Source organism: Streptococcus oralis Uo5, assembly GCF_000253155.1.
GTDB classification, from domain to species: domain Bacteria; phylum Bacillota; class Bacilli; order Lactobacillales; family Streptococcaceae; genus Streptococcus; species Streptococcus oralis_L.
Genome location: NC_015291.1, coordinates 405,001 through 635,686, shown reverse-complemented (window position 1 = coordinate 635,686; position 230,686 = coordinate 405,001). Strand labels below are relative to the sequence as shown.

Below are 230,686 nucleotides of genomic sequence, written 5' to 3'. Positions count from 1 at the left end.
CTCCAGCTCTATCTCTATAATCCGATCTAAATCCGAAAATCTTGCTTGTCTGATTTTCATATTTCCTCCTGATAAAAGGGATTTTCCCAAATCAGATACCATTCAGAGCCACTGCCATAATGACTCTCGGTCACTTCTTCTTCAACAAAGCCATTCATTTCAAAATATGATAGTAGTTCATCAGGACTCTGCAAAAGAATACCTTGATAATCTAGTTCGACTGTCACCTGTTTCAAGGCTGCAAGAAGAAGAGTTCCCAGCCCCTGTCCCCAATGGTCAGGATGAATAGTCAAGAATTTTACTTCTATCCATTTGGGATGAATAGACTGAGCTTCTCCTAAAATATAGCCCACGAGCTGATTTTCATCCCCAGCTACAAGAAAGGTACCCGCAGTCTTGCGGATACTCTCTTCTAAGGATTGGCGGCTAAATGTCTCTTCTGATGAAGGATTGGCTTCTTCAATCGCCAACATTTCTTCTAAATCTGATAAGGTAGCTTGCCTTATTGTGATTGGAATTTCCATCTGTTTTCCTTATTGGACGTTGCTTGTCAAGTTAGACAAAAGACGTTCAAATGAATATTCATAGGTTTGGATGTCTCCAGCACCCATAAAGACGTAAACAGCATTATCATGGTCTAGGAGTGGAGAAACATTTTCAACAGTGATAACCTGGTGTTTCTTGTTGATTTTATTGGCTAAGTCTTCTACTTTGACATCACCATGGTCCACTTCACGAGCTGATCCATAGATTTGCGCTAGGTAGACGGCGTCTGCTTGATTCAATGCATGGGCAAATTCGTCCAACAAGGCAATGGTTCTTGTAAAGGTATGCGGTTGAAAGACTGCCACGATTTCCTTGCTTGGGTATTTCTGACGAGCCGCATCCAAGGTCGCAATGATTTCTGTTGGATGGTGGGCAAAGTCATCAATAATCACTGTATCATTGACAATTTTTTCAGTGAAACGACGCTTAACACCTGCAAAAGTTTTCAAGTGTTCACGGACCAAGTTCAAGTCAAATCCAGCTGTGTAAAGAAGACCAATAACAGCTGTCGCATTCATGATATTGTGACGACCAAAGGTTGGAATGTGGAATTGACCCAACTCTTGACCACGGAAATGAACGGTGAATGTTGAACCAGTCGTAGAACGAAGAAGATCGCTAGCTACAAAGTCATTGCCCTCAGCTTCAAACCCATAGTAATAGATTGGTGCATTGGCTGTAATCTTACGCAACTCAGCATCCTCACCGTAAACAAACAAACCTTTGGTAATTTGTTTAGCATAGTCGTTAAAGGCATTGAAAACGTCCTCTAGACTTGTAAAGTAGTCTGGATGATCAAAGTCGATGTTGGTGATGATAGAGTATTCTGGGTGGTAAGGCATGAAATGGCGCTCATATTCGTCTGACTCAAAGACAAAATATTTAGCATTTGCTGAGCCGCGACCTGTCCCGTCACCAATCAAGAAGCTGGTATCTGTGATGTGAGACAAGACGTGTGACAACATACCTGTTGTTGAAGTTTTTCCATGAGCTCCTGCCACTCCCATGCTGACAAAGTCGCGCATAAAGCTACCTAGGAATTCATGGTAACGTTTGTAGCTGATACCATTTTGATCCGCATAGGCGATTTCAACATTGTTATCTGGACGGAAAGCATTCCCCGCGATAATCTCCACATCACCTTGTAGGTTTTTTTCATCAAAAGGAAGAATCGCAATCCCTGCCTGTTCTAGTCCACGTTGAGTAAAGTAGTATTTTTCAACGTCTGAACCTTGAACCTTGTGTCCCATTTGGTGCAACATCAAGGCTAGGGCACTCATCCCTGATCCCTTGATTCCAATAAAATGATATGTTTTTGACATGCTTTTCTCCCCTACTCAGTAATTCTTGTCAGATTCAACTCTTGGGCAACCTGACGTTCCTGTTCTGTTTGCTTATTCTTTTTATTATAGATTTGACTCTTCTTTAGAAAATCGTAGTTGTTCTTTTTAGCTTTTCCCGTTTGGACTTTCGGAGTTGGATTCGTCACTTGGCCAATCTCCTCAGCTAAGATATAGTGAGACTGGCTCAAGTTTTTACTAAATTTGGCAAACTCACCTGGATTTTCCTTTTGAAATGGTGCTGTTGGTTGGTTTCCTTGACGAACAAGTGTTGAACCATTGTGTCGTCTAGTATGACTAACATCCTGAGTCAAATACTTGGCTGAACGTTTCTTCTTCAAATCCGCACGCGCCTCTTCTCGAGCCAATTCAGCATAGGTTTTTTCAACTTTTTTAGGTTCTGGACTTGGCTTTGACTCCTTAGTAACCACTGGAGAAACTATAGTTTCTTCCTCATTGATAGGAGACCATTCCAAATAGTTCTTATCGCGGTAATCACCTTTGATATTGCTAATAAAGTCTGACTCATCGTACAAGTCCATGACTGGCATTTTGGTCAGCATGATCTCGTCATCTGACACCAATGGAAATCGATCTTGTTTCATTTTGTATTTCCTTTCAACACTTCATTATAGCGTATTGTCTTGATTTTTCAAGTGCTGGCTTCAGAAATTCCCAAAATTTCACGAATTTCTGCCAGACTGAGACTCGCACGCGACTCCGTACCATCTAAAACTTGGGAAACCAAATGTTTCTTTTGTTCTTGAAGTTCTTGGATTTTTTCTTCAATGGTCCCCTTGGTAATCAAACGATAGACCTCTACCTTCTGCTCTTGTCCCATGCGGTGGGCTCGTCCGATAGCTTGGGCTTCAACCGCAGGATTCCACCAAAGGTCAACCAAAATAACCGTATCAGCTCCCGTTAGATTGAGACCAACACCACCCGCCTTAAGGGAGATGAGAAAGGCATCTCTCTCCCCTTGGTTAAAGGCCTTGGTCATCTCCTGTCTGTCATGAGCAGGAGTTGAACCTGTGATTTTGAAGGAGGTCAAGCCCAAGTCTGGGAGTTCTTGCTCAATTTTTTCTAACATTCCTTTGAACTGGGAGAAAATCAAGACCCGATGCCCACCAGCAGCCACTTGTAGCAATAAATCTCGGAGACTATCCAATTTACCACTAGCTCCTTGGTAATCGTCCATAAAGAGAGCTGGCGTATCGCAGATCTGACGCAAACGCATGAGACCGGATAAGATTTCTACCCGACTTCTCTGGAATTCTTGATCGGTCACTTGCGCTAGGCGGTCTCGCATCTGTTGCAACTGGGCGAGATAGATGGCCTTCTGTTGGTCTTCCAGTTCATTTTTATAGACGACTTCGATCAGATCAGGCAGTTCTGTAAGAACTTCTTCTTTCTTACGCCTCATGACGAAAGGCTTGATAAACTGCGCGACTCGGTCAGCCGGTAATTTCATAAACTCCTTTTTACTTGGCAAGAGCCCTGGAAGCACAATTTGGAAGATAGACCACAACTCTCCTAAATGATTTTCGATAGGCGTACCTGACAAAGCAAAGACTGCTGGCACCACAAACTGGCGCAAACTCTGAGCAATCTTAGTCTGAGCATTTTTCATGACCTGGGCTTCATCTAAGAAGAGAAAATCAAAAGCCATCTCTTGATAAAGCTCGCTATCTTGACGAAAGGTGGCATAGCTAGTCACATAGATTTGGTGATTTTCAGAAAGAATTGCTTCTCGATTCGCTTTCAAACCATGAACGACAGCCAAATCCAACTGTGGGGCAAATTTCCTGAATTCATCTGCCCAGTTGTAGATTAAACCTGACGGCGCTAAAATCAAGACCCGACTATCTTCTGTCACCTGATTAGTCAAAAAAGCGATGGTTTGCAATGTTTTTCCCAGTCCCATATCATCCGCCAGAATGCCACCAAAACCATAGTGATGAAGCATCTGGAGCCAACGAACACCCTTTTCCTGATAGTCTCTCAAACTCGTCTGAACTCGTATATCTCCCAAAGAAAAGTCCTCTGGATGAGTCAAATCATGAGCTAAATGCTGAAATTCTTCTGAGAAGGAGATCCTGTCTCGACCTTCAAAAAGCTGAGAAAGGCTATAAGCTAGGGATTTTCGCGCTTGGAAAGAACCATCTTTTAGTTCAACCCCCAGTTCCTGCAAATTTTGACGAATCTGCTTGGTTTCCTCATCAAAAAAGTACACTTGATCAGAAGAACTGATATAGAAATCCTGATTGCTGGTCAGGGCTTTAAGAGCTTGATCAATCTCTTCTTGGGCAATCCCTTGGAAATCAAACTGAATCTCCAACAGTCCTCCCTTGGACTCAATCTGAACCTGAGGAGCTTGGACACTGTAGAGCTGATTTATCTCATCAGACAAGAAAACCTGACCCAATTTCTCAAAAGATGGAATCGTATGGTGAAAGAAAGAATAAACTGCCTCTGGCTTCAAAGCCTGTCTCCAAGACTGAAAATCAGCCTCAAACCCAGCTCCTAAACAGACTTGAAATAGCTGGTTCTCCAAGACGGCATCGCTTGAAAATGGTAATTGTTCCAGCTGTTGCTGACTAGTCACCTTAACATCTCCATAGTCAAACTGAATATCCAAACTAATGCGACCGTCATCCTCCCTATCAAAGTAAAAGATTGGTGAAAAGGGTCTGATTTGCAAGCGCTCAGGAGCAGAAACTGTGCCCAGCTGTCTAAACAAAGGCAGACAGGCGGCCAGACGGTCACGATCACTGTTGTCAAACTGGAGGCATTTTCTCCCTCTCTCCTCCTGAGGAAGCTCCTTAATTTCCTTTAGGAGGCTGATTTGTTTAGGGGTTAAGAGATAAAGATTCCCCTTACGAAAGAGAATTGCCCCTCCATAGAATACGTTAACTCGCTCAGTCTCAGAAATTTCCATCTCAAAATAATCAGGATACTCCTGCACTGAAAAAGAGAACAGTTCTGCATCGGGATCTAAATCATGAAAGAGAAGATTTTCATAACTAGTAATCTGGTGCTCAAAATGAAAATCTTCCAAGTTCATCAGCAACTCCACTCCCTGCTCTAAAAAGGTCAGAGGGAAAAAGAGGTGACGACCTTGATTAGGGAAAAAGAGGTCTTGACTCAGTCCCTCCTCAATTAAGCCACATAAAAAAGTAAGAACTTCTTGACTAGCTGTATCAAAAGCATCCCAAGACAAGTCATTTTCATAGTGTTTCCCAATCATATATGGCTTTCGATGGACCAAGACCTTCAAAAAGAGAGGGATGTCACGAATGACATAATATTTTTGACTATCAACTAAACCGATTCGGAGAGTCCAAAGGAGGCGATTGGTCCCAGCTTCCACCTGACCTAGAGCCGACAAAGTGTAGATTTTCTCTCTCTTCTGAGGTTGGATACGCTCCAAAAAACTACCACCAAAACTAACCTTGGTTTCGACCTCTTCTTGCTCTTCATGTCCTTTTTCTAAGGCTTGTAAAATCACCTGGCCTTCTTCGTCGTTCTTCAGATAATGCTCGAGCGCTGCGAGGTGAACACAGTAACCTCTTTTTTGGAAAAAATCGCAAGCAAAAAAAACAAGATCATCCTCTAAACTGTAGCGCAAGTCTTCTCCCGCCACACGAGTATAGAGGCGATTTCCTTTTTCCTTGATAATCTCAATCTTGCCTGTCTCATAGAGAGTAACACCCTCCATGCGCAACTTTCCTGGAATCAATTTAGTCATAGTAACCCCTTTATCTTATCTTTTCATTATACCACATTTTCCCCTATGAAAATAGCCTTCTAGGAAGACTTTTCTCCTAGAAGGCTCGATTTTAAAGTGTAGCAAAAGTGGTCACGATGCGTTGACAAACCTCTTCTAGTACTGACTTCGGCATGGCTACATTGAGGCGGGCATGAAGAGTTCCCTCCTCCCCAAAGTCCAAACCTCGGTTCAAGATGACCTTGGCTTCATTCTTCAAAAGCTCTTGCAAGCGGTCATCCGTTAGTTCATAGGCTGAATAATCCAGCCAGATCAAGTAGGTACCTTGTGGTTTCATGACCTTAATCTTGGTTTCGTTGCCCAAAACATCCACTACATAGTTAATATGGTCCTCTATGACTCCTTTTAGTTCTCCTAACCAGTCCTTGCCATAACGGTAGGCAGCTTCTGTCGCCAAATACCCCAAGCCTGAGATCTCATGCTGGTTATTGGCCAACTGGCGTTTTTGGAAAGCAACACGAAGCTTTGGATTTTCAATAACTGCATAGGAATTCTTGGTCCCAGCAATATTAAAGGTCTTAGTGGCACTGCTCAAGATAAGGGCAAAGTCTTTAAAGGCGGGATCAATGGTGTTGAATGACTGGTGTTTGTGACCAAAGAGGGCCAAATCTTGGTGAATCTCATCCGAAACCAGCAATACACCATGTTTTTGACAGAGAGTTCCAATCTTTTCTAACACTTCCTTTTCCCAGACACGGCCACCAGGATTATGAGGATTGCAGAGGATATAAAGCTTCACATCCTCTTCTACCAATTCCTTCTCCAGCTGGTCAAAGTCAATCTCAAACAGCCCATCCTCTTCCACCAAAGAATTGGTAATCAATCGGCGATTGTTGAGTTTGACACTGCGGGCAAAAGGCGGATAGACTGGTGTGTTGATTAGAACAGCCTCCCCCTCTTTTGTAAAGGCTTGAATGGCTGTTGAAATAGCTGGCACCACTCCCTCGATAAAGACGAGAGCATCTTTGTTAAAGTGGTACCCGTGTTGGCTGGCTTCCCATTCCAAAACCGACTCAATCAAAGCATCACTGGCATAGGTATAGCCATAGACCAACTGATCTGCGTAGGCTTGTACAGCTTGTCGAACTTCAGGCAAAACCACAAAGTCCATATCTGCTATCCAGGCTGGTAGAACTTCTCGATCAGCTTCCGCTTCTTTCCATTTATAAGTATGGTGTCCCAAACGATTGGGCAGGCTTGTAAAATCATATTTTCCCATATCTATCTTATCCTTCCAAAGCTTGGCGCAAGTCCGCAATCAAATCTCTAGCATCCTCAATCCCAATGGATAAACGCAAGAGGTCATCTGTTAAGCCATAGGAATGGCGCACTTCTGCTGGAATATCCGCATGGGTTTGAGTTGTCGGATAGGTGATCAGACTCTCTACCCCACCCAAACTTTCCGCAAAAGAGAAGACCTTCAAGCTATTTAAAATATGAGGAATACGCTTTTCATTCACTACTTTAAAGGAAATCATGCCTCCACGTCCTGTATAGAGCACTTCCTTGACAGCAGGTGAATCCTTCAAAAAAGCAACCACTTCTTGGGCATTGGCTGTAGAACGTTCCATACGAAGAGGTAGAGTTTTAAGACCACGAATCAACTGATAACTATCAAATGGTGACAAGACCGCACCAGTCGTATTCAAATTGTAGAACAGTTGCTCATATAGTTCTAAACTATTAGTCACAACTACCCCAGCCAAGACATCATTGTGCCCTGCTAGATACTTGGTGGCTGAATGAAGAACGATATCCGCACCATCTTCAATCGGACGTTGGTAAATCGGACTGTAGAAGGTATTGTCCACCACTACCTTGGCACCCTTGGCATGAGCTAGTTTGGCTAGTTTGGCAATATCAAATTCCAACATCAAGGGATTAGTTGGTGTTTCAATATAGAGAACATCCACATCTTTCTCTAACTCTGCGATCAGCTCTTCTTCTGTATTGGCATAGGTAAAATGGAAACGGCCTTCCTGCTCGACTTGGTTAAACCAACGGAAAGAACCCCCATACAGATCACGAACAGCCAAGACTTTACTTCCTACTGGAAAAACACTAAAAGCTAGTACAATCGCAGCCATACCTGAGCTTGTCGCTAGGGCATAGTCTGCTGATTCGATTGCCGCCAAGACTTCCTCCGCCTTACTACGAGTTGGGTTTTTAGTACGGGTATAGTCAAATCCCGTAGACTGACCGAACTCTGGATGCTGATAAGTTGTTGAAAAATGAAGTGGAGTCACCAAGGCACCTGTTGCCTTATCTGACTTGATTCCCGCCTGGGCCAAAATTGTGTTGATGTGTAGTTCTTTGCTCATACAATACCTCCAAATCTATAGTAACTATTGTACCACTTATTTTCACTAACTCATTTTCTTGTTTTCAAGAGCTAGCTATAGTTTCAAACTATATAAAAACGATAGTTCCTTGAGAAACTATCGTTTTTCCTGTTGAATAGACTGGTTATTTAACGTGTTTTGCCAGTTCTTCTTGGGCTTTTTTATTTGATTCTTCTTTTTCTTTTAGCCATTTTTCTTTCGCTTTTTCATACTCATCAGCCGTTACAGTCTTATCTTGTAACTTGAGATACTTGTATGATTCGACACCCTTATTTCCAGCTTGTGAGAATGGCGATGAGAATGGAACTGTCTTTCTCAAGGTCGGTGTTCCACCCTGAGAAACGTTTGGAATTGCAAGGGCGCTATCAACGAGCCAAGCTTGAATTTCAGCATATTTTTCATAACGTTTCGCTGGTTCTTGCTCCTTGTTCGCTTCTTCTAACATTTGAGTGTAAGTATCCAGACCAACTGCCTTAGCCTTGTCATTGACCTCACCTGGTTCTAGACCAATGTTTTGCAATATACCACCGTTATTGACATTTAAGATATCAAGATAGCTTGATGGATCCAAGTAGTCAGCACTCCAACCGCCATTATAGATATCAAAGTCTTTTTGAGCTGCAGTTTGAGCTAGGTAGCTAGAGTTGTCAAAGTCATCTGTTGATAATTGTTGGATATCGATAACCACATTCTCAGCTCCTAGAACAGATTCGATGGATTGTTTCAAAGAACTTGCTTCAAGTACACCTTTTTTAGCTGATTGGTCAACTGTTACATCCAAGTGGATTGGGAATTGCACACCCTTAGCTTCCAATTCTTTCTTAGCTTCTGCAAATTTAGCTTTAGCCTTGTCAGGATTGTAGTATGGATCTTGCGCATCTGCAAAGTTGATTCCTTGCCATTCTTGGCCATAGTTGACCATCTTTTCTGAAACAACATCACCAAAGTCTTTTCCGTTGATACTTACAAATGTTGGAGGTACAACCAAGTTACGAATAATCTTTGTTGCTCCGTCCTCCCCTTGAGATTGTGCTCCATAGGCTGTACGGTTATAAGCATAGTTGAAGGCTTGACGGAAGTTTTTATTCAGAACTGCTTCTTGGGTTGATTTCTTTTCAATATCTGAGGATTTAGACGTGAAGTTATAAGATTTTCTGTCCAAGTTGAAGTTCAAGTAATAAGAAGTTGCGTTTTGCATACTATAGATGATGTTATCCTTGTTCTTCTCTTTAATGCCTTCAAAGCTTGAGCTATTTGGATAGAGAAGCGCGTAGCTATATACTCCTTCTACGAAGTTACGAGCTAGGGCATCTTGGTCACTACCATCATAGTAAGTCAATTTCACATCGTCCACAAAGACATTTTTAGCATCCCAGTAATTTGGATTTTTCTTGTATTCGATAACAGATTTTGAAACAAAAGATTTCATCAAGAAAGGTCCACTATACAAAATACTAGAAGGATCTACCTTACCAAAATCATCCCCTTTTGATTTTAGGAAGTCTGCATTGACAGGGAAGAGAATGGTTGAAGTTGTTTTAGAATTCCAATAAGGTTCTGGACGTGTCAAAGTATACTGAACTGTTTGGTCGTCAATCGCCTTAACACCGACAGTTGAAAAGTCAGTTGTTTTCCCGTTGATATAGTCATCCAAACCTGCTACAGAGTCTTGAACCAAGTACAAGGCTTCGGATTTTTTATCAGCAGCATATTTCAAACCTGTCACAAAGTCTTGGGCCGTTACAGGGGCATATTCTTCACCCTCATAAGTATACCATTTTGCATCCTTACGCAATTTGTAAGTATAGGTCAAACCGTCCTGAGAAACAGTCCAATCCTCTGCCAATGATGGAACATAGTTACCGTATTGGTCATTTTCCATCAACCCATCCACCAAATTGGTCACGATGTCGGTAGTTGTTGCACGGTTTTCTGCAAGATAGTTCAAACTAGATGGATCGCTCGAATAAACATAGTTATATGTTTTAGAAGCGCTACTTGAATTTCCACATGCGCTCAGTAAGATACCTGCGCTTAACACGACACTTGCAAGTGTCAGATACTTGGCCTTAGACTTTTTCATTTCCAGAACCTCCTGTTTAAAAGTTTTGTCTTATTATACAGCTTTTGTTTTATTTAGTCAAGTAATTTCTGAAGAAAAACTTAAAAAAGCATATTTTTTGCTCTTGATTTTAGAAAAAGTTCTCTTTTTTTAAGAAAAATGTAGTATAAAAACCTTTCTATTACAGAAAGGTTAAATTTATTACTTTTATTTATAAATCTTTTTACGATATTTTCAATCGTGTACGTAGTCTGTCTGCTTGAGCTTTGCCGATTATCTTGTCCAGGAGTCGTGTCCGTAGGCTCATCAAACCATAAAGGCCTCCTCCAAGCCCTCCGATGAGAGCCACATAAAGGAAACTCCAGAAACGTCCACTTGGTTGGAAGACAAAACCGAGTAGCCACTGCAAGAAGCCAACTAGGATAAACATGACAAGTGTTAAGATGGTAATCAAAATGGTTCGCTTCAAGATAATCTTTCGACGAGCACCCGTTACCTGGCAGATATCTCGGTACATCAGGACATTTGGAATAATCAAGCCGATAGTCGTTGAAATCAGGGGACCGTAGCTGTGGAAAATAGCAATGGTTGGCAATTGCAAGACGAGCTTAGCAATGGAACCATAGATAAAGTAAAGAACTGCCTTGCGGTTGCGGAACATAGCCTGAAGCATAGGAGACAAGACCATATACAAGCCTAGGATAGTAGACTGCAAAACTGCAAAGACAAATAAACCCATGGCCAGACTATCTGGCTTACCGTAAAAGACTGTATAAAGAGGCTCCCCTACCATGACCACTCCAACTGTTGCAGGTAGTAGAAATAAGAAGAGCATGGTGAGGCTATCTTGGACTAGGCGAGCCGCTGCCTGCAAGTCGCCTTTTACATAGTTTTCCGTCAACAGCGGCAAGCCGACACTCCCAATCGAAACCCCTACAGAGATTAAAATCATGGTGATTTTATTAGGATTGGCAGAGAAATAAGAAAACATGACAACCAAGTCTTCATTACTGTAGTTGGTAAACCACTTCATACTATTGATAAAGGTCATCTGGTCTAAAATCTGGAAGAGCTGGATGGCTGATCCTGTCAGGATAAAGGGAATGGCTTCCTTGATCGTATCGACTAAGAGTCGCTTACTATTGATTTTATCCCGTGTTTCAAAAACTCTTTTAAGCAAACCTTCTTGAGCAAGGAAGTAGATCAAAACTGCAAAACTTGCCACCATCCCCACAAAGGCCGCAAAGGTCGATTGGGTAACGGCTGATAAGTAGTCACCAGAACCCATCTTCATAATGAAGAAGGTTGCCATCAACATCCAGATAACACGGATCACCTGCTCAGCGATTTGACTCATAGCATAGGGTTTCAGATTGTTCATCCCTTGGAAGAAGCCCCGGATGACACTCATAGATGGGAAAATCAAGACCGCCCAAGCCAAACTCTGCATGATGGGAATCAGGTCTTTCCCCACACCTGACAAATCTGCTAACCATGGAGAAAAGAGATACAAGACCAAGGCAAAGACTAATCCCAAGCCAGTCATAAAGCCTAGGAAACTCCGAATCAAAGCAAAGCTGTGCTCTTCTTCCCGCATGGTATTGTACTTAGCCACTTGTTTGGCGACCGCAACTGGGATACCCGCTGTTGAAATCAGCAAGAACCAAGCATAAATATTGTAACCCATAGTAAAGAGTCCATTTGCCTTAGCGGCATAAGTCCCCATCCAGATATACCAGGGAATAATGTAGATAGCACCAAGGAGGCGACTAATAAAGTTACTAGCTGTTAGCCAAGCAGTCCCTCGCAACATCTGGGCTTGCTGGTGATTGTTTTCGTTAGACATAGCTTCCTCATTCAATTTTGATAACTAGGAAAAGTTCCTTATCTTCCATTATAAACTTTTCCTTGTTACTTGTAAAATTCGGGCTTGAAGTTTATAATAGAAAGTATGATTAAGATTGAAACCGTATTAGATATTTTAAAGAAAGATGGCCTTTTTCGTGAGATTATTGACCAAGGTCATTACCACTACAACTACAGTGAAGTTGTTTTTGACAGCATCAGTTATGACAGCAGAAAAGTAAAAGAAAGGACTCTTTTTTTTGCAAAAGGTGCTGCCTTTAAAAAAGAATACCTCCTATCCGCTATAACGCAAGGATTAGCTTGGTATGTCGCAGAAAAGGACTACGAAGTCGGTATCCCCGTCATCATTGTGAACGATATCAAAAAAGCCATGAGTTTGATTGCTATGGAATTTTATGGCAATCCACAAGAAAAACTCAAAATTCTCGCTTTCACAGGGACAAAAGGAAAGACAACAGCAGCTTACTTTGCTTACCACATCCTATCTCAACGCTACCCAACAGCTCTCTTGTCAACTATGAACACAACTCTGGATGGCGAGACCTTCTTTAAATCTTCCTTCTCAACACCTGAAAATATCGATCTTTTCGACATGATGGCTCAGGCTGTTCAGAATGGTCGAACCCATCTTGTAATGGAAGTCTCTAGCCAAGCCTATCTTGTTCATCGAGTCTATGGCCTGACCTTTGATGTAGGTGTCTTTCTTAACATCACTCCTGACCATATCGGTCCGATTGAGCATCCTAGCTTTGAAGACTACTTCTATCACAAACGTCTCTTGATGAAAAATAGCCGAGCAGTTGTCATTAACAGCGACATGGACCACTTTTCTGTATTGAAAGAACAAGTGGAAGATCAAGAACATGACTTCTATGGTAGCCAGTCAAGTAACCAAATCGAGAATTCCAAAGCCTTTAGCTTTTCCGCTACAGGTAAACTCGCTGGTGATTATGATATCCAACTCATAGGTCACTTCAATCAAGAAAATGCAGTCGCTGCAGGACTTGCCTGCCTCCGTCTAGGTGCCAGTCTGGAGGACATCAAAAAAGGAATCGCTGCAACCCGCGTCCCTGGACGTATGGAAGTCCTCACACAGAAAAATGGCGCTAAGGTCTTCATCGACTATGCCCACAACGGGGACAGTCTGAAAAAACTCATTTCTGTTGTTGAAACTCATCAAACTGGAAAGATTGCTCTGGTTCTCGGTTCGACTGGAAACAAGGGTGAAAGTCGTCGCAAAGACTTTGGAATCCTTCTCAATCAACATCCTGAGATTCAAGTCTTTCTCACCGCTGATGATCCCAACTATGAAGATCCAATGGCCATTGCTGAAGAAATCAGCAGCTACATCAATCATCCTGTTGAAAAGATTGCCGATCGTGAAGAAGCCATCAAGGCAGCGATGGCCATCACAAATCAAGAACTAGATGCCGTGATTATTGCTGGTAAGGGAGCTGATTGTTACCAAATCGTCCAAGGAAAGAAAGAAGACTATCCTGGAGACGCAGCTATCGCAGAATGTTATCTATAAAAAAATCAAGGGAAACATTCCCTTGATTTTTTTAGTCTTCTTTCTTAAATGAATTTTTAAGACCTTCAACGGCACCTTCTACAGCACCTTTAGCATCTTCAACAACTTCTTTTGCTTTGGCAACTGTTTTTTCAACAGTACCTTCTGCTTCTGTCTTGCTATCACCAGTAACTTTACCAAATCCTTCTTTGATAGCACCAGTTGCTTGATCCAATTTATTTTCAAGTGACATAGTTCTGTCTCCTTTGCTTTTAATACGATAAACGTTATCGCTTACATTTAGTTTATGCTTATTCTTTAGCAAAGTCAAATAATCTGCTCAAAAGCAAGCAATTAAGGCAAATAGAAAGTCAAGCGTTCCTTGTCGAAATCAACAGCCAACTCATACTTCCCTTCTTCGTTTTGAACAATATAGCCTAAGACGACTAAACTCTCAACGAAAATATCACGCCGTTTCTGCATGAGCTGGTCCTTTTTGAGGAACTTGAGTAAAAACGTCGTCATATACTTGAGAGCATACTCAGGATTGACATCTCCCAAAATGGCATAGAGTTCCTGCTGTTTTTCCGTCAAAGGATATTGGTGCTTGACCTTGTAGAAATAGTTGGATAGGGTCATCTTTTCTCTTGCAAAGTCCGTAGATTCGACTAAAATGGCGGCATTGGTTTGATTGCGCAATTCTGTCTCAAAAGTCTTCTCTAGCAAGGCTTGATAAACTGGACTGTCCTCTCTGATAAAAATTTCTTGGTCAAGGGCTAAATTATCCGTAGATTCTAAAAAAGGGAGATTGAGAAAATAGCGTTTGTTTTCCCTTAGGATCAAGCCTGCCTTGATATACTCTTCCATTAGTTTATCGACTGCCACATCTGGAAACCGAGCCTTGATTTCTCGGAGGATCACATCATCATGCTGGTCCAGATAGTCCACCAAATCTATAAAAAATGGCTGTCGAGTCAAACGAGATGGATTAAAAATCTGAATCATGAAGTTTCCTTTCTTTACATTCTAATAGAGGGGATGTTGCTAGTTGACTAGGATTGGTCCCTGGTTGATTGAGAGGCACAGGAAGTTCGAGTTTCCTGTAATAGTCCCTCCAAAAATCACTAATCTCCTGCTCCCCATCCCCAAATTTCATGGGAATAGTTTCAAAAATCGGTAGGATTTCAGCGATGTACTGGGAGCAGTAAAAGCCAGACCCATCTGGGTAAAACGAGCTATTATAAGGAGCACCTAGATGCTGGCAAGCCTTCTCCTTTACCAAGTCAGCTTCCAGCTCTGGATAGACATAAAGATCGTAGAGATGAGTTGGTTCAAAAAATTCAGCCGGTTTTTGACAGATGACACCTGCTTGCCCACTAGCATGGTAGATGAAACCGTCCAAAAAGATGGCTACATGACTATAGTTCCCAGTAGAAGCCTGGATAGCCTGCCCCATATCTGAAAGATCCTTCACAAAAATCAAATCACCATTTTCTAACATCTTTCTCTCCTAGAAAAAAAGGAGCCGAAACCCCTTTAGCTATATGGAAAACATCGTTTTCTCGTGTCAATCTCCAGTCAAATAATTACCATTTAAATAATTCATTAACTATATTATAAGAATCACTCTAGCTGAAAATAATAAAGTAGCACCAAACTTCCAAAAGACAGAGCTAAGTAGAGGATCCCTATTTGCAATCCATACAAATACCAAAAACTACCACTAACCAAAATAAAAATCGATGTCTCAGCAACGAGGCGACGCCATTTTTTAAAAGCATGTGGAGATTTTGGCGCCATATATCGTGCCCAAAATAAGATTAATAGAACTGCTAGAAGAAAAAATAGGAATTTTTCCAGCCAAGAAATTTGTATCACAGATACGGAGAAAAGACCAAGGATTGCCACAACCTCAACCAAAAAGCGCAGTCCTTCAATCAATCGCATCATGCTATCACCTTCTATAAATAGTCAAATTAACAGTTCCAAATATTCATTAAGAATTAACCATTAAAGCTTTCTGTCAACTGAGGCACCACTTGTTTCTTACGTGAAACGGCACCTGGAAGGAAAGCATGGTTGTTTTCAAGTTTGAAGTTGAAAGCTGCTTCTACCTTGTCCATATTAGCACCAAGAGCCAAAATTTCTGAGTTTGAGTTAACGATGTCTGTAATCATCAAGACAAAGTCAGAGTAACCATTTGCTGTATTGGCGGCTTGCATTGCAGCTTCAATTTCTGATTGACGTTCCAAGACTTCAGCAATATCAACTGTGTTTACTTGGGCAACACGGACCTTATTTCCGTTGAGTTCAAAGGTCTTAGCATCGATGTCGATCAATTCTTCAGCAGATTTGCTTGCCAAGTTCGTACCAGCCTTCAGCATAGCAAGACCGTACTCTTCCAAGTTGACACCAGCCAAGTCAGCCAATTCAGGAGCAATGACTTTATCAGATGGGTGAGTTGTTGGTGATTTCAAAAGAAGAGTATCTGAAATCAAACCTGAAAGCATCAATCCTGCGATTTCTTTAGGAACTGCCACACCATGTTCTTTGAACATGCGGTAAACGATAGATGAAGCTGATCCAACTGGTTCCAAACGCATGTACAGTGGGCTTGCAGTTTCAAAGTTAGCCACACGGTGGTGGTCCACAACACCGTAAACTTCTACTTCAGCGATATCTGACACTGATTGTTGGAATTCATTGTGGTCAGTCAAGATGACTTGTTCTGCACCTTCTGATTTAGCAGATGTGATGACGCGTGGGGCTTCTACACCAAAATAGTTCAAAACGAAGGCTGTTTCTTCATTAGGAGTTCCAAGTGCTACTGCTTCTGTGTCCAATCCATAAGCCTCTTTTGCAAGATAAGCAAAGGCTACAGATGACCCGATGGCATCTGAGTCTGGATTTTGGTGACCAAATACTAGAATCTTAGACATGATAATACCTCTTTAAATTTATTCATCTTATTTTAGCACTTTTTTCTTCTTTTGACAAAAGTAAGAGGAGTCAAAGGACTCCTCATTAGACATCAATATCGTTAACTAGATTTTTCTCTTGATTTTCGGATAGAAATCGTTCTTTCTGTGAACGTTTCTTTCGTTTGAGGAGAGCTTCGGCAGACATGGCTTCTTCCTTACTGGAAAACCCCTCTACATAGATGAGTTTGACTGGCAAGCGAGCTCGGGTATACTTGGCTCCCTTCCCACTATTGTGGACAGCGAGGCGTCTTCTCACATCAGTCGTATAGCCCGTATAGTAAGAACCGTCGCGGCACTCCAGCACATACATATAGGCCTTATGATCCATAGTAAATCTCTTGAATTTCTGGTGTATAGGAACCATCATCATTGTGAACAATGAGTGGTGGCAAGACCTTAAAGCCACTTGTCGATCCATCCTTGATAGCTTCGATTAAGAGCATATTAGCCTCCTTCTCTCGTTTAGGATAGACAAATTGCAGGCGCTTGGGTGCCAAATTATGGCGTTGAAGCATGTCTAAGATATCCAAGAGCCGATCTGGACGATGAACCATGGCCAAACGGCCATTAGACTTGAGAATACTCTGAGCACTACGGCAAATTTCTTTTAGGTTAGTCGTAATTTCGTGTCTGGCCAGAAGGTAATGTTCACTCTCGTTCAGATTAGAATGCGGATCCACCTTAAAATAAGGCGGATTGCACAAAATCATATCCACCTTACTTCCCTGAATGTAGGCAGGCATATTTTTCAAATCATCACAGATGACCTGCATCTGCTCTTCCAAGCCATTCAACTGAACCGAACGCTCTGCCATATCCGCCAAACGCTCCTGAATCTCTACAGATATTATCCGCGCCTGAGTACGTGAACTAGCAAAAAGTCCCACTGCACCATTTCCAGCACAAAAGTCCACAATTAAACCCCGTTTAGGGAAGCGAGGAAAGCGTGATAAAAGAACACTATCCACCGAATAGCTAAACACCTCTCTATTTTGGATGATCTTGATATCTGTTGAAAAGAGCTGATTGATTCGCTCTCCTGGTTTTAATAATTGTTCTTCTTTCATACTTTTATTATAACAAATTATTTTAACATAACAAATGATTTAGATAATCGTATTTATGGCTTCTTCTTTAAATGCTCCAGTGCCTCACGCGTCCAAACAGGCATCATTCGAGCAAGGGGCGCAAAACCGTGCTTGATCCGATCATTTGAAAAACGTCTCCGTCTTGGCAATTGATGTTTTTCCTCTTCCAAGGTACGGATAGAAAGACTGGCCTTCCCAGTGTATTCGTCAAAATCCACCACCTGAACTTGGACTTCATCGCCAATTTTTAAAATGTCATAGATATTTTCAATAAATCCCGTCCGAATCTCCGAGATGTGAATCAGCCCTGTCACCCCTGTCTCTAACTCAACAAAGGCACCATAGGGCTGAATTCCTGTAATACGCCCAGTTAGCTTATCACCAATTTTCATTCTAGTCCTCAATTTCAATCGTTTCAATTACTACATCTTCAACTGGCTTGTCCATTGCACCAGTCTCAACAGCTGCAATGGCATCCAAGACCGCAAAAGATTCTGCATCTACCAATTGTCCAAAAACAGTATGGCGACGATCAAGGTGAGGAGTTCCACCTTGCTCGGCATAGATCTCAGCGATTGGTTCAGGCCAACCACCACGCGCAATCTCTTTCTTAGAGTACGGTAAGTGTTGGTTTTGTACGATAAAGAACTGACTTCCATTGGTATTTGGACCCGCATTGGCCATAGAAAGAGCGCCACGAACATTATAGAGTTCTTCAGAAAATTCATCTTCAAAAGAGTCGCCGTAGATTGATTCTCCCCCCATACCAGTACCAGTTGGGTCTCCACCTTGGATCATAAAGTCCTTGATAATTCGGTGGAAAATGACACCATCATAGTAACCGTCTTTTGACAGAGCAACAAAGTTAGCCACTGTTTTAGGGGCATGTTCAGGGAAGAGCTTGATACGCAAGTCTCCGTGATTTGTCTTAATGGTCGCAAGAGGGCCTTCTACTGTTTCAATTTCTACTTGTGGGAAATGCAATTCTTTTTCTACCATACCAAATCCTTCTAAGGCACCAAAAATGCCATCTTCTTCTACTGTTTTTGTAATATAATCTGCTTTTTCTTTGATTTTTTCATGGGAAACTCCCATGGCAATACTGATTCCAGCATAATCAAAGAGTTCCAAGTCATTGAGACCATCCCCAAAGACCATGACATTCTCTGGTTTCAAGCCTAAATGCTCCACCACCTTGGCTACACCTGTGGCTTTTGAACCTGAAATAGGCACGATATCAGATGAATGTTCATGCCAACGCACCATGCGAAGTTTATCCGATAAAGACTTTGGCAAGCGCAAGGCATCTCCTTTATCTTCAAAGGTCCACATCTGATAAATCTCTACTTTTTCATGGAAGTCAGGATCCACATCCAAGTTTGGATAAATCGGGTCAATAGCCTCACTGATCAGTTCTGTTCGCGTAGAGAGTTTGGCGTCATGACTACCAACCAAGCCATATTCAATTCCCTCTCGCTTAGTCCAAGAGATATACTCCTCAACATCTGACTTGTCAATCTGATATTGATAAATGACCTGACCTTTTTTATCTTCTATATAGGCCCCATTCAGAGTTACAAAAAAGTCCGGCTTAAGCTCACGAATCTCTGGAACAACACCGAAAATACCACGACCAGAGGCAATTCCTGTCAAAATTCCTTTTTCACGCAACTGTTTAAAGACAGTGGGAATTGTAGCTGGAATAAAACCTGTCTTTGACGTACGCAAGGTATCATCGATATCAAAAAAGACGATTTTAATCTTCTTTGCCTTGTATTTTAATTTCGCATCCATCTCTCTACCTCTTTTCCATCACTCTTTCCATTATACCATAAACCTTAGGAATTTCCTTTCTTGAAAAAAGATGAAAACCTATCAAAAAGAGGGCCAGTTGAACTAGCCCTCTCTTTTCATCTTAGAACATCTCTAGAGCAATCATGGTAATCATCGTTGCATCATAGTAGTTGTCCAAAGGTAAATCTTGTGTGAAAATGTATTTATTTTGCTGAAGAAGTTTCAGATAACCTTCTCCCTTGTCAGATGCATAGGTAATTGGTGCCAAGAAACTACCTGCCTGGTATTGATTGAGGGCAGTTCCGTTCAAGTCATATCCCGCATAAATGCGTTGCTCTTTCATAAAGAAATCCATCATCTTTTGAACGAGTTTTTGGCTTCTTTCATCCTGACTCTGAGACAAGTGATAAGGCAAACGGCAAGCGTTATAAGAATACGCTCCATCATACTGAGATTCGATAGTGTTGGCATCAACAAGACGCGCCCCTGACTTCTCAGCCCAGATAAAGTCTGGCAAGAGACCCGTATCAGAATGAGAACTAATTTGCTCCAGTTGCCCAAGCATCTTATCCTTAACGTCTAACCACTGTTTGTTTCCAGTCAGGTCATAGAAAGATTGGAAATAGCGAGGAAGAATATCAGACGTCCGCATCAAGTAATAATAATCGGAATCCTTGTTGGCCCAGTTCCCTACTGTCAGAACACCTGTCTCTTCATTGTAATTGTATCGAAGAATATCTTCTAAGATTTTTTTAGCTTGCTCTTGGTATTCCTGCGCCTTATCCGGCCACTGCTTGGCAGCTTCAATCAAAGAATAAGCGATGTAGAGATCTCCATCAGTTGCGTTTTGCTTCTCAACCGTTTCACTACTATTTGTGATCACTTGCTTCCAAGACATCAACTGCGTTCCCTCGATACGATGATTTTGGTAATAGCGATAAAGATTCTCAAAATCTGCTTGTGTCGCTTGCCCTTTTTGGGCTGCTAAAACCGTTATGAGCATGCCATAACTTTGGGCTTCAGATAGAACTGTTGTTCCCTCCGAATCATTCGTCGTACGAACATAAGACTGATCGCCTTTTGTAACAAGGAACTGTTGGCTCCATTGGCTGTAAATTCGATTACGCATCTCGATTTTAGTCCTTCCTCTTGCTAAAAACAAGGCTAAACAAAAGATAGAAAGGATGAGCACAAACCAGACATATTTTAATTTATTCGTTTTCATAAATCCTCCTATCCTGCAAATCGCTTAGTTTTAACCCACTTGGTTTCTTTTCGTCGGAGTACTTTATCCAGCACTATTGAAGAAATGGAATCAACGGATACAACGATAAACATCTGTGCGTAAGAGAAATATGCTGCCAAGGCTAACCAGATTTGTTTTGTCGTCGCTTGTCCAAATTGACTTGCCAATGCTGTCATAATTTGCATCAAATAGAGACCAATCATGAGTATCCAGTTAAAAAGCATGAGCTGTGCAATGTAGATATTGTCCGCATCAAAAGCAAATGGAACCCTGACATCTGGGAAGAAAAGATTAAGGCAGATTGCTAGCACATTCGCTAGGAAAATCAAATCCGATAGAACAATGGCAAAGTTAAACCAAAAGAAAACACACGAATAGTTAAAAACTTCTAATTTAACACGCCAGTTTGCTCTGCCAAATAAATGCTTAAAGTTCGAGAGAACAACTTCGTAATTTCCTTTTGCCCAGCGTTTCCGTTGCATATAGTAACTCTTTAAGGTCTCAGGTTCTTGTTGGAAAGCCTCTGAATTATAGGCAAGGGCAATCAATTTACCACTCTGCATGATTTTGAAGGAAATATCGGTATCCTCGGTTAAGGCACCATTTTTCCAACCACCGATACTCTTTACAAAGTCGGTTTGAATGATAAAGTTGGTTCCTGGAATACGCCCAATTTTAAAGAGATGCCACATTCCAACGTGGTGCACGCGCTGAGTAACAACGATTTCTTGGTTGATACAACGAGTCAAGAAATTTTGATTAGCATTTCGAGTCTTGTTGCGACCGAAAGATGCCACGTGACGTTCTGGGTCCTTCATCACTTCTTTGACAAGGAAATAAAGGGCGTTCTTTTCAGGCATGGCATCCGCATCATAGACACAGATATATTCGCCTGTTGCCATCTCCAAAGCATCGTTTAGAACACCTGCTTTTCCTCCCGTACCAGTACGGTCGATAATAGTCAGATTTCTTTCTGCATATTCAGGCATGGCTTGTACTGACAAACATTCTGCATAGGTGTTATCTGAACAGTTATCTGCGAATAGAAGCAATTCCACACGGTCGTGAGGATAGTTCATATCCAAGATAGCTTTTGCTGTTTGGGCAATAACCACATCCTCATTATGAGCAGGAACAACAATGGTAACCTTCGGGTAATAAGGTAGCGGCGAAGTATCTACACGAAAATCACTGTGTTTAAACCAAAAGTGTACTGCCGAAAAGAGAATTACCAAGCCCCAAGCTAGAGAAATCCAAATTGTAAGCAAGGTAAAAATCATTAACATTTGACTAATCATGATTCACCGCCTTAAAATTTTTGTTCACTCGATGATAAAGAATATTGTATGCAATAAATAGTATGATAAAACAAATGCCAAAGGCGAGACTGAGTCCCAAAGCAATACCAAAAAATAGTTCGGTTAAAGTCATGTTTCCCTCCTAATATTCTACAATTACATCTGTCTCTAGTTGACGTTTGAGATGACTGGCTACATCTGCGTAGTCTTGGTATTTATCTTTATTATCAGAGTTAATCACCAAATAGCCTGTTTGGAACTGAATTTCTTGATTACCTTCTTCTCCATGAAAAACTAAACTGCTTAGTTTCTCCTGCAAACCATTCAAATAAAGTTCCTTCAAAGAATGTTGGTTACTACTCGATAGAACAAGAAAATTACCATCCGAAACGTAATAGAGCTTATCATTGTAACTCAATTCCTGAGCAATTACCTCTTGAATACGACTGAGCATCTGGTTATGTTCTTTCGGTTTAATCTGGAAGAACAAATCTTCATGTGCCCAATGAATCAATAGAGATTGTACCGTCACATCACTTTGTTCAGTTACCATAGCTTGGTAATCTGCTCGAGCTTCGTCTTCCTGTTCTTGGACCTTTGAGGTCACCTTGAAGAAATAATAACGAACTTTAAGTAGTATCCCAATCAAAAGTGGAAAACTGATCAATAAGAAGACCAGTTGAATGATTGGGATATAAACCACACCCGCAACCAAAACGATAAGTCCAAAACCAAATGCTAAGATGAGGGTCCAAGTAAGCAAAAGGTCAGATAATACCAACACTGCAAACAAGGCTAAAGCTAAAAACAAGATTTGTTCTAAAATGATTGCTCGAGCGTACAAAAAACAAAGCACCAAAAGAATGACCTCACAAGCAAGCAAAGCCATAAGCCAGTTTTTAAATTGACTCCAATTTTTCATTTTATCTTATTCCCCCCCCTTTGAATTCAGATACAGAAGTCGCTGCCCCAAAGTACTGTTGAATGGATTGTACGATTCGTTCAGAAGCTCTGCCATCTCCATAAGGATTTGGTGCATGAGACATTTGTCTATAAAGAGTTTCATCTGTTAAAAGTGCTGCCATCGCTTCTTTCACACATACTGGATCCGTACCAACTAGCTTCAAAGTACCTGCTCTTACTCCTTCTGGACGTTCCGTCGTGTCACGAAGGACAAGGACAGGTTTGCCGAGAGAAGGCGCCTCTTCCTGAACTCCGCCAGAGTCAGTCATGATAAAATAGCTTCTTGAAGCCAAATTATGAAAATCAAGTACATCTAAAGGCTCAATCAAGTGAATACGATCGTGACCGGCTAAGATATCTTTTGCTGCTTCTTGCACGGCGGGGCTAAGGTGAACAGGATAAACAACTTCAATTTCCTGATGAAGATCGACCATCTCACGTAAAGCTGCAAAGACATTTCTCATTGGTTGACCTTGATTCTCACGACGGTGCATGGTCACCAATACAAGTTTCTTATCTGGATCCAATTGATCTAGAACTTCATGATAGTAATCCGATTGAACGGTTAGTTTCAAGGCATCAATGGCTGTATTTCCCGTAATGACAATAGCAGACTCAGGATGATTTTCCTTGAGGAGATTTTCTTTACTCTCACTAGTTGGAGCAAAATAGAGATCCGCAAGGCAGTCAGTCATCTGACGATTCATCTCTTCTGGGAAAGGAGAATACTTATCAAAGGTCCTTAGACCAGCTTCAACGTGGCCGATACGTACCTGATTATAGAAAGCAACTAAACTGGCTGCAAAAGTTGTTGTTGTATCTCCATGAACAAGAATCATATCTGGAAGTTCTTGCTTAACAACTGGATCAAACTTTTCTAAAATTTTTCCAGTAATATCTAAAAGAGATTGATTTTTCCCCATAATATCCAGGTCATAATGTGGCTCGATGCGAAACGTTTCAAGAACTTGGTCCAGCATTTGACGATGCTGGGCTGTCACAACTGTGATTGTCTCAATGCTGTCACTATGTTTTTGCAATTCCAACACTAAAGGGGCCATTTTAATAGCTTCTGGTCGTGTTCCAAAAACAACCATCACTTTCAGTTTCTTCATTATGCTATCCTTCTACTATAATAAAATTTGACACATCAGATTAATCTTTATATCGAATTATTGCGCAAATCAATTAATTTGATTATCTTAATTATTTTACCGTCAATTAATTTATATGTCAAATTTTTTCCAAATTATATTATTGCATTTAATTTAATTTTAACAATTTGTAACCTTTTTGTAATAATTTTATTTACAACCTTTGAAAAGCCTTATTTTAGGAAATTTTAAGACTTTTCAAAAGAATCCGTATTTAAAAAAACTAAACCTTATATGTTTTTTTGATATTTATATTTGTATTGATATTTCAAACAATTATATTTTACCACTTTGAGGAATAAATCAAACAATTTCAAACAAAAAATTCCTTTTTCGAATGAAAAAGGAGGTTACGACTTCTTGCCATTTTAAAGTTAAACCTTATAAGATCTATCTTAAATCAAATCTTTTGACAGATATAAAACAAGGTCACCGATATCTTCACAAGTAGCATCCATAGCCGGTCTGTGATTTTGATACCAGACGCCCGAACCATCTGGAATATAGCCTCGTTTGATGTACAATCTCTGGGCAGGTCCATAGCCTGAGTGCAAACCTACACCCAACGTCACTTTGTCTGAAAAAAGCTTAACTCGATTTTCTGCCTCTTCCATCAAGAGGTTTCCAATACCTTGATTTTGAAAGGGCTCAAAGACATTGAAATCTGATAGTTCTGGATAGATTTCTGCAAAAGGCCCCTGCTTAGCGCAAGGCAAAATTGTAACATAACCCGCTAAAGCACCCCCAACCTCTGCAACTAAGACTTCTCTCTCCCCACATTCTTGTTCAAGAAAATACCTAGCCAAAATTTCTTCTCTACCCGGCCAACCTTGATTGGTAAAACCTTGGGATAGTTCTTTAACATCAGATGTTTGCATTTTTCTAATCAGACATGTTGTTTCCATAAGGTACTCCTTAAAAGCCTTCTTCCACTATTATAGCACGATAATAGAGATTAAAAGAAAAAACCTAGTAAGACAAAAGAATCTTACTAGGTCAAAAGGGACTCCATTCTAACAGAGTCCTGGAAAAGTCTGAAAAAAAGGGCCACTGGACCCAACTCGCTCTCTCATTTCCATGCTCGTGAAAAAAGACCCGTTGGAGTCTTAATTCGCTTTCTTATTTCCGAGCTCATAAAAAAGAGGGCCACTGGACCCAACTCGCTCTCTCATTTCCATGCTCGTGAAAAAAAGACCTGTTGGGGTCTTGACTCGCTTTCTTATTTCCGAGCTCATGAAAAAAAGGGCCACTAGACTCAACTCGCTCCCTCGTTTCAAAGCTCGTGAAAAAAAGACCCTTATGGGTCTTTTTTTTAATCTTCGTTTACGAAAGGCATCAAAGCCATTACGCGAGCGCGTTTGATAGCTGTTGTTACTTTACGTTGGTTTTTAGCTGAAGTTCCTGTTACACGACGAGGAAGGATTTTCCCACGTTCTGAAACGAAACGGCTAAGAAGCTCAGTATCTTTGTAATCAACATATTCAATTTTGTTTGCTGCGATGTAATCAACTTTTTTACGGCGTTTGAATCCGCCACGACGTTGTTGAGCCATGTTTTTTCTCCTTTATAGTATTAATTGTCCATTAGAATGGTAAATCATCATCTGAAATGTCCAATGGATTGGTTGCTCCAAATGGATTTTCAGAACGTGAAAAGTCTGGTACTGGGTTTGCAGGTGCTGATTGACCAGCAGTTGGTGCAGAATAAGCTCCACCTGTATGTCCTTCACGCACTCCACGGCTTTCCAACATTTGGAAATTCTCAGCCACGACTTCTGTTACGTAGACACGTTGTCCTTGCTGATTATCGTAACTACGAGTCTGGATACGGCCTGTTATCCCGATAAGAGAGCCTTTTTTAGCCCAGTTAGCAAGATTTTCAGCCTGTTGACGCCACATAACGACATTGATAAAATCAGCCTCACGTTCGCCATTTTGACTCTTAAATGTACGGTTTACTGCAAGAGTAAAAGTCGCAACTGCTACATTTGATGGGGTATAACGCAACTCAGCGTCACGTGTCATACGCCCTACAAGTACAACATTGTTAATCATAATTTACCTTCTTACGCGTCAAGTTTGACGATCATGTGACGAAGAATGTCAGCGTTGATTTTTGAAAGACGGTCAAACTCTTTAAGAGCTGCGTCATCGTTTGCTTCAACGTTAACGATGTGGTAAAGTCCTTCACGGAAATCTTGGATTTCGTATGCAAGACGACGTTTTTCCCATGATTTTGATTCAACAACAGTTGCACCGTTGTCAGTCAAGATAGAGTCAAAACGTGCTACCAAAGCGTTTTTCGCTTCTTCTTCAATGTTTGGACGAATGATATAAAGAATTTCGTATTTAGCCATTGATATGTTCCTCCTTTTGGTCTAATGACCCCTAGACTTTGCAAGGGGTAAGTGAGGTTTGCTCACAATAAACTATTATACTAGAAAAACTGATAGATAGCAAGATAAAAGTGAAAAAAAGAAGATGAAAATATCTTCTTTTTCCTAGTTTATGGTTTGATACGGTGCAACATACGTGGGAATGGAATAGCTTCACGGATATGTTTTGTACCTGCTGCGAAAGTTACCATACGCTCGATACCGATACCAAATCCACCGTGTGGTACTGTACCGTATTTACGAAGGTCAAGGTAGAATTCATATTCTGTACGATCCATTCCAAGTTCTTCCATTTTAGCGACAAGGGCATCGTAGTCTTCCTCACGCATAGAACCACCGATGATTTCTCCATATCCTTCTGGTGCAAGCAAGTCTGCACAAAGCACGCGCTCTGGATTTCCAGGAACTGGTTTCATGTAGAAGGCCTTGATAGCTGCTGGATAGTTGATAACAAATGTTGGCACACCAAAGTGGTTTGAAATCCATGTTTCGTGTGGTGAACCAAAGTCATCGCCATGCTCAAGATGCTCGTAATCAGCATCTTCATCATTTTCATGCTCTTGCAAAAGGTCAATGGCTTGATCGTAAGTGATGCGTTTAAATGGCTCAGCAATGTAGCGTTTCAAGAGCTCTGTGTCACGTTCCAAGGTTTCCAAGGCTTGAGGCGCACGATCAAGAACACCCTGAAGAAGGGCTTTTACATAAGCTTCTTGCAAGTCAAGGGACTCATCGTGTGTCAAGTATGAGTATTCAGCGTCCATCATCCAGAACTCAGTCAAGTGACGGCGCGTTTTTGATTTTTCAGCACGGAATACTGGACCAAAGTCAAAGACACGACCAAGAGCCATAGCTCCTGCTTCTAGGTAAAGCTGACCTGATTGGCTCAAGTAGGCTGGCGTTCCAAAGTAGTCTGTTTCAAAGAGTTCAGTTGAATCCTCTGCCGCATTTCCTGAAAGAATTGGGCTATCAAATTTCATGAAGCCGTTCTTGTCGAAAAACTCATAAGTCGCATAGATAATCGCGTTACGGATTTGCATAACCGCTACTTGCTTACGAGAGCGGAGCCATAAGTGACGGTTGTCCATCAAGAAGTCTGTTCCGTGTTCTTTTGGTGTGATTGGGTAGTCTTGAGATTCACCGATGACTTCGATGTCTGTAATATCCAACTCATAGCCAAACTTAGAACGTTCGTCTTCTTTGACAATTCCTGTCACATAAACAGAAGTTTCTTGGCTCAAGCGTTTGATGGTGTCAAATTTTTCAAGACCTACCTCTTCACCAAATTTTTCAATAAAGTTTGGTTTAAAGGCTACACCTTGGAAGAAGGCAGTTCCATCACGCAATTGCAAGAAGGCAATTTTTCCTTTTCCTGATTTGTTGGCAACCCAGGCCCCAATGGTCACTTCTTGACCAACGTAGTCTTTTACTTCGATAATTGTTACACGTTTTGTCATAATCTATCTTCCTTTTTTCGTTTAACTTGTCCGAAGACGTCATTACTCATTATTTTACCACAAATAGACTCTGATAGCTAGGTTCTACTGGAGAAAATTCGAGAGAATTTCGTTACAAAAAATCTTCGCTAAAAAGGCGAAGATTCTAAGTTTTATTTTTCCATAAACCGATGCAAACGGTGAATAGCTTCTTTTAAAGTATCCATGTCTGTGGCATAGCTGAGACGAACATTTTCTGGTGCTCCAAATCCAGCTCCTGTAATCAAGGCAAGGCCGACTTCTTCGAGAATAGCCGTTGTAAACTCTGTCACATCGGTATACCCCTTCATCTCCATCGCTTTTTTAACATTCGGGAAGAGATAGAAGGCTCCTTGGGGCTTGACAACTTCAAATCCTGGCACTTTGCACAAGAGTGGATAAATGGTATTCAAACGCTCTTCAAAGGCTTGGCGCATGGTTTCAACAGAGTCTTGCGGTCCAGTCAGGGCTTCAATGGTAGCATATTGCGATACGGCAGTCAAGTTAGAGGTTGTTTGTCCTGTTAGTTTGCTCATAGCAGCGATAATTTCAGGATTTCCCACAGCATAACCTACCCGCCAACCAGTCATGGCATAGGCCTTAGATACACCATTAATCACGATGGTTTGCTTGCGAATGGCTTCTGACAGACTAGAAATTGGAACAAATTCGTTCCCGTTATAAACCAGACGTCCATAAATATCATCTGCTAGGATAAGGACATCATGCGCAACAGCCCAATTTCCGATAGCCATGAGTTCCTCACGAGAGTAAATCATACCAGTCGGATTCGATGGTGAATTGAGAACCAAGACCTTGGTCTTATCTGTTCGGGCTGCTTCTAGCTGCTCTACTGTTACTTTAAAGTGATTGTCTTCCTTAGCCTGGACAAAGACTGGCACACCTTCTGCCATCTTGACCTGGTCTCCATAGCTGACCCAGTATGGTGTAGGAATGATGACCTCATCACCTGGATTGACCACAGCCATAAAGAAGGTGTAGAGAGAGAACTTAGCACCAGTGGCAAAGGTAACCTCGTTAGCCGCTACGGAATACCCGTAGTAGCGTTCAAAATAGGTATTAACCGCAGCCTTTAAGTCTGGCAGACCTGAAGCAACTGTATAAAAGGAAGCTCGTCCATCACGAATCGCTTCTATCGCTGCATCCTGAATGTTTTCAGGAGTATGAAAATCAGGCTGTCCCAAGGTTAAGAAAAGAACATCTTTTCCCTGAGCTTTTAATGCTTTGGCTCTTGCATCACTGGTTAGAGTGACGCTTTCTTCCATCTCTAGTACACGTTTGGATAGTTTCATATGCCCTCCTTATTGGATCACTGCTCCTGTTTCAAAGTCGACCAGATAGTACTGGTTTCCTGACTTAACTTCCCAAATCGGCTTGTCCTGATAACGACCAAAGGTGATCTTATCAATGTCGCTAGCTCCTTTTTCCCTCGAAATCGTCGCTGCCTTGTCTTGAGAAATCCCCTTATCAAGCTGATAAACATAAATCTTGTGGTCATTCTTTTCAATCAGTACGGCAATGGCCTCTTGCTTTTTATTATGTCCCAGAACACTGTAATAGCCCTCTAGACCATTGTAGAAATCAACCTGATCTACCTGTTCCAATTCTGCATACTGCTTGGCTAGTTTTTCTCCCTCAAGTCTAGCATCTTGATAGGGTTTCATGCTGAGTGATATCAGATAAAGGAAGGAAGTCGTCATGACTAGTACTACCAGAGCAATGCCGATTCCATACTGTATAAGTAGCTTGTTTTTTGCTTTTTTCTGTCTTAGTTTCACTCGTCTATTTTACCATCTCTCCTCCTTTATTACAAGTGAAGATAGGAACATTCTAAGATTCTTTTCCTGTAAAATATAAGTTCTTGTTTTTCTCTCTCATTATTGATAAAATAACCTTATGAAACAATATTTGAAAGAGAAAATTTCCGATAATCAACTAGACTTAAAAACAGCTATCATCCTCAATAAAGTCATACGGACTTTTAAACCATATGAAGCTAAGGCTGCTAAAGAACACGGGCTAACACCCACCCAATTTTCCGTTCTGGAAACCCTCTATAGCAAGGGGGAACTACGCATTCAGGATTTGATTGAAAAAATGCTAGCCACTTCTGGAAATATGACTGTTGTCATTCGAAATATGGTTCGAGATGGGTGGATTTCTAGAACTTGTGACCCCAAGGATCGTCGCTCTTTTTTCCTGAAATTAACACCTGCAGGACGCAGAAAAATCGAAGAGGTTCTTCCTGACCATATCGATTCGATCGTAGAAGCACTCAGCATCTTGGAAGATGGTGAAAAGGAAGATTTAATCCGCATTTTAAAAAAATTTAAAAATTTGTGAGCAAAATTATTGCTAATTAGTATCATTTGTTGTAACATAGATGGTAACAAAAGGGTTCGCTCTTTGAATTTTAAACTAAAGGAGACATATCATGTCTAAAAAAGTATTATTTATCGTCGGTTCACTTCGCCAAGGTTCTTTCAACCACCAAATGGCCCTCGAAGCTGAAAAAGCACTTGCTGGAAAAGCGGAAGTTAGCTATCTTGATTACTCAGCTGTTCCTCTCTTCAGCCAAGATTTGGAAGTTCCAACTCATCCAGCTGTAGATGCTGCTCGTGAAGCAGTCCTTGCTGCGGATGCTATCTGGATCTTCTCTCCAGTCTACAACTTCTCTATCCCTGGAACAGTGAAAAACTTGCTTGACTGGCTCTCTCGTGCCATTGATTTGTCTGATACACGTGGTGCTTCTGCCCTCCAAGACAAGTTTGTTACTGTCTCATCTGTAGCCAATGCCGGTCACGAACAACTCTTTGCGATTTATAAAGACCTCTTGCCATTTATCCGTACACAAGTCGTTGGTAACTTTACTGCCGCTCGTGTCAATGACTCTGCTTGGGCAGACGGAAAATTGGTGTTAGAAGAAGCAACTGCTTCATCACTTGAAAAACAAGCTGACGACCTTCTTGCAGCCATCAACTAATCTAGTAAAAACCAGCTCGAATGAGCTGGTTTTATGTTTGTTTCACAAAGACGAGTTCTAAATCACTTGATAAATCAGGTCGGTAATCAAAACCTGCAAAACTGAGCTTGCGAGCTTGTTCAACAGTTTGAACTTGCCCCTCTATCAAGGCGGTCAAAAAGGCACCACGGGCTTTTTTTGAAATGGTTGAGTGGATTTTTAACTGGCCTTCCTTGTCCTCCATAAATTTGAAGGTCACCATCTTTTCTCTAATTTCCTTAGAAAATACGGTTTCAAACTCTGATGATAGGAGGGAGAATATCAAGTCCTCATCCTGAAGTGCCTCATCGTAGGCTGACTTCCAATGACTCTTTAAAGTCTTACCAGCAACTTTTAACTTCATCAAGAAATCCAAACGGTGAGGAGCCATGGGAGATAAGGCAGGGACAACACCGTATAAAGCCGAGGTAATCAGGATATGATTTTCAAGATAGGTTTGTTCAGCCTCGGTTAACCCATCTCGTTTGATGTGGCGATACATGAGACCATCGAAGAGTTTCAAGGCTGGATAATATTTAGCCCTGTGATTTTTTAGAGCTTGAATATGAGCGTACTCTTCTTCTGCTTTCTCGGCAGATACCTTATAAAAAGTCTCTAATTCACTAGCTGAGTAATGCGCAAGTGAGTCAAGGACTGCCTGACTTTCTTCCCTCAAGGGGAGCGCTTCGATACAAGGATGGTCTGTGTTCATTTCTTTTGCTGTTGGGATTAAAATTTTCATATTGTTAGTGTAGCATATTTTTCAATCACGACCAAGAATTTCATCTTAAAAACCTCGGTTCATACCGAGGTTTCTTTTACTTGACTTTAAAGGTCTTAAGATAGTTATCTTTTCCAACTTGACCTTCAAAGGATTGGCCATTTTCAAGGTAAGGAAGATCGTCTGACACTGAGGCCTTGACCTTATAAATCTTGCCATCAACTTTAAAGAAGTAGACGGTATCACCCTTGATAACAGCTGATTTAAGGTCTGAAACCACTCCCTTGATACTTTCCACCGTTTCGTTATCCAGGTCTAGGTCGTTTTTATTGGCATATTTGCTGAGGAGTTCATCTACCGTAGCTGCTACGATGACGTTTTGGTACTCCACTGCATCGACCAATGCATACTCCTTGACCAAGCCTGCATTGTCCTTCAAGCCCATGATGTAGAGCGGTTTGTCGTTAAGATTGACAAGAATAGGGAAGGTAGCCTTATAGTCCTTCTCTTGCACGGCTCCTTCTGCGGAAGCACGGGCAGATTCTTCGGTTGCTGATGCTAGATTGTACTTGGTGATTTCACCAGTGCGCATGTTTTCAAGGATAAATCCTAAATTACTTTCGTCAGCATTTGCTGAAGTCACCCCCGTGTAGAGATAAATGTCATTTCCGATAGAAAGATAGTTATAGCCCTCTGTCGTTTGGGTAACATTTTTCTTAGAAATCAAGGCATTCCAGAAGCCGTCTTTGTACTTGCCGTTGTAGTTGATTTGCTCGATGGTTTCTTCTGCTGGATAGACACGATCCACCCATTCTGGTACTTCATCCAAGCTGTATTCCTTGGTTTCTCCATTGGTGGCGTCTAAGATAATAACAGACGAAGGACGAGGTACTCCTAGACCAAACTGTTTTTGATAAACGGTTGCCACATAGAAAGGATTGCCTTCATCATCCACCTCAAAGGAGGGCGTTTTAAAAATCTTGGTCGGATACTTGATCCGAAGATGACGTTTGACATCACGGTTAAAATACTCGGAGTCCGAATACTTCATCGGTGTTTTTAAATCTACCAATTCCGCATTCCCTGTCACCATATCAACCTTGATATACTCGCCAATTCCCTTGGCTTGATTGTTGAACCATTTGATCGGGTCGGCATACTCCAAAGGAGTTACCCGATAGGGTTTGCCATCAACCGTCAGCTGGGTATAGGTATCTGCCGCTACGTACTGGGAAACCTTATCTGTCAGAGAGCCCAGATAACGGTCTCCAATCTTTTCAGCAGTACTACGATCTAAAATCGGAACCTTACTGGTATCACTCTTAGGAAAATCTTTAAAGTCTTTTTCGATGATAGACACTACATTAGCATAGTTTTTTGCTTGGAAAAAGCTTGATGTCACTAAGCTAACCAGACCAGCAAGGGCAAAGATAAGGCCTGCAGCTAGTAACAATCCTCTACTGAGTTTGGTAAAATGGAGTCCTTCTAGATTGAGCTCGTTGGCAGGCTTGCCATGTCGTACATGAACCGTTTTGATGATATTGGAATCCTTGCGGAAACTAAACAAAATCCCCGTCACCACCAGATGCCCACAGAGAAAGAAGATGAATTCCCAACTAGTCAGATTGAAGGGAGGCAAAAAGATATACCAGGTCGTTGCGATAAAAACAAGTTCAAAAAGTATGCGTTTCATCTGAGTTCCTCCTAAATAATCCGACCTTCCAAATGATCCAGTTCATGTTGACAGATCTGAACTGGAAAACCTGTCAGCGTAATGGTCTGTTCCTGCCACTTACTATCACGATAGGAAACCGTAATCGTTTCAAAACGAGTTGTCGGTCGCACCCCAGTCAAAGACAAACAACCTTCCTCTGTCTCGTAAGGTCCTTCGTAGGAAAGGAGAATGGGGTTAAACATGACTATGGGAACCAAGCCAAGATTAAAGATAATCACGCGCTTCTGCACGCCAATCATATTGGCTGCCAGACCGACACAGGTCTCGCGATTGGCAAGCAGGGTATCCTGCAAATCCTTAGCCAGATAAAGGTCTTCCTGACTTGCAGGTTTCGAAACCTGCGACAAAAATAAGACATCTCGGACAATTTTCTTTTCCATTCTCTTTCACTCCTTGCTACTTTACTTTATTATAGCACAAAAGGGAGCGACTTATAGTCCTTTCCCTCAAATGCAAAAAAGCCATCCGAAGATGACTTTCTTTTTAAATAGCGTTCTTATCAAGACCAAGTTTACGTTGAACAAACTTAACGATTTCTACGATAAGAATCATTGAGAAGCTTCCAGCTAGAACAATGGCCCATTGTGACAAGTCTAGTTTGGTTACGTGGAAGATTCCTTCAAGCGGTTCTACGACGATCGTTGCCATCAAGAGAATGAAGGATACCAAGATAGACCAGTTGAAGGTCTTAGACTTGAATGGTCCAACTGTTAAGATGGATTGGTAAACAGACTTGACATTGTAGGCATGGAAGAGCTGGATCAAACCGAGTGTTGCAAAGGCCATGGTGAGGGCATCTGCGTGAATGGCTTGGTTGTCTCCTACATGGACTGGATAGGTAAGAGCAAGACCATAAACGGTCAAGACCAGTGCTCCTTGGAGTACACCTTGATAGATAATGGAACTCAAGACCCCACCTGAGAAGAAGCTTGACTTACGTCCACGTGGTTTGTGGGTCATAACACCTGGCTCAGCTGGCTCAACACCAAGAGCGATGGCTGGGAAGGTATCGGTTACCAAGTTAATCCACAAGAGATGAACTGGCTGTAAGACATCCCATCCAAAGAGGGTTGCTAGGAAAATGGTCAAAACTTCAGCCGTATTGGCAGAAAGAAGATATTGAATTGTCTTTTGAATGTTTGAGAAGACCTTACGTCCTTCTTCAACTGCGACTATAATGGTCGCAAAGTTATCATCCGCAAGAATCATATCAGAAGCTCCCTTAGAAACCTCTGTACCAGTGATTCCCATACCGATACCGATATCGGCTGTTTTCAGAGCTGGGGCGTCATTAACACCGTCACCTGTCATAGCAACGACCTTACCTTGGTTTTGCCAAGCTTTCACGATACGAACCTTGTGTTCTGGAGATACACGCGCGTAGACAGAGTATTGACCAACGACTTTTTCAAATTCTTCATCAGAAAGTTCGTTAAGCTCAGCACCTGTCAAGACATGGTCTTCTGAGTCATTTTCATCGATGATTCCCAAACGTTTGGCAATGGCTTCTGCTGTGTCTTGATGGTCACCCGTAATCATGATTGGACGGATTCCCGCTTCCTTAGCGACACGAACAGCTTCTGCCGCTTCGGCACGCTCTGGGTCAATCATCCCAATCAAACCAGTAAAGATCAAGTTGTTTTCAAGATCTTCAGAAGTCAAGTTCTCTGGAATGCTATCAATAATCTTATAAGCACCTGCAAGGACACGCAAGGCTTGGTGAGCCATTTCAGAGTTATTTGTGTGAATTAAGTCATTGACTTGATTATCAATCGGAGCAACATCTCCAGCCTTATCACGAGCAACACAACGTTTCAAGAGTTGATCTGGAGCCCCTTTGACTGCTACGAGGAATTTACCATCAGGCAATGGGTGAACTGTTGACATGAGTTTACGATCTGAGTCAAACGGTAACTCAGCTACACGAGGATATTTCTCTAAAAATCCTTTGACATCGTAGCCCTTGTCCAAGGCATACTGGATGAAGGCTGTTTCCGTTGGATCCCCGATCAGGTTTCCTTCAGCATCAATCTTGGTATCGTTGGCCAAGACAACTGAACGAAGTAGTGGCATGTCCAAGCCAAGTTCAATATCATCAGCTGAGTCATGTAAGACTGCGTCATAGAAGACTTTCTCGACTGTCATCTTGTTCATAGTAAGTGTACCAGTCTTATCAGAAGCGATGATTTCAGTTGAACCAAGTGTTTCTACTGCTGGCAACTTACGAACGATAGAGTTTCGTTTAGCCAAAACTTGAGTACCAAGGGCAAGAACGATGGTCACGATAGCAGGAAGTCCTTCTGGGATGGCTGCAACAGCAAGCGCGACAGAGGTCATCAACTCACCAAGTGGATTTTTACCTTGAATGAAGACTCCGACTACAAAAGTAACAAGGGCAATGACCAAAATTGCATAGGTCAAGACCTTAGAAAGGTTGTTCAAGTTTTGTTTGAGTGGTGTATCCGTCTCATCCGCATCTTGGAGCATGCCAGCGATATGCCCCACTTCCGTGTACATACCTGTATTGACAACAACACCAAGACCACGACCATAAGTCACGTTTGAGTTTTGGAAGGCCATATTGACACGGTCACCAATACCAGCATCTGCAGAGAGCTCGACGGTCAAGTCTTTTTCGACTGGAACAGACTCACCTGTCAAAGCAGCTTCTTCGATTTTGAGAGAGTTAGCCTCTAGCAAACGTAGGTCTGCTGGTACGACGTCACCTGCTTCAAGGGCAACGATATCTCCTGGTACCAATTCTTTGGAATCAATCTCTGCCATGTGTCCATCACGAATAACGCGAGCAGCTGGACTAGACATAGACTTGAGGGCCTCGATGGCTTCTTCTGCTTTTCCTTCTTGGTAAACACCAAAAGCAGCATTGATGATAACAACGGCTAGAATAATGATAGCATCTGCAATATCTTCCCCACCAGAAGTTATGACAGACAAGATGGCTGCAGCAACCAAAATAATAATCATCAAATCCTTAAACTGTTCGATAAACTTGACTAGGAGAGATTTTTTCTCACCCTCTTCCAGTTCATTGCGTCCATATTCAGCTAGACGTTTTTGCGCTTCGCTTGACGAAAGCCCTTGCTCAGTTGCTTCAACCGACTTCAAGACCTCTTCAGGACTTTGAGTATAAAACGCTTGGCGTTTTTGTTCTTTTGACATGTGTCTCCTCCTTGACATTGTGTGCAAAACAGACTCTCTTTCTGTCCTATCTTTTCACGACAAACAAAAAGAGACCTGTTAATCATAACAAGTCTCGCTGTTTAAGATAGCGCCGGAAAACATACTTTTCAGTATACAATTCGGAATGACGACACTATCACAGGTTTCTGCCAGCTACTCCCTTGAGTAGTACTATTATATCAAAATTTGAACAATTTTCAAGGGTTTAAATCTGATGAAACACTATCTGTATCAAAAGTACGATCGCTGATAATATACCTAGGACGACGTTTTGTTTCCAGATAAATTTTTCCAACATACTCACCAATTACGCCCAAACTAATCAATTGAACTCCACCAAGTAGGCTAACTATTGCATAGGTGCTTGCCCATCCAGCCACGACTGTACCAGCAAACTTACTCCATACAACCCAAATAATCAACAAAAAACTAAAGAGAGAGGTCAGGACTCCCAGACTTGTAATCAACCTTATCGGTTTGATTGATAAACTTGTAATACCATCCATAGCCAAACCAAGCATTTTAGACAGTGGGTAATGGCTCTCACCAGCAATTCGTTCATGTCGCTTATACGAAACGTAAGAATATTTAAAACCAACTAAAGGCATTAAACCACGAAGAAAAAGATTGACTTCAGTAAATTTATCTAATTCCTTCAAGAATCTTTTAGAAACCAATCGATAGTCAGCATGATTAAAAACGACTTCTGCTCCAAATAGGCGTAGCACTTTATAAAAACCTTCAGCTGTAATTCGTTTAAAAGCAGAGTCCGTATCACGGTTATCACGTACACCGTAGACAATTTCAGAACCGGTTTTATATTCTTCAATCATTTTATCCATACAATTGATATCATCTTGTCCATCGGCATCAATGGTAATGACAATATCAGCAAACTGAATGGCCTCATACATACCTGCAAGGACACTACTTTGATGCCCCCTGTTACGACTTTGTGACACACCAACTACAGAAGGGATGGTTTTAGCATAACTTTCTATCAGTTCCCAAGTCCGATCCTTACTACCATCATTTACATACATAATTTTGCTAAGAGGATGGATTTCTTCTTTCTTTACTAATTGTTCAATTTTTTCAACAAACATTGGATTAGTATGTGGTAAGACTTGCTCTTCGTTATAACATGGAACAACTATATATAAAATTGGCTTGTGTCTACTCATCTCTTTCTCCTAATCTTTTTATCCCAAAAGGAAAGTTAGTTCCTCTAAACATCCTGACTATCAATTCACAGCCCAAAATTGTCAATATGGCTACAAAAACTGTCGTTATATATTGATTAACAAAAATTCCAGTATATTTCGTAGACAATTCTTTAACTAATTTTTCTACTAACACCAGAACTATCGGCGAATGAACTCCATAATAAATCAATGTTTTTTGTCCGATTGATTTCATAATGGAACTCTCTGGAAGTGTTTTAAAAAATATAAGAACACTCCAAATCCCTGAAATAGCTGCCAAGTAAAATAAGAAATGATTTCCAATTTGCTGATAATACAAATCAACAATCTGATAGCCACTTACTCGATAGTTTAGTTTACTACTGTAATTGGTCAGAATAAGTCCAATCGGCAAAAGGTAAATTGAAAAATACTTTTCTAATTGATGTAAATTATTATTAGTCCATACTCCCAGCAAGATGAAAATCAGAGCAACAGGAACTAAATCAATATTCCAAATTAAATAATACTCCCTCTCATATACCTTCTGTCCGAGATAGACTAAAACCAAGAGAGATAGGATTATTATCACCCACTGGCTCAAATTCCATCTTCTCTTTAAAATAAAGTAACTGAAAACATGAGCCAAAAACATCACATTCAAAAACCATAATTGAAAATAAATATGCAAACGATCTGAAATCAGTAACTGTTTTATAAAATGAAGAATATCAAAACTCAGAGCCTGATCAGGGTACATGACAAAAAGTTGAAACAAAAAAACAAAACTATTTAGCAAGAAAAAAGGAATAACTAAACTCTTTACCTTATTTAAACAATAGCCTGAGAAGGTTTCATATTTTCTAACATTCAAAGTAAAACCAGATAAGAAAAAGAACAACGGTATGTGGAATGAATAGAGAAGCAACTTTGCATTATTTGGAACGAAGCTACTATGTCCAATGATAACTAATATAATCGCTAACCCTTTAGACATATCTATGTAACCAATTCGGTTCTTCATACTATCCTCCTGTTCCTAATTTTAATCGATAAACGCTCATATCTGAAGTTACAGATTCAACTTCCTCAAAGTAAACATCCTTCTGATAATGTTCTTTCATGATTTTTTTAACACTATCCATATTCCCTGATGAAGTGGACCAAAAGAAGAGAATATTCTGATTGTTGATTGCAGAAGATAACAGATTTTCAGGTTCTTCAACTCCGTATCTCTTCATTTGTTGATAATAATGAGGAGAAAAAGTTTGCCAATTTCCTAATGTTGTCGTATTTGTCACTAACTGATTGGATCTTAATTTAAAAGTCGATAATGTAGGCTGTGAAGAAACCAAAGTACCATATCCACCGAAAACAATAAGTTTATCCGAATTCCTCTGTACAAGATTTTGGTACTCTGAGACTATTGACGATTGAATATAGGGAAACCAATACAGTTCTTGTCCAAGCTTATTTATCCATACTGCTCCTCCTAGTATTCCCATTATTTGTATGCTAAGGAACACCTTTCTCTTATCAAATAAACTTCTTTTTTCATAAAATGATCGAGCATAGAAAATAAATACTAATAAGAAACATACTATTAGAGGGATATATACGCGCTCTACTACCCTTTGTCTAACAAAGAGAGCTCCAATTAAAAGTAATGGGAAAATCGGTACAAACCATCCGTATAGTTTCTTAGGCTTAAAAATCAAAAACCAACTAATCAGCATTAAAGAGAAGGTTGTCAGAATACTATTCTTAAAAAAATCTGATATCATCCGAGGCAGATTAAACGAGTATTTTTCTGAAAGGGAACGAACAGATTGAATGTTTGTTAAAAGAGCATTGCTTAAGGCTTTTTTTTCAGCAAATAACCAGTAGGTGGAGACATTCAAATCATTTTCACTTACCCCCAAAGCTTCCAATTCATTCGCATGTCTTTGATAATCAATAGCAGGATAATCTCTCAAATTCGTACTTAGGGCATTCCATGTCAAATACTCCTGTACGTCAGCTTTACCTAGTGTATATAGTTTATTGGAAGCAAAAATCAGTAAAATGACGCTAAATAATAAAATAATTTCTTTTCTTTTTTTAGAAGATATCCACTCAAAGAGCAGAAAAGGGAATAACAGTAAAATAAAGCTAGATATAATCTGAGGCCTAATTGATAAACCAATGAATAATAGTGATAGTCCAGAAATGTACCTTTTGTCAAATAGAAAAAAAGTTGCTGCTGTAGCTGATAAATATGCAATAACGGAAAAAGAAAAATATTTAATAAGTATCAATTGGGCTAAAAACACTATTGGAAGCAAAAGATACAGTTTTTTCTTATAAAAAAATGATGTATATACGCTAAAACTAATACAGTAAATACTAACTAAAAAAATAAAATAAATATTCCAGTTTGTAACCATTTGTTGAAGCCAAACCAAACCTGAAGATAATAAAATTCCTATGTAGGGTAATAACATATTTTCCCCAGATAATATGGTTTGGTTTACCATGATATCATCTACAACAGGATATTCAAAACCTCTAAATGATATATAGAGATAAAAAAATAAAATGGCAAAAAACTTAAGCTAAGTAGCCTACTGACCATATTTTTATTTATCATTACAAGCTCTCTTTCGAATAAATATTACCCTTCAATTCTACCACATTTCCTTATAAAAAACTAGCTTACTTCCAACCTTGTGAGCCTATATCGTTTGAATTTTCCCATGAAAACCAGTATAATGAAAACAGAATCTCAGCACTAGAAAGGAAGTCCGATGAACCAATCCATGTCAAATCTCAAGTTGGCGGAACGTGGTGCCATTATCAGCATTTCGACCTACCTCCTCTTATCTGCGGCAAAATTAGCGACTGGCCATCTCCTACATTCTTCCAGTTTGGTAGCGGATGGTTTCAACAACGTATCCGATATTATCGGAAATGTTGCTCTTCTGATTGGCATTCGGATGGCGCGCCAGCCCGCAGATCGTGACCATCGCTTTGGTCACTGGAAAATTGAAGATTTGGCTAGTTTGATTACTTCCATCATCATGTTCTACGTTGGCTTTGATGTTCTTCGGGACACCATTCAAAAAATTCTCAGTCGGGAACAGACTGTTATTGACCCTCTGGGTGCTACTCTAGGAGTCATCTCTGCGGCAGTCATGTTCGCAGTTTATCTCTATAATACTCGCCTCAGTAAGAAATCCAAATCCAAGGCTCTCAAGGCTGCCGCCAAGGACAATCTTTCCGATGCTGTCACCTCGCTTGGGACTTCCATTGCCATCCTAGCCAGCAGTTTCAATTATCCAATCGTGGATAAATTGGTCGCTATCATTATCACTTTCTTTATCTTAAAGACAGCCTATGATATCTTTATCGAGTCTTCCTTCAGTCTTTCAGATGGTTTTGATGACCGTCTGCTAGAGGACTACCAAAAGGCCATCATGGAGATTCCAAAGATTAGTAAGGTCAAGTCCCAAAGAGGACGTACCTACGGTAGCAATATCTACCTTGATATCACGCTGGAGATGAATCCTGATCTATCAGTCTATGAAAGTCACGAAATTGCAGACCAGGTTGAGTCTATGCTAGAAGAACGATTTGGAGTATTTGATACCGATGTCCATATCGAACCTGCTCCTATACCTGAGGACGAGATTTTAGACAATGTCTATAAAAAACTACTCATGCGCGAGCAATTGATTGACCAAGGCAATCAACTCGAAGAACTCCTTGCTGAGGACTTTCACTATATCCGTCAAGATGGAGAGCAGATGGATAAAGAGGCTTTTAAGTCTGAAAAAGAACTTAAAGCTACTATTAAGGATATTCAAATCACTTCCATTAGTCAGAAAACCAAGCTCATTTGCTATGAGCTGGATGGTATCGTCCATACCAGTATCTGGCGTCGCCATGAGACTTGGCAAAATATTTTCCACCAGGAAACTAAAAAAGAAGACAAACAGTGACGTGACCCTATCCAATGGGTAGGGCCTTTTTGATTATGCTACTTTAAGCAAAGACAGACTATGACGGTTTGGAAGATTTGCTTTTCGAAGCTTGTTTTGCCTCTTTTCTTGCTTGGCGATTTTGCTCGATGCGCCATTCTCTTTCATAGTACTTCATTGCCTCATAGACCCTTTCAGGAAGTCCTACATCTAGTAGAAAGATAGGGATAATTAAATCTGCTGACGGATGAAAAGGGAGAATCCTTCTCTTCAACAGAGCTAGAAAGGATTGGGATTTCACATTTTCCTTGTTTTTAAAATCAACTTCAATCCGATAGGAGTCCCTATACTTCCCTCGAATTCGAGAGAAGAAAAAGTCCTCTACATCAGCCCAAGCATAGAAATGACTGGGTTTCTTTGGGTTTGGTTTGTAGTAAAACCCCTCGACAGTACATTTCAAATATTCCTTATCGGAGCTTAACATTCTGTATGTCTGATAAACGACTACTCCAGCGCAAAAAAGTACAAGCAACATTAACAAAAGGCTTATCGTATGCAGTTGAGTCCCCTTTTGCGAGTACGAATGGAGATAAGAGAGAGGCAACAAGAAGAAAAGCACTGAAGCCAAGCCAAACAAGGCATTCCAAATGATTTTCTTGGGACTACGTTTAATGACTTTTTCTTCCATCATGCCAACTCACTTAAATATTCATAGCGTTCGTATTTTTCAAGGAGGGCTTCATTCTTCTCGTCTAGTTCTTTCTGAAGAGTGGCCAGTTTACCAAAATCAGAACCATTTGCCTGCATTTCTTCTTCAATGGTTGCGATACGATTTTCCAAGGCTTCAATATCGCCTTCAATGCTTGCCCACTCCTGCTTTTCTTGATAGGTCATTCGCTTCTTTTCTTCACGGACTTTGACTACTTTTTCCTTTTCGGCCTTTTGCACTTGATTGGCCATCTCTGTTTCAAAGGCTTTCTCGTCAAGGTAGTCGGAGTAATGACCAAAGAAAGGACGAATCTTGCCATCTTCAAAAGCTAGAATCTTGGTCGCTACCTTATCCAGGAAATAACGGTCGTGGCTAACTGTCAATACTGGCCCTGCAAAACCTTGCAAGAAATTCTCCAAAACTGTCAAAGTTGCAATGTCCAAGTCATTTGTCGGCTCATCCAAGAGAAGAACATTTGGTTTTTCCAAAAGCAATTTGAGAAGATAGAGGCGTTTTTTCTCGCCACCAGACAATTTCTCAATCAAGGTTCCATGCGTCGAACGTGGGAAGAGGAACTGCTCCAGTAACTCAGCGATAGAAGTTGTGGAACCACCACTGGTCTTTACCTCTTCTGCCACTTCCTGCAGGTAATTGATAACGCGCTTGCTTTCATCCAAGCCTTCGATTTGTTGAGAGAAATAGGCGATGCGAACAGTTTCCCCTCTCACAACTTGTCCTTCAGTTGGCTCAAGACTTCCTGCAATCAAGTTGAGCAGGGTTGACTTCCCAACACCGTTGTCCCCAACGATACCGATACGGTCTTTAGCTTGCACCAAAAGGTTAAAATCTTTCAAAATAGGCTTGTTCTCATAGGCGAAGGAAACATTCTGAAACTCGATGACTTTTTTCCCAATCCGACTGGTTTCAAAGTTCATGGTCAAGTCTGCCTCAGCAACGCCGCCTGAAACTTCTTTTTTCAAATCATGGAAACGATTGATACGAGCCTGCTGCTTGGTCGCACGCGCCTGCGGTTGTCTGCGCATCCAAGCCAGTTCTTGTTTGTAGAGTTGTTCTTTTTTGTGAAGGAGAGCAGCATCGCGTTCATCTTGTTCCGCCTTAAGGCGAACATAGTCCTGATAATTGCCCTGATACTCGGTCAAGCCTGCTCGGTCCAACTCGAAAATTCGTGTTGACAGTGCATCTAGGAAATAGCGATCATGGGTGATAAAGAGAACCGTCTTCTTGGAATTTTTCAAGAAAAGGGTCAGCCACTCGATGGTCGCAATGTCCAGATGGTTGGTCGGCTCGTCCAGTAGCAAGAGATCGTGGTCTCCAAGAAGAACTTGCGCCAACTGAACCCGTCTTCTCAGACCACCTGACAATTCACCAACTGGAGTCGACAAGTTCTGAATACCCAACTTGCTGAGAACGGTCTTGACCTGACTTTCGATTTCCCAGGCTTGGAGAGAATCCATCTCAGCCATGACCCGTTCCAAAAAAGTCTGCTTGTCCTCGCTATAGTTGAGCATGATCAACTCATACTCACGAATCAACTGGATTTCCTTGAGGTCGCTGGATAGGACCGTATCCAAAACTGTCTTGCTATCATCGAACTCTGGATCCTGGGTCAAATAGCCAATCTGGTAGTCATTTTTAGCTGAAAAAGGACTGACATCCCCATCAAAGCCTGAAACACCTGATAAAACATCTAAAAGGGTGGTCTTACCCGTGCCATTGACACCAATGAGACCGATTCTATCTAAATCATGGATGATAAAAGAAATATCTTTAAAAACGGTCTTGTCACCGACGGATTTGCTTAGTTTTTCAACGATAAAATCACTCATTTTTTCTCCCTCAGGTAAGCATGGATTGCTTGACGATCATTTTCCAACTCTCCATCGACAATGGCAAACTCAATCTCTGTTAAAATCTCTCCCAAGTCTGGTCCTGGCTGGTAACCATATTCCTTAATCAAAATTCCACCGTTAATCTGAATTTCTTTCTTGTCATGAATGGTCAAACTATGGTAAGTTTCTGTGATAGCTTGTGGGTTGACTTCTTTTCCTTGGGCCTGACGAAGATTTTCAGCTTGTAGAAGGGAATCCAAGTCAAAGCGGTAACAATCGCGCTTGCTCAGCTCTCCTTCTTCTCGCAAAGCCAAAATGGTCAGCAAATCCTGAACCTGCTTGGCAAACTGGCGTGAGGTTTTCCAAGCTTTCAAAAATGGCTGTGCATCTTTAATCTCCAAAGCCCACAATAGAGCCGCCCAGGCTTGTTCAGAAGATTCAAAAGTGAACTCAGTCTCCAAATCAAACAGTCTGTTGAGCTTGTCCTGGCTCCCTGCCATATCTGGAAGATAGTCATAAGCTCGACTCTCAATCATGGAAGCCAGACCAACTCGCCAAAAAGGTGCCAGCAAGAGCTTATCAAACTCAACGAAGGTACGCTCCACAGAAATTTTCTCCAAGAGTGGCGTCAAAGTCTTCATCGCCACAAAAGTTTCTGACTCAAGTTTAAAACCGAGACTGGCCTGAAAACGAAAACCACGCATAATACGTAAAGCATCTTCGTTGAAACGTTCACTAGCCACTCCAACTGCTCGCAAGACTTGGTTTTTCAAATCTTCTAAACCATGGAACAAGTCAATAATTTCGCCTGTCTCATCCAAGGCAAAGGCATTAACTGTGAAATCACGGCGCTTGAGGTCCTCTTCTAGCGAACGCACAAAGGAAACCGCACTGGGTCTACGATAGTCCACATAGACATCCTCTGTTCGAAAGGTTGTTACCTCATACTCCTCGTCCCCATCTAGGACCAAGACGGTTCCGTGCTCGATTCCGATGTCAGCTGTGCGAGGGAAAATCTGCTTGGTTTCTTCTGGATAGGAAGAAGTCGCAATATCCACATCGTGGATGGGGCGATTGAGGAGGGCATCTCGAACAGAGCCCCCAACAAAATAGGCCTCAAAGCCTGCTTCTTTAATTTTTTCTAATACTGGTAAAGCCTTCTGAAATTCAGAAGGCATTTGCGTTAATCTCATAATAAGTGTTCTAATCCATAGACAAGCTCATGACGCTTGACAACTTCTTTGATTCCCAAATTGACCCCTGTCATGAAGGAGCTGCGATCATAGGAGTCATGACGAAGGGTCAATCCTTCCCCCTGATTGCCAAAGATGACTTCTTGATGAGCTACTAAGCCTGGCAAACGAACTGAGTGGATCCGCATGCCATCAAAGTTAGCACCACGGGCACCAGCAATCAATTCTTCCTCATCAGGCGCACCTTGTTGGATAGACTCTCGAACTTCTGCCATCAACTCAGCCGTTTTAATGGCTGTTCCACTCGGAGCATCTTTTTTCTTGTCATGATGGAGCTCGATAATCTCCACATTTGGGAAATATTTGGCAGCCTGCGCCGCAAATTGCATGAGCAAGACAGCTCCCAAGGCAAAGTTAGGGGCAATCAAGCCACCCAAATCTTGTTCACGAGAAAATGCTTTTAGTTCTGTAATTTCTTCACTAGTGAATCCTGTTGTTCCAACTACTGGAGCAAAGCCTTTTTCAAGAGCAAAGCGTGTATTTTCGTAGGCAACGGCTGGTGTAGTAAAATCCACCCAGACATCCACTTCAACACCAGCCAAGTCAGCCTTATCATTGAAGACAGGAATTCCCTGCCATTCTGACTCAGACTCAAAAGGATCCAAAACTGCGACCAAGTCCAAGTCTGGATCAGCCAAGACCATCTGACAAGCAGCTTGGCCCATCTTTCCCTTAAAACCGGCAATAATTACTCGAATACTCATCTCTACTCCTGTCTAAGATACAAAGCCTGTAAGAACACAAAGTGAAAATAGGAGTTCTGATCAAGGAGTGTCTACTCCTTGGAAGAACTATCTTTTTCACACAGGGTTCCAGGCGTGTTCAATTATCAAGATACAAAGGACGTTAGCTGCCCATGAAAAATAGGGAATGGCGCTGACTTTCTACGAAAGGCAAGACAGGCATCTTTTTTCAAGAGGCAGGTAGGCCGTGTTCAATTGCTAAGATACAAAGCCTGTAAGAACAATTTAGACGATTGGTGTATAGCTCAAGGCGATACTACCTTCTCCAAGGTGGGTCCCAATGACACTACCAAAGGTTTCAATTGGAATTTCAGCAGTCACACCACTCTCCATCAAAAGCTGACGTAAATCCGCTGCCTTTTGAGGAGCGTTCCCATGAATGACTGTTATACGGTAGTCCCCATCTTTTGTCAACTCCTTGATGATTTCCACCAAACGTTTGATTGCTTTCTTTTCTGTACGAACTTTTTCGTAAACTTCAATCACTCCTTGGTCATTAAAGTAAAGGATAGGCTTGATACTGAGGAGATTTCCTAAGATAGCTGCTCCATTTGACAAACGTCCTCCCTTAACCAGGTGATCGAGGTCATCTACTATGATAAAGGCTGAATTATCAGCAATTTGAATCCCCAACTTCTCCTGAATCTGGGCAAAATCATCACCTTGTTCTGCCCATTCAAAGGCACTCTCCACCATAAATCCGAGAGGGGAACTTGTGATATGGGTATCTGGAAAGGCAATGGTCAAGCCATCATACTCATCCAACATGTATTGGATGTTCTGATAAAAGCCTGAAATTCCTGACGAAAGAAAGAGTCCTAAGACATGGGTATAACCCTCGTCTTTCAAAGAACTAAGAATCTCATCCAATTTGGCAATACTTGGTTGACTAGTTTTAGGCAATTCTACAGACTGAGCCATTTTTTGATAAAATTCCTCAGCAGTCAGATTGACACCTTCAACATACTCCTCTCCATCAATATTGACAGGAATATCCAAGATAAATAGATTCTCTCTTTGCAGCGTCTTCTCCTCTAAATAGGCTGAAGAATCTGTAATGACAGCTAATTTCATGACTAAAACTCCAAATTGATCCCTGGAAGATCCAAGGCGATTTCTGTTACTTCATACGTCAAACGATTGAGCATGTTCAAACATGGACGTGCCAGAGTTTCAACTTCTTCTTGGTTAAATTCGCTTGGTTCGTTGACAATGCGACCTTCCACGTGGTTAACTTGAGAAATCGTTCCGCTGATGACAAATTTGTCAAAGACAATCATGAAACTCAAGATAACGACAAGCGAAGTCACTTGGTTTTCTTGGTCATGTTGGAGCAACTGAAAGTTCACGTCTACCTTGGTTTCAGGAGCTCCATTTTCATTTTCCCATTCAAAGTTACGAGCATCAAAGTGATACTGGCTAACAAATTCTTGTTCTCTTTTAAGATTCATTTTTCTCTCCCTTTGCTACAATTTACTATGCAATTGTACCACATTTTTATCATTTCATCTAGTTTTCTAGGCTTTAGTCAATTCCGATTTCATCTTTAACAACAGCAGCAATCGTATCTACGTAGTAGTTCACTTCTTCTGTTGTTGGCGCTTCTGCCATGACACGCAAGAGGGGTTCTGTTCCACTTGGGCGGACAAGGATACGACCGTTCCCTGCCATCTCTTCTTCCATCTTTTCGATGATCGTTTTAATAGCTGGTACTTCCATGGCTTTTTCTTTCATGGCATTTTCCACTCGGATATTGACCAGTTTTTGTGGGTAAATCGTCACTTCTGATGCCAATTGAGACAAGCTCTTGCCTGTTTCTTTCATGATTTTAGTCAATTGGACAGCTGATAATTGACCATCACCAGTTGTGTTGTAATCCATCAAGATTACGTGACCAGACTGTTCACCACCAAGGTTGTAGCCTGATTTTCTCATTTCTTCAACGACATAGCGGTCACCAACAGCAGTCACTGCCTTGTTAATGCCAGCACTCTCCAAGGCCTTATGGAAGCCAAGGTTAGACATAACCGTTGTCACAATGGTGTTTTGAGCCAACTGGCCTTTTTCAGAAAGGTATTTACCGATGATATACATGATCTTATCACCATCGACGATGTCACCATTTTCATCAACAGCAATCAAACGGTCACTGTCTCCGTCAAAGGCCAAACCAATAGCTGACTGGCTTTCTTTGACCACTTCTTGAAGAGCTTCTGGATGTGTAGAACCCACATTCAAGTTGATATTAAGACCATCTGGTGTCTCACCGATAACAGTTATTTGAGCCCCAAGGTCTGCAAAGATTTGACGGGCACTTGTAGATGCTGCACCGTTGGCTGTATCCAAGGCCACTTTCATTCCCTCAAGAGGAGTTCCAGTTGAAACAAGGTAGCCTTCATACTTGCGTAAACCTTCTGGATAGTCCACTAAGGTTCCCAAGCCTTCGGCACTTGGACGAGGAAGGGTGTCTTCTGTAGCATCCAGCAAGGCTTCGATTTCTGCTTCTTTTTCATCATCAAGTTTGAAGCCATCCCCACCAAAGAATTTAATTCCATTATCAAGGGCTGGGTTGTGACTAGCGGAAATCATGACACCTGCACTGGCTCCCTCAGTTTTGACCAAGTAAGCTACTGCTGGTGTTGCAAGGACACCGAGTTTGTAGACGTGAATCCCTACGGAGAGGAGACCTGCCACTAAGGCTGATTCTAACATTTCTCCTGAGATACGTGTATCACGTCCTACAAAGACTTTAGGGGCTTCTGTTTCGTGTTGGCTAAGAACATAACCACCAAAACGTCCCAGTTTAAAGGCCAATTCTGGCGTCAGTTCTACGTTTGCTTCTCCACGGACTCCATCGGTCCCAAAATATTTACCCATTTTATTTATCATCCTTTTCTACTATTTTATTTAGTCCTGTTTAGACGAGTCTGGTTTCGTTTCTGAACTCGTTGAAGACGAACTGCTGGTTGAAGAGCCCGTTGACGAGGTCGTTGACGAAGAACTCGAGCTAGACGATACTGTTTTGGTTGTAATTTTCATTGTAGTGTCAAATGGCATAATGACGCTTGGTAAGACATTTCCATTTTTATCAACTGCTTGTAGTGGAACAGAGGCCGAGTAGTTACCCGTTATCCGTTCACTCGTCGGCAAGATGGCAATGACACGATCTACTCTAGAGAGAGTCTCCTCGTCACTGATAACCGTTACTTTTTCATCTGACACAGTGACTGTATCAATTTTCACACGAGAATCAATCTGGCTAGGGTCAATCTCCGGCACAACGATTACATTATCTCGTTTTGCTTTTTTGCCGACCTTGACTGTTATCTTTTGCGGAGTTGCAACAGCCGTCAAACCACTCGGTAAATTTTCAATGGTTAGAGGAACTTCGATGGTCCCTACACTGGCATTGGTTAAGTCAGCTTTGACCTTGAATTTCCGAGTGCTTTCCTGCATTTCGCTCGCCAATGCAACTCTGTTTGACCCTGTCAGAAAGACCGTCACTTCAGAAGTAAAGCCACTGATAAAATACTGATCGCTGTCGTACTGAATATCGATTGGGACATTGAGTACCGTATTGGTATAGGTTTCTGTCCGCACTTGTCTGGCGCTATTGCTATTCTGATAGTTTGTTGAAGTCGCATAGATAAAAAGGATGCAGGCGAAAAAGAAGGAAGAAATAATATAAAGACTATTTTTTCTCATGTTTCAATCCTCCTAGCAAACGCTCCTTCAGACCTTGTTTTTTCTCTGATGTTGGAAGTAAGATTCTTCTTAACTCCGATTCAAACTCTTCCAAGGTCAAATCATGTTTAAAGACTCCATTATAGGTGATTGAGATTCCACCGGTTTCTTCTGAAACCACAAAGGTAAGAGCATCCGATACTTCTGACAAACCAATTGCTGCCCTATGACGTGTCCCAAACTCCTTAGAAATTCCAGTATTTTCAGTCAGGGGTAGGTAGGCTGAAGTTACGGCAATCCGATCTTCTCTGACAATAACCGCTCCATCGTGTAAGGGTGTATTAGGGATAAAGATATTAATTAATAACTCAGAGGAAATCTTAGCATCCAGAGGAATCCCAGTCGAGATATATTCCTGCAAGGTTCTTACTCGCTGAACAGCTACAAGAGCACCAATCTTACGAGGGCTCATGTACTCGACTGATTTGACAAAGGCACGAACCATTTGCTCTTCCGCACTAATAGGGGCATTGTAGAAGAAATCCGTAGCCCGACCCAATCGTTCCAAACCAGTCCGAATCTCTGGTGAAAAAATAACTACCGCTGCAATGACCCCGTAGGTGATGATCTGATTGATCAACCAGGAAATGGTCGTCAAACCAATCATATTGGACAGAATCTGACCTAAAATAAAGACCAGAACACCCCGCACCAAAATCATGATTTTGGTCCCTGCAATCGCTTTGGTAAAATGATATAAAATATAAGTCACAATGAGAATATCAATCAGATTGGTGACTATTGTCCAAGGACTTGAAAACAAACTCGTCCAGTATTGCAAATTGGATAATTGTTGAAAATTCATCCCTGGCCTCCTCCCCTTCAAAACACTTTCTGTACCATTATACCATTTTTTGCCCATTTTTTCCCTATCCTACCTCATTTTAAATTAAGCAAAAATATGATAAAATAAACTGATTAGAAAAAACGAAGGAGAAATCATGTCTCAACTCTATGATATTACCATTGTAGGTGGCGGTCCTGTTGGGCTCTTTGCTGCCTTTTACGCTCACCTACGCCAAGCCAAAGTCCAAATCATCGACTCCCTTCCCCAGCTCGGTGGTCAACCTGCCATCCTCTACCCTGAAAAGCAAATCCTTGATGTGCCAGGTTTTCCAAACTTAACCGGAGAAGAGTTGACCAATCGCTTGATTGAACAGCTAAACGGCTTTGAAACACCTGTTCACCTCAACGAAACTGTTCTTGAAATCGAGAAACAAGATCAAGGATTTACCATCACAACTAATAAGGGAAGCCACCTGACTAAAACAGTCATCATTGCCATGGGTGGCGGTGCCTTTAAACCACGGCCACTCGAATTAGACGGTGTTGAGGACTATGAAAACATCCACTACCACGTTTCCAACATCCAACAATACGCTGGTAAGAAAGTGACCATCCTTGGTGGTGGGGACTCAGCAGTGGACTGGGCTCTGGCTTTTGAAAAGATTGCCCCAACTACTCTCGTTCACCGTCGAGATAATTTCCGCGCCTTGGAACATAGTGTGCAAGCCCTGCAAGAATCATCTGTGACCATCAAGACACCGTTCGTCCCTAGCCAACTCCTTGGAGATGGTAAAACACTCGACAAACTAGAAATCACCAAAGTCAAATCAGATGAAACCGAAACTATCGAGGCAGACCATCTCTTTGTCAACTATGGTTTCAAATCATCTGTTGGCAATCTTAAAAATTGGGGGCTGGACCTCAACCGTCACAAGATTATCGTCAATAGCAAGCAAGAATCTAGCCAAGCAGGTATCTATGCCATCGGGGACTGCTGCTACTATGAAGGTAAGATTGATTTGATCGCTACAGGACTGGGTGAAGCTCCAACAGCTGTTAACAATGCCATTAACTACATTGACCCAGAACAAAAAGTTCAACCCAAACACTCGACCAGTTTATAAGAAAAAACCACGGATCAACGATTCGTGGTTTTAGAGTTCTTCTGCGATCTTGTTTATTTTTCTAAGTCTGTGGTTGACGCCACTTTTGGTCAGAGGATTGCTCAGGCTATCTGCCAACTGCTGGATAGAGTAGTCTGGATGCTGAATCCGCAACTGCGCTACCTCTTGCAAATCCACGGGTAAATTTTCCAAACCCATTCTATCTTTGATTTTACTGATATTATTAATGGTCTTCATACTAGCAGAAACCGTCCGAGCGATATTGGCTGTTTCAGCGTTATTGGCGCGATTGAGGTCGTTACGGGTTTCACGCAAAATCTTGACGCGCTCAAAGTTATCACGCGCCTGCATAGCCCCAATCACGATCAAAAAATCCATGATGTCTTCTGCACGTTGAAGATAGGTAACTGCACCTTTCTTGCGTTCAATAACCTTGGCGTCCAGCAAAAACTGCTGAAGAAGAGAGGCCAATCCTTGGGCATGGTCCAGATAAACGGAACTGATCTCCAACTGGTACTTGCCAGACTCAGGATCTCGGATACTACCATTTGCCAGAAAGGCCCCACATAAGTAAGCACGACCAGCTTCTTCATCTGCTAAAATATCGGGATCAATACCCATCTCCAAACCAAAGAAGGAATCCGCAAGCCGCAAATCAGCTAAAAGCTCCTGCACCCTCTCATCAGTATAGACCGTGTAGACACGATTCTTGCGAAGATTGCTTCTCTGATGGTGACGAATTTCTGACTTGATCTCATAAAAATGGAGAAAGGACTCATAAAGGTGCCGAGCTAACTTGGCATTTTCAGTTACGACGGACAAGGTCAGGCCTGAAGTCGAGAGACCAATACTGCCAGACATCTTGATGATGGCAGACAATTCATGACGACTGAGATGGTGTTGACCAAGAATTTCCTCTTTTACTGCAACTGTAAAACTCATTTTCTCACCTGTATAATGCGCATCAATTCATCTACAATCAAATCGCCATCATGGAAGGCACCTCCATTTTCCAAACGAAGGAAGTTGGATGAAATCACACGAGGGACCTGCTTGCAAAGACCAGCAAAGTCATGCTCTACCTGAACCAAATATTCATCAAAACGGTTGGTATCCATGTATTCTCTAGGAACCTTTTCGATATTAACCAAGACCGTGTCGATAAATGGCCGACCTAAGTGTCGATGGAGGACTTCCACGTGGTCACTGTCTGAAAAGTGCTCTGTTTCCCCACGCTGGGTCATGATATTGCAGACATAGGCGATCTCTGCCTTAGTCTCCAAGAGAGCCTGCCCGATCTCCTCGATGACAATATTCGGCAAAATCGATGTAAAGAGGGAACCAGGCCCCAGGACGATCATGTCACTCTCTAGGATAGTATTGACCACTCGACGGCTGGCTTGCGGTGTTTCATCATCCAAGGTATTGGTCACATAGACATGGTCAATCATACCTGGATGATCTGCAATGTGGCTCTCACCTGCCACCTCAGAACCGTCTTTAAAGACTGCATGCAGTGTCAAAGGCTGATCGCTTGATGGGTAGATTTTTCCTGTTGTGTGGAAAAAGAGACTTAGCAGCTGCATGGCATTGTAAGTGGACCCTTGCATTTCAGAAAGTCCTGCTATAATGATATTTCCTAGAGGATGACCCGCAAAAGCACCAGCGTCTTCTGAAAAGCGGTACTGAAAAACCTTCTCATAAAATTTAGGCATATCCGACATGGCTACCAGAACATTGCGAAGATCGCCTGGTGGTGTCAGCTGTTGGATATTCTTTCTTAGCTCACCAGAAGATCCGCCATCATCAGCTACCGTTACGATGGCTGCGATATCAACATCCTTTTCTCGCAAGCTTTTCAAAATGACGGGGATACCAGTTCCTCCACCAATTACCGTTATCTTTGGTTTTCTCATGAACGGTTTACCGTTTCCTTTCTTCTGTCTTTGTCACGATGGCTTTCATTGACAGGCCAGTTTTTAGCAAGGTCCTCAGCGATTCGTTTGGCAAAGGCAACACTACGGTGTTGTCCACCCGTACATCCTACTGCGATAGTTAAAACAGACTTGCCTTCTTTTTTGTAACTTGGCAAAATGGGTTCAATCAAGGCGAGTAAGTGCTGATAGAAACTTTCAGACTCTTCATGATTCATCACATAGTCATAAACTGCTTGATCCTCACCTGTCTGATTACGGAGTTCAGGGAGGTAGTATGGATTTGGCAAGAAACGGACATCAAAGACCAAATCTGCATCAATAGGGATACCATACTTGAATCCAAAAGACATGACCTCAATACGGAAAGACTGGGTTTGTTCTTGGTCCGAAAATTGCTCAGCAATGGTTTTACGAAGTTCACGCGGAGTGAGTTCTGTCGTATCCACCACATTTTGGCTCATGTTTTTCAAAGGTGCCAAAAGTTCACGTTCCAGCTTGATGCCATCTAAAATTCGACCATCTGCTGCTAGAGGGTGACTTCTTCTAGTTTCCTTATAGCGTGCCACCAATTCCTTATCTTTTGCATCCAAAAAGAGAATTTTGAAATCCAATTCATCCTGATTTTCCAATTCATCCAAAACTGCCTGAATCTCTGAAAAGAAGGAACGGCTACGCATGTCCACAACCAAGGCCAGTTTGTGGTCATCATCTTTAGTTTCAACCAACTGCAAGAACTTTGGTAAGAGGGCTGGTGGCATATTGTCAATCGTAAAATATCCCAAATCTTCGAAGGACTGAATGGCTACCGTTTTCCCTGCGCCACTCATCCCTGTCACAATCACCAGGTGAAGTTGTTTCTTTGTCATCTATCTCTCCTTATATCAAAAAAAGTTTGGCAGAGCCAAACTTCAACTAGCTTATCCAATCTCTGCGATCACTTCAATTTCGACTTTTACATCACGAGGAAGACGTGCAACCTCTACAGCTGAACGAGCTGGAAATTCCTCTTTAAAGGCAGTCTGGTAAACCTCGTTAAAAGGAACAAAGTCGTTCATATCGCTCAAGAAGCAAGTTGTTTTGACAACATGGTCAAAGTCTGTTCCTGCTTCAGCCAAAATAGCAGCAATGTTTTTCAAAACTTGTTCTGTCTGTTCTTGGATCGTTTCTCCTACAATTTCTCCAGTTTCAGGAGATAGGGGAACTTGACCGCTAGCAAACAAAAGATTGCCAACGATTTTCCCTTGAACATAAGGTCCGATTGCTTTTGGAGCTTTGTCTGTATGAATTGTTTTTGCCATTTCTTTCCCTCACAATTTTTCTAATATTGCGTCCCAAGCCTGATCCATCCCTACCTTGCTGACAGATGAAAATAGAATGAAGTCGTCACTGGGGTCAAAGTTTAATTTCTTTTTGATTGCTGATTCATGCTTGTTCCACTTACCACGGGGAATCTTATCTGCCTTAGTCGCAACGATGATAACCGGAATCTCATAATACTTGAGAAATTCGTACATCTGCACATCATCTGCTGACGGGTCGTGACGGAGATCCACCAGACTGACCACGGCACGGAGATTTTCCCGAGTGGTCAAATACTCCTCAATCATGCGCCCCCATTTTTCACGTTCCTTTTTGGAAACGCGGGCATAGCCATAACCTGGTACATCCACAAAACGCATCTTGTCATCAATGTTGAAGAAGTTGAGTAACTGGGTCTTCCCAGGTTTTCCTGATGTACGAGCAAGATTTTTGCGGTTCAACATGGTGTTGATAAAGCTAGACTTGCCGACATTTGAACGCCCTGCAAGGGCAATCTCTGGCAGTTCATCCTGCGGATAGTGGGACTTGTTTGCCGCACTGAGCAGGATTTCAGCATTGTGTGTATTGATTTCCATAGTCACCTCTAGGCTGTTTCTAGGATGGGTTTTTCCGTTCCATCGACAGCTTCTTTTGTGATGCGGACCAATTTCACATTTTCCTGACTCGGTACTTCAAACATAACATCTAGCATGGTTTCTTCAATGATTGAGCGAAGACCACGCGCACCAGTTTTGCGTTCGATAGCCTTATTGGCAATTTCTTGAAGGGCTTCATCGTCAAATTCCAACTCAACATCATCATAAGAAAGCAAGGTTTGGTATTGTTTGACCAAGGCATTTCTTGGCTCCTTCAAGATGCGAACCAAATCATCGACCGTCAATTGCTCAAGAGCTGCAAAGACAGGTAAGCGCCCAATCAACTCAGGAATAATACCGAACTTTTGAATATCTTCAGCGATGATTTCCTGCATGTAGGAGCTGTTTTCGTCAATCGCCTTGTTATTTTGGCCAAAACCGATGACTTTTTCTCCCAGACGTTGTTTAACGATTTCTTCGATGCCATCAAAAGCACCACCCACGATAAAGAGGATATTTTTGGTATCTACTTGAATCATCTCTTGTTGTGGATGTTTGCGTCCACCTTGAGGCGGCACGCTAGCAACGGTTCCCTCGATAATCTTGAGAAGGGCTTGTTGCACACCTTCACCCGAAACGTCACGTGTGATAGACACATTCTCGCTCTTCTTGGCAATTTTGTCAATTTCATCTACGTAGATAATCCCACGTTCTGCACGTTCGATGTTAAAGTCAGCAGCCTGCAAGAGTTTGAGGAGGATATTTTCCACGTCCTCACCCACATACCCAGCCTCAGTCAGAGCTGTCGCATCTGCAATGGCAAAAGGCACGTTCAAGCTCTTAGCCAAAGTCTGAGCCAAGAAAGTTTTCCCTGAACCAGTTGGACCAATCATCAGGATGTTTGACTTCTGCAAATCCACATCTTCTGACTCTTCACGCGTATCGTGGAAATTGATGCGTTTATAGTGATTGTATACAGCCACTGCCAAGGCACGTTTGGCACGATCTTGACCAATCACATAGTGGTTTAAGATATTTAGGAGTTCGATTGGTTTTGGTACTTCAGACAAGTCTGCTAAAACTTCCTCGGCCAACTCCTCCCGAATGATTTCCTGGGCCAACTCCACACATTCATTACAGATAAAGGCGTTGTTCCCAGCGATTATTTTCTTTACTTCTTCTTGGCTTTTGCCACAAAATGAGCAATAAACCATCATATCATTTTTCCTATTTGTAGGCATGATTTCCTTCCATTCTAATTTATCATTCTATCTAAAATAAGGTCATATAAAAAGCGTGGACACTGTTGACCAGATTGGTAAAAGCATTCAACCAGAGTAAGGCAGACAGTCCATAGCGCTTCTTACGAAAAGCCTGTGCTCCAGTCAAAATACAGATCACACACAAAAAAGCTGTAAAAAATCCAAATATACTGCGCTCCATTAGACTTCCTTTCTATCTCGGTATTCGATAGTAAAATCATAGTCGTTTTTCTCATCTCGGGTGTAAGATTTGCTTGCTACTGTCTCAAAACGAGACAAGTCAAACTCCTCAGGGAAATAGGTATCTCCCTCCACCTGAGCATGAATCTGTGTCACGATGATTTCATCTAAATAGGGCTCAAAAGCCTGAAAAATCTGTTTTCCGCCAAGGATATAGAGATTTTTTTCCTGACTCTGATACCACGCTAAAACAGACTCCACATCTTGAAATACGAGCGCCCCATCTATGACTTCTTCGCTATTGCGCGTTAAAATCAGGGTTTGCCGTTTTGGAAGCAGACGACGTCCCATGCCATCAAAGGTCACTCGCCCCATCAGTATAGCATGATTTAAAGTTGTTTCCTTAAAATGTTGCAACTCTGCTGGCAAATGCCAAGGGAGACGATCTTCCTTCCCAATCACACCTTTTTCATCTTGGGCCCAAATGGCTATGATTTTCTTTGTCATGCTTCCGTCCTTTTTATTGATACTACTATTTTATCAAAATTCTCCCAAAAAGACTGTTTTGAAACGCGCGCAAAAGAGAGAAAAGGAGCAGGCTTCATTTAGCCTGCTCCTCTCGTCCCTAGGACATATATTTTTTTGCTTCTGATTCGATTTTTTCGACCACTTCCTGGATACTTAGTCCAGTTGTGTCAAGATAAACTGCATCCTCAGCCTGTTTGAGAGGTGAGGTTTCACGATGACTATCCTTGTAGTCACGCGCCGCAATCTCTTCTTTCAGCGTTTCAAGGTCTGTTTCAATCCCTTTAGCAATATTTTCCTTGTAACGACGCTCTGCTCTTTCTTCAACAGAAGCCACTAGGAAAATTTTAAGTTCAGCTTGTGGTAAAACAACTGTCCCGATATCACGCCCATCCATGACGATACCACCTTGCTGAGCAATCTCTTGCTGGAGAGAAACCAGTTTCTCACGCACCTCAGGAATGGCAGCAATGCTTGAAACCTTGTTGGTCACTTCATTTTCACGAATCGGATGGGTAATATCAACATCCCCTACAAAAACAAGTTGCTCACCTGTTTCTGAACGACCAAAACTAATGGGGTGTTGGTTAAGAAGCTCGAGAAGTTGATCTACATTTCCTGCATCCAACTGGTTCTTAAGCGCTATATAAGTCGCAGCACGGTACATAGCACCCGTATCGAGATAAGTGTAACCAAAATCCTTAGCGACAATCTTTGCAACCGTACTCTTGCCACTCGAAGCTGGACCATCGATAGCAATTTGAATTGTCTTCATGACCGACTCCTATCTTGTCTTAATCACATCACCTGGGTTGGCAAACCAAGATCCAGATGACATATGAGAAGGATTTAGGGATTCTAGCTGGGCAATGGAAATCCCTGCACGCTGAGCAAGAGCTGCCTCTCCCTCTCCAGGCTGTACTGTAAGTGTTCCTTCACCCTCTGCATGTTCTTCCGAACTGCTTTCTGAAGGTGTTGATTCAGAAGAAGCTGTTTCCTCTACCTTGCTACTTGAAGATGATGATGCTTCTACTTTAGAACTTGAACTTGTAGAAGGAGACGATGCATCATAGAAGTCCTTCAAAGATGAAGTACGATTGCTTCCTCCGGTTGATAGGTAAATCAATACAACTACCATTGCTACAACGATTACAAAGAAGAGGCTAGCTAGAACCGTCAAGACACGATTGGCAACAACGCCTTTCCCTTTTTGTTTCCGGTGTCGACGCTCTGATCTTGTTTCTTCCTCATTGTTTTCGTAGATATCTTCTTGCCACGGTTCTTTTTCCATACCTTACTCCTTGTTTTTTTTACATTTTCTTATTACAATATAAATATGAAAGTCACACTTATACCCGAACGGTGCATCGCCTGCGGGCTTTGCCAAACCTATTCTGAACTCTTTGATTACCATGATAATGGAATCGTTCGATTTTACGATGATCCAGTTGAATTGCAAAGAGAAATCGCTGAGACCAGCGATGTTCTGGAGGCCATCAAAAATTGTCCTACAAGAGCACTTCTAAAAGATCCATCGTAGAAAGCAGGGAATGAATGTTATTAATTTTTTCTCATTTTTCCCACACTTACTAGTTTAGCATATTTCTAGGTAAAATTATAGTCTTTTTTGGTTATTTTTTCCTTCAACAATAGAAAGGTCACTTTTTTCTTTGACGAGATAGAGTGGTCTTTTTTTGGTTTCCAGATAAATCTTACTGATATACTTACCAAGAATCCCAATTGTCAGGAGTTGAATCCCTCCAAGAAAGAGAATGACAGCCATCAAAGACGTCCAACCAGATGTCGGATTTCCCAAGATAAGAGTCCGAAACACTACAAAAACTGTCATCACAAAAGAAAGAAAACAAGATAGAAGTCCCGCTACAAAAGCTATACTCAAGGGAAAATCTGAAAAATTGAGAATCCCTTCAATCGAGTAGAAAAAGAGTTGTCTAAAACTCCAACTGGTCTTGCCAGCCTGTCGTTCAACGTTTGGATAATCAAGATAGTGCGTTTTAAAACCCACCCAGGCAAAGAGTCCTTTAGAAAAACGATTGGACTCGGTCAGGGTCAAAATAGCATCTACCACAGACCTTCTCATCATACGAAAATCACGGACACCTGAGGGTAGAGCCACTGGGCTAATTTTTTGCATGAGGCGGTAAAAGAGGTTCGCACAGAAACTGCGGAAAAAGGGTTCTCCCTCCCGACTAGTTCTCCGTGTCCCAACACAGTCTATATCTGCATTTTGGTCTAGTAAGGCTTTCATCTCAAGTAGCATACTAGGAGGATCCTGAAGGTCTGCATCCATCACGACCACCAAGTCTCCAGTTGCATGCTGCAAGCCTGCATATAGGGCTGCCTCTTTCCCAAAATTTCGTGAGAATGAGACATAACGGACCGCAGGATTTTGCTCCCTATAGGTCTTCAAAAGCTCCAAGGTCCCATCACTTGAGCCATCGTCTACAAATACATATTCGACCTCTGCTCCCAAGTCAGGAAGCAGAGCTTCCACAGACTGATAAAAAAGAGGAAGTACTTCCTCTTCGTTTAGACAAGGGACGATGATTGAAATCATCATCTTAGTCTTCAAATCCATTTGGATGCTTGCTTTGCCAACGCCATGCGTCTTCACACATTTGGGTGATGTCGAGTTCTGCTTCCCATCCGAGCTCTGCTTTGGCTTTTGCTGGGTCTGAGTAGCAGGCAGCGATATCACCTGGGCGACGTTCTACGATGCGGTAAGGAATAGGACGTCCCACTGCTTTTTCCATATTTTGGATAATTTCAAGAACGGAATAACCTTTACCTGTTCCAAGGTTATAAACATTAAGACCTGAACCTTTTTGGAGTTTTTTCAAAGCTGCAACGTGACCTTTGGCTAGGTCTACAACATGGATATAGTCACGAACCCCAGTTCCATCTTCTGTATCGTAATCATCTCCAAAAACTTGTACTTGCTCTAGTTTGCCAACTGCTACTTGTGAAACATAAGGTAAGAGGTTGTTTGGAATGCCGTTTGGATTTTCTCCTAAGTCTCCACTCTCATGTGCTCCGATTGGGTTAAAGTAACGAAGCAAGACCACATTCCATTCTGAGTCTGCCTTGTAGATATCCGTCAAAATTTCCTCTAGCATGAGCTTAGTACGACCGTACGGGTTGGTCACTGAAAGTGGGAAATCTTCTAAGATTGGAACAGTGTGAGGATCTCCGTAAACTGTCGCCGAAGAACTGAAGATGATGTTCTTACAGTTATTTTCTTCCATAGCTTTCAAAAGGCTGACAGTTCCAGCGATATTGTTATCATAGTAGGCAAGAGGGATACGGGTTGATTCGCCAACAGCCTTCAAACCCGCAAAGTGAATCACACCAGTCGGTTCTTCCTGCTTGAAAATATCTCTGAGTGTATCTGTGTCACGGATATCTGCCTCATAAAAAGGAATCTCAACTCCTGTAATTCTTTCAACAACTTCTAAACTTTTACGGTTGCTGTTGACAAGATTATCCACCACTACAACCTGATGACCTGCTTGGATCAATTCAATAACCGTGTGGGTTCCGATAAATCCGGCACCGCCAGTTACCAAAATCTTTTCTTGCATCTTTTTTCCTCGATTCTCGGATTATTTTTTCTTTATTTTATCATTTTTAATAGGGAATGTCATTTGCCATCCTAGAGGGGAGGCTAAAATTTCAGTAAAATCTTATTCGCTTTTTACTCGTTTGACATAGTTTGCGATTGGATAGTTTACTGGATCCAAGGTCAATTCCTTGTCTTGGATCAGTTGAGCTAAGTGGTAACCAATGATAGGCCCAGTTGTGAGACCGGATGACCCTAGTCCGCTAGCCGCATAGACACCTGCTAAGCCAGGTACCTGTCCAAAGAAAGGGGAGAAATCACTGGTGTAAGCACGGATTCCTACTCGCTCACCTCTTATAGTAGCTTCAGCCAAGGCTTGGTAGTATGGCAAGGCCGCATCCTCCATTTGCTGGAGCAAGGTTTCATCCACCGTCAAATCATATCCCATATCATTTTCGTGGGTAGCGCCCAAGGACAATTTCCCACCTGTAAAAGGGATCAAATCCCACTCCCCTTCTGGCATGACAACAGGGTGAGATGCTAGGTCTTTAGAGAGCTGATAATCTCGGAGTTGTCCTTTTTGGGGACGAACATCTACCTCATATCCTAAAGGTTCCAAAATGTCCCCCAACCAAGCTCCTGTCGCCAAGATAACCTGATCAAACATCTCTTCACCAATCTGGTAACCTGATGCTAAAGGTGTCAGACTCACTTTTTCTTTGACCAGCTTGACTTGACTAGCTTTTAGCAAACGAGTCACTAAGAGTTGGCCATCTACTCTCGCTCCACCAGAAGCATAGAGCAGGCGGTCAAATCCCTGCAAGCCAGGGAATAATTCATTTGCAGACGCTTGGTCTAGAATGGCTAATTGACCTATCAAGGGAGATTCTTCCCTACGCTGGAGTGCTAGTTCATAAAGTTCTTCTAGCTTGGATTCATCCTTTTTCAAGAGAAAAACTCCCAAACGCTGGTAAAAGTCGATTTCCTGTCCTGACTTTTCTAAATCAGCCAACAAATCCACATAAAAGTCAGCCCCCAAGCGCGCCATCTTGTACCAAGCTTTATTGCGGCGTTTGGAAAACCAAGGACTGATAATTCCTGCTGCAGCCTCGGTTGCTTGCCCCTGTCCATGGTCAAAAACGGTCACCTCTAGGTCGCTTTCTTTCACGAGGTAGTAGGCAGCTGTTGCCCCCACAATTCCTGCTCCGATAATGGCAACTTTTTTCATTGTCTTCACTTCCTAACTAGATATGGTGGAAAGGATTGGTCGATGCTTGACTAGGCAAAATCTCAATAGGCCAGCCCTTTTCTGCCTTCCATTGATTAAGGAGGTCAGCGATTTTTTCCACAAAAAGCACTTCGATATAATGTCCTGGATCCAATGCCATCAGACCATCAGACAACATATCCTGTGCTGTATGGTAGTAGATATCACCAGTAATATAGACATCCGCCCCCTTTGCCAAAGCATCAGGATAGAAAGACTGACCACTACCGCCGCAAATGGCAACTCTTGAAATTTCCTTCTTCAAATCACTCTCTTGATAATGCACCATGCGAAGACTATCTAGACCAAAAACTTGCTTGACATGCTGAGCAAATGCTCCAAAAGTCTGTGGTTGAATGTCACCAATACGCCCAATCCCACGTTCTGGGCCTGTTTCCTGAAGATAAGTCGTTTCCTCGATACCTAACATCTGACAGAACCAATCATTAAGGCCGTTATCAACAATATCAATATTGGTATGGCTAACATAAACTGCAATGTCATGCTTAATCAAATCAATGTAAATCTGGTTTTGCGGACGACTGGCGACCAAATCCTTGATGGGACGGAAAATCGGCGCGTGCTTAACGATAATCAAGTCCACACCCTTTTCAATGGCTTCAGCCACTGTCTCTTCACGAATATCCAGAGCAACCATGACCCTTTGGATATCCTTGTCTAGAGTTCCAATTTGCAGGCCACGACTGTCGCCCTCCATTGAAAATTCCTGAGGGCAGAAGGCTTCATATGCGTTAATCACTTCACTTGCTAACATGGAGCACCTCCTTGATGGCTTGAATTTTATCTACTAGAACTTGACGTTCCTCCAGATTTTTTTCTGGGATTTGTCCGAGGGCAAACTCTAGCTTAACAGCTTCTTTTTGCCATTTTTGGACGAAGACTGGGCTGACTTCTTTGGACAAAAAGGGACCAAAGCGAACATCACTGGCTGATAGCTTCATTTGTCCAGCTTCCACCACTAAAATCTCATAAAATTTGCCGGCTTCTTCTAGGATGCTTTCTGCTACAATCTGAAATCCGTGGTCTTGTAGCCAGATGCGCAAGTCGTCTTCACGATTATTAGGCTGGAGAATCAAACGTTCTACATTAGCCAGCTTGTCCAAGCCTTCTTCCAATATGGTAGCAATCAAACGACCTCCCATACCTGCAATGGTGATAACCGATACTTGGTCGACATCTTCAAAGGCTGCTAAGCCATTGGCTAAACGAACTTGGATTTTCTCCTTTAGACCGTGACTTTCAACATTCTTGACTGCGGACTGGTAGGGTCCTTCCACCACTTCCCCTGCAATAGCACCTTCAATTTGGCCTCTCTCGACTAACTCGATTGGCAGATAAGCATGGTCACTCCCCACATCTAGTAAAATGGCACCTTGTGGTACAAAGGACGCCACCAATTCTAATCTCTTTGAAATCATCTTCTCTCACTTCCCAAAATTCTATTACCTTTTATTATACCATATTTCGGCTAGCACTCCTGCACCTAAAAAGACCGCAATCCACAGATTGCAGCCTTTCTTTATTTTCTAGCTTGATAGCGACTGGTTAGAATGAAAATCACAGTAAAGACAGCCATCATGACAAGGTAAACAGGGAATGTTTGTCCTGTCAAGGTCGAAATTTCAAGCAGTTTTTGAATTCTCGGGAAAAGGGCCGTAGCCAGGAAACCTCCTACTGACCAAACAATCAAGAGGACACGCCAGAGGGTAAATGGCATGCAGGCTCTAAATACGGATAAGAAACCGATAGACCCAAGGAGATAATAAAGTAGGGTTGAGATTTCTAACTCTGACCAACCTTGGCTAGCCCCAAATATTTTCACAAAAAGAACGCTGAAGACGATCATAAGTGCACTTGGTAGGGCACGAAGCATAGACCTTCTGAGGAAATTTGGCTCAACCGGCTTGATATTTCGCTCAAAAGTCAAGACAAATGGTGGGAAACCTTCCACAAATTGGTCAATCATGGTAATCTGGATCGGAATGAAAGGGAAAATCAAAATCCACTCAGACCGTCCTAATAAAACACTGGCAATACAGATGGCTGCTAACAGGAAGGAATAGATAGTTTTAATCAAGAAAATCGGTGCAATATGGGCAATGTTATTGACCACACGACGACCTTCAAAGAGAATCTCAGGAACATCATTAAAGTCTGAGTTCAAGAGAACTAGATTGGCAATCTGACGAGTCGCCGGATCCCCTTCAGCCATTACGATCGAACAATCCGCCTCACGAAGGGCCAGGATATCATTGACTCCATCCCCTGTCATGGCCGTTGTGTGCCCCGCTTTTTTCAGCGTTTGGATGATGAGTTTCTTTTGATGAGGGGAAACACGACCGAAAATCGCAGTCTCCTCCGCCTTGGCCATCAATTCCTCATCGGAGATTTTAGAGCAATCAACATAGCTTTGATAGTCTGCAAATCCAGCTTTCTGGGCAATGCTGGATACAGTGACCGGATTGTCCCCAGAGATAATCTTGAGGCCCACTTCTTGAGAACGAAGATAGTCTAGCGTCTCTGCTGCTCCCTCTCGAATAGGGTCCAAAATCTCCAGCAGTGCCAAGGCTTGAATATCAGATGGTTTTTGTGGCTTGTGGTGGTCTAGTTTTTCGTGACTGAGAGCCAAGACCAAGACACGAGAACCTCTCTCCAAGGCCTCTCTGGCTTCTGGGACTTCAGAGTCCAGCAACATCTCAGGCGCCCCTAAGAAAACTGTCCCTAGTCCTTCCAACTCCATAGCCCCCCACTTGCGGTCGCTAGAGAAAGGCAGATTGGAAATCTTAGGATAAGCAACTTCTCCTTGGAAACGCTGGCGAATGGCTTGAGCTGTTGGATTTTTATCCTCACTGTGAGCTATGTAGCTGGTCAGAATGCTAGCAATTGCCTCATCACCATAAGTTTCCGTCAGCGGAAGAACTGCCTCCACCTGCATCTTTCCTTGGGTGATGGTGCCCGTCTTGTCCAGACAAAGCATATCCACACGCGCCAAGGTTTCGACAGAGTACATCTCCTGCACCAAGACCTTTTTCAAACCCAGTTTGATTACAGCTGTTAAGAGCGAAGTTATGGTCAAAAGGGCGATTCCCTTGGGCAACATTCCCAAAAGGGCTGTTGACGAATTTACAACGGATGACTTGAGGGGCAAGCCTTTTAACATCAAGGCTTCTAGCAAGAGAGCTAGACCAAAGGGAATGATAATCTTCCCAGTAAAACCAGCTAGCTTGTCAAGCGATTTCATGATACGGGAGTTGATCGGTTTCACTGTCTTAGCTTCCAGCATGAGTTTGGAAGCATAGTTGTCTGCCCCGACATGGTGGACTTGAGCCAAAGCTGCACCACTAGCTAGGAAACTCCCTGACAAGAGCAAGGCATCCACTTCCTTTTGCACCAAATCACTCTCTCCCGTTAACATGGCTTCATTGACTTCCGCAAATCCTTCCAGAACCAGTGCATCACTAGGGATTTGCTCTCCCGCAGACAAACGAATGACATCTCCTAGAACCAACTCTTCTGGATTGAGAGCGACTTCTTGACCATCACGGATGGTTTTGACCTTTTCCTTGGTCATGAGATTGAGCTTGTCCACCATGTGTTTGGCCCTTAGCTCGGTCACAATTCCAGAAAAAGCGTTAAAGCAGATAACAGCAAAGAAGACCAAATTGCTCCAAGCCTGCACAAAGGCTAGCGCCAAAGCAATGGCAAAGTTTAAAGCGTTAAAAAGTGTAAAAACATTTCGTTTGATGATTTGCCAAGTACTAGTGCTGGCTGATGCGGTAAAGTCATTGACCAAACCTTGAGCCTGTCTTTCCTCGACTTCTCTTTGGGTTAATCCCATTATTATATTTTTATCCATAAATTCTATCATATCATTTTTTTAAAAGAATTCTAATCCCATCTAAAACTGTTGGCTGATAACTGAAAAAGTTTGCCAGTAGTCTTTCGATAAGGTATAATAATAAAAGCAATACAATCGAAGGAGATCTCATGTTTTATACTTATTTACGTGGACTAGTCATGCTGATCTTGTGGTCCATCAATGGCAATGCCCACTATCACAATACGGATAAAATCCCTAGTCAAGATGAAAACTATATCCTCGTCGCTCCTCATCGTACCTGGTGGGATCCAGTTTACATGGCTTTTGCGACCAAGCCAAAACAGTTCATCTTTATGGCCAAAAAAGAGCTGTTTAACAACCGCATCTTTGGCTGGTGGATCCGTATGTGTGGCGCCTTTCCTATTGACCGGGAAAAACCTAGTGCCTCTGCCATCAAGTACCCTATCAACGTCCTCAAAAAAAGCGACCGCTCTCTCATCATGTTTCCAAGTGGGAGCCGTCACTCAAATGATGTCAAGGGTGGAGTTGCCTTGATTGCCAAAATGGCCAAGGTCCGTATCATGCCTGTCACCTACACCGGTCCCATGACCTTAAAAGGTTTGGTTAGCCGTGAACGTGTGGATATGAACTTTGGAAATCCTATCGATATCTCAGACATCAAGAAAATGAATGATGAAGGGATTGAAATGGTTGCAGATCGTATCCAAGCAGAATTCCAACGTTTAGACGAAGAAACCAATCAATGGCACAATGATAAAAAACCAAATCCACTCTGGTGGTTTGTCCGCATCCCTGCCCTTATCCTTGCTGTGATTGTTGGTATCCTAACGATTATCTTTACCTTCATCGCAAGTTTTATCTGGAATCCAGATAAGAAGAGAGAGTCTCTTGGTTAAAAAATACAATTATCCCTTGGCAAAAGCCAAGGGATAATTCTTTTATTCGATTTTCCATTTTTGGGCCAACCAGCTGGAAAAGGCTAGGAATCGTTCAGCCACTTGCTCATGATGCCCATAGGGATCAAAGAAAAACTGACTAGTCGGATAGTGTTTCTGAAGACTGGTATGAATCTGTTCAGCATAGACTGGTGCTTGAGCCAAGCGATTGGTATGATGGGCTCCTTCTGTTTGACCATTCTGTAAATACAGTAAACAATCTAAATTTCTCATCTTTTCTTCCTTGCAATAAGTCATAAAATCAGGATACCAAAAGGAACCACAGATAGAGAAGATACAGGAGACCTTGTCAAAGCTGAATAGACTGTAGACTGCCGCCAGTCCACCTAGTGAGTATCCTCCATAGGCAAGGCGATTTTTGTCCAGGCGATAAAGCGACTGCAACTTGTCTAAAAGACCTCCAAATAAATGACCATGATAGGCATTTGCCTGACCGCCAAAATCTGGAGCTCCATCTCTCAGAGCAGCTGCCTTCCATGGAGTGTAGTCATCTAGGCGATTTTTAGAGGTCAAGCCCACTAAAATCACAGATTCTGAAAGAGAAGATAGAAAATCCAAGTTTCCATCATTCAAAAGAATCGCTGGATAGATTTGACTGGGATCATAGGTTGAAGGAAGGCTGATCTTGACTTGGATCCCTTCCCAATCAAACTCATTATTTATTGATAAAGTCATTGATTTTTTCAAGGGAATCAATTACTGCTGGACCATAGTCCATCAACTCATCGTAAGAAATGGTCATGATTTTTTGATTCTTAATAGCAGGAACGTTTTCCAAAACTTCATTTGCCTTCATCAACTCTACTGCGTTGGCATCCAATTTTTTATTGCGGTCGCTGGTCACATAGATAATCAACTCAGGGTCCATTGACACGAGATTTTCCAAGGTCAAGCCTGATGTTCCCGTTGCAACGTTTGTATAACCAAGTTGATTTAGCAGGCTCTCTTGCAAAGCAGACTTGTAAGCACCGAAGGTTTCGTCATTATAAGCAACCATAATCAAAGCCTTTTTCTTTTCACCTTGGCTTGTTGGATTTGCTTTCTTAACAGCGTCAATTTTAGCTTGTAATTGGGTTGCGTATTCATTAGCCTTGTCCTGAACATTAAAAATCATTCCAAGATTTTTAACATCTTCTACAATATTTCCCAAATCTTGCTGAATCGTTGAGAGAGAAGCTTTTTGCGTATAGACTGGGATTTTGTTTTCATTCCAAGTGCTAACTGTCCCCAAGGATTTTTCAGAGAACATCATGTTTCGACCCATCACCGCATCTGGTTCATAAGAAAGGACTGTCTCTTGAGAGACTGTTTTTTTATCCCCAATTTGAGGAATCGTCGCAATCGCGTCCTTGTATTTGTCAGTCACAGCATTATCAGGGTTAAGCATGCCAGCAATTTTATCCTTCAAGCCTAACTCCAATAAGATTTCAGTGGTTGACAGATTGTTGGTGATAACTTTTTCAGGTGCCTTGTCAAAGACTTGTTCGACTTCATTTCCCTTAGCATCATAGGTCTTGACCGTTAACGGATAAGTCGTCTCTGTGCTGGCCTTTTGACTTGTTTCTGTACTAGACTGTGTGGTAGCTTTTTCTGTAGTAGTATTGCCACAAGCTGCCATGGTTAAGGTAGCTACTGTTACTAGTAAAATGCTTAGTGTTTTTTTCATCTTGTTTTCCTTTTCTTTCTTATAAATAGTGAATCATAGCTTGCTGATCCTCGGTCCAAGTAACCTGACTTTGAACTCCGTATACAGTTTGCAATGACTCAGGGGTGATGGTCTCCTTTGGAGTCCCTTGATAAAGGATTTCTCCCTCTTTCATCAGATAGAGATAATCCGAATAGCGACAAGCAAGTTGAATATCATGTAGGACAGCTAGAACATTGACCTTGAGATTCTTCACAATGGCCAACAAGTCTAGCTGATACTTGATATCCAGGTGATTGGTTGGTTCGTCCAGGAGCAAGAGAGTCGGTTCTTGCGCCAAGGCGCGGGCTAATAAGACTCGTTGTTTCTCCCCCCCTGACAGAGACGAATAGAGACGAGTTTTCTTCTCGAGCATATCCACCTTGACGAGAGCATCTTGAACGAGGGCATAATCCCTTTCCTTTTCCTTCTGTAAAAAAGAGAGGTGGGGAGTTCTTCCCAGCAAGACGATTTCCTCAACTGTACAATCAAACTGCAATTGATTAAACTGGGTTACAACTGCCATTTGCTTGGCTGTTTCTTTGAGTGACCAATGCTCCAGTGGCTTTCCATCTAATCTTATCAAGCCTTTGTCCGCCTTTTCCTGACGATAGAGGAGTTTAAGCAGACTGGTCTTTCCACTTCCATTTGGTCCTAGTATCGTGTGAAATTGATGCCCCTCAACCTTAAGAGAAACTCCTTTGAGAATTTTTTTCTCTCCTAGTCCAAAGTGGACATCCTGACAAATCAAGTCCATATCAGACCCTCACCTCCCTTCGCCTACCTCCAACAATGTAAATAAAGAAGGGAGCACCTACTAAGGCTGTGAAAATACCAATCGGCAACTCTGCGTTTGGAATGATGATACGAGAGAGTACATCTGCCCAGATGACAAAGAGGGCACCCAGTAAGGTCGCAACGGGAAAAAGCCTCCTGTAATTCGTTCCTACTAACCCTCGAGCTAAGTGAGGAGTAATCAGACCAACAAATCCAATAATCCCACAAGTAGCCACCAAGACAGCTGTCAGCACAGCCACCACGGTCACGTAAAGATACCAATAGAAGCGTAAGGGAATTCCCAAAGTTAAAGCAGCCTCATCTCCCATCATCATCGCATTAAAAACACGATACTGAGTAGCGAAAAATAGAAAGGCCATTCCTACTACTATAGTTGGCAGGACTATGTCAGACCAAGTAGTCCCGGCAAGCGAACCCATGGTCCAAAACTTAATGGTCATCACACTGTCCGCATTAGCGCCAACTGAGATAATAAAGTTGGAAAATGCCAGAAAGAGAGCATTGACCACCGTTCCTGATAAGATCAGACTAGAAGTCGTCATCCTTCCCTGCATAGAGGCAATGATGAGGACAGCAATTGTTGCCAAAATAGCTCCAAGGAAAGCTCCAAGGCTAATCACCAATTTTAAACCAAGAATGATGCTCAAAGTTGCCCCTAGAGTTGCACCCGCAGAAATTCCTAAGACATAGGGCTCTGCGATGGGATTGTTCACTGTGGACTGCATCACGCTACCACACATAGAAAGACCAGCCCCTACTATCAGACCTAACAATACTCGAGGGAATCTCATGTTCCATACAATGGCAAGAGTGGACTTGGAAACCTCTCCTATCTCAAGAGGAAATCCCAATCTGCTCAAAATGATCCGATAGGTATCTCCTAGATCAATCGCAACGGACCCCATAGAAACAGCTAGAAAAAGGGAAATCCCTAAAATACCTAGCAAAACACCTAAAAGTAACACAAATTTTACGTTCTGTCGGCTTCCAGAAAATTTGGAAAGCATGAAAACCTCCTTAGACAAAATTAAAAAATTTAGAAAATTCTCATAAAAAGTATACCATATTTCTACTAGATGAACAAGGATAGAGACATATATAGACGAGTCGAAGATTGTACAAAAATGTTAGTGAAACAAAAAATCTCCCCGAAGGGAGATGATCTAGTTTATTTTACCTTACAGTGCTAGGAACCGTAACCGAAGATTATACTTGAGTATATCGAGGTAAGGTGACAACATAAAAAGCCCTCTGAATATCAGAGAGCTGATTTGAGCTCGGGCTAAAATCCTAGTGAAAAAAAATCTCCACGATCAGAAAAGTCTCTATCGTGCCATTTTCATACATGATGTATAGTCCAAGTAGAATGAATACTATGGGCACAATGATTCGCTCGTATTTTTCAATTGTCTCGAATATTAACGGAATAGAGGATAACATCCGACTAATCTCGCAAAAGATAATTATGCCGATTACAAACACAAGCAACGCCACGAGGGTCTGTGACCAATCTAACGAAGCAAAATAAGGTATATAGATACCTAAATTATCTCCGCCAGACGCAATTGTCAGCAATGTAACTGTCCAAAACAGTTGATTTGCCTTGCTTTGTTCTAATCTTTCAATAATTTCTTCCTCTTCTTCCTCACCTTCTCCAACAATTGCAAAGCGAATCCCTAAATAGATAGGGATTAAACCAAGCAATCCAACCATCCATTCTTCAGGCACGAAATTAACGACATAAGCAGCAACTAAACTCGCCCCTACAAGTAAGCCTGTTCCTAGATATTGCCCCGCATAAATATGCCATTTCTGTTTATTCTGTGATAGCTGTGCAAATAAAATAATTAAAATAATTAAATAATCGATACTGGTGGAAATATAAACACCAATAGCAGATATGATTGTCTGTCCCATAAAAACCTCCTGTATTAGTTAGTAATAAATCAGCAGATTTTAGGAGAGCACAGACACATTAATTTAGCTATCGCTAGTGGGTAATGTCGAACGTAGGAAAGCATTTTACTCCTCCTCAAAACGTAGTTACAAAGTAATTTCTAACTGGAATTCGGTGACTACTTCCATGTAAAGTATAACATACTATACTTTACTTCGTAAAGTGTGGGCTCTCCGAGGGGGCTTGCAGACAGCTACTCGACTTTTCAAGCCGAGTAGCTGCGCACCTTTATGGTGTAATTAGCTGATACCATTTGAGGTTTTTGTAGTCTCCAAAATTGTGACCGATAAAACTTAATACCATTACAGCTAACAAATGCCTTAGTTTTTGTAGTCTCCAAAATTGTGACCGATAAAACTTGCTGCCTTTTACGCCCACCTACGCCAAGGTTTTTGTAGTCTCCAAAATTGTGACCGATAAAACAAAGGTCCAACCCTCTAGTGAAGGGATGTGGTTTTTGTAGTCTCCAAAATTGTGACCGATAAAACGGTCATCTATTCGTGATGATGACGGAGCTAGTTTTTGTAGTCTCCAAAATTGTGACCGATAAAACCTGTCACAGCTAGAACACAAACGGCTCCATTGTTTTTGTAGTCTCCAAAATTATGACCGATAAAACCTCAATAAAAAAGCTCGCTGAAGTCAGAGAGCTGATTTGAGCTCGGGCTAAAATCCTAGTGAAAAAGATAAAACTCCTTGTGTTCATCGAACACTGTGTCCTTTCCCTATTTTCATACGGATTTTTGGCGCCCTTAGCATCATAATTCTTGCTGGATAAAACGTTTATAGACTAAGCGGCAAGCCGAAGATTGTACAAAATTTTTAGTAAAACAAAAAAATCTCCCCGAAGGGAGATGATCTGGTTTATTTTACCTTACAGTGCTAGGAACCGTAACCAAAGATTATACTTGAGTATATCGAGATAAGGTGACAACATAAAAAGCCCTCTGAAATCAGAGAGCTTGATTCTTGCTGGATAAAACGTTTATAGACTAGGCGACAAGCCGAAGATTGTACTGATGGTACATCGAGGCGAAGGCAACGAAGTATAGAAACGTTTTAGACGCAAGATTAACGACGAAGTCCAAGAGAGTTGATTAACTCACGGTAACGGTTAACGTCGTTTTTACGCAAGTATGCAAGCAAGTTACGACGGCGACCGATTTTCTTCATCAATCCACGGTAAGTAGCGTGGTCTTTTTTGTGTTGTTTGATGTGTTCGTTAAGGTGGTTGATTTCCCAAGTAAGGACAGCAACTTGAACCTCTACTGAACCTGTATCACCTTCGTGACGTGCATATTGTGCGATGATTTCATTTTTTTTCTCTTTTGAGATTGCCATGATGTTTCTCCTTTTTATTTGGCTTCATCCGAGTGACAGGTTGGCATGCCTGTGACCAAGAAGAAGTTATTTGTCTTTACGACAGTTCTTATTCTACCAAGAAGCAGAGACTTTGTCAACTGATTTACTGTTTAAAACCTTGAATTACTCTACTGATTTCAGGGCTTCGAGCATATCTACTTTTCTCAAGTGGTGATTGACAAAGAGGCCCAGTAAGGCTAAGATTACAGTCACTGCGACGATTGGAAGAGCATAGACTTCCCAGCTGACTCGTGGATAAAAAAGTATGGTGGCAGGTGAAATCATTTGTATCAAAAATTGATGTAAATAGTAGCCTGCTACCAAACCGAGAACAATCCCCACAAGGGATAGCACTATGGTCTCGCGGTAGATATAGAGGGTCACTTCTTTATTGTGGAAACCGAGAACCTTGATAGTGGAAAGTTCGCGGATACGTTCTGCCACATTGATATTGGTGAGATTGTAAAGAATGACAATGGCTAGTAAGACGGAAACAAGGACAAGGATTGCCATGGTTTTATTGAGAGAATTGGCTACAGATTCAAAGAGGTGGATAGCCGTTGCATTTTGGACCACCCCAGAAACAGCAGCTTTTTTCATAAAGACAGCAGCTTCTTTCTCCGTATTGGATAGTGTCGGCTCTTTTAATTTCACTAGGTAGGTATTGTCTTTCGGACTGGTGCCGTAGACTTGTTCATACGTCGCTCGGTTGAGATAAACAAAGTGTCCAACGTAGTTTTCAGAAATCGCCGAGACCTTGATTTCTTTCCCATCAAGCTCTAGCTTATCTCCAACATTAACATCTGCTAGTTGAGCTAGTTTTTGACTCACGACAGCTCCATCAGTGAACTCCACCTCTTGCCCATTTTCCTGTAATGCGATAAAAGGCTTGAAGTCTTCTCTTCTTGTGACCATTATGGTGATAGTCTGAAGTCCTGCTTTTCCTTTGAAATCTTTTTCAATGGTTTTAGAGTAAATCTTTTGATAAGCATGGATCGATTCAGCTTGCAAGGCACTTTCTAAATCTGCTTTTTCTTGCTCACTCGCACTGCTCTTTTCTGCTACAATCATCTGGTATTGCTGGATTTGTTCAAATTGGCGCTCGGAAACTCCTCCTACAGAAGACTGAATGCCAAGACCGGCAAATAAGAGAGCCATCGAACCTGCAACTCCAAAAATGGTCATCAACATCCGTTGCTTATAACGGAAAATATTTCTTGCCGTAACCTTATGAGTAAAGCTCAGACGATTCCAAATAAAGCTCAGGCGTTCCAGCAAAATCTTTGATCCCTTAACGGGAGGTTTTGGGAGTAAGAGTTGGGCTGCTTCATCGTGTAATTCCCTCCGCGCCACCAGATAAGCTGGCAAGACACTGGATACCCAACTCAAGGCTAGGGCAAGGAGGCTATAAGACCAGTAAAAATACTCCTGGCTTTTCCCAACGACCATTCCAGCTGTTATAACATCCGAAATGACGCCTGCAAGGAGATAATGTCCAAGAAGCGTTCCTATAATGGCTCCCACAGTTCCTGCAAGAAAACCATAGAGGACAAACTTTGCAACTATATCTCTGTTCCTGTAACCCAAGGCCTTAAAAATACCGGCGTTGGTGCGCTCTTCGTCTACAAAGCGAGTCATCGTTGTAAAGGTCACCATTGCAGCGACCATATAAAGCACCACTGGGAAAACATTTCCGATAGAACGGATACTTGTTGATACATTGCTGTACATGAGGTAACCTTGTCCGCCTGGTATGGTTTCGCGATTGTATACGTGGTATTTCGGCTCTGCCAGTTCATCCAGCTCTTTCTGACGCTGTTCTAGCTTCTCTTTTTCCTTAGTTAAATCACTCTCTGTCTGAGCCAGTTTGTCTTTTTTTGTCGCCAGTTCTTCCTTAGCTTTTGTCAGCTGTCCCTCGGCTTGACTCTTTTGTGGTTCTGGTAAAGCGGTCGCTTGTTCTTCTTGCATTTTCAAGTGACTTTCGGTCTGCTCTAACTGGCTCTTGCCATTTTCAAGGTTGCTTTCAGCAGTTTGGAGCTGTTCTTTCCCATCTTTCAGGCTCTTTTGCCCATTTGTTTTGATACTTGCTAATCTTTTTTGACCATTATCGGCCAGCAATTCTTGCAACTCTTCCTGGTGTTGGGTTCGTTTGGTCTTATAGTCTGATGAAAAAGTATCCAGATTTTTTAAATCGTCATAGCGCACACGCGCAATACTATAAACATCTGAGTCAAACTGACTGGGTAAAATTACTCCATAGCCAGTCAGGTTGCCATTTCCACTACTAGCACTTCCTAAATCTTCTTTAGAAAGAATCTCACCCGACTGAACAAATCCAGTAATTGTAAAAGTTTGGGATTTTACGATGGACTTTTCTTCTTTCTTAGTAAAGGTAATGGTCTGCCCAATCTGATAGCGGTCTTTCCAGAAGTCGGCTAGAGCAATTTCCCCATCAGCTTCTGGCAGTCGCCCTTCTGTCACTTGAAAGGTTGAAATGCTCTCTGGTTTGGAATAAAGTCGAACTGCTTCCTCACCATTTTCAACGGTTAGGTCTGCCATATAGCCAAACTCAACACTTGCTCCTTGAAGGGTCTTTAGTTCGTCTTGGTCTTCTTTGTCCAAGCCATAATCAGCTATTACGGCCAGATCCAGGGTATTGACTTTACGGAGATAATCCCCTGCCGTACGTTCCATATTTGGACTGGCTACTTTGAGACCTACTAGGGCTAAAGAACCCAGCATCATCAAGGTCAAGATAGAAACAAAGCGTCCCTTTGAAGTCGTCACTGACTGAAATAGGTCTTTTCGATATGTTTTTTTCATGCTAATACTCCAATGTATCGATATCCTGCGGATGATCATTGATCGTCATGCCCTTAACTGTAGCATCGCGCATATGAATCACGCGATCTGCAATAGGGGCTAGCGCACCATTGTGGGTCACGATAATCACCGTCGCTCCTTTTTGACGAGACATGTCTTGGAGAATCTTCAAGACTTGCTTCCCCGTCTGATAATCCAAGGCACCAGTCGGTTCATCACAGAGGAGAATTTTAGGATTTTTGGCTACAGCGCGTGCAATGGAGACTCGCTGTTGCTCCCCTCCAGAAAGCTGGGCTGGAAAGTTATTGAGGCGATAAGCCAAACCTACATCTGTCAAGACCTGCTCAGGTTCTAAGGCATCTGTCACGATTTCTGAAGCCAGTTCCACATTTTCCTTGGCTGTCAGATTGGAAACTAGATTATAAAACTGAAAAACAAAACCTACATCTTCACGACGATAGTTTGTTCGTTGGTGCGAACTATAGTTGGCAATATTGGCACCATCAATCCAAATCTCCCCCTCATCATTGGTATCCATACCTCCTAGGAGATTGAGAACGGTTGATTTTCCAGCACCTGAAGCACCAAGTATGATAACCAGCTCCCCTTTTTCAATTTCAAAATTCACATCATGATTAGCCACAATCTCCGTATCCCCAACCTGATAACGCTTGTAGCTGTGTTTCATTTCAATATAAGCCATATCGTTTATCTCCTTTTCGAAGCTCGTTTCCTTAAATCAACAAGATGTTGATTCTAAATCACAAATATTATATAATGGGCTAAGTCAAAAAGCAATAATCAAAAATCAACAAAGTGTTGATTTAATAAAAAGGAAGAAAAAATGGTTCAGAAACGAAAAACTACTACTAAGGAAGACATCAAGGAAGCTTTGATTCAGTTGCTATCAGAGGAGAAATTTGAAAATATATCAATTAGTAAGCTCTGCAAACGGGCAGGAATTAATAGGGGAACTTTCTATCTACACTATGAAGATAAATATCAAATGATTGATAGTTTTAAAAGTGAAATTATTTCCCAGCTCTACATTTTTTTAGAAAAAGAAAGAGAATCGCCTAGAAAGTTTATGTTAGCAAATTTCTATATATTACGTTCGAACGAACGCCTTATCAACGCCTTGTCCCAAAGTCATTACATAGACTTTCGTGGTGCAATTCGTGAATTTCTAAGTAGCATTATTCTAACTGAAAATCAAAAAGAAAGGACTCGTCATTTCTTATCAGAAAACTTCCAAATTCCTCACAAATACGCTTTGGAAATCTTTTTATCAAGTATTGAAGGGATTATTTCTCTTTGGATTGCTGGGGGAGCTCAAGAAGAACCAGAAGAAATCACGGATATGATTTTATCAACCTATAACTACGAATACTGGAGCTACGCATCAAAAGAAGATTAATTCATACAACCTGCTACAGCATAAGCTCTATCCTCTCATTTTATACTTTTTCAATTAGCTAAATCGTCTTTTTTAAACTTAGATACAAAAAAGCCTAGGATTCCTAGGCTTTCTGTTTATAGATTATTTTCCAAGGTAGTATTCAGAAACTACGTTCAATTTTTCGTCAAATTCGAATACCAATGGTGGGAAGTTAGGGATTTCCACGTCCATGATTTCGTCGTCTGACAAGCGTTTGATGTGTTTTACAAGGGCACGGATTGAGTTACCGTGAGCTCCTACGAATACGTTTTTACCATCTTTAAGTGCTGGAGCGATTTTGTCTTCCCAGAATGGAAGGGCACGTTCCAAAGTCACTTTCAAGTTTTCAGCATCTGGGATAACTGAGTCATCAAGTGAAGCGTAACGACGGTCAGTGTGAGCTGAGTGCTCATCGTCACGGTCCATGTTTGGAGGCAATACATCGTATGAACGACGCCAGATGTGAACTTGCTCATCACCAAATTGTTCAGCAGCTTCAGCCTTGTTTTTACCAGTCAAACCACCGTAGTGACGTTCGTTCAAGCGCCATGATTTTTCAACTGGAACCCACAATTGGTCAGAAGCTTCAAGAGCCAAGTTTGTTGTTTTGATCGCACGTTTCAATACTGAAGTGTAAGCTTGGTCAAATTCGATACCAGCTTCTTTGATCAATTTACCAGCGTCAATCGCTTGTTGTGTTCCTTTTTCAGACAAATCAACATCAGCCCAACCAGTGAAAAGGTTAGCTTTGTTCCATTCAGACTCACCGTGGCGAGCAAAAACCAATTTTACCATTAGATGGATTCTCCTTTTATTTTTCGAGGTTTCCCTCGTTTATCTATTCTATTTTACACAATTTTTCACAAAAAAGCTAGTTAAAATCAACTAAAAAGAGATAACAGTGTCCTCTCATCTAGTTATTATTAATTCGCGATATTCAATCAAGAAACGATTGCAATTATTTGTTATTTAAAGCATCAATTAAACGATCAGTATTCTTAGTTACATTAGTATCATTGTAACGATTATGAATTAGACCTTCAATTGTTTCTTTGCAATTTTCAAGATTAGCTTTTTCAAATACAACCACACTGACAACATGTGTTCCACCAGAAGTAAGATGCAAAACTAGTAGAGTTTGAAAAGCACTTAGCACTGTTAATGCACCATAAGCAGCTAATATTAATCCTCTGATAAATGAATTTTGCATCATTAGATAATTCTTTAAATAAAAAACAACCCTCAAACGGATTGTTTCACTAAATTATCAGCCAAGACCACGGACTTCTTTCAAAAATTTGGCAAAAGAAACAGCTCCTTTAATGATTAGAAATCCTCCTATCCACTCGGTCGCTGAAAGAAAGCCCAGCACGCCACCAATGATAAATAAAATAGATGGCAGCATTCGAAGTTGTTGATCCTCTTCGAAATAGATTAGCATAAAGGTTCCTAATGCAATTATCAAAATCTTAAAAAATGTCAGGAGTAAAGAAAAGGCAACCGTGACGATCAGCATATTTGAAGGATCTTTATAGACGAGGGCTCCAGTATAGGATAGCAAAAATCGTAGGACGGGTCCCAAAAGTAAAGTCATTCCTGCCACCATACCCAGTCTCCAGTTGAGTCGAACCAATCTATCTCTCTCCATAAAAACCTCCTTCTCTCGTAGCTATCATTCTACCATATTTGCCCCAGAAACAAAAGACCTTCTCAGTCACAAACAAATCGCCTACCTGCTTCCAGATAGCCGAATATAAAAAGAGAAGATCTGTCGATCCTCCCTTTTCATTTTCCAACCCTTATTTCTTAAAAATAGAGGTTCTGAAGTCTTTTGTTTGGTCAAGATAAGCCTTAAAGATTGCTCTCTTCAACTTATGAACGGCACTGTCGATTTCTGGATCATAGTTACTCCAACGCGTACCTTCTGCATCCTTGAGAACAGCTTGGTCCATGAGGGCCTGCAATTCAGTCACACTATTGATGGTCTTGGTCGCATAGCTTGGCCATGGTTTTGTCGGATCTTTAAAGGTCACTTGTTTCAAGTTTTTAAACTGATCCACACGTTCTTTGTACATGGCTTTCTTGAAATCTGCCCAAGATGCATACTTGCCTTCAAACACCTTGTCCAATACAAGATCATCTGTCACCAATCCGCGTTCTTTACCATATAGATTGATGGTTTTACCTTTTTGTTTGGCAATTTCTTCGTATTGATTTGAGATATAAGGTACCATTCCATTCTTAAAGCCTTTGGCAGCCAAAAGTTCGTAAGCGATCCGGCGTCCCATCAGGTCCCCTGGCGTGCCTTTCTCACTGCTGAGAGCAGAAAAGATTGGGGCAAAGAGTTTAATGGTATAGTAGCCATTTCGTTCATAGTCGCCAGTCTGGTACTCACGAGCTGATAAGATGTTGTGGTCAATCAAACTTTCAAAACTATTCAAGTTTTGGGCCTCTGCTTCTGTCAATTCTTTGACTACGTTAGTGGCGTAAACCTCATTTCCATCTGCTGGATCTTTCACATACTTGTTCTCAATTTTTCTGAGAGCCACCATTTTCTGGTAAACATTTAGCTTGTTAACGATTGATTGTCCTTCGAGATATTCTAACATGTAGATAAGGTCAAACATGTTATGGACATAGTTCTGAAGATCTGCTGCCTTTTGGAATCTCTCTGTCGGATCCAATACTTGCAGACGGGAGCCCTCTGCACTATCTGATTTTGAGTGTTTCAAGATGGAGTTGATGGTAATGGTTGCGTCACTTGGTTGGTCAGGGGCTTGCAATAAACCTTTTGCAAAGAACTCTGGTCCCAAGCCACTTCTTCGACCATAGCCGCCAAGGTAGATATCCTGATCGGAATCATGGGTCATTTCATGGGTATAAGTAATGGCTCCATCCTTGTCCAGCATACGGTAAGACATATAGTAGACACCATCCCCTGTTGCGTAGGCTCCATGCTGGTTGTGTACTACCTTATTGCCAACTGGTCCAAAGAAGTTCTTCATAGCTGGATTGGCGCTATCAAACTTAGCCTCCACTGTAGCTTTTCCAGATGTAGTGTCATCCCCAAATTTATAGGCATCATAAAGGAGAATCGTACGATAGAGTTTTTCACGTCCCTCATTATCTAAAATACGATACCAATAATCGTAGTGATCTCGCTGACGTTTGGCTGTTTCACGCGCATTTTCTTCAACAAAGTCATTGAGAGCCTTGCCCGCTTTATGCTCGCTATTGCGGTAGCGATCATAAGCTCCAAATCCTAGACTAGACATAGTTGAGATGACAAAGACGGATCTCTCTGGCAAGGTTAGGAGAGGCAAGACCATATTGCGGTATTTCCATGTGGCACTAATGATGCGGTCATAGACACCGATAGAATACTTGCTACCAGCCTGTCCTTGCTTTGTTTTCACCTCTTCGATAGTGGATTTTTCTTCGACGATGTAAGCCTTGGTCTGTGATTTAAACCAGTCATTGTTGCTTTTCACTGGTAGAAAGACTTTTCGGTAATGTTCCAGCGTGCTAAACAAATCTGTCGTTCCATGTTGACTGGCAAGACTGATACCATAAGTATCGACATTATTCTTAGCTAGAAGATTGTTAAAGCCAGATTTACCCAATTCAATCAGAGTATCTAGTGGTGAAGTATTCCCCTTACCAAAGAAGTCCAGATGGTACAGAACCAGGTCTTTGACATTCACCTGACCATAGCTGAAGTTGTACCAACGCTCCAGATACGCCATACCAAGTAGCAAGGCTTCTTTGTTGCGCTTGATTTTATTTACAAGATAGCCCTTGGTGACTGGGTTATCACCGGCAAGTCCAACATCTGCTGACAAGAGTTTTTTCAAACTATCTTCCAGTTGTTCTTTTGTTTTGGCGAACTGGTCTTCTAGATAGAGCTCAGTTTGCTTGACGTTTGGAGAAATACCGAGCGTCTTTCTGATGGCTTCTGAGTGGTAATCAACATTTTGTAAGTCAGGTAAGACTTGCTTGATGATAGAGCTTTGGTCATACAAGAATTGGTTTGGCGTATAGAGAAGGCCAGTATCTCCTAGACTATATTCTGCTAATTTGGCAAAATCAGCCTGGTACTTGAGATTGAGCTTCTCAGATGAATGATCCTTGTAGTGAAGCAAGAGTTTGTTTGCAGTCTGTTTGTTAGAAACAATATCTGTGATGACTTGGTTATCCTTCATCATAACTGCTGACAAGAGTTCTTTTTGATATAACAGACTGTTCTCATTGACTAGATTTCCGTATTTGACGATGGTTGCCTTGTTGTAGAAAGGTAGTAATTTTTCAATATTTTTATAAGCCAAGGCGCGCTTAGCTTGATAATGAGCCACCTTAGAAAAGTCACTGTCTTTTTTGCCACTTGTTGAGAGAGGCTCCACTGTTGGTAGAGTAAGAGGATTGATGGCTACTTTTTTGCTTTCGATTTGGGAAGCATCTAGCATTGTTCCTCTTTCTTCAAAGGATTCCTTGCTGACGACCTCATCCTTGACTAAGGTGACATTGTAGACTCTGTTGGACTTGCTACTGAATGTGTCCTTCACCTTCATTCCATTGTAGTGGTAACCGGTAATGGCATTCCCGTTGGTTACATTGACATCACTGAGAACATTGGTCAATCTTCCAGCATGCTTTTCTAGATTAGAAGTTCGGTCCCACAAATAGCCTGCTACTCCCGCTACTCTACCAAAGTGCTTGGCATTGTTAATATCGCCTTCAGCATAGCTATCTTGGATTTGTGCATCCTGATCTACTAGACCTGCAAGACCACCCACAGTCTGATCTGAACTATTTGTGTTAGATGAAATGGCTACTGTCGCTTTTGACTTGGTAAGCAAAGCCCTGTTTCCTGTCAAATGACCGACCAGACCACCGATATTGTAAGCAGCAGTCGTTTCATAAGTGTTGATAATTCTTCCCTTGAAACTGCTCTCTGTGATTCTTGATTGATCCGCCTTAGCCAGCAAACCACCGATACCACGTTCACCAGCCAGAACACCATCGATATGAACTTGCTGAATCTTTGTGCCATTCTGAGCTTCATAGGCCAGTGAACCGATAGCATCTTTCCCTGAAATGGAGACATTTTTCAGACTCAATTTTTCTACTGTGGCACTACTCAAGGTTTCAAACAGAGGCTTTTTCAAGTTGTAAATAGCATACTGCTTGCCATCTTTTTCACCGATCAACTGACCAGTAAAGGTGCCTTTGATATAGGATCTTTCATCAGGACCCAACTCTACTTCATTGGCGTTCAAGCTAGCTCCCAAATAATAAATTCCAGAGAGATTCTGCTTGATAGCTTTGACGAGATTACTAAAGGAAGTGAAGTTTGTCGTTTCCTCTCTAGCCTTCTTAGCTAGGTAGAAGGTGAAATTATCAACATATTTATTTTCTAGCTCTTGCTGGAGTTTCTCAGCCTTGGCTGTGATTTTATAAACTGGCTGACCATCTTTCGTTTCAGCCGTTATTGAAGCGACTGGTAGATAGACATCTTTAAATGACGAGGATTTAACCTTGACAAAGTAAGTGTCTGGATTACTTGGGACACCGTCTAAAGAAACGTGTTGTTTGTAAGTACCATTGGTCTGACTATACAACTCCAAATCCGAAACATTTCTTAATTCAAGTGTTTTTTCTGGATCTTTTTCTTTTGGTTTTTCTGTCGGAGCTTCCGGTTTTACTTGCTCGGTATTGCCAGTATATTCTGGAAGAGGAGTGACTTGTTCCGGTTCAACGACGGCTCCTGCTTGCTCACCAGTATATTCTGGTAGGGAAGACTGAGTCTCAGGTTCGACAATAGCACCAGCCTGTGTTCCCTGATACTCAGGTAGTGGAGCGACTTGTTCTGGTTCTACAATCGCTCCCGCTTGAGTTCCTGTATACTCTTGTGTTGGTGGCACCTGTTCAGGATCTACGATTGCTCCAGACTGGACGCCCCCAACCTCTGGTTCAACTTTTTCCGGTTCAACGATGGCACCAGCTTGGGTTCCCTGATACTCAGGTAATGGAGATACTTGCTCAGGTTCAACGACTGCTCCTGCTTGGGTGCCTGTATATTCTGGTTTTTCGGCTATCTCAGCCTCTACAATCGCTCCCGCTTGCTCACCTTTATATTCTGGTAAGGAAGCCTGAGTCTCAGGCTCTCCTTTTCTTGCAGACTGAGGTGCCTCACTCGGTACAACTGCCTTCTTAGTCCCTTTTTCTATTATACGTGGTAAGGCTTCTTCTACCTTGGTTGAGAGAACTTCACGGGAAATTTCTTGGTTTTCAACAGTGAAAATGCGAACAAGTTCAATCTTCTTCCCAGCACGACCTTCTTGTTTGACATGGATGGTCCCCTCTGCTAGTTCTGGATTTTCCTGAACCACTTCTGAAAAGTCTAGTTTGGTTACAATCTCTTGGTCTTTGTATAGGAGCTCTGGTTTGTTCACGCGACCAGCCAAGACTTCGTCCTGAGGATCTACACTAGCAATACCAGACGGCTTTGGATTGGATGAATCTTGAGATGGGATTGGCTTGTCAGCAGGGCTTGTTGGAGACGGAGTTTTCTGCTCATCTACTGCCTTTTGCCCACCTACATTGGTCTGAAAATGAGGTTGAACCGTGTAGTCAAGTTTCTGATCTCTAGCAGCAGTTTCTTGCAGACTAGCGTCCTTGTCTTGCTTAATATAGCCTAGGTAAGTATAACCCGATAGGGTGCGTGGCAAAGGCAGACTATCTCCTTGGGATAATTGGTATTCCTGATTGTACTGGAGCAAAAGTTGATTTTCAATAGCCTGAACTGAAGAAGCCAAACCACTGCTCATCCCTGTTAGCAAAATCACATTCAAGAGGGCTTTCTTTTTGCCTTTCTTTTTGGATACAACAAAAATAAGAAGGCCAATTGAAGCTAGGGCTCCACCTGATAAAACACTAGTAAGACTATGCTGCCCACCTGTATTGGGCAACTGACCTAGCTGGGCTTTCTCATCCATACGGTAGACTAGATAATAGGTGCTCTCACTATCCTCAACAATTTTAGGAATGTCCTTAACAATCAAGTCTTTTTCTTGTTCACTCAACTCCGTATCCGTCACATATTTGTAGTGAACAGCTACATTTTCTTGAGCAAATACGGTACCACTGCTAGCAATGGACACAAAAAATAGGCTTGAAATCGAAGCTGATACAAGACCAATTGCTAATTTTCGTAAGGAGAAACGATGCTGCTTCTCTCCAAAAAACTTTTTCATTCTAAATCCTCTCAACTTTTACCTTCTATCAAGAAAATAACTAGAATTATATTTTGATATAGGGAATTTACATTCATCATTATACTATAAAAAGAGTTCCTTGTCTCCAATAAATACTCTAGATTTTACGATTATTAAAGCTTATTTATCCTGTCAAATTTACCCCTGCTTGATGACAAAAAAGAAGGCTAATCGCCTTCTCTTATTTCAAAATAATCCTAACAAAAAGTCATTATTCTTGAATCTCGAACTTTTTCAAAAGTCCAAAATAGAGGGATCCACCAATGATTGTCAGAATTCCTCCTACCCATCCCAAGAATGGGATCAATCCAACAGAACCACCCACGATAAACAAGATAGAGGGTGCAGGCGTCACACGTTCATCGTCCTTGTAATAGACAATAGACACAATTCCTAAAACCAAGACAGCAATTTTTACCAATGACAAAATAATTGAAAAAATCGTCAATATACCAACTGTTGCATCAGAGTCCTCCGTCGCCGCAGCAGCCCCGACAGCTATCATAAACATAACAAGAGGTGCCAACAGCAAGACGATACCTGAAATAAGACCAAAAATCGCATTTACGCGAGCAAGTGCTTTTGTTTTCATCTGAATCTCCTTAAAAAAATTTTTACAACTATCATTTTACCATATTTTCATGAAAAACAAAAGAAATTTCAAAATGAGTATACTAGATGGTGAATGATTTCCAATTTCTCTCCAGAAATTTAGAGTAAAAAATAGGTCATGTATCAGATTGTTTGTAAATTCATTCGTTTTTGTACTAAGCAAGCCATTCACCTAAAAAAAGAAGATCACTTGGATCTTCTTTTTTCGTGTCTATCTTTGCAAAAAGCTTATCTTTCAAAGATGGACTGTCTGAAGTCGTCTGTGGCACGTAGATAAGCGTTGAAAATACGATACTTGAGTTGGGCGACACTGCTCTTAGAGCTGTCTGATAAGGCACGATCAATGTTCTTAGCTGAGGCATCCGCTAGTACTGCTAAGTACATATAATCTTGCAATTCCTCATAAGAAGAAATCGTAATTTGTCGTTTGCTATCTAGTTTTCCTGCTTCAAACTCGATGGTGATAGGGCGAAGGAAGTTTTGAGCCTTGTTGTATCGCTCATTTAGCATAGCTTTCTTCAAATCCTTCCATGATTCATACTGACTACCGTAGAGGTTTTTAAGGATTAGATCATCTCCAATTACACCGACATCTCCTCTGTTCCAGATTGAGTAGGTCTTATGACCTTCTTTAAGCGCTTGGCCGGAGTATTGGCCAGATACATATGGGACAAATCCTTGTTGGTAACCCTTGTCTCCGAGCAATTCATAGGCTCTACGACGGAACATAAGTCCACCAGGTGCACCAGTTGGATTGTCCAGAGCTGCATAGAAGGAAGCAAACATATTGACGATGTAGTAGCCATTTCGTCCAAAGCTAGCGGTATCCCAACCGTCCCGACGTCCAATGATATTATGATCAACCAGAGCATCGACAGATTTTAGTTTGGATGCTTCTTCAGCTGTTATTGGAACGATTCGATCATCAGCGTGAGCTTGTTTACCATAAGACGTATTCTCAAATTTATAATTTTCAGCCTTACGGTACCATTTCATTTTCTGCTGATCAGTTAGAACTCCAGTAACAATATCCCCTTCTACATAATCCAGAAGGTTCAGTACGTCAAAAACTCCATGCATGTAATCGCGAAGTGCATCTGCTGAGGAGAATCGAGCAACAGGATCATAGGTATGGTAACGAGAGGTCGAATCTTTATCTCCTTGATAGAAACTATTGAGAACGAGACCTTTTTCGCTAACATTGGTTACAGACTCTAACATTCCTGTAGCAAAGCTCTCCGGTCCTTCACCCTCACGACGACCATGTCCTTCAAAATAGATAGAACCATCCGAGTTGTGGGTCATTTCATGGGTATACACCATGGTTCCAGAAGCTCCCAGCATCTGGTCATAGACGTAGAAGACTTCATAACCATTAGCAAAGGCCCCTAGTCCATTGTCTCCGTGATACTTGCCAGCAGGACCAAAGAAATTGTACATAGCAACAGATGTCTTATCATTACGCGGAGCCCAATATTGATGGCCTTTATCATTGTAAACAAAGAAACCGTCTGTAACGATCACCCGTCTGAATAGAGTGTCTTTCCTGTTTGGACTTAGAATGTTATACCACATATCATAGTGGTTTCGTTGCCATTCAGCTGATTGATCCACAAGTTTTTCAACGTGTCGATGGAGTTCCTCGCCTGAGAGAACTCTGCCACCTTCTTTCCTGTAGCTTCCAAAGCTACCAAAGGCAATGGTCGACATATTGCTGATGATAAAGACATCTCTTTCAGGTAAGGTCAGAAGTTGGAGGACCATTTGCTTGAAGCCCCAATCTCCCTGAGTCAGTCTGTCGTAGACCTTGATTGTATACTTACTCTTACGATCTGCATTGTCCTGCTTAGCCTGAATTTCTGGCAGGCTTGAACGAGCCTCTACGATATAAGCCTTGGTATTTTCCTTAAACCACTCACTATTGGTTTTGTGTGGCAAGAAGAGTTCACGCAGACTCTCTAAGTAAGCAAAGAGGTCTCCTTTCCCTTTTTCCTTGGCTAGAGATTGTCGGTAAGCATTGAAGTTGTTTTGCGCTCGAAGATTGCCCATTCCAGAGTTCCCGAGAGCGATGATAGTATCCAGTGTCGAAGCTGCTTGATTGCCAAAGAAATCAAACTTATAGGCATTAAGATCTTTGGTATTGAACGTGCCATAGTTGACATTGTACCATCGGTTGAGATAGGTCAGACCAAGCATGAAGGCCTCTTTGTTCTGCAGAATCTTTTGGCTAATCGCATCCGCTACAGCAGGGCCAAGGGTGTTGATCGACTTATCAACTGAAAGCACCTTAAGGAGTTCCTGACCTAGTTCGGCTTTGGTTTGTTCAAAGGCTTTTTCTAGATAAAGATCATCTAAGGAAGCTGTTTCACCAATTCCAAGGACCTTTCGAACTGCAGCTGAGTCATAGGTCACAGCTTTGAGTTCTTCCAAGACACTCGCTTTAATGGACTGATAGTCAGATAGGAAGACTTCTGGCGTATAGAGCAAATTCTTATCAGCGATGCTATATTCTGCAATCTGGCCATTGGCAAAATCACCCTTGTAGGTCAGATCAAGATAAGCGATCGTCTTATCTGCATAATGCAGCATCAGTCTATTGATTTCACCCTTATGGCTGTTGACGTCCGTTATCAGTGTCTCATCTTTCATCGGAACCACATCTAGCAGGGCTACTTTGTTGAGTTTATCATCTTCAGCTAATTGGTTGGCTGTATGAACGATGAAGTCTTTGTTGTAGAATGGTAATAGTTTTTCTACATTTTCGTAGGCTTGCTTTCTGGACTCCTGGGCTCCCCTCACTCGACTATAGTCTGTTTGATGCTGGTAAGCTTGCTGCAATGACTCTTGGTCCGTCAAGTTTGAAGTGATTCCAAAGGACTGACGTTTGGCTTGCGCATCGGCTTCTGAAATAGAACGGACAAAACGCTCATCTTTTCGATTTGCTGTAGTTCCTTCAAGAACATAAGAGTCCCGAACAGAGGCCTCAGGATACGGATCTCCTGTCATCGCATGACCATTTTGAACCTTGACACTAGTCAAGACATTTCGGACCTGTCCATTGTTCCAAGTAGATCCGATCGCTCCACCGACTTGGCCAGAATGACCTCCATTTTGGATAGAACCAGTCACATAAGAAGTTTCTAATCTAGCTCCATTTTGCAAGCGACCAATCAAGCCACCAACACGCTGGTCTCCATTTCGACCTGTTACTTGGATAGATACATCCGCCTGACTCTTCTGCGCCAATGATTGGTTGCCGTGGAAATTACCGACCAGGCCACCAATATTGTACTCCTGCCCCCCATCTTGGGTGCTGGTGATAGACCCTTTAAAGGCAACATTGGTTAGTTTGGTGTTTTGGGAAACTCCTACGAGTCCACCGATATGCTTGTTACCAGATAGACTACCACTTACAGAAACATCCGTAATCGTTGCATTCTGAGCGTTGCTAGCCAAGGTCCCTATAGAGTCCTTGCCTGTAACTGCAGCCGATTTCAAGGTCAGTTGCTGGATGGTGGCATTTTTCAAGGTTGCAAAGAGTGGTTTTGCCAAGTTGTAGATGGTATAATCTTTGCCATCCACTCGGCTAGTTAGACTACCTGAAAATTCTTCTGGTACATAGCTTGTCGCAGAATGTTCTAACTGAATCTCATCCGCTGAAACATCCGCTCCTAGTTTGAAGTTTCCAGTCGGGTTTGACTTCATGGCCTCTATGAGCGCTTTGAAGGACGTATAGATTCCTTCTTGGCTAAGAGGCGTTTTCGGAAAATCAAAGGAGTAATCTGGACGATAATGGTCCCCTTCTCCCTCAACAAGCTGATTGGCTGATACAGTTACGGAGTAGGCATTGCCCTTATCTGTAACCTTAGAAACGGGTAAGAGCATATCCTTGAACTTGTCTGACTGAATTCGGACATAGTAGTTGTTCAAATCAGACGGCACTTCTGACAAGGATAGGTAACGTCGGTAGTGACTGCCATCTTTACCGTACAGTTCGATGCGGTCGATATCTTTGATTTCAACCTTCTTATAATCTAGCTGAACTGGACGTTGATCCTCTATACTAGTTTGTTCCCCCTGACCTAGGTCATACTTCATGACAGTTTTGAGAGTATAAGGAGTATAGTAATCCAAGTCATCAAGTGTCAATTTTTGAGCGAGATCCACAAGGTCGACTTCCTTGATCAACGTTTCGCCCTTGTATAGTTGCGCTTTGGCTGATTGATAGCTAGCTGTAGCATCCGTCAAGTGATAGCTAAGAGAAACTTGGCGCTTATCTTCTTCCTTCTCGACACGGACTAGAGAGAGGGTTGGTTTTCTCTTGACACCATCCAGAGCTTGACGAGCGGCCTCGAGATCCGTTCGAACTTGATCGACCAAGGCTTGATTGGCGAAAGGATTGTCCAAAACGAGCTTGGCCTGATCTAGAGCACGGCGATAGCGGAGTTTGGCTTGTTCATCAGCATACTGGTAAGCAACTGTAGACTGAGTCACATCCTTCATGTCAAATTCAACACCAAGAGTTTTCTTATCAACAGGTTGGCCGTCTAGGTTTTTCTTAGCAGTTTCAAGGGCTTTTTTCAAAGAATCAACCTGTTCTTGACTGGCATGAGATGTCTCAAAGAGAGCTTGGGCATTTGCAACTGCCTGTTTATAAGACTCTTGATCTGCAGTGGTATCATTGAAATACTGATGCGTTTTCTGGATGCTGTCGGCCTCTTCCACTAATTGGTGCAAGGGTTCGAGGTCGAGGGTTCCTTTTTCTGGTTCCACAGGTGCGTGATCCGCATTTGTAGAAATTGGTTTTGTACCGACTTTGATAATCTGAGGAACTGCTTCTTTTGTGATAGTGTTAGAGATTTCCTCTGTATTTTCGACTTTTCCATCTACTAAATACTGACGAATGACAATCGTACGCACACCATCTTGACCAGCTTGGCTAACTTCTCTTTGCCCCAATGGCAGGTCTGCACTTTCCACTTCCTTAGTTGGATAGGGTTCGGCCACTGTTGTGGTAACGTCCTTTTCTTCAACGTTTAAGCTTGGAACTTCATTTACAGGAGCGTCTGTTGGTTTCTCGCTAACAGGAGCAGTTCCAAACGTTACGATCTCTGAGACCGCCGGAGTCGTCACTTCGTTAGAGATTTCCTGGCTTCTCTCTACTTTTCCATCTACCATGTACTGACGGGTGACGATAGTACGCACACCATCTTGACCAGCTTGGGTTATCTTGGTCTGGCCAACTGGTAAACTATCACTCTCTACTCGTTCTCGAGTGTAGGGTTCTGCTACCGTCGTAGTAACATCCTTTTCTTCAACCTCTAGACTTGGAACTTCATTTACAGGAGCATCTGTTGGTTTCTCGCTAACAGGGCCTGTACCAACTGTTACGATTTCTGAGACCGCTGGAGTCGTCACTTCGTTAGAGAGTTCCTGGCTTCTCTCTACTTTTCCATCTACCATGTACTGACGGGTGACGATTGTACGCACGCCATCTTGACCAGCTTGAGTTATCTTGATTTGGCCAACTGGCAAGCTATCACTCTCAACTCGTTCTCGAGTGTAGGGTTCTGCTACCGTCGTAGTAACATCCTTTTCCTCAACGTTTAAGCTTGGAACTTCATTTACAGGAGCGTCTGTTGGTTTTTCACTAACGGACTCCTCTGGGCTTGGTTTTGTAGGAGAAAGGACCTTGCTTCCGACTTTTCTAATCTCAGAAGTCGGCTCAGTCGTTACCTGATTGGAAACCTCCTCTGTATGGATCACCTGACCATTTAAAATGTAGCTGCGGGTCACGATGGTACGACTACCATTTTTCCCTGCCTGAATCACCTCAGTTTGACCTTGCGGCAAATCAGCTGCCTCTACTTCCACCACTTGGAAAGGAATAATCTCTGTACGACTCGTATCTTTACTTTCAACCTTTAACTCTGGTTGTTCAAATACAGGAGCATCACTTGGTTTCTGAGCACGGTACTCTTCCTGCGCTTGGCTTCCGTTTGAAGTTTGAACTGGAGTATCAATAGGAGCCGAATGATTCAACTCTTTTTTGCCATCAACTGAAGGCTTCACTTCTTTTTGAGATTTCAAATAGCCTACATATTGGTAGCCTTCAATCGTAAGTGGGGATTGCAATGTTTCCCCGACCTGTACAGTCAATTCCTGATTATAGTCTGCCAGCATTTGATTTGTCAAAGCCAAGGAAGTTGGCGCAATCAGCTGACTTCCTAGACTGGTCAAAAGCATGAATGAAGCAAGTTTCTTGCGATCATCTCTACCCAGTTTAATCGCTACGACCAGTAGCACAATGCCTGCCCCTGCTGCAATTGAGCTAATAAGTTGGCTGTGACCAGTTGCAGGCAGCTGTCTCGTCGGACGATAAATCAAATAGTAAGTATCATCTGTTTCCTCAGCAAACTGTGGCAATTCTTTGACTACCAATTGCTTCTCTTGGTCTGAGAGCTCACTTTCTGTCACGTACTTATAGTGGATCTGTTTTGTGACGGATGGCGTCGGTTCACTGGCTGCTACATTTGAAAGAGAACCTCCTCCACTAAAAAGGTAGAAAACCCCTACCAAAGCAGAAACTAAACCAACCGAAACTTTTCTCAATGAAAAACGCTGGTGCTTTTCTCCTAAATAATTTCTTTTCATTCCTAATCTTTCCTTCATCATGATTTGAATCCCCTCTATTCTACCGAAATTTACTAGATTATTCAATTTATTTGTCACAATTTTTAAGGAAACTAATTCTTCTAAAAGCACTCTTATCAAGCACTAAAGATTTTCATGATTCTTATAAAAACTTTCCGAAAATATAGCCAAAAATCGTATTTTTATACATCTTTGTTTTAGATATAAGAAGACTAGAATCCAACAAAAAAGAGAGAAATGACTTCCTCTCTTTTTCCTTTTCATCTCATTTTAAACTATGAGAAGACATATTTCTAATCTGATTATTTGGCTTCAAATCCTTCTGCGACAGCGTCCGCAAAGTTTTCTTCTACGATGCTTGCACAGTGGTCACAGATAACTGCATGGTAGCTACGTTCTGCAGTAGTTGGATCGATACGACGGCAGCGGTCACATACTTCACCTGTAGCGCGTTCAACTGTAAAGGCAACATCTTCAAAGCTTACTGCACTCTCTGGAGCTGGTCCTTCTGCGATGGTCAATTCTGACACGATCAAAAGTTGAGCTACATTGCTATCCACTGCTCCAAGAAGAGTTTTCACCACTTCATTTGGATAAACTGTCAAGTGGGCTTCGAGTGATTTACCGATTACTTTTGCATTACGCGCTTCTTCCAAGGCTTTTTGAGCTTGTCCACGGAAGTCCATGAAAGCTGCCCATGTATCCAAGATCTCTTCCTGGTTGGCAAAAGTTTGAGCCTCTGGTAATTCAGACAATTGAACGAAGTCTTCAGCTTCAAACTCAAGATATGACCAGATTTCCTCTGCTGTGTGAGGAAGGATTGGTGTCAAGAGTTTGGTGATTTTGACAAGAATGTCATAGAAGACAGTCTGCATTTGACGGCGTTCGAGTGATTTGGCACCTTCGATGTAGACAACGTCTTTGGCAAAATCAAGGTAGAAGGCTGACAAATCAACATTGATAAAGTTCACCAAGGCCTTGTAGATTGTCAAGAATTCAAAGTTGGCATAAGCATCACGAATCGTTTTCACAAGCTGGTTAAAGCGAATGGTCATGTACTTGTCAACAGAACGAAGCTCATCGTAAGCTACTGCGTCTTGAGCTGGGTTAAAGTCAGATGTATTGGCAATCAAGAAGCGAAGAGTGTTCCGGATCTTACGGTAAGTTTCAGAGACTTGGCTCAAGATATCCATAGAGATACGCACGTCGTTGCTTGAGTCCACACTTGTTACCCAGAGACGCAAGATTTCCGCACCAAATTGTTTTTCAACATCACTTGGAGCAATGGTATTTCCAAGAGATTTAGACATCTTCTCACCTTTACCATCAAGCGCAAATCCTTGTGACAAGATTTGTTTGTAAGGAGCAACGCCATGGTTAGCAACAGATGTGATAAGTGATGAGTTGAACCAACCACGGTACTGGTCAGAACCTTCAAGGTATAGATCTGCTGGGTATTTAAGTTCTGGACGGTTGACCACCACTCCATTCCATGATGAACCTGAGTCAAACCATACGTCCATGATATCTGTTTCTTTCTTGAACTCGCCATTTGGTGAACCTTGATGCGTAAATCCTTCTGGCAAGAGGTCTTTGGCATCACGTTCCCACCAGATGATAGAACCGTGTTCCTCAAAGAGTTGAGCCACGTGCTCGATCGTTTCAGCTGTCATGATTGGTGTGCCATCTTCTGCGTAGAAGATTGGAAGAGGAACTCCCCAAGCACGTTGACGAGAGATGACCCAGTCACCACGGTCACGAATCATGTTGTAAAGACGGACTTTACCCCATTCTGAGTGGAACTTGACTTTTTCAATTTCGTCCAAGATTTCTTGGCGGAATTTTGAAACTGAGGCAAACCATTGTGGAACAGCACGCCAGATGATTGGTTTCTTGGTACGCCAGTCAAATGGATATGAGTGAGAGATTTCTTCTTGGGCAAGGAGAAGATTACCAAGTTTCTCGATAACAGTTGGTACAACCTTGTCATAGAATTGACCTTCGAACTCAGCACCTGCATTTGCCATCATAATACCACGTTCGTTAACTGTTACAGCAACTTCAAGACCGTTGGCAACACCGACATTGTAGTCATCCTCACCAAAACCTGGAGCTGTATGGACAATACCTGTACCAGAGTCTGTTGTAACGTGGTCACCAAGGATTACCAACTCATCTACTGCTGTATCCCATGGGTGAGCTGTCACGATTTGGTTGAGTTCTTGCCCACGATAGGTCGCCAAGACCTGAACATCAGCCCAGCCAAATTTCTCAGACAAACTGTTCAACAATTCTGAAGCAACCACAAACTTACGAGATTCTCCAGCAGGTTGTACGACTACGTAATCAATATCCGTACCAACAGTCAACCCACGAGAAGCAGTGATGGTAAATGGAGTTGTTGTCCAAACAACGATGTAAGTATCTGTATCAAGCACACCTTTTCCGTCTTTGACACGGTTAGCATAGTAAAGGGAAGTTGAAAGCAAGTCATGGTATTCAATTTCCGCTTCTGCAAGAGCTGACTCAGAAGACCATGACCAGTAAACTGGCTTGGCACCACGATAGATATAGCCCTTTTTAGCCATTTCACCGAAGACACGGATTTGAGCTGCTTCATAGTCTGGAGTCAAAGTCACATAAGGATTTTCCCAGTCACCAGAAACACCCAAACGTTTAAAGTCATCCCGTTGTTTATCAACTTGAGAAAGAGCATACTCGCGGCAAAGTTTCAAGTACTCAACCAAGTCCATTTCTTTACGTTTAACACCTTGTTTTGCCAAAACTTGTTCGATTGGCAGACCATGTGTATCCCAACCTGGGATATAAGGAGCGTAAAATCCTGACATAGACTTAGAACGAACAATAATATCTTTGGAAATCTTGTTCATGGCATGTCCAACATGGATATTTCCGTTTGCATACGGAGGTCCATCATGCAAAGTGAAATGTGGTTTTCCTTGGTTCAATTCTTGACGACGTTGGTAAAGTTTTGCTTCTTCCCATTCTTTTTGCCAAACTGGTTCTTTGGTTGGAAGACCAGCACGCATAGGAAAGTCTGTTTTCCCTAGATTGAGGGTTTCTTTAAGTTTCATTGTTACTCCTTTAATTTAAACTGACAAAATAAAAACCACGATTCGCAAAAAGGACGAAAATCGTGGTACCACCTTTGTTCGAAAAAAGACAGGGTCTCTTTTCCTCTTTTCCCGTAACGTGGGGGACGTCTAGTCTTACTGGTTTCGGACTGGATTTGTTGAGAGGATAATCTAACCACTAGGGATTGCAGGACTCGCACCATCTCCCGCTCGCTGAAAATATAGTTGGTTAGATCTTATTCTCACATTTTCTTATAGGATAAGAACAGATTCTTTGTTTGCATCTTCCTCAGTTGCTGCAGTAGCTTCTACTTCAACTGACTCTTCATGCTGGACAATTTCTTCTGTCTGTTGATTTTGTTGGGCTTCAAATTCAGCCAATTCTTTGTTGCCAGCCTCGATACGAGCTTGCAATTCAGCAACCTCTTCTGGTGTGAATTGACGAGTCATATCAATTGGTTCTTCCTCTGGTTGTAAAGATACTGATTCACCAAGAACTTCACCAACCACCTCTTTAAAGGCTTCATCACTTGTTTGAAGGTAAGTAGCTGTTGGGCGAAGAATATCTTCCCAATCAGATGACTCGACAATAGCCAATTGACTTTCAATCGTAGATTTGAGGCGTTGATGGAATACACGACTCTTGTTCTTCAACTCTTCTGTCTCAACGGCAACTTTCTTCGCATTATCTGTTGCCTGACGAAGAATTTCGTTTGCCTTGTATTTCGCTTCTTCGAGCAAACGCTGAGCGTCTTGTTCAGCTTGTTGAATGATATTGTTTGAACGTTCTTGAGCAGCTTGTTTGACACGCTCAGCAGTATCTTGGGCTATCAAAACTGACTGACTCAAGGAATCCTTCATTTCATCAAAGTAAGACAAACGCTCTTCCAAGTTCTTGATGTGCGTTTCTTTGTCGTGATTGCTACGAACCAAGTCTTCATAGTCACGAACAACGATATCCAGAAATTCATCTACTTCTTCTGGGTCAAAACCTCTAAATCTTGTACCAAAGGTTTTATCTTTAATTTCTAACGATGTAATTGGCATACTTTTCCTCACTTACTTAATAAAAAATAGAATCATTAATTGCTTCTGGTTCTTGCTCGCTTGTTACTGTTCTCTTAGGAATATCATTCGTATAATAGGAAAGACGTTCTTCTAGTTTTTTGATATAGAGTTCAGTTTCATCTTTGTATCGAATCATCTCCTCTAATTCAAAGTAAATCTTATCTAGAAAGAGGTCAACTTCTTCCTGATTGTAGCCTCTGAATGTTCTTGAGAAAGCTTTATCACTTATTTCTTGTGGTGTAATCGACATATTTTTTCTCACTTGCTTAAAAGTAGCCGGACTGTTAGTTTTTTCTTATCCTTTTTGGTCTGTCCATTGTCTTTGACAATTTTTAGACGACCAATCTTTCTCACACTGATCAAATCTCCAACTGCAACCTGGTAATCAGATTTTTCAACCAGATGATAATTTACCTGAACAGATTTTTTCTCTATCAGTTGACTAGTTTGATTTCTAGATAATTTCAAGACACTTGATAAGAGGGCATCCAATCGAAAACTCGAAACTAAAATTTCTCGTTCTCTATAATCAATTTTAGACAAAATCCTATCGGTAAAAGGACGTTCCTCCAGCGATACAGGAAGTCTGCCAATCTTTCTTATTCCATCCTGAAAAAGAGGAATGAAAGCACGATTGACAAAAATCTGTGCTCTCTTTTCATCTACCAAGATATCACCAAATAATTTACGGTCAATTCCTAGTTGGTTGATAATTGTTCCCAATATTTTTCCATGACTCAGTTGTTCAAACTTACTCGGATAGCAAATTTCCAACAAGGCCATTTCAAAGTCTGATATCTCCGGTTCAAAGTAATCGGGATAGAGAAGAACACGAACCGACTCTGTCGGAAGAACATCACCACTACTTTGGCAACCCAGTCCATATGTCCCAGCTAGCACCCTCAAAATCTGTTCCTGATGGGGATTGATAAAAGGAGTAAGTACCGGCGCATATGTATCTTCTACCCGCTTGAACCACTCTAAACCCTTATCAATAAAGGGAATATCATCTTGGGAAAAATGCTGATAAATGGCTCGATTTGCTGTCATAGTAATAAGACCAGTCGTGTTAAGAGATTTCCAACAAACTGAATCAGAATCAGCGCTACCCAAACCGTAAAGTCAAGACCAGCAAATTGTAGATTGAGTTTACGAAGTGGCTCAATAACTGGGCGAGCAAGTCTGATAACTAAGCGACCTAGTTGGCTTTCATAGGCATTTGGAAACCATGAAAGAAGAGCAAATGCAACGAGAATGATGGAATAAATGCTAACCGCATTTTGGATTAAACGAATTAAGAAAATCATTATCTTGCTCTATTTCGTTTAATATCAAAACCAAACTCAGCGCTTTGTGATTCATCTGGAAGTTTGATATCTTCAATATTCACGATAACGTTGACAGGAGTCAATAGATACATCGTACTCGCAACTTTTTTCATATTTCCAGCCAAGACATGACGGGCTCCGTCCAAGTAATCAAGGCAACGACGGGCTTGTACTTCTGTCATGTATTGGAAATCAATCAAAATACTTTCATTTCCAGCCAACAAATCTACAATTTCAGTTGCATCTTCATATTTTCTTGGATAGCGAACGTCAATTGTCACTTTCTCATCTGAACGATGGCTTTGCATTGCCAATTCTTGCTGTCGCGCATGAAGACGGGTAATATTTGCATCTTTTGCTGATCCTGACTGAGCAGGTGCTGGTAATTCTTTAGAAGATGAGATGGCTGGGCTAACTGTTTCCTCTTGTTGAGTCTGGTAGTTAGTCGTTTCTTCTCCGTCTTCTGTAAAATAATCTATAAATTTATCGAATCTATCTTTTAAAGACATAGCTCTCTCCTATTTAAAAAATGCTGTACCGATTCGAACAAAGGTTGAGCCGAACTGAATCGCTTCTTTAAAATCACGACTCATTCCCATGCTTAGCTCTGTCATCGGCATATTAGGGATTTGTTTTTCTCTAATTTCTGCTTGCAGAGCCTGCGTATCCTTGAAAATTTCTTTCAATTCATCACTGTCTGCCTCAAAAGGAGCCATGGTCATTAAACCAACATACTCAATCTGATCTAACTTAGCCAATTCTGGCAAAAGTTCTAGCAATTCTTCTTTTGAAAACCCATGCTTGCTTTCTTCCCCAGAAATATTGACCTGCAAGAAACACTTGATAACATGATCTGTTCTCTTTTGAATTTCCTGGGCTAACTTTAAGGAGTCTAAAGCATGAAAGTAATCCACATATGGGATTACTTCTTTCACTTTCCGTCTCTGTAGTGTTCCTATTAAATGCCAAGTAACTGGGTAATCTTTCAAGGCCTGATATTTTTCTAAAAATTTATCGACTCGATTTTCACCTATATGACGGACACCAAGCGGAAGCAAGGCTTCCGCTGTTTGTACATCTACATACTTTGTCACTGCGATTACTGAAACAGCATCTAGAGCACGGTTGGCTTCTTGACTAGCATCAGCTATTTGCTGAAAAACTAATTCAGTATTTTTTTTCAAATTCATTGATTAACGATTTTTGAAGAATGGAGGTGTATCCAATTCATCTTCATCTTGTGAAACTGGTGTTTCGAAGCGTTCTACTGGTGAAACAACTGGATCTGTTTGGCGAACAATAGACTCACGACGCAAATCCCAGTCTCCAAAAGCAGAGGCTTGGTTTGTTTCAAAACGACGTGGGCTTGATTTAGGCAATTCTGCTGTCTCTTCCAAGTCGAATTGACGGTCAAATGTGTGTGCTTGTGGCGCTTTAGTTGATGGACGTCCAACTGGTTGGTTGTTACGAGCTCCAACTACTTTTTCCACTCGTTCTTGACGAACACCTGTCGCTACAACTGTAACACGGATTTCATCCTTCATGCTTTCATCAATTGATGTTCCAAGCCAGATGTTTACACCTTGGCCAGCTGCTTGGTTGACGATTTCTGAAGCTTCTTCTGCTTCAATCAAGGTCAAATCAAGACCACCAGTAACATTGACGATGACATCCTCTGCACCATCGATTGTTGTTTCAAGAAGTGGAGAGTAAATTGCTTTACGAGCCGCTTCAACAACGCGTTCTTCACCACTACCGATACCGATACCCATAAGGGCATTCCCTTTGTTGGCCATTACAGTTTTCACGTCAGCAAAGTCAAGGTTAATCAATCCTGGGTTCGTGATCAAGTCAGTAATCCCTTGAACACCTTGGCGAAGAACGTTATCTGCTTCGCTAAGAGCTTCAAGAAGTGGCGTTTTCTTATCAACAATTTCAAGCAAGTTGTTGTTAGAGATAATCAACAAAGTATCAACATGCTCGCGAAGTTCGTTGATTCCTTCTACAGCGTACTGGCCACGTTTGCTTCCTTCAAATCCGAAAGGACGTGTCACGACACCAACTGTAAGAGCACCAAGATCTTTAGCGATACGTGCAATGACAGGGGCTGCACCTGTACCAGATCCACCACCCATACCAGCAGTGATAAAGACCATGTCTGCTCCAGTGATAGCTTCCGTCAAAGCTTCTTCACTTTCTTCTGCAGCTTTACGTCCAACTTCCGGACGCCCTCCAGCACCCAAACCACGAGTCAATTTTGGACCAAGTTGGATAACTGTTTCTGCTTTCGTACTGCTAAGGGCTTGTACATCAGTGTTGGCTGCGATAAATTCTACACCAGCAACACCTTCGTCAACCATGCGGTTGATGGCGTTACCACCACCACCACCGACACCAATTACCTTAATAACTGCGCCTTGAGCTGCTGCTGTATCAAATGAAAATGTCATAATTTCTTATCCTCTTTTATTCATCAAACATGCTTCCGATCAAACCACGGAAACGTTCTGTTAGCTTCGGTTTACTTTGAGAACTTGCTTGGAATTCTTCCTTGGGAGCAACTGGAGCTTCCTGCACAGTTTCAGCTGGAGCTGTTTGTGCTGGACTTGGTTGCGCTACTGGATTCAAACGTTGATTTGGAATGCCAAAGTTAATTGGTTTTTGACGAAGGAATTCATCTCCTTTAACTGCTTTTTGTGCAAGAAGATTGACTTCTGTCAATTTACCAGCAAACTCAGACAAGCTAATCACGTGCGCAAATGCAGGGTTGCGAATTCCAACTTGATTTGGTACATAAAGTTTTACGCGAACACCAAATACTTCTTGGGCTAATTCAACAATTCCTGGCAAAATTGCATTTCCACCGATAAGGACGATACCTCCAGGTAAATCTAACAAGTGTCTTCTTTCCAACTCTTGTTTGATTTGGTCAAAGATATGTTTGATGCGTGCTGAGATAATTTCTGCCAAATAGCTTTCTGTTACTTCAACAGGTTCTACTTCACCAATTACTTCAACTTGGAAAGTTTCGTTACTTGCAAGTGGAACGTAAGCTTCACCATAGTTCAGTTTCAAACTTTCTGCAATTTTTTGAGAAGTTTTCAAGACTTTAGAAATGTCTTTAGTAACGTAATCTCCACCTTCTTGGTAGATGTTAGTGAACTGCAATTCTTGGTTGCGGATAGTCGCCACAGTAGTCTGACCTCCACCCATATCAATAACAGTTGCACCAAATTCGCGTTCGCCTTCATTGAGAACGGAGTTCACAATTGCCAAAGGTGAAATAATCACGTTATCAACATGAATACCTACACGCTCAACCGTCTTGCGAAGATTGTGTAGAATCGTACGAGGACCTGTGTAAAGCAGACCACGCATTTCCAAGCGGACACCCATCATACCACGAGGGTCACGGATGCCTTGGAATCCATCCACGATGAATTCTTCTGGAATAAAGGTAATCACTTCACGGTCAGGAGTCATGCTCTTTGTCAAAGCTGATTTGACAACATTTTCAACATCTTGATCTGTGATTTCTTTGGTATCTGAAGTTACAGGAATCATTCCTTGTGTTGGTTCAACCTGCAAGAGGTTTGCTGGAAGGCCAACGTTAACAGACTTAATAGAAATACCCGCTTTCTCTTCTGCCTGTGTGATTGCAGATTTAATTGCTGAAGCAGCTGCTTCAATATCAACAATAATTCCGTCTTTGACACCTTTACTTTTGGCATTACTAACACCAATTACATTTACTTCGCCATCTCTATGCTCAGCTACTAGCACTTTAATCGAACTAGTTCCGATATCTAAGCCTGTAAAAAAACCATCTCTAGTCATTACATCGCATCCTCTCTGTCTTCCAAGTTTCTCACTTCTATTTAATAACTATGTTTGGGCATAGCTATTCAAAGAATATTATAACACAAAAAATCCAATCGTGCTTAGTTTTTGATAAAATTCCTGCATGTTTTTTGAGAAAATTCTAGAAAAATTCTTCTTCTAAGAGATTTCTTGAAGTTAACGTTCACAATTTCCTTTTTGTTTCTTAAAAACCAAAAAAAGAGAAGATCATTTTAGATCTTCTCTTGAATAAATTCTTCCGATTTTTGTTGTAAAAAATTTTCTACTAATTTCCCTGTTAAGCGAATTGCTATCACGATAACAGTCGAAACAATGAGATAATTTAAGGGCTGGCCGAAGCTTCCAACAAGTGGTGGTTTGTTTAAAAATCCATAATCTCCACCTACAACTAAGTTGACAACCCATATCAAGCCATTTAAGGCGAAGGTAATCACCACCACATTCTTCAAATCGAGAAGAGAAGGTTGATAGTTTCTAAACAAGTATAGGAGCGCATTTCCTAAAAGGGCAACATGTCCGATAATGAAGGACAAAATGGTCACGTGTGGAAATGGGTAGGGATCAAAGAGTGGGTAAGCCAGTGCTGCTGTTGCTCCAAAAGTTCCTAAAAGGGCAAAGTACTGTTTGTACTTGGATGTCCCTGGAATTAAGAGCATCACAAACATGGCGATACGGCAATGATAGAAGGGCAAACTTTCTGACAGAGGCATGAGATTCCCCCAATACCAGCTATACAGAACAATCAGTTGAACAGACTGAAGAATCTGAATAAAACGCTGGTAAGCAACTTTGTCGCGAAAACGATAAGAAGCATAAAAAGTAAGAGCCAATAAACATAACAAACCAATGTACCAGTGAAGTTCAAACTGGGGCGGTTCTGATATCTGTGTGGTAAATAATTTATCCCACAAATTCATATTCTATTCCTCGTTCATCTAGCTAGAGGCAGTAAAAAAAATTCACTCCCCCCAGCTTTTAAATTTTTTGAAAAAACTTGATTCTATGCCATGCATAGAATACTTGAGTCTTAAATTCGCAACCTATTATATCATTTGTATTGCAGAAATGCACCTTGTAGATACCCTTTTTTGATTTGTCGACTTCTCTAGCATAAACTAATCGATATATTGGTCTCTTTGTCCTTTATAAACTTGCCAAATAATCTCCATTTGCTCCTTGGTGATGCGTTTTTCAGATAAGACTGGCAATTGGTCAATGGCAAAAAATTGAAGCTCAGCAATTTCTTGATTCTCTTGAAATTGTCCATCAAGAAGCTTACATTCAAAGACAAACTTTGCATATTGTTTGCTCTGTAGTTGGAAACGATTGGTATCAAAAACTGCAAGTAACCTTTCAGCTTTTGCTGTAAAACCGGTTTCTTCTTCAATTTCTTTAAGAATATTTTCGGTTGGAGAGTAGCCGACTTCACCAAAACCACCTGGCAAAGCCCAACTATCCTCTCCTTTTCCTCTAACTAAACAGACTTTTTCATCCTCAACAATCCAAGCACGGACGTCCATCAGAGGAGTTGTATAAGCGGACGTTGGTTTCAAGACTTCTGCCACTTCTTCTGCATCGAGGTCTGATACCTGATTCAACATTTCAGATAACAGGATTCGCAAGTCCTCGTAGCGCTCACGGTCGAAAGGATCTTTTGTAAAGGTTAATCCAGTATCCGTAATGGCTAACATTCTTTGCAGATACTTGGCAAAATCACTTGCATTCATTTTCTAAACTTTCTACCAACTTGGCTAGATTCATGGAGTTAGAGCCTTTAAGCAAAATTTGGTCATTGGCACCGAGGCTTTCCTTGACTTGCTTGACAAGGTCTTCAAATTGGTCCTCGTCAGCTGTTTTCTTGAAGTAGAAAACGTGACCGATTGGGAACATTTGACTAGCAAGTTGGCTTAATTCGGCAATGTCTTCTCCATAGAAAATAACGGTATCCAGCACATCTGGCGATAGGCTCAAAATCATCTGATTATGGAGTTGGACAGACTGGTCGCCGAGTTCCTTCATGTCTGCCAAGACAGCGATTTTCTTGCCTCCTTCGTTGGCTGAGATAGCAGAAAACGTCTCCAAAATCAACTTCATAGCAGTTGGATTGGCATTGTATACGTCAGACAGAATATCTGCTCCATTGGCTGCTTTCTTCCACTCAGTACGATTGCGGGTCAATTCTAGGTTCTGAAAGGCCTGACGAATTTGCTCCTCTGAAACTCCTTCTTGTAGAGCCACATAAGCAGCAATCATAGCATTGGTGGCATTGTACTTACCTGTCACTGGCAAATCGAGGGCTTGTTCCAAAAAATTAGCCTTAAAGGTCAGACTATCCTTGCGCTCAATCAAGTCTGTGACTTCTAACTCAGCTCCTTGCCCAAAACGGATTACTTTTTTATCTGTAGGCAAGTAGTCCTCTACAATCGGGTCAGCTGGTGCCAAAAGCAAAGAACCTGGTGCCATACCATCAGCAATTTGCATTTTTCCTTTAGCAATCTCTGAACGGTCTTTGAAAAAGGCTAAATGAGCCTCTCCAACCAAGGTCACAATGGCTGTTTTTGGATGGGCCAATTCTGACAAGAGATGGATATCTCCCAAGTGATCCTGCCCCATCTCCAAGACCAACTTTTCTGTTCCTTCAGGCATGTGGAGAACTGTGTAAGGAAGGCCAATCTCGTTATTGTAATTGCCCTGAGTTTTGTAGGTCTTGTAGGTTGTTGACAGTAGATGCGCCAACATATCCTTAGTGGTTGTCTTGCCATTTGAACCCGTAACCGCAAAGACATCAACAGCTGTTTTTTCAAGATAGTAGGCTGCGAGGGTTTGAAAGGCAGACAGCACGTCGTCTACTAGAATGTAGGGATGATTTGCAACCTCTTTCTCGGACAAGGTTACTACTGCACCATTTTCAAAAGCTGTTTCGATAAAGTCATGACCGTCACGCGCACCTTTAAGTGGCACAAACAAATCTCCCGTCCCAATCAAACGACTGTCAAACTCAGCCTTTTCTAACTGGGCATCCTCAAAGATACTGACATCATTTTTAGCTCCAACAGCTTGGACAACTTCATGGATTGTTAATTTCATTTCTACTCCTTTAAAAAGGGTTGAAGTCCAAGAACTCTAGTCACCATGCAGTGATAGTTCTGGCTTCTACCCTCTCTTTCATTTTTATAGCAAATGCGCTTCGCGCTTGTCAAAACTTTGCTTAGCAAGGTCAACCAAACGCTCGATTAGTTCTGGGTAGCTGATTCCCATATTGTCCCAAAGTAGTGGATACATAGACCACTGGGTAAAACCTGGCATGGTGTTAAGCTCGTTTAGGAAAATCTCGCCCTTATCTGTATAGAAGAAATCACAACGAGACAGACCGAGGCCACCGATCGCACGGAAGGCAGTTTCTGCATTATGACGCATGACAGCTACTACATCATCACTAATCTTGGCTGGGATGTCCATGGTAATCTTGTTATCGATATATTTGGCATCATAGTCATAAAAGGCAACATCCTTGACCACTTCACCAGGAAGCGTGCTCTTCACATCGTAGTTGCCCAAGAGACCAACCTCGATTTCACGAGCATTCACCCCTTGCTCTACTAAGACACGGCTGTCATATTGAAAGGCAAGCTCCAAAGCTTGGCGTAGTTCCTCATGGTTTTCAGACTTAGAAATACCGACACTTGAACCCATGTTTGACGGCTTCGTGAAGACTGGGTAAGTCAATTTTTCTTCAACTTCAGCGATTTTAGCAGTCACATCGTCTCCTTCGACGATAGCCACATAAGGTACTTGGGCAATCCCTGCAGACTCCAAGACACGCTTGGTCGTGATTTTATCCATGGCAAGGCTGGATGACAAGATGTTACAACCAACGTAAGGCATTTTCAAAACTTCTAAGAATCCTTGAACAGAGCCATCCTCTCCCATTGGGCCATGAAGAACTGGAAAGACCACTGCACCTTCTTCATAGATGGAACTTGGCGCTATTTTCTTGTTCCAGTCAATAGTTGCATTGGTCATGAGACGATCCTCTTGACCTGGGGTCTGGCTAAATTCTTGCGTTTTGATAAAGTCACCTGACTGGCTAATGAAGAAAGTCTTGACTGTGAAACGGTCGTAGTTGACCGCACGCATCACACTTTCAGCTGAAAGGACAGAGACTTCACGCTCTGCACTCCGTCCACCGTATAAAAGAATAATCGTTTGTTTCATATTGCTTGTCCTAATTCTAATAGAATACTCGTTCTTTAGTATATCATATTTGCTTCTTTTTTGAAACTTGTATCTAAAAAAGCCCTCATTTAAGAGCTGAAATGTTACCTATCCACCACTTGAGCTTCAAAGTAAGCTGGTTTGTCGTCTACATTGGTGATAGTGATCGTGTAGGACTCGTTATTAGTCACATTAAAAACTTTTTCCCCTTTGTAACTGACAACAATTCCATTCTTTACCAAATGAATATCTGTTTGATTGTTTGGAAGCTCTTTATCATCATACCTTTTTGGAGCTCTATCTATTCTGCAAAATTTCGTTCTCTTTCCTTTTTCTACGCTGACCCGACCACCTGATACACTGCAACAATACTATCATACGAAGAATCAAATAGACCAAACGAAGGATTTTCATCTTTCCAAGAGCTGATAAGAAGGTTTTCCTTGCATTCCCCACTTCTTGAACTAACTGTTCAACCGTTTTACCTGTTTCCTCTTTAATAGCAACTGCATTCTTTGAAATCAAATAATAATTTTGTTCTAATCTGCTGATATAGGCTTTGGAAATTGGCTCGTCTAAGAAAAAATATACTCTATCAGCATACTCATCCTGAGACAGCGTATAGTAAACTTCAGCTTCACTCTCCCATTTTTTAGGAAAACTAGTTATTCTTATATTTCCATAGTCTAAATGCATCATTCCAACTAAAACGTCATTAGTCCATTCTTCCGCATAATGGTATAATTTCATTTTCTTATCTACCATTGGCCAAACTATAACATACCGACTATGCATGAATTCCTTAGTTAATGCCGAGTTACTTGCCAAGCTGGTCGCACCAATCTCATATACTGACCAAATAAGAACTATGAGCATTAGGACAGCTTGAGTTGGTTTGTTTTTATAATAGTTTCTTATTCTTTTTAACATTTTACTCTCCAACTGCGGGATTAGGTTTATCTAAATCTTTTTTGACATTTTGACTAGTATTCGCCACTAGAGCCTCTCTTGCATATTCGAAAGAAACAAGCTGATTGTTACTTTCAAAGCAAATAAGTCTCCTTTACCAAACAATTACAACAACTGAGGCCTAGTTTACGGTTCCTAAATCTACCGATCCACCACTTGAGCTTCAAAGTAAGCTGGCTTGTTGTCTACATTGGTGATGGTGATAGTATAGGGAGTTTCTTTCGTCACACCAAAAGAAAGCAGACCAAAGCTATCGAATAAAATAAAATATTCTTAAGAACTCTGTCATAGCACCCCACCTGTATAACACTATTGCCTCGCCGTTTCGTTTGTTATTCTGTTCTCCATATATCCTTAACTGTCACTTCTCCCCAATTATCTGGGCTAAAACGACTAGAGTAGATAGTGGTCCAGTCTTTAAGGACTTTATTACGGAGTACATTGTCTGCTTCCTTGCGAATCTCATCAACAGTCTTACCGCGTTTGGCAAGAAAGTCCTCTACTTGAGACTACTGAAAATATCCTGTACTCTCATCATCATAGTACCACATAAACCGTTCTAATTGCCGATTGTTTACATCGTACAGGTAATCTACATTTATGGTTGTCTCTGTATCTGGCAGTCTCAAACGCATCTCTATCCCAACTTTCGTCATCTCCTGAAATCCAAATTAAAAATAATAACCTAGAGATTGAATAGTATTTGGTAAATCTACACTTTTATAATCAATAGAATGAATAGAAATTTCTTGAGAATCGTTGTCCACAAATTTTAAACTTTTTAACTTATAAAAAGCTCGTCCTTTCCAGAGAAATGTATAATTGTGATAATCACTTTCTTCGTAGTATATTTCATCAAAAATATTATGAACTCTCTGATATTTATAGTACTGAAAACCAGAGAAAGATAATAATAGAACTATTAGCAACGAAAAAATTACAAATTTTCTCTTCTTCATCTAATCACCTCATCTCTGTCAACTCTTGATTACCAGCTTCAATATTTCGAATGAAATTATCAGTACCTGGGTAATTTTTTTGTAGCTCATCTACGGTATCTTTTTCTAGTAAAATCCCTCAACACACCCCGTTGTTCATAAAGCATTGTGTTGAGCAAGAAGTTACTTTCTCTGGTAAACTATCCATACAAAGTCTGATACATCTTTTTCATGAAAGCCTCAAGCTCTTTTTGAACAATGTTTAATAGTCGCTCTTCTTCGGCTTGAGAGATGTTCACTCTCTCATTTTTATTTTTTTCGTTTGTTTGAAAATAGGCGCTAGAAACTATATCCAAGTTCTTATCCAATTCATATAGTACACTAGTTATTTTACCATCTATCTCTATTTCAAAATAAGCAGTAACCCCCCGTCCACGATACGATATTTTCAAATCGATGTCTCCTTTTATCTCGATGGAAGCAATTCCTCCATCCAAGCGAATAGCTCCATCGGGAGGAATGACATAGCCCGCTTTACGGATGTCAGGCGCATATTTCCCTGATGCCATCAAACGTTGTAAGACGGCTATATTGTCCCTCTCTTCAAAGGAGGTTTTTAATTGCATATGTTCTTGATGGTTTTGATACTGAAAATAAAGATTCAAGCCAGTAGCTAAGACAATTACAGAACCAATCACGATCAGTATTTTTTTAAGTCCTGACATTTTTTCACCCCCTCTGTCTAAGTTATCATAGAAGTCTTGTTCATACAGCATTGCGTTGAGCAAGAAGCTTCTTTCTCTGGTAAACTATCCATACAAGGTTTGATACATCTTTTTCATGAAGTCATCAATCTCGCTTTGAACACTTCTCAACAAGTAATCTTCTTCGGATTGTGAGACAGAAACAATCTCTCTTTTCCCGTTATCATTTTGCTGAGAATAACTAGAATCAATTAAATTCAGATTTTTATCTAAAATAAAAGCTACATGCGTTTGTTTTTCATTAACCTGTGTGATGAAAAATAACTGAAAATCCTTAGCATCCTCTTTTGGAGGGCTAATTTTCAAATGTAAATCTCCTTCTATTTCTAATGGATAAATAACTCCATCTAATCGAATAGCTCCGTCAGAAGGAATAGTATATCCTGCCTTGCGGATGTCAGACGCATATTTTTCTGATGCCGTCAAGCGATGAAGAACTTCAATTCTTTCATTTTTTTCAAAAGCTTCTTTTAAAGCACTAGATTGTTGGAAATGATTGTAAGTAAAATATAAAGGAATCGCTAATAGGAACAAGGACAATACAATCAACCACTTAAACTGTTTTACTTTATCTGACATTCGTCAACACTCTCTTTCAAATAGGTAGGATTATAAATTCTCACTCGTCTTCCTCCTCGTCCAACTCCACTTCTCCATGAATTTTTATGTATTCTTCATTTCTGCGATCATCTTCTTCCCAAACTGGGTCTCTCACATCATCCATAAATAGAATTTCTTCAAGACTCAGCTCATTAGCCTGTTCATAACTCATCGAAAGGATATCCTCATGTCGATTTTTAAATTCCTCCACACTTAACCAGCTCTCTTTATCATCTTCGCTAATCTGACCATCAATAGCAGTCGCAATTTCAATGGCCATAATATACATAGCTCGTTTATCAACAGTGAGAAGGTCAAGGTGCTTAGAAGCAATTCTTAAACATTCGCCTTTCTCACGAAAGTCCGACATGATAGCATCTTCGTAATCTAGATGTATATATTCACATTTATGGGATAAAAAATCATATTTTATCCCTTCCTTTATTTGGACACTCCTCCATCTAACATCATGAGTTTCCTTGTCTAATTCTAAGTGAATAGAAAGTTTATCGATTGGTAAATCTAGATACCCAGCATACGATAAATCTGGCTCTATTCCATCTTTTTCCTCAAACCACATCCTTTTCGCTAGTTCCATGTAATCAAATGGAATTTCTTTGGTGTAATCACCTTTAAGATATAGTCTCACTCCTCTTCCTCATCATCATAAACACGTTCGCCATGGATAGCTATGTATTCTTCACGCTTCCTATCCAATTCTTCCCAGATGGGTTCGTCAATAGCGTCAATCGTCTGAATTTCTTCCAAACTCATCTCATTTGCTTCATCAAAAGTTAGAGATAAGATATCTTGGTGCTTTTCCTTGAATTCCTCGACTGTTAGCCATGTTTTCTTATCATCTTCACTGATTCGTCCATCAATAGCAATCGCAATTTCAAGCGCCATAATATACATAGCACGTTTATCAACTGTTAAGACATCCAAATAATTAGAAGCGATTCTTAGATACTTTCCCTTTTCTCTACCATCGCTTTCATAACTTCCTTCATAATCTAAATCAATATTTTCATATTTTTGGGAATTGATTGCACTGCCACCTTTAACCTTGACCTCTTTCCAACGAGAGCCACTTGCTCCCCACTTATCTAAACGTAAAGATAGATAGAAGTCATTTTGTAGCATCTCATCATCCCCGACATTTGAAAAACTTATTTTTTGACCATTTCTTTCTTTAAACCACATTTTCCATGCGAGTTCTCTGTAGCCAAATGTCACTTTTCTAGTATAATCGCCTTTTAAATATAATTTCAATCGTCTTCCTCATCGTCATAAACACGTTCGCCATGGATAGCAATGTATTCTTCTCGAAGGCGTTCCTCCTCTCCCCATAGAGGATCTCTTACCGGTACCATTGTCTTTAATTCTTCCAAACTGATTTCAACAGCTTCATCATAAGTCAGTGAAAGAACATCCTTGTGATATTCCTTAAATTCTTCTACACTTAGCCAACTTTGCTTACCGTCTTCGCTAATCTGACCATCAATGGCAGATGCTACTTCAATAGCCATAACGTATAAAGCGCGCTTGTCAACCATTAAAATATCTACATGAGTTGAGGCAATTCGAAGAAACTCCCCTTTTTCGCGGTCGTCGGAAATAAAGGCATGTTCAAATTCAAGTTCAATATCTTCATATTGCAAGGACAACCAAGGATTGCTCGGAATTATAAAAGGAGCCTTATCCCATCTTTCATCAACTGAAGCCCATTTGCGCAACTCTGCTCCGAAATAAAAATCATCTTGCAGCATCTCATCATCACCAACGTTGGAGTAACTTATTTTCTTGCCATTCCGTTCTTTAAACCACATCTTCCAAACTAGTTCTCTAGTAGTAAATGTTATTTTTTTAGCATAATCACCTTTGATGTATAGTCGCATATTGTCCACCTAGTTCCCGTAATAAATTCGATAACCCTTAAAAATCCTATTAATTATCTCTTCCTTTGTACTTGTATCAAGTTTCCTTAGTTGGCGATTAGTATTTACCCAATCTTCTATAGATTTTCTTCCGGAAATTGAGTTTACTTCAATATATTCATCAAGCGAATACCCTGACTTCCCACTTCCAGATTGAACCTGGAATACTCCTTCACCATTCGAACCACTCGTTGGCTCCCAGTCTACACGAAGCTTCACTTTTCGATTTCCTACTCGAGCTTCAATTAGTTTACCACCCTTACCAGAAATGGTCTTACTCGTCGGTTTATTAGCCTTCCAGCTATCGTAGTTGCTAGAATAATCAACCTGAATTTCGCCATTTTGTAAGGCTGTCTTTGTGATAGCTGATAAGCTAGTTACTGCTCCACTAGCTATCAGTACATTCCCATATTGTACCCCTGATACAGATGCTGCCGTACCAGCTACGATACTTGTCCCTGCTGTTGGTGGACCAGCCATGATACTCAAGACTTCAAGGGCACCACTCGCAAAGTAAACTCCCAATCCAGAGAATATTTGAGCTACTCCACTCCAAAATTCGACTGAATTTGCTTCAAAGTTTTGGGCTTTTAGTTCATCAAACTTTTTGTTAACCAAATGAGTATAGTCAGCATCGTATTTCCCGTTTTTTGAAACGACATAGCCTTGTTCCAAGGGGGAAATTTCAATGATATTCCCTGTTTCATCAATCTTAAGAGTGTGATTGTAGTCGTCAATTATTTTATCCCATTCGGACTTGTCGTGGCCTTTTAAGCGCTTCTTTAATTCGGCACGATAGTAGGTATCACCATCTTCCGATAGCATCATATCCCTAGAAGCTTTATGGATGGCACGAGTTTCAGAGTCTTGAAAATCTCTTTTGGCATGCGAAACAATCTTCACATCCTTCATCTTTTGCACCCAGCTCATGTCCACACCGTCCGCATAGTAGTTGCCATCGCTATCGACAATGACTTTACTTAGTTGCGTAGCTCCTTGAATCGCTAGGCCAAGGACTTCTAGACTATCGCTGAAATACTGGGAAACCTGTGAGACAAAGAATTCTAGTTTTTCAATCTTATCATCCAAATCCTGAATACCTGACTCGATTTGAGACTTAGTATTGTAGAGGATGGTCTTCTCAGAGAAGGCTTTCCCCCAATTCAGTGTAAAGAGATCTTTGATTTGATTTAGCCAGTTCTCCCTCGCTTGAATCTGAGCTTCTACGATAGCTAACTGCTCTTCCCTCAATTTTTTCAGTTCCTTGAGCTGGTCCAGGTCCAAATCACCATATCCTGAGACCTGAGCATCCGCATTTTTGTAGGAGGTCAACTCTAGTTGGATATCATCTATCGCTGCTTGTAACTTCTTGATGCTGGGGATGATAATCTCTGTAAAGAGACCCTTCCCAGCTGTGTAGGCTGCTCCTGTCAGCTCACCTGAGTCTAAAGAGGAGATTAAGTGGTCACATCCGCTGGATAAACGGTCCGTAACTTCATTTGCGACCTGGAGATTGTTAGTCATGGCTTGAATCAATTCTTGGGATTCTTGTGCACTGTATTTTACTCCCATGGTAGCCGGTTCCTTTCTGATATCAGTTCTTCTCTGGCTTCATCGAAAGACCGACGAGCCTTCTTCGTTTGTTTTCCCAATTCATCCAGTTCCTCATCTACATAGGAGTTGACCTGTCGCTGAATGGTTCTATTTTCACTTTCGATTTGCTCTATCACCTGACGAGAACTAGGCGAGAGAGCCAATAGAGTCGCCATACGATGGTGGATGCTCTGGATTTCTGAGTGAAAGTGAGTTAGCTGCTGTTCATATTGTCTTTTTAGAGTCTGAAGACTTTCTTCTTTATCGTCAATCTTGACAATTTCTCTCCAAAGTTTGTAGCGTTTTTCTTCGTTCTTATCTGCCATTTTTAATGTTTCCACCTCTTAGCCTGCTCTACGTCGCGTTTTTCAATCTTATGAGCAATTTCTGGAAACTTATTTGCTTGGGTCAAAACAGCCGAGCTGAAATCACTGACCGCCTGAAGCATTTGGTTGCATGCCTGACGTCCAGCTTCCATCCCAGCAATTTCAGAAGTATACGAAAATTCTACTTGCTGATTTTGCTTCTTGCTCGTGTCATACCCGACCAATTCATTAATAGCTGCCTCTGCTGCTATCGTGCTAGATTTTATCTTTCCACCCATACTTCAAACTCCCTTTATTCATTGTATATTGACCATATCATAACACAAAAATAGTACGATTTCAAAACAAACCCTAAGGGCAAATGCGCTCATCTCCTTAGAATAAACTCTATCGCTCAGTGAATGAGTTTGACAAAGACGTCACTAGTCATTTTGGAAACCCGTTTTTTGATGCCTTATAGTTTGAGTAGTCTTATTAGCAAGGCTTGTTCACCTCTCGTGAGAAACAGAAAAAAACAAAGCCCTAAGAAAAATTCCTAGGGCTTGTCTTATACGTCAAAATGAGCTACGTTTTTACTGACTCCTACAACTCTGTCCGATTTTCAATAGCTCTTAGGAGCGTTACTTCGTCCGCATATTCGATATCAGCTCCGACTGCTAGACCTCTTGCTAGACGAGTGACTTTAATCCCTGCAGGTTTGAGTAACCGAGAGATATACATGGAGGTCGCCTCACCATCAGCAGTGGCATTGGTCGCGACGATGACCTCTGAAACCTCGCTATCCATAAGACGCGTCATGAGACTCTTGAGATTGATGTCATCTGGGCTAATCCCATTCATAGGGGAAATCAAACCGTGCAAGACATGATATAGTCCGTGGTATTCTTGGATATTTTCCATAGCAGCGACATCGCGGCTATCCTCCAGAACCAGAATCGTTGACTGATCTCGACTAGGATCGGTACAGATGGAACAAGGATCATCATCCGTCAAACGTCCGCAGATTGAACAATAGGTCAATTCTCGTTTAGCTGCCAGAAGATTTTTAGCAAATTCGTTGACGTCATCATCCGGCATTCCAATAGTATAAAAGGCCAGCCGGGTTGCTGTCTTAATCCCGATACCCGGAAGTTTAGAATAACTGTCAATCAGCTTAGCTATAGGTGTTGGGTAAAGCATGGCTTCCTTTCTAGTTCATTGGATGGTGTTGGTTGTATAGATTGATAATATCGCGAGCAATTGCTGGCCCAACATTTTTAGTTAAATTGGTATTATGAGGAAAGACTACTGCAACTGCAATTTGAGGATTTTCTGTTGGAGCATAGGCCACAGCATTGGTATTATTAGCATCTTGACCACCAGCTACATAGCTTTCACCTGTACCGGTCTTACCACTGATAGAAACAGTGGCGCCATCTGAAAACGCCCGTCCTGTCGTAAGGGGACTAGTTCCATGCGATACTTGGTAAAATCCTTGGTGCAAGATTGCCATATCTGATTCAGAAATATTGACCTTGTTGATTTCCTTGGTATCTATTGCTTGGATTAATTCCCCAAGGCCACCCTTATCATTGTTGTCGTATATTCCCTCGACAATATGTGGAGCTAGACGAACACCATTGTTAGCAATAGTTGCAACGTACTGGGCTAATTGCATCGGTGTGTAGTTATCAAACTGGCCAAAAGCATTAGTTAAATAATTAGCCAAGTCAAATTTTTGGGGGATAAATCCTGTCGATTCATCTGGCAAGTCAATCTCAGTAGAAACTCCTAAACCATACTCACCGAAGGTTGAACGGAGTTTTCCCATGGCAGACTCAAGATTATTGGTCCCTACTGTCATATTCGGCTGATAAGTTTGTCCCATAATCCCGAGGACAGTTTGAACCATGTAGGCATTGGATGAATATTCTAAGGCCTCAACGGCTGTAATTGGGAAAGAACCATCATAATAAGGGGTATACCAGGAATTGATAGGGGCAGAACCTTGGAAGACGATTGGTTGATCTGTCAAGGTTTGGTTGCCTGACAAGACCCCATTTTCCCAACCTGAACTGATAGTTGCAGCCTTAACGACAGATCCTGGAACAAAGACATTGGTGACAGTTCCGAGTGAGTCTGTGGTCAGTTCTCCAGTCTCTACATTGTGCTTCATTCCTGACATGGCTAATACAGCACCTGTCTTAGGATTGAGGGCTACTGCATAGACACCTTCAGAATATCTGGCTCCTCCATTGGCAAGTTCTGAGTTGAAATAACTCTTCAAGAGACTGTCTACGCTATCTTGGAAGGCCAAATCAATGGTCAATTTGATATTTTTACCCTTGCTTCCTTCTTCGATATTTTCTACACTCTCCATGTCTCCGTGCTTGTCCAAATGGATTTCCTTGACGGTACGTTTTCCTTGCAAGACTTCTTCGTATTGCTTTTCAAGATAGGAAGTTCCCACTCGGTCATTGAGAGAATAGCCTTTTTTGAGATAAGCATCAACTTCCTCAGCTGGAAGTCCTGACTTCTCATTTGAAACGCTACCAACGATTGTCGATAAAGATGTATCTAGTACTTTACGATCCCATGAGGTTGAAATGCTGATACCTGGTAATTCCTTGGATGCCGATGCAACGAGAGCAACTTGGGTATCATCTAAGGCATCCGTAGAAATGGTGCTCGTTGCAAAATTTTCAACAGCATTGAGCTGGCTAAAGAGATAGATTTCCTTTTTCTGGTCATCTGTATAATTAAGTTGACTCACGTCAATGCTTTCAACCGCATTATTGTAAAGTGTCGCTTCCGATAAGCGGTTCCCATCTGAATCCAGGCGTTTATCGCTTGGCAAGGATTCGACTGTTTTTTTGTAAATATCCTGGTCCGCCAAGTAATAGTCTGCAATCTGTCGATCAGTCAGATCAGGGGAGGTTACATTTACATACGTGAGGAGTTTCTTGGCTGTCTCCTTCAATTCAGCTGCCGTCATTTTATTGTTTCGTGTGAAAGAAACAACCTGCTTGACAGTATTTTCTACCAAGGGTTTCCCTGCCGCATCATAGATCTGTCCACGAGCTGAACTGGTTGTTACCCTTGTTTGGCTGGCTGAGGCCAATTTTGTTTCATAGAAATCTTTATTGAGTACCTGCATGTATAACAAACGACCAATAATGGCCATAAAGAGCAGGATGACAATCGCAAATAGTAAATTAAGCCGAATCGGAATCGAATGGCTATTAAATTTTCTCATACAACTAAGACTCTTTTCTAGAAAAATTCCCGATTTCTACCTTTATTTTCCCTAAAATAATAGAGCAAACAGGTGAAGCTCAGTATATTTCATTGTACCATATTTTACGGAGAAACTCTTGGAAAAGTCGAAGCATTTTTTGACTTTTAATTGAAAATGCCTTTTTATTTGGTTATCCTATTTTCTATGATATAATGATAGTAATAGTTAGGAAAGCGTTAACTTTTAAGACTTTGACTCATAAAAAGGAGCCTCATGAACAAGCCAGATATCGCAACCATAATCGACCTCCATTTTGAAGAATTAACCGAGCTCGAGCAAGAAATCGCTCGCTATTTTTTGCAAGCTGAAACGATCCAAGATGATCTCTCTTCTCAGCAAGTTACCCAGAAATTACATATCTCCCAAGCAGCCTTGACCCGCTTTTCCAAAAAGTGTGGTTTTACAGGCTACCGAGAGTTCGTCTTTCAATACCAGCACCAGGCTAGTAAACCGGACACTCATTCACACAAACACAGTCCTTTGACCAAACGTGTTTTGAGAAGCTACAGTATCATGCGAGAACAAACACAGGATTTGATCGACGAAGAACAACTGGAACGCGTCGCCCAATTAATCGATGACGCTGAACGAGTTTACTTTTTCGGGACGGGAAGTTCTGGTCTGATTGCCCGTGAGATGAAATTGCGCTTTATGCGATTAGGTGTGGTCTGTGAAGCTTTGACCGACCAGGATGGCTTTGCTTGGACGACCAGTATCATGGATGAAAATTGTCTGGTACTTGGTTTTTCCCTATCAGGCACTACCCAATCCGTCCTCGATAGTTTGTTGGATGCCAAGGAAATGGGGGCCAAGACCATTCTCTTTACCAGCGCTCCAAACAAAAACAGTCAGGCCTATAACGAAACAGTCCTTGTGGCAAGCCATAGTCAATCTTCTTACATCCAGCGTATTTCCGCTCAACTCCCTATGCTCATTTTAATAGATTTGATTTATGCCTACTTTTTGGAAATCAATCGCGAGAGCAAGGAAAAAATCTTTAACAGCTATTGGGAAAATAAAAAGCTCAACGGCTATCGTAGACAAAAACGCGTTAGAAAATCCTAGTTTGGTTGAACCAAACTAGGATTGTTTTGTTTTGAAATGATAATAGGCACCCAACATCCCTGCGGTATTTTGGTGATGGGCAAATTCTAATCGTAAAATAAAACGAGCTATTCTCCTGAAGTATGTTCTATAAGTTTATAGTTTAATGCAGAGTGTAGCGATATAATCATTTCCATACCGTGATAATCGATGTCTTTTATCACATGATTCATAAAAATCGATCATAGCGAGACCGTTTTTTAGTTGTCCTCTAATCTGTGTTTCTAAGGTATGGCTAAATTCATATCCATATTCTGGATTGATGGTGATTTTGCCTTCCTCTTCAAGCTCTCTTGAATTAAAAGGTAGTGAAAACTTTAACAGTAATTCCTCATCGGGTTTATCCCATACAGTGTCAGCATCATACATGTAGATCCAAGGATTCATAAATCCAACCATTAACAAACCGCCCTTTTTCAATACGCGAGAGGCTTCTTTATACATGTTATCTAAATCTTCTATATATACATTTGAAACCGGATTAAAAATAATATCAAAAGTTTCATCTTCAAATGGAAATGCTTTTGTCATATCGCTTTGAACCGTATTGATTTTTAGGCCTTCTCTTTTTGCAACCATCTCATCTCTTTCTAATTGTGATTTAGAAAAATCCATGATGGTGACATCATAACCTTTTAGAGCAAAAACGGGACCCTGCTGACCACCACCACAAGCTAACCCTAATATCTTTTTTCCCTTGGCTTTTTCAAACCATTCTATCGGAACTTTTTTCCCAACAGTTAAAGCAACAGAAATTGGATGCTTTCTAGCTTCTTCCAATTCTTCATGTGTCAATGGCTCAGTGTAGTCATTTTTTACATTATTCCATCTATCTTCATTTAATTTTATATAATTATTCATCTTACAATCTCCTCGTAATTTTATATGATTTCGACTTCAGGTGAATAGGTTGCCATTACATTTTTCTCACCTCTACAAATTCTAATTTGTCAATTTTTCGTCCATCTCATTATATCATTTTTCCACATTTTCCCATTTAGTCAAGCTAAATATCAATTAAATGGATGATAGAATTGCTCTCGCCTTGTAGTTCATCATCTCGCATTAACCTTTCATACAAGGCGGTTATTTTCTCCTAGTTTCTCACGATTACCTCCTTTGGCTCAAATTTTTCAATAAAAAAAGAATTAAGCAAAACAGTTTTCACTCAAATAGTGATTCAGTGTTTTTCTTAATTCTATAGTTCCAAACTAGGATTGTTTTGTTTTGATACTCTTCGAAAATCAAATTCAAACCACGTCAGCTTCACCTTGCCGTACTCAAGTACTGCCTACGGCTAGCTTCCTACTTTGCTTTTTGATTTTCATTGAGTATAAAATGATAATAGGCTCCCAACATTCCTGCTGTATTTTGGTGATGGGCAAATTCTAATCGTGTTTTTTCAGCTAGGCTTGGCACCAAGGCCGCCTTCAAGGCTGTGCGGATCTTCGGTTTGAGAATAGCCTCTTGCCCCATGATCCCGCCACCGAGAATGACCACTTCTGGATTGGCAACGTAGCAAATATTTGCCAGACCTTTTCCTAAATAGTCTACCATGCGGTCAATACCAGCCATACAAATCTTGTTTCCTTCAGTAGCTTCCTTGAAAATGCGTCGGCCATTCCACTGATCAACTGGATCGCCATGAGCTGTTGCTACATATTCTACCAAGGCTGTCGTAGAAGCAAGATCCTGAAAAGCTCCATCCTGCATGTGCATGTAACCGACTTCGCAGGCCGAATTGCTAAATCCATGGAAAACCTTCCCATCCATAATCAAGCAACCACCGATACCTGTTCCAATGGTCAAGCAAAGTGTGACACTCGCTCCCTTGCCTGAACCAGATACTGCCTCAGCCAGACCTGCACAGTTGACATCATTTTCAATCTCACAAGGAATCGCAAAACTCGTCTCGATTTCCTTCTTGAACTGGGTTCCTGCATAGTTGGGAATCTGAGGACCAGCATAGAAAATCTCACCCTTATCTGGATCCACCATTCCTGCAGAAGAAATGGCAACACCTGCTACTGGGCCTTTTTCTAAATAGCTGGCTACGATATCTTTTGTCTTTTGTAAGATATGAGGTCCACCCTTATGCGCCTCGGTTGGCATTTCATGCGATTCAACAAGTTGGCCTTCTTGGTCAATCAAGCCATATTTGATGTTGGTTCCACCGATATCAATTGCAACGTAGTGTGTCATAAATACCTCCTTATGAATTAGAGGAAGCGCTCCTTGGTTTCACGAATCAAGGCTGCAGCTGCTTCTACAACTGGTCGATCTTCTTCAGTCACTGGCGTCAATGGTGAACGAACTGATCCAATGTTAAGTCCCTCATTGATCTTCAAGACTTCTTTGATCACACCGTACATATTTCCATGTGCAGAAGTGAGCTTGCCAATGATTGCATTGATAGCATACTGCAATTCACGCGCTGTTTCCAAATCTTTCTCAGCAATCAACTCATTGAGTTTCAAGAAGAGTTCTGGCATCGCACCATAAGTACCACCGATACCAGCCTTAGCACCCATGAGGCGACCACCTAGGAACTGTTCATCTGGACCATTAAAGACGATGTGGTCTTCTCCACCAAGGCTGACAAAGGTTTGGATATCTTGAACTGGCATAGAAGAGTTCTTAACACCGATAACACGAGGATTTTTCAACATTTCAGTATAAAGACTTGGAGTCAAAGCAACTCCTGCCAATTGAGGAATGTTATAAATCACGTAGTCTGTGTTTGGAGCTGCAGCACTGATATCATTCCAGTATTTGGCAACTGAGTATTCTGGCAAGCGGAAGTAAATCGGTGGAATCGTTGCAATGGCATCTACACCCAAACTTTCTGCGTGGCGAGCAAGTTCCATACTATCTTTGGTATTGTTGCAGGCAACATGGGCGATGATGGTCAATTTACCTTTAGCAACTGCCATGACTTCTTCCAAAATCAACTTGCGATCCTCTACACTTTGGTAGATACATTCACCAGAAGAACCGTTGACATAGAGACCTTGAACTCCCTTATCAATGAAGTATTGAACCAAGGCACGCGTACGCTCTGGACTGACTTCTCCTTGATCATCATAACATGCGTAGAAGGCTGGAATGACACCTTCGTATTTTTTCAAATCTGACATAGATTTTCTCCTAAGATTTCTTTTTTTCTGCTGATAGCAGTTCTATTTTTACAAGTTTAGTATACACCTTGTGAAAATCGCTTTCAATATCTTGTATACACTTAGATTTTAGTTTCTACTTGTATTTTAGAAACTGTAACGATTGAAAGTAGTTTCAGAAACACCTCATCCTACTGATATTTGGCGAAAATTTTCTCCATCAAACCTGCTTGGAGAAAGACTAGCAAACCAAAACCAAAGAGGATAAAAGCTGACCCACCCAAAAGGAGAGTGAAGGCGGACAGATAAAGAACCATCACAATGAGAAAGAGAATGGCTAACATGAGGAAGAACCATGGAAAGTTAAAACTTGCCAAGACAAGCCCTTTTTGCAGCACTTCTTTCCAAGACAGATCATAGCGCGCAGCGATGGGATAACTAGCCAGCATCACCAGAGTGAGGAAGATGAGAATCCCCAAACAAATAGCTTTCACAATCTGGAAAGGCAAAGCTGTCTGTCCCCAGAAAAGATAGAGATCTAGAAAGCTTAATGACACAATGCCCAACTCTAACAGACCCAACTGAAGCCCCAGTTTCAGATTTTGCTTGAAGGCTCTTATATAAGTTCTAAAGACTGGTACCCGCCTGCTTCTCTTAATCTCAAACATGGTTTGGTAGAGGCTGATTTTCGCCACTCCAATCGTCACGATGGGCAAACAAGAGACGACAAAAAGAAGATTGGCTGTCACGATATCCAAGACCTTCTCACTGAAACGCATGAGAAAATTATCTGTATCAAATGCTGCCTTGATTAGGCTTACTCCTTTTTGTGCCATGTTTGCTCCTCCTGATTCTTTTAATCAATCAAAATTTTAAAGAGATATTTGCGAACCTTCTCTTCCATACCTGCATAGCCATTTGGCTGATGCGGTTCTCCTGGGAAGAAAATCGCAAAATTGTGATAACCCAACAAGAGTGGGTAGCGTTCATGACAATGGACAAAACCAATGTCGCTCGCTTCATCGAATGCTACCGCCTCGTCTTTGATACGTGAACCGTAGCTCGAATATTCATGCCCTTCTACCAGCAAATGCAAATCTGCATAGTTCTTATGGTGTTCAAATTGATCATTTTCAACTTGATTGAGGACATTTTCCTGCACAACTAGAAAGACCTTGTCCCCGTCAATCTCATACTTACCGAGTTCGAAAGAATCCTTACGGTGCTGATAGAGATAGGCGATAGCCTTGTCTAGATTGGGATGGATTCCCTTGTAAAAGGCGATGTTTTTCAAATCGTCAAAAATCATACTGTTTCCTTCGTTTCTGATAGTTACTATTTTTCAGTTTCGAATGTTCTTTCTCTATTTCCCTGTAATAGTGCGGACAGAAGCAAATTCCTTCGGAATTTCATTCCTAATTTTTGAGCCTGTTGCTCTTTCATCGTCAGTCTCAAAAATTCCGTCTAAGATAAGCGTAAGACGCTTATCTTAGATACCACTAAAGCGGGAAATAGACACCATAAAACGAACCTACTCTAACTAGTATCATGAAAAGAGTTCATTCTTAAGTTTATAAGTGTCTGACAAAACTTCACGAAGTAACTGCATACTCTCCATTTTGTAGACACTTATGAAACTATATTTCTCTTAGTCTATAACATATTCTTCTGAATTTTGATAGACAGTTTTTCCTATACTCAATGAAAATCGAAGAACAAACTAGGAAGCTAACCGCAGGCAATACTTAAGTATGGCAAGGTGATGCTGAAGTAGTTTGAATTCGATTTTCGCAAGATCTTAACCTTTGACAGCTCCCATAGTGATACCCTGAGTGAAGGATTTTTGGAAGACAAGGAAGACTGTTACGATTGGAACAGCTGCAAGAGCTGCACCCGCCATGATCAAACCATAGTTGGTTGCCATTTCAGCCTGCATGGTCGCAACCCCGAGTGAGATAGTCAAGTTTTGACGTGAAGTCAACATAACCAACTGCATAAAGTAGTCGTTCCAAGTATTGATGAAGGTAAAGATTGCAAGGGCTGCAAATCCAGGTTTCACGATTGGGAAGGCTACGCTCCAGAAAGTACGAATCTCACCACAACCGTCGATTTTAGCTGATTCAAGTAATTCTGTTGGGATGTTTTCACTGAACTGTTTCATAAGGAAGACCCCGAATGGCCATCCGATCAAAGGCAAGATAACTGCCCAGAGAGTATCGTGAATTCCCATGAAGTTGACGATACGTACCAATGGTACAAGGACAACTTGTTTTGGAAGAGCCATGGCAGCGATAAAGACTGCAAAGAGGATGCGTTGACCATAGAAACGTTTTTTAGCCAAGACATAACCTGCTAGAGAAGAGGTTGCACACACTAGGAACATGGTTACCAGTGAGATAAATACAGAGTTCCACATCCACTGCATAGCAGGGTTTTGCACCATGAGTTGTTGGAAGTTCTCCATGGTTGGCATTTTAGGGAACCACTGTGGCGGAATCATAATGGTATCAGGCTGTGATTTGAAGGCACCTGTCAAGATCCAGTAGAATGGAAAGATGAACAGTACGGTCAACAAGAGCAAGATAATCGTTGAAATAACAGTGAAAGCTGTTAAAGGTTTCTTTTGTGTAGGTTGCATAACTGTCTCCTTTCTTTAGTATTCTACGTCGTTTCCGAGGATCTTGAATTGAGCAAAGCTGACAATGGCAATCATCACCGCCAAGAAGACACCGATGGTATTTGCATAGCCATATTCTGTCAATTGGAAAGCTTTTTCGTAAAGGTAGTACATCAGTGTACTTGTTGAGTAGTTTGGACCACCAGATGTCAAGAGCTGAATCAAAGCGAAACACTGGAATGAGTTGATGGTCGTAATGATTGCGATGTAAAGAGTTGTTGGAAGAAGGCTAGGCCATTTGATCTTCCAGAAGACTTGAAACTCAGTCGCACCGTCTACACGCGCTGCTTCAACAAGTGAGTTGTCAATATTTCCCATGGCAGCGATATAAAGGATAATCGGTTGACCAACAGATGTTGTCAAAAGAATGATCATAATCGCTAGCAAAGCCCAGTTTTTGTCACCCAACCAAGAAATGTTTTGGCTGATAATATGACTTGACTTAAGGACAAAGTTTAGAATCCCTGATAGGGGGTCATAGATCCATTTCCATACAACCGTTACGGCAACACTACCTGTAACTACAGGAAGGAAGAAGACGAAACGATAAAAAGAACGGGCAATGGCATTTTGATGATAGGTTTGAGATGCTACAAAGAGCGAGAAGAGTACCACAATCGGAACAGATCCAATAACCAGGATAACGGTATTGATCAAAGACTTCACAAAGACAGGGTCTTTAAACATGCGAATGTAGTTATCCAAGCCCACAAACTCAAATTTAGTCATGGAGTAGTTAAAGAAACTTGTAATGAATCCCATAATCATAGGAGCCAAGACAAAGATGACAAAGAAGAATAACACTGGTGCTAGGAAAGCGTAGGAAATCACTGTTTCCCGCATACGAATTTTATTGACTTTCACAGTCGGCACCTCTCTTTCAAATAGAATAGTTTTTGATTTTCTTGAACTGTTTTAAAACCAAAATGAAATTTTTTAAGATTCGCTTATGTAAGAACTTCATTTTAATTTCGTGACAGTTCCTACCATTTCAAACAAAAGTCCCCCTTTTCTTACACCATAGTGCACAGGGAAAAGGGGGGAATCAATCTGACTTAGTGCTTATTGTTTTGTAGCTTTTTTGATTGTTTCGTTAGCTTTTTCAGTGAAGGCTTTCAAGGCATCCGCTGGTTTTTCGTCACCATTTGATACAGATTGCAACATTGGGAACCAAAGTGTTCTCATTTCAGCAAATCCGTTGATAGTGTTGTAGTATGGTGAGTAGTATTTAGTCCAGCCACTGATTGTTTCCATACGTTTGTCTTCATAAAGTTTGCCAAATGAAGTACGAACTGGGAAGGCACCTGTACGAACTACGTCTTTAGGACCCCATTCTTTGTCATCTGCGATGAATTGAACGAATTTCTTAGCAGCTGCGATTTTCTTATCGTCTTTGTTGTTGAATACTGCAAATCCGTTTACAAGGTATTCAAGAGATGGTTTACCAGAGTCTGATGGGAATGGTACTTCTACCACGTCTACCTTACTTGCTTCCAAGAGTTTCGCTTGGATACCGTTTTGAGCTGGTGCCCAAAGGATTGTGTATGATGTTTGACCGTTCGCAAAGTTTTGGATGTCTGCCCCACCGTCAAATTGTGAACCATTGTTCAATAGACCATCCTTGATCCAGCTAGCAGCTTTTTCAAGACCTTTGACGAATTTAGGATCGTCTGTTGTATATTTGGTTACGTCTTTGTCTGTTACAGAACCGCCATAAAGGTTTGCGATGAAGGCACGTGTTCCTTGGTCTCCCCCTTGACCAGAACTGAACAATGAACCTGGTGTATAGCCTTTATCTTTAAGCGCTTTCAAAACTTTTTCAAAGTCATCAGTTGTCCAACCTTCTTTTACAAGGTTTGCAACTCCAGCATCTTCCAACATTTTCTTGTTCATAGCCATGTAGAATGGAGCTGAACTGATTGGATACATGTAAGCTTTGTCTCCAGCCTTACTTGCTTGTACGATATTTTCGTTGTTCACATCTTTGACGAATTCGTCTGTGAAGAGGTCGTTCAACTCAGCCAATTTACCATTTTTACCGTATTGGATGATACGCCCTGGTGCGTCAAAGAGTACGTCTGGCGCTGTTCCTGCTTCGATAGCTGTTGTAATCTTTTCTGGACCTGACTTGAAGTCGATGGTTTCCAATTTCACTTTTACATCTGGATTTGCTTTTTCAAAAGCTTCGATGATTGATTTTTCATAAGTTCCAACACCGTCACCCGTTTTTTCTTGTGTGAAGACTGGGAATGCCCACCAAGTGATTTCAGTTTTTCCGCTATCGCTACTAGAGCTTCCAGCATCTTTACTTCCACCAGAGTTACCACAAGCCGCAAGGCCAAGAATCGCAGCACCCGCAAGTACTGTACAAGCTAGTTTTCTAAATTTCATTTGTATTCTCCTAATTGATAAGCGTATCCATATTGGATAATGAGTTCTTTAGATTTGTATACGTTTTCATTTTATCCGACGCATCGACCACTCTCCTCTTTTTTGAGATTGTGTTATTTAAGACCGGCAACAAAGCGTTCCGTAATCTCTTTTGGTCTAGTAATCGCACCACCAACAACGATGCCTCGCACCCCATATTCAAGGATTTGTTTGGCTTGTTCTGGTGTATGAATCTTCCCTTCAGCGATGACATCCACGCCGGCATCGCAGAGTTTTTTGATCAGTTCAAAGTCTGGACCATCTACCTTAGGACTATAAGAGGTATAACCTGATAGGGTTGTTCCAACAAAATCAATCCCTGCTTCGACCGCTGCTATTCCCTCTTCAAAGGTACTGGTATCAGCCATTAAGAGTTGATGCGGATACTTTTCTTTGACTTGTCGAATAAAGTCTTGGATTTCCAAACCGTCGTAACGTTCACGTTTGGTACAATCCAGAGCAATGACCTCAATGTCTAGTTCAGCCAGTTCATCAACTTCTCTCATCGTAGCTGTAATGAAAGGCTCCTGTGGCGGATAGTCACGTTTGATAATCCCGATAATCGGGAGTTTCGTAACCTCCTTAATCTCCTTGATATCGCGAACACTGTTTGCTCGGATACCGACTGCTCCACCTTGCTCAGCCGCTTTGACTAGCAAGGGAATGACTCCTCCCGCTTCTGTATAAAGCGGTTCGTGAGGAAGTGCCTGGCAAGAGACAATGATTCCATCTTTGATTTGTTCAATCAAGGCTTCTTTGCTAATCTGTGGCATCCTCTTTCCTCCCTTTCTTGTTCTTATGGGCTTATTATATATCATTTGTTAAGCGCTTTCAATAGCTTATAGTAGAATAGATTTCAGTTTCAAAACTATTTTATAGAACAGACTATCCTGAAAGTAGTTTCAGACTTCTTATGATTTCGAATCAAGCTGAATTTAATAAAGAAAGATAGCAGGCTTGAGAACCTGCTACCTCTTCCGAGACCTACTCAAATAGCTTTTACTTATTATTCTTTTCTCTTCTTGCCAAATGCAAACAAGGATAAAAGAACACCTGCAAGACCAAGGGAAAGCAGTGAGCTTGTTTCCTTGCTTCCCGTATTCGGAAGTTCATCTTGTTTAGCTGCTGGCGCTTGATAGGTCACATCTTGTCCTAGAGATAGTTTGTCATTTGCAGCCGTTAAGACTGGTTTGATCTCTCCCTTATACTCTGGAAGTTCATGAACTGCCGCCTCAGCACCATTGACGCCACCCTTATACTCTGGCAGGTCATTTGAAGCTGCCAAGACAAAGTTAGCACCTCCTCTATATTCAGGAAGCTCGTTTGAGGCTGCTAGAACCGCGTTAACGCCACCTTTAAACTCTGGAAGTTCATGGACTGCTGCCTCAACAGCGTTGATCCCACCTGTAAATTCAGGCTTTTCAACCGTTGGCGCTGGTTCTTCTCCTACTGTTGATAATGGACCGGTGTACTCTGGCATCTCTGCCACTGGGGCTTCCTCAGCATTGACTCCACCAGTGAATTCGTTTTTTTCTACTGTTGGAGCTGGTTCTTCTCCTACTGTTGCCAATGGTCCAGTGTACTCTGGTATCTCTGCCACTGGGGCTTCCTCAGCATTAACACCACCTGTGAACTCCGGCACCTCATGGATAGCAGCTTCACTGCCATTAATACCATCGCTTAGTTTAGAGCCAGCTAAAGAAACTGGTAAATTGTGCATGCTTTCAATTGCACCCTCAGCTAGACCTGTAATTCTTTGACCCATATCCTCTGGATCTATTGTGAATAGGAGAGTTTTTGTATCGTACTGGGTCATAAAGGTTGCTGTCTTGCCATTTGCCAATTGAAGGGTCGGAGCCTTGTTGACCAATACTTCCGAATCGAACTCCATGGCAATAATACCTGGCCATTTTTGGATAGCATATTTTACTTTTGCTTCTTTAGGAGAAATTCTGTCTTTGCTTAAGAAATCCCAGTTGAATTTCTTATAGGATAAAGTATAATCGTTTTGATTGCCATCCGCATGCTCATAAAGCAAACCATATTCGCCATTTCCGAGTTCTTGGAGTGAGTTGTACGCAAACTTACCACTTTGTATAGGATTGTGTTTTAGCCACGTCAACTCACCATTCGCCTCAACACGGGCCAGGTGAACCAAACCATTGTTGCGTCCAGGGCCACCAGCATTGCTGAGTAGAATGTATTCCTTTCCTTCATGCATGGTGTGAATAGCGGACATTTGAACATAAACGTCTTTTACTTGATGATATCGTTTGATTTCCTTATCCCACGTTGCTCCCCCATCATGACTGGTCGCAACCTGAAGATCACCAGTCAACCCACGCATAAAGAGCTTGAGATCCCCATTATTCAACTGAACAACAGTCGACTCCGTATTTTGGGCACCTGGATTATTCATAGTTGAAGAATGAATGGTTTGGTTGCCTACTGGGCGGTTATCATTAACTGCTTCCCCTGCTTGCCATGTTTCACCATGATCATCTGAATAAATTACACGAGATGATTGTGAACCATTTAGGTAGGAAACGTTGTTTGTTGTATAAACTGGAATCACCAGTCTTCCCTTATGAGGTCCTGTACGTAAGGCAATCCCAGTACCAGGTCCAGTTCCTAGGAAGTGCATCCAATCTTTCCGAATCCCATGAGTAATATCTTTTGGTGCAGACCAAGTCTTCCCATCGTCATCACTGTAGGACATCCATAGGTAGTTGGTATTGGAAACTCTAAAAATATTCTTTTCGCTATATTCAAAATAAATATTTCCGATTAGCTCATTCCCTTTATACAAATCTCCCTTATCGCTGTAGGCTGGTTTTTTAGGGTCAACGACAACACGATAATCTGTCTTTCTATTTTGAGGGTCGAAAACCTCTCCGTTTTCTCGAATCGTATAGCGACCTGATTCTCCTTGCTTATATAAAACTTGATAAACTTTATCTCCCACTTGTTCATAAGCTTTCGGAGCTTGCCCCGGCAATGAAAATACTGCCTTACTTTCAAGGAACATGTCATAAATTGCAAAAATTCTCTTTGTTTCAGGGTCTTGCACCAAGGCCATATCAATATTAACTGGAGATGGCCATTCTGCATGTTTAGCGTGCTCATTGTCACGAGGATTTGAGATTACGATTCGGTCTCCCCATGTTTTTCCATTATCTGAGCTGCGACGAACAACCATCCCAATATCTCCCCAGTCAGAATGGTGCAAACGTCTTTCATCCGTTCCTGCAATCAGCGTTCCTTTATCTGTCTTGAGAAGAGCTGGGATACGATAACTCTTGATACCATCTTTATTTGGTTGATTGTTCCTACCACCTTCAAAGACGTCTTCTTTCTCAGTGACTTTTGCTCCCTCAGGAAGTTTCTGTTCCAATTCACCTCTTTCAAATAATTGACTCCGTGTTTGAACTTCATCTGGGCTTAAAGCACGATCGTAAACGGTTAGGTTTCGTACTTGTAGGTTTGATGACCAAACTGTTTTATTGCCCCGTTTGGTTGCTCCAAGTTGAGCTTGATTAACATCTGGCATATCTTTGATAAAGTTACCAGATTTGAGGCTTGTTCGAGATAAGACACCGTTCACATAGAGACGAACTCGACCATGAGGTAACTCTGCTGTTGGTTGTTCGACAGTAAAGGTCACTGAATTCCATTGTCCAGGACGAACTTTCAAAGGAGCATCTGTATACTTATCATAGAACTGCTCTCCATTAGCGCCACGCCCTTCAATAAGAGCTGTATTATCAAGGACCGACATAGTAAAGTACTCATTTTCCTTGGTGTCACTGGATACAGAGAAGAGATTGTAAAAACGTGGAGCTGATGCATCTGGTTTGAACTCCATGTGAACTGTAGCATTTTTTAGTTGCTTTAGTTTATTTAGTTCACTTGATAAATCAACTCTCTGACCATTTGTTGCATTGGTTTCAACATCTTCTTTTTCAAGGACAGGATTAGCATTTTTTAAATCTCTTGAGTAATAGTCACGAGGAATAGCCCCCTGATCCTCTGATTCCTCTTCCTTATTTGTTTCTTCTGCAAGGGTTCCCGTAGAGGATGGAGTTTCTGATTCTGCACTCTCATTTTTTTTCAAATGATCTTGGTCCACCACAACGCCGTTGTCTTGAGCTGCTGCCAATTTGCCAGCCAAATCTTTATCCAAATGAGCAAGATCTCCCGAGGACGCTTCTTTTGGCAATTCTGATAAACCTTGACCAGGTTCGACAGTTTCTGTATTGGCTCCTGCTGCATTGGCTTGCTCTTGAGCTAAGACTGGATTTGCTCCAAATACCACTGTACCAATCACTACCGATGCTGCACCGACTGCAAATTTTCGAATTCCGTATCGCTGTTTCCGATTTAAAGATTTGTAATTCATGTTTGTCCTTTCATTTTTCATAAAATAAAGCGCTTTCTTTTTCTTTAAAAATTTTTATTGTCGCTCAAGAGACAAGTTTTACAAGAAAGTATCCAACTTAATGAGAGCTCCCAATCCTCTCCCATTTTCTGCTGAGCCCGAGTTTTTAACCACCCGGCAGCCTTTTTCCTCCTTTCACAAGTGACTTTTCCTTTATTATACAATAAAGTCTTATATTTATATCTGTGTTCCCACAGAATAGATTTTACTTTTAAGAATATTTTAATATTTTAAATTTTCTAAAAGTACTTTCAGGTTTTGGACATAAAAAAGAGAGCTTCTGGGCTCTCTCATTCATTATCTTACGTACTTAAAAGGAATTTCACTACCACAGAGCCAGTTATAAACCTGATCATTGACAAAAACATTCATGGCTTCGTGAGCATACTCAGGCATGATGCGATAGGCCTTTTCGCAGGTCAGACGGTTATAAATTGCAAACTGGGTAATAGGATAGCAAACATCGTCGTCCAAGCCCGTAATCATCTTGACCTCACCTTGAATGCGATGGGCAAGATTTTTCACATCGATATAGGCAAGGGTTGCCATGATTTCCTCCTCTGTTTCATGGAAGGGATCGTGAAACTTGAAATAACGGAAGAGTTCATCATAGGCTTCACTGGTATTGCCAATCTCAAGCACTCGTCTAAAGTCTGACAAGAAAGGATAGATGGCAACTGTTTTCTGAATCCGAGGATTGAGCGCTGCTGCAACCAGAGCTAAAGCACCGCCTTGTGAGGCACCATAGCTAGAAAGTCGCTTCTCATCCACCTGTGGCAGACTAGCAATAATTTCAACCAACTGGTAAATATCCAGATAAACATCCTTATAAAAGAGATGTTCACGACCCTCAACAGCACCACGGATGATATGCCCTTTCACCGTATTTCCTAGTGAAGAGCGCGAGCCGTCTTGCGAATAGCCCGACTGGCCTCGGACATCCATGGAAACAACACCGTAACCAGCCACAGTGAAGGCCAGCATGTCGGCCCAGTCCCAGCCACGTCCCATATAACCATGGAAATGGAAAATTAACGGAACTTTACCCTCAGTCTTTGGAAGAACGACACGTGCATAAACCTTGCCTTCATTGGTTCCTTCAAAAGTGAGCTCATAGCACTTGACTTGGGGAATATGGAAATCTCTTTCCTCCAACTGGTAGGCAGGAAGGACTGAAACTTTTTTGACCTCTTCATCCCAGAAAGCATCAAAGTCTTCTGGCACCTCATCCCGTCCTTTATAAGTCTTGATTTCTTCTAGTAAAGCTGGATTTTTCATAGCATGCTCCTTTAGTTTTGTAATCGCTATCATAACTCTAGCATATCTAGGAAAGCAATGCAAGAAAGAATGCTAAATAGAAAGTGATTTTAGATTCTCTTTCCTCAAACCTATCGTCTGAAAGTAGTTTTAAAAATAAAAAGAGCGTTTCCGCTCTTCGTGTATCAATAGGTGCTAGCTCCTTTCTCAAGTTTGACGGTTTGGAATTTCTTTTGGTAGGTTACTTTAATAGTCATGTGAGAGTCCTCGTTTCTTTTTGATGACTCTAGTATAAAATCCAAACCTAAAAGCTAGCTTATAGATTTCTTAGAAAAGGCTTAATCTAGATGTTCTTTCTTTTCTAAGTGGAGAGCAATCATGCGCCATTCTGGGTCCTCTTTCCAACCTTCTATAGAACTAATGTAGCTGGCAACCTTCCTGGCTTCTTCTAAAATTGGAAAATCTTCGATAATATCAGCCACTTGGAACTCTGGTAGGCCTGACTGTCTGGTTCCAAAAATCTCACCCGAACCACGCATTTTCAAATCCTCCTCCGCAAGGACAAATCCATTAGTCGTTTCTGTCATGATGCGCATGCGATCCTTCCCAGAGTCCGTCTTGGGATTAGCCACAAGAACAGCATAAGACTGCTTGTCTCCCCTACCCACACGACCTCTGAGCTGGTGAAGCTGACTGAGACCGAAGCGATCGGCATCCATGATGATCATGACTGTCGCATTGGGGACATTGACTCCAACCTCAATAACAGTTGTAGATACTAGAATATCTGTTTTTCTCTCTTTGAACTCCTGCATAATCTGGTCTTTTTCATCACTCTTCATCTTACCATGTAGAAGAGCTACTTCAGCCTTGCCGGCAAAATGAGCTGTCAACTCCTCTGATAAGGCAATGGCATTTTTCAGATCCAGGGCTTCTGATTCTTCAATCAAGGGAGAGATGACGTAGGCTTGAGAACCTTTTTGAATTTCTCCCTCTAACCAAGTCAAGACCTGAGGCAGCTGCTCATGCTTAATCCAGCGAGTAACAATAGGCTTCCGCCCTGCTGGCATCTGGTCAATAATAGAAACATCCATATCACCAAAGGCTGTGATGGCCAAGGTTCGTGGAATGGGAGTCGCCGTCATCATGAGGACGTCAGGATTGTCCCCTTTTTCCCGCAAAACACGTCTTTGCCCCACACCAAAACGGTGCTGCTCATCGATGATAATCAAGCCAAGACGAGCATAATCCACCCCATCTTGTATCAAAGCATGAGTCCCAATAATAAAGTCAACCTCACCCTTGGCAATGGTCTCTAAGACTTCTCTCTTTTCTGCAGCTTTTAAGGAACCTGTCAAGAGAGCTAGTTTCAAGTCTGGAAAAAGGTTCTTCAAACTCTCAAAGTGTTGCTCTGCTAGGATTTCTGTTGGAACCATGAGAGCCGCCTGGTAGCCAGCCGTCACCGCTGCAAACATGGCTAAGCCAGCGACCACCGTCTTTCCGCTCCCTACATCTCCTTGCAGGAGACGATTCATGTGGTGGTCCGACTTCATGTCGGCCAATATTTCCCGCAAACTCTTTTCCTGAGCTTGAGTCAGGGTAAAAGGAAGAGTTTCTTTAACGGCTGTCACTTTTTCCTGAGACCAATCCAGAACCAGACCGCTTCCCTGAACTCTATTTTCAGACTTGAGTGACTGCAACTGCATTTGAAAATAAAAGAGTTCCTCAAATTTGATCCGACGAAGGGCCTGCTTGTATTCTGCTAAATCCTTAGGAAAATGCATGGCACGAACAGCCTGGCAACGGGACATGAGTTTGTATTTATCAAGTAAAGACTGGGGAAGGTTTTCCTCAATCAAGAGATCCAATCCCTGATCAAAAGCCGTTTTGATGACCTTAACTAGACTGGCCTGACTGATTCCTTGAGCCAGACGATAGACAGGCTGGAGGTCATCTTCCACCTGAGCCAGAACCTTCATCCCTGTCAGGCTGGCCTTGGCACGGTCCCATTTTCCAAAAACAGCAAGGGTTGCTCCTAACTCGATCTTATCAGCCAGATAGGGCTGGTTAAAGAAGTTCACCGCAAAAACGACTTCTCCCTGCTTGAGGCTAAAACGCAGGCGATTGCGCTTAAAACCATAATACTGGACACTAGCAGGAGTCACGACTTGACCAGACAGAACCGCCTTTTCGCCGTCTTCCAACTCTAGCACCTGCTTGGTCTTGAAATCTTCATAACGGAAAGGAAAGTAGAGCAAGAGGTCTTGCAAGTTTTCAATTCCTAGTTTGGCGTATTTCTCTGCTGACTTTGGTCCCACACCAGGTAAGACATGCAAGGGTTGGTGTAGATTCATGCTCCACTCCTTTCTTTTTAATGATATTCTCTCGGAATGCGGTCGCTGAGGAGGCAAACCACCTCATAGTTAATAGTTCCACGGTAGGCCGCTACCTGAGTAGCTGTGATTTCCTTGTCCCCATTGGTGCCGATCAGTGTTACTTTTGTTCCAAGCGGGTAAACCTTAGGCAATCGAATAGTGATTTGGTCCATCGAAACCCTGCCGACGATTGGGCAAGCTTGTCCGTCTACCAAGACGGAAAAATTTTGCATATCTCGTGTCCAACCATCCGCATAGCCGATTGGCACAGTCGCGATGATTTGCTCACTATCCGCCTGATAAGTTGCTCCATAGCCCATGCAAGCTCCAGCTAGAACTGTCTTGACATGGACTAGGGCAGATTCCAAGGTCAAGGCTGGTGTCAGGTCATAAGGCAGGTCCAAAACCTCTCCACTAGGATTGAGACCATACATAGCGTCTCCCATACGCACTGCATTGAAAATAGTCTCTGCATGCCAGAGGGTCGTTGCCGAATTGCTGGCATGAACCAGCTCTGGAACTTCCTTCATACTTGCCAAAATAGCTTTAAATCGTTCTAACTGGTTATTAAAATAGGTATCTGATTCTTCATCTGCAGTAGCAAAGTGGGTAAAAATCCCCTCAACGCGAGCACCGTGTTGCTTGAGCAAGTCTTGAGCCTGCTCAGCCTCACTGGCCTCTCGAAAACCAATCCGACCCATCCCTGAGTCAATCTTGAGGTGAACAGATAAGCCAGATAAATCAGCCCCAGTGGCAACCAATGCTCGAACCCACTCCAGTCCAGCCACAGTCAAGGTGATGTCGTATTCTTTAGCTAGGCCAATAGCTTCTATTTCAGAAACTCCTAAAATGAGGATTCGCTTGCTGAGTCTGGCTTGTCTCAGTTCAATAGCTTCATCAATATTGGAAACACAAAAACCATCGACATCATCCTGAATGGCCTTGGCAACGGCAACAGCCCCATGACCATAGGCATTGGCCTTGACCACTGCCCACTTGAGCGTTCCTTCAGGGATATGAACCCCCATTTGATGGATATTTTGTTGAATAGCTTCTAGACATATCAGAGCCTTGGTTGGTCTATGTGGACTAGCTTTCATGATTTTCCTCCAAAATGACACTGGCTGTCACAAACTGATCTGTATGGCTGATAGATAGCCAAATCTTTCCTGAAAATGGTGCCTGACTAAAATAGGGAGCCCCCCGTTCATTGTTCAAAACTTCCAAATCCTGAAAGGTCAGTTTGCCAATACCAGTTCCCATAGCCTTGGAAAAGGCCTCCTTAGCTGACCAGCGACCTGCCAAGTATTCGATCTGTCTGCGCCCTTTGAGACTGGTAAAATGCTCCATTTCTTTAGGGGTCAGCACGCGCTTAGCAAAGCCTTCACGTCGTGTAACTGCGTTTTCTATCGAAGCCAATTCTTCGATGTCAATTCCGTGTCCAACTATCATACTCATAAAAGGAGCTGAGATTCCCCCAACTCCATCCTTTTCACTTATTTTGTTAAGGTAGTATAAATTTCTTCTACCAAAGCTACTGTATTTTCCCAACCTAGACAAGGGTCAGTTATGGAGCAACCAAAGACCTCTGGTTGATTCTGGCGCCCATCTGCTAGGTAAGATTCGATCATAAAGCCTCGAACCGTCTTTTTAATCTTTTCATTCCAGTCACGATTCAGCAAGGCTTGACGAACAATGCGAACTTGTTCCATATACTGCTTGCCTGAATTGTCATGATTGGTATCGATGATAATGAAGGGATTTTCAAGCCCCATGGTCTCATAACGATTGATGGCATTTAAGAGGGTTTCATAGTAGAAGTTGGGTTCATTTTTGCCGTATTCGTTCATGGCACCACGAAGGATAACGTGGGCCAAGGGATTTCCTGAAGTTTCCACTTCTTGACCGTGGTAAAGGAAGGTTTGCTTGTTTTGAGCCGCATAGATGGCATTAAACATGACCCCAAGATTTCCAGATGTTGGATTTTTCATCCCAACCGGAGCATCAATCCCAGAGGCTACAAAGCGGTGTTCCTGGTCTTCCACTGAACGAGCCCCTACAGCATGGTAGCTGACTAGATCATCTATCAAAACGAGATTTGACGGATAAAGCATCTCATCAGCTGTCGTCAAGCCCGTCTCGGTAATCACTCGGTAGTGTAGCTGACGAACAGCCTGCAAACCATTGATGAGACTAGGCGCTTCGCTGGTATTTGGTTGATGAATCATTCCCTTATAGCCATCTCCATTGGTACGAGGTTTAGCCGTATAGACACGCATCACGATAAAGATTTTATCCGCAACTTTTTTCTGCAAGTCTGCTAAGCGACGAGCATATTCGAGTACTGCTTCTTCATTGTCAGAAGAGCAAGGCCCCATCACCAAAAGGATTCGATCATCCTCACCCGAGATGATAGCTGCTAACTCTCTATCGCGGGCTTCTTTCTTTCGCAAGGCTTCAGGTGACAACTGGGTCACAGCCTTGATTGCTTCAATATCAATTTCTTGACCTTTTTCGATAAATGCCATCTTACTCTCCTAGCGTTTGGTAAATTTCGCGAACAAGTGCTTCTGTGTTGTCCCATCCTAGACAAGGATCCGTGATAGACTTGCCAAAAACTTCTGGCTCATTTTGACGTCCATCTTCTAGATAGGACTCAATCATAAAACCACGAACATATTTCTTGATTTTCTCATTCCAGTCACGGTTAATCAAGGTCTGACGAACGATACGGATTTGATCCATGTACTGCTTGCCTGAATTATCATGATTGGTATCAATGATGATAAAGGGGTTTTCCAAGCCCATCTTTTCATACTGGGCAATGGTATCCATCAAATTGTCATAGTAGTAGTTAGGAATATTTTTCCCATATTCATTCAAGGCACCGCGAAGAATGGCGTGGGACAATGGATTCCCTGTTGTTTCCACCTCTTTACCAAGGAAAAGGAAACTCTGTTTATTTTGCGCTGCATAAATCCCGTTAAACATAACATTGAGATTTCCAGATGTTGGATTTTTAAATCCTGTCGAAAAGCCTGCTCCACTCGCTACAAAACGGTGTTGCTGGTCCTCAACTGAACGAGCCCCAACAGCCATATAAGAAATCAAATCATCCACCAGCGGAAGATTTTCAGGATAAAGCATCTCATCCGCTGTTGTCATTCCCGTCTCGGTAATTACACGATAGTGGAGCTGGCGAACAGCCTTGATCCCATTGATCAAACTAGGAGCTTCTGTCGCATTTGGCTGATGAATCAAGCCCTTATAGCCATCCCCATTGGTACGAGGTTTAGCTGTATAGACACGCATGACCATAAAAATACGGTCTTTGACCTCTTCTTGCAAAGCAGATAGACGCTTGGCATACTCGAGAACCGCCTCTTCGTTATCAGATGAACATGGTCCTATCACCAAGAGAATACGCTGGTCTTCCCCACGAATGATGGCTTCCAATTCCTGATCACGTTGATTTTTTCTCGCAAGAGCCGCTCCCTCTAATTTAGACAAGGCGCGAACTTCTTCAATGTTAATTTTAGGACTTTTAGCTTTAAATACCATGATTCATATCCTTATAAAGCAAACGGACACCAAGCAAAAAATGATTTTTACCAGGTATCCGCCTGTATCTTATCTCATATTATTGTCTCTTTCCATGACAGTTCTTGAATTTCTTACCTGATCCACATGGGCATTGGTCGTTTCGTCCGATTTGGCTCAAGTCCAAATCTTCTGGAAGACTTGCCTGCTGCGCTGCGATATTACGAGTCGCAGTTGTACTGATATTGTGTTCAGTTTGCGGACGTTCTTGTTCATGGATTTGTGCTTTCATCATCAAGCGGGTCACATCGAATTCAATCGATCCAATCATGTCGTTAAACATGCGGAAACCTTCTGCTTGATATTCTACAACTGGGTTGTTTTGAGCATATCCACGAAGACCAACAGCATTTCGCAACTGGTCAAGAGCATCGATATGGTCTGTCCACTTGTTGTCTACAACACGTAGAATCAAGACTTTTTGGAATTCTTTCACTGCATCTTCGTCACGAAGCTTAGCAACTTGGCTGTCATAGACTTTCAAGGCACGTTGGAAAAGTTCATCTTTGATAGCTTGGTCTGACAGACCTGCAAGATCTGAACGGCTAATTGAATCTTCTGGAAGCAAGTTATACTTAGCAAAGTTCAAGATTGCTTCCAATTTTTCATCTTCTTTCGAACGAGCATGTGCATCCACGATACGTCCAATGGTACGACGAATCATAGCATGGATTTCTGGTGCCAAGTCACGATCTGCAGTAATGACATCATAGCGTTGCGCATAGATGATCTCACGTTGTTCACGCATAACATCATCGTATTGAAGGACTTGTTTACGAGTGTCGTAGTTGTTTCCTTCGACACGTTTTTGAGCTGCTTCAACTTGACGCGTTAACATGCGAGATTCGATGGCTTCGTCAGACATGTTGAGACGTTCAAAGACACCTTTCAAACGTTCTGAACCGAAACGTTTCATCAAATCATCTTCAAGAGACAAGTAGAATTGTGACTCACCTGGGTCTCCTTGACGTCCTGAACGTCCACGAAGCTGATTATCAATACGGCGACTTTCGTGACGCTCTGTACCGATAACACAAAGTCCACCAAGTTCACGAACCCCTTCACCAAGCTTGATGTCGGTACCACGACCGGCCATGTTGGTTGCGATGGTAACGGCACCACGTTGACCAGCGTTCATGATGATTTGCGCTTCTCTGTAGTGGTTCTTCGCATTCAAGACTTCGTGAGGAACACCTGCTGCTACCAATTTCTTAGAAAGGAAGTCACTCGTTTCAACGGCAACTGTACCTACCAAGACCGGCTGACCTTTTTGGTAACGAGCTTTTACATCTTCAACTACAGCTTTAAATTTCGCATCAAGACTTGCATAGAGAAGGTCTGAGTGGTCGATACGTTGAATTGGACGGTTGGTTGGGATTGGGATAACACGAATGTTGTAGATTTCGCGGAATTCTTCTTCTTCTGTTTTACCAGTACCTGTCATACCTGCCAATTTCTTATACATACGGAAGAGGTTTTGGTAGGTGATAGAAGCTGAAGTCTTGGTCTCGTCTTGGATTGGCACACCTTCTTTTGCTTCAATCGCTTGGTGCAAACCATCAGAGTAACGACGACCTTCCATGGTACGACCTGTAAATTGGTCGACAATCAAGATTTCCTGCTCTTCACTAACCACATAGTCGATATCGAGAATCATGATATAGTTAGCACGGAGAGCATTGTCGATAAAGTGAGTAAGAGCTACATTTTCAATGTCGTAGAGATTTTCTAGTTTGAAGTAGCTTTCTGCCTTGTCAATACCAGAGTCTGACAAACCGATCGTCTTAGACTGAACGTCAATGATATAGTCGTCCTTGTCCAAAGATTTCACGAAGTGGTCCGCCATATGGTAGAGTTGGCTTGTTTCAACTGCATTGGCGCCTGAAACGATCAATGGTGTACGAGCTTCGTCGATCAAAATTGAGTCAACCTCATCGACCAAGGCATAATTGAGTGGACGTTGCACCATGTTTTCTGCACGAACGACCATGTTATCACGAAGGTAGTCGAAACCAATCTCTGAGTTGGTTGAGTAGGTAATATCGCAAAGGTAAGCCTCTTTTTTCTCCATTGGAGATTTAGCTGCCAAGTTAATCCCTACTGACAAACCGAGCCATGAGTACAATTCACCCATTTCAGTCGCGTCACGTTCTGTTAGGTATTCGTTGACTGTAACTACGTGAACTCCTTTACCTGCAAGGGCATTGAGGTACACTGGCATGGTCGCTGTCAAGGTCTTCCCTTCACCGGTACGCATCTCTGGAACGTCACCATGGTGAAGAACAATCCCACCCATGACCTGAACCTTATAAGGGAAAAGCCCAAGGACACGTTTTGCAGCTTCGCGAACTACCGCAAAAGCCTCATATAATAATGAATCAAGTGATTCACCCTTGTTGTAACGTTCTTTAAATTCGTCAGTCTTTGCTTTTAGTTCTTCGTCTGACATCGCAGCCATTTGGCTCTCATAGTTAAGAACCTTATCAGCCATCTTTTCCAGACGACGAAGTTCTCCTTTATCATTTTCAATAATCGTTTTTAAAATATTAGCCATGATTTTCCTTACTGTTTATTCTGAATATTTTAGAATGTTCTTTTAATTTTAGCATATTTACCATTATTTTTCAAGAAAGAATCCTTAATTTACAACGGAAAAGCCCAGCCAAAATTCAGCTTTTTTTGCATAAATCTTCTGTGGCTACCTTTTTGTTTTTTGTTCGAGATGCATGCTTGATGATCCAAGCACAACTTGGACTCAGCTCCTCCTTTTGCCAAGTTTGAAGAATCCTTTCAAACTTATCAGGGACTTCCTTATATAAATCATTTAAATTATTGGCTACGCTTTTTTGAATGGACTTGTCTCTATCATCCTTTAGATTGGTCAGAATAGTAGTGAAATCCTCAAAATAATCCAATACCACGGTTTGTCTCTTAGCCCAAGGCAGACGGATACGCATACATTCGCTGGCAAGTCTGCGAACACGCAAATTTTCATCCCGACTCCATTCTAACAGCAAAGACATTGTATCTTTAGGATAACGAGCCAGCAAGGGTCTCATGGAAAATTCTCCAGTAAATCGCTTGGTGAGTTCCTTACTAAAGGCCGCGCTCAATTCAAATTCCTTGTCTCCATATAGCTCTACATATTTGCCGATTGGCCAAAGCCAATAACCTTCTGAAAACATGCCTAAACCACCCTCTAACTCAGGACCCAAAATCTTCTCAAAAACTTTGAGAGAGTCCTGATAAGATAGGGGAAGGCAATCTTTGATACTTTTAGCCAAAAGTTCTTGACGCTGGCTAAACTCCAACTCTTCCAAGTCTTTTTCCAGCAATAAGCTAAATTTTTGTCCATCAAAGTCAAGGGACGCTTCTTGCAACCTTTGACTCAAATCCCTAGCATAAGCCAAGTCATAATAATCTTTTACTTTCTTCGCCATTTTTCAAATCCCTTAATCTTCGTTTTACGGGACTTATTATATCATACAGATAGCCCGTCAACAAAATTATTTTTATATCTCCAACTATTTTAACAAGGAAGAAAAAAGGACTAGAAACTAGTCTAGCCCTTCATTTTTCTATGTTTAATTTCCCAAGAATACAGGCAATATCCCAAAATACCAAAAGAGATTGATCCAGAAGGCCAAGCAAAAGATAATTCCAAAGATGAGAAGACTGATTTTTTTAATCAGCACGGAGTATAGGATGGATAAAACTCCAAAAACCACAAAGAGCTTTTTCATAACAAAATAATATACTGAAACTCCTCCTATTTGCCAATCCCAAGGAAGGAAAAACATGAGGAACCAGAGAAAGCAAATCGTAAGAATATATCTCTTGTAGTGCGCTTCAAGAAAGGCTTTTGTTTTCTCCATAGCAAACCTCCATTTCAGTCACTGTATCTTCCCTTTTATTATACCAAAAAAACCTGGAAACAGCTTTCCAGGTTCGGATTTGAAATCACTAGTCATGCTAGAGAAATTCCTTTATTCATAGGCTGATTCACTTTATTGACTGGATGAAGATGTTCCAAAATCGACCTTAGGAACTGTCTTGGCTTCTTCTGTTTCTTTAAAGGTTTCAGCTTCTTTAAAGTTCATCATATTCGCAAAAAGCACGGTTGGAAAACTTCTCAACTTTTGATTGTACTCGGCAGCGACTTTATTATAATCCTTGCGTGCTACAAAGATACGATTTTCACTTCCTGAGAGTTCGACCATTAGTTGCTCAACATTTTGATTGCTCTTGAGTTCTGGATAATTCTCCGTCAAGGAAATCAAGCGGGAAAGAGCAGAGCTCAATTCTCCCTGAGCTTTTTGATTTTCTTCCGAGGTTACTGAGCTACTACCGATTTTAGCTCTAGCATCCGCAATCTTGGTAAAGACTTCGGTTTCATGATTCATTTGTCCTTTAACGGACTCCACCAAGTTACCAATCAAGTCCGAACGACGTTGGAGGGCTGTTGAGACATCGGCCTGAGCCTGCTCTACTTTAGTCTGTTCACCAACCAGACCATTATAGGTCGTCACTGCGGAACAACTTCCCAGAACTAGTAGTCCAAAGAAAATCGCCACTATTGAGAGAATTACTTTATTTTGTTTCATATCAAAACCTTAACACTTTCTTTTATCAACTTTTCTGAGAAAATACTCAGATTTTAAATCAATTTCCCAAACTTTGCTTTTATTTTTAATTAAGGAGTGAACTCTTGCAAAGGAGTCACCTTACTGCATGGAGAAATCGGTTTGAACAATATATGATCACTCACCAGTCATCAGACGAACCGCCACCATCAAAACCACCGCCGTCCCAGCCACCAGATGAATCAGAACCCGAGTCAGACCAAGAGGATCCTGAATCTGATGAGTCACCGCCCCACCAGCCACCGCCAGAATCATCGCCATGTGAACCACCACCACGACCTCCAAATAGAAATCCGATAATCATCACGATGAAGTAAATGAGAATTCCAAATCCGATAACTCCATCACTCGAACTGCTTTTTCGATGCCGTCTCGAAGAACTGCTCTCACCAGCATACCTTTCAAGTTCCCTTAAGCGACTAGAGTTGGTAGTATAGCCGTAGCTACTTTTAGAACTTGAAGCACTTGTACTCGATCCACTATAGAACATGTAGTTGAGATTATTGACTATTGAGAGAACACCCTTGTTATAGTCACCATTTTTAAAGTAAGGGCGTGCTGTTGTCAAGAACCTGTGAGTCTGATAGTCCGTGATCTTACTGGCCACATTATTACTGGTTTCAATCCGTGATTTTCTATCTTGGACTGCTACCACAATCAAGACACCGTGATTGTCGCTCGAATAGCCAATCTTCCAAGCTCTAGCTGTTTCATTGGCAACTGTTTCGATTGTTTCTCCATCTAGGCTTTTCACAACGTAAACACCCATTTGGAATTTTTCTGATTTTTTACTATTGACATTATTCAATTCTCGTATCTGACTTATAGTCTCATCCGTTAAATAATGATCCGGGTCATAGATCCCGTACTCAGGTTTTTCAGGTGCTGTGAATGCTGACAAGAAGAGAAAAACCATCAACAACCCAAGCAAGCGAACCAACAAACTATGTTTAAATAATCTGCTTCTTTTCATAATAACCTCCCTGATAAAGGAAAATTGATTTAAGGAATTATAGCATTTTGATTTTTACAAAGAAAGTGCATTTTCATTACAAATAGATTACAAAAGCTAGGAAAATGATTGAATTTTGATGACAGATTTCTCCTCCAATTTGATAGCTTCTTTTCTTCCCTTTTAGATAGAAAAAAGAAGACTATAAAGCCTTCTTTTAGTTTGCTTTTGTAGAAGAACAAGCAAGACTTACTTGCGTTTTCTCGCGATCAAGTGAATCGGTGTTCCCTCAAAGACAAAGGCCTTGCGGATTTGATTTTCCAAGAAGCGAAGGTAAGAGAAGTGCATGAGTTCTTCTTCGTTGACAAAGATGACAAAGGTTGGTGGCTTGGTTGCCACTTGAGTCGCGTAGAAAATCTTAAGGCGCTTGCCTTTGTCTGTCGGTGTTGGATTGATAGCAATGGCATCCATGATGACATCGTTCAAGACAGCTGATGGAATACGGGTGTTTTGGCTTTCGCTGATTTGCTTGATCATCTCAGGCAGTTTATGGAGACGTTGCTTGGTCAAAGCGGATACAAAGACAATCGGTGCATAAGGCAGATATTGGAACTGCTCACGGATATCTTCTTCCCATTTTTTCATGGTGTGGTTATCTTTCTCAAGGGTATCCCACTTATTGACCACGATGATCATCCCTTTACCGGCTTCGTGGGCAAAACCTGCAATACGCTTGTCGTACTCACGGATACCTTCTTCGGCATTGAGGACCATCAAGACCACGTCAGAACGGTCAATGGCACGCATGGCACGCATGACAGAATATTTCTCCGTATTTTCATAGACTTTACCAGACTTACGCATACCAGCTGTATCAATCATGGTAAACTCTTGTCCATCCGTATCTGTAAAATGGGTATCAATGGCATCACGCGTTGTTCCAGCTACTGGACTAGCAATCACGCGGTCTTCTCCCAAAATAGCGTTGATCAAACTTGACTTTCCAACGTTAGGACGGCCAATCAAGCTAAATTTAATGACATCTGGATTTTCTTCTTCGACTTCATGTGGCAGATTTTCTACAATAGCATCCAACACATCTCCTGTCCCGATACCGTGGACAGATGAAATTGGCAACGGTTCACCTAAGCCTAGTGCATAGAAATCAAAGATATCATTTCGCATCTCAGGATTGTCAACCTTGTTAACTGCTAGGATAACAGGCTTATGAGTTTTATAGAGTTTGCGAGCTACGTACTCGTCCGCATCTGTAATCCCTTCTTTACCAGAAACGACAAAGACGATGACATCTGCTTCTTCCATAGCAATTTCTGCCTGGTGTTTGATTTGCTCCATAAAGGGAGCGTCGACGTCGTCAATCCCTCCAGTATCAATCATACTGAAAGAACGGTTGAGCCACTCACCCGTTGCATAGATACGGTCACGTGTCACACCCTCGACATCTTCTACGATTGAGATTCGCTCACCAGCGATTCGGTTAAAGAGGGTCGATTTCCCAACATTGGGACGCCCTACAATGGCAACAGTTGGTAAGGCCATGTTTTCTCACTTTCTACAATAACTTTTTCTGTTCTAGATTCTTCCGAGTTGAACTAGGTTCGGCTTGGCCAAACTGCTCTGCCAAACGCTGACTCCAAGAGGTTGTCGCACGCGCGCCAGCATAGTCTGCCTGTACTTGGTCATAGTCCAAAATCGCTTCAACTGGCTGTTCTCGGTATTCTTCTTCAAATACCACTTGGTTCAAAGGCAGTCTTGGTTTGACATCATGTTGTTGATTTGGCACACCAAGGGCAATCCCAAAAACGGGGTAGGTATAGTCAGGCAAATTAAAAAGCGCTGCCACTTCTTCCGACTTGTAACGGACCAAACCGATAATCACACCACCATATCCCAGACTCTCAGCCGCAAGCAAGGTATTTTGCCCAGCAAGCGCAGCGTCCACAGAGGTGATGAGAAGACCTTCAACTCCTTGGGGTTGGAAAGTGTCCGTATGAAGGCTTGCTCCCTTTTCAGCTCGGTTTAAGTCACCGACAAAAAGTAGGAAAGCAGCTGACTGGCGAATGGCTTCCTGAGGAACCAATTCATATAAGGCATCTTTCTTATCTTGGCTGCGTACAAGAATCACAGAGTAGGATTGGAAATTTTTCCAAGAAGACGCCATTTGGGCAGCAGTCAAAATCTCATCCAAGTCTGCTTGAGGAATCTCTTGTTCCTTAAAACGACGAACTGAAGTATGAGCTTTCATCAGTTTAATGGTTTCTGTCATCGGCGATTTTCTCCTTCTAGTCTTGTCTCCTCTGCCAAATAACGAATTCGTTCCATGACTCGTCTAGCTTCCCAAGTCTCATCATTTCCATTCTTTCCTTTGGCAAAATGTTTTTCCAAATCTTGGAAATTAAAGTTGGAAGTAAAGAAGGTCGGCAAATCTTCCTGCATACGATACTGGAGAATGACTTGGAGAATCTCATCACGCACCCAAGGGGTGGATTGTTCTGCTCCAATATCATCCAAAACCAAGACTTCTGCTAACTTAATCTCATCTACCAAGGTCTTCACAGATCCTTCACCGATGGCATTTTTCACATCAATGACAAAACTTGGATAATGAAGAATCGTCGTTGAAGCACCACGTTTTTCAGATAGGTCGTGAGCCAAAGCTGCCATCATGAAACTCTTACCAACACCAAAATCTCCGTAAAGATAGAGGCCTTTTCGGATGCTTGGGTAAAGGTCAACAAAGGAATAGAGTCTCTCAAAAATCGGTAACCGTCCTAGATCATCTAGGTCAATCTGAGCTAATTTCGCTTTCTTGAGACTTGCTGGTAGATTGATCAACTTAAGGCGATTCTTAATTGCCGCCTCTTTTTCAGCCGCGATTAGTTCGGGTGTTTCTTCATAAGACACATCCGCATAACCTTGATTCATGACCAAGATAGGCTTGTAGCCACGCGCTATATAGTCAGCATCCCCGCGAAGAAACTTATCCCGCTCTGTGATATATTGGTTGAACTTGGAGATGCTACGATTCAACTCCTCTTGGCTGAGGGATTCTTTCTGGATAAAAGCCGCTACATCGGGGTCCTTCATGATCTGCTGGACCAAGTCCTGATACTGGAAACGACTTGTCTGACGTTTGATTACATCACCAACACTTTCCATCTAGTCTCCTCCTTCTTCTAATCGGGCTAACATTTCTTGTTTTTTGCGTTCTAGTTCCAGGCGAGTTTCCTCACTGGTTTGATTTTTGTATTCTGGATTGCTCCACTTGGGAACATTTGTCTTAGTTGAGCTAGCTTTTGATTTTTTGTCTTCCTGGCCTTTTTGCTGACGCTCTCGAATCCGAAGTACAGCTTCTTCTGCTGTTCGAATTTTTTGGTAAGCATAGTCATTTGCGACCTTTATGGCATATTTTTCATTGACATTAGCCGAATCAACCTTGTTAAAAGTTAGAAGCAAGACGATATTGATGACTTCGTCCAACAAGCCTAAAGACGCCATCTGGTGAAGGAGTTCTCTTTCGCTCTGGGTGATGTTCCCCTTACGCGTTTGCTTGATTTCCGCTAAAAATTCTAGGGGAGTTTTATTTTTGGCTTCCCTGATAATGGTCATTTCTTTGGGGCTAAAGTCAGAAGATGCTGGCTTTTGCGCAATCTTTTCACGCATGCGTTTGACTGAAATAACCTGAGCTACCGCTGTCTCCTTAGCTAATTGGTAGGTTTCAAACCAGGTCCATTTTTTTTCATCTGCGATGGCAAACAATTCCAAAACATCTGCCTGCTCGTCTTCAAAACGCAAGCCATCTCGAGCCATCAGACGCTGGAAATGTTCCAAGTCAAAATCATTTTTTAACTTGCTTTTAGACTCGGTTGGAGTCACTTCTTCGGTCAAATTTGGAAATACTTGGCTCAAAGAAACAGAGAGTGCTTCTCCCTCACTTGGTGCCTGTTTCATAACAGAAACAGCTACATCACCAATCTTTTTCTCTAATAATCTACTATAGACAGAATGATTTAAAAAATCCTGACTAGTTAGGGGAGAATGAAGCTGCAATTCATAGGTTTCTCCCTTCTGATAAAGGGTCAACAAATCCAAAGCAGATAAAATTTTAAAGGATTGGAGCAAGGTCGGCATGCCGAAGTTTAAGTGGTTGAGGATATGGGAAAAGAGATGCTCCTTTTGCCCTCCATCCCAAAAGGTAACGGCATATAGATAGAGGCTCAGTGCCTCCTGACCGATAATCGGGAGGTAGCACTGCACCAGAGAAGAGGTATCTTGCGACACCCGATTATTCTTTAGAAAAGAAAAACGGTCATTTGGTTTCATCTATTTTTCCTTTTTCTTCTTAGAGGACTGAGTGATCTGCTGGAGCAAACTCTCCAACTCACTCACATCCTTAAAGCTACGGTAAACACTGGCAAAACGAACATAGGTAATCTCATCAAGCTCTGCCAATTCTTCCATGACTAAGGACCCAATGTATTCACTTTGGATCTCATTCTCACTGCGACTACGGAGTTTTTGTTCGATACGATTGACCACCATGTTGATTTCATCACTTGACACAGGACGCTTCTGGGCTGAGCGGATAATCCCATTAAAGATTTTATCTCTCGAAAACTGCTCTCGCGTACCGTCTTTCTTGACGACAACCAGCGTTCTTTCTTCTACTCGTTCATAGGTTGTAAAACGATGCTGACACTCGTCGCACTCACGTCTTCTGCGGATGGTATTTCCTTCTTCGGCTTGTCGACTATCAACAACACTAGACTTGGTAGCCCCACATTTTGGACAACGCATGCATTTCCCTCCTTGTCGTTTTCTTTTCATTATACCATTTTTTGAGCAATTCCCAAAACAATTCTTATTTTTACTTGACAAGTTTTTGTTTTATTGTATTATTTGATTAGAACAACAAAGACAAAGAAAGGAGACTATGATGTCCTGGTCATTTGATAATACAAAACCGATTTATTTACAGATTATGGAAAAAATCAAATTACAGATTGTTTCCCATGAACTGGAACCCAACCAACAGCTCCCTACCGTGAGAGATTTGGCGAGCGAGGCTGGGGTTAATCCTAATACCATTCAGCGCGCCTTGTCTGACCTCGAACGTGAAGGATTTGTATACAGCAAGCGGACAACTGGTCGATTTGTCACCGAGGATTTAGACCTCATCCTTCAGTCCCGCAAACAACTTTCCGAGGAGCAGCTACAACAATTCGTCTCTTGCATGCTTCAATTTGGCTACAAAAAAGAAGAACTGCCAAATGTATTAAGCGACTATATTAAAGGAGTTTAAGACTATGACACTACTAGCACTTGAAAATGTAACAAAATCATATGGAGCAACTGCGGCACTTGACAATATCTCACTAGAGGTCTCAGCCGGAAAGATTGTCGGGCTCCTTGGACCAAACGGATCCGGAAAAACAACCTTGATCAAACTGATTAATGGCCTCCTTCAACCAAATAAAGGACGTGTCCTCATTAACGGACAGGATCCAAGTCCTGCTACCAAGGCGATCGTCTCCTACCTACCTGACACAACTTATCTCAATGAAGAGATGAAGGTCAAGGATGCTCTAACCTATTTTAAAACCTTCTATCAGGATTTTAATCTCGAAAGAGCCCAACACCTGTTAGCTGATCTTGGCATTGATGAAAACAGTCGCCTCAAGAAACTATCAAAAGGGAACAAGGAAAAGGTCCAACTCATATTGGTTATGAGCCGCGAAGCTCGTCTTTATGTCCTCGATGAACCGATCGGTGGAGTGGATCCAGCTGCCCGTGATTATATCCTCAATACCATCATCAACAACTACTCACCAACATCTACGGTACTGATTTCAACCCACTTGATTTCAGATATTGAGCCAATCTTGGATGAGATTATCTTCCTCAAAGACGGAAAAGTCGTTCGCCAAGGAAATGTTGATGATATTCGTTACGAGTCAGGTGAATCAATTGACCAGCTCTTCCGCCAGGAATTTAAAGCCTAAGCAAAGGAGATTATTATGTTTTGGAATCTAGTTCGTTATGAATTTAAAAATGTCAATAAATGGTATCTGGCACTCTATGGTGCTGTACTTGCAATTTCAGTTTTGATTGGAGCTTTTATTAGCAGTCTTAGCCAGAGTTACAATCCTAACAATGCTGCTTATTTCATCTTCTTTTTAGTACTAGTCTTTGGAGGACTCAGCGTCACTCTTTGGATTGCAACAATCTTTTTAATCATCCGAAGATTCAAGGGGAGTGTTTATGACCGCCAAGGGTACTTGACCTTGACCTTGCCTGTCTCCGAGCACCAAATCATCATCGCAAAACTTTTAGGTGGTCTTGTCTGGTCCATCTTAGGCTATATCGTCTTTATCTTGAGTATATTGATTATCATCTTCTTAACACCAATTGAAAAAGACTTCACTGCCCTCTACAACTTCATTTCCCCTTATCTCAGCTACGGCTGGCTGTATGCCCTATCACTGTTTGTCGGGTCAATCGCATGGATTTTGTCCATTTACCTCTCCATCTCTATCGGGCAACTCTTTAACGAGTATCGAACAGCCATGGGGATTCTAGCCTATATCGTCATTTCAATCGTTATTGGTTATATCACTTTCTTCTTAAGAGTTGACAATGACTATAACGTGATGGTTGGTACAGAAATTCTGCGCGATCTCTTTTTATCAGCTATCTACTATCTTGGTACCTACTACATCTTGAAAAACAAGGTTAACTTGCAATAAAAAATGCCCAGCTAGAAAGCTGGGTTTTTCTTTAACTCAATATCAAACTGGCTACGATGGGGCTGACAAATACGTAGAGTATACCGGTTACACCGATAGCCAAACCACCCATGGCTCCTGCTACCGAGCCGTATCGAAAGGCTGTTCCCGTTCCGACAGCGTGTCCCGTTCCTCCAAGGGAAAGCCCGACTGCTACCGGATCATCAATTTTCAACCACTTCAAAAGAGTTGGTCCAATCACACTTGTCAAAATCCCAGTCGCTACTACGACGACCAAGGTTACAGTTGTTAATCCTTGCAATTTTTCTGTGATTCCCACTGCCATGGCGGTTGTCACTGACTTGGGAAAGAGAGAAATGGCTAGGAAAAAATCCATACCAAATATTTTCGCTACTATGGCAGTAAAGCAAGTATTGACAACTACTGCTAACAGACTACCAAAGAGAATACTCCGAGCATGGTGCTTCATCAAGTGAAAACTCTTATAAAGCGGAATCCCTAGAGCCACGGTCGATGGAACAATCAAGTTGTTCAGATAAACCCCACCTTGGTAATAATCTTGATAAGAAATACCCGTCGCCTTAAGGAAAATAATGATAAAAATAGCCGACAACAGCAAGGGTGTTGTCAATGGATGGGGAAAACGTCTGTAAATCAACATCCCCATTAGATAAGCTAGGATAGATAGGGCAAGCCCAAACAGGGGATTGGATACAAATTCGTTCATTTGGCATCTCCTTTCTCATAATCTCCCTCAAATCGTCGCTTGATAAACTGAACCACTAGGGCGATGAGGATAATGTTGATGACAGCCGCAAAAAAGACAATCAAAACAATAGGCAAAAGATAAGGAGCAATCACATCAAACTTCTCCATGATTCCCACTGCTGGCGGTAAAAAGAGAATGGTCATATTGGCCAGCAAGAAATTCCCGACCATGTTGACATGCCTGGTCCTTAGCCACTTGAACTGTAAGGCTAGAAAGAGAATAATCAAGCCGATAATACTGCCTGGGATGGGCAGATGAAAGAAACTAGAAATTCCCTCTCCGATAAGAGAAATCACAAAGAGAATCATTAATTGAACATATAATTTCATCCTAAACTCCACGAAATAGACTTCTTGCATACCAGTTTACTCTTTTTTCAGAAAATATCAAGGAAATATCGCAATTCTTCTCTCTTGCAAGGATTAGTTAAAAGTAGTATAATCATTGCATGCGCAATCATCTTGTGTTAGAGAGACAGTCAGTAATGACTTTGTGATTTTTACTTTGAAAAGAAAGGAGAAAGCAATGACCTATTTGGAAAAGTGGTTTGACTACAATCGCCGTCAAAAGGAAATGGAAGCCTTGTTGGAAGAAACCATCGCCCAGCAGAGTGAACAAAGGTTGACCTTGAAGGAGTTTTACCTGCTCTACTATCTGGACCTAGCTAATGAAAAATCTTTACGTCAGATTGACCTGCCAGATAAACTCCATCTCAGCCCGAGCGCTGTTTCTCGAATGGTGGCTCGCCTGGAAGAGAAAAACTGCGGTTTGCTTAGTCGCCGGTGTTGCGATCAGGATAGACGGGCTAGTTTTATCTGCCTGACTGACGAGGGACAAACAACCCTAGCTTACCTGCAAAAGGCCGTCGAAGAAAGGCTGGAGACGAGTCTTGATTTCATTTCGTAATCAGGTTTTTTAAAAAAGGTTGCGTGCGCAATCATTTTTCTTGACATTCCTCTTTTCAAGGAGTAAAATAAAGTCAAGATCTAACAACAAAGGAGTTTTATATGATCGAAATTACTTATCTAGACGCCAGTAAGCAAGAGAGAACCATGACTTTCGAGTCTTACCAAGACTTTGAACGTTCTCAACACGCCTGCCTTATCGGTGTCGCAGACTATTACCCAGTTCAAAAATTAACCTACAATGGTCATGACTTGGACTACCATGGGACTTATGGAGATGTCTTCTTCTATCTCATGAAACAAGATTTAAGCCAATATAACTAAAAAAGGAGAAATACAATGGCAAAAGCAATTACAGATGCAACATTTGAACAAGAAACAAAAGACGGTTTGGTCTTGGTAGACTTCTGGGCAACTTGGTGTGGTCCATGTCGTATGCAAGGTCCAATCTTGGATAAATTGTCTGAAGAACTTTCAGAAGATGTCTTGAAAATCGTTAAAATGGACGTTGATGAAAATCCAAACACAGCTCGTTCTTTTGGAATCATGTCTATCCCAACCCTTCTCTTCAAGAAAGACGGCCAAGTGGTGAAACAAGTTGCTGGAGTACACACTGCAGAACAAATCAAGGCTATCGTTGCTGAATTGAGCTAATCACACGAGAGACCAAGTGCTTTATTTGGTCTCTTTTTTTCTTGCCCTTTGCCATTTTTCAAAAAATATGCTAGACTGTATGTAGAATATTACGATGTTTGGGACATGCCATCGCTAAAAAAAACCTCTACTTGGTATTTTTTAGCTCCCCTCAAGGGAGCTTTTTGCGTGCTCTGAACATTTCCCATTTTGGAAGGAGTACTATGAAACGTCAATCAGCCTTGGTCGTCTTTAGTGGCGGTCAAGATTCCACAACCTGCCTCTTTTGGGCTAAAGAACACTATAAAACAGTCGAAGCCGTCACCTTTGCCTACGGCCAACGCCATCATCTCGAGATTCAAGTTGCTAGAGAAATCGCTAAGGAACAAGGCATTCGTCATCACATCTTAGATATGTCTCTGCTGGGACAAATCACTGAAAATGCCCTAACCTCTGACATGGAAATCGAGCAAAAAGAGGGAGAGGTTCCCAATACTTTCGTTGACGGTCGCAACCACCTCTTTCTGTCCTTTGCGGCAGTTCTTGCCAAACAACTTGGTATTAAAGACATCGTGACAGGTGTTTGCGAGACAGATTTCTCAGGCTACCCTGACTGCCGGGATGTCTTTGTCAAATCTCTCAATGTCACCCTCAACCTTGCCATGGATTACGACTTTGTTATCCAAACACCTCTCATGTGGCTAGACAAGGCTGAAACTTGGGAATTAGCCGACCAACTCGGTGCCTTTGACTATGTTCGTGAAAAGACCCTGACCTGCTACAATGGGATTATCGGAAGTGGCTGTGGAGATTGTCCAGCCTGCCATCTACGTCAGCATGGTTTAGATGTTTATCTTTCACAGAAAGGAGAGGGCTAATGTTTTTCGCACCTAAAGAAATCAAACAGGAAACTGGGGAGTCTCTCGTCTACAATCCTCACAGAACCTTGGTATCAAAAGAATTTACCTTTGATGCTGCCCACCACCTCTTTCACTATGAGGGAAAATGCAAGTCCCTGCACGGCCACACTTATCATCTGCAAGTTGCTGTCAGTGGATTTTTAGATGAACGGGGCATGACCTACGATTTCGGAGATATCAAAGCCATCTACAAGAACTACTTAGAGCCCCATTTGGATCATCGCTATCTCAATGAAACTCTGCCTTATATGAACACGACTGCTGAAAATATGGTTTACTGGATTTTCCAAACCATGAGTCAAGAGTTGCCTGACGAGCGCGGTCTCCGTTTGGAATACGTTCGCCTCTATGAGACTCCGACTGCCTTTGCGGAGTTTATACGGGAGTGGTTAGATGACTAGGGAACGTGTCCTCAAACTACCAGTTCTGGAAATCTTTGGCCCAACCTTTCAAGGTGAAGGTCGTGCTATCGGGCAGAAAACCATGTTTGTCCGCACTGCTGGTTGCGACTACCACTGCGACTGGTGCGACTCTGCCTTTACTTGGGATGGTTCTGAAAAACCTACTCGTATGACAGCTGATGAAGTTATTGCTGCCTTAGATAAGCTAGGAAGCTACGACTACGTCACCCTGTCTGGGGGAAATCCTGCTATCCTAGCAGCCAACATGGCTCAACTCGTCACCAAGCTCAAGGAACGTGGAGTCACTCTGGCCGTTGAGACCCAAGGCTCCCGCTGGCAAAATTGGTTAAAAGATATCGATCAGGTCACTCTGAGTCCCAAACCTCCTTCATCCAAGATGGAAGTCAACTTCGAGACTTTAGACTTTATCGTTTCCCAATTAGATCCAGACAAGGTCACCTTTAAAATCCCTGTCTTTGACGATGCCGATTTGGCCTTTGCCAAAGGGATTCAAGAACGCTACCAACCAGATGTTCTCTTCTTATCGGCTGGAAATCCTGAGCCCAAGGCTACAGGTAATATTGTTCAAGACCAACTAAACCGCCTCAAAGAACTCTGGGAACGCGTCGCTACTGACGATAGCTGGGGCAATGTTCGCGTCCTTCCTCAACTTCATACCCTCCTCTACGACAACCAACGTGGTGTTTAAATTAGAAAGAAAAAATCATGTCACAACAAGAAGAAATGAAAAACCTTAGCCTCCTCGGCAACAAAGAAACCAACTATATTTTTGACTATCAACCAGAAGTCCTCGAATCCTTTGACAATCGTCATGTTGAAAATGACTATTTCATCAAATTCAACTGTCCTGAATTTACCTCTCTTTGTCCTATTACGGCTCAACCAGACTTTGCGACGATTTATATTTCCTACATTCCTGACAAGCTCTGCGTCGAGTCAAAATCCCTCAAACTCTACCTCTTTAGTTACCGAAATCATGGGGATTTTCACGAAAACTGTATCAACACTATCGGGAAAGACTTGGTCAACTTGCTAGACCCTCGCTATTTAGAAGTCTGGGGAAAATTCACTCCGCGCGGTGGCATTTCAATTGACCCCTACTACAACTACGGTAGACCTGGAACTAAGTATGAAGGCTTGGCAGAACAACGTCTCTTTCAACACGACCTTTATCCAGAGAAAATTGACAACCGCTAAAATCATACTCAATGAAAATCAAAGAGCAAACTAGGAAGCTAGCCGCAGGTTGCTCAAAGAACTGCTTTGAGGTTATAGATAAGACTGACGAAGTCAGCTCAAAACAGTGTTTTGAGGTTGCAGATGGATGCTGACGTGGTTTGAAGAGATTTTCGAAGAGTATCATACGAAAAAACCCTGCTCCTCAAACTGAGGAGCAAGGCTTTTTGAATTTCAATTATTCTTCTGTTCCAAGAAAGTTTTTCGCAACAAGTGCTGCAAGAACGCCACCAACGATTGGTGCAAGGATGAAAATCCATACTTGTAGAAGGGCTGCGCCACCGACCAAGACAGCTGGAGCCAAACTACGAGCTGGGTTTACTGAAAGGCCAGTAATGTTCAATCCCACAAGGATCAAGGCTGTCAATGACAAACCGATTACCAAACCAGCAATCGCGCCATTTCCCTTGCTTTCTGATGTTACAGTCATGATAACTAGGACAAACAAGAAAGTTGCGATGACTTCAAACAAGAATCCACCAAAGACAGTGACACCGTTTGCCAAGGCATTTTCACCAAGACTAGCAGTTGACATGCCTGAGTTAGACAAGAGGAAGAATACTGCAGCTGACGCAAGGAAAGCTCCAACTACTTGTCCAAGGATGTAGTTTACAAGTTCTGAAGATGACAAACGTTTGTTTACAAACATAGCGATCGAAACTGCTGGGTTCAAGTGAGCACCTGAAACAGTTCCGATTGAGTAAGCTGCAACCACAATTGCCAAACCAAAGGCAAAAGCAATTCCAAGGTGTCCAAGGCCATTAAGACCATTTCCAAAAACAACAGCTCCTGTTCCAATGAACACAAGCATAAATGTACCGATTAATTCAGCAACAAATTTTTTCATGATAAGTCTCCTTTTTTCAAACTATGTATTAGTCTATCAAAAGAAGGAAAGGGTTTCAAGAAAATTGATTGGAAAGTTATTTGAAAAACATGAAACGACTCGCTTATCCTTAGTACTGAAAAGATTGAATGGCTTCTTTCAAGGCATCTTGTAAACTATTTTTCTGGTCAAGTTGGATATAGACTTCCAACAGACAGGATCTGAAGTTGGAAAATTTATAAAAATCTTCCCTGTCTTCTATCGGAAAGTCAATAGTTTTTATCCAAGAAGCTACTTGTTCTTGCCCTAATTTCCCTTGCAAAATGGGTTCATAAAGTACTCTCGCTAACCGCCAATCCTCATCATTTGTAAAACGAATGGTAATTCTTTTAAATAGTTGGTCAAGTACATCAAATACTTCATGATCTCTATTTTTAAGAAAGTCTGGATGACAAACGACTTCAGTCAAAAGGTCAGCCCCATGCGCAAAAGCGTGAACCCAACCATACTGACTTGAAAAACCTGTTGTATCCTTTTCTTTTGAAAGATAGTGCAAGCCTTGATTTAAAAGGATATTACGAATTTCTGATTTCAACCCCTGATAAAAAATCGATTTCTGGTTGGCATCCGCAGACAATAGATTTGCATAAATAAGCGCCCTAAAAGAACGTTTAAGAGTTGAAACCCCTCTACTATCAATCTCTTTGTATAGACCTTCATCAGATGAGACTTCTTCTGAGATAAACTGAAACTGCTCAAGGGAAAACAACTCTTCTTGAATCCCTCTAGCCAAACTCGTAAAAACAAGTTCGTCTCGAATTTCTGGAGAGGCATCTCCTAAATGCTCAAGCAACCACTGAATTTCTTCTTGGCTATAGCTTGGTTTTTCTTCTATCACTTTTCTTTGTAATTTTCGACGCATCTCAAGTACCTCTACATTTCTAGTAACTTATCAAAAAGTCATCCGCAGATGTCTTTGAAGAGGAATATTTGGAAAAATTGGAAAGGAATAGAGCATAGTTAAAGCACTATTTTTTCTTTTTCGGAGTTAAATCTTCAAAAGATGTACTATTTTTACTAATAGTCTCGCTAATTGCTTTTTGTCCCAACCCATTAATTGAGCTATCCATTTGAGCTGCTAAAGTCGTTACAGCAGTCTTATTTGTCATAGCAAGAACCCCTATCTCCTCATCGTACTTATCTACAATACCTTTTCTACCTGATTTTATAGGAGGAGCACAAAATGCTTTGATAGCTGCTCTTTCTAATGTTTTTTTGATTTCTCGTCTGGCTGATTCTGACATGGGTCCAATCAAAGCATCTATGACTAAATCCACTAACATTTTTTCTGCTCCCTTTCTAACTCGTATAGATTTCTTCTTCGACTATAACTCTCTTCTAACTCTTTTTCTAAGCGAGAGCGCTCTTTTCGGTACTGAGTCTGCAACTCTTCATCTTTTGCTTCTATTTTAGCATATTGACGAAAATACTCACTCCTGGTCTCAACTGCATAAGATTCCAATAACATCAGAAATTGGTGGTGTTCCCCATCATCTCCAGAATTCTGTCTACCAAAATCATAAGCGATGTTCTCAAACTCCTCATATAGTCTAGTCAACTGAGAACGATTATCATCCAAATTTTCATAAGATTCTTCTATTTTCCTCTTAGCAGTTCTATAGTCATCCTCCAAAGACCAAAGTCCCTCTTCTTGCTTTTTTATTTTCACTTGGATTTCTTCTAGTTTGTCCATTGATTAATATCCCTTGCCAAGCTTTCATCTCCTTCAACTGCTTGTTCAATACCCTTCTGAATATTCGTTCCCAGATCCGTAAAGGCTTTTACAATCTCAGCTGATTTACTTACTTTTTTATCAAAATGTCTCTGAGTCTCCCCCACAATACTATCATACGTTACCCCAGCTTCTGCATAGACATCCTCTATCTCATCATAAGTTAATTCTGTGACGAACCAGGGAACTTCCTTACTTTTATCATAGAGTGTTTCAGCATCCGCAACTGCTTTTTTAGCCACTGCCTCAATCTCGCTGTGTCCGTTGCTGACACTCTCTGTCATTGCTGTCGCAACAGCTGTTGCTTGGATGCTATCCAAGAAAAACATCTCATGGCTACTTATACTACCATCTGATAAAAATTGAGTATTCAACTGCTTTAGAAGTCCGTTTTTGACACCTTGTAGTTTCTTCAGGGTCTCATAGTTCTTCTTTTCAAGTCCAGTCATCTTCTCTGGACTCTGTTTTTCCAAAATATCCTTGATTTGGTTAATTTGATCTTTATCACCCGTAATATCTGGATCAATACTGTGCCCACCAGAATTTTCAAGCAGGTAATCTTCTCCCAAGTATACACCTAAAAAAGGCTTTGAGATATTGTTAAGAAAGTCATCTTGAGTCCGGATTCGTACCACTTGACCTGTGAATGTCTTTTGTTTATTGATTATCTTCTCCCTTGCCGAATCCCAAGGAGTTAGGTAATCTATAATTTTATCTTTAGATTCGATAAGACCTTCTAAATAGAGGGGCGCTGAGTTATATACCACAGTACGGGGAGCGTTATACTCTAAGGCCACCCTCTGAGCGATGTTACCTCCTAAAGAATGTCCAGTTAGAGTAATATTATCCCCATATCTCTGTCGAATCCTTTCATAAAATTTGAAAGCTTCATCATAATGAAAACCGAGCGCCATGGCTATACTACCGACATCTGTAGCGACATCCTTGACTATATCCGCATTAGGATTCGTTCCCGTATAGGCAATGATCACCTCTCCACTGTCCTTATCTAGGAAGGCTGTACCACTTGTGCCAGCGGAATCATCATGAAAATCATCTAAATATTGGAGGTTTGAGGGGAGAACTTTTCGTTTATTTACTTCTTCAAGTAGCTGCTCATTGTCTCTTATATTAGATTTATTTACTCTAACATTCTCGAATTCATACGTCATATTCGCCGCATCTAAAGTTGGAATACCACTACTCACCATTGTTCAACTCTCCATTAGACACTGTTTCTCTAAAATAATAACCGTCTTTGTAATCAACAACTACAGAATAATAGTAATAATCATTACTCTGCAAAGAGCTTCCAAATTCTAATACGCCATTTTTAAGACCATCCTTTTTAAAAATTTGTTTATTATTGGATTATTCACACTATAAGATATGTCAAAACCATTAGTTACACTGTTATAACTCTTATTTTCTAATTTAAACTCAGATAAAATACTTTTATTAATCGTTAATTCTTGAAACAGAAAACCTTTAAGTTCCCAAATTTCCCTCGCTCTTTCTTCATCTGAAAAAATAAATTGCTGTTCTATGTAATTAACATCTATAATGTCTGTCTTTTTTTCTAACTTTAAATCTTTTCGAATTAATTTACCAGTTATCGTCTTGAACTGACTATTTCCGGTTAAGTATATTTTTATGCTAACTTTATCATTCATGTATACTTGATAGACCTCAAACCCTTCCGGAAATTGCTTAAACAAATCAAACAGATTTTCAGTTGGATAGACACGACTGACCTCAGAGACTTTGTTCTCAATCCATTCTCGACTATTTTTATTTTCTCCACATCCTGTTAATCCTATCATTATCAATCCTCCTAAAAGTAATATTGCGAAAAACGAGCTTTTTTTCATAACCCTCTCCTTATTTATGATATTCAATAAAATAGCTAACCGTAGTTCACTTATAGTATACCATAAAAGCAACAATTCCTTGCATCTTATTCAAATTCGTAAGTCAGATTAGAAGCATCTAAAGTTGGAATTCCACTCTTGGCCGTTATATACCTCCGCATTTGATACCGTTTCTCTAAAATAATAGCCATCATTGTAATCTAGTAAAATTGAGTAGTAGTAATAACCCTCATTTTGTAGAGAACTTCCAATCTCCAGTACAGATGTTTCAGAATCATTTTTATGAAAATAATTATTAACTACTTCATTTTCTGTAAAATATAAAATACTAAAACCATTTGTCACGCTATTATACGATTTCTCTTTTAATCTTAACTTAGAAAATTCTGTTTTATTTAAAGTCAACTTTTGAAACAAAAAACCATCAAAATTCCACATTTTTTTAGCAGTTTCTTCATCAGAAAAAATAAATTTATTGTCTACATATTGAACACTTACTAACTCCTCTTCGCTTTTTGGTGCATCATCCTTCGCTGGAATTTTAGCAAGGGTACCTGTTATTGTATGCGATGTTGCATCACCTTTCAGCTTAATTTCTGTGATAAAATTGTCAATTCCATCACTTTTCTTTTTAAAATAGACCTGCTCAATCTCAAACCCTTCCGGAAATTGCTTAAACAAATCAAACAGATTCTCGGTTGGATAGACACGACTAACCTCAGATACTTTGTTCTCAATCCATTCTCGACTGTTCTTATTTTCTCCACATCCTGCCAATCCTATCATGATCAATCCTACTAAAACTAACTTTGCGAAAAACATACGTTTTTTCATAATACTCTCCTTATTGATGTTCAGTTCAATCAGGATATTTAAAATGTTATCAAATTAATTAGAAACACTATTTCTATCGTCTATCCAACTTGAAACTATCTCACTCATTCCATCATTTGGGTTATCCTTAAAAGCAATATTAACATTCAATCGATAACCTTTTGTATTATTATAAGATTCCGAGCCACTTATTGATAAGATGTGTTCTCCTTTTGAATTAAGGAAATTATTTATCGTAGAGTTATCACTAATATAATAGATTTCAAACACATTGCGATTTGAAAAATATCGAAACTTTTCAAGCTTCATCTGAGATATAACATCTCTATTCAAACTTAATTTTTGGAACAGAAAACCTTTATAACCCCAAATTTTTTCCGCTACCTCATTGTTAGAAAATATAAATTCACCATCTTTATATTCTACATCAACATGCTCTTTCACTTCTTCTTTATATGGATCAGTAGAGATTTGCATAGTCTCTATCTTTCCTTTTATGGTTTGACTTTCTTCATCTCCATCTAAGGAAACTATTGTTCTGAGAGAATCCTTATAAAATGTTTGAGTAATATTAAACCCTTTCGGAAATTGCTTAAACAAATCAAACAGATTCTCGGTTGGATAGACACGACTAACCTCAGAGACTTTATTCTCAATCCATTCTCGACTATTCTTGTTTTCTCCACACCCTGCCAAGCTCATCATTATCAATCCTCCTAAAAGTAACATTTCGAAAAACATGCGTTTTTTCATAACCTTCTCCTTTTTTATAATATTCAATAAGATAGCCACCATCATTCTCTTGTAGGATATCATAAAAGCAATATTGCCTTGCGTCTTATTCAAATTCGTAAGTCAGATTAGACGTCTCCAAGGTCAGTACATTACTATTTGTCATCTATCTTCTCTATACTCTTACTTTTTCCTGTTATAAGTTCTGAATGAGATATATTTTCTCCGTCAAAAACCACAGGATAACCGTATTCATAGCCAATAGTTGCAGAGTGATCTGCACTAATAAAAAGGTCTAACGACTCACTTGATTGTATATGGAAGTAGTCCTGAATAATTTTACTATTTACATTTTTATAAGTAATAGAAGCATCACCAGTCTCCCAATTATAGTACGTTTTTTTGAGTTCAAATCGAGATAGAACTGCTTTATTTAGTTCTAACTTTTGAAATAAAAACCCATCATAAAACAAATCATCTTTAGAAACTTCTGGATTCAAAAATTCTAATCCTTTTTCAGTGTACACAATACGGCTTTCTAAAAGCATTTTTTCTTCATAAGGATTACCTCGAGCTTCTATTCTTTTAAAAGTGCCAGTTATTTCTTGTGTTTCTGCGTTTCCTACGAGATCAATCTTCTGGTAACGAGAGTAGTCCTTCGTCTCATCGTAAGTATCAGTACTTCTAATCTCAAACCCTTCCGGAAATTGCTTAAACAAGTCAAAGAGATTTTCAGTTGGATAAACTCGACTAACCTCAGATATTTTGTTCTCAATCCATTCTCGACTGTTCTTATTTTCTCCACATCCTGTTATTCCTATCATTATCAATCCCCCTAAAAGTAATATTGTGAGAAAAGTGCTTTTTTTCATAACCTTCTCCTTATTTATAACATTCAATTAAACAACTAATCATAGTTCCCTTATACTATACCATAAAAGCAACATTTCCTTGCATCTTGTTCAAATTCTTAAGTCAGATTAGACGCATCTAAAGTTGGAATTCCACTATTAACAAATTTTTTATCCACCATTGAGTCTCCTTTTAATTTGACACGGTTTCTCTAAATGAATAAACATTGTCGTAGTTGATAGTTACTGAATAATAGTAATAATCGTCGTTTCGGTATGAACTTCCAAAACCTAATATTGCCTGTTCGTTTTCATGTTTTTTAAAATACTGATTGATAGTTTGATTCCGAACCAAATAATCAATATCAAATGCACCATTATTGCCATTATAATTTTTAGATTTCATAGATAATGAAGATAGAAAAGAGTGATTAATTGTTAACTTTTGAAATAAAAATCCATCAAAAGGCCATAATTCTTTCGCCTTCTTCTCATCAGAAAAGATAAACTTCCCATCAATATAATCTACTTTTATAGTTTCTTCTGGCTTTTCAGTAATATCATCAGAAGCACGTGTTTTAGTTAGTACTCCAGAAATTGTTTGATTACTACTATCTCCTTGTAAAGTTATTTCGATGATATAGGTTCCACGTTTTATAAATACTTGATTTACTTTGAACCCCTCCGGAAATTGCTTAAACAAGTCAAAGAGATTTTCAGTTGGATAGACACGACTAACCTCGGAGACTTTGTTTTCAATCCATTCTCGGCTGTTCTTATTTTCTCCGCACCCTGTAAATCCTATCATTAACAATCCTCCTAAAAGTAACATTGTGAGAAATATGCGTTTTTTCATAACCCTCTCCTTATTTATAATCAGTTCAATCAGGATATTTAAAATGTTATCAAATTAATTAGAAACACTATTTCTATCATCTATCCAACTTGAAACTATCTCACTCATTCCATCATTTGGGTTATCCTTAAAAGCAATATTAACATTCAATCGATAACCTTTTGTATTATTATAAGATTCCGCTCCACTTATTGATAACATGTGTTCTCCTTTTGAATTAAGGAAATTATTTATCGTAGAGTCATCACTAAAATAATAGATTTCAAACACATTGCGATTTGAAAAATATTGAAACTTTTCAAGCTTCATTTGAGATAAAACATCTCTATTCAAACTTAATTTTTGGAATAGAAAACCTTTATAATCCCAAATTTTTTCCGCTACCTCATTGTTAGAAAATATAAATTCACCATCTTTATATTCTACATCAACATGCTCTTTCACTTCTTCTTTATATGGATCAGTAGAGATTTGTATAGTATCTATCTTTCCTTTTATGGTTTGACTTTCTTCATCTCCATCTAAGGAAACTATTGTTCTGAGCGAATCCTTATAGAATGTTTGAGTAATATTAAACCCTTCCGGAAATTGCTTAAACAAATCAAAGAGATTTTCAGTTGGGTAAACACGACTGACCTCAGAGACTTTATTCTCAATCCATGCTCGACTGTTCTTATTTTCTCCACATCCTGTTAATCCAATCATGATCAATCCTACTAAAACTAATATTGCTTAAAAAATGCGTTTTTTCATAACCTTCTCCTTATTTGTGATATTCAATAAAACAGTTAACTTTAATTCATTTATAGTATATCAAAAAGTAACTTTTAAAACTAAATCTAGTAAACAGAAGAAAATCTATTCTTAGTTTATACCGAAAGATAAAATTATATTTACCATAAATATAAACACGCTATTTGCTAGTATGACACTTGGATTCCGAGAAACCAAAGTAATTCTGTTTGACTTACCTTTCTTTCATGTTAAAAGTTATATCACTTTCAATTTGAGATATAGAAATCCTATATTCATGGTATAATGGATTATGAAATAAAAACAATGGAAAAGGAGACTACCATGAGAAAAAAGTTTAGAGTTTATTTTCTAACCACTGCAACGATTTTAGCATTTGGCCTCGTCGGCTGTTCATCTAAACCATCAACCACTGCTACAAGCAATACAGAAGGTACTACAAATACAGAGACAACAACCTACCATAAGAAAGATGTAACTGGTCCTGCTGCTTCATTTGACTGGAATGCCAAAGTTGAACCTACCAACTATGAGAGAACCTTTGTTGAAACCAACAGTGGCAGTCAATTTAATAAAACTTTAGATCGCACGAAAGAGGCGGCTGAGAATCTTGAAAAAAAGAAAAAGGAAATTTCTGATCCTAAGGTTCAAACAGCCCTCAAATTAGTGGATGCTGTCTTTGTCAATCAAGAAAATTTTGACCTAGTTGTGAAATCAGCGGGTGCTAGCAATCAAGAAGAGTTATTTGATAAGATTTGGAACGAATATTTAGTCCCTGAGTTAACTAAAATCCGTCCGAATTTTTCAAATGATACCGTCTTTGAATATAAAGGAGAAAAATATCCTCTCAAAATTTATGCTCCTATGTTTTTCAAGGTCAACACCAATGCATTAGGAAAAGCAGGTGCCTATACTCTTGAGGACTATAAGGTGGAGGGCGACATGGTTTATTTGAAATTTATGTCCCCATCTGTTGATACCTACCAATACGAAGTCAAGGCTACTTATCATGATAACTTCCAAGACTTCTTTCAAGGACTGGTGGAAGAGCAACAAAAGGTTGGTCAGTCCGACTATGCTAAGGCTCTAAATATTCGATTTGTTTATCAATTAGCGGCGCTTGATTTTAAAGCTGACAACTACGTAGACCTAGAGGGCATGGATTATCTTGATCGTAACACCCATTACCTTGCCATAAAAGTGGATAATAATGGTGAAGCTAGCCTTGACAATGAAAATCTCGCCAACCTTTTACAAATTAGCATGAAGGCTTCAAACGAGGCCAATAAAGGAAAATTTGAATAAATCTTTAAAGCATAAAAAAATCACCTCAAACAGGTGATTTTTGTGTATTCATCTTATCGATAAACCGTCTTAAATCCGACACTGGATACCCTTACTCTCCCAACTCAGCACTGTAGGCAATAATCTGGTCAACTGTATCAGACAAGAATTGGATGGTATCACGGAGTGGTTTGTCTGTTGAGATATCCGCTCCGATAATCATGGCTGACTCAAGCGGTGTCTTACTACCACCTGATTTAAGGAGATTGATCCAATCTTCAGCTCCGGTTTCTGAATGTTTCAGATGAAGGTAACCAGCTGTTGAGATGACAAGGCCAGCAGAGTAGGTGTAGCTATACAAGCCCATGTAGTAGTGAGCTTGGCGCATCCAAGTCAAGGCTGCATCGTCATCAATCTCAATAGCATCTCCCCAGAAATCTGTCAAAACTTCCTTCATAATGCTGTTGAGCTTGCTTGCTCCAAAGGTTTCCCCTTCTTCAATCAATGTATAAACCTTACGCTGGAAGGCTGCTTCCAAGAGGTGGGTGATGAAATTATGGAAGTAGGTATCTGTTAAGCGGTGGGCAAGGGCAAATCGTTTTTGACGTGGGTCGTCCGATTGGTGCTCCAAGTAGTCACTGAGAAGCAATTCATTGAAGGTTGATGGCGCTTCGACATAGTAGGTTGACATGTGGGCATTGAAGTAACTTTGGTGATTGTCAGAAAAGATGAATTGACCAGAATGCCCAATTTCATGAATCAAGGTATAGACATCGCTCAAACGACCAGTCCAGCTCATGAGGACATAAGGGTGCACGCGATATGGGTCCGCCGCATACCCACCAGAATCCTTGCCACTATTAGCAGCGAAGTCCACCCAGCGCTCTTCTTGGTAGCGGGCAATTTCTTGAGTGTATTCTTGACCCAGTGGTTCTACCGACTTCATGACCAAATCATAGGCATCATCAATGCTGACTTCAGGATTGAGGGCGCTATCCAAGTCCAATTTCCAGTCAGCAAAGGTCATCTTTTCAAGACCATTCACCTTGGCAACATGCTTGAGGTACCTCTGAGCAACTGGCGCAAATTCTTGCATGATGAGGTCAATCTGGCGATCAAACATGGCACGATCTACTTCCTGCTCAGCTAAAAGATAATCAAAAACTGAGTCATAGCCTTTCATATCTGCCAAGAGTTTTTCAGACTTGACTTGAGCTAGATAGGCTGCTGCAGCTGTATTTTGGTGCTTACGAAGTCCTTCTGAGAAGGAACGGAAAGATTTCTCACGAACCTCAGCGTCCTCGTGGTTTTGGTAGAAATTCTCATAAGTCACAAAGCTGTTTTTGTAGGTTTTGCCATGAGCTTCAAAGTCAGCCATTTCAAAATCTCCAGCTCGCATCTTAGTATAGATGTCCTGTGGACTGTAGAAAACTTCACCGAGATTGGTCAAAGCCTTCTCTACATCTGACCCGAGATAGTGGGCTTTTTTGATTTTTGCCTGACGAATGGCAGCTGTTAAATATGGCAGTTCACCCAAACGATCCAAGACTTCCTCATCTGCTGCTACCAAGGCATCATCAAAGAAGGTAAGAGCTACGCTGGCATCTGTTTCAAATTCCATCCCAGCTTGGGCAATATTAGCAAAATCCTCATTGCTATAGTCTGTCGTCTGAGGCATGAAGGCATAATTGCCGATATGACTCATCTGGATATAGATTTGTTCCAATTCTGCAAAGGCCTTCTCGAAATCCTCAAAAGTATGAAGATTGCCCTTGTAATCACGGCTAAATTGGTTGATATCTTCGCGAGTCTTTTCGATTGCTCGCAAGAAATCCTCACGATCTTGGTATAGGGCGGTTAAATCCCAAAGTTCCTTCTCTGGAAATTCTGAACGGTGTTTTTGTTCCATTTTCTTCCTCTTATTTTTCTAATTCTACTAAAACACTAAGGGCTGATAAGGCGTAAAGCGGGGCTGTTTCTGCTCTTAGAATGCGAGGGCCAAGTCCTGCAAGAACAGCTCCTTTAGCTTCAAAACTTTCAATTTCTGCAGGTGACAGACCGCCTTCTGGGCCAAAGATAAAGAGCAATTTGGCTCCTTTTTCAAGACCAGTGACTGCTTGTAAGAGCGCAGCGGCTTCTCCCTCTTTTGCTGATTCTTCATAGGCCACTACGATAGAGTCAAACTGGTCTAGCTGGGCTAGAAAATCTGCTTTTTTCTCGAAAAGTTTGATACTTGGGACCAGATTCCGCTTGCTTTGTTCTGCCGCTCCAAGGGTGATTTTTTCTAGTTTTTCGACTTTCTTGCCCAATTTCTTGCCGTCCCACTTGGCAACTGACCAGTCTGCAGGGAAGGCCCAGATTTGACTAGCTCCGAGCTCGGTTACTTTCTGAGTAATAAACTCCAGCTTGTCTCCCTTGGGAAAGCCAGATGCGATGGTCACTTGAACGGGCAGTTCCACATTGTCAGCTAATTCTTCAACCAATTCAAACTGACGATTTTCCACATCCAACACGCGCGCCAAACGCTTGATACCATCCTCAAAGACCAAGGTCACCTCATCATCTTCTTTCAAGCGCATAACCTGAAACATATGCTTGCTGGTTTCCTTGTCCTCAATGGTGATAGGTGATGTAGCACTGCCTTTGACAAAATACTGCTGCATGCTAGCCTCCAATCACACCAGAAATATCCTTGGTCTTCTTAAAGACACAGGCATTCCATTCCCCTTGAATCATGTGGGTTTCAAGGAAAAATCCAGCTGACTCAGCTGACTCGCGCACCATGTCCCACTTGTCCTTTATAATCCCACTCATGATCAGGTAGCCTTCGTCCTTGACCAAACGATAAGCATCGTCTGTCAGATGAATGAGAATATCCGCCAAGATATTGGCCACAATGACATCTGCTTCAATCTCCACACCCTTGAGCAAATCTCCAGCAGCAACGTGGATGTTTTCCATGCCAGTGTTGAGCTCAATATTTTCTTGAGCCACCCGAACCGCCACATCATCCAGGTCATAGGCGAAAATTTCCTTGGCACCTAGGAGTGAGCTTGCAATAGAAAGAACCCCTGAACCGGTCCCTACATCTAGCACTATTTCGCCACCACGAAGGACCTGCTCCAAGGCAAAAAGACTCATCTTGGTCGTAGGGTGTGTTCCAGTCCCAAAGGCCATACCAGGGTCCAGCTTGATAATCTTTTCTCCCGCAGTCGCCTCATAGTCCGTCCAAGACGGCACGATGGTCAAGTCATGGGTAATGCGAGCTGGTTCATAATATTTCTTCCAGTTGTCTGCCCAGTCTTCCTCAGCCAAGGCAGTCGTCCCAATCTTGACCTCTCCTAGATCCATAAAATCTGTTAATTCTAAGAGACGAGCCTGTAAATCTGCCTCAACCACTGCTACATCAACCGTATCAGGATAGTAGGCGGTCACTACGATTTCTTCTTGTTGCTCGACCTCTGGGAAAATCTCACCAAAACGGTCGACATTCCCCACATAGTCCATGCTGTCTTCGATCGCAACACCTTGGGCACCTAACTCAATCAAGAGATTGGAGACCAGCTCCTCTCCCTCACGCTTCACTGTAACTTTTAACTCTTGCCATGTTTCCATCATTAAGATACCAAGCCCGTAAAACACAAAGCCAAAATAGGAAACTCTCTGAAGACGCTTGTGTCTAAGAGAAGTTTATCTTTTTGGCACAGTGTTTAGGGCGGGTTCAGTTTAGAAATGTAACCGAACCATCCTTTCTATTTGTCAATCAATTTTTTCATGTAAACCATATCCATACCTTCTTTTTCAGGCTCGATATGGGTTTGACGGTAGCCATTTTTCTCATAAAAGGCGACCATGCCCGCATCCTGTAATACCGTACACAAATCCCACTGTTTAATCGTTGGAAATTCCTTTTCCAGTAATCTCAATCCCCCAGAACCATAACCTTTTCCTTGATACTGGGGCAAAATCGCTGCCGTTCCCAACCAAGCCTCCGTCAATTCCTCATTGGTCTGAACTCGTAAAAATCCGATATTTTCGTCCTTTTCTTTCACAAAGTAGTAATAGCTATTGGGACGCTCAACCAATTTCCACTTGATTCGTTCACGATTCTCTAGGTAGGGATCATACTCATCTTGATATTTCTCATAGACAGCCTTAAAGCTAGCTCTTTGAATTGCAATTACGGTTTCTAAATCCTCTGCTCCTGCTCGGATAATCTGAATCATACTAATACCTCCAAATTCACTCTCTCAACTCGCTTCCTACGCTCTTCCACACGCTGTTTTACTGACCCTTAAATTCCTCAATCACATCTGTATAGTGTTCTTTCATTGCGCTATGAATCTGCTGTTTAAAAATACCAAACGTAAGATAATAAACAAATAGAACAATTCCTGCAAGCAGTATCAAAAATAAAAAATATACTGAAAATGAAAGTGGTTGAGTATTCTCAACTTGTAAAGACAGAACATACAGTAACCCCCAGATAACAGCCATAGAAATTCCTGCTACTTTAATGCCACCTTCCCTTTGTTTTTTTAACTTTAAATATTCCATATAGATGAATGTAGCTTCTTCTCTAGAATATTGTCCAGTTTTTAGTTTGCGTTTAACTTCCTTGTTTAACGTCGTTGTTGCAATTGCAAAAATCATTTTACTTCCTCCAAATATTCCCTCAATCTTCCTTGCAACTGAGGTACTGCCTGTTTAGAATTTAGAAATTCCTCAATGCTCATCAGTTTATAGCCTTGTCCTTCATCACCAAAGACGATACTATCAAACTGTTCCTGCCTTAACTTGCCAACTAGAAAGACGGATTCTTTTCCCTCAAAAAGCATACTTGGGTAAACCTTACTCCAAAGCAGACAATCCTCAGTCAGATGAATTCCTAGTTCTTCGTAAACTTCACGCGCCGCGCACTCAAAAGGACTTTCATTCCCCTCACGGCCACCACCTGGTAACTCCCACATATTGGGCCAAGGAATGCTGGGCTTGTCATCGCGTAAGATAGTTAAAATCCTATCCTCACAAAAGAGGGCAATTTTGCAACCTGTGAAATCAGAAATTTCTATTTCCATATCAAACTCCTTCGGATAATTCTTTCTCCAACTCTGCTAACCAGCTTTCATAATAACGTTTCTCATCCCGCACCAAACGGCTGGTCACCTTGTTTTTTCTAGCAATTTTTATAGCCTTGTCAGTCTGTTCCATATCTTTCTTTACCAGAAATTGATACCAGGCTTGCATTATCTGCGTATCTGTCATTTTTAGAGACAAAAAGGATTTAACGCTTCGAATACTTGCATATTGCTCCGCTTTCTCATGATCTCCTTCAAGCAAGGCAATTTGAAGAAGGTATAATTGAGAAAGAGTTTTAGACATTGGATTATCAGTTCTATCTAATAAAGACTGAAAGTGTTTTTTGGCAGTCTCTATCTGACTATCGAATATGAAAACTAGTCCCTGAAAAATCTGAATGCTTTCTGCAAAACTCCCTTTCGCATCCTCAGCAACAGGCATGATAAAGTCTTTCAAATCATATTCTTGAGGAGCTAGCAAGGTCTGGGCAGAATGCCTCAACACCGAGTAGGCGTATTTGGTATTTTCAGGCTGTTGTAGCAATTCCCAAATTTTCGCTCCATCGGTAATCCCAACTGGCTTTGCATTGATGAGAAGAAAAGATAGATTTAGACAAATCCAAGTAGCTGCAAAATACCAGTTAGCTGTCAAAAATCCATACAATATCGCCAATAAAATCAAGCTAAGATGAACTATCAAGCCGCCTGCAAGCATCAGGATGATTCTTTGGTCGCTTTCATCTTCTTTCAATCCAATATACTGAGCGCCAACATTTTTCAGAACAGCTGTTCGGCTAAGAGAAAACTTGCCTAACTTTTTGGTCAAAAGAAAATTCCCTAATCCAAAAGCCACCAGTCGATAGCCTGTCAGGTAACCGCAAAATGCATGTCCCAGCTCATGAAGGATAAATATCAGATAGATGCTGAAAAAAGTAAATAGGTAGCCTGGAACAAAGACAAACGAAAAATCTAACTCTTTAAAGGCAATTGTCCCAAAAGCAAATCCTAGCATCAAAAAAACAAAGGACAGACCAGAGATAAAAGACAAACCTATTTTCTTCATATACTTCCTCGCTAGTTTCTAATACCTCGGATAAGGATAAAATTCTCCTTCTTCCAAGCCAACCTTTCCTTCTTCAAAGACTTCTTGGTTCCATTCCATGACAAACTCCTCTGCTTCTGGGTCTTCCAAAAAGTCCATGAGGGCATCCAGCCCAACCTCTGCAGTATCTTTGAGAAATAGCGCAAAATAAGCTAAAAATTCGCGAGAAAAACCTTTTTTAGGCAGGTAAGGAATAACAGTCAGATAGTCTTCCGCATTGACGGTTGACTTAGCAGGGTTGTAGAAAAGGACTGCTTCCTCGAAGAGAATGTCATCCGAAGAAACCTCTCCGTCTTCATCCACCATCTCCACACCTGCAGCATTTTGTGCTTCCAAGAGAAAACTCACTTCAACCGCGTGATTGCGCTTGTCCCAGCTAATCTCATAGTCAAATGGAAAGTTCTTGTCCAACTCTTCCTCTAAAACATCTAAAAATCCGTATGTTGCCATTTTGTCCTCTTTCTATGCGACTCTTAAATCGCCCCGATTACTCGGAATTATGCTAAAATAGATACTACCATCTTACCACATATACATCAGAAAATCCATGTTAGAAAGGACTGCTATGCCTGACAATCTCGCACTTCGCATGCGCCCTAAAACCATCGACCAGGTCATCGGTCAGGAACATCTGGTCGGACCAGGAAAAATCATCCGTCGCATGGTGGAGGCCAACCGCCTGTCCTCCATGATTCTCTACGGACCTCCAGGAATCGGCAAGACCAGTATCGCTTCAGCCATCGCTGGAACGACCAAGTATGCCTTTCGGACCTTTAACGCGACAGTGGATAGTAAAAAGCGACTCCAAGAAATCGCCGAAGAAGCTAAATTCTCTGGTGGATTGGTCCTACTACTGGATGAGATCCACCGTCTTGATAAGACCAAGCAAGACTTTCTTCTGCCACTTTTGGAAAGTGGTCTGGTTATCATGATTGGCGCAACGACTGAAAATCCCTTCTTTTCTGTCACTCCTGCCATTCGTAGCCGTGTTCAGATTTTTGAATTGGAACCCTTGTCCAATCAAGATGTTAAAAAAGCTCTTCAAACAGCTCTCAGCGAACCTGAGCGTGGTTTTGATTTCCCAGTAGAGCTAGATGAGGATGCGCTGGATTTCATCGCAACCTCTACAAACGGAGACCTACGTTCTGCCTTTAATTCACTAGATTTGGCTGTTCTCTCTACTCCTGAGAATGACAAGGGCACCCGCCATATCACTCTTGATATCATGGAAAATAGCCTGCAACGAAGCTACATCACTATGGACAAGGATGGGGACGGTCACTACGATGTCCTCTCAGCCCTGCAAAAATCTATCCGCGGCTCGGATGTGGATGCCAGTCTTCATTACGCTGCTCGCTTGATTGAAGCTGGGGATTTGCCTAGTCTAGCTCGTCGCTTGACTGTAATTGCCTATGAGGATATTGGTTTGGCCAATCCTGAGGCTCAAATTCATACCGTAACTGCTCTAGAGGCTGCACAAAGGATTGGTTTCCCAGAAGCCCGCATCCTCATTGCTAATGTCGTCATTGATCTGGCTCTTTCACCCAAGTCCAACTCAGCCTATGTGGCGATGGATAAGGCCCTTGCTGATCTCAAAACATCAGGGCATTTGCCTATCCCTCGGCACCTGCGTGATGGTCATTACAGTGGAAGCAAGGAACTAGGGAACGCCCAAGATTATCTCTATCCCCATAACTATTCTGGACACTGGGTCAAACAAGACTATTTGCCAGAAAAAATACGTGATCAGCACTACTTCACTCCGGAAGATACTGGCAAGTACGAACGGGCCTTGGCGCAACGCAAGGAAACCATTGATAAATTAAGGGACTTGTGAAATCCTTTTCAAATAATTGCATTTTCCTCTTGATTTTTTTTGAAAAAGTGGTATCATATAAACATAGAAACGCTGTGGTGTACGACTTCACACTTAAGTGTTGACCGACTATTTTTTGTATTATTAGGGAAACAAAAGTCTTCTAACAGCATGTAGGCCGTCTCACACGGAAACAGCTTCAGTTAGAGCGAGTTGCCCACCTGCTTAATTGCGCGGGTTCAATACAAACCGTGAAGTTTCGGCACCAATACAGCTTTTTCTTTGCCTCCTTAGCTCAGTTGGTAGAGCAGTAGACTCTTAATCTATGGGTCGCAGGTTCGAGCCCTGCAGGGGGCATCTAAATACAACAGGAAAAGCCTTGAAATCAAGGCTTTTTTGCTTGTCTATAACTGATTTACCCCATCATTTGTTTATGAACTTCCTTTCCAAACATCTTTAATCTTATGACATTCTTTAAAAAATTTTTTTAAATTTGAAACAAAAGTATTGCTTTTCTTTTTTTGTTGTGATATACTTGTTCTTGTATCAGATACAGGTTAATCAAAGGAGTTTATATGGATACGAAATTTTCAGTTGCTCTACATATCCTAACCATGATTAGTGAGAGCAAGGATACCTTAAGTTCACAAGCTCTGGCTGAGAGTGTTGGCACCAATGCTAGTTATATTCGTAAGGTGATTGCCTTATTGAAAAATGCTGGACTAATTACTTCACATCAAGGAAAAACGGGCTACCAACTCAGTAAGTCTCCAAAGAAAATGACTTTACTAGAGATCTACTATGCTACTCAAGAAATCAAACATATTAGTTTATTTCCTGTTCATCAAAATAGTAATCCCGATTGTCCCGTTGGAAAACATATCCAAGGAGCAGTCTCACCGCTTTTCGCTAGTTCCGAATCTCAATTAGAGAAGAAATTAGCAAATCAAACTTTAGAAGATGTCATTGACAATCTATATAAACAAGCTAAACAAGTCCGAAACTGATTTGATAACAAGTCAGTTTTTACTGGGAATAACATATACTTGTATCTAATACAAGTATATAAAATCATATTAAAAAGAAAAGAGAAACTTATGAAAGTCGCACAACACACTACTTATAACAAAAACAATATCACACTGAACATCACAGAAGTCGCTAAACCAAGTATTACAGACAAACAAGTCTTGGTCAAAGTCACCGCAGCTGGTGTTAATCCTCTGGATAACATGATCTCTCGTGGTGAGGTTAAGATGATTGTTCCTTACAAACTTCCTCAAACTGCAGGTAATGAGGTCGTTGGAGTCGTTGAAAGCATTGGTAACCAAGTTAACAACTTTCAAGTAGGAGACCGTGTCTTTGGCCGTTTACCGCTTGACCAAATTGGTGCTTTTGCAGAATACGTTGCTATCGATAGCCAAGCCTTAGCCAAGGTTCCAGACTATCTATCAGACGAAGAAGCTGCTGCTGTTCCGCTTACTGCCTTGACCATCATGCAAGCTTTGGAACTCATGGGAGCTCAAACTGGGAAAACGATCTTTATTTCTGGTGGTACTGGAGGTGTCGGTGGAATGGCCATTCCGATTGCCAAGGCCAAAGGTTTGAAGGTCATCACCAATGGGGATGGAGCTAGCGCTGAGCGGGTGTTAAACCTTGGAGCAGATCGCTTTATCGATTACAAAACAGAGGATTATACAAAAACTGTTAGCCAGGTTGATTATGTCCTTGATACTCTCGGTGGTGCAGAAACTGAAAAACAAATGTCTATCATGAAAAAAGGTGGTCAGCTTGTTTCCCTCCGTGCTATGCCAAATGGTGCCTTTGCCAAACGCATGAATCTACCAAAATGGAAACAGATGATTCTTGGCTTAGCAGGTCGCAAATTTGATAAGATGGCGGAAAAATATGGTGTCCACTACCATTTTATCTTTGTAGAAAGCAATGGCGCTCAATTACAAGAAATAGCTGACCTCTTTAGCAAATTAGAAATCAAGCCCTCTATCGATACAGTTTATCCATTTGAAGAAGTGAATAACGCCTTAGACAAGGTCGCTAATGGTCGCTCACGTGGAAAAACAGTCCTCAGCTTTAAGAAATAAAAAGGAAAATACAATGTCATATCTTACAACTAAAAATCAATACATCACTGTCCAAGGAAATCAAATTGCCTATCGCGAACTCAGCAAAGGCAAATCAAAACTACCACTTCTGATGTTGGTCCATTTGGCAGCAACCCTCGACAACTGGGATCCAAAACTCTTGGACTTGATTACTGAAAAGCACCATGTGATTGTAGTCGACCTTCCTGGTGTCGGTGCTAGTCAAGGAAAAGTGGCTCCGACGATTCCTGGAATGGCTGAGCAGACAATTGCCTTTATTCAAGCCCTTGGTTACGATAAAATCAACCTCCTAGGTCTTTCAATGGGAGGGATGATTGCCCAAGAAATCATCCGAATCAAGCCTAATTTGGTCAACCGTCTCATCTTGGCAGGAACAGGACCTCGAGGTGGAAAAGAGGTCGATAAGGTCACAGGGAAAACGTTTAGTTTTATGTTTAAAGCGGGACTCGAGCGCATCGATCCTAAACGCTATATCTTCTATAATCATGATGAACAAGGGAAAATCGAAGCTTTGAAAGTCCTAGGAAGAATGGGTATGAGAACAAAGAAATTTGCGGATAAAGACATGAACGTACTAGGATTCCTAACTCAACTCAAAGCTATTAAACGTTGGGGGAAAGCTCCTCAAGACGACCAAAAATTTATCACTCAACCAACCTTAATTGTCAACGGGGACAAGGATATGCAAGTTCCAACGGAAAATTCCTATGACATGCATGAAAAAATCGAAAATAGTAAGCTGATTATCTATCCGAATGCTGGCCACGGTTCGATCTTCCAATATGCAGAGGAATTTTCAAAAGAACTCATTGCTTTCTTGGAGGACTAAGATGGTCAAAACGATTCTGATTACAGGTGCTACTGACGGTATTGGGAAACATTTGGCAAAGAAACTGGCCAGTGAAGGTCATCAGGTCATCCTCCATGGTCGAAAGCTTCAAAAACTTGAGTTGACGCTTCAAGAGGTTCGGGCAGTTTCCTTGAGAGGCAGAGTTTCTAGCTACCTTGCAGATTTTTCAAAATTAGACGATGTTTATCGATTTGTAGAGGTAATCAAGCGAGACTTTCAAAGTATCGATGTCTTGTTTAATAATGCAGGACTTTATGGAGGGAAAGAACGAAAAGCGAGTGCTGAAAATGTCGAATTGACTTTTATGTTATCCGTTCTCGTTCCCTATATTTTAACAACTGAGCTAAGTCCCTTGTTAGAAAAAGCGGCTGACGGCCGTGTCATTAATACTTCTTCCTATATGCATCATTTTGCCAAGGTCAAGGATTTGGACTTTGGATTTGAGAACAACTATAATCCCGGATTGGCCTATAATAATTCTAAACTTTATACCATCTGGATGACACGTTATTTGGCAAGGGACTTCTTTTTAAGAGGTTCAAACATCACCATCAATTCTTACCATCCAGGCTTGATTTCAACCAATTTGGGTAATGATTCCAGTGATGAAAAAACGAAAAAGTCTCTCTTTGGACGCTTGATGAAGTCTTTTTCAAAAGATCTAGACGAGGGAATAGAAACAGGCTACTACCTCACCTTATCAGAAGAAATCAGGGGCTTGACTGGCTACTATTTTGATGAAAAGAAAGTGAAGTTAGCTTCTGAAAAAGGCTATACTTTTGAGAAAGCACAAGCTTTAATCGCTTACTGTGACGATAAAATCAAATTGTTTCAAACCAAACAGTGAGTAGTCTGACTCTATTTTCCTTTAATGGCTAAGTTAAGGTGCTTCAAAACTAGTTGATTCTCAATGTAAAAGTTCGTGTAAGGAAAGAAACATCAACAGAAAAAGCCTTGTTTTTTGTTTATTCTGAACTAAGAAATGACAAGATTTTTAGGATATTCTGAGTCTAATATATATGAAATTCTTTTCTTATAAGAAAAAACGCTAGATAGCGTTTTTTATTCTTAGTTACTCGTCCAATCGAATAAACATCATTGCGTTAAGCAAAGAGATGAGAGCGACTGTATTGACATTATTGGAATAGATCAGTCTCTTATTTTCAATCGGCGGAATAATAAAATTAGAAATAATGATGTCATAAGGTGATTCTTTTAGAGCATCAAGGGATAACTCTAATTCACTCCAAACTTCCAGTTCAAAATTGTTACTGCAATAGTAAGAAAGTGTCTCAGCTACTGATTTTGCATGATACTGATCAAAATTACTCATGACCAAAACCTTTAATTTAGGTTGATTTTGTAAAAGATTTAACACTAAGTGTTTGCTGTGAGTGATAAAAGTATAAGACAAATGATTGACCTTCATTGAATTACGATCCATATCCAAAGCCTCTAGATAATGTTCAATCCCTTCCTTCACCTCTGAAACAAAGCGAGGGAAAATATTTTGAAAGTTTTTGATTGTATTGCCTTTTTGATCAAATAGGATAAACTCTGTCGATAATTCCTGGCGATGCAGATGTGCTGTATTATGCAGATGCCAAATCAGATTGTCCTTATTGTCTACTTGGAGATTATACTCTCTTGATACCTGATCTACTAGATCCCCCAATAACTGATACGATTTTTTTACATAGCTGTCTGTTTTTGCATGGTTGAGAAATACTTCTTCATCTATGAAAAACATTTTTTGAAAATAGGATACAAACAGTTGACCTATCACTTCTTTATTCAGAGAGATATGATATTCAGAATCAAAGCTCGCTACAATCTCTTCGATTTCTTCTGTCTGCATGAAAGATTCCAACAATTGATTGTTAAAAGAATTTTTCTCAACTTCCATGAAATGACCAAACTTTATGCGATATAAATTTGTTACGAGGAGTAACTTTAACATTCGTTGAGTAGCGAAATTGACTGGAAATGCAGTTTCTTTATAGACCAGTGCCAACAGCTTACATAAAGGTTCTACAGAAAAATCCTCAAAGGGCCATTCAAGGAAATAATATTTCTCTGAAAAATATTGGGCAAAAAAGTAACGGATATCGATTTCATTTCCAGTGATTCGAACTGGATTGAGGCTAATTTCAAAACGATATTGTTTCTTAATAATTTTATTAATATGACTGATGATACGGTAAAGAGAGGAAGAACTGATATAAAACTCTTTGCAAATACTATCAGTATCACATCCTTCATTAAAGAAGATAAATTCTAAAATTGAAAAATGGGTTGAATGCTTAAAAAAATGATGATAGACCATCTCAATATCACTATCATCGGTGTTAATGATACGGATGCCGTTTGTTGAGGAATGAAATATCAAGTCAGGAAAGGAAGACCTGACATGGGACAAGTCATTCTTTACAGAACGTTCTGTACAGTGCAATAATTCTGCTAGTTCTGAAATATGAAACCAGCGTTTGTTTTCAAATAGTAATTCTAATAATTCTAATTGTCTGTGACTTTTTTTCGATAATAAATCTCTCATGAATAGCTTTTCTCTCTTTATAATAAACTAAACGATTGTCTTTCAATCTTCATGCAATTATACCACATGGAGTCCATTTATCCTCTTACAACGACTTTTGCTTGTCATAAAAAGACCAGTCTAATCCCTTAGAAACCCAGTAGCATCAACATTTTCTTATTTATTTGTATCTAAAGTACATGTTTACAGTACGGTTTTTAAGACAAACTATTATGTTTCCAAGTTGAAATACTATATAATTAGTTCAATCAAAGAAATTGACTCTTTGATTTAGAAATAGAAAAGGAGGATACACTATGTTGTGGTCCATTATTGTAGGAGGTCTTATTGGTCTCATCGCTGGTGCAATCACTAAAAAAGGTGGTTCAATGGGAATAATTGCAAATATCTTTGCAGGTCTTATCGGTTCGTCTGTAGGGCAATCTCTTCTCGGAAGCTGGGGACCTTCATTGGCTGGAATGGCTATTATTCCGTCAATCGTTGGTGCTGTGATTGTTGTTGCAGTCGTTTCATTTCTATTTGGTAAAAAATAAGCATTACCTAATAAGAAATTAAAAGTGATAAGCCATAATTTTGAATACTGTAGACGGGTAAAATTATGGTTTAAAGCTTTTCATTTGAAAGGATTTAATATGTCAAAATCAAAGAAAATATTGTTACTTATTTTCTGTATCTTAATCTTGACTATTTTCCTTCCTATTCTCATAGATTATCATCAGGTCAGTGATTTAGATATCCACTTATTCAGTTGGAGAGAACTCTACGCTGAATTCCTGATTGCTAGATATGTCTTTTGGGGGACACTTGTCCTATCTGTTTTAGTTTTAATTTCAATGTTAGTGATACTCTTTTATCCTAAACAATATCTAGAGATTCAATTAGAAACTCAAGAAGATACATTAAAACTAAAAAATTCAGCCATCGAAGGCTTTGTTCGATGTTTGGTCATTGATCATCAGTTGATGAAAGAACCAACGGTCCATGTAAATAGCCGCAAAAATAAATGTTTCGTTACTGTTGAAGGGAAAATTCTTCCTTCAGACAACATCTCAAATCGATGTCTAGTCATTCAGAATGAAATAACTCATGGATTAAAGCAGTTCTTTGGTATTGAACGTGAGGTAAAACTTGAAGTTAAAGTTAAAGAAGTTGAACCTCGAAAAACGACCAAAAAGACTGTTAGTCGTGTAAAGTAAGGAAGTAAAAATGGAATGGTTTAAAAAATATCAGTATCCAATTATTGCAGGTTTAGTAGGTGTCATTCTCGCTTGCTTTATCTTATCCTTTGGCTTTTTCAAAACACTATTTGTACTAATTTGTGGAGCCTTAGGAGCATTTGCAGGATACTATGTTAAGGAAAAATATTTAAATAAATAAAGGAGTCTCGTATGTCAAACGTAGATAAAAATGTAGAAAAAAAAGATGTCGCTGTTGTTTCTCAAGATGTTAAAGGGGAACTCACTTATGAGGATAAAGTAATCCAAAAAATCATTGGTCTTTCACTTGAAAAAGTACCTGGACTTTTGGATGTGGATAGAGGATTCTTCTCTAATCTAACAGAAAAAATTATCAATACAGATAATGTCACTCATGGTGTCAATGTTGAAGTTGGGAAAGAACAAGTCGCAGTTGACTTGAACATTGTTGTTGAATACCAAAAGAATGTTCCAGCTTTGTACAAAGAAATCAAAGATGTTGTGGTATCACAAGTTACAAAAATGACTGATCTAGAAGTTGTTGAAGTCAATGTGAATGTTGTTGATATCAAAACGAAGGAACAGCATGAAGCAGATTCAGTTAGCCTCCAAGACCGAGTAACTGACGTGGCTTCTTCAACAGGAGAATTTGCTTCAGAACAATTTGAAAAAGTGAAATCTGGTATCGGTTCAGGTGTAGCTGCTGTTCAAGAAAAAGTAGGCGAAGGTGTTGAAGCCGTTAAGGGCGAAACAAATGAAAAAGCTCGCGTACACTAATTCATCTGATCAAAATTAATCAATTTAAAGGAGGCAGAATCATGTCAACAGAAGAAAAATTAAACCAAGCAAAAGGTTCCATTAAAGAAGGTGTCGGCAAAATGATCGGCGATGAAAAAATGGAAAAAGAAGGAACAGCTGAAAAAGTTGTTTCTAAAGTAAAAGAAGTTGCTGAAGATGCTAAAGATGCTGTCGAAGGCGCTATTGAAGGTGTTAAAAACATGCTTCACAAAGATGAAAAATAAGGCTAAACCTTAATTGACCTTTTCATCTATAGTAGTCAAAAAGAGGACCGTAAATGTCCTCTTTTTTTTGTAGATCGGATTCTAAACACGCTTCCCATTTTTCGTTAAAAGGTAATGTCAACAGGAAAAGCCTTGGTTTCAAGGCTTTTTTGCATATTTAAAATAAGAGCTCCCTTTTAAAGAAAGAAAATTGAAAAGCTTGCACACTACTAGACTAGCTTATTTATCCACCACTTGAGCCTCAAATTGGGCTGGTTGGTTGTCTACATTGGTAATGGTGATCGTGTAGGGTTTGTTATTGGTGGCATCAAATACTTTTTCACCTTGGTAACTCACAACAACTCCATCTTTTTCTAAATAAATATCTGCTTGGTTGTTTGGAAGTTCTTCATCCTCCTTGTCGAAACCATGGCTTTTTATAATTTTTTGTCCCTCTACTTCATAGTAAACATCACCATTACTCTCACTCCAAACACTAGAGCCAGTTAATTTAATTTTACTTGAATCGTTTTTCTTCAAGATGAAGATTGAATAGTATTCCAAATCTTGTGTTCTGGGATTTACTCTTAAGTTGGCGGATTGACCTGGTTGAAGAGTATATTTGCCATAGTTCAAAACTGAAAAGACAAACCAGACTAGCAGCAAACTATACAAGACTCCTATAATCATTCGTGAGCGCCTACTTTTAAAAAAACGTAAAAGTAACAGTAAAGAGACAATAAAGAGCAATTCTGTAAACATTTTGTCCCCCCTTTCTTATCATCGTTGACATTCTAAACAAGGTCTCGCGTTCATTTCTCACTAGTAACCTCAAGCATACAAAGTCTGATACATCTTATCTAGAAAAGCTTTCAGCTCTGTTTGAACAATGTTTAATAGGCGTTCTTCTTCGGCTTGGGGGATAGTCACACTCTCTTTTTTTTGATTCCTAATATGAGAATAGTAACTACGTTTTAGGGTTAATTGATTATCTAAAATATAGTAGACATTTATTTTTTCCTCATTTACCATTGTTTCAAATAAAACCGAGACTTCATCCCTACTAGGATTCAACATTTTCAAATCGATGTCTCCTTTTATCCCTATGGAGTCAATTCCTCCATCCAATCGAATAGCTCCATCGGGAGGAACGACATAGCCCGCTTTACGGATGTCAGGTGCATATTTCCCTGAATCCATTAAATGTTGTAAGACAGCTATATTGTCTTGTTCTTCAAAGGAAGCCTTTAGTTGGAACCGTTCTTGGTGACTTTGATACTGAAAATAAAGAGTGATACCAACAACTAAGGCAAGTACAGAAGCGAGCAAGATTCGTATTTTTCTAGGTCTCGACATGTTTATCTCCTCTATCTAAGAAATCATAGAAGTCTTGTTTCTAACTTTGAAAGATAACTTCCTTATCCTTGAAAATCCTTGGGACTCCAGTCCCCCGTGACTGTTATCTACCCTTTTTCATGATGTATTTTCGTATAGGTGTTTCAACCATTTGAACGATTTCAAATCCTTCTTTTTGGTAAAGCTTGTAAGCTGTTTGATTTGCCTCGTAGACATTTAGAGAGACAGTATCTATGTCTTCATTTTCAAAGGCCAAACTAACAAAATTCCTTAAAGTCAGGCTACCTAAGCCCTGCCCCTGTTTCTGGGGGTTGATAAAAAATCTCCCGATATGAAGATTCCTGTCTTCTAGCCTGATTTTCTGGATAAGCCCCACAAACTCTTGTCCATCAAAGATTGAAAAGATTCCTTCCAAATCTTGCAAGATTTGAATTGTTAAGGGAAAAGGAATCATTGTTCCCATCCATTGTTCTTGAAAGGATTTGCCAAGGGAGTTGGACCATTGGCATACGAGCTGAGCATTTTCTGTGCTCACATTTTCTTCAAAACGAATCATCATCTTGACCTCACCATCTTATCAATGTTTCTTTATTATACTACTTCTCTTATTTTTTACGAATAGATAAGTATGATTGATCTTTATTTTTTTCTTGTCGGGAGCATTCTCGCTTCCTTTCTAGGTTTGGTCATTGACCGTTTTCCTGAGCAATCCATTATTCGACCAGCTAGTCACTGCGATTCCTGTCAGACTCGCTTGCGTCCCTCAGATTTGATTCCTATTCTCTCGCAGGTCTTCAATCGCTTTCGCTGTCGCTACTGCAAGATTCGCTATCCTGTTTGGTATGCCCTCTTTGAACTCGGCTTAGGACTCCTCTTTCTAGCTTGGTCATGGGGCTGGATTTCCTTGGGGCAAGTCATCCTCATAACTGCTGGCTTGACCTTAGGTATCTACGACCTTCGTCATCAGGAATATCCCTTACTAGTCTGGCTGACGTTCCACCTAATCCTCATGGCCTGTACTAGTTGGAATCTGGATATGGTCTTCTTTCTTGCCCTTGGAATTTTAGCTCATTTTATCGATATCCGCATGGGAGCAGGGGATTTTCTATTTCTGGCTTCTTGTGCTCTCATCTTTAGCGCGACAGAATTACTCATCTTGATTCAGTTCGCTTCTGCGGCAGGCATTCTGGCCTTTCTCCTGCAAAAGAAAAAGGAAAGACTTCCTTTCGTGCCTTTCCTCTTACTTGCTGCTTGTTTGATTATTTTTGGTAATCTACTGCTTGTTTGATAAAGTCCTCAATCGGCTCTCCTTGGTGGAGAGCTTTTACAATTTTCGAACCGACGATAACGCCATCTGACACCGCATTGAAGCGTTCTACATCAGCCTGACTAGACACACCAAAACCTGTCAAGACTGGGATGTCAGCTACTTGATGCAATTGCGCCAAGTGCTTGTCCAAGTCTGCACGGTAATTTCCTGATTTCCCTGTCACCCCATTGACAGCAACGGCATAGACGAATCCTTCAGCTCCCTTGATCAACTCTTTTTGGCGCTCAAGTCCTGTGGTCAAACTAACTAGGGGAATCAAGGCGATATCTGTGTCTACCAAAAATGGCTCTACAAAGTTGGCATGCTCATGAGGCAGATCCGGGATAATCAAGCCCTTAACTGCTGTATCTGCCAGATCATTGACAAATTTGTCCACACCGTACTGAAAGATGGGGTTGAAGTAGGTCATGATGACCAGTGGCACTTCAGTCTGAATGGTTTTCAAGGTTTCAACCAAAGCCTGGGTAGAAGTTTCGTGAGCTAGACTGCGCAAGCCAGCTTCTTCGATAACAGGGCCATCTGCAACAGGGTCTGAAAAGGGAATACCCACTTCAATGGCTGAAACACCCAAATCTTCTAAAAAGTGGATTGTTTCACCGAGACCATCCAAACCTTTCTCGTGGTCTCCAGCCATGATATAAGGAACGAAAATTCCCTTTCCAGTCGCTTTTATAGCGTTCAATTTTTCTGTTAGTGTCTTAGGCATGGGCTTCTCCCTTCTTTGCTGCATCTGCTTCCAAGCGGTCTTTGACTTGAACTACATCCTTGTCCCCACGACCGGATAGGCAGACAACCATTGACTTGTCTGGACCAAGTTCTTTGGCCAATTTCACTGCAAAAGCGATGGCGTGGCTAGATTCCAAGGCTGGGATAATTCCTTCCACACGAGACAAGAGTTGGAATCCTTCCAAGGCTTCCTCGTCCGTCACAGGAACATAGCTGGCACGTTTGATATCGTGGTAGTGAGAATGTTCTGGACCGATACCAGGATAGTCCAAACCTGCTGAGATAGAGAAGGCTTCAAGAATTTGACCATGGGCATCTTGGAGTACATCCATGAGAGAACCGTGAAGGACACCCGGACGACCCTTGGTCAAGGTAGCTGCGTGGTGCTCCGTATCCACACCAAGTCCTGCTGCTTCAGCTCCATACATAGCCACTGACTCGTCTTCTACAAATGGATGGAAGAGACCGATAGCATTCGAACCACCACCAACACAAGCTACTAGGGCATCTGGCAAATCTTGACCTGTCAAGTCACGGTACTGTTGTTTAGCTTCGCGTCCGATAACACTTTGGAAGTCACGAACGATTTCTGGGAAAGGATGAGGCCCCAAGGCAGAACCAAGGATATAGTGGGTATCGTCGATATTCGCTACCCAAGAACGAAGGGCTGCATTGACCGCATCCTTAAGCACGCGCGAACCATCTGTCACAGCCTCAACCTTAGCTCCTAAAAGCTCCATACGGAAGACATTAAGGGCTTGGCGTTTAACATCTTCCTCACCCATGTAGATGGTACATTCCATGTTAAAGAGGGCCGCAGCTGTTGCAGTTGCCACACCGTGCTGACCAGCACCTGTTTCAGCGATAATTTTCTTTTTGCCCATTCGTTTAGCCAGAAGAACTTGTCCCAAGGCATTGTTAATCTTGTGAGCACCTGTATGGTTAAGGTCTTCCCGTTTGAGATAAATCTTGGCTCCGCCGATATGCTGGGTCAAGTTTTTTGCGTAGTAAAGGGGAGTTTCACGTCCTACGTACTGGCGCAAAAGTTGGTTCAATTCCTCTTGGAAGCTTGGGTCTGCCTGACTTTCACGATAAGCTTTTTCCAACTCCAAAACTGCTGTCATCAATGTTTCTGGGACGAAACGTCCGCCGAATTTTCCGTAAAATCCATCTTTATTTGGTTCTTGATATGCCATGCTTTACCCTCTCTATAAATCTTCTAATCTTTTCATGATCTTTTTGTCCATCTGTCTCCACTCCGCTCGATACATCTACTGCATAGGGAGTAAAGTGTTGAATTGCTTTTGCTACATTGTCTTCATTAAGCCCACCTGCGATGAAAAATGGCTGGGCTAGTCCAGACGTATCCAGTTGACCCCAGTCAAAGGTCTTACCACTCCCAGCCACAGGGGCATCAAAGAGGAGATAATCCGCCTGAGAATTAGGCACATGCCCCTCTCCATCCACCTGCACAGCCTGAATGCTGGCACAAGGTAAATCCTCAAACAACTCATCCGCCACCTGACTGTGAACTTGAACTAGGTCCAAGCCAACCTTTTCAATCGCTTCTAGCAATTCTGCTCGACTTGGTGAAACAAATACACCAACCTTTTTTATATCTGCAGGAATAAGCTTTGCCAGCTCAGCAGCCTCTTCCAAGGTCACCTGTCTTTTACTGGGTGCGAAGACAAAACCGATGTAGTCTGCCCCTGCTGATACGGCTGTCTCTACCGCTTCTTTGTTCGACAATCCACAAATCTTAACCTTTGTCAATCTGCAACTCCTTGATTCTCTGGGCTACATCTTCTGCCTGCATGAGAGCTGTTCCCACCAAAATTCCGTTAAAGTATGGTGCTACTCGTTTTGCATCCTGCCCTGTGAAAATAGAAGATTCAGAAATGTAATAGCGACCTTCCTTAAAGTACTGGGCCAAGTCTACACTGGTCTGCAAGTCGACTTCAAAGGTGGTCAAGTTGCGGTTATTAACCCCAATAATCTCAGCACCAAGTCTGTGGGCTACCTCTAGTTCAGCTAGATTGTGAGTTTCCACCAAGACTTCCAGACCAAGCTCTGTCGCGTAGTCATACAGTTCCTTGAGCCGTTCTTCTGACAAGGCCGCGACGATGAGCAAGATAACTGTTGCACCGGCATTGCGAGCACGGATGATTTGCTTTTCATCGATGATAAAGTCCTTGTTGAGCGTCGGAATTCCTACCTGACTGGAAATCTCACGCAAATAATCCAAATGCCCTTTAAAGAAAACTTCATCTGTCAAAACCGAAATCATCACTGCGCCGTTCGCTTCATAAGTCTGGGCCTGTTGCACAATATCCACATCGAGATTGATATCTCCCAAACTAGGGCTAGCCTTCTTGATCTCAGCAATTACCTGCAAACGGTCCTGGTGATTCTTCAAAAATTCTGCCAAGCGATAGGTCTGGCGCAAGGGCTGGATTTCCTCCAGCTCCATTTGCTCGACTTCACGCGCCTTCTGTTCTAAGATTCGTGCTAAAAATTCCTGACTCATTTTTGGTACTCCTGTAACAGTCTGAGTTTTTCAAGGGCCTTACCACTAGCAATCACTTGACGGGCCAAGGCAACACCTTCCTTGATACTAGCTACCTTACCATTAGCATAGAAACCAAGACCTGCATTTAAAACTGTCGTTTCCAAAAATGGACTTGGTTCGTTTTGAAGAACGCTGAGCAAAATTTCTGCATTTTCCTGAGCATTCCCTCCACGAATATCTTCGATAGCGTAGCGTTCCATCCCCAAATCTTCTGGAGTGAAGCTTGACAAGGTGATTTCGCCATTTTCAAGAAGAGCAATCTTGGTTGTTCCGTTCAAGCCAGCTTCATCCAGCCCTTCTGGTCCAGCAACCACGATGGCACGTTTGCGACCCATATTTTTCAAAACCTGAGCTGTACTTTCTAGAAGTTCTGGACGACTAATACCAAGAAGCTGTGTTTCCAAGGCCATTGGGTGAATCAGTGGACCAGTCAAGTTCATGATCGTTGGAATTCCTAGTTCCAAACGAGCTGGCATGATGTATTTCATGGCTGGGTGCATATTTTTAGCAAAGAGAAAGACGATGCCAGTTTTATCAAAAACCTTACCTAGTTCAGCTGGTTTGAGGTCAAGATTGATGCCCAAGGCTTGAAGGACATCTGCCGAACCCGATTTAGAAGAAATCGAGCGGTTACCGTGCTTGGCCATATGAATGCCACCACCAGCCAAGACAAAGGCTGCAGTTGTCGAAATGTTAAAGCTGAAGGACTTGTCTCCACCTGTACCGCAGTTGTCCATGGCATCATGAATTTCAGTTGGAATGTGTTGGGCATGCCCTCTCATGACTTGAGCAATAGCTGTGCGTTCCTCAGGTGTTTCTCCCTTCATCTTAAGAGCCAAGAGGAGAGAAGCAATCTGTGCCTCCGTTACGCGCCCAGTTACGATACGCTCAATGACATCCGTCATTTCCACACCTGATAAATTTTCAAATTTTGCTAATTTTTCAATAATCTCTTTCATCCTAGTTTCCTCACTTTACAACCTTCTCGATAAAATTCCGAATAGAAGACAAGCCATCTGGCGTTCCGATACTTTCTGGATGGTACTGGAATCCATAAATTGGAAGGTTTTTGTGTTGAATTCCCATAATAGCTTGGTCATCAGTCGAACGAGCTGTCACTTCAAACTCTTCTGGCATTTCTTCAATCAAAATACTGTGATAACGCATGACTGGACGACCATCCTCAATGCCTTGATAGAGAACAGATGGCGCTTCAAAGTTGATATGGCTCTGTTTCCCATGCATGACTTTTGGAGCCAAGCCTAGCTTCCCACCAAAGACTTCTGCGATAGCTTGGTGACCCAAACAAATCCCTAGAATTGGCTTCTTACCTGCAAAGTCACGAATCATGTCTTCCATCTTTCCAGCATCAACCGGCCAACCAGGACCGGGAGAAAAGACCAGACCATCTGCTTTTTCAGCTTCTTCATACAGCTTGGGATCATCATTTCTCAAGACCTGCACTTCTGCAAAATTCCCAATGTACTGCGCCAAGTTATAGGTAAAAGAATCATAGTTGTCAATCAATAAAATCATGGTCTTAGTTCTCCAATTCTAGTCATAGATTTAGCCTTGTTAATGGTTTCTTGGTATTCGTTTTGGGCAATAGAGTCATAGACAATCCCTGCCCCAGCCTGCACATAGGCTGTTTGATTTTTGAGAATCATAGTTCGGATGGCAATGGCGAAATCCATATCACCCGTCGCAGACAAGTAGCCGATTGCTCCTGCGTATACGCCCCGTTTTTCTGTTTCCAGTTCATAGATTCGTCTCATGGCCCGAATCTTTGGTGCTCCTGAAACTGTTCCAGCTGGAAGTGTAGCTTTCAAGGCATCCATGGCAGTGAGGTCTGGAAGCAAACGTCCCTTGACCACGCTGGTCAAATGCATGACATAGCGGAAAAGCTCCACTTCCATATACTTGGTGACTTGGACACTTGCCGTTTCAGCAATTCTACCGATATCGTTACGCCCCAAGTCTACTAACATTCGATGTTCTGCTGTTTCCTTCTCATCAGAAAGCAGGTCTGTCGCCAAGGCCTTGTCCTCTTCATCCGTAGCCCCTCTTGGCCGTGTACCGGCAATCGGATTGGTTGTCACGATGCCATTTTTAACTGAAACCAAACTTTCTGGACTGGCACCGATGATTTGATAATCCCCAAAGTCATAGAAATAGAGGTAATTAGATGGATTGGTCACGCGGAGATTTCTGTAGAAGTCAAATGGATTTCCAGTAACTTCTGCTGAGAAGCGTTGACTGAGCACACATTGGAACATATCACCATTACGAATCAAGTCGCGAGCTGTTTCCACCATTTCCTCAAACTTCTGAGGAGCGATATGCGGTTTGAAGTTCAGCGGAGATAGATCCAAGTCTTCAAATTCATTTGGAGCAGGGATGCGTAACTCCTCCAGCACTTGGTTCAAGGCTTTTTCCAAATCTTCTTGACTGCGATCGCTATAAAGAGCATCCTCAATGACATGGATTTTTTCCTTCTTGTGGTCAAAGACCATATAGCTCTCATAGACAAAGAAATGCATGTCTGGCGTCCCAATGGTATCCTCAGGAATTTGACCAATTTCTTCATAGAGCGAAATCATATCGTAACCGACAAAGCCAATAGCTCCCCCACCAAAAGGTAGATCTGAATGGTGCTGTCTCTTATGAGTCACTTCATAAAGGAAATCCAAAGGATCCCGATCAATCACTTGACCATTTTGATAAAGGATTCCATTTTCAAACTTAATCTCAAAAACTGGATTATAGGCTAGGATAGAAAAACGAGCTGTTTCCTTGTCTCTCGGAATACTCTCTAAAATAACCTTGTGTTGCCCCTTTAGGCGCATATAAGCCAAGATTGGTGATAAGACATCTCCATGAATGATTCGTTCCATTGTAATTTCCCTTTCAGTTCTACTTCTAGTCCGTGGCGACTGTATGAAAAATCCCCACGCAAAATAACTTGCGTGAGGACGAAATTCGCGGTGCCACCTCAATTATAGGATTTCTCCTATCTCTCATTCCTGTCTCAGAAAGCTCCTGTAACAGGCTGTGCGATAAAGGGCACTCCCTTGAGAATTATGTTTTCTTCTCTCGTTTCAGATGGACCCAACCTTACAGCTATCTCTGCTTGTTTCCAGCAACCACAAGCTCTCTGTGAGAGAAAAGACTGTAATTTTTCCATCTTTTATTTTTTAGCTTCTAGGTAGTCTGCAATCGCAGCTACGTCTTTGTCTCCACGACCAGAGACATTGATGATGATAATCTCATCTTTACTTAGTTTCGGCGCACGTTTAACCGCTTCTGCGATGGCGTGCGAACTTTCAATCGCTGGGATAATCCCTTCAGTCTTGCTGAGAAGGAGCAAGGCTTGAACAGCTTCTTCATCTGTCGCTGCCACATATTCCACGCGACCTGAATCTTTAAAGTAGGCATGTTCTGGGCCAACCCCTGGATAGTCCAAACCAGCTGAGATAGAGTAAACTGGCGCTAGCTCTCCGTCTTCCTTAAAGACTGCATAGGTCTTCATACCATCGACAATTCCGACACTACCTTTTGTCATAGTGGCTGCATGCTTGTCTGTGTCAAGTCCGTGACCGGCAGCTTCGACCCCAACCAATTTGACTTCTTCATCAGCCACATACTGTGAAAAAGCACCGATAGCATTGGAACCACCACCTACACAGGCAATGACGTAGTCTGGTAAACGGCCTTCTTTTTCTAAGATTTGACGACGAGATTCCTCACTGATGACCTTTTGGAATTCATGAACAATTGTAGGATAAGGATGAGGTCCTACAGCAGATCCCAAAACGTAGAATGCTTCAAGGTCATTCATCCATGCTCCAAAGGCTGCATCAACCGCATCCTTGAGAGTTCGCGTTCCCGTTTCAACTGCGTGAACAGTTGCTCCCATCATCTCCATACGGAAAACATTGAGACGTTGACGCTCAACATCCTCTGCCCCCCATATAGACATCACAGGCCATACCAAACTTGGCTGCAGCAGCTGCAGTCGCAACACCGTGCTGACCAGCTCCTGTTTCTGCGATCACTCGTTTTTTGCCCATACGTTTGGCAAGAAGGATTTGTCCTAAAACGTTGTTGAGCTTGTGAGAACCAAGGTGGTTAAGATCTTCGCGCTTGAGATAGATCTTAGCTCCACCTAGGTGGTCTGTCAAACTTTCCGCAAAATAAAGCGGTGTTTCGCGACCAGAATAATCCTTCAAGTAATGGCGAAATTCTGCCAAAAACTCTGGATCATCCTTGTACTTGTCAAATGTCACTTCCAACTCATCCAACAAAGCCTGAATCGGCTCCGGTACAAAACTACCACCAAATTGTCCAAAATAACCTTTAGTTGTCATAAAATTTTTCCTCTTTCCATATTAATTCGGCTTTTTGTTCGCTTTTAGTAGTAGGCAAGGAGCTGCAGATAGAACTCAAGTTCATCAAAGCGACTTAACGCCCTAATAAAAGATAAACAAAATGACCGAAAGAAAAAGCCCACACACAGAAAATTATTCCGTGTGAGGGCGTTGGTAACGCGGTGCCACCTCAATTATAAAGGGACTATTCCCCTTTACATCTCTGCCTTGTCTAACAACAAGTTGCACTGTAAGGTGTGCGCACCGAATTTTCATTGTTTCAAATTCATTTTTAAAATCAGCCCACTTTCACTACTTCCAACCACCTGTTCACAATCACCACAGGCTCCCTGAAGATCAAATATAGTTACTTTTCTGATTTATTGAGAATATTATATGTTATTGTTCTATCTTTGTCAAGATTTTTTTATAATTTTTTTCCAGAACCAAGGATTTCTTCGGAAATTCTCACCAAAGTCTTAACGATATAGTCTACTTCTTCATCGCTTAGTTTAGTGTGAAGAGGGAGGGTAATTTCGTTTTCAAAGAAGGCATAGGCTCTTGGATAATCTGCCATATCAAAGCCAAGATTCTTATAGGCTGTCAAAAGAGGAAGCGGTTTGTAGTGTACATTACTTGCAATTCCTGCTTTGGCTAATTCTTGGATGATGAGGTTACGCTCTTCTAGGCTAGCACCTTCAACATGGGTGATGTAGAGGTGGCGTGAAGATTCGACAGTATCAGTCTTGTGTGCCAGTGGGTGAATACGAGTACCCGCAAAACCACGATCATAGCGGTCCACGATGTCCTTACGACGTTGTAGCAAAGCTGGGTAACGGTCCAATTGTACCAAACCAATCGAAGCCATGATATCCGTCATATTGCACTTGTAGGCCGGTGTAACGATATCGTATTCCCATGAACCCAGTTGCATCTTGGCAAGGGCATCCTTTGTTTGACCATGAAGGGAAAGAATTTGGAATTCCTTATACATCTCTTCGTCGTCAATAGCTGGATTGGCCTTCCAAGTGGCACTTCCTCCCTCAGCAGTTGTAAAGTTTTTAACGGCGTGGAATGAGAAGGAAGTAAAGTCAGCGATAGAACCAGCTGGCTGCCCTTTGTAAGTAGATCCTAAAGCATGGGCACTATCAGAGACAATCACGATACGGTTAAAGGCTTTTTGCCACTTGCTAGCAGCTGTAAAGAGATCCCATTTCTTCTCCACGACTTGGAACAAACGGTCATAGTCGCAAACAATCCCTGCAAGCTCAACCGGAATAATCACCTTAGTCTTTTCAGTGATGGCTTGCTCAAGCAAGTCATAGTCCATTTCAAAAGTATCTGCTTGAATATCCACCATGACAGGGGTCGCTCCTACGTGAGTGATCACACTACATGAAGCTGTATAAGTCATAGCTGGAACGATGACTTCATCCCCAGGTCCCACTTCCAACACACGCAAAATCAACTCAAGAGCGGCTGTCGCAGAGTTGAGGCAGACAGTCTTAGGTGTCTGTGTGTATTGGGACAAGCGACGCTCTAGTTCTTTTGTCTTAGGACCTGTTGTGATCCAACCAGAACGAAGGGTATCCGCTACTTCAGCAATTTCAGCTTCGGTAATATCGGGTGGTGAAAATGGAATATTGTAATTTGGCATTGATTTGCTCCTTTTATCTGTACTCATTTTCTCATGACTACATTATTTTAGCACTTCAAACACGGTTTGAAACATGATTTTGATGTCTCCAAGGAAACTAAACTCTCGGAGATAGGCGAGATTATAGCGCATCTTCTCAGGAAGGACACGCTCTACATAGGCCTGGTCAACTGACAGACCTTTCTCCGTCATTTGACTGATGATCGTATCCTCATCCTTGTAGTTGATGCTGGCTGGAGAGGTGATTCCTGCTGGCAAAAGCAAGGTCGCCATCATTTCAGGACTATACTGCTCGGTGTAACGTGGCACCTCAGGTCTTGTTCCAACAAAGGACATCTCACCTTTAAGGACATTGACCAACTGAGGCAGTTCGTCCAAGCGCACACGGCGGATGAAATTTCCAACCTTGGTAATGCGACTATCGTTAGCAGAAGTCACCAGACTTCCTTTTTTATCCGCATCCGTTACCATAGTACGGAACTTCCAAATCTTGAACGGACGGTTGTACTGGGTCACGCGCTCTTGCTTGTAAATGACAGGTCCCTTGCTATCCAACTTGATCCAAATGCTCAAGATAAGAAAGACGGGAGAAGTCAAAGCTAGCAAAAACAGGGCCAGAACCCAATCCAGGCAACGCTTGAAAATCAGCGAACCCTTCCTTTTAGAGACAAGCTGGTAGTAAGACTCAACCTCGCTTGATTGCATTTCCACGGGCAAGTCTTCCCATTTCAGCATGCTGTTTCTCCTTTGTTTTTATTATACTATTTGTCAACATTTTTCATTATACCACAAAATGGAAAAGGCGGTGCAAGAAATCTGTGATTTGAAGAATTTCCTTCTGGTGCTCAATGAAAATCATAGTGCAGCTTTGAGGTTGCAGATAAAGCTGACATGGTTTGAAGAGATTTCCAAAGAGTATTAGGACATGGCCCCAGCCTGCAAGCTATACATCTTATGATAGGTTCCTCCCAAGGCCAAGAGTTCCTCATGGGTTCCACTCTCGATGATGCGCCCCTTATCCAAGACATAAATACAGTTGGCGTCCTGAATGGTCGAAAGACGATGAGCAATAGCAATGGTTGTCCGCCCCTGTCTCATCTTGGCTAGGGAATCTTGAACCAAACTTTCTGTTTCAGAGTCAATATTGGCTGTCGCTTCATCCAAAATCAGGATTTTAGGCTGACTGGCGACAGTTCTAGCAAAGGCAAGAAGCTGGCGTTGGCCAGTAGAAAAGCTCGAACCACGCTCAGACACAGGTGCATCATAGCCCAGAGGAAGGTCCTGAATAAAGGAATCTGCATCAACAAAGGCAGCCGCAGCCTGGACCTCTTCGTCACTAATGTCTTGGTACATGGCGATATTGGACTTGATGGTTCCATGATAGAGGAAGGGATCCTGTAAGACCAGACCAATGTTCTTTCTCAGCTCTTCCTGACTGTAGTTTCGGATATCCACACCATCCAAGAGAACGCGCCCTGACTGAAATTCATAAAAACGCATGAGGACATTGATAATCGAAGATTTCCCCGAACCTGTATGACCTACAAAGGCAATGGTTTCGCCCTTCTTAACAGAAAAGGAAATATCATCCAGAATCTGGTGTTTGCCGTCATATGAGAAACATACATTTTCAAAACGAATATTGCCCTCTTGGACTTTAGCTTGCCCATCGTTTTGAAGTGGCTCATAGGTCGTTTCATCAATCAAGGCAAAGACACGGCCTGCAGAAACCATAGACGTTTGCAGGGTTGAAAAGTTTTGCGTTACCTCAATCAGGGGATCAAAGAGACGGTTGATGTACTGGATAAAGGCATACATAGTTCCGGCTGTTATCCCGATAGAAAGACCACGGTAACCAAAGTAAGCCATCAAAACTGTGTAGCCTAGGAGTTTCAGCAAACTCATGGCAGGTCTCAAAAAGAGGGCATCCAAGGCTACAGAACGGTTGGCATAGACCAAGTGTTCTTGGTTGATTTCATCAAATTCTGCCTGCAGGCGCTTCTCTTGATTAAAGGCCTGGATAATCCTGATTCCCTCGATATTCTCTGCCAGCTTACTATTGATATCCGACAAGAGACTTCTGGTTTTTTCGATGATTTTCACTGACTTTTTTCGGTAGAGATTGACCAAAAGGAAAATCAAGGGGAGAAAGAGCAGGACTAAAGCTGTCAAACGAAAATCCAGCACCAACATGGTATACAGAGTTGTCAGAAAGATAAAAACTGCTGAAATAAAGCTGGATAAAATTCCCGAAAACATATCACTGATGGTCTCGGTATCATTTGTCAAACGAGAGACGATGGAACCTGCTGGCGTCTTGTCAAAATAAGACATACCCAGTTTTTCCATATTGGCAAAGGCATCGCGACGAATATCTCTGACAATACTGTAGGACACCCGCGCAAAGAGAAGATTGCCAACATACTGGACCAGTGTTTGTAGGATATAGAGACCATAGTAGGCCAGCAAAACCGTCACAGCGAGTTGGTTAAGATTGCTGAGATACTGGTCGATAAAGTGGGAGGCTACAAGAGGAATGACACTTTTAATAACCGTCGTCGCGAGGAGAAAACTGAGTGCCAAAAAGGTCAGGAGGCCATAGGGCTTGAGATAAGACATCAAGCGCTTCAATACAGTCCATTGTTCTTGCTTATTCTGCATCTTCTTCTCCTTTCATTTCCAACTGCTGAGACTGATAAGTTTGGGCATACCAGCCATCCAAGGCTAGCAAGTCATCGTGTGTACCCCGTTCGATAATTTGACCATTTTGCAGAACCAAAATCAGATCTGCATGGACGACTGCACTGAGACGATGGGCTGTGATGATAGTTGTCTTATCCTTCCGCGTCTCCTTGAGATTGTCGATAATCGCATACTCTGTCTTGGCATCCACGGCTGACAAGGAATCATCTAAAATCAAGATATCAGGGTCTAAAATCATCGCCCGACTCATGGCCAGACGTTGCTTTTGCCCACCTGATAGACTAACTCCTTTTTCACCGATCAGCGTATCAAATCCCTGAGGCATGTCCACAATATCTTTATAAACTTGAGCTAGCTTAGTCGCTTCCCCAACTGCTGAAAGAGGCAAGTTAGGATTGCCAAAACGGATATTGTCTAAGATAGAGGTCGCAAAGAGGAACTGGTCCTGAGGGACATAGCCCATGAGACTACGAAGATCTGTCAGACGATAATCCCTAATATCGTGACCATTTAGGTAAATAGCTCCCTTATCCACATCGTACTCACGTAGAAGAAGTTTAATCAAGGACGTTTTCCCAGAGCCTGTCTGACCGACTAAGCCTAGGGTTTGCCCTTTTTCTAAACTAAAGTGAATAGCATTCAGTGTCTCCTCATCTTCAAAGGCAAAGCTGTCAATGGCGTACTCCAAACGTCCATTTTCAATACCGTCCAGAGGAAATTCAGGATCTTGTACAGGTGATTCCTGAGACAAAAGTTCCTCAATCCGCTGGTAAGATACCTTGCCTCGCTGAGTAATATTAAAGAGGAAACCGATAGCCATAAGAGGCCAAACTAGCATATCCAAGTAGCTGATAAAGGTGACCAGATTCCCAACCGTGATTTGCCCTTTCTGAACCATCAAAGAGCCGACCAAAAGGGTTAAAACATAGGACGAACCAACAAACAAGAGAACCATGGGGTCAAAGAGACTATCGTATTTCATGGTTTGCAGGTTCTTTTGGAAGGTCAATTCATTCACCGCCTGAAAAGACTCCAGCTCATCAGCCTGATAACCGAAAGACTTGGTCACCTTGATACCTGATACAGACTCCTGCACCTTGTTATTGAGTTCGGAAAAGGCAGCTTGTGACTCGCCAAAGGCCTTGTGGGTCTTTCTCCCTAGACGACTGGTCGCATAAGCCATAAAAGGCAGGGGAAGAATGGCAACCAGAGTCATCTGCCACGAAATGCTAAAAAGCATGGTCAGCAAAGTCACCAGCGCCGTGATGGAAGCATCCACTGCTGACATGACTCCGCCACCCGCTAAACGGGTTAAGGCATTGATATCATTGGTAGCGTGCGCCATCAAGTCCCCCGTCCGATAGGTCTGATAAAAGGCTGGAGACATTTTTGTAAAATGCTCAAACAAGCGAGAGCGCATAATCTGCCCCAGACGGTAGGAAGTTCCGAGAATATACATGCGCCAAACATAGCGCAGATAGTACATCCCAAAGGCTGCCAGCAGCAGATAAAATAGATTAAGAAGGAGGGCCTGCTGAGTTAGTTGCCCCGACGTAATGGCGTCAATCACCCGTCCCATGACCATGGGGGGAATGAGATTGAGGACGGAAACCAAGACCAAGGCCACAATCCCGACTAAATAACGGCGCTTTTCTAACTTGAAAAACCACCAGAGTTTTTGAATAATGGACATAAAATCCCTTTCTGATTGCAAATGGAAACCTGAGGCAAGGACCTCAGGTTTTTCTTATTCATAAGTTACGACTGAGACGACACCCTTGTCATACTCAGCAATAAAGATATTGGCAACATTGTCATACCCTTGTTTGCTGAGGTTATCAAGCAGCCATTCTTCGCTCCGACCAATGGACTCCAAAATTTCGACTTGGATAACACCGTCTGTGACAACAGGATACTTGGGATTCTCATCTCCCATTTGGACTACGATGAGTTGACCGTTTTGCTCCTGCATAGCGCGTTTGACTTGTTTCATTTGGAAAATTCCCTGGCTACGGAGCTTAAGAGCTACATCCGCTGCTGATAAACCAACCGAACGGCAGGCTTCTGGATCAATCTTTCCATTTTTGATGAGCAGAGTTGGCTTCCCATCAATCAAACGTTTCACAAAGTGAACATTGTTGTTGAGCCATTTGAGAGTCAAGACCAGAATGGTCCACATAATCAGGATAACTGCATACTGAAGGATACTGATGGCACTATTGTAAATCACCCCACCGATGATACCCCCGAGTACATAGTTCTGAATTTGATCTATTGCTGAGTTAGGCGCTAGGTTACCCTTTCCTGTCACATTAATTACAAAAACCAGAGAAAAGAGACCCAAGGCTAGTTTAATTAAAATTTCGATATAATTGAGTGTCATTTGTTCACCTCCACCAGTTCAATTGCATCTGTTTTATACAATTCGACTTTCTCTAGCAGGTACTTGTCTGGCTCACTTCCGTTCAAGGCACGGTAATAGCGATCTCCGACCTTGAGAAGTGCTCCATCCGTTTCTGCAGAAGTATTGACATAAACTTCCGACTTGTCAACTCCCAAATCTTTGGAAACAAGCTCGATGAAATGAAGTGAAGCTTGAAATTTATTATTAGATACTTGATTGTTTTGATAAGTTGTGATGCTGACCAAAAGGAGGGCTAATAAGGTCAAAGCTGAAATCATGACCAACTCACGAAATTTGGTCCCCTTTTTATCATGATAAGCCTTGAAAGCTAAAAATCCTGTCACAGCTAATAGGACAATCCCTAAACCAATCATGATGCCATTTTGCTGACCGATTTGGCTGAGTACATAGTCATAAGAATAGAATTTCATGTATTTTCACTCCCTTTCATAAAATCATTCTTAATTATAAACGAAAGAGGGTGATTTTTCAAACCATACGTTGGGGAAATGCGCCATTTTTTGGTATAATATAGTCTGTAATCTGAATGAAAAAGGTAACTTTATGAAACTCATATCATGGAATATTGATTCCCTCAATGCAGCCCTAACGAGTGACTCAGCTCGTGCAAAATTGTCCCAAGAAGTCCTACAAACCTTGGTAGCCGAAAATGCTGATATTATCGCTATTCAGGAAACCAAGCTTTCTGCAAAAGGGCCTACAAAAAAACACTTGGAAATTTTAGAAGAACTCTTCCAAGGTTATGAAAACACTTGGCGTTCCTCTCAAGAACCTGCTCGCAAAGGCTACGCTGGAACTATGTTCCTCTATAAGAAAGAACTCACACCAACGATTAGCTTCCCAGAAATCGGGGCTCCTTCTACCATGGACTTGGAAGGCCGCATCATCACCTTGGAATTTGATACATTTTTCGTGACCCAAGTTTACACTCCAAACGCTGGTGATGGTTTGAAACGCTTGGATGAGCGTCAAGTCTGGGACGTCAAATATGCTGAGTATCTAGCTGAGTTAGACAAAGAAAAACCAGTCCTTGCAACTGGTGACTACAACGTAGCCCACAAGGAAATCGACCTTGCAAATCCTGCCAGCAACCGCCGTTCACCAGGATTTACAGACGAGGAACGTGCTGGCTTTACCAACCTTTTGGCAACTGGATTTACTGACACCTTCCGCCATATTCACGGCGATGTCCCAGAGTGCTACACGTGGTGGGCGCAACGCAGCAAGACTTCTAAAATCAACAATACAGGCTGGAGAATCGACTACTGGCTCACTAGCAATCGCGTGGCTGACAAAGTGACCAAGTCTGACATGATTGACTCGGGTGCGCGTCAAGACCATACGCCGATTGTATTGGAAATTGAACTTTAAGGATTTTCACTATGAACTACAATGCAGTCATTCCCGAGTTTGTTGTAAGTGATTTAGAACAGTCCCGTTCTTTCTACTGCGATTTACTCGGTTTTAGGATCGAATACGAGCGCCCAGAAGAAAACTTTCTCTTTCTTTCTCTTGAAGATTGTCAGCTAATGCTAGAGGAAGGAACCCCCGAGGAACTGGCTAACCTTACCTACCCTTTTGGAAAAGGTGTCAACCTATCCTTTGGTATAAAGGATGTCCCACAACTTTATCAAAAAGTGACCGAGGCCAACTATCCTATTTATCGTCCTTTGACTAAACGAACATTTCGTGTTGGGGATCATTATATCTATCCTCACGAATTTGCAGTCTTGGATCCAGATGGTTATTTTTTAAGATTTAGCGAATAGAATAATAGAACCCTACAATACTGCATCTCGTTGTAGGTTTCTTTTTTTGTTCGTTTTTTTCACCGAAACACTAACAAAACATTTGATTTCTAAAGCTATTTAGTGTAAAATAATGACATTAACGCTATTGCATTTGATAATAGTACCATTTTACTTGTTTATGTCGTGAATTGGCACGACGTTTCTACAAGGTGCCGGAACACCTAACAATGAGTATGTCAGCTGAAGGTATGGTTTTGACCATACCTATTTTGGGGACTTACTTAGGGGATTAAGTAGGTCCTTTTTCTATTTCTTGCTAGAAACTCTAGACAAGCAAATGAAGCATCTTTTAGACTTTAGGAGGTCTTATGAAATTATTAGAAGAGCGCATCCTCGAAGATGGGCATATCTTGGGTGACAACATCCTCAAGGTAGATTCCTTTTTAACCCACCAAGTTGACTTTAGCTTGATGCGAGAGATTGGTAAGGTATTTGCGGAAAAATTCGCTTCTGCTGGCATTACCAAGGTCGTAACCATTGAAGCGTCAGGTATTGCCCCAGCCGTTTTTACTGCCGAAGCCTTGAATGTTCCCATGATTTTCGCCAAGAAAGCTAAAAACATCACCATGAACGAAGGCATCTTAACTGCAGAAGTCTACTCCTTTACCAAGCAGGTGACCAGCACCGTTTCTATCGCTGGAAAATTCCTCTCACCAGAGGACAAGGTCTTGATTATCGATGATTTCCTTGCTAATGGCCAAGCTGCCAAAGGCTTGATCCAAATCATCGAACAAGCTGGAGCAAAAGTCGAAGCGATTGGTATCGTGATTGAAAAATCTTTCCAGGATGGTCGTAATTTGCTTGAAAAAGCAGGGTATCCAGTCCTATCACTGGCTCGCTTGGATCGTTTTGAAAATGGTCAGGTCGTATTTAAGGAGGCAGATCTCTAATGCAAAAACAAGAAAAACACTCGCAAGCAGCCGTTCTTGGCTTGCAACACTTATTAGCCATGTACTCAGGTTCTATCCTGGTTCCTATCATGATTGCGACAGCTCTTGGCTATTCAACTGAGCAGTTGACCTACCTAATCTCCACAGATATCTTCATGTGTGGGGTGGCCACCTTCCTCCAACTCCAACTCAATAAATACTTTGGAATTGGACTACCAGTCGTTCTCGGAGTTGCCTTCCAATCCGTCGCTCCTTTGATTATGATTGGGCAAAGCCACGGTAGCGGTGCTATGTTTGGTGCCCTTATCGTTTCAGGGATTTATGTGGTTCTGATTTCAGGCATCTTCTCAAAAGTAGCTAATCTTTTCCCTTCTATCGTAACAGGCTCTGTCATTACCACGATTGGTTTAACCTTGATTCCTGTCGCTATTGGAAATATGGGAAATAACGTCCCAGAGCCAACTGGTCAAAGTCTTCTGCTTGCAGCCATCACTGTTCTAATCATCCTCTTGATCAACATCTTTACCAAAGGATTCATCAAGTCTATCTCCATTTTGATTGGTCTGGTTGTTGGAACTGCCATTGCTGCTACCATGGGCTTGGTTGATTTCTCCCCTGTTGCGGCAGCACCGCTTGTCCATGTTCCAACTCCTCTCTACTTTGGAATGCCAACCTTTGAAATCTCATCTATTGTCATGATGTGTATCATCGCAACGGTTTCTATGGTGGAGTCCACTGGTGTTTACCTAGCCTTGTCTGATATCACCAATGACCCAATCGACAGCACGCGCCTGCGCAACGGTTATCGTGCAGAAGGTCTGGCCGTACTTCTCGGAGGAATCTTTAACACCTTCCCTTACACAGGATTTTCACAAAACGTTGGTTTGGTTAAATTATCAGGTATCAAGACCCGTCTGCCAATCTACTACGCAGCTGGTTTCCTAGTCCTCCTTGGACTCCTTCCTAAGTTTGGTGCCCTCGCCCAAATCATTCCAAGCCCTGTCCTTGGAGGGGCCATGCTGGTGATGTTTGGTTTTGTTTCCCTTCAAGGGATGCAAATCCTCGCCCGCGTTGATTTTGCTAACAATGAGCACAACTTCCTTATCGCAGCTGTCTCAATCGCTGCAGGTGTCGGACTCAACAATAGCAATCTCTTTGTCAGCATGCCAACAGCCTTCCAAATGTTCTTCTCAAACGGAATCGTCGTAGCCAGCCTACTTGCCATTGTACTCAATGCCGTCCTAAACCGGAAAAAGAAATAAGAAAAAGAGGTGCGAGCCTCTTTTTTGTTTATCTATATCCTCACCTGTCTGTCTTCTGATCGCTGACCTGTGACAAACATGGTAAAGGTTGCCTTGCAGACATTTCTGCCTTCTTGATTGGTGATATCCACATCCACGACACAAGTTGTGCGACCTTGATGGACACATTCTCCTTTAATGGTCAGCACATCGTCGAGTTTTCCTGCCTTGAGGTAGTTGATAGAGGACTGGAGTGTCACTCCATCAAGCCCTAGCGAGATAACCACCAAACCACTAATCTGGTCACAAAGGGTGAAGAGATAGCCACCATGGGCATTGCCATAGTAGTTGAGCGACGAGTCCACTACTTTTGTCGTCACCGCAACATGACCATCTCTCATTTTTTCTATTTCGTAATTTTCAAAGGCAGATATAGCGTCAAAATGAAAATCTTTCATCGTTTCCTCCTGATAGTTCAAACGACACTATGATACTACTTTTTATAGGACTGTGCAAGGAAAAGGCTCCTAATCCAGCAAAATTCCGACCTGTTCTACAAAGCGCATAAAGGCTGCCTGTCCTTGTTCCGTCTGCTTGTAAACCCCCGCGTCCTCCAGAACACGTGCAAAGATAGCACCCACAGAGTCCTTGACGATTTCAAGGGCTTTTTCTTTATCTTTTAGGTCTGGATGTTGGACTTTGAGCTGGTCTGCCCATTTCTGATGATAGTCGGCAACTGAGACTTCTTCTCCTACGAGGTAGCTGGCGACTTGCTCCACTTCTGCTTTCAAACGAGGTGGTAAGATTGCCAAGCCCATGACCTCAATCAAGCCGATATTTTCCTTCTTGATATGTTGGACATCCTTGTGGGGATGATAGATACCATCAGGATGCTCTGCCGAAGTCTGATTGTCCCGCAAGACCAAATCCAACTCAAACTGTCCATCGCGTTTACGAGCAATGGGTGTGATGGTATGATGCGGTGTCCCGTCTGTCTCTGCTAAAATCTGCACACTAGAATCTGAATACTGACGCCATTCCTGCAAAATCTTGTCCGCCAAATTGATCAAATCCTCTTTAGAATCCGAGGTCAAACGTAGCACTGACATTGGCCACTTGACAATCCCAGCCTTGACCTGCTCAAAACCAGCAAATCGGAAAGCCTTTTGCAAGGGAGCCAATTCCATAGGAAATACGTGACGACCTCCCTGATAGTGATCATGAGTCAGGATAGAGCCCCCCACAATCGGAAGGTCGGCATTAGAGCCTGCAAAATAGCCAGGAAACTGCTCTACGATAGCCAACAAACGCTCAAAACTCTGACGACTAATGGCCATGGGACGATGCTGGCCATCTAAGAAAATACAGTGCTCATTAAAATAAGCATAGGGCGAATACTGGAAGCCCCACTCCTGACCCGCCATTTCAAAACGGATAATGCGGTGATTGCTGCGAGCTGGATGGTTAACCCGACCATGGTAGCCTTCGTTCTCTATACAAAGCTGACACTGGGGATAATTGCTAGCTTGCACCAACTTGGCTGCTGCAATCTCCTTTGGATCCTTTTCAGGCTTAGAGAGGTTGATGGTAATCTCAAGTTCTCCGTAGTCAGATGGAACACGATAAGCAATATTTTTTGCAATGGCCTTGAGTTTGATGTAGTCATTTTTCTGGCTAAGTTGGTAGAAGTCCGCAATTGCCTGTTCGGGAGATTGGGCATAGGTTGCCCAGAAGTCACGATTGACCTGACTTGGACAAGGCGTTACCAAGTCCATTAGTTCAGCACCGAGGATTTCACACGCAGCCTGACTATCCTCAATCGTCTCTAATCGAACCGCTTCCTCAACCAACTGGTCTTTGAGGTCAATCAATTTATCTAGATCCGTCTCCATTTCCAAAACTCCTTCGCCCACCCGTGCTAAAACACGGTTGGTCAGGTAGATGCGATCCATTTCCTCAAATGAACTTTCAGCAATGACATGTGTTACAAATTTATCTACTAAGGTCACTATAGAGCCTCCTTTTAACTAGTCAAGGACGCGAGTGCCACCTGCAACTTCAGCGATATAGAAGCTTGGAGCATATCCAACGACTTCCTCGTAGTGCTTGCCTACAGCTTCCTTAAAGGCCTCAACAGCATCTTTTTGCACCAAGGCAATGGCACAGCCACCAAAACCAGCTCCTGTCATACGAGCACCGAGAACACCTTCTTGTACCCAAGCTGCGTGAACAAGGGTATCCAATTCCAAGCCAGTTACTTCATAGTCATGTTCTAGAGAAACGTGAGAAGCATTCATCAAACGACCAAAGGTTTCCAAATCACCTGCCTGAAGAGCTGCTTGCGCTTTGAGGGTACGTTGGTTTTCAAGCACAGCATGACGAGCACGTTTCAAGCGATTTTCATCTTTAATCAGATAGCTGTATTGGTCAAAGACCCACTCATCCAATTCACCCAAGGTCTGAATATCCAAGGCAACTTGCAATTCTTCCACAGCTTTTTCACACTCAGCACGGCGTTCATTGTACTTAGAGTCCGCCAGTTCACGACGTTTGTTGGTGTTCATGATAACAACGACATTGTCCTTCAAATCAAGTGGCACCAAGTCGTATTCTAACGTATTGGTATCTAGGTAAATGGCACGTTGGTCTGCCCCCATACCGATGGCAAATTGGTCCATGATACCAGAGTTGACTCCGATAAAGTAATTTTCTGTTTGTTTTCCGATTTTAACCAAATCCAAACGGTCTAGTTTTAAACCAAAGAGATGCTCTGCCACGACCCCTGTCAAAAGTTCCAAAGATGCTGATGAAGACAAGCCTGCACCATTTGGGATATTCCCAAAGACATAGAAATCAAACCCTTTGTCAATAACATGGCCAGCTTCCTGCAAGAAATGGAGGACCCCTTTTGGATAATTGGTCCAGCTGTGCTCTTTTTCAAATTTGAGGTCAGCAAGAGGAACTTCAATGATACCTTTGTCCTCAAAGTTGGCTGAGTAGAAACGCAAAACTTGGTCGTCACGTTTGCGAGCCACCCCATAAGTTCCCAAGGAAATAGCTGCTGGGAAAACATGTCCACCATTGTAATCCGTGTGTTCACCAATCAAATTGATACGACCTGGTGAAAAGAAAGTTTGGTCTGCTTCTTGACCAAAAACGGCAAGAAAGTCTTTGCGAAGGGCTTCAGTAGTAAGATCTTGTGTCATATAAATTCTCCTTTGACTGTCCGTTAAGTCACCTTAACGTGTAATCGTTTTCTTCTATTGTATCCAAGGGATTTACCAAGGTCAATCCTTTTTACTAAACTTTTACTAAACTATCAGTAAAAAGCAGAAAAATATGATATACTAACCTAAAAGGAGGAGGATTTATGGCTACCTTAAAAGACATTGCACAGCTAGCCTCTGTCTCTATCGCGACCGTATCTCGTGTCCTCAATCGCGACCAGAGTCTATCTGTTACAGAAGAAACCAGACACCGTATTTTAACTGTCGCTGAAGAGCTGGGCTATACTAAGCACCTCAAGACAGGCGAATCCCACAAACCCAAGCAAAAGATTGCCATTATCCAATGGGTCAGCGAACAAGGGGAGTTGGACGACCTCTACTACTACCAGATTCGTCTCGGTATTGAAAAAAGAGCCCAAGAGTTGGACTATGACATCTTGCGCTATTTTAATGACCATCCTTTTACACTGAGCGAGGAAGTGATTGGCATTCTCTGCATCGGAAAATTTAGCCGTGCTCAGATTTCTGCCTTTGAAGAATACCAAAAACCTTTAGTCTTTATAGACAGTGACACCCTCTCACTAGGTCATACCTGTATTATCACCGACTTTTACACTGCTGTGAAACAAGTTGTAGACCATTTCCTCAGTCAGGGACTGGATCGGATTGGCATTTTAACAGGCCTTGAGGAAACAACCGACCAAGAAGAAATCATCCAGGATAAGCGGCTAGAAAATTTCAAAGACATTACCCAAGCAAAAGGAATCTACCATGAAGAACTGGTCTTTCAAGGGAGCTTTACTGCCCAGTCTGGCTATGACTTGATGAAGGAGGCCATTCAGAGCTTAGGAGACCAACTCCCACCAGCCTTTTTCGCAGCCAGCGATAGTTTAGCCATCGGTGCCCTCCGTGCCCTCCAAGAAGCAGGAATCAGCCTACCAGATCGCGTCAGCCTCATTTCTTTTAACGACACTAGCCTGACCAAGCAGGTCTATCCTCCTCTTTCAAGCATCACTGTCTATACCGAAGAAATGGGCCGAGCAGGGATGGATATTCTTAACAAGGAAGTCCTACACGGTCGCAAAATCCCTAGCCTGACCATGCTGGGAACCAAACTGACTTTGAGAGAAAGTACAAGGAATGAATAGGATAACAAAACGACCTCTAGCGAGGTCGTTTTTCTACTAATGATGCCCATGCTTCTGCTCTAACTCTCTCACCCTCCGCTTATGTTGCGCATGATTGCTTTGACTGCTGTCCACTTCGATCGTAATATTCTGTACGCCCCTTTCTTCTAAGAGCTGACGTACTTGATTCTTTGTTTCCATCATCTGCTCCCAGTCCTTGATACAAATGTGGACAACAGCATTGTTCTCTAGACCGTCCATGGACCAAATGCTAAGTTGATTGACACTTTTGACATTAGCCAGAGCCTCTAAATCTTTCTCCAAATCACTTGTCTCTACCCCTTCTGGCACAGCATCCAAGAAAATCTTGAGTGCACTCCAAAAGCGAGGAATGGCTTTTGTTAGAATGAAGATAGAAATGACAAGAGATAAGAGTGGATCAAGGATATACCAATCTGTAAATTTGAGGATAATCGCCATTAGAATGACAGCCAACCAACCAAGAGTGTCTTCCAAAAAATGCAGGCTAAGAATAGACTCGTTCTTTGTCTTTCCCTTACGAACTACTAGACTAGCTAGCACATTAATAGCTACTGCAATGATTCCTAGCCAGAGGATGCCTTCCTCATTGATGGGTTGCGGGTGAACGATCTTTGTGATATTTTCCAAGATCACTAGGACAGACCCTATCATAAGAATCACAGCCGTTAGCATGGCCCCTAAAAGGCTGAAACGCTTGTAACCCAAGGTGTACTGTCTATCTTCTTCACGGTTTGAAATTGTTTCTAAAAGGGCTGAGATGCCAATGGCTATAGCATCCCCCAGGTCATGAACAGAATCAGCAAGAACTGCACTCGAACCAAAGATTCCTCCTGCGATAAACTCGACTATCGCATAGCTTAAATTTAAGAAAAAAGCTAACCAGATAGATGTTTTAGAACTCATTTATCTCCCTCCTTTGGTATAATGGGTATATACATACTTCCTTCATTTGTATTATCTAATAAAATCCAAAGAAAGGATAGAAGCAAACTGTCAGCCTTATTCAGTTCTGAACAGTTTGTCTCAAGTGTCTATATGCCAAAAAGAGACCGTCGAGTCAGCAAGACGAAAAAAGCCATCTATCAAGCTTTTTTACAACTTTTGAACGACAAGGGCTATGATGCTACTACTGTCCAAGATATCATTGACTTGGCAGATGTTGGGCGCTCGACCTTTTACTGTCACTACGAGAGCAAGGAACTGCTTTTGGATGAACTCTGTCGCTACCTCTTTCATCATCTCTTTGAAAGGGAAGGACACTTTACTACCGAGAACTACCTCGCACATATCTTTTTACATTTTCAGAAAAACCAGGACCATGTCACTAGTCTTCTTTTTTCCAAAAACGACTACTTTCTCCGCCAACTACACAAGGAACTTGAACACCATGTTTACCCCATGGTAGCGGAGGATTTGCAAGAGGCCTATCCGAGCATACCGGCCTCCTACCTCAAACATTTTGTTGTGACGAACTTTATCGAGACCCTGACTTGGTGGCTAAAAAAAGGAAAATCTTATACCGAAGAGCAAGTGGTGAGATTTTACCTTGATGTAATGGAGATGACCTCTACAACTCCACTTGATAACTAAGCCTGTAACTCAGAAAGGAACCAACTATGTTAACTTCGATGATTCTAGGAATACTAACAATCGTACTAGCTCTCGCATTCTCATTACTTCACCTTGCTGCTGCTTTTTCAGCCATGAAACAAAAGAACTACAGTCTGGGAAACACGTGCATCTTGGTCGGCAGTTGCATCACTTCTCTGGCTCTAGCTATCTTTTACTTCGTCCCACTGGCAACCATTCTACTATGGATTGTGGGTTCGAGTATCGTCTGCTATGGTGCCTACTGGAACGGCCAACAGCAAGGAAACCAACATATCTCGCACCATATCGTTCGTATAACGAGCGCTATTGTCATTACGGTATTATTCATTTTGCTCTAATACAAAAAAGGATCATCTGATCCTTTTTTACTTTTTTAAGAGCTTTTTGCTGCCTTGCTCCACTGATACCACCCAACTAGACTATTGATGAGATAAATTAGGTATTTCCCTTGGATTTGCAGGCTTTCTCCCCACCAGAGATAGATTGAAAAGACATTGGTAGCTGCCCAGAATATCCATTGTTCACGGTAAACAGCTGTCATGAGGATTTGCCCAACCCCATTGGTCGCATCGGTGATGGAATCGCGATAAGGACGATTGGCTCCGATAGACTGATAAATGAACCCAAAGGCCAACCACCAAAGAACACTAATAGAAAGATACTTTGTCCAACCCTTGCCGTCTAGTTTACGTGCGACAAACTCTTGTTGTTCTTTCTTAAACTGGGCTTGATAAATCCAAACCAAGAGACCAATTGGCTGCATAATTGTAAAATAGAGAGTTGTTAAAACCTCACCATAGAAGCCTTTTTGAAGGGCAAGTACCAGATAAATGATGGAATTAATCAAACCAAATAGGTAGTTACTAGCACGACCTTCAGCTTCTCAAAGAGCAGAAAAAAGGTTAGTAAGGCTTGAGAGATGAATCATTTTAAAGGCAAACAATTCCAACAAGACGTCATCATTGTCGCTGTTGGTTATTACCTACGTTACAATCTGAGCTATCGTGAAGTTCAGGAATTGCTTTATGACCGTGGAATAAATGTTTGCCACACTACGATTTATCGGTGGGTTCAAGAATACAGTAAAATCCTCTATCATCTCTGGAAAAAGAAAAATAAACAGTCCTTCTATTCGTAGAAAATGGATGAAACCTATATCAAAATTAAGGGGCGTTGGCATTATCTCTATCGAGCGATTGATGCGGACGGTTTAACATTGGATATCTGGTTACGAAAGAAACGCCGAGCAGACGATAACAGCTATAAGTTAGAAGATACCGCCTATCAAGAAGATAAAGCACGCAAAGCAGAAACCGAAGATAAGCTAGCTATTGAAGCAATGAAAAGCAAGTACACCACGCTATTGCGAGAAAATATGTTGCTAAGTCCGTTTGAAATGCAAGATACAAAAATCATGGCAGGATTGCAAGTCCATGTTTACCCCCTCTATGACGAACTGAAAGAATTAAGAGGGCTAAATAGTGTCAAAGACCACTTGTCTTATGTTGCCAGCAGACGTGAAGAATATTCTAAGCATAATATCGCACGCTACCTCAAAAAAGCCATTGAACAATATCTACCAACGGTTAAAAGGCAGGACTTAAACCATGAGTGAAGACTTAAAAACGATCAAAGAGCTGGCGGATGAGTTGAGTGTTACAAAACAAAATATTCAATATCACTACCAAAGGTTACCAAAAGAATTACAGCTTAAAAGTTCCAATGGGTCTAATCTAATAAATTCTAAAGCAGAAAAAATAATTTTAGATAAAGTAGAAAGTAGTAGCAAATCAAATACCAAAGACCAACAAATAGAAAAACTAACTAATTTGTTAGACCAGTAACAACGATTAGCCTTGCAAGATAAAAAGTTGCTAGAAGAATACAAGGCGGAAAATGATAACTTAAAAGCCCTCAAAATGCCCTCACAGGAAACAGAATTCAAACACTTAGACAATCAATATAAAGATGAAGTGAACGCTCTTAAAGAGAAGTTGGAAAATTTGCAGGAACAAATCAAAGATCAAAAAAGGATAGAAGAACAAGAAAAACCAATAAAATGGTGAGGACTATGGCGAAAATAGATGATTCAGTTAAAAAGAAAGTTCCAGAATTGCGATTTAAAGTATTCACGGATGAATAGGAACAGCGTAAGTTGGGAGACGAAGTTCGAATAGTGATGGGACAGTCTCCTAATTCAGAAAATTATACTGATGATCCTAATGGGCGCTAAAAATGCGAAGACCTATGAAGACCTATTTTGTATTAGTCAAACAAAAAATCCAAAAGAAATGGTATATGATTATGACCATGAAACAAAGTAAAATCAAACCGAGTGATCTGAGGAAGCACCCGATGATCATGAAACGTTATTAAACACAAAAGTCACCCATGTGAGTTCTTTCCAGAAGCTGAAGTTAATCCTTCAACCTGGAAAACCCGCAGAGGTGACTTTTTCTATACATCTCGATTTTTCTGGCAATAATCATTAACCGATAAATATGTCTGTGAATCACCCAGCGACTCCGCTATGTCCATAATCCGCGGTGGTAGTAATCCCACTCGCTGGACAAGTTCGTGATTGCTGAACAATTCCCGTGGACTGCCGGCGAAGCCAAACTTCCCGTGTTCCATAACATACACCGACTCAAACTCGGCGGCGACCCAATCCATGTCATGGGTGATGGTCACAACTTGGTGGCCCGAATCAGCCAACTGATGGAAAATTGCGGTCAACTTGCGCCGACTTTCCCAATCAAGCGACATCATCGGCTCATCAAATAAATAAATCGCCGGATCCACTGCCAAAACTGTGGCAACGCTCAACAGCTTGCGTTCCGACAATGACAGGTCATATGGACTTTCAGCTGTTTTATCATCCAAGCCAACTCTTTTTAGAGCCGCTAAAGCCCGCCTCGTAATCGTGTCGTGGTCATCCATGACCTGCGCGACATTCCACTCCACCTCTCGTTGAACGGTCGGGTTGAAAAGCTGATCGTCAGGATTCTGAAAAGTAATCCCAACCTTCAGTAACTTTTCGACTGGTTTAAGATCATTAAAATTTTCTCCATCGATCTTAATCACACCGGTTTGTGGTGTCAGCAAACCCGTCAACAATTTGAAGAGCGTTGATTTGCCGGCACCATTTTGGCCGACAATCGCCACCATCGGATCGGCGAAGTGTTTGTCTTCAACATCCAAGCTAAAGGACCGTTCCGGATAAGTGAACGTCAGGTGGCTCAGTTCAATTGTGGACATAACGAACCTCCTTCAGATCAGCGTAATTCACTGGATACCGGCCATCAGCCAAGTGCCAATCCATTTTTTGAGCAAGTTGCTGGATTGTCGGGGCTGGAATCTGCCAGTCAGCTGCCAAATGATTAAACACCTCACCCGGCCTGCCCTGGGCTACCATTTGACCCTCGTGCAGCACCCACACAACGTCAGCGACTTCGCACAAATCGTCAATTTCACTGGTGACAATGAAGACAGTCGTCTCTTTGACTTGGGCCAGCCATTGGAAAAATTGCCGGCGGCCAAGGGGATCCATCTCACTGGTCGGATCATCCATAATCAAAACAGCCGGATTAGCCACAATCGCCGTGGCAATTGCCAACCGCTGGATCTGACCACCGGAAAGGCTCTCGGGACGCAAATTCAGCTGTTCAATCAGCCCCATTTGCGTGGCAACTTCTTCAACCCTTTTTTGAATCAGTCCTTCAGCCATTCCCTGATTAATCAAGTCAAAGGCGATTTCATCGGCAACCGTGTCTGCCAACCCGCTTAGTTGGCCAGCTGGATTTTGCAGTACAACTCCATTCATGGCATTATAAACGGGCCAATTGTCAGACACTCGCTGGCCAAACATGTGCCAATCGCCCTCAATCTCAGCAGACACAATTTTGGGAATGACCCCTGCCAGCACACGGCACAAAGTCGATTTGCCGGAGTGGCTATTCCCGATAATCCCAACCACCTGGCCGGTATGAACCTCCGCGTTAATCTGACGCAGTTGTGGTTGCTCAGTACCCGGATAACGGGTGGTCAAATTTTCAATTACAATCCGTTTATCTTCGTCCATATCTTCCACCCAATCAATAAAATTGCCAATCCAGTCAGACCAATGTGCAGCGTCCGCGACAGGCGATACACGCGCTGGGAGGTTCTGACAGTCCGGTTGAGATTATCAAAACCTCTCAGTTGGAGAGAAATCGACCGCGTCATCGATTGATCCAAGGTCTTAATCACCAATGGAATTAGAACCGGCAGGACTGACTTTAATTTCTGAATCAACGTTTTTTGCGGATTGGTTCCGCGAACTTTTTGTGCCTGCTGGATTTTCCGCATATTGCGCATCATTTCCGGCAAAATATAACACACCGACATCAGAACGTAGACGGTTTTATAAGACAATCCGGACAGTTCCAAATAGGCCGCGTTTTCTGAAATACTCGTGGTCACCATAAAAAAGCCACTGGTCAAAATAATCACCAATACTCGACAACCCAGAGTGGTGGCGTAAATCAGGCCTTCTTTGTAGAACGACACCCCAAGCACAGAAAACAGCACAGTTTGATTCCGACTGTAAAATAACCCTTGGATGATCAGCATGGTGCAAATCAGAAACAGGCTGAATCCCAGCGCCTTAAAGGTGGTAGAACTCAATTTGGAAAATAACAATAGCAGTGTTGCGACAAGAATTAATCCGGCCTGAAGCAATAAATTCATACTGGCAAAGCTCAACAACGTCATGTCCAAGATGAACAAGAGCTTAGTAATCGGATCGATCACCTGGTACCACTTGAGCTTGACCCGTGGCGCTCCAGAAATCAATGTTTTATCAGTCATCATTTATCATCTCTAAAGAAGTGCACCATCCGCTTCGGAAGCTGACGATAGATGAAGAATGCCAGGTAGGCCACGCAGACTTTATCCAAAATATCCAAGACAAACTCATCGGTAAATGAGGCCAGCCACACTGGTGCATGATTGGCGACCATTACGGCAAACAATGAGTCACCCCAAGCGATACCGGTCTGACCCCCCCAAAAGATGACGTTGAGTGGCGTTGAAATGACAGCTGAAACGATGGCAATAATAATAGCAGAAACAAATACTCTTCGCGCTGACGAGAACCACCCATTGGCGTGCAAAACTCCGACAGCAATCCCAATTCCGATGCTGGTAATCGCATACACGGTTGAAATTGGCGATAAGGTCAGCCCATAGATCACGTTGTTGATGAAACCACTAATGGCACCGGCAACCGGCCCAGCCAACATGCTGGTAAGAAAGGTTCCCAAAGACCCCAGCCAAACGGGCAACTTTAACCCCTCTGCCAAGGCTTTGGCAACATAGTTAATCCCCACGGCAGCGGGAATCAAAGTCATGGTGGCAGCACTTAACTTAAATTTCCACATACTGGTACGATGAATCGGTTCTGTTTTCATAATCTTCTCCTTTTGTTTTTAAAGAGCCGTGTCTGGATAGACTTTCGGACGCAACGCTCTATTATATATCTACTGAACTGTCTATACACAAGATTTCCATCCTTAGTCGACATGAGCTGGAAATCCTTATTTGTTAAGTAGTTCACAACACATTATACACCTATTTTGTGAATAGTCAAGTGTGTTTACAGTAAAATTTTAGAAAATCCTAAAAATTTCCTCTTATTTTCCATTTTGAAAGACATTCAGTAACTCTAATATCAAAAAAGCCCAGACAAGATTGTCTGAGCATTTTTCTATATGGTCGTTTAACAAAGTTGAGTTTAGCATTTTCAAGCTATTTCTTCAACAAACCTTGTTCTTGTAAAAACTCCTTGGCTACTTGTTCTGCTGACTTGCCTTCAACACCGACTTGGTAGTTGAGCTGGCTCATCTGGCTTTCCGTGATTTTACCAGCCAATTTATTGAGAACTGTCTCCAACTCAGGATGTTTCTTGAGAAGAGCTTCTTTCATAAGTGGTGCCCCTTGATAAGGTGGGAAGAGTTGCTTGTCATCTTCCAAGACCTGTAAATCATAACGCGCCAATTCCGCATCGGTCGAATAGGCGTCCGTAATTTGAATATCGCCTGACTGAATTGCCTGATAGCGAAGAGCTGGCTCCATGGTCGCTACGTTGAGATTGAGTCCGTAGAGAGACTGCAAACCCTTATTGCCATCTTCACGGTCATTAAACTCAAGAGTAAAGCCTGCTTTCAACTGTCCTTCCACTTTTTTCAAGTCCGAAATGGTCTTCAAGCCATATTCTTGAGCAATCTTTTTCGGAACAGCTACAGCATATGTGTTTTGATAAGACATAGGTTTGAGATAAGTCAGATGATCCTGTTTGGCAATGCCATCACGCGCCACTTGATAAACCTGCTCTGGTTCATGACCTACTTTAGGTGCTGGTTGAAGCAAACTTTCAGTCACCGTACCAGTAAATTCAGGATAGATATCAATATCCCCTTTTTTCAGAGCTTCATAGAGGAAACTTGTTTTCCCAAAATTCGGTTTAACAGTCGCAGTCATACTGGTATTTTCTTCAATCAGCAACTTATACATATTGGCTAAAATTTCGGGTTCTGGTCCCAATTTCCCAGCAATCACCAAGTTTTCTTTCTCTTTTTGAGCCAAAAGGGCTGGACTATAAGACAGACCGAGCAATATGATCACCAAGGCAAAACCAGAGAAAATCGTCCGCAATTTTGCTTTTTCCATCACTTTTAGTAGAAAGTTAAAGGCAATGGCCAGCACTGCAGAAGAAAGGGCCCCAATCAAAATCAGACTGGTATTATTGCGGTCAATTCCCAAAAGGATAAAGGAACCCAGTCCCCCCGCACCAATCAAGGCAGCCAAGGTTGCCGTACCGATAATCAAAACCGCTGCCGTCCGAATACCAGACATTATGACAGGCATGGCAAGTGGAATTTCAAACTTCTTGAGACGCTCCCACCTGGTCATCCCAAAAGCAATCCCAGCCTCTTGTAGACTTGGATCAATTCCCTTCAGTCCAGTAATGGTATTTTGCAAAATTGGAAAAATTGCATAAATCACCAGAGCAGTCAAAGCAGGCAAGGTTCCAATTCCCATCAAAGGAATAAAGAGCCCCAACAAGGCCAGTGACGGTATGGTCTGGAAAATTCCTGCAATTTGCAAGACCCAGTCCGCCATCTTTTCATGATAGCGAAGATAAACAGCCAAAGGAATCGCGATAAAAATAGCTAGTAACAAGGTCAACAGTGACAACTGCAAATGTTGAGATAGAGCTGTTACCCAATCACCAAAACGATCCTGAAAAGTTGATATCAAATTAGTCATGAACACTACCTCCAAACAAGTCTGCTACAAAGTCCGTTGCAGGAGCTTTTAAAATCGTCTCAGGGTTCGCCACCTGACGAATCTCTCCATCCTGCAAGACAGCAATACGGTCCGCCAATTTCAAAGCTTCATCCGTATCGTGGGTCACAAAAATCGTTGTCATCCCAAATTCTTTATGTAATTCTTTCGTCAGAACCTGTAGCTGTTTTCTCGAAATAGCATCCAAGGCCGAAAAGGGCTCATCCATGAGGAGAATCTTAGGCTGACCAATCATAGCACGGACAATACCAACCCGTTGCTGTTCTCCACCAGATAATTCACTCGGAAGTCGATTCCCATAGTCAGCTACCGGTAAACCAACCTTAGCCAAAAGCTCTTCTGTTTTCGTCGCTATTTCTTCCTTACTCCACCCCTTCATCTCAGGAATGAGAGCAATATTTTCCGCAACCGTTAGATTGGGAAAAAGAGCAATGGCCTGTAAAACATAACCAGTAGAGAGACGAAGCTCACGCTCATCATAGTCTTTGATACGCTTGCCATCCATATAAATATTTCCATCAGTTGGTTCCAAGAGACGGTTAATCATCTTAATCATGGTCGTCTTACCTGACCCAGAAGGTCCAACTAAAACCATGAACTCTCCATTCTCAATTCGTAAATTAACATCTCTCAAAACATCTTTTTCTGTATAGCGTAGCGCTACATTTTTATATTCAATCATTCTTTGTCCTCTATTTAAAACTTTCCTCGATTAGTCAAGTCTTCTACCTTAGGCATGACTTCCTTATTATCCCAATGCTCCACAATCAAGCCATTCTCCAAACGGAAGATATCGTACTGGGCATAGGCAACTCCGTCAATCTGAGTCTGGCCGTAGCTAACCACATAGTTTCCTTGTCCCAAAAGCTGGAAAACAAAGTCGAAAGTAACCCCGTGCTCAGCCACATAGTTTTTATAAGCATCACTTCCTTGGCCAATCTCATGATTATGCTGAATCAAATCGTCTGCCACAAAATCACTCCACTGCTCCAGTTCCCCATTTTGGAAAATTTCTGTCAAGAAACGGCGAACTAACTTTTTATTTTCTGCTGTCTTATCCAAATCTGTGATTTCAAAATCACCAAAAATCTGATCTAATTGGCCGTTTTCAGGTGTTCGATAGTAGTCAATAACATCCCAATGCTCCACGATACGACCATTCTCATCCGCACGGAAAGTATCCGTTGTCACCCATTGAGCTCCCCCGCCATTGAGATATTGATGAACATGAACAAAGACCAGATTGCCATCCTCAATAGTACGGACAATCTTGATCTCACGCTCGGGATGGCGCTCAAAGAAATTTGCAAAGAAAGCTGCAAACCCTTCTTTCCCATCTGGCACACCTGTCGAGTGTTGAATGTAGGTATCTCCTACAGACTGGGCCTGAGCCTCAGCAACTCGCCCGTCTTGAATAGCATGAATATATAGATTTCGTGCATTTTCAACTTGTTTTGACATATTTTATTCCTCATTTGCTTTCTCTTTCAGATTGTCCAAAATGCGTTCCTGATAACTTTCAAACTGGCGAATTTCTTCCTCAGAGAATCCTTTATAAAAAATATCATCCAACTTTTGACTGATGCAATTGCCAACTTCTTTTTGGGACCAACCTTGCTCCGTTAGCTTAACATATTTCTTTCTCTTATCTATTCCACATGGGCTAATGATGACCAGGTTTTGCTCCTCAAGATTCTTTATCATGGTTGTGAGCGTATTGTTAGCAAGACCAGTCGCCAGCGCAATATCTGTCGCAGTTGCACAACCTGTCTCACTATTCCATAAAACCGCTAAAATCTTTCCCTGCTCACTCCGATAAAGAGCCTCAGGATCCTGACTCAGTAACTTTTGAAAAATCCTCCCATTCAACAAACGAATATGATGAGCTACCAAATGACTATCCTTCATGATCCCTCCAATTTATTTCGATATCGAATTATATTCCATTGTAATACTTATCGTTCCATCTGTCAACTATTTCGATTTAGAAATAATTTCCACCAACAAAAAAGACCTCCTACCTAAAGTAGAAGATCTTCACTATTTATTAACTTAATCTGTCATTTCGGACACCAAGGTTCGGTGTTCCAGTGGTAGACTGCACATAACCAACAAGAAGATAAATCCTGACTGAACCCAGAAGAGAGCCAAGTCAAAAATTCCATGTACAGCGACTACTGTAAGGAAGGAGAGATAAAGACCGATAATTGGTCGTTTGCCAGACTCCTGACTCATATCCATCATCATGTGAACTGGGATAACCGAAGAAATGGATAGGAGAATAGTTCCAATCAAACCATAACTTAAAATAGTATCGATGTAAAGACTATGCGCGTGTTCGTGGTAAGGTGCATGGATTCTCGGGAAAGAATTCATATAGGTCAGCGGACCCTCACCCCAGATCGGATTTTGCTTAAACAAAGTCATACCCGCATTCCAGATTGAAACGCGCTCCTCCATTGAAGAATCTAGCGTTCCCATACGGACACCCAAATCGCTTGAGAAGAGGAAACAAAGGCCAATCCCGAAAACTCCAATACTGAGCCAGAAGGCGCGCCAGTTTTTAATGGTTGTAAAGAGATAAATGATGGCACCAGCGATGATGGCAGGAAAGGCTGTTCTATTTTGCGTAAAATTCAAACCAAATAGATTCACAAAACCTGCTAGCACACAAAAGACTTTCAACCATCTTAACTTCGTCGTTGTAAAGAGATAAAAGGCAATCATGATACAGAAGCAACAAATGATCCCATAGTAGTTAGGATTAAAGAAGGTCACCTCTGCACGGTTTTGGTGCCATACTTGCATATTGGGCGAAAGAAAGGCGTAGTTAAATTTCTTTACAATTTGAAAATGCTCCAAAGTAGCAAAAATAGCAGAGAGCACACTACCAAACAAGATTGTCTGCAGAATCAGTCGAAAGAAAGCATGCGTCAGACGTTTCTGGTAGAAACTAAAGAAAATGAGGAAGAGAAACATCAGTAAAGATGCAACCAATCCAAGCCAGTTCTTGGCGACGATGGAGATGATACTACTGTAGGCAATAAAAAAGAGAAGTACAGGATGTTTTGCCAATCCTTTGATTATTCCCTTCATCTCCCCAGTAACAAGTAAACCTATCAAATATAAAGCAAAGAGCGCTAAGAATAAATAAAAAGGTAAAAAGATACTCATGATTATCAAATACAAAAAGAAATCTTTTTTCGAAAGCCCTCTTATCTTATCCAGTAATCCAATTGATTTCAAAACGGATCCTTTCTGTTCTGGATTTCTCCAGAAGATAAATGCTAAACTATCTTTATATTCTACCATTTTTTCCGTCATTTGGGAACAATGAACACGTTTTCGCCACAAAAAAACTCTTTCATTAATATAGCATTAGAACTGAATTTTTCTGCCGTTTTCCACTACTTGATAGGTCTGACTTTGCAAATCAATTTCTGCTACTGCTGTTACGGACTTATCTTTATTTTGACGTTTGATTACAATGCTGTGAGCTGTTGGTGTTTCTATCTCAATAGTCCCTTCTAGGTCAAAGGCCTCTGATTGATTACGGAAAGAAAATAGATTGAGAAGAGACTTCACCACAGGACGTTGAACTTCTTCTGCTATTTCCTCATTGCTATAGTAATGGCGATTAATATTTCGACCTTCTTTGGTTTCTTCTAACAATTTCAAGTCATTTTTTCCTGCTAATAGACCCACATAGTAAACCTGAGGAATGCCTGGAGCAAAAGCTTGAATCAAACGAGCGAGGAAATACTTGACATCATCATCTCCAAGCGCAGAATAGTAGGTTGAATTGATTTGGTAGATATCTAGATTGTTATACTCTGCACTAGAGTACTTACGTTTGACATTCGCTCCAACCTTATAGAGCTCATTTGAAGCATAGTCAATTTCCTCATCAGTCAGGATATCTTTGACATCCACCACTCCAATCCCGTCATGAGTATCTAGTGTCGTAAATTGCTTCATCGGGCTCATCTTTAACCACTTTGCCAAACGCTCTGTTCTAGAACTGTAAAGAGTATAAAGGGTCACCATTGGAAGGGCAAAATCGTAAACATAGTAATCATGATCTGCTATTTTAAACTGAATCGAATAGTGTTCATGAATCTCAGGTAAGAGCTCTGTCCCATACTCAGCAGCGATATCTCGAACTCTGTCCAATAAATTCCAAATATCTGGTTCCACAAAGAAATCATTGGTATCCAATTTCTTCACTGCATAAGCAAAGGCATCTAGACGAATCAAATCACACCCGTTACTTGCTAGATGTTGAATCGTCTTACGGATGAATCTCATCGTTACTTCTTTGGTCACATCAAGATCAATCTGCTCCTCACCAAAGGTATTCCACAAATGTTCCACTGAACCATCTGCAAAAACAATCTCTTGCTTTGGTGCACGATCCTTACGCTTGTAGATTAAATCTACGTCAGACTGTGTCGGACGGTTCTCTGGCCAAAACTTATCCCAGTTTAAAAAGAGATCCTTAAATTCACTGGCTTCATGTTTTTCTTGATAGTCCCTATAATACTTAGATTGACGAGAAATATGATTAATCATAAAGTCAAACATAAGATAATATTTCTCACCTAAATGCTTAACGTCCTCCCAATCACCAAAAACTGAATCCACTTCATCATAGTCAACTGGCGCAAATCCACGATCACCTGTTGATGGGAAAAATGGTAGAAGGTGAACTCCTCCAATAGCATCACCAAAATGCTCTTCCAAATTCTCATACAGGTCTTTAAGGTTATTTCCAAGACTATCTGAGTAAGTAATCAACATAGTTTTATTTTGAATGGTCATAGATGTTCCCCTTTTTCTGATGAAAGCCAAGTCTTATATGACCTGGCTTCGTAAATGAAAGATATTTTTAGATTTTTGTTCATATTGAACTCGTACTAATATAGACTGCAAGCAATTAAGTACTACTTTCTTGTTTTCTACATAGAATTGTCAATAAGCTAAACCGTTCATCTGTGTATTGAACTATAGATTCTCTAGTCTCTTCTTACTTCACTGCTCCGTTACTCATTCCTGAAATGATATGTTTCTGGAAGATGAGGTAGACAATGGTTATCGTTACAATTCCCACAATATAGGATGCAAAACTTGGGCCATAGTCATTGAAGTACTGACCTTGGTAGTTGTATTGGAAGAGAGGCAAAGTCCACATCTTGGAATCCTTATTCAGAATCAAGAGTGGCAACATAAAGTCATTCCAGAACCAGAGGGCATTGATAATCAAAGTTGTCGCATGCATGGGCTTCAACATTGGAAAGATAATTCGGCGATAAGTTGTAAAACGATCAGCCCCATCAATTTCAGCAGCTTCATCTAAACTATCTGGTATACTGATTTTAATATAACCAACATACAAGAAGAGAGTCTGTGGAATAGCATAAGTTAGGTAGAGTATTACCAGCCCCCACATATTCGCTAGACCGAGTTTACTCATCATAACTGTGATGGGAATCATAATCACCTGAAATGGAACAAATATCCCTAAGATCAAGAGCGAATACATAATGGCAAAGGCTTTTTTCTTGGACATATTTCGAGCAATGGAATAAGCTGCAGCTGGTATAAAGAAAGCTACTACAATCAATGATAACACCGTAATAACAGCTGAATTCCAGAAATAGCCTCCAATTCCATCCGAAATTAATCGTTCATAATTACTTAAGGTAAAAGGATTGGGCAAACTAAAGAAATGATTCATGATATCCTTAGTTATTTTGAAAGAACTAAATACTGTTACCAATAAAGGAACAAGTATAAGGATACCACCGACTATCAAGAGGACATATTTCCAAAACTGATTCAATTTTTCTTCTTTTTTCATGTGTAGGACTCCTCTATTAGATTTCAAATTTCTTTGATAGTTTGATTTGGATAAGAGAAACAATTCCAATAATTAAGAATAAAATCAAGGCAATTGCATTTGCATATCCATATTGATTACTCTTGAAGGCATAATTGTAGACTAAAAGTCCAAGAGACGTTGTAGCATTATTTGGACCACCACTCGTCAAGGCAAAAATCTGGTCAAAGGCAGTCAAACCAGACTTAAGAGCTAGGATAAAAACCATAGAAATCGTTGGTAGCAAATAGGGCAATTCAATCTTCCAAAAAGTTTGTTTACTTGTTGCACCATCAATTGATGCTGCCTCTAAAATATCATTTGGAATACTCTGAAGACCAGCGAGAAAGAGAATGATTGGCATTGCTACTCCTTGCCATAGAAGAACAAAAATAGTTGCCACTACCGCTCCGACAGGTGTCCCTAATAGACTCTCTTGTAAAAAACCAATCCCTAAAATTCTTCCAATCGTTGGAAGACCATAGTTGAAAAATTGTTTAAAAATCAAGGAAACTGTCAAACCAGACAAAACAGCTGGGAAAAAGAACCATGCTCTAAAGAAGGTCTGTCCCTTCATCTTAGAATTTAAGGCTCGTGCCACAACCATCCCAATTGTAATCTCTCCAACAATCAATGCCAGAGTTAAAATCAAAGTAAAAGCTATTGCTGTGAAAAATTTCCCATCAATCATAAGCAATTTGTAGTTATTCAAACCAACAAATTTATAATTATAGGTTAATCCAGTCCAGTTAGTCAAACTATAGAAAGCACCTTGTACCATTGGAAAGTAAAAGAAGATAGCTTGTAAAGCAAGCGGGATGAGCAAAAAAGTCCAACCCCAGTATTTATTTAAAAATTTTCGAATAGCCATATCATCTTAACTCCTATTCTAGTCCAAATCTGCCTTCATTGGATTAAAGAAAGCATTGAGATTGTTTGCCATATTTTTCAGATTTTTATCCATCAAGTAACCTGCACTTAGATTAAAAAAGTCTTCTTCAGAATTCCAGTGTTGGCCCAACCAAACATAATGTTTGTCAGTAAATGCCAGTTTAGAAATCTCTGTAAGCGCTGAGTCTTCTTTTTCTTGTATACCTTTTACAGCAACTGGTGATCCATCTACATCATAATATGACTGCATAGCTTTTGGACTAGTCATATAGCTGATAAATTCTTCGGTTTCTTTAGGATGTTTAGTAGTAGCTGAAGTTGATAATGCCATGTCCCCTGCACCAACAGTAACTTCTTTTCCTACTTCTTCTCCAGGAAAGGCAAACATCCCCACCTCAAATTTTGGATCCTGTTGATTAATTGCCGCTAATGCCCATGATCCTTGTGGCATCATCCAGGCTTTTCCACTCGAAAATGATACCACCGCATCATTATAAGAGGCTCCACGCCAACCATCTTGAGCATTATCTGCTAATAAATCGAGTCGTTCCGCATCTGCTTTTAAAATAGCATCATCAGCAGAGATAGCGTTTGGTTTTGAAAAGCGAAGGTAGTTATTAGCCGCATCTCCACTACCTGTAATAGTAATGAGAGAAAGTTGGTGGTAACCATTTAGTGTCCAGCCTTCATTGCCTGCAACTGCAAATGGAGAATTCCCACTATCTTTTATTTTTTTAACAATCTCTTGAAACTCTTTAAAAGTCTTCGGTTCCTCAAGTCCTAATTCTTTAAACTTCGTTTTATTGTAATAGATTCCATAAAGATTGGCCGTTAAAGGCACACTATAAACCTTGTTATTGATTGCATACTTTTCGGCATAGTCATTCTTGATATTCTCAAGATAGGATTTTCCTGTCATATCTGCAAAATAGCCTGCCTTCGCCCACTCCTGAAAATCCATATTTTGAGGATAGATATTAATAATATCTGGAACATCTCCTGATAAAATCCGAGTCTTTAGAACAATTCCAGCTGCGGGTACTGTAGTCAGCTTCACATCAATATTAGGATGTTCCTTTTCAAAATCATCCACTATCCTTTGCAAGGTATCTGCCATCTCGGTCTTCTGGTTAAAAAACTCAATCGTTACCTTACCATCAGCTGATTGATTGTTCTGACCACAAGCCACTAGGCATAGTAAACTTGCCCCAGCTACTAAAAGAAAACCTGCTTTCTTATACCATTTCATTGGAATGCCTCCTTGATAAATTTATACGCTTTTATTATAGTCTCTTGAATTTATACTGTCTACTCAAAAAATCTCCTGGTGATAAGGTAACAGTTAAACCTGCATACATGAGCTCTGCACCCGAGTAAACAATGTTTGTCCCTTCCAACTCATAAAGCCCTTCCACCTCTAAGTCTTTCAGTTTCAAGGTGGTTTCCATTGTTTCCACAACTGATAGGACTCGGACGTAGGTTACAATCGTTTGATTTCCATAGTTAAATTGTACAGCTGCTTCATTGGATGGAGCATCGGGATTGATTAACCTATACTGATTTCCCAACTGGACTACTGGTCGCAATTCTTTGTACAAGTTCACCTGATTAGCAATCTCAGCTTTCTCATCATCTGATAAACTTGTCAAATCAAGCTCATAACCCAGATTTCCCATCATTGCTACATGACCACGAGTTTCCAATGGTGTCATTCGTCCCATCTGATGATTTGGTACTGCTGACACATGAGCCCCCATAGAAATGGTTGGATAGAGATAGGATGAACCGTATTGAATTGGTAAACGTGCTATAGCATCAGTATTATCACTAGCCCAGACTTGTGGGAAATAGCGCATCATACCAAGATCATTTCGTCCACCACCACCAGAGCAGGACTCAAAGAGAATATGACTGTGTTTCTCTGTCAGATAAGAAACGAGTTCGTAAAGCCCCAACATATACTGATGAGACTGCATCTGGGTTTCCAAGTAGGCTGAACCATTCCCCAGATTAGTAATATTGCGGTTCATATCCCATTTGATGTAGTCAATTTTATGATGAGAGAGGAGTTCATCTAAAACATTTTTCAGATATTCTACTACCTGTGGATTGGCAAGATTAAGAACTAATTGATTTCGAGAGTAAGTATGCTCATAACCTGGAACCTGAATAGCCCAGTCAGGATGTTTGCGATACAAGTCGCTATCAACAGAAATCATCTCCGGTTCTAACCAAAGCCCAAACTGCAAACCTCTTTCATGGATAGCTGAAATCAGACTTTCTAGACTTCCACCCAGTTTTTTCTCATTCACAACCCAATCACCTAAAGCACGATTATCATCAAAGCGATTTCCAAACCACCCATCATCTAATACAAATAGTTCTATTCCAACTTTCTTAGCTTCATCAGCTAGTTCTAACAGTTTTTCTCTCTGAAAGTCAAAGTAAGTAGCTTCCCAGTTATTGATTAGAATTGGTCGTTCTTTTTTAGAAAACTGACTTGGCATAATGTGCTTAAGTACAAAATTTTGACTTTCATGGCTAATACCAGTTAATCCTTGATCTGAAAAGGTCACTAAAGCTACCGGTGTTTCAAAGTTTTCCTCAGGATTTAACTTCCAAGAAAAGTTTTCTGGATTAATCCCAATAGCCACCCGAACTTCATTCAGTTGATTTTTTTGGACAAAAGCTTCGAAGTTTCCACTATACATCAGCTGAATAGCAAACACATTCCCAGCATCCTCTGTGACTCCTTGATCACATAATAGAAGAGATGGTGTTTGAGCATGACCAGAAGCACCACGGTTCGAACTAATCGAAAAGATTCCTTGCTCAACCTGTTGACGTCGAACAGTCTTTTCACGAGCATAAGCTCCCTGTAAAGTCACTATTTCGTAAGCTGCAGCAGGAAAATCAGCCATGAAAGAAAAGTCCTTATGAATGACAACTTCCTGATTGCTATTATTTTCCAATTTGCTATAACTAGCAATTGTCGCATCATTATCAAAAGCAGTATAATACAAAGTCAGACTAAGTTTAGCTTGAGGATCTTTTAAAATCAAGGCAAGCGTCTCTGTAGCATCCATGCTGTGAGGAGAAGGTAAGCCCTGTGGACCATTCTGACCTTTTAAAATCTTTGCTTCTACAAATCGAAAGTCTGTTACTTCAGTTGCATCATGTTGAATCTGTAAAGTTGGATTTCTAAAGTCACCCAAACCATGTTGTCCAAAAATCTGACGTTGCGTATCCAAACTAAAGATTCGATTAGTAGCTATGGGATTACCAGAAAAAGCATGATCGCGTTCGTAAATACTATTAGCCCCTCTATAGTTCTTAATAGTCTTTCCTAAATGTTTTAATAATAAGTACCCATCCCTATTTTCAATAATCAAACTTAAACCTTTACTCTCAACGTAAAATAGATTATTCTCTATCCGAATTCCCATAAATTGTACCTCATCCATTTCTTGATAAAATTTTATCACATAAAAGCGCTTTCTAAAATAGAGAAATGTATACAAAGTATGGTAAAATGTTAGGTAGGAGGTGGCCCATGCTCGTTTTTTCAGAATACCAGACTGGAACAATTGATCTTTCTCTTAGCTTTTACGGCTATGAAGAATGCACGCCTAACTACTCTTTTGGCCCAGCTATTCGAGATACCTATGTACTCCATTACATTACTAAAGGAAAAGGTCAATTCCATTATAAGGGGAAAATTGTTGATTTAAAGGCAGGAGATTTCTTTTTACTAAAACCAGATGAATTAACATTCTATAAAGCAGATAACCAGGATCCTTGGGCTTACTACTGGTTGGGGATCACTGGAGGGAGGGCACCTGACTACTTTGCTCTATCTCAAATTTCTGACCAATCCTACTTAATTCAATCAGAGCACTGTCATACACAGACAACTGCAAAACTCATCTCAGATATTGTCCGCTTCGCTCAGATTACAAAATCAAATGAATTGGCTCAACTCCACATCATGGGACAACTCCATGAACTAATGTTTCATCTAGGAACGATTGCTCCCAATCAGAAAAAAGAGAATATTTCATCAACCCACCAACTCTATCTTGACTGCAAACGATTAATTGATAGTCACTATCCACGATCGCTCACCATTCAAGATTTAGCTAAAGAGCTATCGGTTCATAGAAGTTACTTAACTAGTGTGTTTAAAGAATTTCACCAACTCTCTCCAAAAGAGTATTTACTTTTCGTTCGAATGAAGCGTGCGCAACAGTTACTAGAACACACCAATGAAACAATCAAAGTCATTGCGTATTCTGTGGGTTTTTCAGATCCTTTACATTTCTCAAAAGCCTACAAGCAGTTTTTTCATAAAACACCTAGTCAAACTCGAAATGAATACTCTCACTCCCTCTTAGCTAGAAAGGAAAATCAATGAAATCACACCAACTAGTCTACCAAATATTAGCTAGAGAAAACGATTATGTTAGCGGAGAAAAAATCGGAGAAGAACTGAATTTAAGCCGTACATCCATATGGAAAGCGATCCAACGTCTTCAACAAGAAGGCCTAGAAATTGACAGTATCAAAAATAGAGGATACAAGCTTATTCAAGGCGATCTGATATTGCCTGATTTGATTCAGGAGAAAACCAACTTAACCATTCGCTACAAACCTGAGACCAAATCAACACAAACAGATGCAAAAGAAGGGATTGAAGCTGGAAACAAAGGAAATACACTCTATCTTTCAACCTGTCAAACAGCAGGTCGTGGCCGCTTTCAGCGTCCCTACTATTCTCCATCTCAGGGTGGGATCTATATGTCCCTGCATATTCAACCTAATCTTCCCTATGAAAAACTCCCTTCCTATACCCTCCTTGTAGCTGCAGCAGTCTACAAAGCCATTAAAAATCTAACTATGATAGAAGTAGATATCAAATGGGTAAATGACATCTACTTTAAAAATAAAAAAATAGCAGGTATTCTCACCGAAGCAATGACATCAGTTGAGACAGGCTTGGTTACAGACGTCATTATCGGACTTGGTATAAATTTTTCTATAGCAGACTTCCCAGATGACCTAAAAGAAAAAGCAGGCAGCCTATTTATGCCACCTGCATCAATTAGTCGTAATGAGCTCATCAGCGAAATATGGAATTGTTTCTACAATACGGATTCAGATGAACTACTTTATATCTATAAAGAAAGATCAATCGTTCTTGGAAAAGAAGTTACCTTCCAGCTAGAAGGAAAATTGACAAAAGGTCTTGCAAAAGAAATCTCAGAATCCGGTCAACTTCAAGTCGAACTTGAAGATAAACATACTATCTGGCTAAATAGCGGAGAAATATCACTAACAAATTGGTAATAAACAAATCCCCCTTTTAACGATTTAGAAGGGGGATTTACATACAAAAAAGAGCCTAGAAGCTCTCTTAACGTACGGAGAATGGGGGATTCGAACCCCCGCGCCGGTTACCCGACCTAACGATTTAGCAAACCGTCCTCTTCAGCCTCTTGAGTAATTCTCCTATTAATGGGCACGAGTGGACTCGAACCACCGACCTCACGCTTATCAGGCGTGCGCTCTAACCACCTGAGCTACGCGCCCAAGTTCAAAAACTTGGTATGAACTTTCGTTCAAAGCGGGTGACGAGAATCGAACTCGCGACAACAGCTTGGAAGGCTGTAGTTTTACCACTAAACTACACCCGCTTAATAAAACAAAATATGGCGCGAGACGGAATCGAACCGCCGACACATGGAGCTTCAATCCATTGCTCTACCAACTGAGCTACCGAGCCAAATTGCGGGAGCAGGATTTGAACCTACGACCTTCGGGTTATGAGCCCGACGAGCTACCGAGCTGCTCCATCCCGCGTTAATATAAAAAGGAGGATGTGGGATTCGAACCCACGCACGCTTTTACACGCCTGACGGTTTTCAAGACCGTTCCCTTCAGCCGGACTTGGGTAATCCTCCATTATTTACAATGGACCTTGTAGGACTTGAACCTACGACCACTCGGTTATGAGCCGAGAGCTCTAACCAGCTGAGCTAAAGGTCCAACAAGATCAATATAGCGGCGAAGGGGATCGAACCCCCGACCTCCCGGGTATGAACCGGACGCTCTAGCCAGCTGAGCTACACCGCCATAAATCGGGAAGACAGGATTCGAACCTGCGACACCTTGGTCCCAAACCAAGTACTCTACCAAGCTGAGCTACTTCCCGCGTTAAATAAAAAAATGCACCCTAGAGGAGTCGAACCTCTAACCGCCTGATTCGTAGTCAGGTACTCTATCCAGTTGAGCTAAGGGTGCTCATCATTATATGCCGAGGACCGGAATCGAACCGGTACGATCGTTACCAATCGCAGGATTTTAAGTCCTGTGCGTCTGCCAGTTCCGCCACCCCGGCCTCTCTAAGCGAACGACGGGATTCGAACCCGCGACCCCCACCTTGGCAAGGTGGTGTTCTACCACTGAACTACGTTCGCATTGACCTCTTATTCTATATAAAAAAATGCCGGCTACATGACTTGAACACGCGACCCTCTGATTACAAATCAGATGCTCTACCAACTGAGCTAAGCCGGCTGATTTCTATTATGCGGGTTAAGGGACTTGAACCCCCACGCCGTTAAGCGCCAGATCCTAAATCTGGTGCGTCTGCCAATTCCGCCAAACCCGCAAATATGACCCGTACTGGGCTCGAACCAGTGACCCATTGATTAAAAGTCAATTGCTCTACCAACTGAGCTAACGAGTCTAAAATAACTTCCGTTATCTTAAACGGTCCCGACGGGAATCGAACCCGCGATCTTCGCCGTGACAGGGCGACGTGATAACCGCTACACTACGGGACCTATGGGAGTTAACGGGATCGAACCGCTGACCCTCTGCTTGTAAGGCAGATGCTCTCCCAGCTGAGCTAAACTCCCTCGAGCTAAGCGACTTCCATATCTCACAGGGGGCAACCCCCAACTACTTCCGGCGTTCTAGGGCTTAACTGCTGTGTTCGGCATGGGTACAGGTGTATCTCCTAGGCTATCGTCACTTAACTCTGAGTAATACCTACTCAAAATTGAATATCTATCAAATACCAAGAAAACCTTCGCTTTCGTATTCTCAGTTACTTTGGATAAGTCCTCGAGCTATTAGTATTAGTCCGCTACATGTGTCGCCACACTTCCACTTCTAACCTATCTACCTGATCATCTCTCAGGGCTCTTACTGATATAAAATCATGGGAAATCTCATCTTGAGGTGGGTTTCACACTTAGATGCTTTCAGCGTTTATCCCTTCCCTACATAGCTACCCAGCGATGCCTTTGGCAAGACAACTGGTACACCAGCGGTAAGTCCACTCTGGTCCTCTCGTACTAGGAGCAGATCCTCTCAAATTTCCTACGCCCGCGACGGATAGGGACCGAACTGTCTCACGACGTTCTGAACCCAGCTCGCGTGCCGCTTTAATGGGCGAACAGCCCAACCCTTGGGACCGACTACAGCCCCAGGATGCGACGAGCCGACATCGAGGTGCCAAACCTCCCCGTCGATGTGAACTCTTGGGGGAGATAAGCCTGTTATCCCCAGGGTAGCTTTTATCCGTTGAGCGATGGCCCTTCCATACGGAACCACCGGATCACTAAGCCCGACTTTCGTCCCTGCTCGAGTTGTAGCTCTCGCAGTCAAGCTCCCTTATACCTTTACACTCTGCGAATGATTTCCAACCATTCTGAGGGAACCTTTGGGCGCCTCCGTTACCTTTTAGGAGGCGACCGCCCCAGTCAAACTGCCCGTCAGACACTGTCTCCGATAGGGATAACCTATCCGGGTTAGAGTGGCCATAACACAAGGGTAGTATCCCAACAACGTCTCCTTCGAAACTGGCGTCCCGATCTCTTAGACTCCTACCTATCCTGTACATGTGGTACAGACACTCAATATCAAACTGCAGTAAAGCTCCATGGGGTCTTTCCGTCCTGTCGCGGGTAACCTGCATCTTCACAGGTACTAAAATTTCACCGAGTCTCTCGTTGAGACAGTGCCCAAATCATTACGCCTTTCGTGCGGGTCGGAACTTACCCGACAAGGAATTTCGCTACCTTAGGACCGTTATAGTTACGGCCGCCGTTTACTGGGGCTTCAATTCATACCTTCGCTTACGCTAAGCACTCCTCTTAACCTTCCAGCACCGGGCAGGCGTCACCCCCTATACATCATCTTACGATTTAGCAGAGAGCTGTGTTTTTGATAAACAGTTGCTTGGGCCTATTCACTGCGGCTGACGTAAAGTCAGCACCCCTTCTCCCGAAGTTACGGGGTCATTTTGCCGAGTTCCTTAACGAGAGTTCTCTCGCTCACCTGAGGCTACTCGCCTCGACTACCTGTGTCGGTTTGCGGTACGGGTAGAGTATGTTTAAACGCTAGAAGCTTTTCTTGGCAGTGTGACGTCACTAACTTCGCTACTAAACTTCGCTCCCCATCACAGCTCAATGTTATAGATATAAGCATTTGACTCATATCACACCTCACTGCTTAGACAGACTCTTCCATTCGTCTGCTTTAGTTAGCCTACTGCGTCCCTCCATCACTACATACTCTAGTACAGGAATATCAACCTGTTGTCCATCGGATACACCTTTCGGTCTCTCCTTAGGTCCCGACTAACCCAGGGCGGACGAGCCTTCCCCTGGAAACCTTAGTCTTACGGTGGACAGGATTCTCACCTGTCTTTCGCTACTCATACCGGCATTCTCACTTCTATGCGTTCCAGCACTCCTCACGGTATACCTTCTTCACACATAGAACGCTCTCCTACCATACCTATAAAGGTATCCACAGCTTCGGTAAATTGTTTTAGCCCCGGTACATTTTCGGCGCAGGGTCACTCGACTAGTGAGCTATTACGCACTCTTTGAATGAATAGCTGCTTCTAAGCTAACATCCTAGTTGTCTGTGCAACCCCACATCCTTTTCCACTTAACAATTATTTTGGGACCTTAGCTGGTGGTCTGGGCTGTTTCCCTTTCGACTACGGATCTTAGCACTCGCAGTCTGACTGCCGACCATAATTCATTGGCATTCGGAGTTTATCTGAGATTGGTAATCCGGGATGGACCCCTCACCCAAACAGTGCTCTACCTCCAAGAATCTTGATGTCGACGCTAGCCCTAAAGCTATTTCGGAGAGAACCAGCTATCTCCAAGTTCGTTTGGAATTTCTCCGCTACCCACAAGTCATCCAAGCACTTTTCAACGTGCCCTGGTTCGGTCCTCCAGTGCGTCTTACCGCACCTTCAACCTGCTCATGGGTAGGTCACATGGTTTCGGGTCTACGACATGATACTAAGGCGCCCTATTCAGACTCGGTTTCCCTGCGGCTCCGTCTCTTCAACTTAACCTCGCATCATATCGTAACTCGCCGGTTCATTCTACAAAAGGCACGCTCTCACCCATTAACGGGCTCGAACTTGTTGTAGGCACACGGTTTCAGGTTCTATTTCACTCCCCTCCCGGGGTGCTTTTCACCTTTCCCTCACGGTACTGGTTCACTATCGGTCACTAGGGAGTATTTAGGGTTGGGAGATGGTCCTCCCAGATTCCGACGGGATTTCACGTGTCCCGCCGTACTCAGGATACTGCTAGGTACAAAGACTATTTTAAATACGAGGCTGTTACTCTCTTTGGCTGATCTTCCCAAATCATTCTTCTATAATCTTTGAGTCCACATTGCAGTCCTACAACCCCGAAGAGTAAACTCTTCGGTTTGCCCTCCTGCCGTTTCGCTCGCCGCTACTAAGGCAATCGCTTTTGCTTTCTCTTCCTGCAG

General features: G+C 41.6%; 226 protein-coding genes, 18 tRNA genes, 2 rRNA genes, 4 pseudogenes, 1 CRISPR repeat array, 1 riboswitch and 2 other annotated features (2 of these 254 running past the window's edge). Of the genes and pseudogenes, 44 read left to right on the top strand and 206 right to left on the bottom strand.

What is annotated here, in order from left to right; all coding sequences use genetic code 11:
* The 9 genes from SOR_RS03270 to SOR_RS03230 all read right to left on the bottom strand — a co-directional run.
* Positions 1–60, bottom strand: the 5' portion of a protein-coding gene (locus tag SOR_RS03270; RefSeq protein WP_000702416.1) for a GNAT family N-acetyltransferase. Its footprint begins 438 nt before the window's first position; only the first 60 of its 498 coding nucleotides appear in the window; it begins with the start codon at positions 58–60; the stop codon falls past the left edge of the window.
* Positions 57–524, bottom strand: a complete 468-nt coding sequence (locus tag SOR_RS03265; protein ID WP_000405311.1) for a GNAT family N-acetyltransferase — start codon at positions 522–524, stop codon at positions 57–59. Before SOR_RS03265 ends, SOR_RS03270 begins: the two co-directional genes overlap by 4 nt.
* Before the next feature lie 9 nt (positions 525–533).
* Entirely contained in the window at positions 534–1,868 is a 1,335-nt protein-coding gene (gene murC / locus SOR_RS03260) for a UDP-N-acetylmuramate--L-alanine ligase (RefSeq protein ID WP_000048078.1), read from the bottom strand.
* Positions 1,869–1,879: 11 nt separating this feature from the next.
* A complete protein-coding gene (locus SOR_RS03255) occupies positions 1,880–2,491 on the bottom strand; it encodes a hypothetical protein (protein WP_000806743.1) in 612 nt (203 codons plus the stop codon).
* Between the two features lie 47 nt (positions 2,492–2,538).
* Complete coding sequence (locus tag SOR_RS03250; protein WP_000163728.1) at positions 2,539–5,634, bottom strand: DEAD/DEAH box helicase; 3,096 nt, start codon at positions 5,632–5,634, stop codon at positions 2,539–2,541.
* Positions 5,635–5,725: 91 nt separating this feature from the next.
* On the bottom strand, positions 5,726–6,892 hold the full coding sequence (locus SOR_RS03245; RefSeq protein ID WP_000521349.1) for a MalY/PatB family protein: 1,167 nt from the start codon (positions 6,890–6,892) through the stop codon (positions 5,726–5,728).
* A gap of 7 nt (positions 6,893–6,899) precedes the next feature.
* Positions 6,900–7,994, bottom strand: a complete 1,095-nt coding sequence (locus SOR_RS03240) for a cystathionine gamma-synthase (RefSeq protein ID WP_000031979.1) — start codon at positions 7,992–7,994, stop codon at positions 6,900–6,902.
* 145 nt (positions 7,995–8,139) lie between these two features.
* Positions 8,140–10,098 (bottom strand): peptide ABC transporter substrate-binding protein, encoded by a 1,959-nt coding sequence (locus SOR_RS03235; protein ID WP_000748541.1) that lies wholly within the window; start codon positions 10,096–10,098, stop codon positions 8,140–8,142.
* A 202-nt stretch (positions 10,099–10,300) separates the two neighbouring features.
* Entirely contained in the window at positions 10,301–11,923 is a 1,623-nt protein-coding gene (locus SOR_RS03230) for a putative polysaccharide biosynthesis protein (RefSeq protein WP_000064192.1), read from the bottom strand.
* Positions 11,924–12,028: 105 nt separating this feature from the next.
* Here SOR_RS03230 and SOR_RS03225 point away from each other — a divergent pair, with 105 nt between their 5' ends.
* The gene (locus SOR_RS03225; RefSeq protein WP_000590281.1) at positions 12,029–13,474 is read left to right on the top strand and encodes a UDP-N-acetylmuramoyl-L-alanyl-D-glutamate--L-lysine ligase; all 1,446 of its coding nucleotides are present in this window, start codon (positions 12,029–12,031) and stop codon (positions 13,472–13,474) included.
* Between the two features lie 31 nt (positions 13,475–13,505).
* Here the strand turns inward: SOR_RS03225 and SOR_RS03220 are convergent, their stop codons facing one another.
* The 20 genes from SOR_RS03220 to SOR_RS03125 form a co-directional block, all read right to left on the bottom strand.
* Positions 13,506–13,706 carry a CsbD family protein gene (locus tag SOR_RS03220; protein WP_000051179.1) on the bottom strand — a complete coding sequence of 67 codons (201 nt, stop codon included), beginning with the start codon at positions 13,704–13,706 and terminating at the stop codon, positions 13,506–13,508.
* 101 nt (positions 13,707–13,807) lie between these two features.
* The gene (locus SOR_RS03215) at positions 13,808–14,458 is read right to left on the bottom strand and encodes a DUF1803 domain-containing protein (protein WP_000614489.1); all 651 of its coding nucleotides are present in this window, start codon (positions 14,456–14,458) and stop codon (positions 13,808–13,810) included.
* Entirely contained in the window at positions 14,442–14,954 is a 513-nt protein-coding gene (locus SOR_RS03210; protein WP_000892228.1) for a YiiX/YebB-like N1pC/P60 family cysteine hydrolase, read from the bottom strand. The genes SOR_RS03215 and SOR_RS03210 overlap by 17 nt, the downstream gene beginning before the upstream one ends.
* A 122-nt stretch (positions 14,955–15,076) precedes the next feature.
* A complete protein-coding gene (locus tag SOR_RS03205; RefSeq protein ID WP_000985026.1) occupies positions 15,077–15,403 on the bottom strand; it encodes a DUF2568 domain-containing protein in 327 nt (108 codons plus the stop codon).
* Between the two features lie 53 nt (positions 15,404–15,456).
* Positions 15,457–16,392, bottom strand: coding sequence for a manganese-dependent inorganic pyrophosphatase (locus tag SOR_RS03200; protein WP_000036059.1), 936 nt, complete (start codon positions 16,390–16,392; stop codon positions 15,457–15,459).
* Between the two features lie 85 nt (positions 16,393–16,477).
* The gene (locus tag SOR_RS03195; protein WP_000349616.1) at positions 16,478–16,762 is read right to left on the bottom strand and encodes a GIY-YIG nuclease family protein; all 285 of its coding nucleotides are present in this window, start codon (positions 16,760–16,762) and stop codon (positions 16,478–16,480) included.
* Positions 16,752–17,501 carry a tRNA1(Val) (adenine(37)-N6)-methyltransferase gene (locus SOR_RS03190; RefSeq protein ID WP_000657020.1) on the bottom strand — a complete coding sequence of 250 codons (750 nt, stop codon included), beginning with the start codon at positions 17,499–17,501 and terminating at the stop codon, positions 16,752–16,754. Before SOR_RS03190 ends, SOR_RS03195 begins: the two co-directional genes overlap by 11 nt.
* Before the next feature lie 53 nt (positions 17,502–17,554).
* Positions 17,555–17,914, bottom strand: coding sequence for a S1 RNA-binding domain-containing protein (locus SOR_RS03185; protein ID WP_000689618.1), 360 nt, complete (start codon positions 17,912–17,914; stop codon positions 17,555–17,557).
* A 1-nt stretch (position 17,915) separates the two neighbouring features.
* Positions 17,916–19,316, bottom strand: coding sequence for a bifunctional Cof-type HAD-IIB family hydrolase/peptidylprolyl isomerase (locus tag SOR_RS03180; protein WP_000338993.1), 1,401 nt, complete (start codon positions 19,314–19,316; stop codon positions 17,916–17,918).
* A 121-nt stretch (positions 19,317–19,437) separates the two neighbouring features.
* Positions 19,438–20,541 carry a glycosyl hydrolase family 8 gene (locus tag SOR_RS03175; protein WP_000856179.1) on the bottom strand — a complete coding sequence of 368 codons (1,104 nt, stop codon included), beginning with the start codon at positions 20,539–20,541 and terminating at the stop codon, positions 19,438–19,440.
* 8 nt (positions 20,542–20,549) lie between these two features.
* Positions 20,550–21,860 (bottom strand): glycosyltransferase family 2 protein, encoded by a 1,311-nt coding sequence (locus SOR_RS03170; RefSeq protein ID WP_000625489.1) that lies wholly within the window; start codon positions 21,858–21,860, stop codon positions 20,550–20,552.
* Between the two features lie 142 nt (positions 21,861–22,002).
* Positions 22,003–22,782 (bottom strand): hypothetical protein, encoded by a 780-nt coding sequence (locus tag SOR_RS03165; protein WP_000800623.1) that lies wholly within the window; start codon positions 22,780–22,782, stop codon positions 22,003–22,005.
* A 1-nt stretch (position 22,783) separates the two neighbouring features.
* On the bottom strand, positions 22,784–23,938 hold the full coding sequence (gene wecB, locus SOR_RS03160; protein ID WP_000734431.1) for a non-hydrolyzing UDP-N-acetylglucosamine 2-epimerase: 1,155 nt from the start codon (positions 23,936–23,938) through the stop codon (positions 22,784–22,786).
* A 434-nt stretch (positions 23,939–24,372) separates the two neighbouring features.
* Complete coding sequence (locus SOR_RS03155; RefSeq protein ID WP_000450288.1) at positions 24,373–24,882, bottom strand: GNAT family N-acetyltransferase; 510 nt, start codon at positions 24,880–24,882, stop codon at positions 24,373–24,375.
* A gap of 407 nt (positions 24,883–25,289) precedes the next feature.
* Positions 25,290–25,529 (bottom strand): 30S ribosomal protein S18, encoded by a 240-nt coding sequence (rpsR, locus tag SOR_RS03150; RefSeq protein ID WP_000068664.1) that lies wholly within the window; start codon positions 25,527–25,529, stop codon positions 25,290–25,292.
* 31 nt (positions 25,530–25,560) lie between these two features.
* Entirely contained in the window at positions 25,561–26,031 is a 471-nt protein-coding gene (ssbA, locus tag SOR_RS03145) for a single-stranded DNA-binding protein SsbA (RefSeq protein ID WP_000609596.1), read from the bottom strand.
* Positions 26,032–26,042: 11 nt separating this feature from the next.
* A complete protein-coding gene (rpsF, locus tag SOR_RS03140; protein ID WP_001151782.1) occupies positions 26,043–26,333 on the bottom strand; it encodes a 30S ribosomal protein S6 in 291 nt (96 codons plus the stop codon).
* A 149-nt stretch (positions 26,334–26,482) separates the two neighbouring features.
* Positions 26,483–27,826, bottom strand: a complete 1,344-nt coding sequence (asnS, locus tag SOR_RS03135) for an asparagine--tRNA ligase (protein ID WP_000167169.1) — start codon at positions 27,824–27,826, stop codon at positions 26,483–26,485.
* Between the two features lie 152 nt (positions 27,827–27,978).
* Entirely contained in the window at positions 27,979–29,157 is a 1,179-nt protein-coding gene (locus SOR_RS03130) for a pyridoxal phosphate-dependent aminotransferase (RefSeq protein ID WP_000777460.1), read from the bottom strand.
* Between the two features lie 9 nt (positions 29,158–29,166).
* Entirely contained in the window at positions 29,167–29,643 is a 477-nt protein-coding gene (locus tag SOR_RS03125) for a cell wall elongation regulator TseB-like domain-containing protein (protein ID WP_000776850.1), read from the bottom strand.
* 118 nt (positions 29,644–29,761) lie between these two features.
* Between SOR_RS03125 and SOR_RS03120 the strand changes: the two genes are divergently transcribed.
* The gene (locus SOR_RS03120; protein ID WP_000816314.1) at positions 29,762–30,208 is read left to right on the top strand and encodes a MarR family winged helix-turn-helix transcriptional regulator; all 447 of its coding nucleotides are present in this window, start codon (positions 29,762–29,764) and stop codon (positions 30,206–30,208) included.
* Between the two features lie 91 nt (positions 30,209–30,299).
* Positions 30,300–30,848: an NADPH-dependent FMN reductase gene (locus tag SOR_RS03115; protein WP_000039638.1), complete on the top strand. Its 549-nt coding sequence runs from the start codon at positions 30,300–30,302 to the stop codon at positions 30,846–30,848.
* 31 nt (positions 30,849–30,879) lie between these two features.
* Here SOR_RS03115 and yaaA read toward each other — a convergent pair whose 3' ends face one another.
* The 7 genes from yaaA to SOR_RS03080 form a co-directional block, all read right to left on the bottom strand.
* Positions 30,880–31,608 carry a peroxide stress protein YaaA gene (yaaA, locus tag SOR_RS03110; RefSeq protein WP_000697762.1) on the bottom strand — a complete coding sequence of 243 codons (729 nt, stop codon included), beginning with the start codon at positions 31,606–31,608 and terminating at the stop codon, positions 30,880–30,882.
* Between the two features lie 76 nt (positions 31,609–31,684).
* Complete coding sequence (locus SOR_RS03105; RefSeq protein WP_000821461.1) at positions 31,685–33,280, bottom strand: hypothetical protein; 1,596 nt, start codon at positions 33,278–33,280, stop codon at positions 31,685–31,687.
* 11 nt (positions 33,281–33,291) lie between these two features.
* Complete coding sequence (locus tag SOR_RS03100; protein WP_000412251.1) at positions 33,292–33,702, bottom strand: peptide deformylase; 411 nt, start codon at positions 33,700–33,702, stop codon at positions 33,292–33,294.
* A 103-nt stretch (positions 33,703–33,805) separates the two neighbouring features.
* Positions 33,806–36,502 carry a cation-translocating P-type ATPase gene (locus SOR_RS03095; RefSeq protein WP_000032426.1) on the bottom strand — a complete coding sequence of 899 codons (2,697 nt, stop codon included), beginning with the start codon at positions 36,500–36,502 and terminating at the stop codon, positions 33,806–33,808.
* A 218-nt stretch (positions 36,503–36,720) separates the two neighbouring features.
* Positions 36,721–37,707: a glycosyltransferase family 2 protein gene (locus SOR_RS03090; RefSeq protein WP_000086438.1), complete on the bottom strand. Its 987-nt coding sequence runs from the start codon at positions 37,705–37,707 to the stop codon at positions 36,721–36,723.
* The gene (locus tag SOR_RS03085; RefSeq protein ID WP_000797216.1) at positions 37,700–38,731 is read right to left on the bottom strand and encodes an acyltransferase family protein; all 1,032 of its coding nucleotides are present in this window, start codon (positions 38,729–38,731) and stop codon (positions 37,700–37,702) included. Before SOR_RS03085 ends, SOR_RS03090 begins: the two co-directional genes overlap by 8 nt.
* Before the next feature lies 1 nt (position 38,732).
* Entirely contained in the window at positions 38,733–40,223 is a 1,491-nt protein-coding gene (locus SOR_RS03080; RefSeq protein WP_000248063.1) for a hypothetical protein, read from the bottom strand.
* A gap of 270 nt (positions 40,224–40,493) precedes the next feature.
* On the opposite strand from SOR_RS03080, the gene mntE reads away from it, so the two are divergent.
* On the top strand, positions 40,494–41,687 hold the full coding sequence (mntE, locus tag SOR_RS03075) for a CDF family manganese efflux transporter MntE (protein WP_001076582.1): 1,194 nt from the start codon (positions 40,494–40,496) through the stop codon (positions 41,685–41,687).
* 58 nt (positions 41,688–41,745) lie between these two features.
* Here the strand turns inward: mntE and SOR_RS03070 are convergent, their stop codons facing one another.
* The 9 genes from SOR_RS03070 to cdaA form a co-directional block, all read right to left on the bottom strand.
* Entirely contained in the window at positions 41,746–42,357 is a 612-nt protein-coding gene (locus tag SOR_RS03070) for a hypothetical protein (RefSeq protein WP_000969657.1), read from the bottom strand.
* Positions 42,354–44,222, bottom strand: a complete 1,869-nt coding sequence (locus SOR_RS03065; protein ID WP_001279118.1) for an ABC-F family ATP-binding cassette domain-containing protein — start codon at positions 44,220–44,222, stop codon at positions 42,354–42,356. The genes SOR_RS03070 and SOR_RS03065 overlap by 4 nt, the downstream gene beginning before the upstream one ends.
* Positions 44,219–45,418 (bottom strand): CCA tRNA nucleotidyltransferase, encoded by a 1,200-nt coding sequence (locus SOR_RS03060; protein ID WP_080568296.1) that lies wholly within the window; start codon positions 45,416–45,418, stop codon positions 44,219–44,221. The genes SOR_RS03065 and SOR_RS03060 overlap by 4 nt, the downstream gene beginning before the upstream one ends.
* The gene (dapB, locus tag SOR_RS03055; RefSeq protein ID WP_000027882.1) at positions 45,415–46,182 is read right to left on the bottom strand and encodes a 4-hydroxy-tetrahydrodipicolinate reductase; all 768 of its coding nucleotides are present in this window, start codon (positions 46,180–46,182) and stop codon (positions 45,415–45,417) included. Before dapB ends, SOR_RS03060 begins: the two co-directional genes overlap by 4 nt.
* Positions 46,183–46,446: 264 nt before the next feature.
* Positions 46,447–47,295 carry a DegV family protein gene (locus tag SOR_RS03050; RefSeq protein ID WP_000762163.1) on the bottom strand — a complete coding sequence of 283 codons (849 nt, stop codon included), beginning with the start codon at positions 47,293–47,295 and terminating at the stop codon, positions 46,447–46,449.
* A 2-nt stretch (positions 47,296–47,297) separates the two neighbouring features.
* Positions 47,298–47,672, bottom strand: coding sequence for a DUF1149 family protein (locus SOR_RS03045; RefSeq protein WP_001050092.1), 375 nt, complete (start codon positions 47,670–47,672; stop codon positions 47,298–47,300).
* 73 nt (positions 47,673–47,745) lie between these two features.
* The gene (gene glmM, locus SOR_RS03040; RefSeq protein WP_000521455.1) at positions 47,746–49,098 is read right to left on the bottom strand and encodes a phosphoglucosamine mutase; all 1,353 of its coding nucleotides are present in this window, start codon (positions 49,096–49,098) and stop codon (positions 47,746–47,748) included.
* A 30-nt stretch (positions 49,099–49,128) separates the two neighbouring features.
* Positions 49,129–49,926, bottom strand: a complete 798-nt coding sequence (locus tag SOR_RS03035; protein ID WP_001230932.1) for a CdaR family protein — start codon at positions 49,924–49,926, stop codon at positions 49,129–49,131.
* Entirely contained in the window at positions 49,913–50,770 is an 858-nt protein-coding gene (cdaA, locus tag SOR_RS03030; RefSeq protein ID WP_001011086.1) for a diadenylate cyclase CdaA, read from the bottom strand. The genes SOR_RS03035 and cdaA overlap by 14 nt, the downstream gene beginning before the upstream one ends.
* A 136-nt stretch (positions 50,771–50,906) precedes the next feature.
* On the opposite strand from cdaA, the gene SOR_RS03020 reads away from it, so the two are divergent.
* Entirely contained in the window at positions 50,907–51,875 is a 969-nt protein-coding gene (locus tag SOR_RS03020; RefSeq protein WP_000081030.1) for an NAD(P)/FAD-dependent oxidoreductase, read from the top strand.
* 30 nt (positions 51,876–51,905) lie between these two features.
* Here the strand turns inward: SOR_RS03020 and whiA are convergent, their stop codons facing one another.
* The 10 genes from whiA to SOR_RS02970 all read right to left on the bottom strand — a co-directional run bounded on the left by whiA (position 51,906) and on the right by SOR_RS02970 (position 58,965).
* Entirely contained in the window at positions 51,906–52,817 is a 912-nt protein-coding gene (gene whiA, locus SOR_RS03015; protein ID WP_000011288.1) for a DNA-binding protein WhiA, read from the bottom strand.
* Complete coding sequence (locus SOR_RS03010) at positions 52,814–53,791, bottom strand: YvcK family protein (RefSeq protein ID WP_001231053.1); 978 nt, start codon at positions 53,789–53,791, stop codon at positions 52,814–52,816. The genes whiA and SOR_RS03010 overlap by 4 nt, the downstream gene beginning before the upstream one ends.
* Positions 53,788–54,678 carry an RNase adapter RapZ gene (rapZ, locus tag SOR_RS03005; protein ID WP_000163048.1) on the bottom strand — a complete coding sequence of 297 codons (891 nt, stop codon included), beginning with the start codon at positions 54,676–54,678 and terminating at the stop codon, positions 53,788–53,790. The genes SOR_RS03010 and rapZ overlap by 4 nt, the downstream gene beginning before the upstream one ends.
* Positions 54,679–54,729: 51 nt before the next feature.
* On the bottom strand, positions 54,730–55,110 hold the full coding sequence (locus SOR_RS03000; protein ID WP_001140417.1) for a RidA family protein: 381 nt from the start codon (positions 55,108–55,110) through the stop codon (positions 54,730–54,732).
* Between the two features lie 9 nt (positions 55,111–55,119).
* Positions 55,120–55,707 carry a ribosome biogenesis GTP-binding protein YihA/YsxC gene (gene yihA, locus SOR_RS02995; protein WP_000405204.1) on the bottom strand — a complete coding sequence of 196 codons (588 nt, stop codon included), beginning with the start codon at positions 55,705–55,707 and terminating at the stop codon, positions 55,120–55,122.
* An 8-nt stretch (positions 55,708–55,715) separates the two neighbouring features.
* A complete protein-coding gene (gene clpX, locus SOR_RS02990; protein ID WP_002874765.1) occupies positions 55,716–56,948 on the bottom strand; it encodes an ATP-dependent Clp protease ATP-binding subunit ClpX in 1,233 nt (410 codons plus the stop codon).
* 31 nt (positions 56,949–56,979) lie between these two features.
* Positions 56,980–57,150 (bottom strand): hypothetical protein, encoded by a 171-nt coding sequence (locus SOR_RS10250; protein WP_000442252.1) that lies wholly within the window; start codon positions 57,148–57,150, stop codon positions 56,980–56,982.
* On the bottom strand, positions 57,150–57,656 hold the full coding sequence (locus SOR_RS02980; protein WP_000162310.1) for a dihydrofolate reductase: 507 nt from the start codon (positions 57,654–57,656) through the stop codon (positions 57,150–57,152). Before SOR_RS02980 ends, SOR_RS10250 begins: the two co-directional genes overlap by 1 nt.
* A gap of 118 nt (positions 57,657–57,774) precedes the next feature.
* Positions 57,775–58,449 carry a (d)CMP kinase gene (cmk, locus tag SOR_RS02975; protein ID WP_000849416.1) on the bottom strand — a complete coding sequence of 225 codons (675 nt, stop codon included), beginning with the start codon at positions 58,447–58,449 and terminating at the stop codon, positions 57,775–57,777.
* 9 nt (positions 58,450–58,458) lie between these two features.
* On the bottom strand, positions 58,459–58,965 hold the full coding sequence (locus SOR_RS02970; RefSeq protein ID WP_000410189.1) for an SAG1386/EF1546 family surface-associated protein: 507 nt from the start codon (positions 58,963–58,965) through the stop codon (positions 58,459–58,461).
* Positions 58,966–59,010: 45 nt separating this feature from the next.
* Between SOR_RS02970 and SOR_RS09930 the strand changes: the two genes are divergently transcribed.
* A complete protein-coding gene (locus SOR_RS09930) occupies positions 59,011–59,214 on the top strand; it encodes a ferredoxin (RefSeq protein WP_002874767.1) in 204 nt (67 codons plus the stop codon).
* Between the two features lie 75 nt (positions 59,215–59,289).
* Here the strand turns inward: SOR_RS09930 and SOR_RS02965 are convergent, their stop codons facing one another.
* The 6 genes from SOR_RS02965 to SOR_RS02940 form a co-directional block, all read right to left on the bottom strand.
* Positions 59,290–60,273 (bottom strand): glycosyltransferase family 2 protein, encoded by a 984-nt coding sequence (locus SOR_RS02965; protein ID WP_000364625.1) that lies wholly within the window; start codon positions 60,271–60,273, stop codon positions 59,290–59,292.
* Entirely contained in the window at positions 60,257–61,276 is a 1,020-nt protein-coding gene (galE, locus tag SOR_RS02960; RefSeq protein WP_001156534.1) for a UDP-glucose 4-epimerase GalE, read from the bottom strand. Before galE ends, SOR_RS02965 begins: the two co-directional genes overlap by 17 nt.
* A 102-nt stretch (positions 61,277–61,378) precedes the next feature.
* On the bottom strand, positions 61,379–62,482 hold the full coding sequence (locus tag SOR_RS02955) for an NAD(P)/FAD-dependent oxidoreductase (RefSeq protein ID WP_000754681.1): 1,104 nt from the start codon (positions 62,480–62,482) through the stop codon (positions 61,379–61,381).
* A 16-nt stretch (positions 62,483–62,498) separates the two neighbouring features.
* Positions 62,499–63,296 carry a Nif3-like dinuclear metal center hexameric protein gene (locus SOR_RS02950; protein WP_000881145.1) on the bottom strand — a complete coding sequence of 266 codons (798 nt, stop codon included), beginning with the start codon at positions 63,294–63,296 and terminating at the stop codon, positions 62,499–62,501.
* Positions 63,283–63,960, bottom strand: coding sequence for a tRNA (adenine(22)-N(1))-methyltransferase (locus tag SOR_RS02945; RefSeq protein WP_000624063.1), 678 nt, complete (start codon positions 63,958–63,960; stop codon positions 63,283–63,285). Before SOR_RS02945 ends, SOR_RS02950 begins: the two co-directional genes overlap by 14 nt.
* A gap of 101 nt (positions 63,961–64,061) precedes the next feature.
* Complete coding sequence (locus tag SOR_RS02940) at positions 64,062–66,398, bottom strand: cation-translocating P-type ATPase (protein ID WP_013670184.1); 2,337 nt, start codon at positions 66,396–66,398, stop codon at positions 64,062–64,064.
* A 131-nt stretch (positions 66,399–66,529) separates the two neighbouring features.
* Here SOR_RS02940 and SOR_RS02935 point away from each other — a divergent pair, with 131 nt between their 5' ends.
* Entirely contained in the window at positions 66,530–67,279 is a 750-nt protein-coding gene (locus SOR_RS02935) for a lysophospholipid acyltransferase family protein (protein ID WP_000500172.1), read from the top strand.
* A gap of 42 nt (positions 67,280–67,321) precedes the next feature.
* On the opposite strand, the gene SOR_RS02930 is transcribed toward SOR_RS02935, so the two are convergent.
* The 8 genes from SOR_RS02930 to SOR_RS02895 form a co-directional block, all read right to left on the bottom strand.
* Positions 67,322–68,014 carry an alpha/beta hydrolase-fold protein gene (locus SOR_RS02930; protein WP_000175771.1) on the bottom strand — a complete coding sequence of 231 codons (693 nt, stop codon included), beginning with the start codon at positions 68,012–68,014 and terminating at the stop codon, positions 67,322–67,324.
* Positions 67,995–69,005, bottom strand: coding sequence for an ABC transporter substrate-binding protein (locus tag SOR_RS02925; protein ID WP_000753257.1), 1,011 nt, complete (start codon positions 69,003–69,005; stop codon positions 67,995–67,997). Before SOR_RS02925 ends, SOR_RS02930 begins: the two co-directional genes overlap by 20 nt.
* A gap of 19 nt (positions 69,006–69,024) precedes the next feature.
* Positions 69,025–69,780 carry an ABC transporter ATP-binding protein gene (locus tag SOR_RS02920; RefSeq protein ID WP_000364117.1) on the bottom strand — a complete coding sequence of 252 codons (756 nt, stop codon included), beginning with the start codon at positions 69,778–69,780 and terminating at the stop codon, positions 69,025–69,027.
* 1 nt (position 69,781) lies between these two features.
* Positions 69,782–70,828, bottom strand: a complete 1,047-nt coding sequence (locus tag SOR_RS02915) for a FecCD family ABC transporter permease (protein WP_000949319.1) — start codon at positions 70,826–70,828, stop codon at positions 69,782–69,784.
* Between the two features lie 283 nt (positions 70,829–71,111).
* Positions 71,112–71,738, bottom strand: coding sequence for a CadD family cadmium resistance transporter (locus tag SOR_RS02910; RefSeq protein ID WP_000531729.1), 627 nt, complete (start codon positions 71,736–71,738; stop codon positions 71,112–71,114).
* Between the two features lie 298 nt (positions 71,739–72,036).
* Positions 72,037–72,397: direct repeats of the CRISPR family, unit length 35 nt; unit sequence GTTTTTGTAGTCTCCAAAATTGTGACCGATAAAAC.
* A gap of 452 nt (positions 72,398–72,849) precedes the next feature.
* Positions 72,850–73,119 (bottom strand): 30S ribosomal protein S15, encoded by a 270-nt coding sequence (gene rpsO, locus SOR_RS02905; RefSeq protein WP_001018251.1) that lies wholly within the window; start codon positions 73,117–73,119, stop codon positions 72,850–72,852.
* Positions 73,120–73,263: 144 nt separating this feature from the next.
* Positions 73,264–75,963, bottom strand: coding sequence for an FtsX-like permease family protein (locus SOR_RS02900; RefSeq protein ID WP_000754608.1), 2,700 nt, complete (start codon positions 75,961–75,963; stop codon positions 73,264–73,266).
* Between the two features lies 1 nt (position 75,964).
* Positions 75,965–76,666 carry an ABC transporter ATP-binding protein gene (locus SOR_RS02895; RefSeq protein ID WP_000323379.1) on the bottom strand — a complete coding sequence of 234 codons (702 nt, stop codon included), beginning with the start codon at positions 76,664–76,666 and terminating at the stop codon, positions 75,965–75,967.
* A 141-nt stretch (positions 76,667–76,807) separates the two neighbouring features.
* Between SOR_RS02895 and SOR_RS02890 the strand changes: the two genes are divergently transcribed.
* Positions 76,808–77,380 carry a TetR/AcrR family transcriptional regulator gene (locus tag SOR_RS02890; protein WP_000250302.1) on the top strand — a complete coding sequence of 191 codons (573 nt, stop codon included), beginning with the start codon at positions 76,808–76,810 and terminating at the stop codon, positions 77,378–77,380.
* 123 nt (positions 77,381–77,503) lie between these two features.
* Here the strand turns inward: SOR_RS02890 and SOR_RS02885 are convergent, their stop codons facing one another.
* The 34 genes from SOR_RS02885 to pbp2b all read right to left on the bottom strand — a co-directional run bounded on the left by SOR_RS02885 (position 77,504) and on the right by pbp2b (position 115,870).
* Positions 77,504–78,196, bottom strand: a complete 693-nt coding sequence (locus SOR_RS02885) for a phosphoglycerate mutase (protein WP_000240130.1) — start codon at positions 78,194–78,196, stop codon at positions 77,504–77,506.
* 163 nt (positions 78,197–78,359) lie between these two features.
* Positions 78,360–78,614 (bottom strand): hypothetical protein, encoded by a 255-nt coding sequence (locus SOR_RS02880; protein WP_000983489.1) that lies wholly within the window; start codon positions 78,612–78,614, stop codon positions 78,360–78,362.
* 54 nt (positions 78,615–78,668) lie between these two features.
* On the bottom strand, positions 78,669–79,049 hold the full coding sequence (locus tag SOR_RS02875) for a hypothetical protein (RefSeq protein ID WP_000439022.1): 381 nt from the start codon (positions 79,047–79,049) through the stop codon (positions 78,669–78,671).
* A 151-nt stretch (positions 79,050–79,200) separates the two neighbouring features.
* Positions 79,201–84,654 (bottom strand): ZmpA/ZmpB/ZmpC family metallo-endopeptidase, encoded by a 5,454-nt coding sequence (locus SOR_RS02870; RefSeq protein ID WP_000713078.1) that lies wholly within the window; start codon positions 84,652–84,654, stop codon positions 79,201–79,203.
* 232 nt (positions 84,655–84,886) lie between these two features.
* On the bottom strand, positions 84,887–85,267 hold the full coding sequence (locus SOR_RS02865; RefSeq protein WP_000849882.1) for a hypothetical protein: 381 nt from the start codon (positions 85,265–85,267) through the stop codon (positions 84,887–84,889).
* Between the two features lie 248 nt (positions 85,268–85,515).
* Entirely contained in the window at positions 85,516–91,941 is a 6,426-nt protein-coding gene (locus SOR_RS02860) for a ZmpA/ZmpB/ZmpC family metallo-endopeptidase (RefSeq protein ID WP_232501613.1), read from the bottom strand.
* Between the two features lie 302 nt (positions 91,942–92,243).
* Positions 92,244–95,036, bottom strand: coding sequence for an isoleucine--tRNA ligase (gene ileS, locus SOR_RS02855; protein ID WP_000768141.1), 2,793 nt, complete (start codon positions 95,034–95,036; stop codon positions 92,244–92,246).
* Between the two features lie 252 nt (positions 95,037–95,288).
* The gene (locus SOR_RS02850; protein ID WP_001123182.1) at positions 95,289–96,083 is read right to left on the bottom strand and encodes a DivIVA domain-containing protein; all 795 of its coding nucleotides are present in this window, start codon (positions 96,081–96,083) and stop codon (positions 95,289–95,291) included.
* 16 nt (positions 96,084–96,099) lie between these two features.
* Entirely contained in the window at positions 96,100–96,354 is a 255-nt protein-coding gene (locus SOR_RS02845) for a DivIVA domain-containing protein (protein WP_000028988.1), read from the bottom strand.
* An 8-nt stretch (positions 96,355–96,362) separates the two neighbouring features.
* The gene (locus SOR_RS02840; protein WP_000126361.1) at positions 96,363–97,154 is read right to left on the bottom strand and encodes a YlmH family RNA-binding protein; all 792 of its coding nucleotides are present in this window, start codon (positions 97,152–97,154) and stop codon (positions 96,363–96,365) included.
* Complete coding sequence (locus SOR_RS02835) at positions 97,151–97,411, bottom strand: YggT family protein (protein ID WP_000576503.1); 261 nt, start codon at positions 97,409–97,411, stop codon at positions 97,151–97,153. Before SOR_RS02835 ends, SOR_RS02840 begins: the two co-directional genes overlap by 4 nt.
* Positions 97,411–97,941, bottom strand: a complete 531-nt coding sequence (locus tag SOR_RS02830; protein ID WP_000053366.1) for a cell division protein SepF — start codon at positions 97,939–97,941, stop codon at positions 97,411–97,413. Before SOR_RS02830 ends, SOR_RS02835 begins: the two co-directional genes overlap by 1 nt.
* 9 nt (positions 97,942–97,950) lie before the next feature.
* Positions 97,951–98,622, bottom strand: a complete 672-nt coding sequence (locus SOR_RS02825; RefSeq protein ID WP_001049616.1) for a YggS family pyridoxal phosphate-dependent enzyme — start codon at positions 98,620–98,622, stop codon at positions 97,951–97,953.
* Positions 98,623–98,625: 3 nt separating this feature from the next.
* Entirely contained in the window at positions 98,626–99,882 is a 1,257-nt protein-coding gene (gene ftsZ / locus SOR_RS02820; protein WP_000144261.1) for a cell division protein FtsZ, read from the bottom strand.
* Between the two features lie 16 nt (positions 99,883–99,898).
* The gene (gene ftsA, locus SOR_RS02815) at positions 99,899–101,269 is read right to left on the bottom strand and encodes a cell division protein FtsA (protein ID WP_000196346.1); all 1,371 of its coding nucleotides are present in this window, start codon (positions 101,267–101,269) and stop codon (positions 99,899–99,901) included.
* 236 nt (positions 101,270–101,505) lie between these two features.
* Positions 101,506–102,210, bottom strand: a complete 705-nt coding sequence (locus SOR_RS02810; protein ID WP_001055269.1) for a YwaF family protein — start codon at positions 102,208–102,210, stop codon at positions 101,506–101,508.
* A gap of 198 nt (positions 102,211–102,408) precedes the next feature.
* Positions 102,409–103,020: an NUDIX hydrolase N-terminal domain-containing protein gene (locus SOR_RS02805; RefSeq protein WP_000994196.1), complete on the bottom strand. Its 612-nt coding sequence runs from the start codon at positions 103,018–103,020 to the stop codon at positions 102,409–102,411.
* Positions 103,007–104,380, bottom strand: a complete 1,374-nt coding sequence (locus tag SOR_RS02800; RefSeq protein WP_000778763.1) for a UDP-N-acetylmuramoyl-tripeptide--D-alanyl-D-alanine ligase — start codon at positions 104,378–104,380, stop codon at positions 103,007–103,009. Before SOR_RS02800 ends, SOR_RS02805 begins: the two co-directional genes overlap by 14 nt.
* 84 nt (positions 104,381–104,464) lie before the next feature.
* The gene (locus SOR_RS02795; protein ID WP_000814677.1) at positions 104,465–105,508 is read right to left on the bottom strand and encodes a D-alanine--D-alanine ligase; all 1,044 of its coding nucleotides are present in this window, start codon (positions 105,506–105,508) and stop codon (positions 104,465–104,467) included.
* Positions 105,509–105,612: 104 nt separating this feature from the next.
* The gene (locus SOR_RS10245; protein ID WP_013670182.1) at positions 105,613–105,750 is read right to left on the bottom strand and encodes a hypothetical protein; all 138 of its coding nucleotides are present in this window, start codon (positions 105,748–105,750) and stop codon (positions 105,613–105,615) included.
* Between the two features lie 55 nt (positions 105,751–105,805).
* On the bottom strand, positions 105,806–106,438 hold the full coding sequence (locus SOR_RS02790; protein WP_000919639.1) for a hypothetical protein: 633 nt from the start codon (positions 106,436–106,438) through the stop codon (positions 105,806–105,808).
* Positions 106,439–106,809: 371 nt separating this feature from the next.
* On the bottom strand, positions 106,810–106,938 hold the full coding sequence (locus SOR_RS10300; protein ID WP_232501618.1) for a TipC family immunity protein: 129 nt from the start codon (positions 106,936–106,938) through the stop codon (positions 106,810–106,812).
* A gap of 48 nt (positions 106,939–106,986) precedes the next feature.
* Positions 106,987–107,133 (bottom strand): hypothetical protein, encoded by a 147-nt coding sequence (locus tag SOR_RS10295; protein WP_225893231.1) that lies wholly within the window; start codon positions 107,131–107,133, stop codon positions 106,987–106,989.
* 15 nt (positions 107,134–107,148) lie between these two features.
* Positions 107,149–107,436 (bottom strand): TipC family immunity protein, encoded by a 288-nt coding sequence (locus tag SOR_RS10290; RefSeq protein ID WP_000746268.1) that lies wholly within the window; start codon positions 107,434–107,436, stop codon positions 107,149–107,151.
* A 179-nt stretch (positions 107,437–107,615) separates the two neighbouring features.
* Positions 107,616–108,140 carry a hypothetical protein gene (locus SOR_RS02780; protein WP_013670181.1) on the bottom strand — a complete coding sequence of 175 codons (525 nt, stop codon included), beginning with the start codon at positions 108,138–108,140 and terminating at the stop codon, positions 107,616–107,618.
* 84 nt (positions 108,141–108,224) lie between these two features.
* On the bottom strand, positions 108,225–108,758 hold the full coding sequence (locus SOR_RS02775; protein ID WP_001281101.1) for a hypothetical protein: 534 nt from the start codon (positions 108,756–108,758) through the stop codon (positions 108,225–108,227).
* 40 nt (positions 108,759–108,798) lie between these two features.
* Positions 108,799–109,428, bottom strand: a complete 630-nt coding sequence (locus SOR_RS02770; RefSeq protein WP_001242116.1) for a hypothetical protein — start codon at positions 109,426–109,428, stop codon at positions 108,799–108,801.
* Positions 109,425–110,051: a hypothetical protein gene (locus SOR_RS02765; protein WP_000780965.1), complete on the bottom strand. Its 627-nt coding sequence runs from the start codon at positions 110,049–110,051 to the stop codon at positions 109,425–109,427. The genes SOR_RS02770 and SOR_RS02765 overlap by 4 nt, the downstream gene beginning before the upstream one ends.
* The gene (locus SOR_RS02760) at positions 110,048–110,677 is read right to left on the bottom strand and encodes a hypothetical protein (protein WP_001242075.1); all 630 of its coding nucleotides are present in this window, start codon (positions 110,675–110,677) and stop codon (positions 110,048–110,050) included. Before SOR_RS02760 ends, SOR_RS02765 begins: the two co-directional genes overlap by 4 nt.
* A gap of 9 nt (positions 110,678–110,686) precedes the next feature.
* The gene (locus SOR_RS02755) at positions 110,687–112,288 is read right to left on the bottom strand and encodes an LXG domain-containing protein (protein ID WP_000538404.1); all 1,602 of its coding nucleotides are present in this window, start codon (positions 112,286–112,288) and stop codon (positions 110,687–110,689) included.
* Positions 112,279–112,635: a hypothetical protein gene (locus tag SOR_RS02750; RefSeq protein WP_000764042.1), complete on the bottom strand. Its 357-nt coding sequence runs from the start codon at positions 112,633–112,635 to the stop codon at positions 112,279–112,281. The genes SOR_RS02755 and SOR_RS02750 overlap by 10 nt, the downstream gene beginning before the upstream one ends.
* A 2-nt stretch (positions 112,636–112,637) precedes the next feature.
* Positions 112,638–112,913, bottom strand: a complete 276-nt coding sequence (locus SOR_RS02745) for a hypothetical protein (RefSeq protein WP_000509003.1) — start codon at positions 112,911–112,913, stop codon at positions 112,638–112,640.
* Positions 112,914–113,217: 304 nt separating this feature from the next.
* Positions 113,218–113,814 (bottom strand): recombination mediator RecR, encoded by a 597-nt coding sequence (gene recR / locus SOR_RS02740; RefSeq protein ID WP_000966736.1) that lies wholly within the window; start codon positions 113,812–113,814, stop codon positions 113,218–113,220.
* A 10-nt stretch (positions 113,815–113,824) separates the two neighbouring features.
* Complete coding sequence (gene pbp2b, locus SOR_RS02735; RefSeq protein ID WP_001224842.1) at positions 113,825–115,870, bottom strand: penicillin-binding protein PBP2B; 2,046 nt, start codon at positions 115,868–115,870, stop codon at positions 113,825–113,827.
* Between the two features lie 255 nt (positions 115,871–116,125).
* Between pbp2b and SOR_RS02730 the strand changes: the two genes are divergently transcribed.
* Positions 116,126–116,977: a MurR/RpiR family transcriptional regulator gene (locus tag SOR_RS02730; RefSeq protein WP_001039481.1), complete on the top strand. Its 852-nt coding sequence runs from the start codon at positions 116,126–116,128 to the stop codon at positions 116,975–116,977.
* 135 nt (positions 116,978–117,112) lie between these two features.
* Here the strand turns inward: SOR_RS02730 and SOR_RS02725 are convergent, their stop codons facing one another.
* From SOR_RS02725 to nrdR, 26 genes are all read right to left on the bottom strand, one after another.
* Positions 117,113–117,877: a class I SAM-dependent methyltransferase gene (locus SOR_RS02725; protein ID WP_001067286.1), complete on the bottom strand. Its 765-nt coding sequence runs from the start codon at positions 117,875–117,877 to the stop codon at positions 117,113–117,115.
* A gap of 444 nt (positions 117,878–118,321) precedes the next feature.
* Entirely contained in the window at positions 118,322–119,218 is an 897-nt protein-coding gene (locus SOR_RS02720; RefSeq protein ID WP_000150243.1) for an ROK family protein, read from the bottom strand.
* A 17-nt stretch (positions 119,219–119,235) separates the two neighbouring features.
* Positions 119,236–120,153, bottom strand: a complete 918-nt coding sequence (locus tag SOR_RS02715; protein ID WP_001281482.1) for a dihydrodipicolinate synthase family protein — start codon at positions 120,151–120,153, stop codon at positions 119,236–119,238.
* A 170-nt stretch (positions 120,154–120,323) separates the two neighbouring features.
* Entirely contained in the window at positions 120,324–120,968 is a 645-nt protein-coding gene (locus tag SOR_RS02710; protein ID WP_000057497.1) for a YesL family protein, read from the bottom strand.
* A 20-nt stretch (positions 120,969–120,988) separates the two neighbouring features.
* On the bottom strand, positions 120,989–121,441 hold the full coding sequence (locus tag SOR_RS02705) for a NanQ anomerase/TabA/YiaL family protein (protein WP_000575425.1): 453 nt from the start codon (positions 121,439–121,441) through the stop codon (positions 120,989–120,991).
* Positions 121,442–121,930: 489 nt separating this feature from the next.
* Positions 121,931–122,770 carry a carbohydrate ABC transporter permease gene (locus tag SOR_RS02700; RefSeq protein ID WP_001183243.1) on the bottom strand — a complete coding sequence of 280 codons (840 nt, stop codon included), beginning with the start codon at positions 122,768–122,770 and terminating at the stop codon, positions 121,931–121,933.
* A gap of 15 nt (positions 122,771–122,785) precedes the next feature.
* A complete protein-coding gene (locus SOR_RS02695; RefSeq protein ID WP_161801140.1) occupies positions 122,786–123,652 on the bottom strand; it encodes a carbohydrate ABC transporter permease in 867 nt (288 codons plus the stop codon).
* 219 nt (positions 123,653–123,871) lie between these two features.
* The gene (locus SOR_RS02690; RefSeq protein WP_000672118.1) at positions 123,872–125,200 is read right to left on the bottom strand and encodes an extracellular solute-binding protein; all 1,329 of its coding nucleotides are present in this window, start codon (positions 125,198–125,200) and stop codon (positions 123,872–123,874) included.
* Positions 125,201–125,313: 113 nt separating this feature from the next.
* Positions 125,314–126,012: an N-acetylmannosamine-6-phosphate 2-epimerase gene (locus SOR_RS02685; protein ID WP_001135657.1), complete on the bottom strand. Its 699-nt coding sequence runs from the start codon at positions 126,010–126,012 to the stop codon at positions 125,314–125,316.
* A gap of 233 nt (positions 126,013–126,245) precedes the next feature.
* Entirely contained in the window at positions 126,246–129,638 is a 3,393-nt protein-coding gene (locus tag SOR_RS02680) for an SIALI-17 repeat-containing surface protein (protein ID WP_013670178.1), read from the bottom strand.
* A gap of 336 nt (positions 129,639–129,974) precedes the next feature.
* On the bottom strand, positions 129,975–130,955 hold the full coding sequence (locus SOR_RS02675) for an acetylxylan esterase (RefSeq protein WP_000795099.1): 981 nt from the start codon (positions 130,953–130,955) through the stop codon (positions 129,975–129,977).
* Between the two features lie 317 nt (positions 130,956–131,272).
* A complete protein-coding gene (gene recG / locus SOR_RS02670) occupies positions 131,273–133,288 on the bottom strand; it encodes an ATP-dependent DNA helicase RecG (protein ID WP_001048753.1) in 2,016 nt (671 codons plus the stop codon).
* 17 nt (positions 133,289–133,305) lie between these two features.
* Complete coding sequence (gene alr / locus SOR_RS02665) at positions 133,306–134,409, bottom strand: alanine racemase (RefSeq protein ID WP_000648051.1); 1,104 nt, start codon at positions 134,407–134,409, stop codon at positions 133,306–133,308.
* The gene (acpS, locus tag SOR_RS02660; RefSeq protein WP_041170839.1) at positions 134,399–134,761 is read right to left on the bottom strand and encodes a holo-ACP synthase; all 363 of its coding nucleotides are present in this window, start codon (positions 134,759–134,761) and stop codon (positions 134,399–134,401) included. Before acpS ends, alr begins: the two co-directional genes overlap by 11 nt.
* Before the next feature lie 44 nt (positions 134,762–134,805).
* On the bottom strand, positions 134,806–135,837 hold the full coding sequence (locus SOR_RS02655) for a 3-deoxy-7-phosphoheptulonate synthase (protein WP_000864053.1): 1,032 nt from the start codon (positions 135,835–135,837) through the stop codon (positions 134,806–134,808).
* A gap of 1 nt (position 135,838) precedes the next feature.
* On the bottom strand, positions 135,839–136,870 hold the full coding sequence (locus SOR_RS02650; RefSeq protein WP_000231309.1) for a 3-deoxy-7-phosphoheptulonate synthase: 1,032 nt from the start codon (positions 136,868–136,870) through the stop codon (positions 135,839–135,841).
* A 79-nt stretch (positions 136,871–136,949) separates the two neighbouring features.
* Positions 136,950–139,463, bottom strand: a complete 2,514-nt coding sequence (secA, locus tag SOR_RS02645; RefSeq protein WP_001284115.1) for a preprotein translocase subunit SecA — start codon at positions 139,461–139,463, stop codon at positions 136,950–136,952.
* 115 nt (positions 139,464–139,578) lie between these two features.
* Positions 139,579–140,349 carry a DNA alkylation repair protein gene (locus SOR_RS02640; RefSeq protein WP_001085876.1) on the bottom strand — a complete coding sequence of 257 codons (771 nt, stop codon included), beginning with the start codon at positions 140,347–140,349 and terminating at the stop codon, positions 139,579–139,581.
* A gap of 144 nt (positions 140,350–140,493) precedes the next feature.
* Positions 140,494–140,784, bottom strand: coding sequence for a hypothetical protein (locus tag SOR_RS02635; protein WP_000415952.1), 291 nt, complete (start codon positions 140,782–140,784; stop codon positions 140,494–140,496).
* Positions 140,785–140,916: 132 nt separating this feature from the next.
* Complete coding sequence (locus tag SOR_RS02630; RefSeq protein WP_000812473.1) at positions 140,917–141,513, bottom strand: LemA family protein; 597 nt, start codon at positions 141,511–141,513, stop codon at positions 140,917–140,919.
* A 160-nt stretch (positions 141,514–141,673) separates the two neighbouring features.
* Positions 141,674–142,525: a TPM domain-containing protein gene (locus tag SOR_RS02625; protein WP_000830953.1), complete on the bottom strand. Its 852-nt coding sequence runs from the start codon at positions 142,523–142,525 to the stop codon at positions 141,674–141,676.
* Positions 142,526–142,753: 228 nt separating this feature from the next.
* A complete protein-coding gene (gene der, locus SOR_RS02620) occupies positions 142,754–144,064 on the bottom strand; it encodes a ribosome biogenesis GTPase Der (RefSeq protein ID WP_001207709.1) in 1,311 nt (436 codons plus the stop codon).
* 13 nt (positions 144,065–144,077) lie between these two features.
* On the bottom strand, positions 144,078–144,791 hold the full coding sequence (locus SOR_RS02615; protein WP_000140827.1) for an NADPH-dependent oxidoreductase: 714 nt from the start codon (positions 144,789–144,791) through the stop codon (positions 144,078–144,080).
* On the bottom strand, positions 144,788–145,684 hold the full coding sequence (dnaI, locus tag SOR_RS02610) for a primosomal protein DnaI (RefSeq protein WP_000446496.1): 897 nt from the start codon (positions 145,682–145,684) through the stop codon (positions 144,788–144,790). Before dnaI ends, SOR_RS02615 begins: the two co-directional genes overlap by 4 nt.
* A complete protein-coding gene (locus tag SOR_RS02605; protein WP_000803927.1) occupies positions 145,685–146,848 on the bottom strand; it encodes a DnaD domain protein in 1,164 nt (387 codons plus the stop codon). It lies immediately after the preceding gene.
* Positions 146,849–147,322: a transcriptional regulator NrdR gene (gene nrdR, locus SOR_RS02600; RefSeq protein ID WP_001203678.1), complete on the bottom strand. Its 474-nt coding sequence runs from the start codon at positions 147,320–147,322 to the stop codon at positions 146,849–146,851. It lies immediately after the preceding gene.
* Between the two features lie 139 nt (positions 147,323–147,461).
* Between nrdR and SOR_RS02595 the strand changes: the two genes are divergently transcribed.
* Genes SOR_RS02595 through SOR_RS02585 form a run of 3 tightly spaced genes read left to right on the top strand, consistent with a single transcriptional unit; the run spans position 147,462 to position 149,271 of the window.
* Positions 147,462–147,827, top strand: coding sequence for a GntR family transcriptional regulator (locus SOR_RS02595; RefSeq protein WP_000119117.1), 366 nt, complete (start codon positions 147,462–147,464; stop codon positions 147,825–147,827).
* A 4-nt stretch (positions 147,828–147,831) separates the two neighbouring features.
* Positions 147,832–148,527 carry an ABC transporter ATP-binding protein gene (locus tag SOR_RS02590; protein WP_000173191.1) on the top strand — a complete coding sequence of 232 codons (696 nt, stop codon included), beginning with the start codon at positions 147,832–147,834 and terminating at the stop codon, positions 148,525–148,527.
* Between the two features lie 15 nt (positions 148,528–148,542).
* On the top strand, positions 148,543–149,271 hold the full coding sequence (locus SOR_RS02585) for a hypothetical protein (RefSeq protein WP_000498772.1): 729 nt from the start codon (positions 148,543–148,545) through the stop codon (positions 149,269–149,271).
* Between the two features lie 31 nt (positions 149,272–149,302).
* Here the strand turns inward: SOR_RS02585 and SOR_RS02580 are convergent, their stop codons facing one another.
* A complete protein-coding gene (locus SOR_RS02580) occupies positions 149,303–149,998 on the bottom strand; it encodes an LrgB family protein (RefSeq protein WP_001001970.1) in 696 nt (231 codons plus the stop codon).
* Positions 149,995–150,369 carry a CidA/LrgA family protein gene (locus tag SOR_RS02575; RefSeq protein ID WP_000781325.1) on the bottom strand — a complete coding sequence of 125 codons (375 nt, stop codon included), beginning with the start codon at positions 150,367–150,369 and terminating at the stop codon, positions 149,995–149,997. The genes SOR_RS02580 and SOR_RS02575 overlap by 4 nt, the downstream gene beginning before the upstream one ends.
* 196 nt (positions 150,370–150,565) lie before the next feature.
* Between SOR_RS02575 and SOR_RS02570 the strand changes: the two genes are divergently transcribed.
* The 7 genes from SOR_RS02570 to queF all read left to right on the top strand — a co-directional run bounded on the left by SOR_RS02570 (position 150,566) and on the right by queF (position 154,117).
* Positions 150,566–150,946, top strand: a complete 381-nt coding sequence (locus SOR_RS02570; RefSeq protein WP_000221648.1) for a MarR family winged helix-turn-helix transcriptional regulator — start codon at positions 150,566–150,568, stop codon at positions 150,944–150,946.
* A 101-nt stretch (positions 150,947–151,047) separates the two neighbouring features.
* On the top strand, positions 151,048–151,269 hold the full coding sequence (locus SOR_RS02565; RefSeq protein ID WP_000570262.1) for a DUF4649 family protein: 222 nt from the start codon (positions 151,048–151,050) through the stop codon (positions 151,267–151,269).
* A gap of 15 nt (positions 151,270–151,284) precedes the next feature.
* Positions 151,285–151,599, top strand: coding sequence for a thioredoxin (trxA, locus tag SOR_RS02560; protein ID WP_001029584.1), 315 nt, complete (start codon positions 151,285–151,287; stop codon positions 151,597–151,599).
* A gap of 203 nt (positions 151,600–151,802) precedes the next feature.
* Positions 151,803–152,456 carry a 7-cyano-7-deazaguanine synthase QueC gene (gene queC / locus SOR_RS02555; protein ID WP_000828778.1) on the top strand — a complete coding sequence of 218 codons (654 nt, stop codon included), beginning with the start codon at positions 151,803–151,805 and terminating at the stop codon, positions 152,454–152,456.
* On the top strand, positions 152,456–152,899 hold the full coding sequence (queD, locus tag SOR_RS02550) for a 6-carboxytetrahydropterin synthase QueD (protein ID WP_000464582.1): 444 nt from the start codon (positions 152,456–152,458) through the stop codon (positions 152,897–152,899). Before queC ends, queD begins: the two co-directional genes overlap by 1 nt.
* A complete protein-coding gene (gene queE, locus SOR_RS02545) occupies positions 152,892–153,608 on the top strand; it encodes a 7-carboxy-7-deazaguanine synthase QueE (RefSeq protein WP_000196469.1) in 717 nt (238 codons plus the stop codon). The genes queD and queE overlap by 8 nt, the downstream gene beginning before the upstream one ends.
* Before the next feature lie 17 nt (positions 153,609–153,625).
* On the top strand, positions 153,626–154,117 hold the full coding sequence (gene queF / locus SOR_RS02540; protein WP_000082582.1) for a preQ(1) synthase: 492 nt from the start codon (positions 153,626–153,628) through the stop codon (positions 154,115–154,117).
* A gap of 217 nt (positions 154,118–154,334) precedes the next feature.
* Here queF and SOR_RS02535 read toward each other — a convergent pair whose 3' ends face one another.
* From SOR_RS02535 to SOR_RS02485, 11 genes and pseudogenes are all read right to left on the bottom strand, one after another.
* Positions 154,335–155,003, bottom strand: a complete 669-nt coding sequence (locus SOR_RS02535; RefSeq protein ID WP_000714827.1) for an MIP/aquaporin family protein — start codon at positions 155,001–155,003, stop codon at positions 154,335–154,337.
* A 109-nt stretch (positions 155,004–155,112) separates the two neighbouring features.
* A complete protein-coding gene (locus SOR_RS02530) occupies positions 155,113–155,904 on the bottom strand; it encodes a DUF2785 domain-containing protein (RefSeq protein WP_001253150.1) in 792 nt (263 codons plus the stop codon).
* A 106-nt stretch (positions 155,905–156,010) separates the two neighbouring features.
* A complete protein-coding gene (locus SOR_RS02525) occupies positions 156,011–156,325 on the bottom strand; it encodes a hypothetical protein (RefSeq protein ID WP_000959511.1) in 315 nt (104 codons plus the stop codon).
* Positions 156,319–156,735 (bottom strand): hypothetical protein, encoded by a 417-nt coding sequence (locus SOR_RS02520; protein ID WP_000359228.1) that lies wholly within the window; start codon positions 156,733–156,735, stop codon positions 156,319–156,321. The genes SOR_RS02525 and SOR_RS02520 overlap by 7 nt, the downstream gene beginning before the upstream one ends.
* On the bottom strand, positions 156,723–157,985 hold the full coding sequence (locus tag SOR_RS02515; RefSeq protein WP_000254854.1) for an alpha/beta hydrolase family protein: 1,263 nt from the start codon (positions 157,983–157,985) through the stop codon (positions 156,723–156,725). The genes SOR_RS02520 and SOR_RS02515 overlap by 13 nt, the downstream gene beginning before the upstream one ends.
* Positions 157,975–158,645 (bottom strand): annotated as a pseudogene (locus tag SOR_RS02510) (hypothetical protein). Before SOR_RS02510 ends, SOR_RS02515 begins: the two are co-directional and overlap by 11 nt.
* A 108-nt stretch (positions 158,646–158,753) precedes the next feature.
* Complete coding sequence (locus SOR_RS02505) at positions 158,754–159,479, bottom strand: hypothetical protein (RefSeq protein WP_000746964.1); 726 nt, start codon at positions 159,477–159,479, stop codon at positions 158,754–158,756.
* 54 nt (positions 159,480–159,533) lie between these two features.
* Entirely contained in the window at positions 159,534–160,232 is a 699-nt protein-coding gene (locus SOR_RS02500; RefSeq protein ID WP_041170807.1) for a hypothetical protein, read from the bottom strand.
* A gap of 134 nt (positions 160,233–160,366) precedes the next feature.
* Positions 160,367–161,083, bottom strand: a complete 717-nt coding sequence (locus SOR_RS02495; protein WP_000749824.1) for a hypothetical protein — start codon at positions 161,081–161,083, stop codon at positions 160,367–160,369.
* 172 nt (positions 161,084–161,255) lie between these two features.
* Entirely contained in the window at positions 161,256–161,918 is a 663-nt protein-coding gene (locus tag SOR_RS02490; protein WP_000745948.1) for a hypothetical protein, read from the bottom strand.
* A 54-nt stretch (positions 161,919–161,972) separates the two neighbouring features.
* Positions 161,973–162,623: a hypothetical protein gene (locus tag SOR_RS02485; protein ID WP_000579823.1), complete on the bottom strand. Its 651-nt coding sequence runs from the start codon at positions 162,621–162,623 to the stop codon at positions 161,973–161,975.
* Between the two features lie 372 nt (positions 162,624–162,995).
* Between SOR_RS02485 and SOR_RS02480 the strand changes: the two genes are divergently transcribed.
* Positions 162,996–163,976, top strand: coding sequence for a hypothetical protein (locus SOR_RS02480; protein WP_001227416.1), 981 nt, complete (start codon positions 162,996–162,998; stop codon positions 163,974–163,976).
* A 91-nt stretch (positions 163,977–164,067) separates the two neighbouring features.
* Here SOR_RS02480 and pepF read toward each other — a convergent pair whose 3' ends face one another.
* The 8 genes from pepF to SOR_RS02440 all read right to left on the bottom strand — a co-directional run bounded on the left by pepF (position 164,068) and on the right by SOR_RS02440 (position 170,585).
* The gene (gene pepF / locus SOR_RS02475; RefSeq protein ID WP_000435598.1) at positions 164,068–165,864 is read right to left on the bottom strand and encodes an oligoendopeptidase F; all 1,797 of its coding nucleotides are present in this window, start codon (positions 165,862–165,864) and stop codon (positions 164,068–164,070) included.
* Between the two features lie 10 nt (positions 165,865–165,874).
* Positions 165,875–166,618 carry a 16S rRNA (uracil(1498)-N(3))-methyltransferase gene (locus SOR_RS02470; RefSeq protein WP_001188216.1) on the bottom strand — a complete coding sequence of 248 codons (744 nt, stop codon included), beginning with the start codon at positions 166,616–166,618 and terminating at the stop codon, positions 165,875–165,877.
* A gap of 1 nt (position 166,619) precedes the next feature.
* The gene (prmA, locus tag SOR_RS02465) at positions 166,620–167,570 is read right to left on the bottom strand and encodes a 50S ribosomal protein L11 methyltransferase (RefSeq protein WP_080568318.1); all 951 of its coding nucleotides are present in this window, start codon (positions 167,568–167,570) and stop codon (positions 166,620–166,622) included.
* A 137-nt stretch (positions 167,571–167,707) separates the two neighbouring features.
* The gene (locus tag SOR_RS02460) at positions 167,708–168,181 is read right to left on the bottom strand and encodes a GNAT family N-acetyltransferase (RefSeq protein ID WP_000614682.1); all 474 of its coding nucleotides are present in this window, start codon (positions 168,179–168,181) and stop codon (positions 167,708–167,710) included.
* 58 nt (positions 168,182–168,239) lie between these two features.
* Positions 168,240–168,608 carry a hypothetical protein gene (locus tag SOR_RS02455; RefSeq protein WP_000575303.1) on the bottom strand — a complete coding sequence of 123 codons (369 nt, stop codon included), beginning with the start codon at positions 168,606–168,608 and terminating at the stop codon, positions 168,240–168,242.
* Positions 168,605–169,033, bottom strand: coding sequence for an NUDIX hydrolase (locus SOR_RS02450; RefSeq protein WP_000401982.1), 429 nt, complete (start codon positions 169,031–169,033; stop codon positions 168,605–168,607). Before SOR_RS02450 ends, SOR_RS02455 begins: the two co-directional genes overlap by 4 nt.
* Before the next feature lies 1 nt (position 169,034).
* Positions 169,035–170,096 (bottom strand): site-2 protease family protein, encoded by a 1,062-nt coding sequence (locus SOR_RS02445; RefSeq protein WP_000719509.1) that lies wholly within the window; start codon positions 170,094–170,096, stop codon positions 169,035–169,037.
* Positions 170,097–170,114: 18 nt separating this feature from the next.
* The gene (locus tag SOR_RS02440) at positions 170,115–170,585 is read right to left on the bottom strand and encodes a DUF3013 family protein (protein ID WP_000257115.1); all 471 of its coding nucleotides are present in this window, start codon (positions 170,583–170,585) and stop codon (positions 170,115–170,117) included.
* Positions 170,586–170,700: 115 nt separating this feature from the next.
* Here SOR_RS02440 and SOR_RS02435 point away from each other — a divergent pair, with 115 nt between their 5' ends.
* The 6 genes from SOR_RS02435 to SOR_RS02410 all read left to right on the top strand — a co-directional run bounded on the left by SOR_RS02435 (position 170,701) and on the right by SOR_RS02410 (position 175,771).
* Positions 170,701–171,972 carry a replication-associated recombination protein A gene (locus SOR_RS02435; RefSeq protein WP_001113199.1) on the top strand — a complete coding sequence of 424 codons (1,272 nt, stop codon included), beginning with the start codon at positions 170,701–170,703 and terminating at the stop codon, positions 171,970–171,972.
* Positions 171,973–172,235: 263 nt separating this feature from the next.
* Positions 172,236–172,308, top strand: a tRNA-Lys gene (locus tag SOR_RS02430).
* A 218-nt stretch (positions 172,309–172,526) separates the two neighbouring features.
* Positions 172,527–172,958 carry an Rrf2 family transcriptional regulator gene (locus SOR_RS02425; RefSeq protein ID WP_000379849.1) on the top strand — a complete coding sequence of 144 codons (432 nt, stop codon included), beginning with the start codon at positions 172,527–172,529 and terminating at the stop codon, positions 172,956–172,958.
* A gap of 90 nt (positions 172,959–173,048) precedes the next feature.
* On the top strand, positions 173,049–174,053 hold the full coding sequence (locus SOR_RS02420) for an NADP-dependent oxidoreductase (protein ID WP_000861521.1): 1,005 nt from the start codon (positions 173,049–173,051) through the stop codon (positions 174,051–174,053).
* A gap of 13 nt (positions 174,054–174,066) precedes the next feature.
* On the top strand, positions 174,067–174,903 hold the full coding sequence (locus tag SOR_RS02415) for an alpha/beta fold hydrolase (protein ID WP_000121101.1): 837 nt from the start codon (positions 174,067–174,069) through the stop codon (positions 174,901–174,903).
* 1 nt (position 174,904) lies between these two features.
* On the top strand, positions 174,905–175,771 hold the full coding sequence (locus SOR_RS02410; protein WP_000241135.1) for an SDR family NAD(P)-dependent oxidoreductase: 867 nt from the start codon (positions 174,905–174,907) through the stop codon (positions 175,769–175,771).
* A 225-nt stretch (positions 175,772–175,996) separates the two neighbouring features.
* Here the strand turns inward: SOR_RS02410 and SOR_RS02405 are convergent, their stop codons facing one another.
* Positions 175,997–177,478, bottom strand: coding sequence for a M protein trans-acting positive regulator PRD domain-containing protein (locus SOR_RS02405; RefSeq protein ID WP_001205298.1), 1,482 nt, complete (start codon positions 177,476–177,478; stop codon positions 175,997–175,999).
* Positions 177,479–177,774: 296 nt separating this feature from the next.
* Between SOR_RS02405 and SOR_RS02400 the strand changes: the two genes are divergently transcribed.
* The 5 genes from SOR_RS02400 (at position 177,775) to SOR_RS02380 (ending at position 179,696) form a co-directional block, all read left to right on the top strand.
* On the top strand, positions 177,775–178,011 hold the full coding sequence (locus tag SOR_RS02400) for a GlsB/YeaQ/YmgE family stress response membrane protein (protein WP_000964740.1): 237 nt from the start codon (positions 177,775–177,777) through the stop codon (positions 178,009–178,011).
* A 99-nt stretch (positions 178,012–178,110) separates the two neighbouring features.
* Entirely contained in the window at positions 178,111–178,674 is a 564-nt protein-coding gene (gene amaP, locus SOR_RS02395; protein WP_000045617.1) for an alkaline shock response membrane anchor protein AmaP, read from the top strand.
* Between the two features lie 10 nt (positions 178,675–178,684).
* Entirely contained in the window at positions 178,685–178,855 is a 171-nt protein-coding gene (locus tag SOR_RS02390) for a DUF2273 domain-containing protein (protein ID WP_000454669.1), read from the top strand.
* Between the two features lie 11 nt (positions 178,856–178,866).
* Positions 178,867–179,451, top strand: coding sequence for an Asp23/Gls24 family envelope stress response protein (locus SOR_RS02385; protein WP_000072933.1), 585 nt, complete (start codon positions 178,867–178,869; stop codon positions 179,449–179,451).
* Positions 179,452–179,492: 41 nt separating this feature from the next.
* On the top strand, positions 179,493–179,696 hold the full coding sequence (locus SOR_RS02380; RefSeq protein WP_000102421.1) for a CsbD family protein: 204 nt from the start codon (positions 179,493–179,495) through the stop codon (positions 179,694–179,696).
* Positions 179,697–179,915: 219 nt separating this feature from the next.
* Here SOR_RS02380 and SOR_RS02375 read toward each other — a convergent pair whose 3' ends face one another.
* The 3 genes from SOR_RS02375 to SOR_RS02365 form a co-directional block, all read right to left on the bottom strand.
* Positions 179,916–180,437 carry a hypothetical protein gene (locus tag SOR_RS02375; protein ID WP_000493728.1) on the bottom strand — a complete coding sequence of 174 codons (522 nt, stop codon included), beginning with the start codon at positions 180,435–180,437 and terminating at the stop codon, positions 179,916–179,918.
* A gap of 69 nt (positions 180,438–180,506) precedes the next feature.
* Positions 180,507–181,031 (bottom strand): hypothetical protein, encoded by a 525-nt coding sequence (locus SOR_RS02370; RefSeq protein WP_000089607.1) that lies wholly within the window; start codon positions 181,029–181,031, stop codon positions 180,507–180,509.
* 103 nt (positions 181,032–181,134) lie between these two features.
* Positions 181,135–181,590 (bottom strand): GNAT family N-acetyltransferase, encoded by a 456-nt coding sequence (locus SOR_RS02365; protein WP_000973466.1) that lies wholly within the window; start codon positions 181,588–181,590, stop codon positions 181,135–181,137.
* Positions 181,591–181,659: 69 nt separating this feature from the next.
* Between SOR_RS02365 and SOR_RS02360 the strand changes: the two genes are divergently transcribed.
* The gene (locus SOR_RS02360) at positions 181,660–182,319 is read left to right on the top strand and encodes a prepilin peptidase (RefSeq protein ID WP_000566521.1); all 660 of its coding nucleotides are present in this window, start codon (positions 181,660–181,662) and stop codon (positions 182,317–182,319) included.
* On the opposite strand, the gene trpA is transcribed toward SOR_RS02360, so the two are convergent.
* From trpA to SOR_RS02280, 14 genes and pseudogenes are all read right to left on the bottom strand, one after another.
* A complete protein-coding gene (gene trpA, locus SOR_RS02355; RefSeq protein WP_001127035.1) occupies positions 182,291–183,067 on the bottom strand; it encodes a tryptophan synthase subunit alpha in 777 nt (258 codons plus the stop codon). The two genes, SOR_RS02360 and trpA, sit on opposite strands and share 29 nt — an antisense overlap.
* Entirely contained in the window at positions 183,060–184,283 is a 1,224-nt protein-coding gene (gene trpB, locus SOR_RS02350) for a tryptophan synthase subunit beta (RefSeq protein WP_000331269.1), read from the bottom strand. The genes trpA and trpB (SOR_RS02350) overlap by 8 nt, the downstream gene beginning before the upstream one ends.
* A complete protein-coding gene (locus SOR_RS02345; protein ID WP_000169867.1) occupies positions 184,261–184,860 on the bottom strand; it encodes a phosphoribosylanthranilate isomerase in 600 nt (199 codons plus the stop codon). Before SOR_RS02345 ends, trpB (SOR_RS02350) begins: the two co-directional genes overlap by 23 nt.
* Entirely contained in the window at positions 184,847–185,614 is a 768-nt protein-coding gene (gene trpC, locus SOR_RS02340) for an indole-3-glycerol phosphate synthase TrpC (RefSeq protein ID WP_000076521.1), read from the bottom strand. The genes SOR_RS02345 and trpC overlap by 14 nt, the downstream gene beginning before the upstream one ends.
* Entirely contained in the window at positions 185,611–186,615 is a 1,005-nt protein-coding gene (gene trpD / locus SOR_RS02335; protein WP_000658690.1) for an anthranilate phosphoribosyltransferase, read from the bottom strand. Before trpD ends, trpC begins: the two co-directional genes overlap by 4 nt.
* A gap of 10 nt (positions 186,616–186,625) precedes the next feature.
* The gene (locus tag SOR_RS02330) at positions 186,626–187,192 is read right to left on the bottom strand and encodes an aminodeoxychorismate/anthranilate synthase component II (RefSeq protein WP_000601895.1); all 567 of its coding nucleotides are present in this window, start codon (positions 187,190–187,192) and stop codon (positions 186,626–186,628) included.
* A complete protein-coding gene (gene trpE, locus SOR_RS02325; protein WP_000439607.1) occupies positions 187,189–188,550 on the bottom strand; it encodes an anthranilate synthase component I in 1,362 nt (453 codons plus the stop codon). Before trpE ends, SOR_RS02330 begins: the two co-directional genes overlap by 4 nt.
* Positions 188,551–188,621: 71 nt before the next feature.
* Positions 188,622–188,847: a binding site (T-box leader), on the bottom strand.
* A pseudogene (gene trpB, locus SOR_RS02315) lies at positions 188,844–190,023 on the bottom strand (tryptophan synthase subunit beta). Its footprint overlaps the feature before it by 4 nt.
* A 161-nt stretch (positions 190,024–190,184) precedes the next feature.
* Positions 190,185–190,416: a binding site (T-box leader), on the bottom strand.
* A gap of 34 nt (positions 190,417–190,450) precedes the next feature.
* Complete coding sequence (locus tag SOR_RS02310; protein WP_001134528.1) at positions 190,451–191,680, bottom strand: DegT/DnrJ/EryC1/StrS family aminotransferase; 1,230 nt, start codon at positions 191,678–191,680, stop codon at positions 190,451–190,453.
* A 42-nt stretch (positions 191,681–191,722) separates the two neighbouring features.
* Entirely contained in the window at positions 191,723–192,415 is a 693-nt protein-coding gene (locus SOR_RS02305; protein WP_000922217.1) for a sugar transferase, read from the bottom strand.
* 183 nt (positions 192,416–192,598) lie between these two features.
* On the bottom strand, positions 192,599–194,341 hold the full coding sequence (locus tag SOR_RS02295) for an ABC transporter ATP-binding protein (RefSeq protein WP_001180164.1): 1,743 nt from the start codon (positions 194,339–194,341) through the stop codon (positions 192,599–192,601).
* Positions 194,331–196,076 carry an ABC transporter ATP-binding protein gene (locus tag SOR_RS02290; protein ID WP_000022586.1) on the bottom strand — a complete coding sequence of 582 codons (1,746 nt, stop codon included), beginning with the start codon at positions 196,074–196,076 and terminating at the stop codon, positions 194,331–194,333. Before SOR_RS02290 ends, SOR_RS02295 begins: the two co-directional genes overlap by 11 nt.
* A gap of 54 nt (positions 196,077–196,130) precedes the next feature.
* Entirely contained in the window at positions 196,131–196,766 is a 636-nt protein-coding gene (locus SOR_RS02285; protein WP_000174432.1) for a DUF421 domain-containing protein, read from the bottom strand.
* Entirely contained in the window at positions 196,763–197,218 is a 456-nt protein-coding gene (locus SOR_RS02280; protein ID WP_000675321.1) for a DUF3290 family protein, read from the bottom strand. Before SOR_RS02280 ends, SOR_RS02285 begins: the two co-directional genes overlap by 4 nt.
* A 133-nt stretch (positions 197,219–197,351) precedes the next feature.
* On the opposite strand from SOR_RS02280, the gene SOR_RS02275 reads away from it, so the two are divergent.
* The 4 genes from SOR_RS02275 (at position 197,352) to SOR_RS02260 (ending at position 200,771) form a co-directional block, all read left to right on the top strand.
* Positions 197,352–198,179 carry an exodeoxyribonuclease III gene (locus SOR_RS02275; protein ID WP_000767459.1) on the top strand — a complete coding sequence of 276 codons (828 nt, stop codon included), beginning with the start codon at positions 197,352–197,354 and terminating at the stop codon, positions 198,177–198,179.
* Between the two features lie 11 nt (positions 198,180–198,190).
* Complete coding sequence (locus SOR_RS02270) at positions 198,191–198,577, top strand: bleomycin resistance protein (protein ID WP_001108699.1); 387 nt, start codon at positions 198,191–198,193, stop codon at positions 198,575–198,577.
* Positions 198,578–198,711: 134 nt separating this feature from the next.
* Positions 198,712–198,807, top strand: a riboswitch (purine riboswitch).
* Positions 198,808–198,927: 120 nt separating this feature from the next.
* The gene (locus SOR_RS02265; protein WP_000770384.1) at positions 198,928–199,509 is read left to right on the top strand and encodes a xanthine phosphoribosyltransferase; all 582 of its coding nucleotides are present in this window, start codon (positions 198,928–198,930) and stop codon (positions 199,507–199,509) included.
* A complete protein-coding gene (locus tag SOR_RS02260) occupies positions 199,509–200,771 on the top strand; it encodes a nucleobase:cation symporter-2 family protein (protein ID WP_001171657.1) in 1,263 nt (420 codons plus the stop codon). Before SOR_RS02265 ends, SOR_RS02260 begins: the two co-directional genes overlap by 1 nt.
* 32 nt (positions 200,772–200,803) lie before the next feature.
* Here SOR_RS02260 and SOR_RS02255 read toward each other — a convergent pair whose 3' ends face one another.
* From SOR_RS02255 to SOR_RS02245, 3 genes are all read right to left on the bottom strand, one after another.
* Positions 200,804–201,208: a PaaI family thioesterase gene (locus SOR_RS02255; RefSeq protein ID WP_000651194.1), complete on the bottom strand. Its 405-nt coding sequence runs from the start codon at positions 201,206–201,208 to the stop codon at positions 200,804–200,806.
* Positions 201,209–201,277: 69 nt separating this feature from the next.
* Entirely contained in the window at positions 201,278–202,759 is a 1,482-nt protein-coding gene (locus SOR_RS02250; RefSeq protein ID WP_000176969.1) for a UDP-glucose--hexose-1-phosphate uridylyltransferase, read from the bottom strand.
* An 18-nt stretch (positions 202,760–202,777) separates the two neighbouring features.
* On the bottom strand, positions 202,778–203,956 hold the full coding sequence (locus tag SOR_RS02245; RefSeq protein WP_000189889.1) for a galactokinase: 1,179 nt from the start codon (positions 203,954–203,956) through the stop codon (positions 202,778–202,780).
* Between the two features lie 164 nt (positions 203,957–204,120).
* Between SOR_RS02245 and galR the strand changes: the two genes are divergently transcribed.
* Positions 204,121–205,125 carry a DNA-binding transcriptional regulator GalR gene (gene galR, locus SOR_RS02240; protein ID WP_000212499.1) on the top strand — a complete coding sequence of 335 codons (1,005 nt, stop codon included), beginning with the start codon at positions 204,121–204,123 and terminating at the stop codon, positions 205,123–205,125.
* Between the two features lie 36 nt (positions 205,126–205,161).
* Here galR and SOR_RS02235 read toward each other — a convergent pair whose 3' ends face one another.
* Positions 205,162–206,049, bottom strand: a complete 888-nt coding sequence (locus tag SOR_RS02235; RefSeq protein ID WP_000095926.1) for a cation diffusion facilitator family transporter — start codon at positions 206,047–206,049, stop codon at positions 205,162–205,164.
* A gap of 132 nt (positions 206,050–206,181) precedes the next feature.
* Between SOR_RS02235 and SOR_RS02230 the strand changes: the two genes are divergently transcribed.
* Positions 206,182–206,736 carry a TetR/AcrR family transcriptional regulator gene (locus tag SOR_RS02230; RefSeq protein WP_001126074.1) on the top strand — a complete coding sequence of 185 codons (555 nt, stop codon included), beginning with the start codon at positions 206,182–206,184 and terminating at the stop codon, positions 206,734–206,736.
* 26 nt (positions 206,737–206,762) lie between these two features.
* Positions 206,763–207,095, top strand: a complete 333-nt coding sequence (locus SOR_RS02225) for a hypothetical protein (protein ID WP_000958144.1) — start codon at positions 206,763–206,765, stop codon at positions 207,093–207,095.
* A 35-nt stretch (positions 207,096–207,130) separates the two neighbouring features.
* Here SOR_RS02225 and pnuC read toward each other — a convergent pair.
* Positions 207,131–207,637, bottom strand: a pseudogene (gene pnuC, locus SOR_RS02220) (nicotinamide riboside transporter PnuC); the annotation flags it as partial.
* A 39-nt stretch (positions 207,638–207,676) separates the two neighbouring features.
* Here pnuC and SOR_RS10425 point away from each other — a divergent pair.
* The 3 genes and pseudogenes from SOR_RS10425 to SOR_RS02205 all read left to right on the top strand — a co-directional run bounded on the left by SOR_RS10425 (position 207,677) and on the right by SOR_RS02205 (position 208,823).
* A pseudogene (locus SOR_RS10425) lies at positions 207,677–208,372 on the top strand (IS6 family transposase).
* Complete coding sequence (locus SOR_RS02210) at positions 208,365–208,601, top strand: hypothetical protein (RefSeq protein WP_001287838.1); 237 nt, start codon at positions 208,365–208,367, stop codon at positions 208,599–208,601. The pseudogene SOR_RS10425 and the gene SOR_RS02210 overlap by 8 nt, the downstream one beginning before the upstream one ends.
* Positions 208,602–208,613: 12 nt before the next feature.
* The gene (locus tag SOR_RS02205) at positions 208,614–208,823 is read left to right on the top strand and encodes a hypothetical protein (RefSeq protein WP_001152919.1); all 210 of its coding nucleotides are present in this window, start codon (positions 208,614–208,616) and stop codon (positions 208,821–208,823) included.
* 391 nt (positions 208,824–209,214) lie between these two features.
* Here SOR_RS02205 and SOR_RS02200 read toward each other — a convergent pair whose 3' ends face one another.
* The 14 genes from SOR_RS02200 to SOR_RS02135 form a co-directional block, all read right to left on the bottom strand.
* On the bottom strand, positions 209,215–210,015 hold the full coding sequence (locus SOR_RS02200) for an energy-coupling factor ABC transporter ATP-binding protein (protein WP_000103848.1): 801 nt from the start codon (positions 210,013–210,015) through the stop codon (positions 209,215–209,217).
* Entirely contained in the window at positions 210,002–210,838 is an 837-nt protein-coding gene (locus SOR_RS02195) for an ABC transporter ATP-binding protein (RefSeq protein ID WP_000343048.1), read from the bottom strand. Before SOR_RS02195 ends, SOR_RS02200 begins: the two co-directional genes overlap by 14 nt.
* Entirely contained in the window at positions 210,814–211,605 is a 792-nt protein-coding gene (locus SOR_RS02190; RefSeq protein ID WP_000130448.1) for an energy-coupling factor transporter transmembrane component T, read from the bottom strand. The genes SOR_RS02195 and SOR_RS02190 overlap by 25 nt, the downstream gene beginning before the upstream one ends.
* Positions 211,605–212,207, bottom strand: a complete 603-nt coding sequence (locus SOR_RS02185) for a hypothetical protein (protein WP_000846129.1) — start codon at positions 212,205–212,207, stop codon at positions 211,605–211,607. Before SOR_RS02185 ends, SOR_RS02190 begins: the two co-directional genes overlap by 1 nt.
* Positions 212,208–212,544: 337 nt before the next feature.
* Positions 212,545–214,065: an ABC transporter permease/substrate-binding protein gene (locus SOR_RS02180; RefSeq protein ID WP_000183018.1), complete on the bottom strand. Its 1,521-nt coding sequence runs from the start codon at positions 214,063–214,065 to the stop codon at positions 212,545–212,547.
* Positions 214,058–214,786: an ATP-binding cassette domain-containing protein gene (locus SOR_RS02175; protein ID WP_000575226.1), complete on the bottom strand. Its 729-nt coding sequence runs from the start codon at positions 214,784–214,786 to the stop codon at positions 214,058–214,060. The genes SOR_RS02180 and SOR_RS02175 overlap by 8 nt, the downstream gene beginning before the upstream one ends.
* A gap of 14 nt (positions 214,787–214,800) precedes the next feature.
* Positions 214,801–215,565 (bottom strand): nuclear transport factor 2 family protein, encoded by a 765-nt coding sequence (locus tag SOR_RS02170; protein ID WP_000043839.1) that lies wholly within the window; start codon positions 215,563–215,565, stop codon positions 214,801–214,803.
* Between the two features lie 3 nt (positions 215,566–215,568).
* The gene (locus tag SOR_RS02165; protein ID WP_000655219.1) at positions 215,569–216,012 is read right to left on the bottom strand and encodes a MarR family winged helix-turn-helix transcriptional regulator; all 444 of its coding nucleotides are present in this window, start codon (positions 216,010–216,012) and stop codon (positions 215,569–215,571) included.
* Between the two features lie 144 nt (positions 216,013–216,156).
* Positions 216,157–217,350 (bottom strand): O-antigen ligase family protein, encoded by a 1,194-nt coding sequence (locus tag SOR_RS02160; protein WP_041170837.1) that lies wholly within the window; start codon positions 217,348–217,350, stop codon positions 216,157–216,159.
* Positions 217,351–217,482: 132 nt separating this feature from the next.
* Positions 217,483–218,925 (bottom strand): sucrose phosphorylase, encoded by a 1,443-nt coding sequence (gene gtfA / locus SOR_RS02155; RefSeq protein ID WP_000155217.1) that lies wholly within the window; start codon positions 218,923–218,925, stop codon positions 217,483–217,485.
* A 205-nt stretch (positions 218,926–219,130) separates the two neighbouring features.
* On the bottom strand, positions 219,131–219,964 hold the full coding sequence (locus SOR_RS02150) for a carbohydrate ABC transporter permease (RefSeq protein WP_000711261.1): 834 nt from the start codon (positions 219,962–219,964) through the stop codon (positions 219,131–219,133).
* A gap of 16 nt (positions 219,965–219,980) precedes the next feature.
* Entirely contained in the window at positions 219,981–220,853 is an 873-nt protein-coding gene (locus SOR_RS02145; protein WP_001007694.1) for a carbohydrate ABC transporter permease, read from the bottom strand.
* Between the two features lie 18 nt (positions 220,854–220,871).
* Positions 220,872–222,122, bottom strand: coding sequence for an extracellular solute-binding protein (locus SOR_RS02140; RefSeq protein WP_000872418.1), 1,251 nt, complete (start codon positions 222,120–222,122; stop codon positions 220,872–220,874).
* Between the two features lie 34 nt (positions 222,123–222,156).
* Positions 222,157–224,319: an alpha-galactosidase gene (locus SOR_RS02135; RefSeq protein ID WP_000512828.1), complete on the bottom strand. Its 2,163-nt coding sequence runs from the start codon at positions 224,317–224,319 to the stop codon at positions 222,157–222,159.
* 107 nt (positions 224,320–224,426) lie between these two features.
* Between SOR_RS02135 and SOR_RS02130 the strand changes: the two genes are divergently transcribed.
* Both SOR_RS02130 and birA read left to right on the top strand, forming a co-directional pair.
* Positions 224,427–225,287: an AraC family transcriptional regulator gene (locus SOR_RS02130; RefSeq protein ID WP_000959974.1), complete on the top strand. Its 861-nt coding sequence runs from the start codon at positions 224,427–224,429 to the stop codon at positions 225,285–225,287.
* Positions 225,284–226,219 (top strand): bifunctional biotin--[acetyl-CoA-carboxylase] ligase/biotin operon repressor BirA, encoded by a 936-nt coding sequence (birA, locus tag SOR_RS02125; protein WP_000835301.1) that lies wholly within the window; start codon positions 225,284–225,286, stop codon positions 226,217–226,219. Before SOR_RS02130 ends, birA begins: the two co-directional genes overlap by 4 nt.
* Positions 226,220–226,294: 75 nt before the next feature.
* Here birA and SOR_RS02120 read toward each other — a convergent pair.
* From SOR_RS02120 to SOR_RS02030, 19 genes are all read right to left on the bottom strand, one after another.
* A tRNA-Ser gene (locus SOR_RS02120) sits at positions 226,295–226,382 on the bottom strand.
* Between the two features lie 6 nt (positions 226,383–226,388).
* A tRNA-Ile gene (locus tag SOR_RS02115) sits at positions 226,389–226,462 on the bottom strand.
* Positions 226,463–226,495: 33 nt separating this feature from the next.
* Positions 226,496–226,566: transfer RNA gene (locus SOR_RS02110), tRNA-Gly, on the bottom strand.
* A gap of 16 nt (positions 226,567–226,582) precedes the next feature.
* Positions 226,583–226,655 (bottom strand) — tRNA-Phe (locus SOR_RS02105).
* 3 nt (positions 226,656–226,658) lie between these two features.
* Positions 226,659–226,732, bottom strand: a tRNA-Met gene (locus SOR_RS02100).
* A gap of 11 nt (positions 226,733–226,743) precedes the next feature.
* Positions 226,744–226,833, bottom strand: a tRNA-Ser gene (locus tag SOR_RS02095).
* Positions 226,834–226,844: 11 nt separating this feature from the next.
* Positions 226,845–226,918, bottom strand: a tRNA-Ile gene (locus tag SOR_RS02090).
* A gap of 13 nt (positions 226,919–226,931) precedes the next feature.
* Positions 226,932–227,005 (bottom strand) — tRNA-Met (locus tag SOR_RS02085).
* A gap of 5 nt (positions 227,006–227,010) precedes the next feature.
* Positions 227,011–227,084 (bottom strand) — tRNA-Pro (locus SOR_RS02080).
* Between the two features lie 15 nt (positions 227,085–227,099).
* Positions 227,100–227,173 (bottom strand) — tRNA-Arg (locus SOR_RS02075).
* An 11-nt stretch (positions 227,174–227,184) separates the two neighbouring features.
* A tRNA-Leu gene (locus SOR_RS02070) sits at positions 227,185–227,270 on the bottom strand.
* 7 nt (positions 227,271–227,277) lie between these two features.
* Positions 227,278–227,349, bottom strand: a tRNA-Gly gene (locus SOR_RS02065).
* A gap of 27 nt (positions 227,350–227,376) precedes the next feature.
* Positions 227,377–227,449: transfer RNA gene (locus SOR_RS02060), tRNA-Thr, on the bottom strand.
* 12 nt (positions 227,450–227,461) lie between these two features.
* Positions 227,462–227,543 (bottom strand) — tRNA-Leu (locus SOR_RS02055).
* A 5-nt stretch (positions 227,544–227,548) separates the two neighbouring features.
* Positions 227,549–227,621 (bottom strand) — tRNA-Lys (locus SOR_RS02050).
* A gap of 24 nt (positions 227,622–227,645) precedes the next feature.
* A tRNA-Asp gene (locus SOR_RS02045) sits at positions 227,646–227,718 on the bottom strand.
* Positions 227,719–227,720: 2 nt separating this feature from the next.
* Positions 227,721–227,793 (bottom strand) — tRNA-Val (locus SOR_RS02040).
* A gap of 4 nt (positions 227,794–227,797) precedes the next feature.
* A 5S ribosomal RNA gene (rrf, locus tag SOR_RS02035) occupies positions 227,798–227,913 on the bottom strand.
* A gap of 76 nt (positions 227,914–227,989) precedes the next feature.
* A 23S ribosomal RNA gene (locus tag SOR_RS02030) occupies positions 227,990–230,686 on the bottom strand; it runs 204 nt beyond the window's last position.

Bases quoted from the DNA above. Each gene is read 5' to 3' on its own strand.
- SOR_RS03020 (WP_000081030.1), top strand. From the start codon at position 50,907: ATGTCTCAACTCTATGATATTACCATTGTAGGTGGCGGTCCTGTTGGG.
- SOR_RS03190 (WP_000657020.1), bottom strand. From the start codon at position 17,501: ATGAAAGAAGAACAATTATTAAAACCAGGAGAGCGAATCAATCAGCTC.
- mntE (WP_001076582.1), top strand. From the start codon at position 40,494: ATGAACCAATCCATGTCAAATCTCAAGTTGGCGGAACGTGGTGCCATT.
- SOR_RS02385 (WP_000072933.1), top strand. From the start codon at position 178,867: ATGTCAAACGTAGATAAAAATGTAGAAAAAAAAGATGTCGCTGTTGTT.
- SOR_RS03100 (WP_000412251.1), bottom strand. From the start codon at position 33,702: ATGGAAAAGAAAATTGTCCGAGATGTCTTATTTTTGTCGCAGGTTTCG.
- SOR_RS02925 (WP_000753257.1), bottom strand. From the start codon at position 69,005: ATGAAAAAAACACTAAGCATTTTACTAGTAACAGTAGCTACCTTAACC.
- SOR_RS02230 (WP_001126074.1), top strand. From the start codon at position 206,182: ATGCCAAAAAGAGACCGTCGAGTCAGCAAGACGAAAAAAGCCATCTAT.
- SOR_RS02750 (WP_000764042.1), bottom strand. From the start codon at position 112,635: ATGGCAGATAAGAACGAAGAAAAACGCTACAAACTTTGGAGAGAAATT.
- secA (WP_001284115.1), bottom strand. From the start codon at position 139,463: ATGGCTAATATTTTAAAAACGATTATTGAAAATGATAAAGGAGAACTT.
- SOR_RS02420 (WP_000861521.1), top strand. From the start codon at position 173,049: ATGAAAGTCGCACAACACACTACTTATAACAAAAACAATATCACACTG.
- wecB (WP_000734431.1), bottom strand. From the start codon at position 23,938: ATGAAGAAACTGAAAGTGATGGTTGTTTTTGGAACACGACCAGAAGCT.
- SOR_RS02490 (WP_000745948.1), bottom strand. From the start codon at position 161,918: ATGAAAAAACGCATATTTCTCACAATGTTACTTTTAGGAGGATTGTTA.
- queF (WP_000082582.1), top strand. From the start codon at position 153,626: ATGTCACAACAAGAAGAAATGAAAAACCTTAGCCTCCTCGGCAACAAA.
- SOR_RS02590 (WP_000173191.1), top strand. From the start codon at position 147,832: ATGACACTACTAGCACTTGAAAATGTAACAAAATCATATGGAGCAACT.
- SOR_RS03010 (WP_001231053.1), bottom strand. From the start codon at position 53,791: ATGAGAAAACCAAAGATAACGGTAATTGGTGGAGGAACTGGTATCCCC.
- trpA (WP_001127035.1), bottom strand. From the start codon at position 183,067: ATGCCTAAGACACTAACAGAAAAATTGAACGCTATAAAAGCGACTGGA.
- SOR_RS03235 (WP_000748541.1), bottom strand. From the start codon at position 10,098: ATGAAAAAGTCTAAGGCCAAGTATCTGACACTTGCAAGTGTCGTGTTA.
- SOR_RS02575 (WP_000781325.1), bottom strand. From the start codon at position 150,369: ATGAAATTATATGTTCAATTAATGATTCTCTTTGTGATTTCTCTTATC.
- SOR_RS02825 (WP_001049616.1), bottom strand. From the start codon at position 98,622: ATGAATTTGAAAAAAAATACTGAATTAGTTTTTCAGCAAATAGCTGAT.
- SOR_RS02485 (WP_000579823.1), bottom strand. From the start codon at position 162,623: ATGATTGGATTAACAGGATGTGGAGAAAATAAGAACAGTCGAGCATGG.
- trpB (WP_000331269.1), bottom strand. From the start codon at position 184,283: ATGGCATATCAAGAACCAAATAAAGATGGATTTTACGGAAAATTCGGC.
- SOR_RS02275 (WP_000767459.1), top strand. From the start codon at position 197,352: ATGAAACTCATATCATGGAATATTGATTCCCTCAATGCAGCCCTAACG.
- rpsR (WP_000068664.1), bottom strand. From the start codon at position 25,529: ATGGCTCAACAACGTCGTGGCGGATTCAAACGCCGTAAAAAAGTTGAT.
- SOR_RS02630 (WP_000812473.1), bottom strand. From the start codon at position 141,513: ATGAAACAAAATAAAGTAATTCTCTCAATAGTGGCGATTTTCTTTGGA.
- gtfA (WP_000155217.1), bottom strand. From the start codon at position 218,925: ATGACCATTCAAAATAAAACTATGTTGATTACTTACTCAGATAGTCTT.
- SOR_RS02915 (WP_000949319.1), bottom strand. From the start codon at position 70,828: ATGCTTTCCAAATTTTCTGGAAGCCGACAGAACGTAAAATTTGTGTTA.
- SOR_RS02650 (WP_000231309.1), bottom strand. From the start codon at position 136,870: ATGGTATTTAAAGCTAAAAGTCCTAAAATTAACATTGAAGAAGTTCGC.
- SOR_RS02800 (WP_000778763.1), bottom strand. From the start codon at position 104,380: ATGAAATTAACAATCCATGAAGTTGTCCAAGCTGTTGGAGCTAAAAAT.
- murC (WP_000048078.1), bottom strand. From the start codon at position 1,868: ATGTCAAAAACATATCATTTTATTGGAATCAAGGGATCAGGGATGAGT.
- amaP (WP_000045617.1), top strand. From the start codon at position 178,111: ATGTCAAAATCAAAGAAAATATTGTTACTTATTTTCTGTATCTTAATC.
- SOR_RS03070 (WP_000969657.1), bottom strand. From the start codon at position 42,357: ATGATGGAAGAAAAAGTCATTAAACGTAGTCCCAAGAAAATCATTTGG.
- queE (WP_000196469.1), top strand. From the start codon at position 152,892: ATGACTAGGGAACGTGTCCTCAAACTACCAGTTCTGGAAATCTTTGGC.
- recR (WP_000966736.1), bottom strand. From the start codon at position 113,814: ATGCTTTACCCAACACCTATAGCTAAGCTGATTGACAGTTATTCTAAA.
- SOR_RS02705 (WP_000575425.1), bottom strand. From the start codon at position 121,441: ATGATTTTTGACGATTTGAAAAACATCGCCTTTTACAAGGGAATCCAT.
- prmA (WP_080568318.1), bottom strand. From the start codon at position 167,570: ATGGAAACATGGCAAGAGTTAAAAGTTACAGTGAAGCGTGAGGGAGAG.
- rapZ (WP_000163048.1), bottom strand. From the start codon at position 54,678: ATGACAAAGAAACAACTTCACCTGGTGATTGTGACAGGGATGAGTGGC.
- SOR_RS02140 (WP_000872418.1), bottom strand. From the start codon at position 222,122: ATGAAATGGTATAAGAAAGCAGGTTTTCTTTTAGTAGCTGGGGCAAGT.
- SOR_RS02895 (WP_000323379.1), bottom strand. From the start codon at position 76,666: ATGGCTTATATTGAAATGAAACACAGCTACAAGCGTTATCAGGTTGGG.
- pbp2b (WP_001224842.1), bottom strand. From the start codon at position 115,870: ATGAGAAAATTTAATAGCCATTCGATTCCGATTCGGCTTAATTTACTA.
- SOR_RS02255 (WP_000651194.1), bottom strand. From the start codon at position 201,208: ATGAAAGATTTTCATTTTGACGCTATATCTGCCTTTGAAAATTACGAA.
- SOR_RS02700 (WP_001183243.1), bottom strand. From the start codon at position 122,770: ATGCAACCTACACAAAAGAAACCTTTAACAGCTTTCACTGTTATTTCA.
- SOR_RS02185 (WP_000846129.1), bottom strand. From the start codon at position 212,207: ATGAAAACAGAACCGATTCATCGTACCAGTATGTGGAAATTTAAGTTA.
- SOR_RS02175 (WP_000575226.1), bottom strand. From the start codon at position 214,786: ATGATTGAATATAAAAATGTAGCGCTACGCTATACAGAAAAAGATGTT.
- asnS (WP_000167169.1), bottom strand. From the start codon at position 27,826: ATGACAAAACGTGTAACAATTATCGAAGTAAAAGACTACGTTGGTCAA.
- SOR_RS02210 (WP_001287838.1), top strand. From the start codon at position 208,365: ATGAGTGAAGACTTAAAAACGATCAAAGAGCTGGCGGATGAGTTGAGT.
- SOR_RS02505 (WP_000746964.1), bottom strand. From the start codon at position 159,479: ATGAAAAAACGTATGTTTTTCGCAAAGTTAGTTTTAGTAGGATTGATC.
- SOR_RS10290 (WP_000746268.1), bottom strand. From the start codon at position 107,436: ATGAAGAAGAGAAAATTTGTAATTTTTTCGTTGCTAATAGTTCTATTA.
- SOR_RS03165 (WP_000800623.1), bottom strand. From the start codon at position 22,782: ATGAAAAATTGGAGTCAATTTAAAAACTGGCTTATGGCTTTGCTTGCT.
- SOR_RS03085 (WP_000797216.1), bottom strand. From the start codon at position 38,731: ATGAAGAACCGAATTGGTTACATAGATATGTCTAAAGGGTTAGCGATT.
- SOR_RS03065 (WP_001279118.1), bottom strand. From the start codon at position 44,222: ATGAGTGATTTTATCGTTGAAAAACTAAGCAAATCCGTCGGTGACAAG.
- SOR_RS02495 (WP_000749824.1), bottom strand. From the start codon at position 161,083: ATGAAAAAAAGCACTTTTCTCACAATATTACTTTTAGGGGGATTGATA.
- SOR_RS02330 (WP_000601895.1), bottom strand. From the start codon at position 187,192: ATGATTTTATTGATTGACAACTATGATTCTTTTACCTATAACTTGGCG.
- dapB (WP_000027882.1), bottom strand. From the start codon at position 46,182: ATGAGTATTCGAGTAATTATTGCCGGTTTTAAGGGAAAGATGGGCCAA.
- SOR_RS02260 (WP_001171657.1), top strand. From the start codon at position 199,509: ATGCAAAAACAAGAAAAACACTCGCAAGCAGCCGTTCTTGGCTTGCAA.
- SOR_RS02950 (WP_000881145.1), bottom strand. From the start codon at position 63,296: ATGTTAGCAAGTGAAGTGATTAACGCATATGAAGCCTTCTGCCCTCAG.
- birA (WP_000835301.1), top strand. From the start codon at position 225,284: ATGAAATCACACCAACTAGTCTACCAAATATTAGCTAGAGAAAACGAT.
- rpsO (WP_001018251.1), bottom strand. From the start codon at position 73,119: ATGGCAATCTCAAAAGAGAAAAAAAATGAAATCATCGCACAATATGCA.
- SOR_RS02500 (WP_041170807.1), bottom strand. From the start codon at position 160,232: ATGAAAAAACGCATGTTTTTCGAAATGTTACTTTTAGGAGGATTGATA.
- SOR_RS02870 (WP_000713078.1), bottom strand. From the start codon at position 84,654: ATGAAAAAGTTTTTTGGAGAGAAGCAGCATCGTTTCTCCTTACGAAAA.
- SOR_RS02885 (WP_000240130.1), bottom strand. From the start codon at position 78,196: ATGGTAAAATTGGTTTTTGCTCGCCACGGTGAGTCTGAATGGAACAAA.
- SOR_RS03045 (WP_001050092.1), bottom strand. From the start codon at position 47,672: ATGAATCTTAAAAGAGAACAAGAATTTGTTAGCCAGTATCACTTTGAT.
- SOR_RS02690 (WP_000672118.1), bottom strand. From the start codon at position 125,200: ATGAAATTTAGAAAACTAGCTTGTACAGTACTTGCGGGTGCTGCGATT.
- SOR_RS03115 (WP_000039638.1), top strand. From the start codon at position 30,300: ATGTCTAAAAAAGTATTATTTATCGTCGGTTCACTTCGCCAAGGTTCT.
- SOR_RS03195 (WP_000349616.1), bottom strand. From the start codon at position 16,762: ATGGATCATAAGGCCTATATGTATGTGCTGGAGTGCCGCGACGGTTCT.
- SOR_RS02450 (WP_000401982.1), bottom strand. From the start codon at position 169,033: ATGGAAATAGAAATTTCTGATTTCACAGGTTGCAAAATTGCCCTCTTT.
- SOR_RS02790 (WP_000919639.1), bottom strand. From the start codon at position 106,438: ATGTTAAAAAGAATAAGAAACTATTATAAAAACAAACCAACTCAAGCT.
- SOR_RS03000 (WP_001140417.1), bottom strand. From the start codon at position 55,110: ATGGCAAAAACAATTCATACAGACAAAGCTCCAAAAGCAATCGGACCT.
- SOR_RS02440 (WP_000257115.1), bottom strand. From the start codon at position 170,585: ATGGCAACATACGGATTTTTAGATGTTTTAGAGGAAGAGTTGGACAAG.
- SOR_RS02225 (WP_000958144.1), top strand. From the start codon at position 206,763: ATGTTAACTTCGATGATTCTAGGAATACTAACAATCGTACTAGCTCTC.
- alr (WP_000648051.1), bottom strand. From the start codon at position 134,409: ATGAAAGCTAGTCCACATAGACCAACCAAGGCTCTGATATGTCTAGAA.
- SOR_RS02455 (WP_000575303.1), bottom strand. From the start codon at position 168,608: ATGATTTTTGCAATTGCAACAACGACGTTAAACAAGGAAGTTAAACGC.
- ftsZ (WP_000144261.1), bottom strand. From the start codon at position 99,882: ATGACATTTTCATTTGATACAGCAGCAGCTCAAGGCGCAGTTATTAAG.
- SOR_RS02565 (WP_000570262.1), top strand. From the start codon at position 151,048: ATGATCGAAATTACTTATCTAGACGCCAGTAAGCAAGAGAGAACCATG.
- ftsA (WP_000196346.1), bottom strand. From the start codon at position 101,269: ATGACTAGAGATGGTTTTTTTACAGGCTTAGATATCGGAACTAGTTCG.
- whiA (WP_000011288.1), bottom strand. From the start codon at position 52,817: ATGAGTTTTACAGTTGCAGTAAAAGAGGAAATTCTTGGTCAACACCAT.
- SOR_RS03205 (WP_000985026.1), bottom strand. From the start codon at position 15,403: ATGATGCGATTGATTGAAGGACTGCGCTTTTTGGTTGAGGTTGTGGCA.
- SOR_RS02445 (WP_000719509.1), bottom strand. From the start codon at position 170,096: ATGAAGAAAATAGGTTTGTCTTTTATCTCTGGTCTGTCCTTTGTTTTT.
- SOR_RS02920 (WP_000364117.1), bottom strand. From the start codon at position 69,780: ATGGACTTGATTTGTCAGGATGTCCACTTTGGACTAGGAGAGAAAAAA.
- SOR_RS02805 (WP_000994196.1), bottom strand. From the start codon at position 103,020: ATGAATGCAAGTGATTTTGCCAAGTATCTGCAAAGAATGTTAGCCATT.
- SOR_RS02165 (WP_000655219.1), bottom strand. From the start codon at position 216,012: ATGAAGGATAGTCATTTGGTAGCTCATCATATTCGTTTGTTGAATGGG.
- SOR_RS02570 (WP_000221648.1), top strand. From the start codon at position 150,566: ATGACCTATTTGGAAAAGTGGTTTGACTACAATCGCCGTCAAAAGGAA.
- SOR_RS02190 (WP_000130448.1), bottom strand. From the start codon at position 211,605: ATGACTGATAAAACATTGATTTCTGGAGCGCCACGGGTCAAGCTCAAG.
- SOR_RS03050 (WP_000762163.1), bottom strand. From the start codon at position 47,295: ATGAAATTAGCTGTCATTACAGATTCTTCAGCCTATTTAGAGGAGAAG.
- SOR_RS02810 (WP_001055269.1), bottom strand. From the start codon at position 102,210: ATGAATTTGTGGGATAAATTATTTACCACACAGATATCAGAACCGCCC.
- SOR_RS03170 (WP_000625489.1), bottom strand. From the start codon at position 21,860: ATGATTAGTCAAATGTTAATGATTTTTACCTTGCTTACAATTTGGATT.
- SOR_RS02955 (WP_000754681.1), bottom strand. From the start codon at position 62,482: ATGAAAAAAGTTGCCATTATCGGAGCAGGAATTGTGGGGGCAACAGCT.
- SOR_RS02695 (WP_161801140.1), bottom strand. From the start codon at position 123,652: ATGCGGGAAACAGTGATTTCCTACGCTTTCCTAGCACCAGTGTTATTC.
- SOR_RS02170 (WP_000043839.1), bottom strand. From the start codon at position 215,565: ATGTCAAAACAAGTTGAAAATGCACGAAATCTATATATTCATGCTATT.
- SOR_RS02730 (WP_001039481.1), top strand. From the start codon at position 116,126: ATGAACAAGCCAGATATCGCAACCATAATCGACCTCCATTTTGAAGAA.
- galR (WP_000212499.1), top strand. From the start codon at position 204,121: ATGGCTACCTTAAAAGACATTGCACAGCTAGCCTCTGTCTCTATCGCG.
- trxA (WP_001029584.1), top strand. From the start codon at position 151,285: ATGGCAAAAGCAATTACAGATGCAACATTTGAACAAGAAACAAAAGAC.
- SOR_RS02795 (WP_000814677.1), bottom strand. From the start codon at position 105,508: ATGAAACAAACGATTATTCTTTTATACGGTGGACGGAGTGCAGAGCGT.
- SOR_RS02380 (WP_000102421.1), top strand. From the start codon at position 179,493: ATGTCAACAGAAGAAAAATTAAACCAAGCAAAAGGTTCCATTAAAGAA.
- cdaA (WP_001011086.1), bottom strand. From the start codon at position 50,770: ATGAATTTTCAACAATTATCCAATTTGCAATACTGGACGAGTTTGTTT.
- trpE (WP_000439607.1), bottom strand. From the start codon at position 188,550: ATGGAACGAATCATTCATGGAGATGTCTTATCACCAATCTTGGCTTAT.
- SOR_RS02390 (WP_000454669.1), top strand. From the start codon at position 178,685: ATGGAATGGTTTAAAAAATATCAGTATCCAATTATTGCAGGTTTAGTA.
- SOR_RS02270 (WP_001108699.1), top strand. From the start codon at position 198,191: ATGAACTACAATGCAGTCATTCCCGAGTTTGTTGTAAGTGATTTAGAA.
- SOR_RS03255 (WP_000806743.1), bottom strand. From the start codon at position 2,491: ATGAAACAAGATCGATTTCCATTGGTGTCAGATGACGAGATCATGCTG.
- SOR_RS02635 (WP_000415952.1), bottom strand. From the start codon at position 140,784: ATGGAGAAAACAAAAGCCTTTCTTGAAGCGCACTACAAGAGATATATT.
- SOR_RS02615 (WP_000140827.1), bottom strand. From the start codon at position 144,791: ATGACAGAAACCATTAAACTGATGAAAGCTCATACTTCAGTTCGTCGT.
- SOR_RS02755 (WP_000538404.1), bottom strand. From the start codon at position 112,288: ATGGGAGTAAAATACAGTGCACAAGAATCCCAAGAATTGATTCAAGCC.
- SOR_RS02290 (WP_000022586.1), bottom strand. From the start codon at position 196,076: ATGTCCATTATTCAAAAACTCTGGTGGTTTTTCAAGTTAGAAAAGCGC.
- SOR_RS02945 (WP_000624063.1), bottom strand. From the start codon at position 63,960: ATGATTTCAAAGAGATTAGAATTGGTGGCGTCCTTTGTACCACAAGGT.
- SOR_RS02595 (WP_000119117.1), top strand. From the start codon at position 147,462: ATGTCCTGGTCATTTGATAATACAAAACCGATTTATTTACAGATTATG.
- SOR_RS02655 (WP_000864053.1), bottom strand. From the start codon at position 135,837: ATGGCATTTATCGAAAAAGGTCAAGAAATTGATATTGAAGCAATCAAG.
- SOR_RS03035 (WP_001230932.1), bottom strand. From the start codon at position 49,926: ATGAGAAAAAATAGTCTTTATATTATTTCTTCCTTCTTTTTCGCCTGC.
- SOR_RS02840 (WP_000126361.1), bottom strand. From the start codon at position 97,154: ATGACAGCAAATCGAGCCATTTATCAGCATTTTTCCCAAGATGATATT.
- SOR_RS02375 (WP_000493728.1), bottom strand. From the start codon at position 180,437: ATGTTTACAGAATTGCTCTTTATTGTCTCTTTACTGTTACTTTTACGT.
- SOR_RS02715 (WP_001281482.1), bottom strand. From the start codon at position 120,153: ATGTCAGATTTGAAAAAATACGAAGGTGTCATTCCAGCCTTCTACGCA.
- ssbA (WP_000609596.1), bottom strand. From the start codon at position 26,031: ATGATTAACAATGTTGTACTTGTAGGGCGTATGACACGTGACGCTGAG.
- SOR_RS02480 (WP_001227416.1), top strand. From the start codon at position 162,996: ATGAGAAAAAAGTTTAGAGTTTATTTTCTAACCACTGCAACGATTTTA.
- SOR_RS02970 (WP_000410189.1), bottom strand. From the start codon at position 58,965: ATGGAAAAAGAACCGTGGCAAGAAGATATCTACGAAAACAATGAGGAA.
- SOR_RS03130 (WP_000777460.1), bottom strand. From the start codon at position 29,157: ATGAAACTATCCAAACGTGTACTAGAGATGGAAGAAAGCGTCACTCTA.
- SOR_RS02195 (WP_000343048.1), bottom strand. From the start codon at position 210,838: ATGGACGAAGATAAACGGATTGTAATTGAAAATTTGACCACCCGTTAT.
- SOR_RS02850 (WP_001123182.1), bottom strand. From the start codon at position 96,083: ATGCCAATTACATCGTTAGAAATTAAAGATAAAACCTTTGGTACAAGA.
- SOR_RS03225 (WP_000590281.1), top strand. From the start codon at position 12,029: ATGATTAAGATTGAAACCGTATTAGATATTTTAAAGAAAGATGGCCTT.
- queD (WP_000464582.1), top strand. From the start codon at position 152,456: ATGTTTTTCGCACCTAAAGAAATCAAACAGGAAACTGGGGAGTCTCTC.
- SOR_RS02365 (WP_000973466.1), bottom strand. From the start codon at position 181,590: ATGATGATTCGTTTTGAAGAAAATGTGAGCACAGAAAATGCTCAGCTC.
- ileS (WP_000768141.1), bottom strand. From the start codon at position 95,036: ATGAAACTTAAAGAAACCCTCAATCTAGGGAAAACAGACTTTCCTATG.
- SOR_RS02845 (WP_000028988.1), bottom strand. From the start codon at position 96,354: ATGTCGATTACACCACAAGAAATAAGTGATAAAGCTTTCTCAAGAACA.
- SOR_RS02515 (WP_000254854.1), bottom strand. From the start codon at position 157,985: ATGGTGAGTAGTGGTATTCCAACTTTAGATGCGGCGAATATGACGTAT.
- SOR_RS03200 (WP_000036059.1), bottom strand. From the start codon at position 16,392: ATGTCTAAGATTCTAGTATTTGGTCACCAAAATCCAGACTCAGATGCC.
- SOR_RS02875 (WP_000439022.1), bottom strand. From the start codon at position 79,049: ATGGAGAGAGATAGATTGGTTCGACTCAACTGGAGACTGGGTATGGTG.
- SOR_RS02965 (WP_000364625.1), bottom strand. From the start codon at position 60,273: ATGGATTTGAAGACTAAGATGATGATTTCAATCATCGTCCCTTGTCTA.
- SOR_RS02525 (WP_000959511.1), bottom strand. From the start codon at position 156,325: ATGTTAGTGGATTTAGTCATAGATGCTTTGATTGGACCCATGTCAGAA.
- SOR_RS03245 (WP_000521349.1), bottom strand. From the start codon at position 6,892: ATGGGAAAATATGATTTTACAAGCCTGCCCAATCGTTTGGGACACCAT.
- SOR_RS02310 (WP_001134528.1), bottom strand. From the start codon at position 191,680: ATGCCAAATTACAATATTCCATTTTCACCACCCGATATTACCGAAGCT.
- SOR_RS02460 (WP_000614682.1), bottom strand. From the start codon at position 168,181: ATGATTCAGATTATCCGAGCAGGAGCAGAGGATTTAGAAACCGTAATT.
- SOR_RS02425 (WP_000379849.1), top strand. From the start codon at position 172,527: ATGGATACGAAATTTTCAGTTGCTCTACATATCCTAACCATGATTAGT.
- trpD (WP_000658690.1), bottom strand. From the start codon at position 186,615: ATGAAAGAGATTATTGAAAAATTAGCAAAATTTGAAAATTTATCAGGT.
- SOR_RS09930 (WP_002874767.1), top strand. From the start codon at position 59,011: ATGAAAGTCACACTTATACCCGAACGGTGCATCGCCTGCGGGCTTTGC.
- SOR_RS02285 (WP_000174432.1), bottom strand. From the start codon at position 196,766: ATGACACTCAATTATATCGAAATTTTAATTAAACTAGCCTTGGGTCTC.
- cmk (WP_000849416.1), bottom strand. From the start codon at position 58,449: ATGAAGACAATTCAAATTGCTATCGATGGTCCAGCTTCGAGTGGCAAG.
- yaaA (WP_000697762.1), bottom strand. From the start codon at position 31,608: ATGAAAATTTTAATCCCAACAGCAAAAGAAATGAACACAGACCATCCT.
- trpC (WP_000076521.1), bottom strand. From the start codon at position 185,614: ATGAGTCAGGAATTTTTAGCACGAATCTTAGAACAGAAGGCGCGTGAA.
- SOR_RS02200 (WP_000103848.1), bottom strand. From the start codon at position 210,015: ATGTCCACAATTGAACTGAGCCACCTGACGTTCACTTATCCGGAACGG.
- pepF (WP_000435598.1), bottom strand. From the start codon at position 165,864: ATGGAACAAAAACACCGTTCAGAATTTCCAGAGAAGGAACTTTGGGAT.
- SOR_RS02880 (WP_000983489.1), bottom strand. From the start codon at position 78,614: ATGATGCAAAATTCATTTATCAGAGGATTAATATTAGCTGCTTATGGT.
- SOR_RS02130 (WP_000959974.1), top strand. From the start codon at position 224,427: ATGCTCGTTTTTTCAGAATACCAGACTGGAACAATTGATCTTTCTCTT.
- SOR_RS02295 (WP_001180164.1), bottom strand. From the start codon at position 194,341: ATGCAGAATAAGCAAGAACAATGGACTGTATTGAAGCGCTTGATGTCT.
- SOR_RS02685 (WP_001135657.1), bottom strand. From the start codon at position 126,012: ATGCCACAGATTAGCAAAGAAGCCTTGATTGAACAAATCAAAGATGGA.
- SOR_RS02900 (WP_000754608.1), bottom strand. From the start codon at position 75,963: ATGAAAAAAACATATCGAAAAGACCTATTTCAGTCAGTGACGACTTCA.
- SOR_RS02625 (WP_000830953.1), bottom strand. From the start codon at position 142,525: ATGAAAAGAAGCAGATTATTTAAACATAGTTTGTTGGTTCGCTTGCTT.
- SOR_RS02145 (WP_001007694.1), bottom strand. From the start codon at position 220,853: ATGGCTATTCGAAAATTTTTAAATAAATACTGGGGTTGGACTTTTTTG.
- SOR_RS03250 (WP_000163728.1), bottom strand. From the start codon at position 5,634: ATGACTAAATTGATTCCAGGAAAGTTGCGCATGGAGGGTGTTACTCTC.
- SOR_RS02830 (WP_000053366.1), bottom strand. From the start codon at position 97,941: ATGTCTTTAAAAGATAGATTCGATAAATTTATAGATTATTTTACAGAA.
- SOR_RS02360 (WP_000566521.1), top strand. From the start codon at position 181,660: ATGATTGATCTTTATTTTTTTCTTGTCGGGAGCATTCTCGCTTCCTTT.
- SOR_RS02865 (WP_000849882.1), bottom strand. From the start codon at position 85,267: ATGAAAACAAAAGCACTTGCTCGCGTAAATGCGATTTTTGGTCTTATT.
- SOR_RS02535 (WP_000714827.1), bottom strand. From the start codon at position 155,003: ATGAAAAAATTTGTTGCTGAATTAATCGGTACATTTATGCTTGTGTTC.
- SOR_RS02415 (WP_000121101.1), top strand. From the start codon at position 174,067: ATGTCATATCTTACAACTAAAAATCAATACATCACTGTCCAAGGAAAT.
- SOR_RS03080 (WP_000248063.1), bottom strand. From the start codon at position 40,223: ATGGTAAACCAAACCATATTATCTGGGGAAAATATGTTATTACCCTAC.
- SOR_RS02585 (WP_000498772.1), top strand. From the start codon at position 148,543: ATGTTTTGGAATCTAGTTCGTTATGAATTTAAAAATGTCAATAAATGG.
- SOR_RS02150 (WP_000711261.1), bottom strand. From the start codon at position 219,964: ATGAAAAAAGAAGAAAAATTGAATCAGTTTTGGAAATATGTCCTCTTG.
- SOR_RS02680 (WP_013670178.1), bottom strand. From the start codon at position 129,638: ATGAATTACAAATCTTTAAATCGGAAACAGCGATACGGAATTCGAAAA.
- SOR_RS02745 (WP_000509003.1), bottom strand. From the start codon at position 112,913: ATGGGTGGAAAGATAAAATCTAGCACGATAGCAGCAGAGGCAGCTATT.
- SOR_RS02725 (WP_001067286.1), bottom strand. From the start codon at position 117,877: ATGAATAATTATATAAAATTAAATGAAGATAGATGGAATAATGTAAAA.
- SOR_RS03210 (WP_000892228.1), bottom strand. From the start codon at position 14,954: ATGTTAGAAAATGGTGATTTGATTTTTGTGAAGGATCTTTCAGATATG.
- SOR_RS02935 (WP_000500172.1), top strand. From the start codon at position 66,530: ATGTTTTATACTTATTTACGTGGACTAGTCATGCTGATCTTGTGGTCC.
- queC (WP_000828778.1), top strand. From the start codon at position 151,803: ATGAAACGTCAATCAGCCTTGGTCGTCTTTAGTGGCGGTCAAGATTCC.
- SOR_RS03095 (WP_000032426.1), bottom strand. From the start codon at position 36,502: ATGTCAAAAGAACAAAAACGCCAAGCGTTTTATACTCAAAGTCCTGAA.
- SOR_RS02940 (WP_013670184.1), bottom strand. From the start codon at position 66,398: ATGGATAAAAATATAATAATGGGATTAACCCAAAGAGAAGTCGAGGAA.
- SOR_RS02245 (WP_000189889.1), bottom strand. From the start codon at position 203,956: ATGACACAAGATCTTACTACTGAAGCCCTTCGCAAAGACTTTCTTGCC.
- SOR_RS02305 (WP_000922217.1), bottom strand. From the start codon at position 192,415: ATGCTGAAATGGGAAGACTTGCCCGTGGAAATGCAATCAAGCGAGGTT.
- SOR_RS02405 (WP_001205298.1), bottom strand. From the start codon at position 177,478: ATGAGAGATTTATTATCGAAAAAAAGTCACAGACAATTAGAATTATTA.
- acpS (WP_041170839.1), bottom strand. From the start codon at position 134,761: ATGATAGTTGGACACGGAATTGACATCGAAGAATTGGCTTCGATAGAA.
- SOR_RS02890 (WP_000250302.1), top strand. From the start codon at position 76,808: ATGGTTCAGAAACGAAAAACTACTACTAAGGAAGACATCAAGGAAGCT.
- SOR_RS02180 (WP_000183018.1), bottom strand. From the start codon at position 214,065: ATGACTAATTTGATATCAACTTTTCAGGATCGTTTTGGTGATTGGGTA.
- SOR_RS03240 (WP_000031979.1), bottom strand. From the start codon at position 7,994: ATGAGCAAAGAACTACACATCAACACAATTTTGGCCCAGGCGGGAATC.
- SOR_RS02235 (WP_000095926.1), bottom strand. From the start codon at position 206,049: ATGAGTTCTAAAACATCTATCTGGTTAGCTTTTTTCTTAAATTTAAGC.
- clpX (WP_002874765.1), bottom strand. From the start codon at position 56,948: ATGCCTACAAATAGGAAAAATGATATGATGGTTTATTGCTCATTTTGT.
- recG (WP_001048753.1), bottom strand. From the start codon at position 133,288: ATGAATCTACACCAACCCTTGCATGTCTTACCTGGTGTGGGACCAAAG.
- SOR_RS02640 (WP_001085876.1), bottom strand. From the start codon at position 140,349: ATGGCGAAGAAAGTAAAAGATTATTATGACTTGGCTTATGCTAGGGAT.
- SOR_RS02470 (WP_001188216.1), bottom strand. From the start codon at position 166,618: ATGCAGCAGTATTTTGTCAAAGGCAGTGCTACATCACCTATCACCATT.
- SOR_RS03230 (WP_000064192.1), bottom strand. From the start codon at position 11,923: ATGTCTAACGAAAACAATCACCAGCAAGCCCAGATGTTGCGAGGGACT.
- SOR_RS02780 (WP_013670181.1), bottom strand. From the start codon at position 108,140: ATGTCAGGACTTAAAAAAATACTGATCGTGATTGGTTCTGTAATTGTC.
- SOR_RS02675 (WP_000795099.1), bottom strand. From the start codon at position 130,955: ATGAAAAATCCAGCTTTACTAGAAGAAATCAAGACTTATAAAGGACGG.
- SOR_RS10295 (WP_225893231.1), bottom strand. From the start codon at position 107,133: ATGACGAAAGTTGGGATAGAGATGCGTTTGAGACTGCCAGATACAGAG.
- SOR_RS02410 (WP_000241135.1), top strand. From the start codon at position 174,905: ATGGTCAAAACGATTCTGATTACAGGTGCTACTGACGGTATTGGGAAA.
- SOR_RS03175 (WP_000856179.1), bottom strand. From the start codon at position 20,541: ATGAAAACGAATAAATTAAAATATGTCTGGTTTGTGCTCATCCTTTCT.
- SOR_RS02860 (WP_232501613.1), bottom strand. From the start codon at position 91,941: ATGAAAAGAAATTATTTAGGAGAAAAGCACCAGCGTTTTTCATTGAGA.
- SOR_RS10250 (WP_000442252.1), bottom strand. From the start codon at position 57,150: ATGGAGCGCAGTATATTTGGATTTTTTACAGCTTTTTTGTGTGTGATC.
- SOR_RS02910 (WP_000531729.1), bottom strand. From the start codon at position 71,738: ATGGGACAGACAATCATATCTGCTATTGGTGTTTATATTTCCACCAGT.
- SOR_RS03265 (WP_000405311.1), bottom strand. From the start codon at position 524: ATGGAAATTCCAATCACAATAAGGCAAGCTACCTTATCAGATTTAGAA.
- der (WP_001207709.1), bottom strand. From the start codon at position 144,064: ATGGCCTTACCAACTGTTGCCATTGTAGGGCGTCCCAATGTTGGGAAA.
- rpsF (WP_001151782.1), bottom strand. From the start codon at position 26,333: ATGGCTAAATACGAAATTCTTTATATCATTCGTCCAAACATTGAAGAA.
- SOR_RS02775 (WP_001281101.1), bottom strand. From the start codon at position 108,758: ATGTCAGATAAAGTAAAACAGTTTAAGTGGTTGATTGTATTGTCCTTG.
- SOR_RS02605 (WP_000803927.1), bottom strand. From the start codon at position 146,848: ATGAAACCAAATGACCGTTTTTCTTTTCTAAAGAATAATCGGGTGTCG.
- SOR_RS02435 (WP_001113199.1), top strand. From the start codon at position 170,701: ATGCCTGACAATCTCGCACTTCGCATGCGCCCTAAAACCATCGACCAG.
- SOR_RS02400 (WP_000964740.1), top strand. From the start codon at position 177,775: ATGTTGTGGTCCATTATTGTAGGAGGTCTTATTGGTCTCATCGCTGGT.
- SOR_RS02370 (WP_000089607.1), bottom strand. From the start codon at position 181,031: ATGTCGAGACCTAGAAAAATACGAATCTTGCTCGCTTCTGTACTTGCC.
- SOR_RS03060 (WP_080568296.1), bottom strand. From the start codon at position 45,418: ATGAGATTAACGCAAATGCCTTCTGAATTTCAGAAGGCTTTACCAGTA.
- SOR_RS02710 (WP_000057497.1), bottom strand. From the start codon at position 120,968: ATGGCACAAAAAGGAGTAAGCCTAATCAAGGCAGCATTTGATACAGAT.
- SOR_RS02720 (WP_000150243.1), bottom strand. From the start codon at position 119,218: ATGACACACTACGTTGCAATTGATATCGGTGGAACCAACATCAAATAT.
- nrdR (WP_001203678.1), bottom strand. From the start codon at position 147,322: ATGCGTTGTCCAAAATGTGGGGCTACCAAGTCTAGTGTTGTTGATAGT.
- SOR_RS02280 (WP_000675321.1), bottom strand. From the start codon at position 197,218: ATGAAATTCTATTCTTATGACTATGTACTCAGCCAAATCGGTCAGCAA.
- SOR_RS03180 (WP_000338993.1), bottom strand. From the start codon at position 19,316: ATGGATGCGAAATTAAAATACAAGGCAAAGAAGATTAAAATCGTCTTT.
- SOR_RS02530 (WP_001253150.1), bottom strand. From the start codon at position 155,904: ATGCGTCGAAAATTACAAAGAAAAGTGATAGAAGAAAAACCAAGCTAT.
- SOR_RS03185 (WP_000689618.1), bottom strand. From the start codon at position 17,914: ATGAAAATTGGTGATAAGCTAACTGGGCGTATTACAGGAATTCAGCCC.
- galE (WP_001156534.1), bottom strand. From the start codon at position 61,276: ATGCAAGAAAAGATTTTGGTAACTGGCGGTGCCGGATTTATCGGAACC.
- SOR_RS02520 (WP_000359228.1), bottom strand. From the start codon at position 156,735: ATGGACAAACTAGAAGAAATCCAAGTGAAAATAAAAAAGCAAGAAGAG.
- SOR_RS02760 (WP_001242075.1), bottom strand. From the start codon at position 110,677: ATGCGACTATACATCAAAGGTGATTATGCTAAAAAAATAACATTTACT.
- SOR_RS02580 (WP_001001970.1), bottom strand. From the start codon at position 149,998: ATGAACGAATTTGTATCCAATCCCCTGTTTGGGCTTGCCCTATCTATC.
- SOR_RS03090 (WP_000086438.1), bottom strand. From the start codon at position 37,707: ATGAGTAGACACAAGCCAATTTTATATATAGTTGTTCCATGTTATAAC.
- SOR_RS02135 (WP_000512828.1), bottom strand. From the start codon at position 224,319: ATGGGAATTCGGATAGAGAATAATCTATTTTACGTTGAGAGTAAAGGT.
- SOR_RS02265 (WP_000770384.1), top strand. From the start codon at position 198,928: ATGAAATTATTAGAAGAGCGCATCCTCGAAGATGGGCATATCTTGGGT.
- SOR_RS02980 (WP_000162310.1), bottom strand. From the start codon at position 57,656: ATGACAAAGAAAATCATAGCCATTTGGGCCCAAGATGAAAAAGGTGTG.
- SOR_RS03120 (WP_000816314.1), top strand. From the start codon at position 29,762: ATGAAACAATATTTGAAAGAGAAAATTTCCGATAATCAACTAGACTTA.
- glmM (WP_000521455.1), bottom strand. From the start codon at position 49,098: ATGGGTAAATATTTTGGGACCGATGGAGTCCGTGGAGAAGCAAACGTA.
- SOR_RS03105 (WP_000821461.1), bottom strand. From the start codon at position 33,280: ATGAAACGCATACTTTTTGAACTTGTTTTTATCGCAACGACCTGGTAT.
- yihA (WP_000405204.1), bottom strand. From the start codon at position 55,707: ATGGAAATCAATACACACAATGCTGAAATCCTGCTCAGTGCGGCAAAC.
- dnaI (WP_000446496.1), bottom strand. From the start codon at position 145,684: ATGGAAAGTGTTGGTGATGTAATCAAACGTCAGACAAGTCGTTTCCAG.
- SOR_RS02835 (WP_000576503.1), bottom strand. From the start codon at position 97,411: ATGATTTTCTTAATTCGTTTAATCCAAAATGCGGTTAGCATTTATTCC.
- SOR_RS03155 (WP_000450288.1), bottom strand. From the start codon at position 24,882: ATGGAAACAACATGTCTGATTAGAAAAATGCAAACATCTGATGTTAAA.
- SOR_RS02930 (WP_000175771.1), bottom strand. From the start codon at position 68,014: ATGACTTTATCAATAAATAATGAGTTTGATTGGGAAGGGATCCAAGTC.
- SOR_RS03215 (WP_000614489.1), bottom strand. From the start codon at position 14,458: ATGATTCAGATTTTTAATCCATCTCGTTTGACTCGACAGCCATTTTTT.
- SOR_RS03220 (WP_000051179.1), bottom strand. From the start codon at position 13,706: ATGTCACTTGAAAATAAATTGGATCAAGCAACTGGTGCTATCAAAGAA.